The 228,475-nt window shown below is 69.4% G+C and carries 207 protein-coding genes, 3 tRNA genes and 10 pseudogenes (2 of these 220 cut by a window edge); 127 read left to right on the top strand and 93 right to left on the bottom strand.

The features are described 5' to 3' along the window. The 3 genes from OG819_RS13510 to OG819_RS13500 form a co-directional block, all read left to right on the top strand. Window positions 1-845 carry the 3' portion of a cystathionine gamma-lyase gene (locus OG819_RS13510; RefSeq protein WP_266626363.1) on the top strand. The gene continues 301 nt to the left of window position 1, outside the view, so 845 of the gene's 1,146 nt are visible here — the last part of the coding sequence; its start codon lies off the left edge, out of view; it ends in the stop codon at window positions 843-845. A gap of 249 nt (window positions 846-1,094) precedes the next feature. Next, the gene (locus tag OG819_RS13505; RefSeq protein WP_266583820.1) at window positions 1,095-2,000 is read left to right on the top strand and encodes a LysR family transcriptional regulator; all 906 of its coding nucleotides are present in this window, start codon (window positions 1,095-1,097) and stop codon (window positions 1,998-2,000) included. 116 nt (window positions 2,001-2,116) lie between these two features. Continuing rightward, window positions 2,117-2,599 carry an NUDIX domain-containing protein gene (locus OG819_RS13500; protein ID WP_266626365.1) on the top strand — a complete coding sequence of 161 codons (483 nt, stop codon included), beginning with the start codon at window positions 2,117-2,119 and terminating at the stop codon, window positions 2,597-2,599. Between the two features lie 46 nt (window positions 2,600-2,645). Here the strand turns inward: OG819_RS13500 and OG819_RS13495 are convergent, their stop codons facing one another. Both OG819_RS13495 and OG819_RS13490 read right to left on the bottom strand, forming a co-directional pair. Further along, window positions 2,646-4,211 carry a globin domain-containing protein gene (locus tag OG819_RS13495; RefSeq protein WP_266626367.1) on the bottom strand — a complete coding sequence of 522 codons (1,566 nt, stop codon included), beginning with the start codon at window positions 4,209-4,211 and terminating at the stop codon, window positions 2,646-2,648. A 418-nt stretch (window positions 4,212-4,629) separates the two neighbouring features. Beyond that, window positions 4,630-5,262 carry an HAD family phosphatase gene (locus tag OG819_RS13490; protein ID WP_266626369.1) on the bottom strand — a complete coding sequence of 211 codons (633 nt, stop codon included), beginning with the start codon at window positions 5,260-5,262 and terminating at the stop codon, window positions 4,630-4,632. Between the two features lie 178 nt (window positions 5,263-5,440). On the opposite strand from OG819_RS13490, the gene OG819_RS13485 reads away from it, so the two are divergent. Beyond that, the gene (locus tag OG819_RS13485; RefSeq protein ID WP_266649547.1) at window positions 5,441-6,307 is read left to right on the top strand and encodes a GNAT family N-acetyltransferase; all 867 of its coding nucleotides are present in this window, start codon (window positions 5,441-5,443) and stop codon (window positions 6,305-6,307) included. Between the two features lie 110 nt (window positions 6,308-6,417). Here OG819_RS13485 and OG819_RS13480 read toward each other — a convergent pair whose 3' ends face one another. Both OG819_RS13480 and OG819_RS13475 read right to left on the bottom strand, forming a co-directional pair. After that, on the bottom strand, window positions 6,418-6,837 hold the full coding sequence (locus OG819_RS13480; RefSeq protein WP_266626373.1) for a heme-binding protein: 420 nt from the start codon (window positions 6,835-6,837) through the stop codon (window positions 6,418-6,420). 85 nt (window positions 6,838-6,922) lie between these two features. Next, complete coding sequence (locus OG819_RS13475) at window positions 6,923-8,125, bottom strand: MFS transporter (protein WP_266626375.1); 1,203 nt, start codon at window positions 8,123-8,125, stop codon at window positions 6,923-6,925. 141 nt (window positions 8,126-8,266) lie between these two features. Here OG819_RS13475 and OG819_RS13470 point away from each other — a divergent pair, with 141 nt between their 5' ends. Together OG819_RS13470 and OG819_RS13465 are read left to right on the top strand one after the other, a co-directional pair. Beyond that, on the top strand, window positions 8,267-8,725 hold the full coding sequence (locus tag OG819_RS13470) for a MarR family winged helix-turn-helix transcriptional regulator (protein ID WP_266626377.1): 459 nt from the start codon (window positions 8,267-8,269) through the stop codon (window positions 8,723-8,725). Between the two features lie 57 nt (window positions 8,726-8,782). Then, the gene (locus tag OG819_RS13465) at window positions 8,783-9,235 is read left to right on the top strand and encodes a GNAT family N-acetyltransferase (protein WP_266626379.1); all 453 of its coding nucleotides are present in this window, start codon (window positions 8,783-8,785) and stop codon (window positions 9,233-9,235) included. Between the two features lie 61 nt (window positions 9,236-9,296). Here the strand turns inward: OG819_RS13465 and OG819_RS13460 are convergent, their stop codons facing one another. Together OG819_RS13460 and dnaB are read right to left on the bottom strand one after the other, a co-directional pair. Next, window positions 9,297-10,682 carry a serine hydrolase gene (locus tag OG819_RS13460; protein ID WP_266634498.1) on the bottom strand — a complete coding sequence of 462 codons (1,386 nt, stop codon included), beginning with the start codon at window positions 10,680-10,682 and terminating at the stop codon, window positions 9,297-9,299. A 399-nt stretch (window positions 10,683-11,081) separates the two neighbouring features. Continuing rightward, window positions 11,082-12,557 (bottom strand): replicative DNA helicase, encoded by a 1,476-nt coding sequence (gene dnaB / locus OG819_RS13455; RefSeq protein ID WP_266583838.1) that lies wholly within the window; start codon window positions 12,555-12,557, stop codon window positions 11,082-11,084. Between the two features lie 459 nt (window positions 12,558-13,016). Between dnaB and OG819_RS13450 the strand changes: the two genes are divergently transcribed. Then, the gene (locus OG819_RS13450) at window positions 13,017-14,354 is read left to right on the top strand and encodes an MATE family efflux transporter (protein ID WP_266626381.1); all 1,338 of its coding nucleotides are present in this window, start codon (window positions 13,017-13,019) and stop codon (window positions 14,352-14,354) included. A gap of 133 nt (window positions 14,355-14,487) precedes the next feature. On the opposite strand, the gene rplI is transcribed toward OG819_RS13450, so the two are convergent. The 4 genes from rplI to rpsF all read right to left on the bottom strand — a co-directional run bounded on the left by rplI (window position 14,488) and on the right by rpsF (window position 16,211). After that, window positions 14,488-14,934 carry a 50S ribosomal protein L9 gene (gene rplI, locus OG819_RS13445; protein WP_054236454.1) on the bottom strand — a complete coding sequence of 149 codons (447 nt, stop codon included), beginning with the start codon at window positions 14,932-14,934 and terminating at the stop codon, window positions 14,488-14,490. 18 nt (window positions 14,935-14,952) lie between these two features. Beyond that, window positions 14,953-15,189, bottom strand: a complete 237-nt coding sequence (gene rpsR, locus OG819_RS13440) for a 30S ribosomal protein S18 (protein WP_003949403.1) — start codon at window positions 15,187-15,189, stop codon at window positions 14,953-14,955. Window positions 15,190-15,246: 57 nt separating this feature from the next. Continuing rightward, window positions 15,247-15,843, bottom strand: a complete 597-nt coding sequence (locus tag OG819_RS13435; RefSeq protein WP_266432688.1) for a single-stranded DNA-binding protein — start codon at window positions 15,841-15,843, stop codon at window positions 15,247-15,249. 77 nt (window positions 15,844-15,920) lie between these two features. Next, a complete protein-coding gene (rpsF, locus tag OG819_RS13430; protein WP_004950685.1) occupies window positions 15,921-16,211 on the bottom strand; it encodes a 30S ribosomal protein S6 in 291 nt (96 codons plus the stop codon). 301 nt (window positions 16,212-16,512) lie between these two features. Here rpsF and OG819_RS13425 point away from each other — a divergent pair, with 301 nt between their 5' ends. The 3 genes from OG819_RS13425 to OG819_RS13415 all read left to right on the top strand — a co-directional run bounded on the left by OG819_RS13425 (window position 16,513) and on the right by OG819_RS13415 (window position 19,339). Then, window positions 16,513-16,824: a hypothetical protein gene (locus OG819_RS13425; protein ID WP_266626384.1), complete on the top strand. Its 312-nt coding sequence runs from the start codon at window positions 16,513-16,515 to the stop codon at window positions 16,822-16,824. A 237-nt stretch (window positions 16,825-17,061) separates the two neighbouring features. After that, window positions 17,062-18,183, top strand: coding sequence for a peptidoglycan bridge formation glycyltransferase FemX (gene femX / locus OG819_RS13420; RefSeq protein WP_266626386.1), 1,122 nt, complete (start codon window positions 17,062-17,064; stop codon window positions 18,181-18,183). Between the two features lie 124 nt (window positions 18,184-18,307). Further along, complete coding sequence (locus OG819_RS13415; RefSeq protein ID WP_266432682.1) at window positions 18,308-19,339, top strand: alanine racemase; 1,032 nt, start codon at window positions 18,308-18,310, stop codon at window positions 19,337-19,339. Window positions 19,340-19,447: 108 nt separating this feature from the next. On the opposite strand, the gene OG819_RS13410 is transcribed toward OG819_RS13415, so the two are convergent. From OG819_RS13410 to OG819_RS13400, 3 genes are all read right to left on the bottom strand, one after another. Continuing rightward, a complete protein-coding gene (locus tag OG819_RS13410) occupies window positions 19,448-20,956 on the bottom strand; it encodes a glycosyltransferase 87 family protein (protein WP_266649545.1) in 1,509 nt (502 codons plus the stop codon). 643 nt (window positions 20,957-21,599) lie between these two features. Beyond that, the gene (locus OG819_RS13405) at window positions 21,600-22,019 is read right to left on the bottom strand and encodes a hypothetical protein (RefSeq protein WP_266626405.1); all 420 of its coding nucleotides are present in this window, start codon (window positions 22,017-22,019) and stop codon (window positions 21,600-21,602) included. A 28-nt stretch (window positions 22,020-22,047) separates the two neighbouring features. Further along, on the bottom strand, window positions 22,048-22,332 hold the full coding sequence (locus tag OG819_RS13400) for a hypothetical protein (protein ID WP_266626407.1): 285 nt from the start codon (window positions 22,330-22,332) through the stop codon (window positions 22,048-22,050). Between the two features lie 90 nt (window positions 22,333-22,422). On the opposite strand from OG819_RS13400, the gene OG819_RS13395 reads away from it, so the two are divergent. Then, window positions 22,423-22,938, top strand: a complete 516-nt coding sequence (locus OG819_RS13395; protein ID WP_323139341.1) for a DUF2690 domain-containing protein — start codon at window positions 22,423-22,425, stop codon at window positions 22,936-22,938. A 94-nt stretch (window positions 22,939-23,032) separates the two neighbouring features. Here OG819_RS13395 and OG819_RS13390 read toward each other — a convergent pair whose 3' ends face one another. Then, the gene (locus OG819_RS13390) at window positions 23,033-25,657 is read right to left on the bottom strand and encodes a transglycosylase domain-containing protein (RefSeq protein WP_266649543.1); all 2,625 of its coding nucleotides are present in this window, start codon (window positions 25,655-25,657) and stop codon (window positions 23,033-23,035) included. A 375-nt stretch (window positions 25,658-26,032) separates the two neighbouring features. Here OG819_RS13390 and OG819_RS13385 point away from each other — a divergent pair, with 375 nt between their 5' ends. The 4 genes from OG819_RS13385 to OG819_RS13370 all read left to right on the top strand — a co-directional run bounded on the left by OG819_RS13385 (window position 26,033) and on the right by OG819_RS13370 (window position 29,885). Further along, window positions 26,033-26,764 carry a PadR family transcriptional regulator gene (locus tag OG819_RS13385; protein WP_266432674.1) on the top strand — a complete coding sequence of 244 codons (732 nt, stop codon included), beginning with the start codon at window positions 26,033-26,035 and terminating at the stop codon, window positions 26,762-26,764. Between the two features lie 44 nt (window positions 26,765-26,808). Beyond that, window positions 26,809-27,891, top strand: a complete 1,083-nt coding sequence (locus OG819_RS13380) for an inositol-3-phosphate synthase (protein ID WP_266649541.1) — start codon at window positions 26,809-26,811, stop codon at window positions 27,889-27,891. A gap of 124 nt (window positions 27,892-28,015) precedes the next feature. Continuing rightward, entirely contained in the window at window positions 28,016-29,278 is a 1,263-nt protein-coding gene (locus tag OG819_RS13375; protein WP_266649539.1) for an MFS transporter, read from the top strand. Between the two features lie 112 nt (window positions 29,279-29,390). Further along, window positions 29,391-29,885: a hypothetical protein gene (locus OG819_RS13370; RefSeq protein WP_266649538.1), complete on the top strand. Its 495-nt coding sequence runs from the start codon at window positions 29,391-29,393 to the stop codon at window positions 29,883-29,885. 125 nt (window positions 29,886-30,010) lie between these two features. Here OG819_RS13370 and OG819_RS13365 read toward each other — a convergent pair whose 3' ends face one another. Beyond that, window positions 30,011-31,477 carry a CCA tRNA nucleotidyltransferase gene (locus tag OG819_RS13365; RefSeq protein WP_266649536.1) on the bottom strand — a complete coding sequence of 489 codons (1,467 nt, stop codon included), beginning with the start codon at window positions 31,475-31,477 and terminating at the stop codon, window positions 30,011-30,013. 222 nt (window positions 31,478-31,699) lie between these two features. Here OG819_RS13365 and OG819_RS13360 point away from each other — a divergent pair, with 222 nt between their 5' ends. The 7 genes from OG819_RS13360 to trxA all read left to right on the top strand — a co-directional run bounded on the left by OG819_RS13360 (window position 31,700) and on the right by trxA (window position 41,557). Next, entirely contained in the window at window positions 31,700-34,150 is a 2,451-nt protein-coding gene (locus tag OG819_RS13360) for a DUF6049 family protein (RefSeq protein ID WP_266649534.1), read from the top strand. Window positions 34,151-34,196: 46 nt separating this feature from the next. Next, complete coding sequence (gene murJ / locus OG819_RS13355; RefSeq protein ID WP_266649532.1) at window positions 34,197-36,479, top strand: murein biosynthesis integral membrane protein MurJ; 2,283 nt, start codon at window positions 34,197-34,199, stop codon at window positions 36,477-36,479. Between the two features lie 118 nt (window positions 36,480-36,597). After that, complete coding sequence (locus OG819_RS13350) at window positions 36,598-38,316, top strand: serine/threonine protein kinase (RefSeq protein WP_266649530.1); 1,719 nt, start codon at window positions 36,598-36,600, stop codon at window positions 38,314-38,316. A 28-nt stretch (window positions 38,317-38,344) separates the two neighbouring features. Further along, window positions 38,345-39,076, top strand: a complete 732-nt coding sequence (gene sigM, locus OG819_RS13345; protein ID WP_266626421.1) for an RNA polymerase sigma factor SigM — start codon at window positions 38,345-38,347, stop codon at window positions 39,074-39,076. Continuing rightward, entirely contained in the window at window positions 39,073-40,017 is a 945-nt protein-coding gene (locus OG819_RS13340) for a hypothetical protein (protein WP_266649528.1), read from the top strand. Before sigM ends, OG819_RS13340 begins: the two co-directional genes overlap by 4 nt. Window positions 40,018-40,201: 184 nt before the next feature. After that, window positions 40,202-41,164, top strand: coding sequence for a thioredoxin-disulfide reductase (gene trxB / locus OG819_RS13335; RefSeq protein WP_266649526.1), 963 nt, complete (start codon window positions 40,202-40,204; stop codon window positions 41,162-41,164). 42 nt (window positions 41,165-41,206) lie between these two features. After that, window positions 41,207-41,557 (top strand): thioredoxin, encoded by a 351-nt coding sequence (gene trxA / locus OG819_RS13330; protein WP_054236436.1) that lies wholly within the window; start codon window positions 41,207-41,209, stop codon window positions 41,555-41,557. Window positions 41,558-41,678: 121 nt separating this feature from the next. Here trxA and OG819_RS13325 read toward each other — a convergent pair whose 3' ends face one another. From OG819_RS13325 to rpmH, 9 genes are all read right to left on the bottom strand, one after another. Further along, window positions 41,679-42,296 carry a GNAT family N-acetyltransferase gene (locus OG819_RS13325; RefSeq protein ID WP_266583863.1) on the bottom strand — a complete coding sequence of 206 codons (618 nt, stop codon included), beginning with the start codon at window positions 42,294-42,296 and terminating at the stop codon, window positions 41,679-41,681. 326 nt (window positions 42,297-42,622) lie between these two features. Beyond that, window positions 42,623-43,714, bottom strand: coding sequence for a ParB/RepB/Spo0J family partition protein (locus OG819_RS13320; RefSeq protein ID WP_266432651.1), 1,092 nt, complete (start codon window positions 43,712-43,714; stop codon window positions 42,623-42,625). Beyond that, a complete protein-coding gene (locus tag OG819_RS13315) occupies window positions 43,711-44,784 on the bottom strand; it encodes a ParA family protein (RefSeq protein WP_323139385.1) in 1,074 nt (357 codons plus the stop codon). Before OG819_RS13315 ends, OG819_RS13320 begins: the two co-directional genes overlap by 4 nt. A 339-nt stretch (window positions 44,785-45,123) precedes the next feature. Beyond that, complete coding sequence (rsmG, locus tag OG819_RS13310) at window positions 45,124-45,840, bottom strand: 16S rRNA (guanine(527)-N(7))-methyltransferase RsmG (protein WP_266626429.1); 717 nt, start codon at window positions 45,838-45,840, stop codon at window positions 45,124-45,126. A 137-nt stretch (window positions 45,841-45,977) separates the two neighbouring features. Then, window positions 45,978-46,487, bottom strand: a complete 510-nt coding sequence (locus OG819_RS13305) for a R3H domain-containing nucleic acid-binding protein (RefSeq protein WP_266432646.1) — start codon at window positions 46,485-46,487, stop codon at window positions 45,978-45,980. Between the two features lie 15 nt (window positions 46,488-46,502). Next, window positions 46,503-47,813, bottom strand: a complete 1,311-nt coding sequence (gene yidC, locus OG819_RS13300; protein ID WP_266626431.1) for a membrane protein insertase YidC — start codon at window positions 47,811-47,813, stop codon at window positions 46,503-46,505. Between the two features lie 3 nt (window positions 47,814-47,816). Further along, window positions 47,817-48,182, bottom strand: a complete 366-nt coding sequence (yidD, locus tag OG819_RS13295; protein WP_054236429.1) for a membrane protein insertion efficiency factor YidD — start codon at window positions 48,180-48,182, stop codon at window positions 47,817-47,819. Further along, entirely contained in the window at window positions 48,179-48,550 is a 372-nt protein-coding gene (gene rnpA / locus OG819_RS13290; protein WP_266626433.1) for a ribonuclease P protein component, read from the bottom strand. Before rnpA ends, yidD begins: the two co-directional genes overlap by 4 nt. Window positions 48,551-48,571: 21 nt before the next feature. After that, entirely contained in the window at window positions 48,572-48,709 is a 138-nt protein-coding gene (gene rpmH / locus OG819_RS13285) for a 50S ribosomal protein L34 (RefSeq protein WP_006381191.1), read from the bottom strand. Window positions 48,710-49,107: 398 nt separating this feature from the next. Here rpmH and dnaA point away from each other — a divergent pair, with 398 nt between their 5' ends. From dnaA to OG819_RS13235, 10 genes and pseudogenes are all read left to right on the top strand, one after another. Next, window positions 49,108-51,228 (top strand): chromosomal replication initiator protein DnaA, encoded by a 2,121-nt coding sequence (gene dnaA / locus OG819_RS13280; RefSeq protein WP_266649524.1) that lies wholly within the window; start codon window positions 49,108-49,110, stop codon window positions 51,226-51,228. A 1,032-nt stretch (window positions 51,229-52,260) separates the two neighbouring features. Continuing rightward, window positions 52,261-53,391, top strand: coding sequence for a DNA polymerase III subunit beta (gene dnaN, locus OG819_RS13275; RefSeq protein ID WP_266432623.1), 1,131 nt, complete (start codon window positions 52,261-52,263; stop codon window positions 53,389-53,391). Between the two features lie 180 nt (window positions 53,392-53,571). Beyond that, complete coding sequence (gene gnd / locus OG819_RS13270) at window positions 53,572-54,447, top strand: phosphogluconate dehydrogenase (NAD(+)-dependent, decarboxylating) (protein WP_266626436.1); 876 nt, start codon at window positions 53,572-53,574, stop codon at window positions 54,445-54,447. Window positions 54,448-54,510: 63 nt separating this feature from the next. Then, window positions 54,511-55,632 carry a DNA replication/repair protein RecF gene (gene recF / locus OG819_RS13265; RefSeq protein WP_266432618.1) on the top strand — a complete coding sequence of 374 codons (1,122 nt, stop codon included), beginning with the start codon at window positions 54,511-54,513 and terminating at the stop codon, window positions 55,630-55,632. Then, complete coding sequence (locus tag OG819_RS13260) at window positions 55,629-56,234, top strand: DUF721 domain-containing protein (RefSeq protein ID WP_266583869.1); 606 nt, start codon at window positions 55,629-55,631, stop codon at window positions 56,232-56,234. Before recF ends, OG819_RS13260 begins: the two co-directional genes overlap by 4 nt. A 341-nt stretch (window positions 56,235-56,575) precedes the next feature. Further along, entirely contained in the window at window positions 56,576-58,660 is a 2,085-nt protein-coding gene (gyrB, locus tag OG819_RS13255; RefSeq protein ID WP_323137144.1) for a DNA topoisomerase (ATP-hydrolyzing) subunit B, read from the top strand. Between the two features lie 42 nt (window positions 58,661-58,702). Further along, the gene (gyrA, locus tag OG819_RS13250) at window positions 58,703-61,297 is read left to right on the top strand and encodes a DNA gyrase subunit A (RefSeq protein ID WP_060901641.1); all 2,595 of its coding nucleotides are present in this window, start codon (window positions 58,703-58,705) and stop codon (window positions 61,295-61,297) included. A 19-nt stretch (window positions 61,298-61,316) separates the two neighbouring features. Beyond that, the gene (locus tag OG819_RS13245) at window positions 61,317-62,138 is read left to right on the top strand and encodes a DUF3566 domain-containing protein (protein ID WP_266649523.1); all 822 of its coding nucleotides are present in this window, start codon (window positions 61,317-61,319) and stop codon (window positions 62,136-62,138) included. A 112-nt stretch (window positions 62,139-62,250) separates the two neighbouring features. Then, window positions 62,251-62,327, top strand: a tRNA-Ile gene (locus tag OG819_RS13240). Window positions 62,328-62,368: 41 nt separating this feature from the next. Continuing rightward, a pseudogene (locus OG819_RS13235) lies at window positions 62,369-62,661 on the top strand (VOC family protein). 184 nt (window positions 62,662-62,845) lie between these two features. Here OG819_RS13235 and OG819_RS13230 read toward each other — a convergent pair. Beyond that, window positions 62,846-63,190 (bottom strand): DUF6344 domain-containing protein, encoded by a 345-nt coding sequence (locus tag OG819_RS13230; RefSeq protein ID WP_266626446.1) that lies wholly within the window; start codon window positions 63,188-63,190, stop codon window positions 62,846-62,848. A gap of 349 nt (window positions 63,191-63,539) precedes the next feature. On the opposite strand from OG819_RS13230, the gene OG819_RS13225 reads away from it, so the two are divergent. Continuing rightward, entirely contained in the window at window positions 63,540-63,668 is a 129-nt protein-coding gene (locus OG819_RS13225) for a DLW-39 family protein (protein ID WP_003999697.1), read from the top strand. Window positions 63,669-63,871: 203 nt separating this feature from the next. Further along, the gene (locus tag OG819_RS13220) at window positions 63,872-65,272 is read left to right on the top strand and encodes a hypothetical protein (protein ID WP_266649522.1); all 1,401 of its coding nucleotides are present in this window, start codon (window positions 63,872-63,874) and stop codon (window positions 65,270-65,272) included. A gap of 80 nt (window positions 65,273-65,352) precedes the next feature. Here OG819_RS13220 and OG819_RS13215 read toward each other — a convergent pair whose 3' ends face one another. Beyond that, window positions 65,353-66,960 (bottom strand): serine/threonine protein kinase, encoded by a 1,608-nt coding sequence (locus OG819_RS13215; RefSeq protein ID WP_266649521.1) that lies wholly within the window; start codon window positions 66,958-66,960, stop codon window positions 65,353-65,355. A 127-nt stretch (window positions 66,961-67,087) separates the two neighbouring features. Then, on the bottom strand, window positions 67,088-67,636 hold the full coding sequence (locus OG819_RS13210; RefSeq protein ID WP_067376635.1) for a DNA-binding protein: 549 nt from the start codon (window positions 67,634-67,636) through the stop codon (window positions 67,088-67,090). A 181-nt stretch (window positions 67,637-67,817) separates the two neighbouring features. Between OG819_RS13210 and OG819_RS13205 the strand changes: the two genes are divergently transcribed. Further along, window positions 67,818-67,890, top strand: a tRNA-Ala gene (locus OG819_RS13205). Between the two features lie 484 nt (window positions 67,891-68,374). On the opposite strand, the gene OG819_RS13200 is transcribed toward OG819_RS13205, so the two are convergent. Next, window positions 68,375-69,076 (bottom strand): DUF5324 family protein, encoded by a 702-nt coding sequence (locus OG819_RS13200; protein WP_266649520.1) that lies wholly within the window; start codon window positions 69,074-69,076, stop codon window positions 68,375-68,377. A 312-nt stretch (window positions 69,077-69,388) separates the two neighbouring features. On the opposite strand from OG819_RS13200, the gene OG819_RS13195 reads away from it, so the two are divergent. Both OG819_RS13195 and OG819_RS13190 read left to right on the top strand, forming a co-directional pair. After that, window positions 69,389-69,922 (top strand): peptidylprolyl isomerase, encoded by a 534-nt coding sequence (locus tag OG819_RS13195; RefSeq protein WP_266626454.1) that lies wholly within the window; start codon window positions 69,389-69,391, stop codon window positions 69,920-69,922. A 155-nt stretch (window positions 69,923-70,077) separates the two neighbouring features. Further along, window positions 70,078-70,992, top strand: a complete 915-nt coding sequence (locus tag OG819_RS13190) for a rhomboid family intramembrane serine protease (RefSeq protein ID WP_266626456.1) — start codon at window positions 70,078-70,080, stop codon at window positions 70,990-70,992. Between the two features lie 264 nt (window positions 70,993-71,256). Here OG819_RS13190 and crgA read toward each other — a convergent pair whose 3' ends face one another. Next, complete coding sequence (gene crgA, locus OG819_RS13185) at window positions 71,257-71,511, bottom strand: cell division protein CrgA (protein ID WP_266432598.1); 255 nt, start codon at window positions 71,509-71,511, stop codon at window positions 71,257-71,259. A gap of 142 nt (window positions 71,512-71,653) precedes the next feature. Between crgA and OG819_RS13180 the strand changes: the two genes are divergently transcribed. The 6 genes from OG819_RS13180 (at window position 71,654) to OG819_RS13155 (ending at window position 76,355) form a co-directional block, all read left to right on the top strand. Further along, on the top strand, window positions 71,654-72,433 hold the full coding sequence (locus OG819_RS13180; RefSeq protein WP_266583877.1) for a DUF881 domain-containing protein: 780 nt from the start codon (window positions 71,654-71,656) through the stop codon (window positions 72,431-72,433). 36 nt (window positions 72,434-72,469) lie between these two features. Continuing rightward, a complete protein-coding gene (locus OG819_RS13175; RefSeq protein ID WP_266652689.1) occupies window positions 72,470-73,213 on the top strand; it encodes a class E sortase in 744 nt (247 codons plus the stop codon). Between the two features lie 73 nt (window positions 73,214-73,286). After that, window positions 73,287-73,448 (top strand): hypothetical protein, encoded by a 162-nt coding sequence (locus OG819_RS13170; RefSeq protein ID WP_266432595.1) that lies wholly within the window; start codon window positions 73,287-73,289, stop codon window positions 73,446-73,448. Further along, window positions 73,445-74,083: an aminodeoxychorismate/anthranilate synthase component II gene (locus tag OG819_RS13165; protein WP_266432593.1), complete on the top strand. Its 639-nt coding sequence runs from the start codon at window positions 73,445-73,447 to the stop codon at window positions 74,081-74,083. Before OG819_RS13170 ends, OG819_RS13165 begins: the two co-directional genes overlap by 4 nt. Continuing rightward, window positions 74,080-75,543 (top strand): class E sortase, encoded by a 1,464-nt coding sequence (locus tag OG819_RS13160; RefSeq protein ID WP_266649518.1) that lies wholly within the window; start codon window positions 74,080-74,082, stop codon window positions 75,541-75,543. Before OG819_RS13165 ends, OG819_RS13160 begins: the two co-directional genes overlap by 4 nt. 62 nt (window positions 75,544-75,605) lie before the next feature. Next, window positions 75,606-76,355, top strand: a complete 750-nt coding sequence (locus OG819_RS13155) for a class E sortase (RefSeq protein ID WP_266649517.1) — start codon at window positions 75,606-75,608, stop codon at window positions 76,353-76,355. A 113-nt stretch (window positions 76,356-76,468) separates the two neighbouring features. Here OG819_RS13155 and OG819_RS13150 read toward each other — a convergent pair whose 3' ends face one another. The 8 genes from OG819_RS13150 to OG819_RS13115 all read right to left on the bottom strand — a co-directional run bounded on the left by OG819_RS13150 (window position 76,469) and on the right by OG819_RS13115 (window position 86,158). Then, window positions 76,469-77,680, bottom strand: coding sequence for a restriction endonuclease (locus tag OG819_RS13150; protein ID WP_323139340.1), 1,212 nt, complete (start codon window positions 77,678-77,680; stop codon window positions 76,469-76,471). Window positions 77,681-77,816: 136 nt separating this feature from the next. Beyond that, entirely contained in the window at window positions 77,817-79,826 is a 2,010-nt protein-coding gene (gene pknB, locus OG819_RS13145) for a Stk1 family PASTA domain-containing Ser/Thr kinase (protein WP_266649516.1), read from the bottom strand. A gap of 170 nt (window positions 79,827-79,996) precedes the next feature. Next, complete coding sequence (locus OG819_RS13140; RefSeq protein WP_266649515.1) at window positions 79,997-81,481, bottom strand: penicillin-binding transpeptidase domain-containing protein; 1,485 nt, start codon at window positions 81,479-81,481, stop codon at window positions 79,997-79,999. Next, window positions 81,478-82,926, bottom strand: coding sequence for an FtsW/RodA/SpoVE family cell cycle protein (locus tag OG819_RS13135; RefSeq protein ID WP_266649514.1), 1,449 nt, complete (start codon window positions 82,924-82,926; stop codon window positions 81,478-81,480). Before OG819_RS13135 ends, OG819_RS13140 begins: the two co-directional genes overlap by 4 nt. Window positions 82,927-82,952: 26 nt before the next feature. Further along, on the bottom strand, window positions 82,953-84,503 hold the full coding sequence (locus OG819_RS13130) for a Stp1/IreP family PP2C-type Ser/Thr phosphatase (protein ID WP_266649513.1): 1,551 nt from the start codon (window positions 84,501-84,503) through the stop codon (window positions 82,953-82,955). 128 nt (window positions 84,504-84,631) lie between these two features. Next, window positions 84,632-85,159, bottom strand: coding sequence for an FHA domain-containing protein (locus OG819_RS13125; protein ID WP_266432575.1), 528 nt, complete (start codon window positions 85,157-85,159; stop codon window positions 84,632-84,634). A gap of 10 nt (window positions 85,160-85,169) precedes the next feature. Continuing rightward, complete coding sequence (locus tag OG819_RS13120; protein WP_266432573.1) at window positions 85,170-86,027, bottom strand: DUF3662 and FHA domain-containing protein; 858 nt, start codon at window positions 86,025-86,027, stop codon at window positions 85,170-85,172. Next, window positions 86,015-86,158, bottom strand: a complete 144-nt coding sequence (locus OG819_RS13115; RefSeq protein WP_159064449.1) for a hypothetical protein — start codon at window positions 86,156-86,158, stop codon at window positions 86,015-86,017. The genes OG819_RS13120 and OG819_RS13115 overlap by 13 nt, the downstream gene beginning before the upstream one ends. 368 nt (window positions 86,159-86,526) lie before the next feature. On the opposite strand from OG819_RS13115, the gene OG819_RS13110 reads away from it, so the two are divergent. After that, window positions 86,527-86,613: transfer RNA gene (locus tag OG819_RS13110), tRNA-Leu, on the top strand. A 187-nt stretch (window positions 86,614-86,800) separates the two neighbouring features. Here OG819_RS13110 and OG819_RS13105 read toward each other — a convergent pair. Beyond that, window positions 86,801-87,061 carry a winged helix-turn-helix domain-containing protein gene (locus tag OG819_RS13105; RefSeq protein WP_266432570.1) on the bottom strand — a complete coding sequence of 87 codons (261 nt, stop codon included), beginning with the start codon at window positions 87,059-87,061 and terminating at the stop codon, window positions 86,801-86,803. Between the two features lie 149 nt (window positions 87,062-87,210). Between OG819_RS13105 and OG819_RS13100 the strand changes: the two genes are divergently transcribed. Both OG819_RS13100 and OG819_RS13095 read left to right on the top strand, forming a co-directional pair. Continuing rightward, window positions 87,211-87,525, top strand: a complete 315-nt coding sequence (locus tag OG819_RS13100) for a hypothetical protein (protein WP_266649512.1) — start codon at window positions 87,211-87,213, stop codon at window positions 87,523-87,525. Then, complete coding sequence (locus OG819_RS13095; RefSeq protein ID WP_266649510.1) at window positions 87,522-87,782, top strand: hypothetical protein; 261 nt, start codon at window positions 87,522-87,524, stop codon at window positions 87,780-87,782. Before OG819_RS13100 ends, OG819_RS13095 begins: the two co-directional genes overlap by 4 nt. Before the next feature lie 59 nt (window positions 87,783-87,841). Here OG819_RS13095 and OG819_RS13090 read toward each other — a convergent pair whose 3' ends face one another. Then, window positions 87,842-89,149 carry a histidine kinase gene (locus OG819_RS13090; protein ID WP_266649507.1) on the bottom strand — a complete coding sequence of 436 codons (1,308 nt, stop codon included), beginning with the start codon at window positions 89,147-89,149 and terminating at the stop codon, window positions 87,842-87,844. Window positions 89,150-89,461: 312 nt separating this feature from the next. Between OG819_RS13090 and OG819_RS13085 the strand changes: the two genes are divergently transcribed. Further along, window positions 89,462-90,058, top strand: a complete 597-nt coding sequence (locus OG819_RS13085; RefSeq protein WP_266649506.1) for a TetR/AcrR family transcriptional regulator — start codon at window positions 89,462-89,464, stop codon at window positions 90,056-90,058. A 303-nt stretch (window positions 90,059-90,361) separates the two neighbouring features. Here the strand turns inward: OG819_RS13085 and OG819_RS13080 are convergent, their stop codons facing one another. Then, on the bottom strand, window positions 90,362-90,982 hold the full coding sequence (locus tag OG819_RS13080; protein WP_266649505.1) for a ScbR family autoregulator-binding transcription factor: 621 nt from the start codon (window positions 90,980-90,982) through the stop codon (window positions 90,362-90,364). A gap of 211 nt (window positions 90,983-91,193) precedes the next feature. Then, on the bottom strand, window positions 91,194-91,988 hold the full coding sequence (locus OG819_RS13075) for a response regulator transcription factor (RefSeq protein ID WP_266432557.1): 795 nt from the start codon (window positions 91,986-91,988) through the stop codon (window positions 91,194-91,196). Between the two features lie 474 nt (window positions 91,989-92,462). Between OG819_RS13075 and OG819_RS13070 the strand changes: the two genes are divergently transcribed. The 16 genes from OG819_RS13070 to OG819_RS12995 all read left to right on the top strand — a co-directional run bounded on the left by OG819_RS13070 (window position 92,463) and on the right by OG819_RS12995 (window position 109,865). Then, window positions 92,463-93,518 carry a ScbA/BarX family gamma-butyrolactone biosynthesis protein gene (locus OG819_RS13070; RefSeq protein ID WP_266649504.1) on the top strand — a complete coding sequence of 352 codons (1,056 nt, stop codon included), beginning with the start codon at window positions 92,463-92,465 and terminating at the stop codon, window positions 93,516-93,518. A gap of 86 nt (window positions 93,519-93,604) precedes the next feature. After that, window positions 93,605-94,564 (top strand): NAD(P)-dependent oxidoreductase, encoded by a 960-nt coding sequence (locus OG819_RS13065; protein WP_266649503.1) that lies wholly within the window; start codon window positions 93,605-93,607, stop codon window positions 94,562-94,564. 467 nt (window positions 94,565-95,031) lie between these two features. After that, window positions 95,032-96,807 (top strand): biotin carboxylase N-terminal domain-containing protein, encoded by a 1,776-nt coding sequence (locus OG819_RS13060; protein ID WP_266649502.1) that lies wholly within the window; start codon window positions 95,032-95,034, stop codon window positions 96,805-96,807. A 185-nt stretch (window positions 96,808-96,992) separates the two neighbouring features. Then, window positions 96,993-97,322, top strand: coding sequence for a TcmI family type II polyketide cyclase (locus tag OG819_RS13055; RefSeq protein WP_266432549.1), 330 nt, complete (start codon window positions 96,993-96,995; stop codon window positions 97,320-97,322). Beyond that, window positions 97,319-98,590, top strand: a complete 1,272-nt coding sequence (locus tag OG819_RS13050) for a beta-ketoacyl synthase (RefSeq protein WP_101399151.1) — start codon at window positions 97,319-97,321, stop codon at window positions 98,588-98,590. Before OG819_RS13055 ends, OG819_RS13050 begins: the two co-directional genes overlap by 4 nt. Next, window positions 98,587-99,801: a ketosynthase chain-length factor gene (locus OG819_RS13045; protein WP_266626487.1), complete on the top strand. Its 1,215-nt coding sequence runs from the start codon at window positions 98,587-98,589 to the stop codon at window positions 99,799-99,801. Before OG819_RS13050 ends, OG819_RS13045 begins: the two co-directional genes overlap by 4 nt. Before the next feature lie 74 nt (window positions 99,802-99,875). Then, window positions 99,876-100,151, top strand: coding sequence for an acyl carrier protein (locus tag OG819_RS13040; protein ID WP_054237212.1), 276 nt, complete (start codon window positions 99,876-99,878; stop codon window positions 100,149-100,151). A gap of 147 nt (window positions 100,152-100,298) precedes the next feature. Beyond that, on the top strand, window positions 100,299-101,084 hold the full coding sequence (fabG, locus tag OG819_RS13035; protein WP_266649501.1) for a 3-oxoacyl-ACP reductase FabG: 786 nt from the start codon (window positions 100,299-100,301) through the stop codon (window positions 101,082-101,084). Between the two features lie 50 nt (window positions 101,085-101,134). Beyond that, the gene (locus OG819_RS13030; protein WP_266649500.1) at window positions 101,135-102,070 is read left to right on the top strand and encodes an aromatase/cyclase; all 936 of its coding nucleotides are present in this window, start codon (window positions 101,135-101,137) and stop codon (window positions 102,068-102,070) included. 2 nt (window positions 102,071-102,072) lie between these two features. Then, entirely contained in the window at window positions 102,073-103,605 is a 1,533-nt protein-coding gene (locus tag OG819_RS13025; protein ID WP_266649499.1) for an FAD-dependent monooxygenase, read from the top strand. Between the two features lie 123 nt (window positions 103,606-103,728). After that, window positions 103,729-105,204 carry an FAD-dependent monooxygenase gene (locus OG819_RS13020; RefSeq protein WP_266649498.1) on the top strand — a complete coding sequence of 492 codons (1,476 nt, stop codon included), beginning with the start codon at window positions 103,729-103,731 and terminating at the stop codon, window positions 105,202-105,204. 165 nt (window positions 105,205-105,369) lie between these two features. Then, entirely contained in the window at window positions 105,370-106,266 is an 897-nt protein-coding gene (locus OG819_RS13015) for an alpha/beta hydrolase (RefSeq protein ID WP_266434034.1), read from the top strand. 103 nt (window positions 106,267-106,369) lie between these two features. Further along, a complete protein-coding gene (locus tag OG819_RS13010; RefSeq protein ID WP_266649497.1) occupies window positions 106,370-107,662 on the top strand; it encodes an MFS transporter in 1,293 nt (430 codons plus the stop codon). Further along, window positions 107,646-107,960, top strand: coding sequence for an acyl carrier protein (locus OG819_RS13005; protein ID WP_266583920.1), 315 nt, complete (start codon window positions 107,646-107,648; stop codon window positions 107,958-107,960). Before OG819_RS13010 ends, OG819_RS13005 begins: the two co-directional genes overlap by 17 nt. A 40-nt stretch (window positions 107,961-108,000) precedes the next feature. After that, window positions 108,001-109,584, top strand: a complete 1,584-nt coding sequence (locus OG819_RS13000; RefSeq protein ID WP_266649496.1) for an acyl-CoA carboxylase subunit beta — start codon at window positions 108,001-108,003, stop codon at window positions 109,582-109,584. A 14-nt stretch (window positions 109,585-109,598) separates the two neighbouring features. Next, complete coding sequence (locus OG819_RS12995) at window positions 109,599-109,865, top strand: acyl-CoA carboxylase subunit epsilon (protein ID WP_266649495.1); 267 nt, start codon at window positions 109,599-109,601, stop codon at window positions 109,863-109,865. A gap of 154 nt (window positions 109,866-110,019) precedes the next feature. Here the strand turns inward: OG819_RS12995 and OG819_RS12990 are convergent, their stop codons facing one another. The 3 genes from OG819_RS12990 to OG819_RS12980 form a co-directional block, all read right to left on the bottom strand. Beyond that, a complete protein-coding gene (locus OG819_RS12990; RefSeq protein ID WP_266649493.1) occupies window positions 110,020-110,826 on the bottom strand; it encodes a 4'-phosphopantetheinyl transferase superfamily protein in 807 nt (268 codons plus the stop codon). After that, a complete protein-coding gene (locus OG819_RS12985; RefSeq protein ID WP_266649492.1) occupies window positions 110,823-111,776 on the bottom strand; it encodes an aromatase/cyclase in 954 nt (317 codons plus the stop codon). The genes OG819_RS12990 and OG819_RS12985 overlap by 4 nt, the downstream gene beginning before the upstream one ends. A gap of 283 nt (window positions 111,777-112,059) precedes the next feature. After that, window positions 112,060-112,755 (bottom strand): antibiotic biosynthesis monooxygenase, encoded by a 696-nt coding sequence (locus OG819_RS12980; RefSeq protein WP_266626509.1) that lies wholly within the window; start codon window positions 112,753-112,755, stop codon window positions 112,060-112,062. A 236-nt stretch (window positions 112,756-112,991) separates the two neighbouring features. Here OG819_RS12980 and OG819_RS12975 point away from each other — a divergent pair, with 236 nt between their 5' ends. From OG819_RS12975 to OG819_RS12965, 3 genes are all read left to right on the top strand, one after another. Further along, window positions 112,992-113,438, top strand: a complete 447-nt coding sequence (locus tag OG819_RS12975) for a nuclear transport factor 2 family protein (RefSeq protein ID WP_266649491.1) — start codon at window positions 112,992-112,994, stop codon at window positions 113,436-113,438. Beyond that, window positions 113,435-114,745 (top strand): cation:proton antiporter, encoded by a 1,311-nt coding sequence (locus OG819_RS12970; protein ID WP_266626513.1) that lies wholly within the window; start codon window positions 113,435-113,437, stop codon window positions 114,743-114,745. The genes OG819_RS12975 and OG819_RS12970 overlap by 4 nt, the downstream gene beginning before the upstream one ends. Window positions 114,746-114,857: 112 nt before the next feature. Then, a complete protein-coding gene (locus tag OG819_RS12965; RefSeq protein WP_266432518.1) occupies window positions 114,858-115,382 on the top strand; it encodes a flavin reductase family protein in 525 nt (174 codons plus the stop codon). Window positions 115,383-115,396: 14 nt separating this feature from the next. On the opposite strand, the gene OG819_RS12960 is transcribed toward OG819_RS12965, so the two are convergent. Next, window positions 115,397-115,804 carry a helix-turn-helix domain-containing protein gene (locus OG819_RS12960; protein ID WP_266434032.1) on the bottom strand — a complete coding sequence of 136 codons (408 nt, stop codon included), beginning with the start codon at window positions 115,802-115,804 and terminating at the stop codon, window positions 115,397-115,399. A 206-nt stretch (window positions 115,805-116,010) separates the two neighbouring features. Between OG819_RS12960 and OG819_RS12955 the strand changes: the two genes are divergently transcribed. The 5 genes from OG819_RS12955 (at window position 116,011) to OG819_RS12935 (ending at window position 123,155) form a co-directional block, all read left to right on the top strand. Then, window positions 116,011-117,504 (top strand): MFS transporter, encoded by a 1,494-nt coding sequence (locus OG819_RS12955; RefSeq protein WP_266649490.1) that lies wholly within the window; start codon window positions 116,011-116,013, stop codon window positions 117,502-117,504. 48 nt (window positions 117,505-117,552) lie between these two features. Further along, entirely contained in the window at window positions 117,553-117,948 is a 396-nt protein-coding gene (locus OG819_RS12950; RefSeq protein ID WP_054237224.1) for a pyridoxamine 5'-phosphate oxidase family protein, read from the top strand. Between the two features lie 214 nt (window positions 117,949-118,162). Continuing rightward, window positions 118,163-119,638 (top strand): FAD-dependent monooxygenase, encoded by a 1,476-nt coding sequence (locus tag OG819_RS12945; protein WP_266649489.1) that lies wholly within the window; start codon window positions 118,163-118,165, stop codon window positions 119,636-119,638. Window positions 119,639-119,723: 85 nt separating this feature from the next. Further along, window positions 119,724-121,424 (top strand): NAD(P)/FAD-dependent oxidoreductase, encoded by a 1,701-nt coding sequence (locus OG819_RS12940; protein WP_266626520.1) that lies wholly within the window; start codon window positions 119,724-119,726, stop codon window positions 121,422-121,424. A 219-nt stretch (window positions 121,425-121,643) separates the two neighbouring features. Beyond that, entirely contained in the window at window positions 121,644-123,155 is a 1,512-nt protein-coding gene (locus tag OG819_RS12935) for an FAD-binding oxidoreductase (RefSeq protein WP_266626522.1), read from the top strand. A gap of 84 nt (window positions 123,156-123,239) precedes the next feature. On the opposite strand, the gene OG819_RS12930 is transcribed toward OG819_RS12935, so the two are convergent. After that, a complete protein-coding gene (locus OG819_RS12930; RefSeq protein WP_266649488.1) occupies window positions 123,240-123,842 on the bottom strand; it encodes a TIGR03086 family metal-binding protein in 603 nt (200 codons plus the stop codon). A gap of 133 nt (window positions 123,843-123,975) precedes the next feature. On the opposite strand from OG819_RS12930, the gene OG819_RS12925 reads away from it, so the two are divergent. Beyond that, window positions 123,976-125,010 (top strand): YafY family protein, encoded by a 1,035-nt coding sequence (locus OG819_RS12925; RefSeq protein ID WP_266649487.1) that lies wholly within the window; start codon window positions 123,976-123,978, stop codon window positions 125,008-125,010. Window positions 125,011-125,131: 121 nt separating this feature from the next. Further along, window positions 125,132-125,776, top strand: a complete 645-nt coding sequence (locus tag OG819_RS12920) for an NAD(P)H-binding protein (RefSeq protein WP_266652687.1) — start codon at window positions 125,132-125,134, stop codon at window positions 125,774-125,776. 194 nt (window positions 125,777-125,970) lie between these two features. Here the strand turns inward: OG819_RS12920 and OG819_RS12915 are convergent, their stop codons facing one another. Continuing rightward, window positions 125,971-126,624 (bottom strand): NAD(P)H-dependent oxidoreductase, encoded by a 654-nt coding sequence (locus OG819_RS12915; RefSeq protein ID WP_266649486.1) that lies wholly within the window; start codon window positions 126,622-126,624, stop codon window positions 125,971-125,973. A gap of 104 nt (window positions 126,625-126,728) precedes the next feature. On the opposite strand from OG819_RS12915, the gene OG819_RS12910 reads away from it, so the two are divergent. From OG819_RS12910 to OG819_RS12895, 4 genes are all read left to right on the top strand, one after another. Beyond that, window positions 126,729-127,106, top strand: a complete 378-nt coding sequence (locus tag OG819_RS12910; RefSeq protein ID WP_266649485.1) for a helix-turn-helix domain-containing protein — start codon at window positions 126,729-126,731, stop codon at window positions 127,104-127,106. Between the two features lie 250 nt (window positions 127,107-127,356). Next, window positions 127,357-128,751, top strand: coding sequence for a DUF2252 domain-containing protein (locus OG819_RS12905; protein ID WP_266652685.1), 1,395 nt, complete (start codon window positions 127,357-127,359; stop codon window positions 128,749-128,751). Window positions 128,752-128,845: 94 nt separating this feature from the next. Next, the gene (locus tag OG819_RS12900) at window positions 128,846-129,757 is read left to right on the top strand and encodes a hypothetical protein (protein WP_266649484.1); all 912 of its coding nucleotides are present in this window, start codon (window positions 128,846-128,848) and stop codon (window positions 129,755-129,757) included. Window positions 129,758-129,813: 56 nt separating this feature from the next. After that, the gene (locus tag OG819_RS12895) at window positions 129,814-130,143 is read left to right on the top strand and encodes a rhodanese-like domain-containing protein (RefSeq protein WP_266434028.1); all 330 of its coding nucleotides are present in this window, start codon (window positions 129,814-129,816) and stop codon (window positions 130,141-130,143) included. Window positions 130,144-130,226: 83 nt separating this feature from the next. Here OG819_RS12895 and OG819_RS12890 read toward each other — a convergent pair whose 3' ends face one another. Next, window positions 130,227-131,360, bottom strand: a complete 1,134-nt coding sequence (locus OG819_RS12890) for an acyl-CoA dehydrogenase family protein (RefSeq protein ID WP_266649483.1) — start codon at window positions 131,358-131,360, stop codon at window positions 130,227-130,229. A gap of 364 nt (window positions 131,361-131,724) precedes the next feature. On the opposite strand from OG819_RS12890, the gene OG819_RS12885 reads away from it, so the two are divergent. Genes OG819_RS12885 through OG819_RS12875 form a run of 3 tightly spaced genes read left to right on the top strand, consistent with a single transcriptional unit; the run spans window position 131,725 to window position 134,470 of the window. Further along, window positions 131,725-132,504: a DUF5819 family protein gene (locus OG819_RS12885; protein ID WP_266649482.1), complete on the top strand. Its 780-nt coding sequence runs from the start codon at window positions 131,725-131,727 to the stop codon at window positions 132,502-132,504. Further along, on the top strand, window positions 132,501-133,730 hold the full coding sequence (locus OG819_RS12880; protein ID WP_266626535.1) for an HTTM domain-containing protein: 1,230 nt from the start codon (window positions 132,501-132,503) through the stop codon (window positions 133,728-133,730). The genes OG819_RS12885 and OG819_RS12880 overlap by 4 nt, the downstream gene beginning before the upstream one ends. Next, window positions 133,727-134,470 (top strand): RNA methyltransferase, encoded by a 744-nt coding sequence (locus OG819_RS12875; protein ID WP_266626537.1) that lies wholly within the window; start codon window positions 133,727-133,729, stop codon window positions 134,468-134,470. The genes OG819_RS12880 and OG819_RS12875 overlap by 4 nt, the downstream gene beginning before the upstream one ends. Window positions 134,471-134,494: 24 nt before the next feature. On the opposite strand, the gene paaN is transcribed toward OG819_RS12875, so the two are convergent. Then, window positions 134,495-136,195 (bottom strand): phenylacetic acid degradation protein PaaN, encoded by a 1,701-nt coding sequence (paaN, locus tag OG819_RS12870; protein WP_266649481.1) that lies wholly within the window; start codon window positions 136,193-136,195, stop codon window positions 134,495-134,497. A gap of 148 nt (window positions 136,196-136,343) precedes the next feature. Here paaN and OG819_RS12865 point away from each other — a divergent pair, with 148 nt between their 5' ends. Continuing rightward, complete coding sequence (locus OG819_RS12865; RefSeq protein WP_266626541.1) at window positions 136,344-137,858, top strand: 3-hydroxyacyl-CoA dehydrogenase; 1,515 nt, start codon at window positions 136,344-136,346, stop codon at window positions 137,856-137,858. Continuing rightward, complete coding sequence (locus tag OG819_RS12860; RefSeq protein WP_266432479.1) at window positions 137,855-138,445, top strand: TetR/AcrR family transcriptional regulator; 591 nt, start codon at window positions 137,855-137,857, stop codon at window positions 138,443-138,445. The genes OG819_RS12865 and OG819_RS12860 overlap by 4 nt, the downstream gene beginning before the upstream one ends. Window positions 138,446-138,473: 28 nt before the next feature. On the opposite strand, the gene OG819_RS12855 is transcribed toward OG819_RS12860, so the two are convergent. Continuing rightward, complete coding sequence (locus tag OG819_RS12855; RefSeq protein ID WP_266434026.1) at window positions 138,474-138,959, bottom strand: Lrp/AsnC family transcriptional regulator; 486 nt, start codon at window positions 138,957-138,959, stop codon at window positions 138,474-138,476. Between the two features lie 189 nt (window positions 138,960-139,148). Between OG819_RS12855 and pdhA (OG819_RS12850) the strand changes: the two genes are divergently transcribed. The 6 genes and pseudogenes from pdhA (OG819_RS12850) to OG819_RS12825 all read left to right on the top strand — a co-directional run. Then, window positions 139,149-140,291: a pyruvate dehydrogenase (acetyl-transferring) E1 component subunit alpha gene (gene pdhA, locus OG819_RS12850; protein ID WP_266583959.1), complete on the top strand. Its 1,143-nt coding sequence runs from the start codon at window positions 139,149-139,151 to the stop codon at window positions 140,289-140,291. Then, window positions 140,288-141,292, top strand: coding sequence for an alpha-ketoacid dehydrogenase subunit beta (locus OG819_RS12845; RefSeq protein WP_266432475.1), 1,005 nt, complete (start codon window positions 140,288-140,290; stop codon window positions 141,290-141,292). Before pdhA (OG819_RS12850) ends, OG819_RS12845 begins: the two co-directional genes overlap by 4 nt. Then, window positions 141,292-142,683, top strand: a complete 1,392-nt coding sequence (locus OG819_RS12840; protein WP_266649480.1) for a dihydrolipoamide acetyltransferase family protein — start codon at window positions 141,292-141,294, stop codon at window positions 142,681-142,683. The genes OG819_RS12845 and OG819_RS12840 overlap by 1 nt, the downstream gene beginning before the upstream one ends. Window positions 142,684-142,708: 25 nt before the next feature. Beyond that, complete coding sequence (locus OG819_RS12835; protein ID WP_266626548.1) at window positions 142,709-143,626, top strand: NTP transferase domain-containing protein; 918 nt, start codon at window positions 142,709-142,711, stop codon at window positions 143,624-143,626. Continuing rightward, window positions 143,623-145,011, top strand: a complete 1,389-nt coding sequence (locus OG819_RS12830) for a molybdopterin molybdotransferase MoeA (protein ID WP_266649479.1) — start codon at window positions 143,623-143,625, stop codon at window positions 145,009-145,011. The genes OG819_RS12835 and OG819_RS12830 overlap by 4 nt, the downstream gene beginning before the upstream one ends. 50 nt (window positions 145,012-145,061) lie before the next feature. Further along, window positions 145,062-145,472: pseudogene (locus tag OG819_RS12825) on the top strand (potassium channel family protein); the annotation flags it as partial. 124 nt (window positions 145,473-145,596) lie between these two features. On the opposite strand, the gene OG819_RS12820 reads toward OG819_RS12825, so the two are convergent. Beyond that, the gene (locus tag OG819_RS12820) at window positions 145,597-146,142 is read right to left on the bottom strand and encodes a hypothetical protein (protein WP_266649478.1); all 546 of its coding nucleotides are present in this window, start codon (window positions 146,140-146,142) and stop codon (window positions 145,597-145,599) included. Between the two features lie 119 nt (window positions 146,143-146,261). On the opposite strand from OG819_RS12820, the gene OG819_RS12815 reads away from it, so the two are divergent. After that, window positions 146,262-147,722, top strand: coding sequence for an IS1380 family transposase (locus OG819_RS12815; RefSeq protein ID WP_266648810.1), 1,461 nt, complete (start codon window positions 146,262-146,264; stop codon window positions 147,720-147,722). A gap of 125 nt (window positions 147,723-147,847) precedes the next feature. On the opposite strand, the gene OG819_RS12810 is transcribed toward OG819_RS12815, so the two are convergent. From OG819_RS12810 to OG819_RS12800, 3 genes are all read right to left on the bottom strand, one after another. Continuing rightward, the gene (locus OG819_RS12810; protein WP_266647383.1) at window positions 147,848-149,197 is read right to left on the bottom strand and encodes an ISL3 family transposase; all 1,350 of its coding nucleotides are present in this window, start codon (window positions 149,195-149,197) and stop codon (window positions 147,848-147,850) included. A 215-nt stretch (window positions 149,198-149,412) separates the two neighbouring features. Beyond that, window positions 149,413-150,075 carry a hypothetical protein gene (locus OG819_RS12805; protein WP_266649477.1) on the bottom strand — a complete coding sequence of 221 codons (663 nt, stop codon included), beginning with the start codon at window positions 150,073-150,075 and terminating at the stop codon, window positions 149,413-149,415. Between the two features lie 296 nt (window positions 150,076-150,371). Further along, window positions 150,372-151,481, bottom strand: coding sequence for a potassium channel family protein (locus OG819_RS12800; RefSeq protein WP_266649476.1), 1,110 nt, complete (start codon window positions 151,479-151,481; stop codon window positions 150,372-150,374). 157 nt (window positions 151,482-151,638) lie between these two features. On the opposite strand from OG819_RS12800, the gene OG819_RS12795 reads away from it, so the two are divergent. The 4 genes from OG819_RS12795 to OG819_RS12780 all read left to right on the top strand — a co-directional run bounded on the left by OG819_RS12795 (window position 151,639) and on the right by OG819_RS12780 (window position 155,079). After that, window positions 151,639-153,006, top strand: a complete 1,368-nt coding sequence (locus OG819_RS12795) for an IS701 family transposase (RefSeq protein WP_266647750.1) — start codon at window positions 151,639-151,641, stop codon at window positions 153,004-153,006. Between the two features lie 316 nt (window positions 153,007-153,322). After that, on the top strand, window positions 153,323-153,844 hold the full coding sequence (locus OG819_RS12790) for an ATP-binding protein (RefSeq protein ID WP_266649475.1): 522 nt from the start codon (window positions 153,323-153,325) through the stop codon (window positions 153,842-153,844). Window positions 153,845-153,944: 100 nt separating this feature from the next. Continuing rightward, on the top strand, window positions 153,945-154,070 hold the full coding sequence (locus OG819_RS12785; protein ID WP_266649474.1) for a hypothetical protein: 126 nt from the start codon (window positions 153,945-153,947) through the stop codon (window positions 154,068-154,070). Window positions 154,071-154,089: 19 nt separating this feature from the next. Then, on the top strand, window positions 154,090-155,079 hold the full coding sequence (locus OG819_RS12780) for an NAD(P)H-quinone oxidoreductase (protein WP_266649473.1): 990 nt from the start codon (window positions 154,090-154,092) through the stop codon (window positions 155,077-155,079). Window positions 155,080-155,125: 46 nt separating this feature from the next. Here OG819_RS12780 and OG819_RS12775 read toward each other — a convergent pair whose 3' ends face one another. After that, entirely contained in the window at window positions 155,126-155,581 is a 456-nt protein-coding gene (locus OG819_RS12775) for a hypothetical protein (protein ID WP_266626557.1), read from the bottom strand. A 156-nt stretch (window positions 155,582-155,737) separates the two neighbouring features. Between OG819_RS12775 and OG819_RS12770 the strand changes: the two genes are divergently transcribed. After that, the gene (locus OG819_RS12770; RefSeq protein WP_266432459.1) at window positions 155,738-156,280 is read left to right on the top strand and encodes a bacterial proteasome activator family protein; all 543 of its coding nucleotides are present in this window, start codon (window positions 155,738-155,740) and stop codon (window positions 156,278-156,280) included. Window positions 156,281-156,370: 90 nt separating this feature from the next. On the opposite strand, the pseudogene OG819_RS12765 reads toward OG819_RS12770, so the two are convergent. After that, window positions 156,371-157,989 (bottom strand): annotated as a pseudogene (locus tag OG819_RS12765) (protein kinase). Between the two features lie 444 nt (window positions 157,990-158,433). Between OG819_RS12765 and OG819_RS12760 the strand changes: the two are divergent. Continuing rightward, entirely contained in the window at window positions 158,434-160,017 is a 1,584-nt protein-coding gene (locus tag OG819_RS12760) for a protein kinase (RefSeq protein WP_266649472.1), read from the top strand. A gap of 92 nt (window positions 160,018-160,109) precedes the next feature. Here OG819_RS12760 and OG819_RS12755 read toward each other — a convergent pair whose 3' ends face one another. The 3 genes from OG819_RS12755 to OG819_RS12745 form a co-directional block, all read right to left on the bottom strand. Continuing rightward, a complete protein-coding gene (locus OG819_RS12755; RefSeq protein WP_266649471.1) occupies window positions 160,110-161,222 on the bottom strand; it encodes a phosphotransferase in 1,113 nt (370 codons plus the stop codon). Window positions 161,223-161,325: 103 nt separating this feature from the next. Continuing rightward, a complete protein-coding gene (locus OG819_RS12750) occupies window positions 161,326-161,748 on the bottom strand; it encodes a pyridoxamine 5'-phosphate oxidase family protein (protein ID WP_266626565.1) in 423 nt (140 codons plus the stop codon). A 79-nt stretch (window positions 161,749-161,827) separates the two neighbouring features. Continuing rightward, a complete protein-coding gene (locus tag OG819_RS12745; protein ID WP_266626567.1) occupies window positions 161,828-162,493 on the bottom strand; it encodes a response regulator transcription factor in 666 nt (221 codons plus the stop codon). A 380-nt stretch (window positions 162,494-162,873) separates the two neighbouring features. Between OG819_RS12745 and pdhA (OG819_RS12740) the strand changes: the two genes are divergently transcribed. The 3 genes from pdhA (OG819_RS12740) to OG819_RS12730 are packed head-to-tail and all read left to right on the top strand — an operon-like array spanning window position 162,874 to window position 166,542. Continuing rightward, window positions 162,874-164,118 (top strand): pyruvate dehydrogenase (acetyl-transferring) E1 component subunit alpha, encoded by a 1,245-nt coding sequence (gene pdhA, locus OG819_RS12740; protein WP_266649469.1) that lies wholly within the window; start codon window positions 162,874-162,876, stop codon window positions 164,116-164,118. Between the two features lie 2 nt (window positions 164,119-164,120). Then, entirely contained in the window at window positions 164,121-165,101 is a 981-nt protein-coding gene (locus OG819_RS12735) for an alpha-ketoacid dehydrogenase subunit beta (RefSeq protein WP_266626571.1), read from the top strand. A gap of 10 nt (window positions 165,102-165,111) precedes the next feature. Beyond that, window positions 165,112-166,542, top strand: a complete 1,431-nt coding sequence (locus OG819_RS12730) for a dihydrolipoamide acetyltransferase family protein (RefSeq protein WP_266626573.1) — start codon at window positions 165,112-165,114, stop codon at window positions 166,540-166,542. Window positions 166,543-166,626: 84 nt separating this feature from the next. Here the strand turns inward: OG819_RS12730 and OG819_RS12725 are convergent, their stop codons facing one another. Then, window positions 166,627-167,526, bottom strand: a complete 900-nt coding sequence (locus OG819_RS12725) for a D-alanyl-D-alanine carboxypeptidase family protein (RefSeq protein ID WP_266432438.1) — start codon at window positions 167,524-167,526, stop codon at window positions 166,627-166,629. 220 nt (window positions 167,527-167,746) lie between these two features. Here OG819_RS12725 and OG819_RS12720 point away from each other — a divergent pair, with 220 nt between their 5' ends. After that, window positions 167,747-168,421, top strand: a complete 675-nt coding sequence (locus OG819_RS12720) for a GntR family transcriptional regulator (protein WP_266432436.1) — start codon at window positions 167,747-167,749, stop codon at window positions 168,419-168,421. Next, the gene (locus tag OG819_RS12715; RefSeq protein WP_266432434.1) at window positions 168,418-169,722 is read left to right on the top strand and encodes a nitrate/nitrite transporter; all 1,305 of its coding nucleotides are present in this window, start codon (window positions 168,418-168,420) and stop codon (window positions 169,720-169,722) included. The genes OG819_RS12720 and OG819_RS12715 overlap by 4 nt, the downstream gene beginning before the upstream one ends. A gap of 153 nt (window positions 169,723-169,875) precedes the next feature. On the opposite strand, the gene OG819_RS12710 is transcribed toward OG819_RS12715, so the two are convergent. Continuing rightward, window positions 169,876-170,700 carry a maleylpyruvate isomerase family mycothiol-dependent enzyme gene (locus OG819_RS12710; RefSeq protein WP_266626576.1) on the bottom strand — a complete coding sequence of 275 codons (825 nt, stop codon included), beginning with the start codon at window positions 170,698-170,700 and terminating at the stop codon, window positions 169,876-169,878. Window positions 170,701-170,854: 154 nt separating this feature from the next. On the opposite strand from OG819_RS12710, the gene OG819_RS12705 reads away from it, so the two are divergent. Continuing rightward, a complete protein-coding gene (locus tag OG819_RS12705) occupies window positions 170,855-171,649 on the top strand; it encodes a carbon-nitrogen family hydrolase (RefSeq protein ID WP_266649467.1) in 795 nt (264 codons plus the stop codon). 1 nt (window position 171,650) lies between these two features. On the opposite strand, the gene OG819_RS12700 is transcribed toward OG819_RS12705, so the two are convergent. After that, window positions 171,651-172,145: an LURP-one-related/scramblase family protein gene (locus OG819_RS12700; protein ID WP_266626580.1), complete on the bottom strand. Its 495-nt coding sequence runs from the start codon at window positions 172,143-172,145 to the stop codon at window positions 171,651-171,653. Window positions 172,146-172,287: 142 nt separating this feature from the next. On the opposite strand from OG819_RS12700, the gene OG819_RS12695 reads away from it, so the two are divergent. Next, the gene (locus OG819_RS12695; RefSeq protein ID WP_266649465.1) at window positions 172,288-172,761 is read left to right on the top strand and encodes a hypothetical protein; all 474 of its coding nucleotides are present in this window, start codon (window positions 172,288-172,290) and stop codon (window positions 172,759-172,761) included. Here OG819_RS12695 and OG819_RS12690 read toward each other — a convergent pair. After that, window positions 172,732-173,022: pseudogene (locus OG819_RS12690) on the bottom strand (helix-turn-helix domain-containing protein); the annotation flags it as partial. The gene OG819_RS12695 and the pseudogene OG819_RS12690 overlap by 30 nt on opposite strands. Window positions 173,023-173,026: 4 nt before the next feature. Between OG819_RS12690 and OG819_RS12685 the strand changes: the two are divergent. Continuing rightward, window positions 173,027-173,953 (top strand): annotated as a pseudogene (locus OG819_RS12685) (alkyl hydroperoxide reductase); the annotation flags it as partial. Window positions 173,954-174,008: 55 nt separating this feature from the next. Here OG819_RS12685 and OG819_RS12680 read toward each other — a convergent pair. The 3 genes and pseudogenes from OG819_RS12680 to OG819_RS12670 all read right to left on the bottom strand — a co-directional run. After that, window positions 174,009-174,233 (bottom strand): annotated as a pseudogene (locus OG819_RS12680) (hypothetical protein); the annotation flags it as partial. A gap of 119 nt (window positions 174,234-174,352) precedes the next feature. Continuing rightward, entirely contained in the window at window positions 174,353-175,693 is a 1,341-nt protein-coding gene (locus OG819_RS12675) for a M18 family aminopeptidase (RefSeq protein ID WP_266649463.1), read from the bottom strand. A 205-nt stretch (window positions 175,694-175,898) separates the two neighbouring features. Then, on the bottom strand, window positions 175,899-177,725 hold the full coding sequence (locus tag OG819_RS12670; RefSeq protein WP_266649461.1) for an acyl-CoA dehydrogenase: 1,827 nt from the start codon (window positions 177,723-177,725) through the stop codon (window positions 175,899-175,901). Window positions 177,726-177,868: 143 nt separating this feature from the next. Between OG819_RS12670 and OG819_RS12665 the strand changes: the two genes are divergently transcribed. From OG819_RS12665 to OG819_RS12655, 3 genes are all read left to right on the top strand, one after another. After that, window positions 177,869-178,330 carry an SseB family protein gene (locus tag OG819_RS12665; protein ID WP_266432416.1) on the top strand — a complete coding sequence of 154 codons (462 nt, stop codon included), beginning with the start codon at window positions 177,869-177,871 and terminating at the stop codon, window positions 178,328-178,330. Window positions 178,331-178,453: 123 nt separating this feature from the next. After that, window positions 178,454-179,425, top strand: a complete 972-nt coding sequence (locus tag OG819_RS12660; protein WP_266626592.1) for a pirin family protein — start codon at window positions 178,454-178,456, stop codon at window positions 179,423-179,425. Between the two features lie 137 nt (window positions 179,426-179,562). Next, window positions 179,563-180,630 (top strand): AI-2E family transporter, encoded by a 1,068-nt coding sequence (locus tag OG819_RS12655; RefSeq protein WP_266649459.1) that lies wholly within the window; start codon window positions 179,563-179,565, stop codon window positions 180,628-180,630. Window positions 180,631-180,695: 65 nt separating this feature from the next. Here OG819_RS12655 and OG819_RS12650 read toward each other — a convergent pair whose 3' ends face one another. Continuing rightward, a complete protein-coding gene (locus OG819_RS12650; protein ID WP_266649457.1) occupies window positions 180,696-182,855 on the bottom strand; it encodes a SpoIIE family protein phosphatase in 2,160 nt (719 codons plus the stop codon). 173 nt (window positions 182,856-183,028) lie between these two features. Here OG819_RS12650 and aspS point away from each other — a divergent pair, with 173 nt between their 5' ends. From aspS to OG819_RS12635, 3 genes are all read left to right on the top strand, one after another. Beyond that, complete coding sequence (gene aspS, locus OG819_RS12645) at window positions 183,029-184,792, top strand: aspartate--tRNA ligase (protein ID WP_266626598.1); 1,764 nt, start codon at window positions 183,029-183,031, stop codon at window positions 184,790-184,792. 207 nt (window positions 184,793-184,999) lie between these two features. After that, window positions 185,000-185,866, top strand: a complete 867-nt coding sequence (locus OG819_RS12640; RefSeq protein WP_266649455.1) for an intradiol ring-cleavage dioxygenase — start codon at window positions 185,000-185,002, stop codon at window positions 185,864-185,866. Between the two features lie 207 nt (window positions 185,867-186,073). Beyond that, window positions 186,074-186,754 (top strand): hypothetical protein, encoded by a 681-nt coding sequence (locus OG819_RS12635; protein ID WP_266649453.1) that lies wholly within the window; start codon window positions 186,074-186,076, stop codon window positions 186,752-186,754. A gap of 3 nt (window positions 186,755-186,757) precedes the next feature. Here the strand turns inward: OG819_RS12635 and OG819_RS12630 are convergent, their stop codons facing one another. Beyond that, the gene (locus OG819_RS12630; RefSeq protein WP_266649451.1) at window positions 186,758-187,714 is read right to left on the bottom strand and encodes a hypothetical protein; all 957 of its coding nucleotides are present in this window, start codon (window positions 187,712-187,714) and stop codon (window positions 186,758-186,760) included. A gap of 79 nt (window positions 187,715-187,793) precedes the next feature. Next, window positions 187,794-188,244, bottom strand: a pseudogene (locus tag OG819_RS12625) (ATP-binding protein). Between the two features lie 215 nt (window positions 188,245-188,459). Between OG819_RS12625 and OG819_RS12620 the strand changes: the two are divergent. Beyond that, window positions 188,460-189,305 carry a helix-turn-helix transcriptional regulator gene (locus OG819_RS12620; RefSeq protein ID WP_266649449.1) on the top strand — a complete coding sequence of 282 codons (846 nt, stop codon included), beginning with the start codon at window positions 188,460-188,462 and terminating at the stop codon, window positions 189,303-189,305. Window positions 189,306-189,307: 2 nt separating this feature from the next. After that, complete coding sequence (locus tag OG819_RS12615; RefSeq protein ID WP_266626608.1) at window positions 189,308-189,487, top strand: DUF397 domain-containing protein; 180 nt, start codon at window positions 189,308-189,310, stop codon at window positions 189,485-189,487. A gap of 7 nt (window positions 189,488-189,494) precedes the next feature. Here OG819_RS12615 and OG819_RS12610 read toward each other — a convergent pair whose 3' ends face one another. From OG819_RS12610 to OG819_RS12595, 4 genes are all read right to left on the bottom strand, one after another. After that, window positions 189,495-190,058 carry a cysteine hydrolase family protein gene (locus tag OG819_RS12610; RefSeq protein WP_266626610.1) on the bottom strand — a complete coding sequence of 188 codons (564 nt, stop codon included), beginning with the start codon at window positions 190,056-190,058 and terminating at the stop codon, window positions 189,495-189,497. A 374-nt stretch (window positions 190,059-190,432) separates the two neighbouring features. Beyond that, a complete protein-coding gene (locus OG819_RS12605) occupies window positions 190,433-190,909 on the bottom strand; it encodes a hypothetical protein (protein WP_266626612.1) in 477 nt (158 codons plus the stop codon). Window positions 190,910-191,176: 267 nt separating this feature from the next. Further along, window positions 191,177-192,901, bottom strand: coding sequence for a methionine--tRNA ligase (metG, locus tag OG819_RS12600; RefSeq protein ID WP_266649447.1), 1,725 nt, complete (start codon window positions 192,899-192,901; stop codon window positions 191,177-191,179). Between the two features lie 181 nt (window positions 192,902-193,082). Then, window positions 193,083-194,843 (bottom strand): VWA domain-containing protein, encoded by a 1,761-nt coding sequence (locus tag OG819_RS12595; RefSeq protein ID WP_266649445.1) that lies wholly within the window; start codon window positions 194,841-194,843, stop codon window positions 193,083-193,085. 242 nt (window positions 194,844-195,085) lie between these two features. Here OG819_RS12595 and OG819_RS12590 point away from each other — a divergent pair. After that, a pseudogene (locus OG819_RS12590) lies at window positions 195,086-197,160 on the top strand (PhoX family phosphatase). 121 nt (window positions 197,161-197,281) lie between these two features. Further along, window positions 197,282-198,343, top strand: a complete 1,062-nt coding sequence (locus tag OG819_RS12585) for a PLP-dependent aminotransferase family protein (RefSeq protein WP_266649443.1) — start codon at window positions 197,282-197,284, stop codon at window positions 198,341-198,343. Here the strand turns inward: OG819_RS12585 and OG819_RS12580 are convergent. Both OG819_RS12580 and OG819_RS12575 read right to left on the bottom strand, forming a co-directional pair. Continuing rightward, window positions 198,258-199,157: a hypothetical protein gene (locus OG819_RS12580; protein WP_266649442.1), complete on the bottom strand. Its 900-nt coding sequence runs from the start codon at window positions 199,155-199,157 to the stop codon at window positions 198,258-198,260. The two genes, OG819_RS12585 and OG819_RS12580, sit on opposite strands and share 86 nt — an antisense overlap. A gap of 241 nt (window positions 199,158-199,398) precedes the next feature. Then, window positions 199,399-199,857: a hypothetical protein gene (locus OG819_RS12575; RefSeq protein WP_266649440.1), complete on the bottom strand. Its 459-nt coding sequence runs from the start codon at window positions 199,855-199,857 to the stop codon at window positions 199,399-199,401. A 154-nt stretch (window positions 199,858-200,011) separates the two neighbouring features. Between OG819_RS12575 and OG819_RS12570 the strand changes: the two genes are divergently transcribed. From OG819_RS12570 to OG819_RS12560, 3 genes are all read left to right on the top strand, one after another. Next, entirely contained in the window at window positions 200,012-200,647 is a 636-nt protein-coding gene (locus OG819_RS12570; RefSeq protein ID WP_266626637.1) for an NAD(P)-dependent oxidoreductase, read from the top strand. A 32-nt stretch (window positions 200,648-200,679) separates the two neighbouring features. Beyond that, window positions 200,680-201,915 (top strand): PP2C family protein-serine/threonine phosphatase, encoded by a 1,236-nt coding sequence (locus OG819_RS12565; protein ID WP_266634513.1) that lies wholly within the window; start codon window positions 200,680-200,682, stop codon window positions 201,913-201,915. An 87-nt stretch (window positions 201,916-202,002) separates the two neighbouring features. Further along, entirely contained in the window at window positions 202,003-203,070 is a 1,068-nt protein-coding gene (locus tag OG819_RS12560) for a hypothetical protein (RefSeq protein ID WP_266649438.1), read from the top strand. Between the two features lie 108 nt (window positions 203,071-203,178). Here the strand turns inward: OG819_RS12560 and OG819_RS12555 are convergent, their stop codons facing one another. After that, window positions 203,179-205,143: an Ig-like domain repeat protein gene (locus OG819_RS12555; protein WP_266649436.1), complete on the bottom strand. Its 1,965-nt coding sequence runs from the start codon at window positions 205,141-205,143 to the stop codon at window positions 203,179-203,181. Between the two features lie 224 nt (window positions 205,144-205,367). Between OG819_RS12555 and OG819_RS12550 the strand changes: the two genes are divergently transcribed. The 3 genes from OG819_RS12550 (at window position 205,368) to OG819_RS12540 (ending at window position 207,176) form a co-directional block, all read left to right on the top strand. Then, complete coding sequence (locus OG819_RS12550) at window positions 205,368-205,499, top strand: hypothetical protein (RefSeq protein ID WP_266649434.1); 132 nt, start codon at window positions 205,368-205,370, stop codon at window positions 205,497-205,499. A 331-nt stretch (window positions 205,500-205,830) separates the two neighbouring features. Continuing rightward, complete coding sequence (locus OG819_RS12545; RefSeq protein WP_266649432.1) at window positions 205,831-207,030, top strand: transposase; 1,200 nt, start codon at window positions 205,831-205,833, stop codon at window positions 207,028-207,030. After that, on the top strand, window positions 207,027-207,176 hold the full coding sequence (locus OG819_RS12540; protein WP_266649428.1) for a hypothetical protein: 150 nt from the start codon (window positions 207,027-207,029) through the stop codon (window positions 207,174-207,176). Before OG819_RS12545 ends, OG819_RS12540 begins: the two co-directional genes overlap by 4 nt. On the opposite strand, the gene OG819_RS12535 is transcribed toward OG819_RS12540, so the two are convergent. Both OG819_RS12535 and OG819_RS12530 read right to left on the bottom strand, forming a co-directional pair. Then, the gene (locus OG819_RS12535) at window positions 207,154-208,407 is read right to left on the bottom strand and encodes an amidohydrolase (RefSeq protein WP_266649427.1); all 1,254 of its coding nucleotides are present in this window, start codon (window positions 208,405-208,407) and stop codon (window positions 207,154-207,156) included. The genes OG819_RS12540 and OG819_RS12535 overlap by 23 nt on opposite strands. Window positions 208,408-208,461: 54 nt before the next feature. After that, on the bottom strand, window positions 208,462-208,623 hold the full coding sequence (locus OG819_RS12530; protein ID WP_266626651.1) for a hypothetical protein: 162 nt from the start codon (window positions 208,621-208,623) through the stop codon (window positions 208,462-208,464). A gap of 152 nt (window positions 208,624-208,775) precedes the next feature. On the opposite strand from OG819_RS12530, the gene OG819_RS12525 reads away from it, so the two are divergent. Beyond that, entirely contained in the window at window positions 208,776-210,119 is a 1,344-nt protein-coding gene (locus OG819_RS12525; RefSeq protein WP_266649426.1) for a helix-turn-helix domain-containing protein, read from the top strand. 97 nt (window positions 210,120-210,216) lie between these two features. On the opposite strand, the gene OG819_RS12520 is transcribed toward OG819_RS12525, so the two are convergent. The 7 genes from OG819_RS12520 to OG819_RS12490 form a co-directional block, all read right to left on the bottom strand. Next, window positions 210,217-210,837 (bottom strand): GNAT family N-acetyltransferase, encoded by a 621-nt coding sequence (locus OG819_RS12520; protein WP_323139339.1) that lies wholly within the window; start codon window positions 210,835-210,837, stop codon window positions 210,217-210,219. Window positions 210,838-210,883: 46 nt separating this feature from the next. Beyond that, window positions 210,884-212,722, bottom strand: a complete 1,839-nt coding sequence (locus OG819_RS12515; RefSeq protein ID WP_266649425.1) for an alkyl sulfatase dimerization domain-containing protein — start codon at window positions 212,720-212,722, stop codon at window positions 210,884-210,886. A 91-nt stretch (window positions 212,723-212,813) separates the two neighbouring features. Further along, window positions 212,814-213,035 (bottom strand): hypothetical protein, encoded by a 222-nt coding sequence (locus OG819_RS12510; protein WP_168493761.1) that lies wholly within the window; start codon window positions 213,033-213,035, stop codon window positions 212,814-212,816. Further along, a complete protein-coding gene (locus OG819_RS12505) occupies window positions 213,032-214,870 on the bottom strand; it encodes a transglycosylase domain-containing protein (protein ID WP_266649423.1) in 1,839 nt (612 codons plus the stop codon). Before OG819_RS12505 ends, OG819_RS12510 begins: the two co-directional genes overlap by 4 nt. After that, complete coding sequence (locus OG819_RS12500) at window positions 214,867-215,577, bottom strand: hypothetical protein (RefSeq protein ID WP_266649422.1); 711 nt, start codon at window positions 215,575-215,577, stop codon at window positions 214,867-214,869. Before OG819_RS12500 ends, OG819_RS12505 begins: the two co-directional genes overlap by 4 nt. Next, a complete protein-coding gene (locus tag OG819_RS12495; RefSeq protein WP_266626661.1) occupies window positions 215,574-216,155 on the bottom strand; it encodes a SigE family RNA polymerase sigma factor in 582 nt (193 codons plus the stop codon). The genes OG819_RS12500 and OG819_RS12495 overlap by 4 nt, the downstream gene beginning before the upstream one ends. After that, window positions 216,152-217,090 carry a L,D-transpeptidase gene (locus OG819_RS12490; protein WP_266649421.1) on the bottom strand — a complete coding sequence of 313 codons (939 nt, stop codon included), beginning with the start codon at window positions 217,088-217,090 and terminating at the stop codon, window positions 216,152-216,154. The genes OG819_RS12495 and OG819_RS12490 overlap by 4 nt, the downstream gene beginning before the upstream one ends. Before the next feature lie 134 nt (window positions 217,091-217,224). On the opposite strand from OG819_RS12490, the pseudogene OG819_RS12485 reads away from it, so the two are divergent. Beyond that, window positions 217,225-217,689 (top strand): annotated as a pseudogene (locus tag OG819_RS12485) (SigE family RNA polymerase sigma factor); the annotation flags it as partial. Window positions 217,690-217,834: 145 nt separating this feature from the next. Next, on the top strand, window positions 217,835-218,605 hold the full coding sequence (locus OG819_RS12480) for a L,D-transpeptidase (protein ID WP_266649419.1): 771 nt from the start codon (window positions 217,835-217,837) through the stop codon (window positions 218,603-218,605). Here OG819_RS12480 and OG819_RS12475 read toward each other — a convergent pair. Next, on the bottom strand, window positions 218,554-219,402 hold the full coding sequence (locus OG819_RS12475; protein ID WP_266649417.1) for an alpha/beta fold hydrolase: 849 nt from the start codon (window positions 219,400-219,402) through the stop codon (window positions 218,554-218,556). The genes OG819_RS12480 and OG819_RS12475 overlap by 52 nt on opposite strands. A gap of 63 nt (window positions 219,403-219,465) precedes the next feature. On the opposite strand from OG819_RS12475, the gene OG819_RS12470 reads away from it, so the two are divergent. Continuing rightward, window positions 219,466-219,945, top strand: a complete 480-nt coding sequence (locus OG819_RS12470; protein WP_266649416.1) for a MarR family winged helix-turn-helix transcriptional regulator — start codon at window positions 219,466-219,468, stop codon at window positions 219,943-219,945. Between the two features lie 40 nt (window positions 219,946-219,985). On the opposite strand, the gene OG819_RS12465 is transcribed toward OG819_RS12470, so the two are convergent. Next, a complete protein-coding gene (locus OG819_RS12465; protein ID WP_266649415.1) occupies window positions 219,986-220,969 on the bottom strand; it encodes a hypothetical protein in 984 nt (327 codons plus the stop codon). A gap of 392 nt (window positions 220,970-221,361) precedes the next feature. Between OG819_RS12465 and OG819_RS12460 the strand changes: the two genes are divergently transcribed. Continuing rightward, window positions 221,362-221,565, top strand: a complete 204-nt coding sequence (locus tag OG819_RS12460) for a cold-shock protein (protein ID WP_010986199.1) — start codon at window positions 221,362-221,364, stop codon at window positions 221,563-221,565. Window positions 221,566-221,810: 245 nt separating this feature from the next. Then, complete coding sequence (locus OG819_RS12455) at window positions 221,811-222,089, top strand: SCO5918 family protein (protein WP_266649413.1); 279 nt, start codon at window positions 221,811-221,813, stop codon at window positions 222,087-222,089. Window positions 222,090-222,151: 62 nt separating this feature from the next. Here the strand turns inward: OG819_RS12455 and OG819_RS12450 are convergent, their stop codons facing one another. The 3 genes from OG819_RS12450 to OG819_RS12440 all read right to left on the bottom strand — a co-directional run bounded on the left by OG819_RS12450 (window position 222,152) and on the right by OG819_RS12440 (window position 224,163). After that, window positions 222,152-222,994 carry a hypothetical protein gene (locus OG819_RS12450; RefSeq protein ID WP_266649411.1) on the bottom strand — a complete coding sequence of 281 codons (843 nt, stop codon included), beginning with the start codon at window positions 222,992-222,994 and terminating at the stop codon, window positions 222,152-222,154. 85 nt (window positions 222,995-223,079) lie between these two features. Then, window positions 223,080-223,502 carry an ATP-binding protein gene (locus OG819_RS12445; RefSeq protein ID WP_266626676.1) on the bottom strand — a complete coding sequence of 141 codons (423 nt, stop codon included), beginning with the start codon at window positions 223,500-223,502 and terminating at the stop codon, window positions 223,080-223,082. Window positions 223,503-223,698: 196 nt separating this feature from the next. Next, on the bottom strand, window positions 223,699-224,163 hold the full coding sequence (locus tag OG819_RS12440) for a cupin domain-containing protein (protein WP_266649410.1): 465 nt from the start codon (window positions 224,161-224,163) through the stop codon (window positions 223,699-223,701). A 69-nt stretch (window positions 224,164-224,232) separates the two neighbouring features. Here OG819_RS12440 and OG819_RS12435 point away from each other — a divergent pair, with 69 nt between their 5' ends. Further along, window positions 224,233-225,243, top strand: a complete 1,011-nt coding sequence (locus OG819_RS12435; protein WP_266649408.1) for an FkbM family methyltransferase — start codon at window positions 224,233-224,235, stop codon at window positions 225,241-225,243. Window positions 225,244-225,286: 43 nt separating this feature from the next. Here OG819_RS12435 and OG819_RS12430 read toward each other — a convergent pair whose 3' ends face one another. From OG819_RS12430 to modA, 3 genes are read right to left on the bottom strand one after another with little or no spacing between them, the layout of a single operon-like run. Further along, a complete protein-coding gene (locus OG819_RS12430; protein ID WP_266649406.1) occupies window positions 225,287-226,372 on the bottom strand; it encodes an ABC transporter ATP-binding protein in 1,086 nt (361 codons plus the stop codon). Then, entirely contained in the window at window positions 226,369-227,235 is an 867-nt protein-coding gene (gene modB / locus OG819_RS12425; protein WP_266649404.1) for a molybdate ABC transporter permease subunit, read from the bottom strand. The genes OG819_RS12430 and modB overlap by 4 nt, the downstream gene beginning before the upstream one ends. Beyond that, entirely contained in the window at window positions 227,232-228,068 is an 837-nt protein-coding gene (gene modA, locus OG819_RS12420) for a molybdate ABC transporter substrate-binding protein (protein ID WP_266649402.1), read from the bottom strand. The genes modB and modA overlap by 4 nt, the downstream gene beginning before the upstream one ends. 175 nt (window positions 228,069-228,243) lie before the next feature. Between modA and OG819_RS12415 the strand changes: the two are divergent. Next, a pseudogene (locus tag OG819_RS12415) lies at window positions 228,244-228,475 on the top strand (molybdopterin-dependent oxidoreductase) (it continues 244 nt past the right edge of the window).

Raw genomic sequence — 228,475 nt, 5'->3', positions numbered from 1 at the left:
GTGACGTGGTCGTCCTGCCCGTCGACGGCTACCAGGTGCTGCCACTGGTGCGCGAGCAGCTCACCGCGTACGGCATCGAGGTACGCACCGCCCCGACCGGCGGCGACGCCCAGCTCGACGTGCTCGACGGCGCGAAGCTGCTGTGGATCGAGACCCCGTCGAACCCGGGGCTCGACGTCTGTGACGTACGACGGCTCGTCGCCGCGGCCCACGCCCAGGGCGCCCTCGTCGCCGTCGACAACACCCTGGCGACCCCGCTCGGGCAACGCCCGCTGGAGCTGGGCGCCGACTTCTCGGTCGCCAGCGGCACCAAGATGCTCACCGGGCACGGCGACATCCTCCTCGGATACGTCACCGCCCTCGACGCCGGCCTGATGGCGCCCGTCCGGCGCTGGCGGAAGATCGTCGGAGCGATCCCCGGGCCCATGGAGGCCTGGCTGGCGCACCGCTCCCTCGCCACGCTCCAGCTGCGCGCCGACCGGCAGAACGCGAACGCCCTGGCGATCGCCGAGGCGCTGCGCGGCCGGCCCGAGGTGACTGGGCTGCGCTATCCGGGACTGCCCGACGACCCCTCGCACAAGATCGCCTCGCAGCAGATGCGGCGCTTCGGGTGCGTGGTTTCCTTCACGCTGCCCACACGCGTGCGTGCCGACCGTTTCCTCGACACGCTGCGTCTGGTGGACGACGCGACGAGCTTCGGCGGGGTGCGGTCCACCGCCGAGCGGCGCGGCCGGTGGGGCGGCGACGCGGTGCCGGAGGGCTTCATCCGTTTCTCTGCCGGCGCCGAGGATCCCGAGGACCTGGTGGCGGACGTACTGCGCGCGCTCGACGAATCCGCGGAGTGAGCCGCTCCTGAACGACCGGTGAGTATGCTGCGCCGTATATCCAGGCTGTCGGCTTAGTACCTCGCTACGTACAACGGACGGTCCGAGCCTCCCCCCTCGTGGCTCGGACCGTCCCGGTTCTGTGCGCGAAGAACCGCGCGAACAAGGCTAGTTGACTCTGTGTCAGTGTCCAATCACAGTAGCGACAGCGACCTATCGACTTATTTATAGTTGGGGCTCGGCCGGAGGTGCTGGGAGGGGAGGGGCACCATGGATTTGGCCTTGCTGCGCACATTTGTGACCGTGCACCGGGCCGGTTCCTTCACTCGCGCCGCAGCACTGCTCGGTCTCTCGCAGCCTGCCGTCACCTCACAGATCCGCACGCTGGAGCGGCAGTTGGGGCGACCGCTCTTTCTGCGCCAGGCCCGCGGAGTGACGCCCACGACGATCGGTGACGAGCTCGCCCACAAGGCCGCGCCGCATCTCGACGCTCTGGTGGAGATCGCCGAGACCGGACTCGACGAGGACTCGTCGCTGCGCACCCTGCATCTGGCCGGACCACCGGAGTTCACCGCCGAGCGGGCACTGCCCGCGCTGACGGAGCTGACGGGCGAGGACGGCATGGGCTTCGCGCTGCGCGCCTCCTTCGGGAACGCCGAGGAAACGCTGGAAGGACTCGCCGCCGGACATCATGATCTGGCCATCACCACGGCCCGTCCCCGCGGCACCCTGCTCACCGCGACTCCGCTCTGCGACGAGGAGCATGTACTGGTCGCCGCCCCGCGCTGGGCCGCCCGCATAGGTGCCGGGAAGCTCCGCCGCAAGGGCTCGCCGGCACTGGAGAACTTCCCCGTGGTCGAGGTGCACGAGTCGCTGCCGCTCGTCGCCCGCTACTGGGCGTCCGTCTTCGACTCCCACCCCGCAGCCTCGGGCACCGTCGTCGTCCCCGATCTGCGTGCCGTGCTCGCCTGCGCCGCCACGGGTGCGGGCCTCGCGGTGCTGCCCCGGTATCTGTGCGCCGAAGCTCTGGAGCGGGGTGACGTGGTCGCGCTGCTCGACCCGGCGGTGCCTCCGCTGCGTACCTACTTCCTGGTGGTCCGCACCGGCACGCTGGCCATGCCGCACATCGCACGGGCGCACGACTGGCTGCTGCACGCCGCAGCCGACTGGTCCTGAGGGCTTCCCCGCCTCACCGAACACCCTGAGCCCCCCAGGGGGCCTTCTGAGGCCTTCCTGAGGTCCTGGGGGCTCCGCGATGTTTCACGTGGAACCAGCCGGGCCACATTTCTCCCATGACCGTCCGACCCGTGGTCAAGCGCACCGCCCGCGCCATCCTGCTCGATGGCAACGACCTGATCTTGATCAAGCGCACCAAACCCGGCGTCGATCCCTACTGGCTCACACCGGGTGGCGGGGTCGAACCGGAAGACACGACTGTCGTCGACGCACTCCATCGTGAGGTGCACGAGGAACTCGGCGCCAAGATCATCGACGTAGTGCCCTGCTTCGTCGACACCGTCGAGCACATCGGTGATGACGGCGGCGCGACCGGCGTGAAGGTGCAGCACTTCTTCGTCTGCCGTCTGGAGTCCATGGATCCGGACCAGCGGCACGGCCCCGAGATGGAGGAGCCGTGCGGCGAGTACGAGATCGTGCGGGTCCCGTTCACCCGGGTCGGGATCGCTTCCGTTCACCTCGTGCCGCTCTCCCTGCGGCACTATCTCGACGGGAACATCGAGGGCGTACGGGCGATGCACGCACCGGATCTGGGCTGAGGGACTTCGGGCGGGGGTCACGGCCCCCTCGGCCGGGTGGGTCCGGTCAGTCCCCAGCCGCGACGAGTTCCTCGACCGAGTCGTGGCGTATGCGGTCCGACGGGATGCCCGCGTCCCTCAGGGCGTCCACCCCGCTGCGGATCATGCCGGGCGGCCCCGAGAGGTAGGCGTCGTACTCGTTCCACGGCCCGTACTCGCGTACGGCGTCGGGCAACTGCAGATGCGCCTGCTGGTCGACGACCGGGCGCACGGCAAGCCATGGGTGGGTCTGCTGCAGCCGCAGCATCGTGTCGATGTCGTACAGGTCGTGATCGGTGCGGGCACCGTAGAAGACCTCGACCGGGCGCCTCTCCCCGTGCTCGGCGACGTCCTCGACCAACGCCTTGATAGGCGCGATACCCGTGCCGCCGCCGAGGCAGAGCAGTCCGTTGGCGGTGGTGTGGTCGACGGTCATCGATCCGGCCGGCGGGCCGAGCCGGATGATGTCGCCGGGACGCGCGCGGTGCACCAGCGCGTTGGAAACCCAGCCCGCCGGAACCGCCTTCACATGGAACGACAGCAGCCCGTCGGATCGGGGCGCCGAGGCGAAGGAGTAGTGCCGCCAAATCCGTGGCCACCACGGTGTTTCCAGGCTCGTGTACTGCCCGGCGAGGAACGGATACGGCTGGTCGGGGCGGACGGTGATGACGGCGATGTCCGGCGTCCTGAGATCGTGCGCGACGACCTCGGCGTACCACCAGGCCGGGGCGCGCAGCTCATCCGAGGCCGCCGCGTCGATCATCACCTGGGAGATCGTCGTGTACGCACGAACCCAGGCTGCCTCGGTCTCGGCGTCCCAGATCGCCGAGGCAAACCGGCTGAGTGAGCCGATGAGGCACTCACCGACAGCCGGGTAGTGCTCGGGGCGGGTGCCGTACTTGCGGTGTCCACGGCCGAGGTTCTGCAAGTAGTCGACGAGAACCGGGGTGTTGTCGATGTGTTCGGCGGCGGTCAGCAGCGCCTTGAGCAGTCGGTCCCGCTGGGTGTCCATCGCCGCGGGGAACAGCGGCCTCAGATCCGGGTGGCGCACGAAGAGCAGCGCGTAGAAGTAGGAGGTGACCTTGTCGGCAACGGGGCCGACCTCGGCCATGGTCCGGCGGATGAGCACGGCGTCCGGGGATGGCTGCGGAGTGGGGGCGGACCTCTGGGCGGACAACCTCGGCTCCGGGCCGGGGTTGGACTGCTCACGTCCGGGGTCCGTCCGCTCCCGCTCGAACACGGACTGCTCCGGGCCGGTGTCGGACTGCGCAGAGCCGTGGTCGGGCCAGGCCGGACCCGACAACGGCCGAGCGGAATCGTGTGCGGGCTCCGGCTCGGGACGTGGAGCCTCAGTGGGTGCGGCCCGGTGAGAAGTCGGCTCTGCCTCCAGGGCGGAGGATATTCGTTCCTGCTCCGTCGTTCCCCGACCCGCGACGGGTCGGCCGACCGGGCGCATCGCCGCCAGACGGCGGCCGTCGGCCGGCTCCCGCTCCCCACCCGACGGCAGTGGTTCCTTGCGCGGCGTGAACCAGCCACCCCCGCCATTGCCTCCGGAAGTGCCGTTGTCGGCCGACGTGGTGGTCGGAGCGTCCATGGTGTGCCTCGCCTCGAACATCTTTCGGTCGGTCTACGCACTTCCGCGGTCGGAAGATGCCCACTTTCCCCCGTAGACGACTTGCTTTCCTGCCCCGTTCAGTCCCCACCGGCCGATGCGGCCACATTCAACCCGGATTCCCGCTCTCTACGGACAAGTAAGGTGAGAATGTGACATTGGCCGCACTACTCTCACCGCAGCATCCCACTCCGAGTCAACACCCGACCGCATAACGGAAAATGCGGTTCTTCGATCTTCCCGTCCCGTTACGCTGCATTGGCCTGCGTTCGCACCCCACCAGATGTGCGTACATCACGGCGGACGCGAACCGGAGTCGACCATACCGGCAGCCGCCCCACGCACAAGTACCCCCTTCCTTCCGCCCGAAGATGCGGCACTCCACTCTCAACTGCCCTAATCAGAGGTCGCGTCGAACCAATTCATAGGCATCCCACAGGTCCCGCCCCACGTAGGAGTGCGTGGCAAGGCCCGCCAGATGGCGATCCGCATTGACCGCGACGGATACCGGCACCGTCTCGAACAGATCCTTGTCGGACAGCGAGTCCCCATAGGCGACACAATCGGCCCGCATCACCCCGAATTCTTCACAGAGCCAGTCCGTGATCTGCACCTTTGCCGCGGCGCTGAGAATGCCCGCGAGATCAACGGGCTCGCTGAAGGGCAGAGCGGGAAAGCGGGAACCGTATGCCGCATGCGCACCCCATGCCGTCAGTCGCTCGACGAAGAACGAGGGCGAGAGTGAGACGACGGCACAGTAGTCCCCGCTGCCCCTGATCTCCGCCCAGACGTCCTCGATACCGGACAGCCACGGCGCACCATCAAAGGCCGCCGCCACATGTTCCTCCCTGAGATCCGTCCACAAGGCGTGCACCTGTGTGGCGTACTCCGGCGGGCCGATCCGTCCTGCCGAGATGGCTTGCTCAAGCGCAACGGTCTCGGCCTCCAGACCGATCTGCCGTGAGATCTCCAAGGGCGCCGAACTCCCGAACAGCAGTGTTCCGTCAAGGTCGAAGAGGTGAAGTCGTGGCATGGAAGCCGAGGCTAGCGGGCCGGGCTCTCTCCGCCGTTTCACGTGAAACATCTGTCCGCACGCTGCGGGAAACGACGCTGTCCGCATGCTGCGCCTATGGCGTGACATGGCCAAAAGCACATAGGTCCCTGGGTAAACAAGTGGACATCAGGGGTGTGTGTCAGACAGCCTGACCTGCGTGTCGACACCTTCCCCTGCTGTTCTGCCCATCCGCAGGCTGACGCTTCGCGATCTCACCGCCTGCGCCGATTTGTCAGAGGACCGGGGGTGGCCCCGCGAGGAACACAAGTGGGGTCTGCTCCTCACGGCCGGGACGGGCTACGGCATCGACGACCCCGACGGCGGTCTCGTCACCGCCTGCGTCGTGACCGAGTACGGAACGCCGCAGAGACTCGAACTGGGCGCGATCGGCATGATGCTGGTCGCCGAGCGCCATGCCCGCCAGGGTGTCGGCCGACGCCTGATGCGGCACGTCGTGGCGGAGATGGGCACCACTCCGCTGACCCTGCACGCGACTCCTTATGGCCGACCGCTCTACGAGGAGCTGGGCTTCAAGGTCACAGGCCGTGCGGAGATGGTCCGTGGACACTTCGTCCCTGGTGGGCCGGAACCGAAGGCGGCCACGCGCCCGGCCGGCGCCGAGGACCTCACCACGATTCTTCGCCTCGACGCGGAGGTCTTCGTCTCCGACCGCACTCATGTGATCACGCGGTTGCCCGCCTTCTCCGATCAGCTGCGCGTCGCCGTGGAGAACGGCCGGATCATCGGCTACGCGGCGGCCTGGCCCAACATGGACACCCATGTGGTGGGTCCCCTGATCGCCCGTGACACGGAAACGGCGAAGGCACTCATCACCTCGCTCGCCGCCCACACCGACCGACCGCTGCGCACCGACATCGACGTACGGCACGAAGAGCTGCTGTTCTGGGCGAAGGAGCACGGTCTCGAGTCCGTGAGCTTCAACGCGGTGATGACGTACGGGATCTCGGAGTTGCCCGGGGACTGGACGCGACGCTTCGCTCCGCTCACGGTGGCAGCGGGCTGAGAGCCGCCGGGGTGCAGTCGCATCCATCGTGCAGAAACTCGTTCACCGCGTACAGAAGCGCCGGTCCCCCACGTTTGCGGGAGACCGGCGCTTGTTCTACGGGGGTGCGGTCAGACGAGCGTCTCCACCGCCGCGACGGCGAAGTCGTGGTCCTGGTCGGGCGCTCCGCCGCCGACCCCGATCGCACCGATCAGACGGCCGTCACGGCGGACTGGAACACCGCCCGCGATGAACAGGAGCGGACGGTCCAGCGCGGTGGGCAGGGTGTGGAAGAGGCCGCCGGGCTGGACGGCGTCGACCAGTTCCCTGGTGGCGGAGTCCAGCTGAAGGGCCGTGTAGGCCTTGCGTGTGCTGGTCTCGCCGGAAATCAGGACGGCGCGGTCGTCGCGCCGGAAGGCGAGCAGATGGCCGCCCGCGTCGAGGACGGTGACGCTGACCCTGACCCCGGCGGCCTCAGCGGCACGGCGGGCCGCGGAGACGAGAACCTCGGCGTCCTGGATGGTCAGCGGGGCAACGGCGGTGGTGGTCATGAGGGACTTTCTCCTTGAGGTGCTGTTCGGCCGTGGCCGATCTGGGTGCTGGCCTCAGCCATAGGAGTGGCTGCTGCTCAGTGGCTCAGTTGTGGACGGTGGTCCGTTGCTCGACGGGCGCGCTCACGGCGGCGACGGTGGCGCCGGCTCGGCGCTCCAGAGCTGCCGAGATGACGGCGAGGACCAGGGCTCCCGCGGAAAGGACCGCGCCGACCCAGTTGGGGGCGGTGTAGCCCAGGCCGGCTGCGATGACGAGACCACCGAGCCAGGCCGAGAGGGCGTTGCCGAGGTTGAAGGCACCGATGTTCACGGCCGAGGCAAGGGTGGGGGCACCGTGCGCCTGGTCGAGGACGCGCTTCTGCAGCGGCGGCACGGTCGCGAACCCGAGAGCCCCGATCAGCGCGATCGTGAGGGCCGCCAGGATCTTGTTGTGCGCGGTCAGGGTGAACAGGGCGAGCACGACAGCGAGACCGCCCAGGGACACGTACAACATCGGCATCAGCGCGCGGTCGGCGAACCTGCCGCCGATGAGGTTCCCGCCGACCATGCCGAGGCCGAAGAGGACCAACAGCCAGGTGACGGAGGTGTCGGCGAAGCCGGTGACATGCGTCATCATCGGCGCGATGTAGGTGATGGCCGCGAAGACACCGCCGAAGCCGAGCACGGTCATCGCCATGGCGAGCAGGACCTGGACGTTCTTGAAGGCGGCAAGCTCGTGACGGAGATGTACGCCCTCGGGCTTCGGCATCTCGGGGACCAGCTTGACGATGCCGAGCAGACCGATCACTCCGAGCGCCGCGACTCCGGCGAAGGTGACCCGCCACCCCGCGGACTGCCCGATCAACGTGCCCAGGGGGACGCCGACCACATTGGCGATGGTGAGTCCGCTGAACATCATGGCGATCGCACCGGCCTTCTTCTCCGGCGCGACAAGCTCGGCGGCCACGACCGATCCGATACCGAAGAAGGCGCCGTGGGCGAGCGAGGCGACGATGCGGCCCACCAGCATCAGCCCGAAGGCCGGGGCGACGGCGGAGAGCAGGTTGCCGACGACGAACAGCCCCATCAGCAGCATCAGCATTCGCTTGCGGGACACCTTCGTGCCGAGCGCGGTCATGATCGGGGCGCCGATCACCACGCCGAGGGCATAGCCGGTCACCAGCAGTCCGGCCGTGGGGATGGAGACACCGAAGTCACCGGCGACCTCGGGCAGTACACCCATGATCACGAACTCGGTGGTTCCGATTCCAAAGGCCCCGATCGCGAGGGCCAGAAGCGCGAGAGGCATGGTGGGGACACCTTCCCAAACGATTGCAGGAGCGCTTTGCGTGCGTTCACAATAGTTGCACACGCGGGCTATACGCAACAGCGGACTATTGCGTTCGTGCTCTACCCTGGTGTCAGCCGCTCCGGGACGGAGGAACACGCCATGACAGCCACGGACCCCGCACTCACCGCCCTTGCTCAGGGATGGTGCGCCCTCTCTCTGCTGCACGGGAGGATCGAGGCCCACATCGAGCGCGCCCTGCAGGCCAAGCACGACCTCAGCGTGCGGGAGTACTCCCTGCTCGACGTGCTCAGCCGACAGCACGACGGCGAGGGTGGCCACCTGCAGATGAAGCAGGTCGCGGACGCGGTCGTACTCAGCCAGAGCGCCACCACACGGCTCGTCACCCGGCTCGAGGACCGCGGACTGCTCTCCCGCTATCTGTGCCCGACCGACCGCCGCGGCATCTACACGAACGTCAGCGAGGCCGGCCTCAAGCTCCTCGAAGAGGCCCGGCCCACCAATGACACCGCCCTGCGCGAGGCACTCGACGAAGCGGCCAAGGTCCCCGAACTGGCCCCGCTGGTCCGCGTCGTGGAGTCGGCGAGCGTTCCCGTCTAGCCGTACCCCTACCGGACACCCACACAGGCCGTACAGGTGTCTGGATACGCTGTGGTCATGGGAGATCTTGAGTTTCGACCGGCCGCCTCGGATGACGTCCCCGCCATCGTCGCGATGCTCGCCGATGATCCGCTCGGCGCTCAGCGGGAGTCACCCGACGACCTGACTCCCTACCTGACCGCGCTCGAGCGGTTGAGCGTCGACCCGAATCAGCACCTGATGGTCGCGGTGCGCGAGGGACGCGTCGTCGGCACCCTGCAGCTCACGGTCATTCCCGGACTGTCCCGCAAGGGTTCCACCCGCTCCCTCATCGAGGGCGTACGCATCCACTCCGACGAACGCGGCAGCGGCCTCGGCACCCTGTTCATCGAGTGGGCGATCGAGGAATCCCGGCGCCAGGGATGCCAGTTGGTCGAGCTGACCTCCGACGCCACCCGCACCGACGCCCACCGCTTCTACGAGCGGCTCGGCTTCACGGCCTCACACGTGGGCTTCAAGCTGGCGCTCTGAGCCACGCGTGTACGTCGGGGGTCTGTTTCACGTGAAACAGACCCCCGCTGCACGACAGCGGCTACTGAATCCCTCGCCAGCCCTCGGGATCCACTCCACCCGGCACGGGAGCGCCCTCGTCGTACGGCTGACGCGTGAAGACGAACGAGCCGAGGTCGAGGTGGCTCAGGGACCCGTCCGGGCGCCGCACGGCCCTTAGCGGCTCCCCCATGTAGTAGCCGTCGAGTCCTGTCCAGGTCCCGTCGCTGTTCGCCCGGAAGCGCGACCCGCGGCCACCGCCGGCCAGCGGGCCCAACTCGACCATGCCGTCGGCCCTCAGACGAAGCGCGCACGCCTGGGTACCCCAGTACCAAGGGCCGACCAGCTCCAGGACGGACTGGTCGGCCTCGGAGGACGGACGCCAGGGCTCGGGAATCCGTGGCTCAGCCTCGGCGACGATCCGTACGAGATCGGTGGCCACGGTCAGCGTCGGTGGACCGGAGGTGCAGTTGGACAGCACCACCGCCGCCACATCGTCCTCCACGCCGATCGCGAGGCCCGCGATAAAGCCGGGCAGGGAACCCGAGTGCCCCACCAGGATCCGGCCCGACCGGTACATCACCTGCAGTCCCAGCCCGTAAGAGTCTCCCGAAGCGAGCCGTTCGGCTTCCAAGGGGGCTGCGGGCGTACGCATCTCCCGCAGGGACTCCGCGCTGAGTACCGCCGCGTCCCCCTTGGCCAGGAAAACGGCGAAGCGCGCCAAGTCCCCGGTGGTGGACCACAATTGCCCGGCCGGAGCCATGCGGCCGAGCTCCTCGGCGGGCTCCGGCATCATGACGTCCGCCCAGGGATGCACGGCCCAGCCGCCGGCGTGGGGTGCCTGCGGCTGCCCGCTCGTACGGCGCAGACCCAGCGGTTCGAGCACCTCGCGTCGTAGGGCCTCTTCCCAGGGGACTCCCCGCAGTTCCTCGATCAGTGCGCCCAGCAGGGTGTAACCGGGGTTCGAGTAGTGGTACTGCCGCCCGGCCGGATGCAGGAAGGGCTGCTCGCCGAGCACATCGGAGAGCTCGGGACGCAGCGAACCGGGTGTGCGTTCCCACCAGAGGCCGGGCGTCTCGGCCGCCAGCCCGGCGGTGTGCGTGAGGAGTTGCGCGATGGTGGCCTCCCCCGCGCCGGAGCCCGGCAGATGCTTCTCGAGCGGGTCGCCCAGGTCGAGCAGTCCCTCGTCGCGCAGCCGCAGCACCAGCACGGCCGTGAAGGTCTTGGTGATCGAACCGATCCGGTACTGCACATTCTCGTCCGGTCCGTGTCCGTCCACCGAGGTGCGCGAACCGTGCCACACCGGCTCCCCGCCCCGGACGACCGCCGCGACCAGCGATGGCGTCCGCCCTTCGGCCTGAGCGGTGGCGATGCGGTGCAACAGGGCCCGGCGCGTGCCGGGAAGGAGCTTTTCCTGGGGTGTCGTCATGCCCACAGTCCACCCGGCCCGGCACCGCACGTCGAGTGCATTTCCCCAGAGACCGGGCGCATGTCGGCTGCCGGACGCCGAGCCGGGAACGGCCAGGTCGCCTCCGTCGAGCACGAGCTTGGCGCCGTAGGCGGTGCCGACGTCTAGTGAGGCGGATACTCCGCGGGCGGCGCCGACCAAGACGTCGCCGGCGAGGAGGGTGAGGCGGTCGCTCGCGGCCTCGTCGAGCTTGACCGAGCCCTGCGCGCCCTCGTAGGCGACGTCGCCTACGGGCAACTGGACGGATCCGCAGCTGCCGAGCCAAGTTCAGATCGCGAACAGACAGCCGTCTTGATAGTCACAGCCAGGGTGCCCGCGCCGGTCCCCGTCCGTCAGAAAGCGGCCGCTACAAGCGATGGATCAGGTCTGTGCCATGTCCACGAAGCGCGAGTAGTGGCCCTGGAAGGCCACCGTGATCGTGGCCGTCGGGCCGTTACGGTGCTTGCCGACGATGATGTCCGCCTCGCCCGCGCGCGGAGACTCCTTCTCGTAGGCGTCCTCGCGGTGCAGCAGGATCACCATGTCCGCGTCCTGCTCGATCGATCCGGATTCACGCAGGTCGGAGACCATGGGCTTCTTGTCCGTGCGTTGTTCGGGACCACGGTTGAGCTGCGACAGCGCGATCACCGGCAGCTCCAGCTCCTTGGCCAGCAGCTTCAGGTTTCGCGACATGTCGGAGACCTCCTGCTGTCGGCTCTCGGACCGCTTGCCGCCCGACTGCATCAGCTGGAGATAGTCGATGACGACGAGCTTCAGATCGGCACGCTGCTTGAGGCGCCGGCACTTGGCGCGGATCTCCATCATGGACAGGTTCGGGGAGTCGTCGATGTAGAGCGGCGCGGCCGAGACGTCCGGCATCCGGCGGGCGAGACGCGTCCAGTCCTCGTCGGTCATCGTGCCGGATCGCATGTGGTGCAGGGCCACGCGCGCTTCGGCGGACAGCAGGCGCATCGCGATCTCGTTGCGCCCCATTTCGAGCGAGAAGATCACGCTCGGCATGTTGTGCTTGATCGAACAGGCCCGTGCGAAGTCCAGTGCCAGCGTCGACTTACCCATGGCAGGTCGAGCCGCGATGATGATCATCTGGCCCGGGTGCAGACCGTTCGTGAGCGAGTCGAGGTCGGTGAAGCCGGTCGGCACGCCGGTCATCTCCCCCGACCGTGAACCGATCGCCTCGATCTCGTCGAGTGCGCCCTCCATGATGTCGCCGAGCGGCAGGTAGTCCTCGGTGGTGCGCTGCTCGGTGACCGCGTAGATCTCGGCCTGGGCGGTGTTGACGATCTCGTCGACGTCGCCGTCGGCCGCGTATCCCATCTGTGTGATGCGTGTGCCGGCCTCGACCAGGCGGCGAAGGACCGCGCGCTCATGGACGATCTCCGCGTAGTACTCGGCGTTCGCCGCCGTGGGAACCGTCTGAACGAGGGTGTGCAGATACGAGGCACCACCGACCTTGGTGATCTCACCCCGCTTGGTCAGCTCGGCGGCGACCGTGATCGGGTCGGCCGGCTCGCCCTTCGCGTACAGATCGAGGATCGCGGTGTAGATCGTCTCGTGCGCGGGCCGGTAGAAGTCGTGGCCCTTGATGACCTCGACGACGTCCGCGATGGCGTCCTTGGACAGGAGCATGCCACCGAGCACGGACTGCTCGGCGTCGAGGTCCTGGGGAGGTACCCGCTCGAAGGACGAACCTCCGCCCTCCCACGCCCCGTTTTCCCGGTCGCGGTCATGCTGCTCGTCGCGGCCCCGGCCACCCTCGCGGCCTCGGCGGGAAGCGGGCAGACGATCACTGGGACCGCTGTCGGCCCACGGGTCGTCCAAGGGCTCGGAAATACTCACCGAGCCACCTCCTCCCGTCCGCCGAGCGGACCTAACCGTGCCTCTCATTTCTACGGCACGGCACTGACAAATAAGAGGCCCAACTCCGGTTCTTCCGCGTCGGTTTTGCGGGGTTTCCGAGGGCAGAAAAGAGAGCGGGCGACGCACCACGTTAGGCCCGCGGGCACCGTCAGCCAATCTGGTTATCCACAGGCCATGTGGACGACGGCCCTGATGCTGTGGAGAACTCCACAAAACCTGTGCACGACCCGGTGGACAGGCCTGTGAACAAGCCCTCAACCACTCAACGGAAACCGCTCTGACCTGCTCGTTTACCATCCACTGGCTGTGCAGAAGAAAAACTTTCCCAGCGGGACCAAGATCGCTGCAAACAGTGCGTGACGACACGCCCGACGGCAGCTCGGGTAATGGTCACTATCACTTTGCATCTCTTACCTGTGGAAGATTAGATTGGTGCCCATGACACAGGCTCCCCCGACACCCGAGGCCGCCCGACGCCGGCACGACCGAGAGATCGTCGCGCTGGCCGTTCCGGCCTTCGGCGCACTCGTCGCAGAGCCCCTCTTCGTGATGGCCGACAGCGCCATCGTCGGACACCTCGGGACCGCGCAACTGGCCGGCCTCGGTGTCGCTTCCGCCCTTCTCACGACCGCCGTCAGCGTCTTCGTCTTCCTCGCCTACGCCACCACCGCGGCCGTCGCCCGTCGGGTCGGCGCCGGTGATCTACGGGCGGCGATACGGCAGGGCATGGACGGCATCTGGCTCGCGCTGCTGCTCGGCGCAGCCGTCATAGCCGCCGTCCTGCCCGCGGCGCCCGCCCTGGTGGAGCTTTTCGGCGCCTCGCACACCGCGGCCCCGTACGCGACGACCTATCTGCGTATCTCCTCGCTCGGCATCCCCGCGATGCTCATCGTGCTCGCGTCCACCGGAGTCCTGCGCGGACTGCAGGACACGAAGACCCCCCTGTATGTCGCCGTCGGAGGCTTCGTCGCCAACGCCGCGCTCAACGCGGGCCTTGTGTACGGCGCCGGACTGGGTATTGCCGGCTCCGCCTGGGGCACCGTCATCGCCCAGTTCGGTATGGCCGCGGTGTATCTCTTCGTCGTCGTCCGCGGAGCCCGGAAGCACGGGGCCTCGCTACGACCGGACGCCGCCGGGATACGAGCCTGCGCTCAGGCTGGTGCGCCCCTGCTCGTGCGTACGCTGTCGCTGAGGGCGATCCTCATGATCGCCACGGCAGTGGCCGCACGACTCGGGGACGCCGACATGGCCGCACACCAGATCATCCTGTCGCTGTGGAGTCTGCTCGCCTTCGCGCTCGACGCGATCGCCATCGCCGGACAGGCCATCATCGGGCGCTATCTCGGCGCGAACGACGCTCAGGGTGCTCGCGAGGCCTGCCGCCGCATGATCCAGTGGGGCATCGCTTCCGGATTCATCCTCGGCCTGGTGGTACTCGCCGCCCGCCCGATCTTCCTTCCCCTGTTCACCAGCGACTCGGCCGTCCAGAACACGGCGCTTCCCGCCCTGGTTCTGGTGGCCGTCTCACAACCGATCAGCGGAGTCGTCTTCGTCCTGGACGGAGTCCTGATGGGCGCGGGAGACGGTCCCTACCTGGCGTGGGCCATGCTGCTCACCCTGGCGGTCTTCACTCCCGTGGCGCTGCTGGTCCCCACCCTCGGGGGCGGGCTCACCGCACTCTGGGGAGCGATGACGCTGATGATGGCAGTGAGGATGCTGACCCTGTGGCTACGCTCCCGCTCGGGACGCTGGATCGTCACGGGCGCAACACGCTGAACCAACACTCCGGCCGTTTCACGTGAAACCCCCTGTTTCACGTGAAACGAAAAGCCGCTCACTCCCTACCGAACGAAGAAGGGCCGCACCCCAACGGGTACGGCCCTTCTCTCAGCTATGCCGAGCGCAGCGGTCAGGCCGCGACGACCTCGATGTTGACCTTGGCGGCAACCTCGGGGTGTAGACGCACGGACGTCTCGTGGGCGCCCAGGGTCTTGATCGGCGAGCCCAGCTCGATGCGGCGCTTGTCGACCTCGGGGCCACCGGAAGCCTTGATCGCCGAAGCGATGTCGGCCGGGGTGACGGAACCGAAGAGACGACCGGCGTCGCCGGAGCGAACGGCCAGACGGACCTTCACGCCCTCGAGGCGAGCCTTGATCTCGTTGGCCTGCTCGATGGTCGCGATCTCGTGGATCTTGCGAGCACGACGGATCTGCTCGACGTCCTTCTCGCCACCCTTGGTCCAGCGGATCGCAAAGTTCCGCGGGATCAGGTAGTTGCGAGCGTAACCGTCCTTGACGTCGACGACGTCGCCCGCGGCACCGAGGCCGGAGACCTCGTGGGTGAGGATGATCTTCATTAGTCGGTCACCCTTCCCTTATCGCGCGGTGGAGGTGTAGGGCAGCAGCGCCATCTCACGGCTGTTCTTCACGGCCGTGGCGACGTCACGCTGGTGCTGCGTGCAGTTGCCGGTCACGCGGCGGGCACGGATCTTGCCGCGGTCGGAAATGAACTTCCGCAGCATGTTCGTGTCCTTGTAGTCCACGTACGTGACCTTGTCCTTGCAGAAAGCGCAGACCTTCTTCTTCGGCTTGCGCACAGGCGGCTTCGCCATGGTGTATCTCCTGTGTGATCAAGAAGTGGGAGTACGACCCACCTTCGGCCCGGGGGCCTAGAAGGGGGGCTCGTCCGAGTAGCCGCCGCCAGAGCCGCCGGAGCCGCCGGAGTTTCCACCCCAGCCGCCACCGCCGCCGCCCTGGTTGCCACCGGCAGGAGCGCTGGTCGCCCAGGGGTCCTCCGCGGGAGCTCCGCCGCCGCCCTGCTGGCCGCCGCCGGAGCCTCCGCCCCAGCCGCCGCCCTGCTGGCCGCCGCCACCGCCGCCGTAACCGCCCTGGCCGCCTCGACCGGTGGTCTTGGTGACCTTGGCCGTGGCGTTCTTCAGGCTGGCGCCGACTTCCTCGACGTCCAGCTCGTAGACCGTGCGCTTGACGCCCTCACGGTCCTCGTAGGACCGCTGCTTCAGCCGGCCCTGCACGATGACGCGCATGCCTCGCTGGAGCGACTCGGCGACGTTCTCCGCCGCCTGACGCCAGACCGAGCAGGTCAGGAACAGGCTCTCGCCGTCCTTCCACTCATTGGTCTGACGGTCGAAGGTGCGGGGGGTGGACGCGACACGGAACTTCGCGACCGCCGCACCGGAAGGGGTGAAGCGCAGCTCGGGGTCGTCGACAAGATTGCCGACGACCGTGATGACGGTCTCGCCTGCCATGGGGGAACCTCTCGGCGGGTTTGCTGCTGGCTGCTAGTGCTGCTACTCGATGCCCGAGATCAGCTGAGCTGCAGAGCTCAGTGGGTCTCGGGACGGAGGACCTTGGTCCGGAGGACCGACTCGTTCAGGTTCATCTGGCGGTCGAGCTCCTTGACGACCGCAGGCTCGGCCTGCAGGTCGATGACCGAGTAGATGCCCTCGGGCTTCTTCTTGATCTCGTACGCGAGACGACGACGGCCCCAGGTGTCGACCTTCTCGACCTTTCCGTTGCCCTCACGGACGACGGAGAGGAAGTTCTCGATCAGCGGGGAGACAGCTCGCTCCTCGAGATCGGGGTCGAGGATGACCATCACCTCGTAGTGACGCATGTGAAACCCACCTCCTTTGGACTCAACGGCCACGGCGGTTCCGTGGCAGGAGGGTTGTGATGCGTTCGCAACGGTATCCGCCGCCACTGACAAGGGGGCTCCGTTCGATGTACCGAGTGATCGGTGAACCGAAGGGGAATACCTGTCGTGACCTGGCCTAGGCCTGGGCAGACACCGGTGCAGAGGGTACAGAGTACCTGCACACCCGCTTCCGGTTGAAATCCGGCCGGGGTCACCGTCAATCTGTACACATCGGGTGTGTATGGCGCTACGATGCGCCGCCTTCCGCAGGAGGTGCCCTATGGCACAGACGCGACCCACCGTTGCCGGCTCTCTGTTCGCGACGGACGACAAACCCCACCCCCTCCAAGACACGCTGCTCGCGGTGACTCTGGTGCTCGGAGTCACGGCCCTCGTCACCGCGGCCTTCAACAGCCTGCATCTGGTCAGCTCGTGGGCAGGCCTGATCGGGATCGTCACCGGCGCCTCCGGGCAGTTCATCTCGGAGACGACCCGGGAGCGCTTCGGACTGGTCCTGGGTCTCGGTGCCTCGGCCGTCGGCTTCTTCCTCGGCATGGCGCACGGCGGCCTCTTCGGCGGAATCATCGGCTGAGACAGCCGAGCCCGTTCCGCGGGCCGGGCAGCCGGACACCATCCGGCCCGGGCGGCAGGAGACATCACTTCCTGCCGTCGCAGCCGGACACATCACCTCAGAACGTCCCGACCACGCTCCGGTCGGGACGTGGGTTCCGTACGGCCAGTCGGGGCGCTCCCAGGGCGCAGTAGGCTTCGGCGCGAGAGCCGGAGCCCCTGTACCCATGGGGACACACCAGCCCGAGGAGCGCCCCGAATGAGCCTGACCCTGAGGACCATCAGCCGAGAGCAGCATCTGGCCTACATCCAGAGCCTGCCCGCGGCGAGCCACATGCAGGTCCCGGCATGGGCTGATGTCAAGGCGGAGTGGCGCTCCGAGAGCCTCGGCTGGTTCGACGCGCGGACCGGCGAGATGGTGGGCGCCGGGCTGGTGCTGTACCGCCAGCTGCCCAAGATCAAGCGCTATCTGGCGTACCTCCCCGAGGGCCCGGTCATCAACTGGTACGCGCCCAACCTCGACGAGTGGCTGCAGCCGATGCTCGCGCACCTCAAGCAGCAGGGCGCCTTCTCCGTGAAGATGGGCCCGCCGGTGATCATCCGGCGCTGGGAGGCCACGTCCATCAAGGGCGGCATCCAGAACCCGGACGTGAAGCGCCTGCGTGACATCGAGGCGGACTTCATCGAGCCGCGCGCCTTCGAGGTCGCCGACAAGCTGCGCCGCATGGGCTGGCAGCAGGGTGAGGACGGAGGGGCCGGCTTCGGCGACGTACAGCCCCGCTACGTCTTCCAGGTGCCGCTGGCCAACCGCTCCCTGGAAGAGGTCCACAAGAACTTCAACCAGCTGTGGCGGCGCAACATCAAGAAGGCCGAGAAGGAGGGCGTCGAGGTCGTCCAGGGCGGCTACCACGATCTCGAGGAGTGGCAGCGGCTGTACGAGATCACGGCGATCCGCGACCACTTCCGGCCGCGCCCGCTGTCGTACTTCCAGCGCATGTGGTCGGCCCTCAACACCGAGGACCCCAACCGGATGCGGCTCTACTTCGCCCGGCGCGGCGGCGTGAACCTGTCCGCGGCGACGATGCTGGTCGTCGGCGGGCACGTCTGGTACTCGTACGGCGCATCGGACAACATCGGGCGTGAGTTCCGGCCCTCGAACGCGATGCAGTGGCGGATGCTGCGCGACTCGTACGCGCTGGGTGCGACCGTCTACGACCTGCGCGGCATCTCCGACTCGCTGGACGAGACGGACCACCTCTTCGGTCTGATCCAGTTCAAGGTGGGCACGGGAGGCCAGGCCGCCGAGTACCTCGGCGAGTGGGACTTCCCGCTCAACAAGCTGCTGCACAAGGCGCTCGACATCTACATGTCGCGCCGCTGAGCCAGCCCGGAGCGCATGCCGAGCCGCCCATCCGGCCTGGCGTCGCCCCGTCGGTCCGGCGGATCCGCCACAATTTCCCTACCTCTGATTCACCGCAGCCACGAGAAAGGTTCCGGGACCGGCCATGGCGCTCACGCTCTACGTCGACACCGCGCGCTGGCGGGCACACCACAAGCAGGTGTCCGAGCAGTTTCCGGGGCTCGTCCCCGTCTGCAAGGGCAACGGCTACGGCTTCGGCCACGAGCGGCTCGCCGACGAGGCCACCCGCCTCGGCTCGGACATCCTGGCCGTCGGCACCACGTATGAAGCCGCCCGGATCAAGGACTGGTTCGGCGGCGATCTACTGGTCCTGACGCCGTTCAGGCGGGGCGAGGAGCCCGTACCGCTGCCCGACCGTGTCATCCGCTCGGTGTCGTCCATCGACGGCGTGTACGGCCTCGTGGGCGCCCGTGTCGTCATCGAAGTGATGTCCTCGATGAAGCGGCACGGTGTCAGCGAGCAGGATCTGCCGCATCTGCACCAAGCCATCGAGAACGTCCGGCTGGAGGGCTTCGCCATCCACCTGCCGCTGGACCGCACCGACGGCTCGGACGCCGTCGAGGAGGTCATCGGCTGGATGGACCGTCTGCGCGCGGCCCGTCTGCCGTTGCACACGATGTTCGTCAGCCACCTCAAGGCCCAGGAACTCGCGCGGCTGCAGCAGCAGTTCCCGCAGACCCGCTTCCGTGCCCGCATCGGCACCCGGCTGTGGCTGGGGGACCACGACGCGACCGAGTACCGCGGAGCCGTCCTGGACGTGACCCGCGTGTCCAAGGGGGACCGCTTCGGCTACCGCCAGCAGAAGACGGCCTCCGACGGCTGGCTGGTCGTCGTGGCGGGCGGTACGTCGCACGGAGTGGGCCTGGAAGCCCCGAAGGCGCTGCACGGCGTCATGCCGCGCGCCAAGGGCGTCGCCCGGGCCGGCCTGGCGACGGTCAACCGGAACCTTTCTCCGTTCGTCTGGGCGGGCAAGCAGCGCTGGTTCGCCGAGCCGCCGCACATGCAGGTGTCGATCCTCTTCGTGCCGTCGGACGCCACGGAGCCGAAGGTCGGCGACGAACTGGTGGCCCATCTGCGGCACACCACCACCCAGTTCGACCGCATCGTGGAGCGCTGATCCCGGAACACGATCACTGCCCCTTGGAGCACAGCCGAAAGGCCGTACACAGATACCGTGTACGGCCTTTCGCGTTGCCTCTCGGAGACAGGTCCGAGCCCTGTTCGCTCAGAGCGAACTGTCTTCCGGGGCCGGTCCCCCGCCGTTTCCCCATTCCACCTGAGGCCCGTCGAAGTGCGCCGCGTGCCGTGGTGGATGGGCCGCCGCGCCGAGTACGAAGACGTCCTCGGCGCCGTCCAGGACGCCTCCCGAGGGATCGTCCTCGCCCGCCCTGCGCACGACGTCCTGCTCCGGCATGAGGATGTCGCGTACGACCACGGCGCACAGGTACAGCGTGCCCAGGAGGTGGGCGGCGATCGCGAACTGGTACCCGTGGGAGGAGAGGCCCTTGTGGGCGTCCCCGCTGGTCGTGTACGCGAGGTACAACCAGATCCCCAGGAAGTACGCGACCTCGCACGCCTGCCAGATCAGGAAGTCCCGCCACTTCGGCCGGGCCAGCGCGGCCAGGGGGATCAGCCACAGCACGTACTGGGGCGAGTAGACCTTGTTGGTGAGGATGAACGCCGCGACGATCAGGAAGGCCAGCTGGGCGAAGCGGGGGCGGCGCGGGGCGGTGAGCGCGAGCGTGGCCATGGCCACGCAGACGAGCACCATCATGACCAGCGCCCACGCGTTCGCCGTCTGATAGCTGATCGGGATCTTCCACCACGTGGAGACGAACAGGAAGACCGAACCGAAGTCGATCCCCCTGGTCTGGCTGAAGCTGTAGAACTTCGCCCAGCCTTCCGGCGCGAGGTACATCACCGGAAGGTTCACCACGAGCCAGGCTCCGACCGCGCCCATGAGCGCGTTCCCGAACTCCCGCCACTTGCCCGCCCGCCAGCACAGCACGAGCAGCGGTCCCATGAGCAGGAACGGGTAGAACTTGGCAGCCGTGGCGAGCCCGAGCAGGATGCCGAAGGCGAGGGAGCGACCTCGCGACCACATGAGCATCGCGGCGGCCAGCAGGGCCACCGCGAGGAGGTCCCAGTTGATGGTGGCCGTGAGCGCGAAAGCGGGCGCGAAGGCGACCAGGAGGCCGTCCCAGGGGCGCCGGCGGTGGGTGCGCGCGGTGCATACGGCGATGACCGCCGCGCACACCATGAGCATCCCGGCGTTGACCATCCAATAGATCTGCTCCTGGTGCTGGATGCTGCCGCCGCCCGGGGTGAGCCAGGCCGCGACCTCCATGAACAGACCGGTCAGGACCGGGTACTCGAGGTAGTCCATGTCGCCGGGGAGCTTGTCGAAGTACGGCACGAGCCCGTCGGCGAAACCGCGTCCCTGGTAGAGGTGCGGGATGTCCGAGTAGCACGCGTGCGTGTACTGCGTGCTGGCCCCGAAGAACCAGCCGCTGTCGTAGCAGGGCAGTTTCTGCACCATGCCGAGGGCGAACATGCCGATCGCGACGAGCGCGATCACCCGTACCGGGGTCCACCAGGACGCCCCCAGCAGCGCTCTCCGTCCGATGGGGCCGCCGATCAGCTCACTTCCGGCCGCGGCGACCTCGTCCTCTTTGGTCGGCCGCACCGGCTCCGGCTCGCGCACGCTCGTTCGCGTCGTCTCTGCACTGGGCATGGCGCACATCCTGCCGTACGCGTCTGAGAACGGGTGCCGGGGCGAGGTGTGAATTGGGGGCTCGTGCGCCGACAACTCGGCTGTCACGGCCTCGTGGGAGGCCTGGAAGGGCTACGGGGGGCCGCACAGCTTCGGCACACGTGCTGAGCCCTGCGGGGGCCACTGGCCGTGTCAGGGCTCTCGTCGTCGAGCACGGGGCAAGCCGCGCTCCCGCTGACGGCAGTGCGGTCGCTCCGGCGTTGCAGGGCGGACTCAAAAACCGGACGGACAACGTCCGCATCCGCGCTCGCGCAGGCCCCGCCCTCGGTGAGGCCATGGTGCGGCGGGGCGACACTAATCGCGGCAGTACCGCAACATATTGGCCAGCAATTCGCCGAGGCACACCTCAAAGGCGCTCACCAGCGGGGCGAACCTCCATACCGTAGCTCTTCTCTTTCCGCAGAGCGACACTCAATGATCTGACTCTGGTCGAGCACCAGGACGGCAGAGTCGTCTTCAGAGTCGTCTTCGACCAGGAATCCGGGGTAAAGCCGTTCCAACGTGCGACAGGAATCCCGGCCTGCAGGGCGATGAATGCGGCGAGCTGGAGGAAGAGCAGCGCTTGCCGGAATTACTGAGCCGGCGCCGGCGGCTCAGTTCACCGTCAGCTGGTGTAGACCCATTCCGTGCAGTAGTTCAATTGATCATCTCCCTCGTACCTGGCAACCTGAACTGCGGCGTTGCCTATTTGTGCGCCTCCCGTGACGCTCGTGTCCCACTCCTTGTAAGTTCCATATCCGTCGTAGTCGGCATGCCACGGGAAATATGTCGTGCCGCCTGCCATGTAGCTCACGATGAGTCTGATTCTTACGTGGCGTCCATCGGACAGCTCGTCATAAACCTTGAGGACGACGTCCGGCATGTTCTTGCCGCCGGCGTTCCATCCATTGATGGCGACAGATCCGCTGGCGCCGGTGGTGAAACAGGATGCATAGTGATCGGCAGCCTGCGCTGGGACGGTGGCCATGCCCAGAAAGAATAGTGAACTGGTAGCGAGCAGACCGAACTTCATCTTCTTCTTCATCGTCGCCTTCCGCGGAGTGCGTCATGAATCACAGAGAACGCTGCTTTGACGCAAATCGTAGATTGTCATGAACGGCATACGCAAGATCAATAATCTGCACAAGCACTCCATAGCGGGCGCACAATCCGGCCAGATTGACTGGAAAGAAATCCCAGGCTGCGGCCTTTGCCGCGTCGGCGATCGCCGAGTCCACTGCACTGTGGCGCCGATTCGTCCAGCACAGCCCGATACGGTCGGCGCCACGTGCCGTCTCGGTGCAAGCAAGTAAACCGGCGATGCGCCGTCGCAGGGACGGGCCGAGCGTCGGCAGCATCTGCCGGACCGTAAGGCGGAACGACGCAGTTACGCCAGGGTTCCTCTTTCCATCGGAATCCGCTGGAATACGGTGAGTCGAATTGAGAGAATGCTCTCGGCACAAACCCCGCGATCGGAACACCGATTACGGGTGGTCAATTCGGACGGAGCAATTGTGAAGAAGATGGTCACGAGAGGTGCAGCGGTATCAGTGGCGGCACTGGCCCTCACCCTGATCCCTCTCGCAGGCACCTCCTACGCGGCGAGTTGTTCCGGCGCGGGGTGTGACAACAAGGGGCCCGTGGCAACCGGCTGCGACTCGGAGGGCGTCACCACACCTCGCGAAATAGACAACAACGGTCGAGTGGCCCAGCTCAGATGGTCCGCAGGCTGCAGCGCCGCCTGGGTACGAGTGGTCCAGCAGTCCAGCAACCCCATCTACAACGCGACCGGATACATCGAGAAGTACAACTCGTCCGGAACGCTCCTCAAGTCCCTCTCGGTGTCGTTCCCCAGCTCGGGCAGTGACTGGTCCAACATGCTGGGCGGCGCTTCGTACTACTACCGCGTCTGTGTCAGTTTCCAGGGGGACGAGTACCCCCTGAAGTGCAGCAGCAAATTCTGACCCGTACGCACAGAGCATTCTGACCCGTACGCACAGAGCAGGGGCCGTCAGCCACAGCTGACGGCCCCTGATTTTCGGGCTGTGCGTCTATCTCTCAGCCATTCTGCCCACCGAAGATGGTGCCGCCGTTGCTATTACCTCTGGTGTTCCCACTGGTACTGGTCACCGTCGGTGTGGGTGAGGTGGTTCCGGTCGGATCGCCGGTGCTCCCCGCGTTCGTCCCACCGTTGTTCCCACAGTTCCAGCTGAATTTGCCGCAGGTATCGGTCGGCGAGGGCGTGGGAGAGCTGCTGTTGGAGGGGCTGGGCGAGTCGCTCGGCGTCGGGCTCGCCGACGCCGACGGCGAGGCCGACGGAGTCGGGCTCGGGCTCGGGCTGGGGTTGAGGATCTCACCGACCTTCCCGGCCTTCGGGAAGGGCTCGTGCTTGGAGTTCTCCAGGGCCACGGCCATGTAGTCCCTCCAGACCTGGGCCGGGATGTCACCACCGTGGACGGACGCCACACCGCCGGTGCCGTTCATCGACTCCAGCTTGCTCGTCTTCGGGTCCGACCTGAACAGGGTGACGGCCGTGGACAGCTCCCTGGTGTAGCCGACGAACCACGCCGACTTGTTCTTGTCGGTCGTACCCGTCTTGCCGGCCACCGGGAAGCCCATGTTGGCGACCTTCGTGCCGGTTCCGTTCTGAACCACGTTCTGCAGGACGTCGGTGACGTTGTTGGCCACGTCCTCGGACATCGCGTCCTGCTTGGCGGGCGGTGTGAACTGCGAGAGCGGCTTGCCGTCCTTGAGCACCTTGGAGACCGAGTACGGCTCGAAGTGCTGGCCCGACGCGGCGAAGGTGCCGTACGCGTCCGCCATGCGGATCGCGCTGGGGGTGGAGGTACCGAGCGAGAAGGAAGCGTTGCGGTAGTTCCCCTTGTCGAAGCTGTCCTCCAGGATGCCCACGGACTTCGCGACCTTGCGCGTGTTGTCGAGCCCCGTGTCGATACCGAGCTGCACAAATGGCGTGTTGATCGACTGCTCCATGGCCTTCTTGAGGGTCACCATCCCCCAGGCCTTGGTGCCCTCGTTCTTCTGCCGGAACGGCTGGTTGCCATCCATGATCGGCTTGCCGTTCTGGCCCTTGATCACCAGGAGGTCGTTACCGTTGTAGCGCGTCATCGGCGAGATGGGCTGCCAGTCGCTCTTGACAGTCCCGTACTCCATCGCGGAAGCCAGTACGAAGGGCTTCCAGGTCGATCCGACCGGCACACCCGTCGTATTGGCGTTGTTGGAGTAGTGGCCCTTGTCGAAACCGTCACCCCCGTAGAGCGCCACGATCGCGCCGGTCTTCGGGTCGACCGACGCCGCGCCGAACTGCACGTCCTTGTCGGTCTTGGGCCGCGCCTTGGTGTCGAGGAAGCTCTTCTTCGTCGCCTTGACGGCCTTCTCCAGCTCGGTGACCTTCGTCCTGTCGAAGGTCGTGTAGATCCGGTAGCCGCCCTTCTCCAACTGCTCCGGCGTGATGTGGGCCTTCTTCGCGACGTACTCCTTGGCGATGTCGACGAGGTAGCCGGTCTGGCCGGACAGGGTCGAGGCCACCGTCTTGAGCTTGGGGAATGTGGTGATCTTGTCCCGATCGGCCTGGGTCATGTTCCCGACCGTGACCTCACGGTCCAGGATCCACTTCCACCGGTCCTTGACCCGCTTGGTGTTGGAGTCGCGATCGGCCAGCGCCCCGACACCCCCGTCGGGGTTGAACAGGTTCGGGCCCTTGAGGACGGACGCGAGGAAGACGCACTGCTCGGTGTCGAGCTTGCTGGCGTTCACACCGAAGTAGGCCTGGGCCGCCGCCTGGATCCCGTAGGCGTTGCGCCCGTAGAACGCGGTGTTCAGGTAGCCCGCGAGGATCTGGTCCTTGCTCAGCTTCGAGTTCACCTTGATGGAGATGAACAGCTCTTTGAACTTGCGGGAGACCGTCTGGTCCTGGCTCAGGTACGTGTTCTTCACGTACTGCTGAGTGATGGTCGAGCCACCCTGCGTCTCGCCGCCCCGAGCCATGTTGACGAAGGCGCGCGCGATGCCCTTCGGATCGACGCCGCGGTCCTTGTAGAAGGTCGCGTTCTCGGCGGAGACCACCGCGTTCTTCATGTCCTTCGGGATCTCCTCCGGCCCCACGATCTGCCGGTTCGTCTGGCCGCCGGTGGCTGCCATCTGCGTCCCGTCGGACCAGTAGAAGACGTTGTTCTGAGCCAGGGCGGTGTCGTTCGGGTTCGGGACGCCCACCATGGCGTACCCGATGCCTGCCGCGACCAGCAGCCCCCCGCAGAAGGCGAGGAACGTACCCGTCACCAGCTTCCAGGAGGGCATCCACCGCCCAGCCCCCGACTTACCCGCACGCGGGTAGTCGATGAAACGCTTCTTTACAGGGCCGGAGGGCCTCCCGCGTCCGGGCCCGTCAGGACCCCCGGGGCCGCCGCGGCGGCCGCCGGGCCCCGTGGCGTCGGCACCTCTGCGCCGACCGCCTCCACTGCTGCTTTTCTGGGCTGCGCGCCGGGCCTCGGCGCGGCCGCTGTACGGGCGCTCCTCTTCACCCCCCGACTCATAGGAGTCGGAAGGGGACCCGGTGGCGCCTCGCGGTGCCGCACGGCGGCCGGAGGACGGGCCGGTCTGGCCGCGCCGGGCCGCGGCACGTCCGCCGCCCTCTGGCTGCGACGGTTTGCGACGGTGCTCGCTCATCGAACGATTACTCCTCGGGCAGGCGCACCCCTGGCACGCCTGGAAACGGCAGCTGGTTTCCGGTCCCCCCGAAGTACGGATGCGGTCGTTCGCACATTCACCCGTACTGCACCAGGGACGAGGACGTCCTCAGGCGTCACTCGGTTCCCGGTCGTTTTGCATGGCGCACAGACTACGCACCGTCAAAACACCCCTATCTCCGAAGTTCACCCCAAATCAGGCAAGTTGCTTCGTATCAATCAGTGATGTGACGCCGTTCACCATGGCCCCTCTTGTCGCAGACGGACGGCCGATCTATCGTGCTGATGTATCGAGTCGATACATCAGCTCGGCATAAAGGACGTGCCGAGGAGGCCGCGGCAGTGAGGAGGCGACATGAGCCGGCGTTCCGGGATCCTCGAGTTCGCCGTCCTCGGTCTGCTCCGCGAGTCCCCGATGCACGGCTATGAGCTGCGCAAACGACTCAATACGTCACTGGGTGTGTTCCGTGCGTTCAGCTACGGGACGCTCTACCCCTGCCTCAAGACGCTGGTCGCGAGCGGCTGGTTGATCGAGGAATCGGGGAACACCACCGAGGACGCCCTCGCCGCGCCACTCGCGGGGCGTCGCGCCAAGATCGTCTATCGATTGACGGCGGAAGGTAAAGAACACTTCGAGGAGCTGCTCTCACAGACGGGGCCCGACGCGTACGAGGACGAGCACTTCGCGGCTCGTTTCGCGTTCTTCGGGCAGACGTCACGCGACGTGCGCATGCGCGTACTGGAGGGCCGCCGCAGTCGTCTCGAGGAGCGCCTGGAGAAGATGCGTGCGTCTCTGGCACGCACCAGGGAGCGCCTCGACGACTACACCCTTGAGCTCCAGCGCCACGGAATGGAGTCCGTGGAGCGCGAAGTGCGCTGGCTGAACGAGCTCATCGAGAGCGAGCGGGTGGGACGGGACGTCAAGGGTTCCGCCTCCGAAGGCGCCCCCCAAGGCGTCTCCGAAGGCAGCTCCCTGGGCGCCTCCGAAGGCTCCGCTCAGCAGAACAGCACATCTGGAGAGACGGGCGGCCTGCCCCGGCACCGGGACCAGTCCCGGCCGGATCCGTCCGACGACACCACCACGTGAGGTCCAGTCGGGGCTTCACCTCGTACACACAGGGAGCAACCGGAATGGGTTCGGTTCGCGTAGCCATCGTCGGCGTGGGCAACTGCGCCGCCTCGCTGGTGCAGGGCGTCGAGTACTACAAGGACGCCGATCCGGCGGCCAAGGTCCCGGGTCTGATGCACGTCCAGTTCGGCGACTACCACGTCGGTGACGTCGAGTTCGTCGCCGCCTTCGACGTCGACGCGAAGAAGGTCGGCCTCGACCTCTCCGACGCCATCGGTGCCAGCGAGAACAACACCATCAAGATCTGCGACGTCCCGAACAAGGGCGTCACGGTCCAGCGTGGCCACACGCTCGACGGTCTGGGCAAGTACTACCGCATGACGATCGAGGAGTCCGCCGAGACCCCGGTCGACGTGGTCCAGGTCCTCAAGGACCAGCAGGTCGACGTCCTCATCTGCTACCTGCCCGTCGGTTCCGAGGACGCGGCGAAGTTCTACGCCCAGTGCGCCATCGACGCCAAGGTCGCCTTCGTCAACGCTCTTCCGGTCTTCATCGCCGGCACCAAGGAGTGGGCGGACAAGTTCACCGAGGCGGGCGTCCCGATCGTCGGCGACGACATCAAGTCGCAGGTCGGCGCCACCATCACGCACCGTGTGATGGCGAAGCTGTTCGAGGACCGCGGTGTCCGTCTCGAGCGCACCATGCAGCTCAACGTGGGCGGCAACATGGACTTCAAGAACATGCTGGAGCGCGACCGCCTCGAGTCCAAGAAGATCTCGAAGACGCAGGCCGTCACCTCGCAGATCCCCGACCGCGACCTGGGCGAGAAGAACGTCCACATCGGTCCCTCGGACTACGTGCAGTGGCTCGACGACCGCAAGTGGGCGTACGTCCGCCTCGAGGGCCGCGCCTTCGGTGACGTCCCGCTGAACCTGGAGTACAAGCTCGAGGTCTGGGACTCCCCGAACTCCGCGGGTGTCATCATCGACGCCCTGCGCGCCGCGAAGATCGCCAAGGACCGCGGCATCGGTGGTCCGATCCTGTCGGCGTCCTCGTACTTCATGAAGTCCCCGCCGGTCCAGTACTTCGACGACGAGGCCTTCGCCAACGTCGAGAAGTTCATCAAGGGCGAGGTCGAGCGCTAGCAAGACAGGCCTCCGAGCGCCGGCGAGACACGGCGCGGAGCGCCGAGGAGCCCTTCGCTCCTGCCCGTCGAGGGTCCCTGGGTCTTTGACCCGGGGACCCTCCTCGTATGTGAGGCTGTGCTCCATGGCTGTCGTGCGTGACCTGCGCGTCCTCCTGCGCTTCCAGGGCTTCAGACGCCTGCTCGGTGTCCGGTTGCTGTCGCAGGGCGCCGACGGCGTCTACCAGGTCGCGCTCGCCACGTACGTGGTCTTCTCACCGGAGAAGCAGACCTCCGCGGCCTCGATCGCCTCCGCGATGGCGGTACTGCTCCTCCCGTACTCCCTCGTCGGCCCCTTCGCCGGTGTCCTGCTGGACCGCTGGCGGCGCCGCCAGGTCCTCCTGTACGGCAATCTGCTGCGGAACGCGCTGGCCTGCGTGACGGCCGCACTGATGCTGAGCCATGTCCCCGACTGGCTCTTCTACGCCTCCGCGCTGTGTGTCACCGCGGTCAACCGGTTCGTCCTGGCGGGCCTCTCCGCCGCTCTGCCCCGCGTCGTCGACCCCGACCGGCTGGTCATGGCCAACGCCCTGTCGCCCACCGCCGGAACACTCGCCGCGACCGCGGGCGGCGGTCTCGCGTTCGTCGTACGGCTGGTCGCCTCGGACTCCGACGCGGCGGTCGTCCTCCTCGGTGCGGCCCTCTACCTGTGCGCGGCGCTCGCCTCCCTGCGTATGGCACCGGAACTGCTCGGCCCCGACCCGGAGTTGGTGCAGCCGAGCTTGCGTAGGGCGCTCACCGGCACCGCGCGCGGTCTCGTGGCCGGCGTGCGCCATCTCGCCGAACCCGCACGGCGGGAGGCAGCCTGGGCGCTCCTGTCGATGACCCTGATGCGCTTCTGCTACGGCGCCCTGACCGTCATGGTGCTGATGCTGTGCCGGTACGCCTGGTCGTCCGGCTCCGACGGCGGGCTCGCCCTGCTGGGCCTGGCCGTGGGCATCTCCGGGGCGGGCTTCTTCGTCGCGGCCGTGGTGACGCCCTGGGCGGTGGGACGACTGGGCCCCGGCGGCTGGATCGTCGCGTGCGCGGCCGCGGCAGCGGTCCTGGAACCCGCGCTCGGCCTGCCCTTCGACGCGGCGCCCATGCTGGCCGCCGCCTTCGTTCTCGGCCTGACCACACAGGGCGCGAAGATCGCCACCGACACGATCGTGCAGTCCTCGGTCGACGACGGGTACCGCGGCCGGATCTTCTCCGTTTACGACGTCCTGTTCAACGTCGCGTTCGTCGGTGCGGCCGCGGTAGCCGCCCTGATGCTGCCTCCTGACGGCCGCTCAGCTGCCCTCGTCGTCACGTTGGCCACGGTCTACGCAGCAATTGCTGTTGCTATGGCCCGCTTTGGTCTGCAGTAAGTGTCACATCAGTGCCACAGAGCCTCTCTGGGCTACTGCGTTGTCAGTGGGTCTCGATAACTTACGTGCGTCTTATTCGCGCCACGCGCTCACGTTCTAGGGGGACCCCTAAGTGACCACTCCGCCGCCCCAGGGCCAGAACCCGTTCGCTCAGGGCCAGCAGCCCTACGGGCAGCCGCCCCAGGACCAGGCTCCGTACGGACCACCGCCGCAGGGTTATCCGCAGCAGCCCGGCCAGCCCGGCTTCCCGCAACAGGGGACGGTTCCCTACGCTCCGATCGCGCCGCAGCGCCCGAAGCGCGGCATCAAGTGGTACCTGCGCATCGTCGTCGTGGCTGGAGCACTCATAGCTGCCCTCGTCGGCTACATATCGAGCCGCCACGACCCCGACACCGCCAAGGTCGGCGACTGCATGAGTATCAGCAACCCGAACAGTTCCACGGATCCCGGACTCAAGGTCGTGGACTGCACCAGCTCCAAGGCCAAGTACAAGGTCGCGGAGAAGAAGAGCGACAACTCCGGCTGCGACCGCACCAAGTACGCCGAGTACACCGAGACCGGCAAGGACGACTTCACCCTCTGCCTGTCGGAGTACTCCGCCAAGTAAGTGCTTCACCCATGCTCGAAGGGGCGGTGTTTCACGTGAAACACCGCCTCTTGGCATGCTCCGGCACAGACCCCGGGGTCACGTTTCACGTGAAACATGACCCCACTCGGCCCGCTCTGTGAGCCTCAGCCCTGCTCGGCCCACCACTCCTTGAGCGCCGTCACCGCCGCGTCGTGCTCCATCGGGCCGTTCTCCAGCCTCAGCTCCAGCAGGAACTTGTACGCCTGGCCGATCGCCGGGCCCGGGCCGATGCCCAGGATCTCCATGATCTGGTTGCCGTCGAGGTCGGGGCGGATAGCGTCCAGCTGCTCCTGCTCCTGAAGCTCGGCGATGCGCTCCTCCAGGCCGTCATACGCGCGAGAGAGCGTCGTCGCCTTGCGCTTGTTGCGCGTAGTGCAGTCGGAGCGGGTCAGTTTATGGAGGCGGTCGAGGAGTGGACCCGCGTCACGCACATAGCGACGGACCGCGGAGTCCGTCCACTCGCCGGTGCCGTATCCATGAAAACGCAGATGAAGCTCGACCAGACGCGAGACGTCCTTCACGAGGTCATTGGAGTACTTGAGCGCCGTCATCCGCTTCTTGGTCATCTTCGCGCCCACCACCTCGTGGTGATGGAAGGAGACCCGCCCGTCCTTCTCGAAACGCCGCGTCCTCGGCTTGCCGATGTCGTGCAGCAGCGCGGCGAGCCGCAGCGTCAGGTCCGGGCCATCCTCCTCGAGCTCCATGGCCTGTTCCAGGACGATCAGCGTGTGGTCGTAGACGTCCTTGTGCCGGTGGTGCTCGTCACGCTCCAGTCGCAGCGCGGGGAGCTCCGGCAGCACATGGTCGGCGAGGCCGGTGTCCACGAGCAGCGTCAGGCCCTTCCGCGGGTACGCGGAAAGGATCAGCTTGTTCAGCTCGTCCCGCACACGCTCCGCCGAGACGATCTCGATGCGCTCGGCCATGTCCGTCATCGCCGCGACGACCTCGGGGGCCACCTCGAAGTCGAGCTGCGCGGCGAACCGAGCCGCCCGCATCATCCGCAGCGGATCGTCGGAGAAGGACTCCTCGGGCGTGCCCGGGGTCCGCAGGGCCCGTGCGGACAGGTCGTCCAGACCGCCGTACGGATCGATGAACTCCTTCTCCGGCAGCGCCACGGCCATCGCGTTCACGGTGAAGTCACGGCGCACGAGGTCTTCCTCGATCGAGTCGCCGTAGGACACCTCAGGCTTGCGCGAGGTCCGGTCGTACGCCTCGGATCGATACGTCGTGATCTCGATCTGGAAGGACTGCTGTACGTCGTCCACGCGGGCGTCCTTCTGCGCGCCGACGGTGCCGAAGGCGATCCCGACCTCCCAGACGGCGTCCGCCCAGGGCCGCACGATCTTCAGTACGTCATCGGGGCGGGCGTCGGTCGTGAAGTCCAGATCGTTGCCGAGCCGGCCAAGGAGCGCGTCCCGGACCGAGCCGCCGACCAGGGCGAGCGAGAATCCCGCCTCCTGAAAACGGCGGGCGAGGTCGTCGGCGACAGGGGACACCCGCAGCAGTTCACTCACCGCGCGGCGCTGCACCTGGCTCAGGGCACTGGGATTGTCTTCGTTGGCGTTCGGCACAACAGAAAAGGGTACGTGGCCGAGGCACTCGCGGGCGCCTCCATAAAACGTGCACAGCCGTCTGCTCCCCATAGGGGGATCAATACGTACGCATACAGGACACTCGCCCCTGTCTCCCGATCTTGTGGAGCGGTCCGCGGCACTTACCCTCAGCGCGCATCGTTACCATGCGTGGACGCACATTCCGACGACCACTGACGATGACGAGGGACGGGCGAGCGCGTGGCCGAGGCGGCAGACTTCCAGGGGATGAGTCCCTCACCTGCCCGTCGGTGGCTGCGGCGCACCGGCACACTGCTGGCCGGTGCGCCTCTGCTGGCCGGCGTGCTCCAGCTGCCCGCTTCACCGGCCGCACACGCCGCTCAGCCGGCCGCTGTGGCCGATGCCACCGGGTCGGGCGGGGTGGACATCTCCCTCGACTCGCTGACCCCCAGCGCGCCCACGGACGACGACACGATCACCGTCTCCGGTTCGGTCACCAACAAGGGCAAGCAGACGGTCACGGGCGCGCATGTGGGCCTGCGCGTAGGGCCGTCCCTCCAGGGCCGGGTCGCCATCGACGACGCGGAGAAGCGCACCGGGTTCGAGCTGGGTCCGGACCCCCTGGAAGTCGGCGGCAAGTACGTCGAGAAGTTCTCCAGGCTCGCCGCGGGCGTCTCGCAGCACTTCAGCATCTCGGTCCCCGTCAAAGAGCTGAACCTCGACTCCGACGGGGTGTACCAGCTCGGCGTCTCGCTCACCGGCCGGACCGCCGCACAGCCCTGGGACCAGGTGCTCGGCATCGAGCGGACGTTCCTGCCCTGGCAGCCCGGCGCCGCCGACACGAAGACGAAGACGACGTATCTCTGGCCGCTGGTCTCGACGGTCCACCTGCGGGCGGAGACCGGCTCGGACGCCCAGCAGACGCCTGTCTTCCAGAACGACGACCTGGCCAAGGAGATCTCCCCCGGCGGTCGCCTCGACCAGCTCCTGTCCCTGGGCAGCGACCTCGACGTCACCTGGGTCCTCGACCCGGACCTGCTGGCCTCCGTGGACGCCATGACACGCAGCTACCAGATCAAGAACGGTGACACCACGACGGCGGGCAAGAACCAGGCCGTCGCCAAGGCGTGGCTCGACAGGCTCGAGAAGACCGTCGTGGACAAGGAAGTCGTCGCTCTTCCCTTCGCCGACCCGGATCTCGCGTCGCTGGCGCACAACGGCAAGGACGTCACGGGTTCCCTGAGCCACCTCAAGGACGCCACCGATGTGGCCTCCACCACGGTGCAGACGATTCTCCATGTGAAGCCGAACACCGACTTCGCCTGGCCCGCCGAGGGCGCCGTCGATCCGTCGATCGTCAAGGTCGCCACCTCCGCCGGCGCCGACAAGGTGATCGCCCGCAGCGACAGCCTGCGCGAGACCGGCGGCCTGACCTACACGCCCACCGCGGCCCGCCCCATCGGGGGCGGCACGACGGCGGTGGTCGCCGACTCCCGGCTGTCGACCGCGTTCGAGGGCGACATGGCGAAGGCCGACAACTCGACGCTCGCCGTGCAGGAATTCCTGGCCCAGAGCCTGATGGTCGATCTGCAGGAGCCGAGCAAGCAGCGGAGCATCGTCGTCGCCCCGCAGCGCATGCCCTCCGTGAGCCAGGCGCAGACCATGGCGACGGCGGTGAGGGCCCTCCAGGACGGAAACTGGTCGGAGTCCCAGAACCTCTCCGCGGCCGCCAAGGCCAAGCCGGACCCGAGCGCCACGACCAAGGTGCCGTCGGCGTCCTCGTACCCCTCCTCGCTGCGCAAGCAGGAGCTGCCGCGGTCGGCCTTCGAGCAGATCCAGACCACGCAGAACACACTCGACAACTTCAAGGTCATCCTCACCGACAAGTCCCGCGTGGTCACTCCCTTCGGTCGGGCCATAGACCGGGGGATGTCGACGTCCTGGCGCGGCCGTGGCGCCCAGGGGGACACCTTCCGCGACGGCGTGGAGTCGTATCTCGAGGACCTCACCGGTCTCGTCAAGCTGATCGACAAGTCCGACGCGAAGCTCTCGGGCCGCAGCGCCACGATCCCCGTGACGGTGCAGAACAACCTCGTGCAGGGCGTCCACCACCTGGTGCTGCGTCTCACCTCGCAGCAGCCGACCCGGCTCAAGATCGGCGACGACGCCTTCGACGAGCGGCCGATCCAAGTCGCGGGCGAGCACAGCCAGTCGGTGAAGTTCACCACCTCCGCCAAGGCCAACGGCCCGGTGACGGTCTTCGCGCAGTTGTTCACGGACGACGGCCAGGCGTACGGTCCTCCCGTCAAGTTCGAAGTGAAGGTCACCGAGATCACTCCCACGGTGATGCTGGTCATCGGCGGAGGCGTTCTGCTGCTCGTGCTCGCCGGATTCCGGATGTACACCCAGCGCAAGCGCGCGGCCGCCCGCCAGGCCGAGGAGGAGCAGGAGGACACCCCCGACACCGAGGGCGACACCGACGGCGGGGCCGAGGGCCTGACCGGCGTGAACAAGGACGCCGAAGGCACCGTAGACACTACTGAGGACACCGAGCGCTCCAAGGACGGTCCCGACGGGGAGTCCACGACGGAGTCCGGGGCAGACGACCCGGAGCACCCGAGTGACCCGACACCGGACACCGCACCGGAAAGCACCGACCCGTCCGGCACGGGTGAGAGAGTGGACCGTTGAGCGATGTCGTGGCCCGTGGGCCCGGGGACGATGAGGTGGGGTAACCATGAACGCGCCGTACGACGGTGACCGCGGCCAGGGCGCGGGCAGCTCGGGCTACCCCGAGGACTACCCGGACCAGGCCGTGGGCGGCTCGGGCTACCCGGACCAGGGCATGGCCAACACCGGCTACCCCGAGGGGTACCCGGAGGGGCCACCGGCCGAGCAGCCGCAGGGCCAGTACCAGGACATGTACTTTCAGGACGCCTACACCCAGGACCCCTACCGGGCGCAGGACCTCGCCGCCCAGGATCCGGTGACCGAGGCGCTCTACGACCGTGCGGCGCACCCCCCGCCGCCCCCTGGCTCCTACTACCCGCAGCAGCCGCTCTACGCCCAGCCGCCCACCTCGCAGTACACCCCCGACCCCCGTGTGTGGGCCCAGACGCCCCCGCCGGAGCCCGCGGGCCCGACGCGGCACCTGCCCTACGGCGAGGACGCCCGCACGACCCAGTTCGTCGGCGTGGACGACCTCGTGACCCAGGCCGGCGAGCAGCAGCACGAGCCGGATGCCTTCGCGCACCTCTTCCGCGACCAGGGCCAGGCCGGCACCCGTACCTCCATCGCCCCGCCCGGCGTACCGTCGCCGACCCAGGAACCGACTCCGGCCGCCCCGCAGGCCCCCGCGCCCGAAGCGGCGCCCGCCGCGAAGAAGTCCGGTGGACGCGCGTCGGGTCTGCTGAAGTCGAGCGCGGTGATGGCGGCGGGCACGCTGGTGTCCCGGCTCACCGGCTTCATCCGCTCCGCGCTGATCGTCTCGGCCCTGGGCGTCGGCCTCCTCGGCGACACCTTCCAGGTCGCGTACCAGCTTCCGACGATGATCTACATCTTGACCGTCGGCGGCGGCCTGAACTCCGTCTTCGTACCGCAGCTCGTGCGCGCCATGAAGGAGGACGACGACGGCGGCGAGGCCTACGCCAACCGGCTGCTCACCGTCGTGATGGTGGCCCTCGGCGCACTGACCGCGCTTGGCATCTTCGCCGCGCCTCTCCTGATCCGGGTGCTGTCGAACCCGGTCGCCAGCGACCCGGCGGCCAACCAGGTCGGCGTCACCTTCGTCCGCTACTTCCTGCCCTCGATCTTCTTCATGGGCATCCACGTGGTGATGGGCCAGATCCTCAACGCGCGCGGCAAGTTCGGCGCGATGATGTGGACCCCGGTCCTCAACAACATCGTCATCATCGTGACGCTCGGCATGTTCATCTGGGTGTACGGCTCCGCGGCGAGCTCCGGCATGAAGGTCACGACCATCCCGCCGGAGGGCGAGCGGCTCCTCGGCGTCGGTGTTCTGCTCGGCCTCGTCGTCCAGTCCCTCGCGATGATCCCGTACCTGCGGGAGACCGGATTCCGGCTGCGACTGCGCTTCGACTGGAAGGGCCACGGGCTGGGCAAGGCGGCGATGCTCGCCAAGTGGACCGTGCTCTTCGTCCTCGCCAACCAGGCCGGCGCGATCGTGGTCTCGCAGTTGTCCACCGCAGCCGGCAAGGACTCATCCGTCGACGGCACCGGCTTCGCGGCCTACGCCAACGCCCAGCTCATCTGGGGCCTGCCGCAGGCCATCATCACCGTGTCCCTGATGGCCGCCCTGCTGCCGCGCCTCGCACGCTCGGCCCAAGAGAGCGACGCCGGAGCCGTCCGCGACGACATCTCCCAGGGCCTGCGAACCACGGCCGTGGCGATCGTGCCCGTCTCCTTCGGCTTCGTCTCCCTCGGCATCCCGATGTGCACCCTGATCTTCGGCTCCTCGGGCACCAGCGAAGCCACGAACATGGGCTACATGCTGATGGCCTTCGGCCTCGGCCTGATCCCCTACTCCGTGCAGTACGTCGTCCTGCGTGCCTTCTACGCGTACGAGGACACCCGCACACCCTTCTACAACACGGTCATCGTGGCCGCCGTCAATGCCGGTGCCTCGGCACTCTGCTACTTCGCTCTGCCACCCCGCTGGGCCGTGGCAGGCATGGCGGCCTCATACGGCATCGCCTACGCGATCGGCGTCGGTGTCGCCTGGAGTCGGCTGCGCAAGCGGCTCGGCGGTGATCTGGACGGCACCCGCGTCCTGCGGACGTACGCCCGTCTCGGTATCGCCTCGGTGCCCGCGGCCCTCCTGAGTGGCGCGGCCTGCTACGGCATCGGCCACACTCTCGGTCAAGGCGTCGGGGGCTCCCTGGCAGCCCTCCTCGCGGGTGGCATCGCCCTGCTCGGCGTCTTCTACGTCGCCGCGCGGAAGATGCGCATCGAAGAACTCAACTCAATGGTCGGAATGGTCCGCGGGCGCCTGGGGCGCTGAAGCGGGGGTAGGCGCACAACCATCGTCCGTCGCCGTGTGTCGTGCATAGCGCCGGACTGTGGGCACAATTGGTTTCTGCGTCGGACAGCGCGCAACGAATGGGGAGGCGGGAACGACGGTGGCGGAACGGAGCACGGCTGCCGTCGACGTGGCAGACAACAGCGGCGACGAGCCGCTGACCGCCAAGGCGGACCAGTCCACGTCCGACGGGGTGGCCCAGAACCGGGAGCGGGAGACGGACAGCGAAGAGGCACAGGGGAGCGGCGGGACCGAGAGTCTCGGAAAGGCCTCACCGCCCGAACTGCACAGTGGTCACAAACTCGCCAGGCGCTATCGCCTCGAGGAGTGCGTCACCCGTCTGGACGGCTTCAGCAGTTGGCGTGCGGTGGACGAGAAACTCCGTCGCGCCGTCGGCGTGCATCTCCTGCCCGCCGACCATCCACGGGCCCGCTCCGTACTGGCGGCGGCCCGTTCCTCGGCCCTCCTGGGCGATCCCCGGTTCGTCCAGGTCCTGGACGCGGTCGAGGAGAACGACCTCGTCTACGTGGTGCACGAGTGGCTGCCGGACGCCACCGAGCTGACCGCGCTGCTGGCCTCGGGCCCGCTGGAGGTGCACGAGGCCTACCAGATGGTCAGCCAGGTCTCCCAGGCCATGGCCGCCGCGCACCGTGAAGGCCTCGCGCATCTACAGCTGACGCCGAGCGCCGTGCTGCGCACCTCAACGGGCCAGTGGCGTATCCGTGGGCTCGCTGTGAACGCCGCGCTGCGCGGCATCAGCTCGGACACCCCGCAGCGCACCGACACTGAGGCGATCGGAGCCCTGCTGTACGCCGCGCTCACCCAGCGCTGGCCCTACGACAGCGACGCCTACGGTCTGTCCGGGTTGCCCAAGGGGGTCGGCCTCATCGCCCCCGACCAGGTGCGCGCCGGCGTCCACCGCGGCCTGTCGGAGCTCGCCATGCGCGCGCTCGCCAACGACGGCGCGACCGCCTCCCGCCACGAGACTCCGTGCACCACGCCGGAGGAGCTGGTGAAGGCGATCGCGGAGATGCCCCGCATCCGCCCGCCGGAGCCCGCGTTCACGGCCCCGCCGGAGTACCAGCGCACCTCGTACCAGCAGGGCAGCTACGGTCGCCCCGCGCCCCGCATGGGCGCCACACAGCCCGTAGCGGCCCCGCCGCCCCCGTTGCAGAGCCGCACCGGCACGGCCCTCAAGTGGGCCGTTTCGGCCCTCCTGATCGCCGCCCTGGGCCTCGGCAGCTGGCAGCTGGCGGACGCCCTGATGGATCACGCCAAGTCCGACGACACAAAGCCGACCAAGACGACGGACGGCAACGACAAGAGCACCGACAAGACCAAGCCGGTCAAGCCGATCGCGATTCAGGGTGCCCAGGAGTACGTGGCCGAGGGCGACGCCCAGCATCCCGGCGACGTGGACAAGACTTACGACAACAGCATGTCCACGGGCTGGCGGACGAACAGCTACAAGGACGGTCCGAAGATACTGATCAAGCCCGGCGTCGGCATCGTCTACGACCTCGGGTCCACCCAGAGTGTGGCGGCCGCGAACCTCACTCTGCGATACGGCGGCGATCACACAGCGGTCGAGCTGTATGCGACCGACTCACCGACGTCGTCTACACCGCTGAGTTCCATGACGAAGCTCGGCGCGATGACGACGAGTGGCACCTCCGCGAAGGTGTCGGTCGACAAGCCGGTGAAGAGCCGCTACGTGCTGGTGTGGCTGACCGCGATGCCGTACTCCGGGAACGACTCCGCGAACTACAGCAACGCCGGCTACAAGCAAGCCATCACGGACGTGAAATTCACCGGCTGACGTTCGTCGACGAGGGGGAGGGGGTCCGATGGCCGATGAAACCGGATATGGCGACGCAAGCGATCAGGACCTCCTCGCCCGTCACGTGGAGGGCGACCCCGAGGCCTTCGGTGAGATCGTGCGGCGTCATCGCGACCGGCTCTGGGCGGTGGCCCTGCGGACGCTGGGAGACCGTGAGGAGGCCGCTGACGCCGTTCAGGACGCGCTGGTATCCGCCTACCGGGCCGCTCACACCTTCCGCGGCCAGTCGGCCGTCACGACCTGGCTGCACCGCATCACGGTGAACGCCTGTCTGGACCGCGCCCGCAAGGCCGCCTCCAGGAAGACGTCTCCCGTCGATGACACCGAACGGCTGGAACAACTCCTCGAACCGCACGAGTCCGCCGCCGCCCCGGCCGAGCGCAACGATCTGCACCGGGAGCTGCTGACGGCCCTGGGCACGCTCCCGGCCGACCAACGCGCCGCTCTCGTCCTGGTCGACATGCAGGGCTACCCCGTGGCGGAAGCGGCCCGCGTCCTCGATGTGCCCGTCGGCACGGTGAAGAGCCGTTGCGCACGGGGCAGAGCCAGACTTCTCCCGCTGCTCACTCATCTCCGCGCGGAGAACGGAAGAGGCGAGGGCGGCAACAAGTCGGGCGGGGGAAGGAACCGGACCCAGGGGACATCCGTCCCACCGGCAGCGGGACCGCACGATGCAGGGCCACGTGATGCAGGACCGAGTGATTCAGCGGCTGTGAAGGGCGGAGGTGGGCGAGCGTGACGTCCACGACGGATACGGCCGGGCACCCGGATGTCGCGGAGATCTCCGACCTCTCCGAAGGGCTGCTCGCGCCCTCTCGCACCGCGGACGTACGGCGACACCTCGACGAGTGCGTGCTCTGTGCCGACGTGTACGACTCCCTGGAGGAGATCCGAGGGCTGCTCGGGACCCTGCCGGGCCCCACGCGCATGCCTGACGATGTGGCCAGCCGCATCGATGCCGCCCTCGCCGCGGAAGCTCTGCTGAGTGCCACGGCTGCCGACCACGAGGCGGCCGAGGACAACCGCGCGAGTGTTTCACGTGAAACATCGGTCGCCGGGGTTTCACACACGTCGGGTGAACCGGGCCCCGCTTCCACCACGGACCGGCCCTCGGGACATTTCCACGGCGCCACCGGCCCCGGCCGCTCGCGGCGGGGGCGCCGGGGACGTCGCAGGGTGGTCGTTCTCGGCACGGTGTTCACAGCCGCCGCTCTCGGGCTGGGCGCGATCCTCGTGCAGTCACTGGGGGACGGCTCCGGCAAGAGCCCGCAGACAGTGACGCAGCAGGGAGCGAAGGACACTTTCTCCGAAGGAAAGCTGAAGACTCAGGTCGCGGATCTCCTCGCGAAGAACAAGAGCGCGAACACCCGGTCCGCCAGCCCGAAGCGTCCCTGGGGAGCCGAGTCCAATGGCGCGGGCAACGGGTCCGCCGGGATCGACACCCTGATCACGCCCACCGTGCAGGTCCCCGACTGTATTCAGAAGGGCACCGGAAGCACCGCGACGGTCCTCGCGGCACAGCAGGGCACATATAAGGGGACGAGCGTGTATCTCGTCGTCGTACCCGACGCCTCCGACAGCACGAAGGTCACGGCGTACATCGTCGACGCCGCGTGCGTGAAGCAGGCCTCGACGTCTCCTGGCAAGCTCCTGCTGACACACTCGTACGCCCGCTCCTGAGTACGTCCGCGTCGACCCGCCTCCTCCCCAGTAACCCCATGGCATCTCTGTGCGGTGTCTCGTCTTCGTGTGCCCGGACACACCGGGAATGCAAGCCCCTTAGGATCCGTTGGGTGGGGTGAGAGTTCTGAGAGAGGCTCCCACCGGCAGTACGCAGCAGTCTCCAGAAACGAGGAATCAAGCCGTGAGCGACGTCCGTAACGTGATCATCATCGGATCCGGGCCTGCCGGCTACACGGCAGCGCTGTACACCGCGCGCGCGTCGCTGAAGCCGCTGGTCTTCGAAGGCGCCGTCACCGCCGGTGGTGCGCTGATGAACACCACCGAGGTGGAGAACTTCCCCGGCTTCCAGGACGGCATCATGGGCCCCGAGCTCATGGACAACATGCGCGCCCAGGCCGAGCGCTTCGGTGCCGAGCTGATCCCGGACGACATCGTCGCCGTCGATCTGACGGGCGAGATCAAGACCGTCACGGACACCGCGGGCACGGTGCACCGCGCCAAGGCCGTCATCGTCACGACGGGCTCACAGCACCGCAAGCTCGGTCTGCCCAACGAGGACGCGCTCTCCGGACGCGGCGTCTCGTGGTGCGCGACCTGTGACGGCTTCTTCTTCAAGGGCCAGGACATCGCCGTGATCGGCGGTGGCGACACCGCGATGGAGGAGGCGACCTTCCTCTCCCGCTTCGCCAAGTCGGTGACGATCGTGCACCGCCGTGACACCCTGCGCGCCTCCAAGGCGATGCAGGAGCGTGCTTTCGCCGACCCGAAGATCAATTTCGTCTGGGACAGCGAGATCGCCTCGATCGAGGGCGGCCCCAAGCTCGCCGGCCTGAAGCTGCGCAACCTCAAGACCAGTGAGATCTCCGACCTGCCGGTGACCGGCCTGTTCATCGCGATCGGCCACGACCCGCGCACCGAGCTCTTCAAGGGCCAGCTCGACCTGGACGAGGAGGGCTACCTCAAGGTCGAGGCACCTTCGACCCGGACGAACCTGACCGGTGTCTTCGGCGCCGGTGATGTCGTCGACCACACGTACCGCCAGGCGATCACCGCGGCCGGCACCGGCTGCTCCGCCGCCCTCGACGCCGAGCGCTACCTCGCTGCCCTCGCGGACAGCGAGACCGCCGCGGCTGCCACCGTCTGACCCCCGTCCGCCCCACCGCACCAACCAGTTAAGGAGCCCGCCGTGGCCGGCACCCTGAAGAATGTGACTGACGACTCCTTCGAGCAGGACGTCCTCAAGAGCGACAAGCCCGTCCTGGTGGACTTCTGGGCCGCCTGGTGCGGTCCGTGCCGCCAGATCGCGCCGTCCCTCGAGGCGATCGCCGCGGAGTACGGCGACCAGATCGAGGTCGTCAAGCTCAACATCGACGAGAACCCGGGTACGGCCGCCAAGTACGGCGTCATGTCCATCCCGACCCTGAACGTCTACCAGGGTGGCGAGGTCGCCAAGACCATCGTGGGTGCGAAGCCGAAGGCCGCGATCGTCCGCGACCTGGAGGACTTCATCACCGAGGGCGCCGAGAAGACCGTCTGACCGGAAACGCCGCCCCGTAAGCGGCGGCGATGTTTCACGTGAAACACGAATGGGCCAGCCCGGAAGGGCTGGCCCATTTGCGTGGAGGAGGGCTTGGGACGGCGGGCGGCACCACAGCCAACTAGAGAGGACGAAGCGCCGGTTCCTTCTGGACCGCCCCCAGGAGGCGGTCCAGAGCCAACTCCACGTCTTCCTTCCAGGAGAGCGTCGTCCGCAGCTCCAGCCTCAGGCGGGGGTACGTGGGGTGGGGGCGTACCGTCTTGAAGCCGACGGCGAGGAGATGGTCGGCGGGAAGCACACAGGCCGGTTCCTTCCACCGCGCGTCTCCGAAGGCCTCGATCGCCTTGAAGCCCCGACGCAGCAGATCCTTGGCGACCGTCTGGACCATCACCCGGCCGAGTCCCTGTCCCTGATAGCCCGGCATGATGAAGGCGGTCATCAGCTGGACGGCGTCCGGTGAGACCGGGCTGGTGGGGAACGCCGTGGAGCGGGGGACATAGGCGGGGGGTGCATACAGCACGAAGCCGACCGGTACGTCGTCCACGTAGACGACGCGGCCGCAGGATCCCCACTCCAGCAGGACGGCGGAGATCCACGCCTCCTTCTCGAGTTCGGGCCTTCCCGCCTTTACCGCGGCTTCACCACTGACGGGATCCAGTTCCCAGAAGACACACGCGCGACAGCGCTTGGGAAGGTCCGGAAGGTTGTCCAGCGTGAGCGGTACGAGCCTGCGCCCCATGAAGGATGTTCCTCGCTTCCTTCGCCCGCAGCCTCGCGGGCGGCTGTCAGAGCGCTTCGCTCCCTGAGCAGGCTGCCGATGAACCCACCGACCGCCCCCAGTCCCAGGCCTGCGGTCACCAATCCGGTACGGCTCACGGTTTGCATGGCCCCCGCCTCCCCAATGAAGGTGCCGCCAGGTGGATGCGCCATACCCGATCGCATCGTATCCACGAAGCGATTCCATCGATACTGCCTGAAAGCAAAGAGCAGGCCGTGTTCCGGTACACACCGGACACGGCCCGCTCTTATGGTCGGCCGACGGGGACCATCCCGTCACCGGGGGACTCAGGCCTCCGTGTCCTCGGAGTCGTCGTCCAGGAGGCTCCTCTGCAGAACCCCTCCCTCACCCGGGGCGAGCGAGCTCAGGATCCGCTCGAGATCATCCATCGAAGCGAACTCGACCGTGATCTTCCCCTTCTTCTGCCCCAGGTCGACCTTCACCCGAGTCTCGAAGCGGTCCGAGAGACGCGTGGCGAGGTCACTCAGCGCCGGAGAGAGCCGGGTGCCTGCCCGTGGTCCCTTGGAACGCGCAGCGGTCTGAGGACGCGATCCCATGAGGGTGACGATCTCCTCGACGGCCCTCACCGACAGTCCTTCGGCCACGATGCGGTGGGCCAGCCTGTCCTGCTCCTCCGAGTCCGCGACGGAGAGCAGGGCGCGGGCATGGCCCGCAGAGAGCACTCCGGCGGCGACACGACGCTGAACCGCCGGCGAAAGCTTCAGCAGCCGCAGGGTGTTGGAGACCTGCGGGCGTGAGCGTCCGATACGGTCCGCCAACTGGTCGTGCGTGCAGTTGAAGTCCTGCAGCAGCTGGTCGTAGGCGGCCGCCTCTTCCAGCGGGTTCAGCTGGGCGCGGTGCAGGTTCTCCAGTAGCGCGTCCAGGAGAAGCTTCTCGTCGTCCGTGGCCCGCACGATCGCAGGAATGGCCTCAAGGCCCGCCTCACGGCAGGCACGGAAGCGCCGCTCACCCATGATGAGCTCGTAGCGAGCCGGACCCACCTGCCGCACGACGACGGGCTGGAGAAGCCCTACCTCCTTGATGGAGGTGACGAGCTCCGCAAGCGCGTCCTCGTCGAACACCTCGCGGGGCTGACGCGGGTTGGGGGTGATGTGGTCGAGGGGCAGTTCAGCGAAGTGAGCACCGACGGGCGCGGAGGGCACCTCCGGGCTTCCGATCGTCGACGGCTCCTCTGTTTCATGTGAAACAGGCGGCAGTGTGGTCACCTTCGCCGCAGCCACCCCGCGCTCTGCCGTGAGCACGGGTACGGCCGCCGACGAGGAGCCTCCACCTGCCGGTGAGGGAACCGTCTTCTCCGTCGGAGCCGCGGGGATCAGTGCGCCGAGGCCCCGCCCCAGCCCTCGTCGTCGCTCACTCACTGGATCCCCTCCACCATGTTCTGACTGTTCTGTGCACCCACATGGGTGTTCTGCGCGTCATACGCCACTCCGACTCCGCGGAGGGCAATTTCTCGTGCGGCCTCAAGATACGAAAGGGCACCGCTCGAACCTGGATCGTAGGTCAGCACCGTCTGGCCATAGCTCGGGGCCTCGGAGATACGGACCGAACGAGGAATGCTCGTCCGCAGCACCTCTTCACCGAAGTGGCTGCGCACCTCGTCCGCGACCTGGGACGCGAGGCGCGTCCGGCCGTCGTACATGGTGAGCAGGATCGTCGAGACATGGAGGTTGGGGTTGAGATGCCCCCGTACCAGGTCGACGTTCCGCAGGAGCTGGCCCAGGCCTTCCAGCGCGTAGTACTCGCACTGGATAGGAATGAGGACCTCCGCACCGGCGACCAGCGCGTTGACGGTGAGGAGGCCGAGCGAGGGCGGGCAGTCGATGAGGATGTAGTCCAGCGGCTGCTCGTACGCCTGGATCGCCCGCTCCAGTCGGCTCTCCCGTGCCACCAGGGACACCAGCTCGATCTCCGCACCGGCGAGATCGATCGTGGCAGGCGCACAGAAGAGGCCCTCGACATCGGGGACCGGCTGGACGACTTCGGAGAGCGGCTTGCTGTCGATCAGCACGTCGTAGATGGAAGGCACTTCGGCGTGATGGTCGATGCCCAGCGCGGTGGAGGCATTGCCCTGAGGGTCGAGGTCGATCACCAGGACACGGCCGCCATGCAGGGCCAGCGACGCAGCAAGATTGACCGTGGTCGTGGTCTTACCCACCCCACCCTTCTGGTTGGCGACCACCATGACGCGTGTCTGTTCGGGCCGTGGCAGGCCCTCACCGGCGTGACCCAGCGCCTCCACCGCCAGTTGGGCAGCACGACCAATAGGAGTGTCGTCCATGGGGGGCGGTGTTTCACGTGAAACATCCTCCCCCATCGACTCGGTACGGGGACCGGGGACCGGATCGGTCATCGGTCCCGCGATGTTGGCGTCGGACCGCAAGGATTCACTCTCCTCGACTTCAGGCTCGCAATGAACAGAGCCTCCCATGTCTTCGGGGTCATGAACCAGCGAGGCCCGTTCTTCTGTGGAGAAATCCACCTCTGTGGACAACTCCGCACCCTCCGCGAGTGAACCGAGAGGCTTCCGATCGCGGGGTTCGGCCGCAGCGCGTCCGCGACTGATGATGCCGTGCAGCAGTGAGCGACGTTTCACGTGAAACACGATGCATAGCGGCCACGGCCATGACGGCGCGACACTCCGAGATGCGTAGGTTTGGCAGCTTGTGTGGAGTACGGCTCGTTGTCAGGACGCATCAGGTGGAGTGACGAAGAACTCCCGGCTCCGCCCTGCGGAACCGGGAGTCCACGATCCATCTCACGTCCAGGATCAACGCCGTCGGCGTGTCCGCCCTGTCCGGGCCGCCTTCGCCCTTTTCGCGGCGAAGCGCACACCACCCGGGCTCTCCCCGACCTCGACCCGCACCACGGTCGACAGTGGGTCCACAATGCCCTCGCCGACGTGCAGGATGGACGTCGCCACGGCGCCGAGCTTGCTGAGGGCCGTCGCGGCGCTCTTCAGCTCTTCCTCCGCGGTATCGCCCTTGAGAGCCAGCATCTCGCCGTACGGGCGGAGAAGCGGGATGCCCCACGTCGCCAGCCGGTCCAGTGGAGCGACGGCCCGCGCGGTCACCACGTGGACCGCCGGCAGCGTCCCCATGACCTCCTCGGCACGGCCACGCATGACGGTCACATGGTCGAGGCCTAGGAGCTCGACGACCTCGGTGAGGAAGTTGGTCCGCCGCAGCAGCGGTTCCAGCAGAGTGATCTTGATGTCGTCACGGACCAGGGCCAGCGGAATGCCGGGCAGCCCCGCGCCGGAGCCGACGTCGCACACGGTCACACCCTCGGGCACGACCTCGGAGAGCACCGCACAGTTCAGCAGGTGCCGCTCCCACAGCCGGGGCACTTCGCGGGGGCCGATCAGCCCTCGCTGCACTCCCGCCTCGGCCAACAGCTCCGCGTACCGGACCGCGTCCTCGAAGCGATCGCCGAATACCTCGCGCGCCTGCTCGGGCGCAGGGGGAAGCTCCGCTGCCTCCGTCACGGGGACCGTCCTTCCGTACCGCATAAGCGCGCTGAGCGCTGACCACCAGAACTATCAGGGACTATCGGGGACTACCAGGCTGACAAAGTTCGGCCCCGCCTGCTGAACAGACGGGGCCGGAGGAACCTTCGTACCGATCAGGCGGGAAGCACGACGACGAAGCGCTGCGGCTCCTCGCCCTCGGACTCACTGCGCAGACCCGCGGCCTTGACCGCGTCGTGGACGACCTTGCGCTCGAAGGGCGTCATGGGCTTCATCTTCACCGGCTCGCCGGAGCTCTTCACCTCGGCCGCGGCCTTGGCACCCAGCTCGGAGAGCTCCTCGCGCTTCTTGGCGCGGTAGCCCGCGATGTCCAGCATCAGTCGGCTGCGGTCCCCGGTCTCCCGGTGAACGGCCAGCCGGGTGAGCTCCTGGAGGGCCTCGAGTACCTCGCCGTCGCGACCGACCAGCTTCTGCAGGTCGCGGCCGCCGGCGTCGCTGATGATCGAGACAGCGGCGCGATCGGCCTCGACGTCCATGTCGATGTCGCCGTCGAGATCGGCGATATCCAGCAGACCCTCGAGGTAGTCCGCCGCGATCTCGCCTTCCTGCTCAAGGCGGGTCAGAGTGTCGCCCTCAGCGGCGGCGGAGGTGGTGCCTTCCGTCACGGGATGGACTCCTTCTTACTTCTTGGACGGGGACTTGGGCCGCTGCGGACCCTTGCGCTGTCCGGACTGGGCTTTGCTGCGGGTACCGGTGCCCGGCTTGTTGCCGCCGCCTGCCGGCTTGGGGGCAGGCTTGGCGTCCTCCGGCTGAGCGTCCTCCGGATCGTCGGACTTGGTCAGCGAAGTCTTCGGCTCGGACTCGCCCGCCGCCTTCGCCCCACCGGCCGCCGGTCCCGACTGTCGCTGGGACTTGGACTGGCGCTTCGGCTGCTGACGCTTGGGAGCGCCGCTGCCCGTGGTGGTCGTGGTGCCGTCCTCGGTCTCGACGACCGTCGCGGCCTCACCCTTCACCACGTTGCCGTCAGCCTGGGCCACCAGGCCCACCTTGGTCAGGCTGTTGATGAACTTGCGCTCGAACTCGTTACGGTCACGGCCCTTGGCCACGATCGCCTTGACGATGGCCTTCTCACCACGGCCGCGCGTCTTCTCGTGCTGCGTGACGTGCTTCTGCAGGCGCTCGAGGTACGCGGCCTGAGCCTTGGAACCCGGGGTCGGGTTGTTGCGGATGACGTACATCTGCTGGCCCATGGTCCACACGTTCGTGGTCAGCCAGTAGACGAGGACACCGACCGGGAAGTTGATGCCGAAGACGGCGAACATGACCGGGAAGACGTACATCAGCATCTTCTGCTGCTGCATGAAGGGCGTCTTCACCGTGGTGTCGACGTTCTTCGTCATCAGCTGACGCTGGGTGTAGAACTGCGAGCTCGACATCAACACGATCATGATCGCGGTGACGACCCGGACATCGGTCAGCGTGGCACCGAGCTGGGCGACCTTGTCGGCGCTGTCGGTGAACTTCGCCGCGAGCGGTGCGCCGAAGATGTGCGCCTTACGGGCGCTGGCGAGCAGCTGATCGTCGATGACGCCGATCGTCTTGCCCGTCGCGATGCCGTTGAGCACGTGGTACAGAGCGAAGAAGAACGGCGACTGCGCCAGGATGGGAAGGCACGAGGAGAGCGGGTTGGTACCCGTCTCCTTGTACAGCTTCATCATCTCTTCGGACTGGCGCTGCTTGTCGTTCTTGTAGCGCTCCTGGATCTTCTTCATCTCGGGCTGCAGCGTCTGCATCGCCCGAGTCGACTTGATCTGCTTCACGAAGAGCGGAATGAGGCAGATACGGATCAGGATCACCAGGGACACGATGGACAGGCCCCAGGCCCAGCCCGTGTTGGGGCCGAAGATCGCCCCGTATACGGAGTGGAACTGAACGATGACCCAGGAAACGGGTGTCGTGATGAAGCTGAACAGACTGGCAATCGTGTCCACTAATCAGGCTCCTTGAGCATGGGACGGGGTCTCGGCGGCCGGGCTCGAGGGATGGTCGGACATTCCATGCCCCTCAATGGCCGGTTCGGCGGCGGAGTTCCCGCCCTTGCGTGCACGCCAGGCGTTACGCAGCATTTCGTGCCACCGCGGACGCTTGCGTGGCGGAACATGGTCCACGCCGCCCAGCGACCACGGATTGCACCGGAGGATGCGCCAGGCGGTGAGTGCCGTTCCCTTGATCGCACCGTGCCGGTCGATGGCCTGGTAGCCGTAGTGGGAGCACGACGGGTAGTACTTGCACACCGGCCCGAGCAGCGGGCTGATGGTCCACTGGTACAGCTTGATAAGAGCCAGCAGCGGGTACTTCATCGCGCGCCCCCTCCCAGTAGCCGCTGAAGGGCGGCATCCAGGTCTCGGGCCAGCTGTTCATGGTCGGCGTCGCCCGCACCGGGCAGCGCTCGTACGACTACCAGGCTACCGGGGGGCAGCAGGGCGACCCGGTCACGCATCAGATGGCGAAGTCTGCGCTTCACCTTGTTGCGTATGACGGCTCCGCCCACGGCCTTGCTCACGACGAAACCCGCACGCGTCGGGGGAGCGCTCTCCCCAGGCGCGTGCGGGTCCGTTGCACCGCTACGTAGATGAACGACGAGAAGCGGGCGTCCGGCCCGGCGTCCTCGGCGTACTGCGGTCGCGAAGTCCTCGCGCCGCCTCAGCCGATGCTCGGTAGGCAGCACGACATCATGACCTGTAAGTAATCAGGCGGACAGGCTCGCGCGGCCCTTGCCACGGCGGTTCGCGAGAATCGCGCGGCCGGCACGGGTGCGCATCCGCAGGCGGAAGCCGTGGGTCTTGGCGCGACGACGGTTGTTCGGCTGGAAGGTGCGCTTGCTCACTCGGGGGCTCCAGAAAGAATCGGTGGTGGCGGGGTGCCGCCCTGGCTGTCACCGTGCGCCCACGAGGTAGCTCGTATTACGCCCGAGTGCACCGCTTCCCGATCACTCTTCGCGATCTGTGCCCATCGGAGGCAGGCGGCAGCAGCCATCGACAACTCGACCTGGTTACGGTACGCGCGGCTGCGCCATCCGGTCAAACCAGCTCCTGGCGGGAGACACTATCCACAGGCTGGGGACAACAACTTGAACCGCAGCGGTCGCCCTGACTACCGTGGCTGAACTCCGATTCGTTCCCTTCTCACCGCCCCAGCGGATTTGTGCCCACCGCCCCACCCGACTGACATCCCAACCTGTTCCCAGAACCACACGTTCGTGGGACCCGTGAGAGAGCGTGCCCTGTGGCTGACGTACCTGCCGATCTTGCCGCAGTGTGGCCACGAGTACTGGAACAGCTCCTCGGTGAGGGCCGCGGTCAGGGTGTGGAGGCCAAGGACGAGCACTGGATCAAGCGCTGCCAGCCCCTGGCGCTGGTCGCGGACACCGCGCTGCTCGCGGTTCCGAACGAATTCGCGAAGGGCGTCCTCGAGGGGCGCCTCGCGCCGATCGTCAGCGACACGCTGAGCCGCGAGTGCGGCCGCCCGATCCGCATCGCGATCACCGTCGACGACTCGGCCGGGGAACCGCAGCCTCCGACCCCGCCCGCCCCCCAGCCCCGGTACGAGGAGCCCGAGCTCCCCTCCGGCACCGGCCAGGGCCGTGACGCGTACGACAGCCCGGGTGGCAACGAGCGAAATCCCTACGGCGGCCAGAGCGGCGAGGACCGGAACGCTTACGGCGGCAGCCAGAGCGTCGAGGACCGCTACGGCGGCCAGGGCCGTGACGAGCGCCACGGTTACGACTCCCAGGGCCGCGAGGACCGCGGCGGCTACGACTCCCCGGGCCGTGACGAGCGCAACCCCTATGACACACAGCGTCGCGACGGATACGAGGGGTACGGCCGCCACCGCGCCGACGACCACCGGAGTGACCACCGAGGCGGTCGCTCCGACCAGCTCCCAGGCGCCCCCGGCGACCAGCTGCCGCCCGGCCGCCCCGACCAGCCGTCCTCCTCCCGCGCGGACCACCTGCCGACCGCCCGCCCCGCCTACCCGGACTACCAGCGCCCCGAGCCCGGTGCCTGGCCGAGGCACGCCCAGGACGACTACGGCTGGCAGCAGCAGCGCCTCGGCTTCCCGGAGCGCGACCCGTACGCCTCCCCCTCGCAGGACTACCGGCCGCAGTCGATGGACCGCCCGCCCTACGAGCAGCAGCGCCAGGACTACGACCAGCCGCGCTCCGAATACGAGCGCCCAGACCGCCGCGACCTCCAGGAGCCGTCCTCGGGCGGTGCACCACTGCATCGCGGCGGCCCCTCGCTGCCGTCCTCCAGCGGCACGCCCGGCCCGCTGGGTGCGAAGCCCGCGCCGGCGTCCGGTCCGGGCGAGCCCACCGCGCGCCTCAACCCGAAGTACCTCTTCGACACCTTCGTCATCGGCGCCTCGAACCGCTTCGCGCACGCCGCCGCGGTCGCCGTCGCGGAGGCGCCGGCGAAGGCGTACAACCCCCTCTTCATCTATGGGGAGTCGGGTCTCGGCAAGACGCACCTGCTGCACGCGATCGGGCACTACGCGCGCAGCCTCTACCCGGGCACGCGTGTGCGGTACGTGAGCTCCGAGGAGTTCACCAACGAGTTCATCAACTCCATCCGCGACGGCAAGGGCGACAGCTTCCGCAAGCGGTACCGCGAGATGGACATCCTGCTCGTCGACGACATCCAGTTCCTGGCGGACAAGGAGTCGACGCAGGAGGAGTTCTTCCACACCTTCAACACGCTTCACAACGCGAACAAGCAGATCGTGCTCTCCAGTGACCGGCCGCCCAAGCAGCTGGTGACCCTGGAGGACCGGTTGCGGAACCGTTTCGAGTGGGGTCTGATCACCGACGTCCAGCCGCCCGAGCTGGAGACGCGTATCGCGATCCTTCGTAAGAAGGCGGTACAGGAGCAGCTCAACGCCCCGCCGGAGGTGCTCGAGTTCATCGCGTCCCGGATCTCGCGCAACATCCGCGAGCTGGAGGGCGCGCTGATCCGGGTGACGGCGTTCGCGTCGCTCAACCGGCAGCCGGTGGATCTCGGTCTGACGGAGATCGTCCTGAAGGACCTGATCCCGGGCGGTGAGGACTCCGCCCCGGAGATCACCGCGACCGCGATCATGGCGGCCACCGCGGACTACTTCGGCCTCACGGTGGACGACCTGTGCGGCTCCTCGCGCAGTCGCGTCCTGGTGACGGCACGGCAGATCGCGATGTACCTCTGCCGCGAGCTCACCGATCTGTCGCTGCCGAAGATCGGCGCGCAGTTCGGCGGCCGCGACCACACGACCGTCATGCACGCCGATCGCAAGATCCGCGCGCTGATGGCCGAGCGCCGCTCCATCTACAACCAGGTCACCGAACTGACCAACCGCATCAAGAACGGCTGACAGGCGAGGCGGTACGCCGCCAAGGGCGCCCCGGGACACCTTCCCGAGGGCGCCTTTCGCTGTTCCGGCCGGCGGCTCTCGCGGTTCCGGCCCGCGGTTCTCGCGCGCGCGTCACGTCTGTGCCGGGTTTCGGCGGCCGTCCCGGAAGCCCTCGGAGCCCTCCCGGCACCCGCTCCAGGAGGGCTCCGAGGGCTTCTGGGACCTGTCCCGAGGCCGTCGTCCCTCGTTTCACCGCTACCGGAACGACATCAGTTGTTCGAATACGAGCCTGGTTACGGCCACTCTCCACAGATTTGGTGACTTTCTGGCGTCCACACCCTGGGGACCGCGAAGTTGTCCCGATCGTATCCACAGGGTGTGCTGTTGAAAGTCCATCGGGCCAGGTCAGCCCCCTGTGGATTCGTGGACGAACACTCTCCACAGACTGTGGACGAAGGAAAGATCCACAGGCTGTGCACGAAGTTGTCCACCGACGGCCCACAGGCTGGAGCCGGTTGTCCCCAGTCATCCCCAGCTTCTCCACACCCCTGTCCACTGTTCGGCAACGTGACGCGCCCGCTCACCGTGTCGAGTGAAAGGCGTCACACCAAGGTGCCGGATTGGCCTGTGGGGAACGCGGGTAAAGCTGGGGACGGATCTGGGGAGAAGTGGCCCGAGGCTGTGCATCGAGTGTGCAGAACTTTTCGTCGTCCACAGAGACCCCCGGTTGTCCACCGCCTCCACCCACAGGGTCAGTGGACAAAAAAGACCGGCTGACCTGCGAAAACGCGGTTATCCACGGTTTCCACAGGCCCTACTACTAAGACCAACTAGAGAGAGCCTGGGAATCGATTCGAAGACGGGGCTGTGCACAACTCGCTCTCGGAGGCTCCGGTGCCGCTCGGCACGACTTGACCCCGAGGGGCACCGACTGTCAGTGCGGTGCGTCAGACTGGTCCCCGGTGTCCTTCCCGCCACAGGGCTGAACGACACCGAGTCAGACGACGAAGGCCAGCAGGGCGAGAGCGCCGGCAACAGACGGAGGCGGCAACGGTGAAGATCCGGGTGGAACGCGACGTACTCGCGGAGGCAGTGGCCTGGGCGGCACGCAGCCTCCCGGCCCGTCCGCCGGCGCCTGTGCTCGCCGGCCTCCTTCTGAAGGCCGAGGAGGGCGCACTGAGCCTCTCCAGCTTCGACTACGAGGTCTCGGCACGCGTCTCGGTGGACGCGGAGGTCGACGAGGAGGGCACGGTCCTCGTCTCCGGCCGCCTGCTCGCGGACATCTGCCGCGCCCTCCCCAACCGGCCGGTGGAGATTTCCACAGACGGTGTACGGGCGACCGTGGTCTGCGGCTCCTCGCGATTCACACTCCACACCCTGCCTGTGGAGGAGTACCCGGCGCTGCCGCAGATGCCGTCGGCGACCGGCACCGTCCCGGGTGAGGTCTTCGCCTCGGCGGCCGCTCAGGTGGCCATCGCGGCGGGCCGTGACGACACGCTGCCCGTGCTCACCGGCGTGCGCATCGAGATCGAGGGCGACACCGTCACGCTGGCCTCCACCGACCGCTACCGCTTCGCGGTCCGCGAGTTCCTGTGGAAGCCGGAGAACCCCGAGGCGTCCGCGGTGGCCCTGGTGCCCGCCAAGACGCTCCTGGACACCGCCAAGGCCCTCACGAGCGGTGACAGCGTGATCCTGGCGCTGTCCGGCTCGGGCGCCGGCGAGGGGCTCATCGGCTTCGAGGGGGCGGGCCGGCGGACGACCACTCGCCTGCTGGAGGGCGACCTCCCGAAGTACCGCACGCTCTTCCCGACGGAGTTCAACTCCGTCGCCGTGATCGAGACCGCCCCCTTCGTGGAGGCCGTCAAGCGCGTGGCCCTGGTCGCCGAGCGCAACACCCCGGTGCGTCTCAGCTTCGAGCAGGGCGTGCTGATCCTGGAGGCCGGCTCCAGCGACGACGCACAGGCTGTGGAAAGGGTCGACTCCCAGCTGGAGGGCGACGACATCTCGATCGCCTTCAACCCGACGTTCCTGCTCGACGGCCTGAGCGCCATCGACTCGCCGGTCGCGCAACTCTCCTTCACGACATCCACGAAGCCCGCGCTGCTCAGCGGCAAGCCCGCCGTGGACGCCGAGGCGGACGAGGCCTACAAGTACCTGATCATGCCTGTGCGTCTGAGTGGCTGAGTGCTGTGGAGCTCGCCGGACGGCCGGTCCGATCGGCCGTCCGGTCCGGCGGGCGTGTCCACAGGTGGGGTGTACGCCTGAGCGGCTATGCCCACAGGTGTGCGTGAGCGTCCGGGTTTAGGCTCAGACACAGGTACGAAAGTGCCTTCACGCCACGTCGCAAACCTAAGGAACAACCTGATGGAGCTCGGTCTCGTCGGCCTCGGCAAGATGGGCGGCAACATGCGCGAGCGGATCCGCCGCGCAGGCCACACCGTCATCGGATACGACCGCAATCCGGACCTCGCCGATGTCCACAGCCTGGAAGAACTAGTGGGCAAGCTCAAGGGCCCGCGCGTGGTGTGGGTGATGGTCCCGGCGGGTGCGGCCACGCAGTCCACCGTCGACCAGCTCGGCGAGCTCCTGGAGCCCGGTGACGTCGTCGTGGACGGCGGCAACTCGCGCTGGACGGACGACGAGAAGCACGCGGAGGAGCTGGCAGCCAAGGGCATCGGCTTCGTCGACTGCGGCGTCTCCGGCGGCGTCTGGGGCCTGGAGAACGGCTACGCGCTGATGTACGGCGGCGACGTCGAGAACATCACGAAGGTGCAGCCGATCTTCGACGCCCTCAAGCCGGAAGGCGACTTCGGCGCGGTGCACGCCGGCAAGGTCGGCGCGGGCCACTTCTCCAAGATGGTCCACAACGGCATCGAGTACGCCATGATGCAGGCCTACGCCGAGGGCTGGGAGCTCCTGGAGAAGGTCCACTCCGTCACCGACGTGCGTGAGGTCTTCCGCTCCTGGCAGGAAGGCACCGTCATCCGCTCCTGGCTGCTCGACCTCGCCGTCAACGCGCTGGACGAGGACGAGCACCTGGAGAAGCTGCGCGGCTACGCACAGGACTCCGGCGAGGGCCGGTGGACGGTGGAAGCCGCCATCGACCACGCGGTACCGCTGCCCGCGATCACCGCGTCGCTGTTCGCGCGGTTCGCCTCGCGGCAGGAGGACTCGCCGCAGATGAAGATGGTCGCCGCGCTGCGCAACCAGTTCGGCGGCCACGCCGTCGAGACGAAGTAATCCACAGATCCACAGGCCGTCAGGTGGTGGATCCACAACCCTGGGGGAGGTCGGCGAACGACCATGCACGTCACGCATCTGTCGCTGGCCGACTTCCGCTCGTACGCCCGGGTCGAGGTCCCGCTCGACCCGGGCGTCACCGCGTTCGTGGGCCCCAACGGACAGGGCAAGACGAATCTGGTCGAGGCGGTCGGCTATCTCGCGACCCTCGGCAGCCACCGCGTCTCCTCCGACGCGCCGCTGGTACGCATGGGCGCCGACCGGGCGATCATCCGGGCCAGTGTCCGCCAGGGCGAGCGTCAGCAGCTCGTCGAGCTGGAGCTGAACCCCGGCAAGGCCAACCGTGCCCGAATCAACAGGTCCTCGCAGGTCAGGCCCCGTGACGTGCTCGGCATCGTGCGGACCGTGCTGTTCGCGCCCGAGGATCTCGCGCTGATCAAGGGCGACCCCGGTGAGCGGCGCCGCTTCCTCGACGAGCTGGTCACCGCCCGCTCCCCGCGGATGGCTGGCGTCCGCTCCGACTACGAGCGGGTTCTCAAGCAGCGCAACACCCTCCTGAAGTCGGCCGCGCTGGCCCGCCGCCACGGCGGCCGCACCATGGACCTCTCCACGCTCGACGTGTGGGACCAGCACCTCGCGCGCGTGGGCGCCGAGCTGCTCGCCCAGCGGCTCGACCTGGTCGCCGCGATCCAGCCGCTGGCCGACAAGGCGTACGAGCAGCTGGCCCCCGGTGGCGGACCCGTAGCCCTGGAGTACAAGCCGTCCGCGCCCGGCGAGGCGCACACCCGCGAGGACCTGTACGAGCAGCTGATGGCGGCGCTCGCCGAGGTCCGCAAGCAGGAGGTCGAGCGGGGCGTGACCCTTGTAGGACCCCATCGGGACGATCTGGTTCTCAAACTCGGTCAGCTGCCCGCCAAGGGATACGCCTCCCACGGCGAGTCCTGGTCGTATGCGCTGGCGCTGCGCCTTGCCTCGTACGACCTGCTGAGGGCCGAGGGGAACGAACCGGTGCTCGTCCTCGACGACGTCTTCGCCGAGTTGGACAGCCGCAGAAGAGAGCGTCTCGCGGAACTCGTCGCCCCCGGTGAGCAGGTCCTTGTGACGGCCGCCGTCGACGACGACGTACCGGACGTACTGACGGGGACGCGATACACCGTCTCCGAGGGCATGGTGGAGCGGGTATGACGGAGAACACACCCGACGCATCGTGGGCATCCGGGAAAGCTCCCAAGAAGGCGCCGGAAAACAAAGCACCGGAAACGGCCTCCAAGAAGACCCCCGAGCCCTCCGGCGTCGACCTCGCGCGCGTGGCGTTGCGCGCGGCGAAGGAGCAGGCACGCGCGCGCGGGGACGCGGCGCAGCAGAAGAAGCAGGCGCGGCGCGGCGGCGGCCTCCGCTCCGGCGCGCGCGCCGACGGGCGCGACCCGATGGCGCTCGGCGCCGCGATCAACAGGCTGCTCACCGAGCGCGGCTGGGAGACCCCGGCCGCGGTGGGCGGTGTGATGGGCCGCTGGCCGCAGATCGTCGGCGAGGACCTGGCCAAGCACTGCGTTCCGCTGAAGTACGACGACGATCCGGCCGAGCGGGTGCTGACCGTGCAGTGCGACTCGACGGCCTGGGCGACCCAGTTGCGGCTGCTCGCTCCGCAGGTGGTGGCGCGGCTGAACCAGGACCTCGGGCACGGCACGGTGCGGCTGATCAAGGTGCAGGGCCCCAGTGGTCCCGCACGCCGTTTCGGCCCCCTGCGTGCCCCCGGAAGCACGGGTCCCGGCGACACCTACGGGTGACAGAGGCCACATCGAGGGGCCCCTGCGCGGGAGTGCACGCGGTTGCGAACACCGACCTGACTCCGCGGTAGCCAAGGGTTGACACCCGGAAGCGCTGAGTGCCGCTGTGAGCCTCTTTGAGCCCGGGTCCACATATGGGGAGTCGGGAGAGACCGGTTCAGGGCGGCACATGCGGACTCAGGTACCGGCAAACCCCCATCACTGTCGGCGCTACCGGTAGACTGGAAGCTAATCCCGCCCCGCTTGCGGGGACCGTCCGGGAAAAGCTGAGCAACGCTGATCAAGGCTTACCAACGCAACGTGCCGCAGCCGCTCCGGCAACCCGCCGACGAGCTTGGCTTGTGCTGTGCCAGAAAGGGCGCTTCGTGGCCGATTCCGGCAACCCCAACGAGAACATCCCGTCCACCGACGCCGGCGACAACGCCGAGGCCACGACCTCGAACGGCGAGGTCACAGCCTCGTACGACGCCAGCGCCATCACCGTCCTCGAGGGTCTGGACGCGGTTCGCAAGCGACCCGGTATGTACATCGGCTCGACCGGTGAGCGCGGACTGCACCACCTCGTGTACGAGGTCGTCGACAACTCCGTCGACGAGGCGCTGGCCGGCCACGCGGACACGATCGACATCACGATCCTGGCCGACGGCGGCGTGCGTGTCGTGGACAACGGCCGTGGCATCCCCGTGGGCATCGTCCCCTCCGAGGGGAAGCCGGCCCTCGAGGTCGTGCTGACGGTCCTGCACGCGGGCGGTAAGTTCGGCGGCGGCGGCTACGCGGTCTCCGGTGGTCTGCACGGCGTCGGCGTCTCCGTCGTGAACGCCCTGTCGAGCAAGGTCTCCGTCGAGGTCAAGACCGACGGACGCCGCTGGACGCAGGACTACAAGATGGGCGTCCCGACCGCCCCTCTCGCCGAGCACGAGGCCATCGACGAGACCGGTACCTCGGTCACGTTCTGGGCCGACGGCGACATCTTCGAGACGACCGAGTACTCCTTCGAGACGCTTTCGCGGCGCTTCCAGGAGATGGCGTTCCTCAACAAGGGTTTGACGATCAAACTCACTGATGAGCGTGAGTCGGCGAAGGCCACGGCCGGTGCGGACGAGGCGGGTGCGGACGAGAAGGCCGAGGTCAAGACCGTCACGTACCACTACGAGGGCGGCATCGTCGACTTCGTGAAGTACCTCAACTCCCGCAAGGGAGACGTGGTGCACCCCACCGTCATCGATCTCGAGGCCGAGGACAAGGACAAGAGCCTGTCCCTCGAGGTCGCGATGCAGTGGAACAGCGGCTACAGCGAGGGCGTGTACTCCTTCGCCAACATCATCCACACCCACGAGGGCGGTACGCACGAGGAGGGCTTCCGTGCTGCGCTGACCTCGCTGATCAACAAGTACGCGCGCGACAAGAAGCTGCTGCGCGAAAAGGACGACAACCTCACGGGCGACGACATTCGCGAGGGTCTGACCGCGATCATCTCGGTCAAGCTGAGCGAGCCCCAGTTCGAGGGCCAGACCAAGACCAAGCTCGGCAACACGGAGGCGAAGACCTTCGTCCAGAAGGCCGTCTACGAGCACCTCAACGACTGGCTGGACCGCAACCCGAACGAGGCCGCGGACATCGTCCGCAAGTCCATCCAGGCGGCCACCGCGCGCGTGGCGGCCCGCAAGGCCCGCGACCTCACCCGCCGCAAGGGCCTCCTGGAGACGGCGTCCCTGCCGGGCAAGCTGTCCGACTGCCAGTCGAACGACCCCACCAAGTGCGAGATCTTCATCGTCGAGGGTGACTCCGCCGGCGGCTCGGCCAAGTCCGGCCGCAACCCGCAGTACCAGGCGATCCTCCCGATCCGAGGCAAGATCCTCAACGTCGAGAAGGCGCGGATCGACAAGATCCTGCAGAACCAGGAGATCCAGGCGCTGATCTCGGCCTTCGGTACCGGAGTCCACGAGGACTTCGACATCGAGAAGCTCCGGTATCACAAGATCATCCTGATGGCGGACGCCGACGTCGACGGCCAGCACATCAACACCCTGTTGCTGACCTTCCTCTTCCGCTTCATGCGGCCGCTGGTCGAGGCCGGGCACGTGTTCCTGTCGCGCCCCCCGCTGTACAAGATCAAGTGGGGCCGGGACGACTTCGAGTACGCGTACTCGGACCGTGAGCGCGACGCGCTGATCGAGCTGGGCAAGCAGGCCGGCAAGCGCATCCGCGACGACTCGGTCCAGCGCTTCAAGGGCCTCGGCGAGATGAACGCCGAGGAGCTGCGCATCACGACCATGGACCAGGAGCACCGGGTCCTCGGCCAGGTCACGCTCGACGACGCAGCCCAGGCCGACGACCTGTTCTCGGTCCTCATGGGCGAGGACGTCGAGGCCCGCCGCGCGTTCATCCAGCGCAATGCCAAGGACGTCCGCTTCCTCGACATCTGAGTCGGTCTCAGCTGACCGCAGCAGAAAGGATCTTCACCAGCAATGGCCGACGAGAACACTCCCAGCACGCCTGAAGAAGGCGGCGAGATCACCCTGCGCGTCGAGCCCGTCGGGCTCGAGACGGAGATGCAGCGCTCGTATCTCGACTACGCGATGTCCGTCATCGTGTCGCGCGCGCTGCCCGACGTACGGGACGGCCTCAAGCCCGTCCACCGCCGCGTCCTGTACGCCATGTACGACGGCGGCTACCGGCCCGAGAAGGGCTTCTACAAGTGCGCCCGTGTCGTCGGCGACGTCATGGGCACCTACCACCCGCACGGCGACTCCTCGATCTACGACGCGCTGGTCCGCCTCGCGCAGCCGTGGTCGATGCGCATGCCGCTGGTGGACTCCAACGGCAACTTCGGCTCCCCGGGCAACGACCCCGCGGCCGCCATGCGCTACACCGAGTGCAAGATGGCGCCGCTGTCCATGGAGATGGTCCGTGACATCGACGAGGAGACCGTCGACTTCACGGACAACTACGACGGCCGCAACCAGGAGCCGACGGTTCTGCCGGCCCGGTTCCCGAACCTGCTGATCAACGGCTCCGCGGGCATCGCGGTCGGCATGGCCACCAACATCCCGCCGCACAACCTCCGTGAGGTCGCGGCCGGCGCCCAGTGGTACCTCGAGAACCCCGAGGCCAGCCACGAGGAGCTGCTCGACGCCCTGATCGAGCGCATCAAGGGCCCCGATTTCCCGACCGGCGCCCTCGTAGTGGGCCGGAAGGGCATCGAGGAGGCGTACCGCACGGGCCGTGGCTCCATCACGATGCGCGCGGTCGTCGAGGTCGAGGAGATCCAGAACCGCCAGTGCCTGGTGGTCACCGAGCTCCCCTACCAGACCAACCCCGACAACCTCGCGCAGAAGATCGCCGACCTGGTCAAGGACGGCAAGGTCGGCGGCATCGCGGACGTCCGCGACGAGACGTCGTCCCGTACCGGCCAGCGGCTCGTGATCGTGCTCAAGAGGGACGCGGTCGCCAAGGTCGTCCTGAACAACCTCTACAAGCACACCGACCTGCAGTCGAACTTCGGCGCCAACATGCTGGCGCTGGTGGACGGCGTTCCGCGCACGCTGTCGCTCGACGCGTTCATCCGCCACTGGGTGACGCACCAGATCGAGGTCATCGTCCGTCGTACGCGCTTCAGGCTGCGCAAGGCCGAGGAGCGCGCGCACATCCTGCGTGGCCTCCTGAAGGCCCTGGACGCCATCGACGAGGTCATCGCGCTGATCCGGCGCAGTGACACCGTCGAGATCGCGCGCGAGGGCCTGATGGGCCTCCTGGAGATCGACGAGATCCAGGCGAACGCCATCCTCGAGATGCAGCTGCGTCGACTGGCCGCCCTGGAGCGTCAGAAGATCATCCAGGAGCACGACGAGCTCCAGGCGAAGATCACCGAGTACAACGCGATCCTCGCCTCGCCGGAGCGCCAGCGCTCCATCATCAGCGAGGAACTCACGGCGATCGTCGACAAGTTCGGCGAGGACCGTCGCTCCAAGCTGGTGCCCTTCGACGGTGACATGTCCATCGAGGACCTGATCGCCGAAGAGGACATCGTCGTCACCATCACGCGTGGCGGCTACATCAAGCGGACCAAGACCGAGGACTACCGCTCCCAGAAGCGGGGCGGCAAGGGCGTACGCGGCGCGAAGCTGAAGCAGGACGACATCGTCGACCACTTCTTCGTGTCGACCACGCACCACTGGCTGCTGTTCTTCACCAACAAGGGCCGCGTCTACCGTGCGAAGGCGTATGAGCTCCCGGACGCCGGGCGTGACGCGCGTGGACAGCACGTCGCGAACCTGCTGGCCTTCCAGCCGGACGAGGCGATCGCCGAGATCCTCGCGATCCGTGACTACGAGGCGGTGCCTTATCTGGTGCTGGCCACCAAGGGCGGCCTCGTGAAGAAGACGCCTCTGAAGGATTACGATTCCCCGCGCTCCGGCGGTGTCATCGCGATCAATCTCCGCGAGACGGAGGACGGTTCCGACGACGAACTGATCGGAGCCGAACTCGTCTCGGCCGAGGACGATCTGCTGCTGATCAGCAAGAAGGCGCAGTCGATCAGGTTCACTGCGACGGACGACGCGCTGCGGCCCATGGGCCGTGCGACCTCGGGCGTCAAGGGAATGAGTTTCCGCGAGGGCGACGAGCTGCTCTCGATGAATGTTGTTCGACCCGGTACGTTCGTGTTCACTGCTACGGACGGTGGGTACGCGAAGCGGACCGCCGTTGACGAGTACCGCGTTCAGGGTCGTGGTGGCCTCGGTATCAAGGCTGCCAAGATCGTCGAGGACCGCGGTTCCCTCGTCGGCGCGCTGGTGGTCGAGGAGACGGACGAGATCCTCGCCATCACCCTGTCCGGCGGTGTGATTCGTACGCGAGTCAACGAGGTCAGGGAGACGGGCCGTGACACCATGGGCGTCCAACTGATCAACCTGGGCAAGCGCGATGCCGTGGTCGGCATCGCTCGTAACGCCGAGGCCGGTCGCGAGGCGGAGGAAGTCGACGGCGAAATCGCCGAGGACGAGACCGCCGAGGGCGTCGAGGCCGTCGGTACGGACGAGGGCGAGCAGTCCTCGCCCGAGTAGCGCGAGGAGTGAAGTCATCGTGAGCGGAGCCACGGGCGCCGGATCGACCGGTACGGATACGGACGGCGGCCGTGGCTCCGCCGCGGAGGCGACTGACTCCCATGACTCTCATGGATCCCAGGGGGGAACTGTGACGGACACCCGAGGCCCGCAGGCCCAGCAGTACGCGGCCGGAGCGGGCCCGGCGGCGGCCGGTCCAGCCAAGACCAAGCCCGCGCCCGCCGGTGCGCCCGCTTCGACGCCTCCGCCGGGGGCCCCTCCGGCCGGTACGGCTGCTCCGGCGGCCCCCACAGGCGCCGGAGCCCCGGCCGGTGCCGGTGCTGCAGCCGGTGCCGCTGCCGGCTCCGCGCTGCCGGGGGAACGGCAGCCGCAGCAGCCCGCGCAGCCCTACCACCCGCCGCAGGCGTACCCGGCTCAGACGCCGTCGGGCGCCGTGCGTCGGCCCCGGACCGGCGCGCGCACCGCGCCGCGCACCCGCAAGGCGCGGCTGCGGGTGGCCAAGACCGACCCGTGGTCGGTGATGAAGGTCAGCTTCCTGCTTTCCATCGCGCTCGGCATCTGCACGATCGTGGCGGCGGCGGTGCTGTGGATGGTCCTGGACGCGATGGGCGTCTTCTCGACGGTCGGCGGCACGATTTCCGAGGCGACGGGTTCGAACGAGTCGAACGGTTTCGACCTGCAGTCGTTCCTCTCCCTGCCGCACGTCCTGATGTTCACGTCGATCATCGCGGTCATCGACGTCGTGCTCGCCACGGCGCTCGCGACGCTCGGCTCGTTCATCTACAACATCTCCGCGGGCTTCGTCGGCGGTGTCGAGCTGACGCTCGCCGAGGACGAGTAACAGCAGCTCGTCGGGCCCGGCCGGGAGGCCTGGGATACCGATTTTGGGACTGGCCGCGTCGTGCGCTAATCTTCAGAGGTCAGCGCGCGGGACACACACCGCAAAGCGCGGCGGGGCTATAGCTCAGTTGGTTAGAGCGCATCCCTGATAAGGATGAGGCCACAGGTTCAAATCCTGTTAGCCCCACCAGCACAAAGACCCCCGGTCCGGATGGATCGGGGGTCTTTGTCATCCCAAGCGCTTCAAGCACCCGTTTCGAAGCCTCGGTAAGCCTAGGGTCCCGTGCGGAGCCGGATCGCCTGCCGGGGTTGGAATTCGTCCGGCTCGATGAGAGCAAGAAGGCCGAGAGCCGGCTGCATGTCGACTTCAGGCCTGATGACCAGGGCGCCGAGGTGGCTCGCCTTGAGGCTCATGGCACGAAGCGTGTCGACATCGGCCAGGGGGACCAATCGTGGGTTGTCATGGCGGATCCCGAAGGCAATGAGTCAATGAGTTCTGTGTCCTTGGCCGACGGCGTCAGTAAGAACCTCTGAGCCCCCTGAGGCGGACAAGGGCGGTTCGGTCGCCGTGGGTGGGGTGTGCGGGCATGGCGAGGGCCCGGCAACTCTTTTCGAGGTGCCGGGCCTTCGGATCTGTGGGTTGCGGTGTACGCAAGTTCGCCGCTACGTCAGAGGAGAGGGGGCAGGGGATGGGCCCAGTCGCGTCTGTCAGCGCTGGAGGCGGATCTCGGGCTCGGTGTGGGCCTCAGGGGAGTAGAGCGACGTCAGGTCGACCGTGTCGGCCTCGGTCTGCGGGCGGTGGCGGCAGCTCGGTGAGGAGCCGTGGGCCTCGGCGCGGATGCGCTGTTTCATCGTGGGGGGCAGGGCCCGGCCGAAGGGGCCGTCCCAGGGAGAGATCATCGGCACTGTCGTGGAGACCGTGCTGTTGCGCGTCGTTTCGGCCTGCGGTACGGCCGCGGCCGCGGTGGTCGTGATGAATCCGAGCGCCGTGCACAGCGCGACGAAGGCGGTGACGATGGCGGTCCACAGCCTCATGACCTTGTTCTGGGTCATGGCCCCTCACTTTCGGGTCAGGCGATTTGCGTACTTTCCTCATGATGTGTATGTGGGCCGCGAAGTGGTGGACCGACGCCCGTGGCGCGTCGATGTTCAGATCAACACCACTCGGATGGGTGCAAGAGGTCCGGAAAGCGCCTGAAAGGTGCGTGAGGGTGCCGAAAAGTCACTGTGTGCGAGGTGTGATCACCCTGCGATACGACCGTGATTGGGGCAGCCTGGTCCGTTCCTACTGCTTCCCGCTGGGCGGGAGTTGGGGGTCGACGCAGGTCACCGATCGATATCGGTCGGTGTGTATAGTCGGGCGCTAGAGGTCCCCTACGTCAACGAAGGACGAGGTCGCGCGGTGAAGAAGCTTCTCCTGGTCGCACTGGCCGCCATCGGCGGGCTCCTCGTGTACCGCCAGATCCAGGCGGATCGCGCCGAGCAGGATCTGTGGACGGAGGCGACTGACTCCGTGCCCACGGGTTCGTGAGAATCGACACCAGTCTCAGATCAGACCCCGGCCGCCCTCGCGGTCGGGGTTTTGTATTGCCCGGAATCGCGACAGGGTTGTCCTGTATTCGCCCTTTGCTCACCCCTGATTCACTCAAGCAAACAAATTGATTGCGAGAGCGAAGCCGTCCGTCCTGTGGACGGGTTCTTTCGGCCGCTTGTACGGATAGCGGGGGTGGCTCCGTGACCGGCGGGGCAGGATGGGCCACGGTCCGGGGCTACGACGAGGGGTGGCGCGTGATGGGGCGGCGCACGGCATGGTGGCACGGTGGTCGGCCGCTCGCGGTCGTGGCAACGGTCTTGTGCGCGACGGCGGTGCTGCCCGGGCGGCCCGCCTCGGCAGCCGAGGCCGGTGCACCGAAGCCGTACGCCTTCGCGGTGAACGCCACGAAGGTCCAGGGCGCCATGGGCACCACGGACGCCGTACGGCTGGAGCCCGGCCGGACGTACCGGAGTTCCCTCGGCAAGGACGGCAAGCTCTACTACCGCCTCGAGCTCGACGCCTCCTCCAACGCGTACGTCGCCGCCACCGCCGTCCCCAGGGCCGGCACCACGGTCGCCTACTCCGACGGCGTCAAGGTCTCCGTACAGGACGGCAACGGCGGAGCCTGTTCCTCCGCCACGACCGCCCACTTCGGCGCCTCCCAGAGCCCCCACCCCATCGCCGCCTCGGCGTCGCGCGAGATCGGTCCCGGCAAGTACGCCTGCCAGGCGGCCGGAACGTACTACGTGGTCGTCGAGCGCACCGCGGCGTCCGTCTCCTCGGCCTCCCCGTCCTCCTCCCCCGACGACTGGGACCTCGAACTGAGCTATGTGTCGGAACCCCGCCTGAAGAAGGCGGGTTCGACCAGTGCTCCAGAGACCTGGGACTCCGCCTCGCCCGAGGCCCTTCAGGGGGACGCGCGGCCACGCCGGGGCGGCGCGGGGTTCACCACGGCCTGCGCCCTCGAACAGGGAGTCTGGAAGGACGGGATCAGCCCTGGGCAGACGCTCTTCTACAAGGTGCCGGTCGACTGGGGACAGCAGCTCTACGCGACCGCCGAACTCGGCAGTTCGACCGGCGGCGACGGATTCGTGGGCACGGCTCTCGTCATGTCCCTCTACAACCCGGCGCGGGGACTCGTCACCGACGTGGGCGCCGGATACGACGGCAGCCAGCGGTCCGCCGCACTGGATCCGCTGCCGCCCGTCGAGTACGACAACCGCTACGCCTTCAGCAACCGGACCAGCGGCATGCGGTTCGCGGGTTCGTACTACCTCGTCGTTCATCTCGCGGCGCAGGTCGCCGACAAGTTCGCGGACGGGCCGTTCGGACTGACCTTGCGCGTACGGGTGGACGGCGGTGCGCAGAAGGGCCCGGCGTACGCGGGGCGGGCCGTACCGCGGGGCCTGTTCGACACCGCGACCGGTGACGACGTGTCGGCTACCGGTGGGTTGGTGCCTGCCGGAAGCGGCGGGAGCGACGACGGCACCACCATGAAGCTGGTCGCCGTGGGCGGCATCGGCACCGGGAGCGTCCTGGTGCTGGCGCTCGGGGTGTGGACGGTGGCCGCACGACGGCGGACGACGCCGCGCGGCTGGTAGGCCCGCCGAAGAGGGACAGGGCGTAGGGGACAGGGCTCAGGGGACGGGGCTCAGGGGGCAGGGCCTCATGGCGCGGGACGTCAGATCTGGGTCAGCGCCCAGAAGCCCACCGCGAAACAGGCCAGCGCGAGGAGCAGCAGGGGGACGGCCACCTTCGCGGGCGGTCCGGTGCGGGGCTGCGCGTGCTGATGCGTCGCGACGGTCGAATCCGTGGACCGCACGGGCGAGGGCAGCTGCGTGGATGTGTCGTCGAACGGCGGGGCGTAGGCCGGGCTCGGCGCCGGCGGCATGACCGAGGTGGGGGGAGTGGGGGGCTGGTCGGGCTGCCACGGGGACTGGGTCCGTGGCTGTGGCGGCGGCAGGTGGAAGCTGCCGGTGTCCGACATCGTGGACGGCTGCGGGGGCGTGGCGTCGGGCGGGAGATGCGGTGGTACGGCGTGGGGAGCGGACTCGTGCCGTACGGCGCGGGGAGCGGGTTCGTGTCGTACGTCGCCGGGGACGGGCTCCGGTCGTACGCCCCCCGAGTCCGACGCAGGCCATACGCCCCCCGAGTCGGACGTCGGCCCTGCGGCACCCGAGCCCGACGCCGGCCATGAGCCCTCGGAGGACGGGTCCGTCCACGCGGCCCCGGAGACGGGCTCCCGGGACAGTGCCCCGGATTCGTGACGCCACGATCCCGAGTTGTGTGGGCCAGAACCAGAAGCAGTGCCGGAACCGGTGCCAGAACCCGTGCCGGAAGGGGTACCGGTGCCGGAGGTGGAACCGTACGACGAAGCCGTGTGCTCCGCGGCGCGTGCCGTGGTCGCCCTGAGCGGTCCTTCCGGGCCGAACCCCGGGGGAAGCGGACCGAGTTGGTCGAAGACCTCGACCAGCTCGTCGTCGGGGCCGGGCTCGGGCAGCAGCTCGGCGGCCGAGGCCAGCGCCTTGCGTGCCCCGGTCGCGGTGCGGAACCGTGCCCGCGGGTCCGGCTGCAGCAGCGTGGCCACGACCTGCCACAGCGGCTCGGGGATGCTCTGGGGGGCGGGAGGTGTGCCGTTCTCCGCGAAGTACTCGATCAGGGCCTTGGCATCGGGTCTGGCCCCTTCGAGGAGATAGAGGGCGACCAGCCCGACGGCGAACAGATCGGCGGGGAAGTCCGGCTCGGCGCCCATCATCTGCTCGGGAGCGAAGTAACCGGGTGTTCCGACCACGTAGTTGGTCTCGGTCAGCCTCGGCTCACCCAGTCGCATCGCGATGCCGAAGTCGGACAGGCGCAGCCGTGGCCGGGCCGTACCGGTCGCTTCGAGCAGGATGTTGGCGGGCTTGATGTCACGGTGCACGACCCCCTCCGCGTGCACCGCGGCGGCTCCCGCGAGGAGCTGGTCGAGCAGGGTGCAGACGAACGGGGGCGGCAGCGGGCCGTAGTCGTTGACCAGATGGACCAGGGAGCCCCCGGCCACCAGATCCATGGTGAACAGGACCTTGTCGTCGTCGGCGGCCCAGCTGGCGGGCGCGAGCACATGAGGGTGATCGATCCGCAGCGCCTGCTCCCGCACGAAGCGCAGCAGCGCGTGCGCGTCGCTCTGCTGGAGCACCTTGGCGGCCACGTAACGGCGCCGCCGCTGATCCCAGGCGCGCCAGACCGCACCGACTCCCCCGCGGCCGATCGGGTCGACCAGTTCGTAGCGTCCGGCGAAGACCTCACCCATGGTCGTGCGTCGCTCCCCTTCGGCGGTCGGTCCGGAGGCCCCCCGTTGAGACGCCCGGCAACCTGAGGTACGGCGCCGACGGCATCCTGAACCCCCAGCGCCGGCGTGCGGCGGCCCGGCCGCCGACTCAGCTCTGGTGCGACTGGTAGTGCGCGACCGCGTCGGAGGTGCGGCCGGCGCCGTACACCCGGAGGAACTCTGCCAGCTCCGGGTGAGTCGGGGCGAGGGTGTCGGCCGCGTCGATGATGTCCCCCGCCGCTGCCACCGAGCGCAGTAGCGACTGGATCTCGCGGACGACCCGCTTGACCGTGGGCGCACCCGAACTGCTCGTCGACTGCGTGGTGTTGCTGAGCACCGAGCCCCCTTGCGACTTCTTGATCTCGTCCATGCGTTCGGTCGCCTCGGCGGCGCTGACGCTGCCGTCCGCGACCTGCCCCGCCAGGTCCTGTAGCAGCTGTACTCGCTGGACCACCGCGGGATTGCCGATCTTGGCACGCTGACCGCTCATCAACTGCGACAGCATGGGCGCGGAAAGTCCCAGCACCCCGGCAAGACGCGCCTGGTTGAGGCCCAGATCCTCGATGAGCCTACGGAAGAGCGCCCCCAGCGGCTCCCCGTACCAGTTCCGCTGCAGCTCTTGAGCTCTTGCGGTTGCTTCCTGCTGTGCGGCGTCCATTGCGTCTCCCCATCGCTTCCCCAAATACCGCGGTTCGCTCTAGCGAACCACTTCGAGCATCTTACGGAGAGTGGTCGCCCACGGGGAGCCCTAATCTTTTTGCGAGATCCCGGGGGTGACCCGGTACTCTGGTCTGCGGCGCCCGTCGGTATCCCATTCCACCGGCCGGACGCTTGTCTTCGGGGCCTTAGCTCAGTTGGTAGAGCGCTGTCTTTGCATGGCAGATGTCAGGGGTTCGACTCCCCTAGGCTCCACATCCCGGACCGGTCAGACGCCCTTCAGGGCGGCTGGCCGGTTCATGTTTTTCGGTGACCTGAGTCACGCATCGGACTTCGCAGTCGTTGCATTTGTTTGCGCAAACGCCCGGGATGTGCGCGGGCGCCGTCGGTGCCCCGCCGGCGCCCGACATGGCGCGGGGGTGGTGCGCGTCGACGCCGGAGCCGTGCGTGAGCTGCTGTAAGCAGATATGGGTAATCAGGGCAATGCGCACGGTGAAGAGGGTCTGTGCGGATGTTGTGAGCATCGGTCGTTGCAAACGTCATCGTGGCGGAAGGCGTAAATCAGCTCGATTCCGTGCCGCGCGGCCACGCTCCGGGCGCTCGGGTGGCCCAGTTCTGCCGGTTCCGTCGGTCCCGCCGGTTCCACGTGAAACATCGCCGTGGGGCAGAAGACCCTCAAGTCTTCTGCCCCACGGCGATGTTGTTGCCCTTGCTCAGGGCTTGTTTGTCCGGTCGGGGGTCAGTGGAGGTCGTCGCGGTCCGCCGCCTCGTCCTCGGCCTGCTTGGCCTGGACCTCGGGGTCCAGCTCGGACCGGTCAGTGCCGTCGACGGAGGACAGACGGCCCGTCTCGGGCACCTCCGTCGCGGCGGGCGGCTCGACCAGCCAGTCGGGGTTGGCCTGCTTGTCCCACCACTTCCAGGCGGCGAAGGCGCCACCCGCGAGGATCCCCACGACGGCCAGCCCCTTGGCGATACGGCCGGCCTTCGCCCGCCGCTGCTGCCTGCGGACCAGTTTCCGGATCTCCTTGGGTGAGACCTGTCCGCGCAGCGCGGCGATGGCCGCCGCACCGCGTGACGCGGCCTCCTCACGAACAGGCTGGGACGCGGCCACCGCCTGCTCGATCCTCGGCTTGGTGTAGTCGGCGGCCTGCGCGGCCGCCTGGCGGGTACGGACGGCGGCCGTGTGGGCGGCCTGGTCGACTTTCGGCGGCACATGCGTACGGGCCTGCTCAAGGCGCGGCGCGAGATGGGCGCCGTACTGGACGCGGGCCTGTTCGGCGGCCAGCGACACCTTGGGCGCGAGCCGTACGCGTGCCTCGTTCGCGTAGTACGAGGCCCGGTCCTTGGCCGTGTCGGCGTAAGGCGCCACCACTTCCGCGGCGTGCAGCACGCTGTCCTTCGCCGAGCCGGTCGCGGCGCGCACGCTGTCAATGCGGGTCACGGGTCTTCCTCCTCCTCGGTGGCGTACGTGGGCGTTCGAGTACCCCAAAAGGGCACGGTTCACCTTTCCGCCCTGTTCGAGATCATGCCCCCCGAGAGGCCGCGAGGCATGCGAGATGGGGCATACGGGGCAACAGGAGCTTGTCGCCGACAATGCCACGGATCGCCGCTTCGCGCCCTGTCCACGCAAGGACTCGACGGGATTTCTGCAAGGGCGCTCCCCGGATGTTCGCTCGGTGGTGGTGGCCGGGCGACGTGCGTCGCGGTCCGTGCAAGGATCGGGGAGTCAAAAGAAGGCAACGGAAGGCAGATCGTGGCTGAGCAGCTCTACGCCACCCTGAAGACCAACCAAGGCGACATCGACGTCCGGCTCCTGCCGAACCACGCGCCCAAGACGGTCCGGAACTTCGTCGAGCTCGCCACCGGCGAGCGTGAGTGGACCAACCCGGAGACGGGTGAGAAGTCCACCGACAAGCTCTACGACGGCACGGTCTTCCACCGGGTGATCAGCGGATTCATGATCCAGGGTGGTGACCCGCTGGGCAACGGCACCGGCGGTCCTGGTTACCAGTTCGAGGACGAGTTCCACCCGGAGCTCGCCTTCGACAAGCCGTACCTGCTGGCCATGGCCAACGCCGGCCCCGGCACCAACGGCTCGCAGTTCTTCATCACCGTCTCCCCGACGGCCTGGCTGACCCGCAAGCACACCATCTTCGGCGAGGTCACCGACGCGGCCAGTCAGAAGGTCGTGGACGCCATCGCGAGCACTCAGACGAACCCGCGCACCGACCGCCCGGTCAACGACGTCGTCATCGAGTCGGTCGTTGTCGAGACCCGCAAGGGCTGAGACCCGAAGACTCGATCGGACCAAGGTCCCGAAGGTCCCGAAGGGGTCCGGAAGACTCGAAGGTCCCGAAGACTTCCGCAGGGAACCAAACGCCCCGCTCATCCGTAAGGATGGGCGGGGCGGTGCATTGCGTACGACCGGATTGAGGGGACCCCATGGACCAGGCGCCAGGCAGCCCGCAGGGCCCGCAGGACCAGGGACATCAGGACGCCCAGGCCCTGCCCACCTGCTACCGGCATCCGGATCGTGAAACCGGCGTGCGCTGCACCCGCTGCGAGCGCCCCATCTGCCCCGAGTGCATGATCAGTGCCTCCGTGGGCTTCCAGTGCCCCGAGTGCGTCCGCACCGGCTCCGGTACGGGCCACGCGCCGTCGGCCTCGCAGCCCCGCACCCTCGCGGGCGGGACCGTCGCCGCGGACCCCCGGCTCCTCACCAAGGTCCTGATCGGCCTCAACCTCGCCGTCTTCCTGGTCCAGCAGGCGGTGGGCGACCGCTTCACCGACCGCTTCGACCTCATCGGCCGCGCGTACGTTCCGCTGCTCGGCTCGGTCGAGGGCGTCGCGGACGGCCAGTGGTACCGGATGCTGACGGCGATGTTCCTGCACGGCAGCTATGTCCACATCCTGTTCAACATGCTCAGCCTGTGGTGGATCGGCGGCCCCCTGGAAGCGGCCCTCGGCCGTGCCCGCTATCTCGCCCTGTACTTCGTGTCGGGCCTCGCGGGCAGCGCGCTCAGCTACCTGCTCGCCGCCCCGAATCAGCCCTCACTCGGCGCCTCCGGCGCGATCTTCGGCCTCTTCGGTGCGACCGCCGTCCTCCTGCGCCGGCTCAAGTACGACATGCGCCCGGTCGTCGCCCTGCTGGTGATCAACCTGATCTTCACCTTCAATCCGGCGTTCAACATCGCCTGGCAGGCCCACATCGGCGGACTCGTCGCCGGTGTCGTCGTCGGCTACGCGATGGTCCACGCCCCGCGCGAGCGGCGGGCCCTGATCCAGTACGGGGTGTGTGCCGTGGTCCTGGCCCTGGTGGTTGTCGCGACGCTGGTCAGGACGGCTCAGCTCACCTGAGGTACCGCTCGGCTCACCTGAGAAGCCCTGGGGAGCGGTGTTGTCCACAGATCGTGGCGGATCTTGTGCACGCTGTGTGGGAACAGCTGTGCCCCCTGTCACTGACCCGAGTTTTCGCAGGTCGGACAGGGGGCGAACTGGTTTACGGATCCCGGTAGGTCAGTCACACCGGCGTCAACCCTAGATGGGTTATCCACAGATCGTCTTAGTTTTCCACCTGTGGAAAACTCTTGTGGATAACTCAGTGGATAACCCTGGGCAGAGCTACTTCCACTGTGTGGAGACGCCGAATCCCGCCGCGATGAAGCCGAAGCCGACCACGATGTTCCAGTTGCCGAGGGCGTCGATGGGCAGCGAGCCGTCCGTCACATAGAAGACGACGATCCAGGCAAGGCCGATGAGGAACATGGCCAGCATGACCGGTGCTACCCAGCCGCGGCTGGTCAGCTTGATGTTGGTTGCCTGCTTCGCCGGGGGCGGCGTGTAGTCGGCCTTCTTGCGGATACGTGACTTCGGCACGAGGGTCTCTCCTGTCGATGCGCTGCGTGGCCGCGCAGGGAACTGGGGCGGGCTCCGGGGCAGCGTACAAGGGGACACTGAGCGCTCCCCCGGGCGTCCGTTAGCGTAGTGCTTCCGCGGCGCCGAAGGAGATAAGGGTACGTTGAGCAATTCTGCCGACTCCCCCGGGACGGGTTCGAGTCCTGCCGTTACGCGCCGATTCCGGCCCGTACGTGTACTCACCGTGGCCGTCTTCGCGCTCGCCGGGCTGATTTTCTTCACCAGCTTCAACACGGCCAAGGGCACCAACATCCGCACGGACGCGTCCTTGCTGAAGCTCTCCGACCTCATTCAGGAGCGCAGCCACAAGAACGCGTCGCTGGACGAGTCCAACGGCACCCTGCGCGACGAGGTCGACACGCTCGCCGGACGGGAGAACGGCGGCAGCAAGGCCGACACCGCCAAGCTCGCCGCGCTGGAGAAGAACACCGGCACCCAGAAGCTGAAGGGCAAGGCCGTCACGGTCACCCTCAACGACGCCCCGCCGAACGCCACGGCCAAGCTGCCCGGCTACCCCGAGCCGCAGCCCGATTACCTGGTCATCCACCAGCAGGACCTGCAGGCCGTGGTGAATGCCCTGTGGCTGGGCGGCGCCCAGGGCATCAAGGTGATGGACCAGCGGCTGATCTCCACCAGCGCGGTCCGCTGTGTCGGCAACACCCTGATCCTCCAGGGCCGGGTCTACTCGCCCCCGTACAAGATCACCGCGATCGGTGACCCGCAGAAGCTCCAGAAGGCCCTTGCCGACTCTCCGGCGATCCAGAACTACATGGTGTACGTCAACGTCTACGGGCTCGGCTGGAAAGTCGAGGAGAACGGGACGGTGACTCTTCCCGGCTACTCGGGCACAGTGGATCTCCACTACGCAAAACCTGTGGAGTAGTGGCCGAGGCAGCTGCCACTGGGGGGTCCCGTGTCGGTGCGAGTGCTCGTCCGGACAGTGAGCGAACTGTGCATCACCATCGGCACGCTGATCGTGCTCTTCGTGGTCTACGTCCTGTTCTGGACGGGTGTGAAGGCCGACAGCGAGATGAACCACCAGATCGACCAGCTCCAGAAGCAGTGGTCGAAGGGATCGGTCGCGCAGCGGTCGGAGCCGCCCACGGCCGCCCCGGCGGGCGGGAACCCGAAGACGCCGACGCCCGCCAAGAGCCCGACGGCCACCGGGACCCCGAAGCCCCCCGGCCCCTACGCCTACGGCAAGCCCTTCGCGGTGATGTACATCCCGCGTCTTGGTTTCACGTGGAACAAGCCCGTGCTCGAAGGCACCGGCACGAGCGTCCTGAAGAAGGGGCTCGGGCATTACCGGGGGACGGCCCAGCTCGGGCAGGTGGGGAACTTCGCCGTCGCGGGGCACCGGCGTACGTACGGCGACCCGTTCAAGGACTTTCCCCAGCTGCGCCGGGGTGACGCGGTGGTGCTCACCGACGGGACGACCTGGTTCACGTATCGGATCGACAAAGGCCCCTACAAAACAGTGCCCACGGACGTTGAGGTGATCGATCCTGTGCCACGTAAGTCCGGGTACACGGCTCCGGGCCGCTATCTCACGCTGACCACGTGCGATCCGGAGTGGGGGCACAGTCATCGGCTGATCGTCTGGGCGCATCTTGACTCCACACAGCCTGTGGAGGCCGGGAAACCTCAGGCGCTACGCCGTTAGTCTGGTCCCGTACGGCGTGGGTCCGATGGTGTAGGGCGTGGCTCTGGTGCCGTGATGCGACGGAAGGGACAGCATGTACGGCTTCATCTGGCGGCATTTGCCGGGTAACGCATGGGTGAAGGCGCTGATCTCACTCGTGCTCGTTCTCGGGGTGGTCTACGTGCTCTTCCAGTACGTCTTCCCGTGGGCCGAACCGCTGCTCCCCTTCAACGATGTGACGGTGAACAACCAGTGAGCGCGCGGATTCTCGTCGTCGACAACTACGACAGCTTCGTCTTCAACCTGGTCCAGTACCTGTATCAGCTCGGTGCCGAGTGCGAGGTGCTGCGCAACGACGAGGTCTCGACCGCGCACGCCCAGGACGGCTTCGACGGCGTGCTGCTGTCACCCGGCCCGGGCGCTCCCGAGCAGGCCGGCGTCTGCGTCGAGATGGTCCGGCACTGCGCGGACACCGGGGTCCCGGTCTTCGGCGTCTGCCTCGGTATGCAGTCGATGCAGGTGGCGTACGGCGGTGTCGTGGACCGGGCGCCCGAGCTGCTGCACGGCAAGACGTCGTTGGTGGAACACGAGGGCAGGGGCGTCTTCGCCGGGCTGCCGTCCCCCTTCACCGCGACCCGGTACCACTCTCTCGCCGCCGAGCCGGAGACCGTGCCGGCCGAGCTGGAGGTCACCGCCCGTACCCACGACGGGATCATCATGGGGCTGCGCCACCGTGAACTCCCGGTCGAGGGTGTGCAGTTCCATCCCGAGTCGGTGCTGACCGAGCACGGTCACCGGATGCTCGCCAACTGGCTGGTGGAGTGCGGCGACCAGGGTGCCGTGGCGAGGTCGGCGGGGCTCGCCCCGGTGGTGGGCAGGGCCACGGCGTGACCGCGCTGCGCCCCGAGCGCGAGTCCGGCGCCGCCTACGGCGATACCGGAGACGACGGGTCCTCGTACGGGCAGCAGCCGTACGGGGTGCCCGGCGCGTTCGAGGCCGCGGTCGAGCAGCTCGCGGATCCGCTCACCGATCCGCTGCCGGGGCCCTCGCAGGCCCGGGGGTCCGCGGGGCGACACGCCGCCCCGCCGCCCGTGGACGTACCGTCCGCCGCCGTGTCGGAGAGCGGGCTCGGGGGCGGGCAGGACTGGTCCGGGCAGCACCAGTACGCCGTGGACGGCCCCGAGGGGTATGCGCGGGACTGGCAGGGGGCGCCGGGGGGTGTCCAGGCGGCGCAGGGCGCATCGGGCGCCTACGCGGACGTACGACAGCCGTTCGTGGACCCGGCGGCCCCGGTTCCCGGACCGATTCCCGCCCCCGCTCCGGCTCCCGCCCCCGCGTACGGCCAACCGCTCACCAGACCCATGCCCATGTACGCCGATCCGGTCGGCGCGGCTCCGAAGCTGGACGACGAGACCGTGGCGTTGCGGGCGTCGGAGGTCTCCGAGGCGCGGCGCCGGGCCGAGGAGTTGGCGGGCGGGGCCGCGAACGAGGGGATACCGGCGCCCGGGGGTCGCGCGGCGCGGCGCAAGGCGGCCCGTCGCAACGGCCACGGGCGCCACGGAGGGGTTCAGGAGTCCCAAGAGCCCCAGGGTGCCCAGGAGTCGGTGCAGTCGGCGGAGAAGGCCGCTGAGGGCCCGCGGAGCCGCATGGAGGCCCGGCGGGCGGCGCGCGAGCAGAAGCCCGGTGTGGGCGTCCTCGTCAGCCGGGTGATCGGCGAGGTGTTCATCACCACCGGCGTCCTGATGCTGCTGTTCGTGACCTACCAGTTGTGGTGGTCGAACGTGCGGGCGCACCAGCAGGCCGGCAGTGCCGCGCATCACCTCCAGGAGGACTGGGCGAGCGGTAAGCGGAGTCCGGGGACGTTCGAGCCGGGGCAGGGGTTCGCCATCCTGCACATCCCGAAGCTGGACGTGGTCGCTCCGATCGCCGAGGGCACGAGCAAGACGAAGGTGCTCGACCGCGGGATGGTGGGCCACTACGGCGAGGGGGCCCTGAAGACGGCGATGCCGGACGCCAAGACGGGCAACTTCGGGCTCGCGGGGCACCGCAACACGCACGGAGAACCGTTCCGGTACATCAACCGCCTCAAGCCCGGCGACTCCATCGTGGTCGAGACCCAGGACGACTACTTCGTCTACAAGATGACGTCGATCCTGCCGTCGACGCCCCCGTCGAACACGAAGGTGCTGGACCCGGTCCCCCAGGGGTCCGGTTTCACCGCGCCGGGCCGCTACATCACACTGACCACCTGCACGCCGGAATTCACCAGCAAGTACCGCATGATCGTGTGGGGCAAGATGGTCGAGGAACGCCCGCGCAGCAAGGGCAAGCCGGACGCGCTCCTCGGGTAGGAGCCCCGTCGGGCACGAGCACGTGAGACAACCTGAGACAGACCAGACGGGGCAGATGCACAGTGGCAGCGAGGACCGACCACGACGAGCGCGCCGAGGCGGCCGACGCCGAAGCGGCCACTCCGAAGCGTCGTGGAGTCAGCCGGATCGCGATGGTGGTCAGCATCCTGGGTGAACTCCTCATCACCGCGGGCCTGGTGCTCGGCCTGTTCGTCGTCTACTCCCTCTGGTGGACGAACGTCGTCGCGGACCGCGCGGCCGACAAGCAGGGCGACAAGGTCCGCGACAACTGGGCCCAGGACAAGAGCGGTCCCGGCGCCCTGGACACCAACGGGGGCATCGGCTTCCTGCATGTTCCGTCCATGAAGAACGGCGAGGTGCTGGTCGAGAAGGGCACCTCCACGAAGGTCCTGAACGACGGTGTCGCCGGCTACTACACGGACCCCGTCAAGGCGACGCTGCCGATGACCGACAAGACCGGCAACTTCACGCTCGCCGCCCACCGCGACGGCCACGGCGCCAAGTTCCACAACATCGACAAGGTCAAGAAGGGCGACCCGATCGTCTTCGAGACCAAGGACGACTGGTACGTCTACAAGGTCTTCTCGATCCTCCCCGAGACCTCGAAGTACAACGTCAAGGTCCTCCAGACGGTCCCCAAGCAGTCCGGCAAGACGAAGCCGGGCCACTACATCACCCTGACGACCTGCACGCCGGTGTACACGTCGGAGTACCGGTACATCGTGTGGGGCGAGCTGGAGCGGGTGGAGAAGGTGGACAGCGCGCGCACGCCGCCGAAGGAACTGGGCTAGCGTCGTCAGGACGGCTGCTGTGCGGGAGTGACACGTTGTCACTCCCGACATGAGCTGGGCCCGAAGCCGCAACTAGCTCTTGCGGCTTCGGGCCCTTGTGCGCAGCGGTGTGGCTACTCCAGAACTGCCAGCGCTGCTCCCGCGCTCCACTCCTCAAGCAGTCCGCGGTGTACGGCGGTGATGCCGCCGTCGGTGGCGACGTTCAGGGCGTCGGGGGTGAAGGGACACGTCGCCACGAAGAGGGCTACCTCCGAAGTGTGCAAAACCTTGGCCGCCCCGACGAACTTCTGCACGTCAGGGCTGGTGACGGAGAGGTAGGGCGCGAACCTCTTGCACTGGACGGCGACGTGCCGCCCGTCGGCTGTACGTCCGGTGATGTCGATCCCGCGGTCTCCACGGCCGCCTCGTAGGACCACATTGGTGCAGCCGTCGCGTCGCAGCAGTTCGGCGACGTACTCTTCGAACTCCCGACCGTTCATGGCGTCGATGGATGCCATGACTCCGGCGAGAGGGCGCTCCTCCCGGGGGCCTTCCAGACGCTGGAGCCGAGCGTGGTGCTGACGGAGCCTCCTCTCGACCGTCTCGACCCCAGCTCGCAGTGCGATCAGTTCTCTGCGGTGCTCGCCCGACGTTTCGATCAGGGCGTTGAACATCGGGACGACTGTCTTGCCGAGGATGTGAGTGATGCGCTGGTCGATGCGGTCGTCAAGCGACACTGTGTTGCTTGGGACGGGTTCCTCCACGGGGTGAGCGTGTGCCAGGTACTCCATGTCGAGGAGGTACGTGCGCACCTGGCGGGCGACGTCGCTGTCGCGGAGGAGCATCGCGACGTTGAGGACGGCTCGGCGCGAGTAGAGCGTGAGGCTGGAACGAGGTTGTGGATAACTTTCTGGAAAGCGTGACAAGACGTCACGCTTAAATTTCGCGAGCTCAGCACCTTGGAGCGTCACCATGCCGTTGCTCGCCAGTTCCCCGGGATGCCGTGCTTTGAGTTGCCGGATCGCCTCGGCTGTGACGCCGAAGTACGCCGCCACCATCGCCGTCGTCACATGCATGCCGTCCGGCAGTAGTGACAGGGCCTTCACCCGGTCGAGTACGTCCGTCTGTTCAAGCACGCTGTCGCGCAGGCTCTTGGATTCCAGCAGTGCCGATTCGTTGATCACTTTCTGCCCTCCTGTTGGTGGTACGGCCGTGTGGCCAGGGCAGAGCTGTGACATGACACCCCACCCCAATCGATCAACGAGTCGGCAGACATGAAGACACGATCGTTTTGCGGGCGTGCGCTCGGTCGGTCGAGGCAAAAGCGTCGACCCTGCGGGACGCATCTGGGGTCCACATCGATCACTGCGCCCCCTGGCCGCCTGCCGTGGCGGCCACCGGGCGACTCGAACGAACTGAAACGAACTGTGCCCCGCCCGGAAGGCACTTCCGGGCGGGGCACAGTGTCGTTCAACCGCCGCGTCAGCCCCCGTTGGGGCCGCCGAAGAAGTTGGTGCCGCCGTTGTTGTTACCGCCGTTGTTGTTGCCGCCCTGCCCGGAGTCGGCCGCGATGAGGTTGACCTTCTGGCCCGCCGTCACCTGCGAGCCCTGCGACGGATCGCTGGTGAGCACTATGGCGTTGTCGTCCGTCGAGCCTGCGACGTTGCCGAGTTGGAGATTGTTCTGCGCCAGGGTCTGTTTGGCCTGGGCAAGGGTCATCTGGGTCACCTGCGGCATCTGGAAGGTCTGGTTCTGCGCCTTGCCGACCTGGATGTTCACCCTGGAGCCCTTGTCGGCCGGGCTGCCGATTGCCGGAACGGTCGAGACGACCTTGCCGGCCTGGTTCGGGTCGGCCACGTCGATGTCGGTGCAGTCGCCGACCAGGTTGTTGTCCGTCATCAGTGCCTTGGCCTCTTCACAGGACTTGCCTGCCACGTCCGGGACCGTGGACTTCGCGACGGCCTTGGCGATGGTGAGGGTGATCGGTGATCCCTTCTCCACCTCCTTGCCGAGCGGGATGGACTGGTCCAGGACGGTGTTCGGGTCCTCCGTGGACTCCTGGGTCTTCAACTTGACCTGGAACTGGTAGCCGTCGCCCTCGAGGATCGTCTTGGCTTCGTCCAGGCTCTTGCCGAGGACACTGGGCACCGCGACCTTCGGCGCCCCCGTGGACACGGTCAGAGTGATCGTGTCGCCCTTGGTGGCCTTCACGCCCGCCTTCGGGTCCTGGTCGCAGACGTTGCCGGTCTTCTGGTTCTCACAGGGCTTCTTGGTGATCGAAACCTTCAGCTCCGCGTTCTTGGCCAGCTGGGTGGCGTCCTGCCGCGTCTGGCTGACGAGGTTGGGGACCACGACGGTGTTGTTGCTCACCCCGCCGCCGCTGGAGATCCACTTCCCGATGAGGATCGCGCCGATCAGAACCAGCGCACCCGCCACGACCAGCAAAATCGTCGAGGTGTTCGACTTCTTCTGCTGGCGGCGGCGGGCCGGGCGGTCGTCGTAGTTGTTGTAGCCGTAGCCGCCGTCGTCCGGGTTCATCGGGGGCAGCATGGACGTGGCCTGGGCGTCCGCGGAGCGCAGCGCCGTGGTGGCCTGGTGGTCCGGGTAGCCGCCGTAGCCCACGGAGCCCATGGCGGCCGTTGCGGCGACCGGCTGGCCGTCGAGGCAGGCCTCGATGTCCTGGCGCATCTCGTCGGCGGACTGATAGCGGTAGTCCGGGTCCTTGACCAGTGCCTTCAGGACGATCGCGTCCATCTCGGGCGTGATCTCGGGGTCGAAGACGGACGGCGGCTGCGGCTCCTCGCGTACGTGCTGGTACGCGACCGCGACCGGGGAGTCGCCCACGAAGGGCGGGCGCACGGTCAGCAGCTCGTAGAGGAGGCAGCCGGTCGAGTAGAGGTCGGAGCGGGCGTCGACCTGCTCGCCCTTGGCCTGCTCCGGGGAGAGGTACTGGGCGGTGCCGATGACCGCGGCGGTCTGCGTCATCGTCATGCCGGCGTCGCCCATGGCGCGGGCGATGCCGAAGTCCATGACCTTGACCTGGCCGTTGCGCGTCAGCATGACGTTGGCCGGCTTGATGTCACGGTGGACGATTCCGGCGCGGTGGGAGTACTCGAGGGCCTGGAGGATGCCGATGGTCATCTCCAGGGTGCGCTCGGGCAGCAGTCTGCGGCCCGAATGCAGCAGCTCTCGCAGCGTGGACCCGTCGACGTACTCCATCACGATGTACGGGATGGAGATGCCCTCGATGTAGTCCTCACCCGTGTCGTACACGGCGACGATCGCGGGATGGTTGAGCGAGGCGGCCGACTGGGCCTCCCGGCGGAACCGGGCCTGGAACGACGGATCGCGTGCGAGGTCGGCTCGCAGCGTCTTCACCGCCACGGTGCGGCCGAGCCGTGTGTCATGGGCGAGATGTACCTCCGCCATGCCACCACGGCCGAGCACCTGGCCCAGCTCGTACCGGCCGCCGAGGCGACGCGGCTCTTCCATAGCTACCTACCAGCCCTCTCCGTCGGTCCCGACCGCACGCTTGTGTGGTCCGGCGGTGTGCCGTCCGGGCATACCGTACCCGGCTCGGCTTCTGTGACCTGGCCAAGCCCGTCACCCGATACAGGACCGGTATCGCAACGTGCACCGATGTGAAGGGGACGTGACAGGGGTCACTTCTTGCTGTCGATGACTGCCTTCATCACGCTCCTCGCGATGGGGGCGGCGAGACCACCACCCGTGATGTCTCCACGGTTCGCGGCGCCGTCCTCGACCACCACGGCCACGGCGACGGGCGAGCTGCCGTCGGGGAGCTTGGCGTATGAGATGAACCACGCGTACGGCTTCTCGCTGTTGGCGACACCGTGCTGGGCGGTACCGGTCTTGCCGCCCACGGTGACGCCGGAGATCTGCGCCTTCGTACCCGTGCCCTCCTTGACGACCGTCTCCATCATCGCCTGCAGGATCTGGGCGTTCTCCTTGGAGAGCGGCTGGCTCAGCTTCTTCGGTTCGGTCTGCTCGATGGGGTCCAGGCTCGAAGCCTGCAACTCGTCGACCATGTACGGCTTCATGAGCGTGCCGTTGTTGGCGACGGCCGAGGCCACCATGGCCATCTGCAGTGGGGTCGCGGCGGTCTCGAACTGGCCGATGGAGCTGAGCGCGGTCTGCGGCTTGTCCATCTTCTTGGGGAAGTTCGAGGCATTGGACCGTACCGGCGTGAACTGCTCGGAGTTGAAGCCGAACTTCTCGGCCTCCGCCAGCATCTTGTCCTTGCCGAGGTCGGCGCCGATCTTGCCGAAGACCGTGTTGCAGGAGTAGCGGAGCGCCACGCGCATGGTGGCGTTCTTGCAGGGGATGCTGCCCTCGTTCTTCAGCTCGGTCGTGGTGTTCGGCAGGGTGTACGGCAGCGGTGAGTCCGTGTTCTCGTCCGCGGACTTGTACAGGCCGTTCTCCAGCGCCGCCGCCGCGGTGACCACCTTGAAGGTGGAGCCCGGCGGGTAGGTCTCGCGCAGCGCCCGGTTGAGCGTCGGATCGTCGGGGTTGTTCTTCTTCTCCAGCTTCGTCCATGCCTTGCCGTCGACGCTCGTCGAGTTCCCGGCGAAGGTCGACGGGTCGTACGACGGGGTGGAGGCCAGTGCCAGGATCGCGCCGGTCTGCGGGTCGATCGCGGCGACGGCGCCCTTGCCCCGGCTCAGCAGGCCCTGGTACGCGGCCTTCTGCGCGGCGGCGTTGAGGGTGGTGACGACGTTGCCGCCCTGCTTCTTCTTGCCCGTGATCATGCCGAGGGTGTTGCGGAAGAAGAGCCGGTCGTCGTTGCCGGTGAGGATGCCGTCCTCGATGCTCTCCAACTGGGTGGCGCCGAAGGCCTGGGAGGCGTACCCGGTGACGGGCGCCCACATCGCGCCGTCCTTGTAGGTGCGCTTGTATTCGAAGTCGTTGTAGCCGCTGCCGGTGCCCTTTGCGGACCCGGTGATCGACTTGCCGTCGACGATGATGTCGCCGCGCGGTGTGGCGTATCGCTCGATGGCGACGCGGCGGTTCAGAGTGTCGGACTTCAGGGTGTCCGCCTGGACGTACTGGAGCCAGTTGTCACGGATGAGCAGGGCGAGGACGAGGAGTCCGCAGAAGATCGCGATCCGGCGCAGGGGCTTGTTCACGGGCGGACCACCTGGGTCATCTCGGCGTCGGGGCTGGGTGCGGGTGCGGGTGCCGGGCGGCGGGCGGTGTCGCTGATTCTGATCAGGATGCCCATGAGCGCCCAGTTGGCGATGACGGAGGAGCCTCCGTAGGCCACGAACGGCATCGTCATACCGGTGAGCGGGATCAGGCCCATGACGCCGCCCGCGACGACGAAGACCTGGAGCGCGAAGCCGCCGGAGAGGCCGACGGCGAGGAGCTTGCCGAACGGGTCGCGGGCCGCGAGCGCCGTTCGGATGCCGCGCTCCACGATCAGGCCGTAGATGACCAGGATCGCCATGATCCCCGCCAGGCCCAGTTCCTCGCCGAAGCTGGCGAGGATGAAGTCGGAGTTGGCGGCGAACCGGATGAGTTCCGAGTGGCCCTGTCCCCATCCGGTGCCGAGCGTGCCGCCGGAGCCGAAGGCCCACAGGGCCTGCATGGCCTGCTCGGAGTGGAGGATGCCGTCGTGGGTTCCGGCCTGGCTGAGCTTGTACTCGTGCAACGGGTTGAGCCAGGCCTGGACACGCGTCTGGATGTGCGGTTCGAAGCTCGCCACGCCGACGGCGCCGACCGCCGACATCAGCAGACCGAAGACGATCCAGCTGGTCCGCTCCGTGGCGACGTACAGCATGATCACGAACATGCCGAAGAACAGCAGCGAGGTACCGAGGTCGGTCTCGAAGACCAGGATCAGGATGGAGACGAACCAGACCACCAGGATCGGGCCGAGGTCGCGGCCGCGCGGCAGGTAGAGGCCCATGAAGCGGCGGCTGGCGAGGGCCAGCGCGTCGCGCTTGACCATGAGGTAGCCGGCGAAGAAGACCGCGAGGATGATCTTCGCGAACTCGCCGGGCTGGAGGGTGCCCAGGCCGGGGATCGAGATCCAGATCTTGGCGCCGTAGATGTTGGCTCCGAGGCCGGGGACCAGCGGCAGCAGGAGCAGGACGATGGCGCCGAACATGGAGATGTAGGTGTAGCGCTGCAGGACGCGGTGGTCCTTGAGGAAGATCAGCACGGCGACGAACAGACCGATGCCCAGCGCGGTGTACATCAGCTGGCGGGGCGCTGCCTGGGTGAAGTTGGGCAGCGACTGGAGCAGCTTGGACTGGTCGAGACGCCAGATCATCACCAGGCCGAGGCCGTTGAGCAGCGTCGCCAGTGGCAGCAGCAGCGGGTCGGCGTACGGTGCGAACTTCCGTACGCCGAGGTGGCCGACGCCTGCGAGCAGGCCGAGGCCGAGGCCGTAGCCCAGCAGCCCGGCGGGCACTTTGTCGTTGATGGCCAGGCCGACGTTGGCGTACGCGAAGACCGGGATGACGACGGCGAACACCAGCAGCGCCAACTCGGTGTTGCGGCGGCTCGGTGCGCCGATCGAGCCGATGGTCGACGTGTGGTGCGTCGGCGTGTTCGTACTACTGCTCATGGTGTGACAGGGCCCCTCACGGCTTCTTACTGCTTACCGCACAGCGAGACCAGCTTCTGCTCTTCGTCGGAGAGGCTGGGGCCGGGTGTGGGAGTGGGTGCGGTGGAGGTGGACGGTTTCGAAGACGGTGCCGAGCTGGATGCGTTCGGCGTCGGGGACGGGCTGGACGTGGCCTTGGACGTCAGAGAGGTGGTTGTGGTTCCCGTGGTTCCACCTGCCTGGCCCGTGCCGGTCTTCGCACCGCTCTGGGTGTCGGCGGCGCGACGCTCGGCGTCCTTCTTGCATGCCGAGGCCTGCGTGGCGAGCTCGCCGATCTTCTGCTGGGCGTTCTTGAGGCCGCCCTCCGCGATCGTCGCCTTGACCTGCTTCTGCTGGTACGGCGGCAGGTACTTGAGTTCGATCTCGGGGTGGTCCTTCTCCACCTTCGAGAGCGAGACCCAGGCCAGGTCCTGGCTGATTCCGCGGTACAGCGCGACGTGCTCGTCCTGGATGCCGACGTAGTACTGCGTCTGCGTCCAACGGTAGCCGCCGTACAGACCGCCGCCGATGACGGCGAGCGCCAGCACGCTGTAGAGGGATCTCTTCAGCCACCTGCGTCCGGGGCGCGGCTTGACGAAGTCCTCGTCGGAGTAGTCGCCGAAGCCGCCCGCGGGGACGTAGCCGGTGGTGTCGCCGCTGCCGGGCGGGCCGAACTCGCCGCCACCGCCCTGTCCGGGTACCGGACGGCCGAGGCTGGAGGCGCGGCCCGCGGGGGTCTGCATGGCGCCGTTGTCGTGCAGCTGGTGCTGGTTCTCGGCGACCGCGCCGACCACGACCGGGGTGTCGGAGAGCTGTACGGCGAGGGTGTCGCCGGAGTCGATGTCGAGGACGTCGGCGATGATCACCGTGATGTTGTCGGGGCCGCCGCCGCGCAACGCGAGCTCGATGAGGTTCTGGACGGTCTCCTGCGGGCCCTGGTAGCTGGCGAGGGTGTCTTCCATCGTCTGATGGGAGACGACGCCGGACAGGCCGTCGGAGCAGATCAAGTACCGGTCGCCGGCGCGGACTTCGCGGATGGAGAGGTCCGGCTCCACGTGGTCGCCGCTGCCCAGCGCGCGCATGAGGAGGGAGCGCTGGGGGTGGGTCGTGGCCTCTTCCTCGGTGATGCGGCCCTCGTCGACGAGGCGCTGCACCCAGGTGTGGTCCTGGGTGATCTGGGTGAGCACGCCGTCACGCAGGAGATACGCGCGGGAGTCGCCGACGTGGACGAGGCCGAGGCGCTGACCGGTCCACAGGAGCGCGGTGAGGGTGGTCCCCATGCCCTCCAGCTGGGGGTCCTCCTCGACCATCATCCGCAGCTGGTCGTTGGCGCGCTGCACGGCGGTGCCCAGCGAGGTGAGGATGTCGGAGCCGGGTACGTCGTCGTCCAGGGCGACGATGGTGGAGATCACCTCGGAGGAGGCGACCTCACCGGCGGCCTGGCCGCCCATCCCGTCGGCGATCGCGAGCAGGCGGGGACCGGCGTAACCGGAGTCCTCGTTGCCCTCGCGGATCATGCCTTTGTGCGATCCGGCGGCGAAGCGCAATGACAGACTCATGCGCACCTCGCCCGTCGGCTCCGGGTACATCCGCACGGTGCCCACCCTCCGGTCGGGAGCGCGCCGGGGTCCGTCGTGTGGACCACCACTGCGTGCTCGCTCCGCTCGCGCTCATTCATGATGTAGCACTACTTCCGCAGCTCGATGACGGTCTTGCCGATGCGGATCGGCGCGCCCAGCGGAACGGGCGTGGGAGTCGTCAGTCGGCTCCGGTCGAGATAGGTGCCATTGGTGGAGCCGAGGTCCTCGACGATCCACTGGCCGTCTCGGTCCGGGTAGATCCTGGCATGGCGACTGGACGCGTAGTCGTCGTCCAGCACGATGGTGCTGTCGTGCGCGCGGCCCAGGGTGATGGTCTGCCCCTGCAGCGCGACGGTCGTGCCCGTGAGGGTTCCTTCGGAGACGACCAGCTTGGTGGGGGCGCCGCGGCGCTGTCGGCCACCGCTGCCCCCGCTCGGCGGCGCCTGCTGGCGCTGCGGTGGTGGTGTGGCCTGGCGCGCGGCCTGCTGCGGCCTGGAGGCGTCCCTGCGCGAGCCGCGCTGTGTGACGCGCGTTCCGAACAGGTCGCTACGGATGACCTGCACGGCCACGATCACGAACAGCCACAGTACGGCCAGGAAACCCAGCCGCATGACCGTGAGGGTCAGCTCTGACATTGCCCCCGCTTCACCCTTCGGCTTGCCGGTAAATGATGGTGGTGCTGCCCACGACGATCCGCGAGCCGTCGCGGAGCGTAGCGCGGGTGGTGTGCTGCCCGTCCACCACGATGCCGTTGGTGGATCCGAGATCCTGGATCGTCGAGGGCGTTCCGGTCCGGATCTCACAGTGCCGGCGGGATACGCCGGGGTCGTCGATCCGCACGTCGGCTTCGGTGCTGCGGCCCAGCACCAGCGTCGGGCGGGAGATCTGGTGGCGGGTGCCGTTGATCTCGACCCAGTGCCGCATGCGGCCGCCTGCCGCCGGGCCCGGAGCCGCGCCTGGCCGGGCGCCCATCGGCGAGGGGCCGGGGCGCGCACCGGGCGGCGGCGCGGACGGCATCGGGGGCGCGCCTGTGGGGCCCGGGCCGGGGGCGGCCGACGGATAGCCGTAGCCACCGGGCCGGCCGGGGGGCGGGCCCGCGGGGGCGCGCTCGGGGGCCTGCTGGTCGGTGGAGGAGGCGAGCGTACGGCTGCGCACCCGGTAGAGACCGGTGTCGAGGTCGTCCGCCTTCTCCAGGTGGACCTTGATGGGGCCCATGAAGGTGTAGCGCTGCTGCTTGGCGTAGTCGCGCACCATGCCGGCGAGCTCGTCGCCGAGCTGGCCGGAGTAGGGGCTGAGGCGCTCGAAGTCCGGCGCGCTCAGCTCCACGATGAAGTCGTTGGGTACGACGGTCCGGTCGCGGTTCCAGATCGTGGCGTTGTTGTCGCACTCGCGCTGCAGCGCTCCGGCGATCTCCACGGGCTGGACCTCGGACTTGAACACCTTGGCGAAGGTGCCGTTGACCAGACCTTCGAGACGCTGCTCGAACTTCTTCAGGACTCCCATGGGGCACCTCCTCCTTCGTAACCGTCCTGGTTCTGCCTGCTGTCCACGTCGTACTGCGTACGGCCCGCCGTGTCGTACGGCCTGCCGTAGTCGTCCTGGTCCTGCTGGTACTGCTTACTGATCGTATCCACGCGTCGGGAAATCGGCTGGTTCCCCCTGTCGGCCCGGTCGACGGGTGTCGACGCCTTCCGAAGTCCCCTCCCGAAGTTCCCGCAGGGGCTCCTCTTCGAACACTTCCCGGCACTACTCCTGCCAAGGATCGTAGAGGCGCTCCGAGACCAGTGTCCCGCACCTGACTGTGCACCCTGTCCTGCTCATGGAGAGATGGCCTGGACCGGTACGAGGTTGATACGTGAACCGGTTACGCCTGAGACGTGCGGTGCCGGCGGGGCCCGTGGCCGTGGGAAAGGGATGTGATTCCACCCCGGACAGCGTGCTAATCTTCTGCATGTCGACAGGCGCTCGCACCACTCGGTGAGAGACCAAAGACACACCCAATGCGCGGGTGGCGGAATAGGCAGACGCGCTGGATTCAGGTTCCAGTGCCCGCAAGGGCGTGGGGGTTCAACTCCCCCCTCGCGCACCATGAAGAACCGAAGGAACGGGTCTTCACCACTGACGGAAGTCAGGGTGAGGGCCCGTTTCTCGTGGTTACGGTGGGACTTGGCCTGGACGGTGACGTGGCAGGGCCCCGGTGGTGAGGTATCTCACGGTCGGGGCCGCAGTGGTTTTCCAGGGGCACTTCGGGCGGCTGAGGGGGAGTGCGGCTTCGGTCAGGCGGGGGACTGGGTTTCAGGAGAGGGTGGCAGGGGGTCGGCCACGAAGGTCCCGAGACCGACTTCGCCCCGTGTCCAGCCCTGTTCCCGTGCGTGCCGCATGGCCTTCGCCGCTGTCGCGTTCACCACGCCGAACTCCTGGGCGATTTCCAAGGTGGAAGGTACGCGGCTGCCCGGCGGATACGTGCCGTCCTTGATGCGCCGGATGATCTCCGCTGCAATCTGCCGCCAGAGCGGACGTGTGCGGTCGAGCTCCATGAACTTAGCGTGGGTGACTACGGCATTCTGTGCATCCGTGGTTATCTACGGTTATCCACGGGTATCGTGCGCTCTGAATACAGAACGGCCCCGACGGGAAGCGGCTACTTCCACACCGGGGCCCGAGCCGACTGAACAGGAGTCGACCCATGCGCAGCCTACTGGCCGCGATCCTGAGCCTCTTCCTGCCTCCTCGCGGAGCGCACCGCGGCCCCGGTACGCCACCGTCCCTCACCGTCTGTCCGCCCGTTCCAGCCCACCAACCCGCCCCCGCGCGTCGGCCGGGGCCGCACCCGGCGGACGTCATCGCCGCCGACGGACTGCCCATGGTCCGGCCCTACCTCGCCGTATGGGAACACGAGCGTGACGAACTCGACCGTAGGCGCCTTCAACGGGAGCGGCGCCGGGCGGCGGTCCTCGCGACCCTCGGCCAGGACTACGTCCCGTGGGAGGTTGCCGCATGAGCGCGAGGCGTTTCCGCAGCGTCGGCTTCGACCCGGCAACCGGCAAGGAGGCGTTCGTGGTTGCGCGTCCCGGCGGTTTCCTTGAGGAACTGGCCGACGCGCACGCGCTGAAGGCCGCCGCCGTCCTGGTGACGGTCGTCGGTGCCGTGCTGGATGGAGGCAAGTCGTCGGACGCCGAACTCGCCGCCTTCGTGCCGTCGTTGTGCGCGGCGCTCGAAGAATGCGTCGGCATCATGGCGGCGGACAGGGAGCGATGACGTAGAGGCATCCTGCCGGAGGTATGGGGTGGCGCCGTGGGAGCTTTTCCGGTGGGCACTCAAAGGTGCCTGCGCAAGGGCAGGTGGATCTCCAGCAGGGTGCCGGTGGGGGTGCCGGATGTGATGCCGGTCCGGCCGCCGAGATCCTCGACGCGGCCGGTGAGGGAGCGCAGGGCTCGCACGGAGTCGGCGGAGCCGACGGAACCTGCCGCGGGGCCCTGGCCGTCGTCGGTCACCTTCGCGTACAGCCAGCGCCTGGTGATGCGTACGACGGTGTCCACGCGGTGCGCGCCCGAGCGGGCCAGGCGGTCGCGCAGCGCCTCACGCAGGGCGAGGAAGGTCTCCTCCCGGTGCCGCTCGGAGAGGGTCCACTCGTCACCGATGACCTCGACGGAGGTCTGGACACGGCGGCCGGCGCGCGGGCGGGGGCCCGCGAGGAAGGCCTCCAGGGCCTCACGGAGGGGCGGCAGGTCGGCGCGGTGGCGGATGCCGTCGATGAGCGCCTGGTTCTCCCGGGCCGCCTCGGCCAGTGCCCTTTGGGCGGTGGCGAGATGAGCCGCGACGGCGCCGGAAGCGTCAGGGGTACGGGCAGTGGGGCTGGGAGTGGGACCGGTCCTTGTACTGCTACTGGTGCTGGTACTGGTGGGGGCGCAGGTCGAGGCGGCGTCGAGGCTGAGGCGGGCGAGGGACAGGGCGCCGCCCAGTTCGTCGTGCAGCTGCCGGGCCAGCCGGCGACGCTCGCCGCGGCCGTCGTCGCCGGACCACATCCCCTCCCCGGCCCCCCGGACGACCTCGCCGAGACGCCGGACGACCGCGACCGCGCGGGGCAGCGCGCTCTCGCGGTGCGTGATGCCGCTCTCCAGGACGTGCAGCAGGGCGCATTCGAAGAGCAGGGCGACCGCGGCGGCCACCTGGTGCGGGGAGGCGGCGGGCGGGGCGATGGGAGTGGGGGTGGGGGCGGGGGTGGTGTCCGCGGCCCGGGACAGGGCGGTGCGGGCGAACTCCGTCAGCGTGGTGCGCAGGGCGGGCACCTCCGCCTCGGCGGGGGCGAGCGCGGTGGGGAGACGTGCGGTGAAGCGGTCCAGGACGGCTCCGGTCTCCCAGGAGCCCAGGGCGGTGGCGGGCGACATGGCGGGAGCGTGACCCGGGCGTGGCGACATCCGGGCCGCCGCGCGGACCAGGCCTTCGTGCAGGGCTTCGCCGAATCCGCTGCCGACGAGGGGGATGGTCGGGGTGACGGGGAGGGGTGGGCCGGCGGGAGCGATCGGCCCGGCGGATGCGATCGGGCGGGTGGATGTGATCGGGCCGGCGGATGCGATCGGGCCGGTGGGGGCGGTCGCGGCGGTGGGGGCGGTCGTGCTGCTCATCGGACTCCTCAACGCTCGGATGACGCTCGGGTGCCGGGGGCAACGTGGCCATCGCCAACGTAACAAACAGACTTGTCTGATTGTCAAGAGTGGATGGGCGTTCGGGATGGGGTGTGCTCACGGGATCGCCCGGCGGTCAAGAGTCCTGCCATGGGCAAGAGCTGCAGGATTTATAGGGATTGGATGGAGGTCTGGGTTCACGGGGCTGTCAACTAAAACAGGCATGGTTGTATGATTCTGGTTGTTGCCGGCGCCTACGAGGCACCCGCGCGCTCCTTCATGCCAAGAGCAGGAATAGGCAGGTGCAGCCTGATGCAGACCCGGTCGGAACAGACCCGTCAGGCTCTCGTCCGTGCCGCGGCGGAACTGATAGCGAACGGCCGGCTCTCCGATGCGGGACTGGTCAACATCTGCCGCCGGGCCGGGGTGAGCCGGGGGGCTCTCTACCACCACTTCTCCTCCACCGCGGAGTTGACGGCCGCGGTGTACGAGCAGGCGCACGAGCGGGTCGTCGTGCTGATGGACGAGGCCTTCGAGGGGTCCGTGGAGGATGCCCCGGAGCGCCTCCTGGTCGCCCTGTGCGAGGCGTTGCGCACGGAGGAACTCGTCCGGGCCGGCATACAGCTGGCGGTGGACGGGTCGGCGGGGCCGCCGCGACTGCGTGACGACGTACTGGCGTTGGTGCGCAGGCGGGTGGTCGACGCGCACCGGGACGTCGTGCAGGCGCCGGAGGATCTGGCCGACCTGGCGGTGGTGGTGGCCGCGGGGTTGGAGTCGCTGGGGCACACGGACGCGGAGTGGTGGGACCCCAAGACGTCCAAGCGGCTGTGGGTGTTGTTGCGTCCGTTGTTCTCGTTGGCCGGGGAGGAGCGGACGGAGACGGAACGGACGGGTGGGGAGCGGGTCTGACGGCTCGCGGCGTGAGTTCGCCCGCGGAGGAGCTGCCCGCGTCGGGTGGCCGGGCGGGGTCGGTCCGAGGACCGGCGCCCGGAATCGATGCCCGTGAACGGGACGGCACGAGAAGGGGACCCGTGGTGGGTGCCCGGGACGAGATGTCGGGCTGGGTCCGTCACGGGCGAGGCGGCTCTGCCCGGAGTACGTGTTCGGGTCGCCGTGTTCTGTTCGGCGGGTGTTGCCGGGGCGCGGGGATCGGTTGTGAGGTTGCCGGGTTCAGGGGGTGCGGGTGGCGGCCTGGCGGGTGTGGAGGGAGGGTCAGGCGGTCTCGCGGGTCGGCGGCGGGGTGGTGCGGAGGCGGCCGAGCAGGCCGGGCGTGGCCAGGCCGGGCAGCATGAAGCGCCAGAACGCACCGATGCGTTCCGGCAGATCCTCGCGGTTGCTGTAGACCTGGGACATCAACTGCAGGCCGGTGAAGGCGCCGACGACCGTCGACGTGGCTTCCTGGATGTCCACGCCGGGCAGGATCTCGCCCTGCTCCTCGGCCTGCCGCAGCAGGGCGAGTATGGCGGCGCCGGACTGCTCGTACGCCGTCTGCGGCGGCCGGGAGAACGACGTCTGCTCGACCGCGAGCCGCACACTGGCCCGTAGCACCGGATCGTGCTGCAGACGCTGGGCGAACTCCAGGGTGAGGTCGATGACGGCCTGGAGCTTCACCGCCTGGTCCGGCACCACCAGGGCCTCGCTGTGCGCGGTCACGAGCGCCACGGCGATCGCTTCCTTGGACGGGAAGTGGTGGTACAGCGCGCCTCGAGTGAGACCCGTCCGGGCCAGGATGTCGTTGGTGCTCGCCGCGTCGTAGCCGCGCTCGTCGAACACCCGGGCCGCGGACTCCAGGATCGAGTGCCTCGACCTCGTCCCGCGCTCTTGTGCGGCCATACCAGGTCCTTGCTCTCGCCCACTGGAAATTTACCGACTGGTCTGTATTGTATCGGCAAGGCGGCACGCCGCCAGTAGGCGGGAGTATTTGCTTCCGTTTTGGCTCGATTTTCGGTCGGTTCCCGGTCGGGCCCGTGTCGGTCCTCGAGCGCTCACCGGGCGCTCCTCCTGTGGGTCGTGCGCTGGTCCTCGGACGGCCTGCGGGTGCCGCTTACGGGTGGCCGAGCCGAAAACCGACACCGCGGACGGTGATGATCCAACTGCTCGAACCGAGCTTGCCGCGCAGGCTGCTGACATGGGTGTCTATGGTGCGCCCGCGGTGGGACCAGGTGTCGTCCCAGACCTGCGCCATGAGCTGGCGTCGCGGCATGACGGTGCCGGGCTGCGAGGCCAGTAGACGCAGCAGGTCGAACTCCTTGCGGGTCAGGTCCACCGGCTTCCCGTCCAGCGTGGCCACCCGGGTGCCGACGTCGATGCGCAGCGGCCCGTGGGTGATGATCTGGGCGGCGGCGGGCTGTTGGCGCACCCGGCGCATCACCGCCTCCATCCGGGCCAGTAACTCACGGAAGCCGTACGGCTTGACCAGGTAGTCGTCGGAGCCGGCCTGTAGTCCGAGCACCCGGTCGAGCTCGGAGCCACGCGCGGTGACGGCGATGACCGGGGTGTCGCAGACCGCCCGGATTCCCCGGCACACCTCGAGCCCGTCCAGGTCGGGCAGGTCCAGGTCGAGCAGTAGGAGATCGGCGTCGCGGTGCGCCTGGAGCGCCTTGGTGCCGGTGGCCACGCTCTGCGCGGCGTACCCCTGCCGCAGCAGACCCTGGACGAGGGAGTCGGCGGCCCTGAGATCGTTCTCCACGACCAGGACGCGCAGTGCGCCGGCCGGGGGGCCGGGATGGTCGGCGGCTGCCTGTGGGGCAACGGCCCGCCCGGGCTGGGGAATCGTGGGGCGGTGCGGAAGATTGCGCTGCGATCGGGCGTCGAGTAGATCCACGGCTTGCCGATTCATCTGCTCCTCCTGAGGCACAGTCTCGTCATCACGGAACGGACTGCTGAACTCTCACAATGAGGACGATAGCAAACAGACTTGTCTGATTGTCAACGCGTTCGAAATCCCCCGCGCGTCGGTCCGTACCTTTTCCGATCCACCCATGTTGACCTGCATATATGTGAGGCTCGTCGACGTTTCAAGGTCATGTTTCCGGCAGGTTGCGGTCGGGGTGGACTCCCTTGCCCTAGGGGTGTCCTTGGCTCTAACCATGCGGGTCTGCACGGTTTGAGAGATCGGGCGTCCGGAGTGGCGCAATCGTGCCGTACCGCCCGGTAACAGCGGCTCGTCACTTGAAGGATGCTAAAGCTTTGCTTGATAAACCGAACAGACATGTCTGTATCTTGTGGGGGCGAGAGAACGTCGGCCACGGGGGGTGGCTGCCGGCGGTACGGATTGCTGCCCCCTGCTCGGAAACAGACAGGAGTGCCGTACATGTCGTACACCACCTCCACCCGTGTGTCCGTCGATGACGACGTCGCAACGGTGGGCACCAGCGCCTCACGAACCGCTGCTCGAACCGCTGTTCAACCCACCGTCCAGACCGCCGAGCGAACCCTGACGCCGCGGCTGACCACGACGGTTCCGCGCGAGTACGTCCATCGCGCCGACGTCTCCGAGGTCCTGCTGACCGGTTGGGAGGCCGCCGCCGAACCCGCGGAAGCCGACCAGCCGGACGAATTCGCGGTCAGCGCCCAATGGCCGCGCAGTCACTCCTTCTTCACCCAGTCCGGCGGCTACCAGGCCCCGATGCTCCTGATCGAGTCCGTCCGCCAGATCGGTTCCCTGCTCGCGCACGCCGAGTTCGGCGTCCCCTTCGGGCACCAGTTCCTGATGTGGGACATGTTCTTCAACACCTGCCCCGAACTCCTCGTCGCGGACGCCGTCCCCACGGAGGTCGAACTGCGCACGGTCTGCCGCGACATCGTCCGCAGGGGCCGGGTGCTCGGCGGTATGCGCTACGACGTCACCGTGCTGCGCGACGGAAAGGCGATGGCCACCGCGGGCGCCGCGTTCAGCTGCACCAGCCCGGCCGTCCACCGCAGGCTGCGCGCCGGTCGGCCCACCACCACCGACCGCGTCGTGCCGCCCGCGATCGACCCGGCCGCGGTGGGCCACTCCGACGACCGGCACGTGCTGCTCGCCGAGCCCGAGCCCGGATCCACCTCGGGCATCGGTGACCGCTGGGAACTGCGCGTCGACACCGCCCACCCCACCTTCTTCGACCACCCCGTCGATCACATACCGGGCATGGTCCTGCTGGAAGCCGCCCGGCAGGCCGCCCTCGTCTCGACCGGGATGCCGGACGCACTCCTGCTGGGCCTCAAGAGCAACTTCGCGCGCTACGCCGAGTTCGACGCGCCCTGCTGGATCGAACCGCAGGTCGAACCGCACGGTACGGAGGGCGGCGTACTGGTGCGGGTGCGCGGTACGCAACACGCCGAGACCGTCTTCACCGCCGAGCTCGTCCTGGGCCCGCGCCGCTGTTGAGCCCGCGCCGCTGTTGAGCCCGCACGGCCGTTGAGCCCGCATCCTCCGTACGTCTGGGAGAGCGTCCCCATCCCGAGGAGAGACCCGTGCCCACCATCCTGATCACCGGCGCCGCCGGCTTCGTCGGCGGGCACGTCGCCCGCGAAGCCGCCTTGCACCGAGGCGACTTGAGGCTCATGTCGCACCGCAGTCCCCTGCCCGACTCCGCTCCACCGTCCCACCAGGGCTCCCCGGCCCGGGACGGTGCTCGCGTCGTACGGGCCGATCTGACCGACCCCGTGTCCTTGCGCGGGGTGTGCGACGGCGTCGACGTCCTGATCCACTGCGCCTCGCAGATCGGCGGCGATGCCGAGGCCAACGAGGCCGTCAACGCCCGTGGTACGGCGGCGCTCATCGAGGAAGCGCGCCGCGCGGGGGTCGCGCGCATCGTCCAGCTGAGCACCGCGTCGGTCTACGGCCGTGGCACCTTCCACGGCGACCGGCCCGAAGAACTGACCCGCAACCCGCGCTCGCCCACGTCCCTCACCCGGGCCACGGCCGAGGACGCCGTCCTCGCGGCCGGCGGTGTCGTCCTGCGGCCCCACCTGGTGTACGGGGAGGGCGACAGGTGGGTGGTGCCCGGCCTGACGCGGATGCTGCGCACGCTGCCCGGCACGGTGGAGGACTGGCCCGCCCGGACCTCGGTGATCGCCGTACCCGAGCTGGCCACGCTGCTGGTGGCCGTCGCGCTCGCCCCCGCCGCCGACCTGACCGCCTCCGTCTACCACGCCACCCACCCGGAGCCGCTCCCCGTGGGCACCCTCCTGCGCGCGGTCGCGGAGTGCACCGGGATCGACTGGCCGGACCGGGAGCTGACCGCCGGCCAAGCCCGGGCGGTCCTGGTGGAGAAGGGCGTACCTCCGTCGGGACTCGACATGTTCACCACCGACCATGTCTTCGACAGTGCCCGGCTCTGGGCCGACCTGCGCCGGGCTCCCGGCGGCGGTTTCGACACCGATTTCCCCCTCGCCGCGCCCTGGTACCGCAAGGCTCTGCAGGCCGGTTGACCAGGTAGGGGCCCGCGAGCTCGACAAACCGAGTGGACGACGGGCCTGCGAGATCGGTGAGACCGGTGGGACCCGCGAGATCCGCGTCTCATGAGACCCGTGAGACCCGCGTGCCCCCCATGACCCCCGTGATCCGGGTGCCCCCCCATGATCCGCGTGATCCGCGAGACTGCTGAAAGTGCCTCCCGAAGCACCTTCCCGTCAGCCTCCAGTCGGCCTCTCGGTCGGCCTCTCAATCGGCCTCCAAGATTCTCCACGGAATGGCGCGTTCCTTTTCTTTCCGGACCCGGTGGCTCCATCCACCGGGTCCGGTGATTTGACGGAGGTCTGACCTTCTTCTTTCCTCTTCCGGTAAGTGCTGCCCCGGGTCTGCGGATTCTGACCCAGTTCTGCAACGGACCGTATTGAAGGGGAAGTGCGCACTCGAACAGTCTTGTGGCTCCGAGCGGAGTCTGGGGAGGTTCATCGTGCGCAAGGTGCTCATCGCCAACCGTGGCGAAATCGCTGTCCGCGTGGCCCGGGCGTGCCGGGATGCCGGGATCGCGAGCGTTGCCGTGTATGCGGAACCAGACAGGGACGCGTCGCATGTCCGGGCGGCGGACGAGGCGTTCGCTTTGGGCGGTGACACCCCCGCCACCAGTTACCTGGACATCGCCAAGGTCCTCCAGGCCGCCAAGGACTCCGGCGCGGACGCCATCCACCCGGGCTACGGCTTCCTGTCGGAGAACGCCGAGTTCGCCCAGGCGGTCCTGGACGCGGGCCTGACGTGGATCGGCCCGCCCCCGCAGGCCATCCGTGACCTCGGCGACAAGGTCGCCGCCCGCCACATCGCCCAGCGCGCCGGAGCCCCCCTCGTCGCGGGCACCCCCGACCCGGTCAGCGGCGCCGACGAGGTCGTCGCCTTCGCGCGGGAGCACGGGCTGCCGATCGCGATCAAGGCCGCCTTCGGCGGCGGCGGACGCGGTCTGAAGGTCGCCCGCACCCTCGAAGAGGTTCCCGAGCTGTACGACTCCGCCGTCCGTGAGGCGGTGGCCGCGTTCGGCCGCGGCGAGTGCTTCGTCGAGCGCTACCTCGACAAGCCCCGCCACGTCGAGACCCAGTGCCTGGCCGACACCCACGGCAATGTCGTCGTCGTGTCCACGCGTGACTGCTCGCTCCAGCGCCGCCACCAGAAGCTGGTGGAAGAGGCGCCCGCGCCGTTCCTGTCGGACGCCCAGGTGGCGGAGCTGTACTCCTCCTCCAAGGCGATCCTCAAGGAAGCCGGCTACGTCGGCGCCGGCACGGTGGAGTTCCTCGTCGGCATGGACGGCACGATCTCCTTCCTCGAGGTCAACACCCGCCTCCAGGTCGAACACCCGGTCACCGAGGAAGTCGCCGGCATCGACCTCGTCCGCGAGATGTTCCGCATCGCCGACGGCGAGGAACTCGGCTACGGCGACCCCGTCCTGCGCGGCCACTCCTTCGAGTTCCGCATCAACGGCGAAGACCCTGGCCGGGGTTTCCTCCCGGCCCCCGGCACGGTCTCCACTTTCGCGCCGCCCTCCGGCCCCGGCGTCCGCCTCGACGCGGGTGTGCAGTGCGGCAGTGTGATCGGCCCGGCCTGGGACTCCCTGCTCGCCAAGCTGATCGTCACCGGCGCCACCCGCGAGCAGGCGCTCCAGCGCGCCGCCCGCGCCCTCGAAGAGTTCGAGATCGGCGGGATGGCCACCGCGCTGCCCTTCCACCGCGCGGTCGTCAAGGACCCGGCCTTTGCTCCCGAACTGACCGGATCCGCCGACCCGTTCACGGTCCACACCCGCTGGATCGAGACCGAGTTCGTCAACGAGATCCCCGCCTTCACGGCCCCCGCCGAGGTGGCGGAGGCGGAGGACGAGCCGGGCCGCGAGTCCGTCGTCGTCGAGGTGGGCGGCAGGCGCCTGGAGGTCTCGCTGCCGTCCTCGCTGGGCATGTCCCTGGCCCGCACCGGCCTCGCCGCCGGCGCCAAGCCGAAGCGCCGCGCGGCCAGGAGGTCGGGCCCGGTGGCCTCCGGCGACACCCTCGCCTCGCCCATGCAGGGCACGATCGTCAAGGTCGCGGTCGAGGAGGGCCAGGAGGTCAAGGAGGGCGACCTCGTCGTCGTCCTGGAGGCCATGAAGATGGAACAGCCCCTCAACGCCCACCGCTCGGGGACCGTCAGGAACCTCACCGCGGAAGTGGGCGCGTCCGTCGCCTCGGGCGCCGCCATGTGTGAAATCACCGGCTGAATCACCCGGAATTGCCTGGCATTTCCCAGCGTTCTCCACCGTTCTCCAGCACTCTCCAGCGCAATTCTGAACCGGTCTGACAATTCCCTGACACAGGGAATATTGAAACCGCTCGTACCGCCCAAGATACTGAATATGAGCTTTCGTCAACTGTTGTGTGGTGGGCCCCGAGGAGAGGGAAACGTATGTACAGCACGCTGATTGTGGCTCGGATGGATCCCGGGTCGAGCGTCGACGTCGCGAAGATTTTCGGCGATTTCGACGGCACGGAAATGCCGCACCGCATGGGCACGCGTCGGCGCCAGCTCTTCCAGTACCGGGGTCTGTACTTCCACCTCCAGGACTTCGACGCGGACAACGGCGGCGAGCTGATCCAGCACGCCCGGCACGACCCGCGCTTCATACAGATCAGCGAGGACCTGAAGCCGTTCATCGAGGCGTACGACCCGGCCACCTGGCGCTCCCCGGCCGACGCGATGGCGACACGCTTCTACAACTGGGAGGCGTCCGCGTGACCGGCCGACGAGTTGTCATCACCGGTATCGAGGTGCTCGCCCCCGGTGGTGTCGGGGCGAAGAACTTCTGGAACCTGCTGAGCGAGGGCCGTACGGCCACCCGCCGCATCACGTTCTTCGACCCCAGCCCGTTCCGTTCCCGGGTCGCCGCCGAGATCGACTTCGATCCCGCGGAGCACGGGCTGCGCCCGCAGGAGATACGCCGGATGGACCGCGCCGCGCAGTTCGCGGTGGTCGCGGCCCGTGGCGCGGTCGCCGACAGCGGTATCGACATCGACGCCTACGACCCGTACCGCGTCGGCGTCACCATCGGCAGCGCGGTCGGCGCGACCATGGGTCTGGACGAGGAGTACAACGTCGTCAGCGACGGCGGCCGGCTCCACCTGGTCGACCACGCCTACACGGCCCCGCACCTGTACAACTACCTGGTCCCCAGCTCCTTCGCGGCCGAGGTCGCGTGGGCCGTGGGCGCGCAGGGCCCCAACACGGTGGTCTCCACCGGCTGCACGTCCGGCATCGACTCGGTCGGGCACGCGGTGGAGCTGCTCCGCGAGGGCTCCGCCGACGTCATGATCACGGGTTCGTCCGACGCCCCGATCTCGCCGATCACGATGGCGTGCTTCGACGCGATCAAGGCGACGACGCCCCGGGACGACGTACCCGAGCGCGCCTCGCGCCCCTTCGACGGGACCCGCAACGGGTTCGTCCTCGGGGAGGGGGCCGCCGTGTTCGTCCTGGAGGAACTGGAGAGCGCCAAGCGGCGCGGCGCGCACATCTACGCCGAGATCGCGGGCTATGCGACACGCTCGAACGCGTACCACATGACGGGTCTGCGTCCGGACGGGGCGGAGATGGCCGAGGCCATCACGGTCGCGCTCGACGAGGCCAGGATGAACCCGACCGAGATCGACTACATCAACGCGCACGGCTCGGGCACCAAGCAGAACGACCGCCACGAGACCGAGGCGTTCAAGCGGAGCCTGGGCGACCACGCCTACCGGACCCCGGTCAGCTCGATCAAGTCGATGGTCGGGCACTCGCTCGGCGCGATCGGCTCCATCGAGATCGCCGCGTCCGCGCTGGCGATGGAGAACCACGTCGTGCCGCCCACGGCCAACCTCACCACCCCCGACCCCAAGTGCGACCTCGACTACGTGCCGCTGGTCGCCCGTGAGCAGCTCACCGACGCGGTGCTCACGGTCGGCAGCGGCTTCGGGGGATTCCAGAGCGCCATGGTGCTGGCGCGTCCCGAGAGGAGCGTGGCATGACCACCACGGTGGTAGTGACCGGTCTGGGCATCGCCGCCCCCAACGGACTGGGCACACAGGACTACTGGGCCGCCACTCGGACCGGCAAGAACGGCATCGGGCGGGTCACCCGCTTCGACCCGTCCTCCTACCCGTCGACCCTGGCGGGCGAGGTGCCCGGCTTCGTCGCCGCGGACGTGCTGCCGAGCCGGCTGCTGCCGCAGACCGACCACATGACCCGGATGGCGCTGGTCGCCGCCGAGTGGGCGCTCGCGGACGCGGGCATCGATCCCAAGGAACTGCCCGAGTACGACATGGGCGTCGTCACGGCCAGTTCCTCGGGCGGCTTCGAGTTCGGTCAGGGCGAGCTGGAGAAACTGTGGAGCCAGGGCAGCCAGTACGTGTCCGCGTACCAGTCCTTCGCCTGGTTCTACGCCGTCAACAGCGGCCAGATCTCCATCCGCAACGGCCTCAAGGGTCCCAGCGGCGTCATCGTCAGTGACGAGGCCGGTGGTCTCGACGCGGTGGCGCACGGCCGGCGGCTCATCCGCAAGGGCACCCCGATGATCGTCTCCGGGGGCGTCGACGCGTCGATCTGCCCCTGGGGCTGGGTGGCGCAGATGGCCGGCGACCGGCTGAGCACCAGCGACGAGCCGACCCGCGCCTATCTGCCCTTCGACGCCGACGCGGCCGGCTATGTGCCGGGCGAGGGCGGCGCCATCCTGATCATGGAGTCGGCCGAGTCGGCGTGCGAGCGCGGCGCCAAGATCTACGGCGAGATCGCGGGCTACGGCTCGACGTTCGACCCGCGGCCCGGTAGCGACCGCGAGCCCGCCCTGCGCAAGGCCATCGAACTCGCGCTCGCCGACGCGGGCACCGCTCCCGAGGACGTCGACGTGGTCTTCGCGGACGCGGCGGGCGTGCCGGAGCTGGACCGTATCGAGGCCGACGCGATCTCCGCGGTCTTCGGTGTCCGGGGCGTCCCGGTCACCGCGCCCAAGACGATGACGGGCCGGCTGTACTCCGGCGCGGCCCCGCTCGACGTCGCCACCGCGCTGCTGGCCATCGAGGAGGGCCTCATCCCGCCGACGGTCCACATCAGCCCCGACGAGGAGTACGGCCTCGACCTGGTCGTCAACCAGTCGCGCACCGCCCAGGTGCGCACCGCCCTGGTCCTGGCCCGCGGTTACGGCGGCTTCAACTCGGCCGTCGTGGTCCGCGCCGTCGACTGACCGGCGCACCCCCGCCCCCAACACCCCCAACGCCCCCGACTGAACGATCCATTTCGACCTGGGAAGGAACCCACGTGTCCACTTCGGAATTCACCCTGGACGACCTGCGCCGCATCCTCCAGGAGGGCGCCGGTGTCGACGAGGGCGTCGACCTCGACGGCGACATCCTCGACGAGCCGTTCGAAGTCCTCGGCTACGAGTCGCTGGCGCTCCTGGAGACCGGCAGCCGTATCGAGCGCGAGTACGGGATCGTCCTCGACGAGGACCTGCTGACCGACGCCGACACCCCGCGCGCCCTCATCGAGGCCGTGAACCAGCAGTTCGGCGCCGACGAGCCCGCCGCCGCCTGACGCCCGACGGCGTTCCCGGACCGGGCGAAACCTTTCACCTGACCTCGTCCGGTCCGGCTCCACCGCACCCCCGCAGGAACAAGCAGGAACAAGCAGGAACAAGCAGGAACAAGCAGGAACAAGAGGGACAAGAGGGAGAGGAAGCACATGTCAACGCTGGAAAAGCGGGTCGCTCTCATATCGGGGGCCACCAGCGGCATCGGCCTCGCGTCCGCGCGGGCGCTGGCCGCGGCCGGCCACCGCGTGTTCATCGGCGCCCGCGGCGCGGACAACGTCGCCGAGACCGTCAAGACCCTCCAGGAGGAGGGCGTCGACGCCGACGGCACGGTCCTCGACGTCCGCGACCCCGGCTCGGTCGGCGCCTTCGTGCAGGCCGCGGTCGACCGCTTCGGCACCGTCGACGTCCTGGTCAACAACGCCGGCCGGTCCGGTGGCGGCGTCACCGCCGACATCGAGGACGAGCTGTGGACCGATGTCATCGACACCAACCTCAACAGCGTGTTCCGGCTGACGCGGGAGGTGCTCAACACGGGCGGCATGCGCCACAAGAGCCGTGGCCGCATCATCAACATAGCCTCCACGGCCGGCAAACAGGGCGTGGTCCTGGGCGCCCCCTACTCCGCCTCGAAGCACGGCGTGGTCGGTTTCACCAAGGCCCTCGGCAATGAGCTGGCTCCCACCGGCATCACCGTGAACGCCGTCTGCCCCGGCTATGTCGAGACGCCGATGGCCCAGCGCGTGCGCGCCGGATACGCGGCCGCCTACGACACCTCCGAGGACGCCATCCTCGAGAAGTTCCAGGCCAAGATTCCGCTCGGCCGCTACTCCACCCCCGAGGAGGTCGCCGGCATGGTCGCCTACCTCGCCTCCGACACGGCCGCCTCGGTCACCGCGCAGGCCATCAACGTCTGCGGCGGCCTCGGCAACTTCTGAGCACCCCCACCGACCGGCAGCCCGTACCCAGCCATGGAGAAGAAAGCGTCATGACGACCCGTGAGGTAGAGCACGAGATCACGATCGCCGCGCCCGCACCGGCCGTGTACCGGCTGCTGGCGGAGGTCACCAACTGGCCCCGGATCTTCCCGCCCACCATCCACGTGGACCGCGTGGAGCACGACGGCTCCCAGGAGCGGATACGCATCTGGGCCACCGCCAACGGTGAGGCCAAGAACTGGACCTCGCGCCGCGAACTGGACCCCGAGGCCCTACGCATCACCTTCCGCCAGGAGGTGACCGCCCCGCCGGTCGCCGCGATGGGCGGGACCTGGATCATCGAGCCGCTCGGCGAGAACGAGTCCCGGGTACGGCTGCTGCACGACTACCGCGCCATCGACGACGACCCGCACGACCTTCTCTGGATCGACCAGGCCGTCGACAGGAACAGCCGTTCCGAGCTGGCCGCGCTGAAGAAGAACGTCGAGTTCGCGCACGCGGCGGAGGAGTTGACGTTCTCGTTCGAGGACACCGTCTATGTCGACGGTTCCGCGAAGGACGTGTACGCCTTCATCAACGAGGCGAACCTGTGGTCGGAGCGCCTGCCGCACGTCGCCACGGTCCGCCTGGAAGAGGACACCGTGGGGCTCCAGACCCTGGAGATGGACACCAGGGCCAAGGACGGCTCCGTCCACACCACCAAGTCCTACCGGGTGACCTTCCCCCACCAGCACATCGCCTACAAGCAGGTCACCCTGCCCGCCCTGATGACCCTGCACACCGGCCACTGGACCTTCACCGACACCGACCAGGGCGTCGCGGCGACCTCCCAGCACACGGTCACCCTCAACACGGACAACATCGCCCGCGTCCTCGGTGACGCCGCCACCGTCGCCGACGCCCGCGCATACGTCCACACCGCCCTGTCCACCAACAGCCGGGCCACCCTCACCCACGCCAAAGCCTTCGCAGAGAACAGGCGTTGACGATGACGACGGACCATCAGGACACCGACACGACCATCCTGGACACCGACGTCCTCGTGGTCGGAGCGGGCCCCGCCGGGCTGATGCTCGCCACCGAGCTGAGGCTGGGCGGCGCCGAGGTGGTCGTCGTCGACCAGCGCCCCGGCCCGACCGCCGAATCCCGGGCCTCCACCCTGCACGCCCGCACGATGGAGATCCTCGACTCCCGCGGACTGCTGGACGAGCTCGGTACGCCGCCGTGCGAGCCGCGCGGTCACTTCGGCGGCGTACCGCTGGACCTGACGCTGCCCAGCTCGCACCCTGGGCAGTGGAAGGTGGCGCAGACCCGCACCGAGGAGCTGTTGCGGCGGCGGGCCGCCGCGCTGGGCGCCGATCTGCGGCGCCGCCACCAGCTGCTGTCCCTCACGGCGGAGGACGGGGTGGAGGCCGAGGCCATCGGCCCCTACGGTCCCGTCCGCATCCGGGCCCGCTACCTGGTCGGCTGCGACGGCGAGGACAGCACCGTACGGCGCCTGGTCCGGGCCCCCTTCCCGGGCCGGGACGCCGCACGCGAACTGCTGCGCGCCGACGTCTGCGGTGTCGCGGTCGCCGACCGGCGTTTCCAGCGCCTGGAGCACGGGCTCGCCATCGCCGCCACCCGCGAGGGGGTGACCCGGGTGATGGTCCACGAGTTCGGGCGGCCCGCCCCCGAACGCGGGGGCGCCGAACCGGACTTCGCGGAGGTCACCGACGTCTGGAAGCGCGTCACCGGCGAGGACATCAGCCAGGGCACCCCCCTGTGGGTCAACGCCTTCGGCGACGCCAACCGGCAGCTCGCGCGCTACCGGCACGGTCGCGTCCTGTTCGCCGGGGACGCGGCGCACCGGCAGATGCCGAGCGGCGGGCAGGCCCTCAACCTAGGCGTCCAGGACGCCTTCAACCTCGGCTGGAAGCTCGCCGCCGTCGTCCGCGGCAGCGCGGGCGAGGACCTCCTGGACACCTACCACTCCGAGCGCCACACCGTGGGCCGCCAGGTCCTCGCCAACATCCGGGCCCAGGTCGAGCTGCTGCTCGGCGGCCCGGAGGTCGAACCCGCCCGCGCGCTGCTCACCGAACTCGTTGCCCTGGACGGCGTACGGCAGCACCTCGCCGGGATGATCAGCGGCCTCGGCATCCGGTACGACGTCGAGGGCGTCGGCGTCCGCCCCGAGCTCCACTCCGACGAACCCCCGCTGCTCGGGCGGCGGTTGCCGGACGCGTGGCTGGAGTCCGCGGAGCATGGCGCGCGGCGCCGCACGACCGAACTGTTGCGCACCGGTCGCGGGCTGCTGCTGTCCCTGGACGGGGACGGCGCCCCGGCGCTGCGCGCGAGTGCGGCCCCCTGGTCGGACCGGGTCGCCTTCGTCGCCGACCGTCCCGCGGCCGACGGCCCGCTGCCGGCCGGACAGGCCCTGCTGGTCCGCCCCGACGGCTATGTGGCCTGGGCCGGCTTCGGCCCGGCCGGTCTGGTGGACGCGCTGACCCGCTGGTTCGGCACCCCGCCCGCCGACGACTGAGTACCGCCGCACGGCCCGCACCGACAGGCATGGACACCGCACGGACAAGCACACGCACAGCTGAGGCACCGCACGTCACCCACCGATGCGACGCGCGCCCGGGCGCGCGAGGAGAGGACACCCATGGACGCGCAGATGGACGCGGACGTCATCGTCGTCGGCGCCGGCCCGGCCGGGCTGATGCTGGCCGGGGAACTGCGGCTGGGCGGGGTGAGCGTCATCGTCGCCGAGCGGCTGGCCCGGCCCACCGGACAGTCGCGCGGGCTCGGGTTCACCGCCCGCGCCATGGAGTCCTTCGACCAGCGTGGTCTTGTCCCGCGCTTCGGCGGGCTGGAGAAGAGCCCGATGGGCCACTTCGGCGGGGTGCAGTTCGACTACACCGTGCTGGAGGACGCCCACTTCGGGGCCCGTGGCGTCCCCCAGTCCCAGACGGAGGCGGTTCTGGAGGAGTGGGCGGGTGAGCTCGGCGCCGACATCCGGCGGGGCTGGGAGTTCCTGGCGCTGGTGCAGGACGGGACCGGGGTCACCGTCACCGTGGCCGCGCCCGACGGTGAACGCACGCTGCGCGCCGCGTACCTGGTGGGCGCCGACGGCGGGCACAGCCCGGTGCGCAGGGCCGCGGGCTTCGACTTCCCCGGTACGCCAGCCACCCGCGGCATGTACCTCGCGGATGTCGTCGGCTGCGAGATCCCGCCGCGCTTCCTGGGCGAGCGGCTGCCCGGCGGCATGGTGATGGCGGCGCCGCTGAAGGAGGGCGTGGACCGGATCATCGTGTGCGAGCACGGCACCCCGCCTGCCGACCGCAGTGAGACCCCGGAGTTCGCCGAAGTGGCCGCGGCCTGGGAGCGGTTGACGGGTGAGGACATCTCCGGCGGCGGCGCGGACTGGGTCAGCTCCTTCACGGACGCCACCCGCCAGGTCACCGAGTACCGGCGCGGGCGGGTGCTCCTCGTCGGCGACGCGGCGCACATCCACCTGCCGGCCGGCGGGCAGGGCCTGAGCACCGGTGTCCAGGACGCGGTGAACCTCGGCTGGAAGCTGGCGGCGACCGTCCAGGGGCGGGCGCCCGAGGGGCTGCTCGACACCTACCACGACGAGCGTCACGCGGTCGGCGCGCGGCTGCTGATGAACACCAAGGCACAGGGCACGGTCTTCCTCGGCGGCCCCGAGTCCCAGCCGCTGCGCGATCTGTTCGCCGAGCTCATCGGCCTCGACGCGGTCAAGCGGCACCTCGCCGGGGTGGTCAGCCACCTCGACGTCCGTTACGACCTCGGGGACTTGGGGAACTCGCTGGTCGGGCGCCGGTTGCCGCCGCGGGCGCTGAACACCGCCGTCGGCGAGGTCCGTACGCCCGAACTCCTCCACGCCGCCCAGGGCGTCCTCCTCGACCTCACCGACGACTCCGTACTGCGCGAGGCGGCCGCCCGCTGGAAGGACCGCGTCACCGTCGTCACCGGCACCCCGCAGGACCCGGCCGCCTTCGGCGGCGCCGCCGCGGTGCTGGTACGCCCCGACGGCTATGTGGCCTGGGCGGACACCGGATCGGCGGAGCTGTGCGCGACGCTGCACCGCTGGTTCGGCGCGCCCGAAGCCCGCTGAGCACCACCACCGGCATCCGATCCGCACGCGAGCACGAACGCGCGAGCCCGAACACGGCGAGCACGCGTACGAGAGCCCGCATACGAGAGCACGACCACGAGAGGAAGTACCCCAGTGAGCGCTCCCACGGTCGAGACCATCCCCTCGTCCGTACCCGGTCCGGCCATGCCCCCGATGTCCCCGGGTGTGCGCCCCGTCGCCCTGGCGGCCGGTGACGTCACGCTCTCCGCGCTGATCGCCCAGCCGTCCGGGCCACCGCGGGCCACGGTCGTCGCGGTGCACGGGGGAGGGATGAGCGCCGGGTACTTCGACGGACAGGCCCACCCCGACGTCTCCCTGCTGGCCCTCGGCGCGCGGCTCGGCTACACCATGGTCGCCGTCGACCGGCCCGGCTACGGGCTGTCCGCCGCGGACGCCCCGAGCGGTCAGACCCTGGCCGAGCAGTCCGCCGCGCTGCACGCGGCGCTGCGGCACCTGGCCGGCCGCGCCGAGACGGGTGCCGGGGTGTTCCTGCTCGCGCACTCCTTCGGCGGCAAGCTCGCCCTGACGTACGCCGCCTGCCAGGCCGGTGATCCGGATCCGTCCGTACCGCCGCTGCTCGGGCTCGACATCTCCGGGCTCGGCCGGGACTACGCGGTCGACCCGGGTCATGGCCCCGACCCGCACCAGCACCGGCACTGGAAGCGGAACTGGGGCGCCCTGCGCTTCTACCCGCCGAACACCTTCCGTGAGGCGGAGACCCTGGTCGCCCCGATGCCCCCGCGCGAGCAGGCCGAGGCACTCCAGTGGCCGCGGCGGTTCCCGGTCGCCGCGGCGGCCGTGCAGGTCCCGGTGCGGCTGACGTTCGCCGAGCAGGAACTGTGGTGGCACCACGACGAGGACACCGTCGCCGACCTCGCCGCTCACTTCGCCTCGGCGCCGTCCGCCGCCGTCGACCGCCAGCCCGGCGCCGGGCACAACATCAGCCTCGGCTGGGCCGCCCGCACCTACCACCTGCGCGCGTTCGCGTTCTTCGAGGAATGCCTCGCGCGCCGGTCCGCGGGCGCGTCCAGGACGCCCTGATGCCATGACGACCACACGGCCCGACGCCAGGGACACGGCGAAGAGGGCGAGGAGGGGAACGACGGGCAGGAGCGGCAGGACGGGCACGAGGAGCAGTCGGGTCGTGGGCGGCGGCGCCCGGCGTACGCCCTTCCGGTCCCTGGCCGTGCGCAACTTCCGGCTCTTCGCGGCCGGCCAGGTCGTCTCGGTCGCGGGCACCTGGATGATGGTCACCGCCCAGGACTGGCTGGTGCTCTCCCTGACGGGGGATTCCGGCACGGCTCTGGGCACCGTGACCGCGCTCCAGTTCACCCCGCTGCTGCTGTTCACGCTGTACGGCGGCCGGCTCGCCGACCGCCACGACAAGCGGCTGCTGCTCACCCTCGCCAACCTGGTCTCCGGCGCCCTCGCGCTGGCGCTCGCCGTGCTCGTCCTGGCGGGCTCCGCCCAGCTGTGGCAGCTGTATCTGTTCGCGCTGGGCCTGGGAACCGTCAACGCGGTCGAGGTGCCCACCCGGATGGCGTTCGTCGGCGAGATGGTCGGCCCCGAGCTGCTGCCCAACGCCTCGGCGCTCAGCGCCGCCTACTTCAACACCGCCCGCGTGGTGGGTCCCGCCCTCGCCGGACTGCTGATCAGCGCGGTCGGCGCGGGGACGGCCATGCTGCTCAACGCGGCCAGCTATCTCGCCACCGTGACCGGACTGCGCCTGATGCGCCCCGGGGAACTCCTGCGCACGGCCACGCCGGAGCGCGGGGTCAAGGTGGTCGACGGACTGCGGTACGTGCGCGGCCGCCCCGATCTGTTCGTGCCGCTGGCGCTGGTCGCCGTGGTCGGCCTGTTCGGCTTCAACTTCCAGCTCACCCTGCCGCTGCTGGCCAAGACCGTCTTCCACTCGGGCGCGACCGCGTTCGGGCTGCTGACCACGGCGTTCGCCGCCGGTTCGCTGCTCGCCGCGTTCGCCACCACCGTGCGCAGCGCCCGCCCGGCCGCCCTGACCGTCACCGCCTCAGCGCTCGCCTTCGGGATCCTCGAGACGGCGGCCGGCTGGTCGCCCACCTACGCGTGGGCGGCCGTGCTGCTGTTCCTGACCGGCTTCGCCACCCTCTACTTCGCCCAGGCCGCCAACCACCGCATCCAGTTGGGCAGCGACGACGCCTACCGCGGCCGGGTGATGGCGCTCTACACGCTCATCCTGCAAGGACTCACCCCACTCGGTGCCCTCCTCGTGGGCTGGCTCACCGTCCGTCACGGTGCGCGCTCCGGCCTGTACGTGGGAGGGCTCGCCTCGTCGGCGGCGGCGCTCGCGGTGCTGCTCGCGGGGCGGACACGTCGATTCCTCCCCAGCCACCGGCCGGAACCGGCACTTCTCGGGCCCGGCCCTTTCCCTGAAAGGCAGCCCCATGAGTCCCCTGAGTGACAACACACCGTGCAGTTGGCTCGACCGGCTCCCGGACCCGGTCCAGCTGCGCGCCATGACCCCCGACGCACGGGCCCGCACCATCGGCCACTGCCTGCGCCTCGAACTGCAGCACCTGCTCGCGGTCCCGCCGGGGCACCGGCTCTCGCCCGGTCTGCCGCTGCGCGGCCAGGGCCTGGACACGCTCGACGCCCTGCACCTGGGGCGCCGGATCCGGCGCGCCCTCGACGCCGAGGTGCCCGCCGAGGTGCTGCGGGAGAGCACCGTCGGCGAACTGACCGCGTTGCTCGCCCGCTGACCGAACCGTCTTTCCTCTTGATCCACTTTGATCCACTTGAATGGGAGATCCGTACATGGAGCCCGCGATACCCATCGAACTGGGCGGCCGGCTGATGGAGCTGGCCGAACGCAAGGACATCGCCCGTGCCGGGCAGGACCCGAAGGCGACCGAACGGCAGCACGCCAAGGGCAAGCTGACCGCTCACGAGCGCATCGAACTGCTGCTGGACAAGGGCAGTTTCCAGGAGGTCGAACCGCTGCGCCGGCACCGGGCGACCGGCTTCGGGCTGGAGGCGAAGAAGCCCTACGGCGACGGTGTGATCACCGGCTGGGGCACGGTCGAGGGCCGTACGGTCTTCGTCTACGCCCATGACTTCCGGGTCTTCGGCGGCGCCCTGGGCGAGGCCCACGCCTGCAAGATCCACAAAATCATGGACATGGCCATCGCCGCCGGGGCGCCGCTGGTGTCGCTCAACGACGGTGCGGGCGCCCGCATCCAGGAGGGTGTCTCCGCGCTCGCCGGGTACGGCGGCATCTTCCAGCGCAACACCCGGGCCTCCGGTGTCATCCCGCAGATCAGCGTGATGCTCGGCCCGTGCGCGGGCGGCGCGGCGTACTCGCCCGCCCTGACCGACTTCATCTTCGCCGTCCGGGACATCTCGCAGATGTTCATCACCGGGCCCGACGTGGTCCGCGCGGTCACCGGCGAGGAGATCAGCCAGAACGGGCTCGGCGGCGCCGACGTCCACGGCGCTGTCTCCGGAGTGGCGCACTTCGTCCACGACGACGAAGAGAGCTGCCTCGCCGAGGTGCGCTATCTGCTGTCGCTGCTGCCGTCCAACAACCGCGAGCTGCCGCCGCGCCACGTCAGCGGCGACCCGGGCGACCGGTCCGGGGACGTGCTGCTCGACCTGGTGCCGCACGACGGCAACCGCTCGTACGACATGCGGGGCGTCGTCGAGGAACTCGTCGACGACGGCGACTACGTGGAGGTGCACGCGGGCTGGGCGTCGAACATCGTCTGTGCCCTGGCCCGGATCGACGGCCACACCGTCGGCATCGTCGCCAACCAGCCGGCCGCCATGGCGGGTGTCCTGGACATCAAGGCGAGCGAGAAGGCCGCGCGGTTCGTGCAGTTCTGCGACTCCTTCAACATCCCACTGGTCACGCTGGTCGACGTGCCCGGCTTCCTGCCGGGCGTGGACCAGGAGCACGACGGCATCATCCGGCGCGGAGCCAAGCTGTTGTACGCGTACTGCAACGCGACCGTGCCGCGGGTCTCGGTGGTGCTGCGCAAGGCGTACGGCGGCGCGTACATCGTGATGGACTCCCGCTCCATCGGCGCCGACATCGCGCTGGCCTGGCCGACCAACGAGATCGCGGTCATGGGCGCCGAGGGGGCCGCCAACGTGGTCTTCCGGCGGGAGATCGCGGCCGCGGACGACCCCGACGCGATGCGTCAGGAGAAGATCGACCAGTACAAGGAGGAGCTGGTCCACCCTTACTACGCCGCCGAACGCGGGCTGGTCGACGACGTCATCGACCCGCGCGAGACCCGGGCGGTCCTGGCCCGTTCGCTCGCCATGCTCGCCGCCAAGCACGCCGAGCTGCCGCGCCGCAAGCACGGCAACCCGCCCCAGTGAGCAGGGAGGAAACCATGAGCGTCCAGCGCTCCGTCCCCGTCCCCGTCGCCGATCCCGATCCCGCCCCCGAACCCGTGGCCGGTCCGCTTTTCCGGATCGAGCGCGGCTGTCCCTCTCCGGAGGAGCTGGCCGCCCTGACCGCGGTCCTGATGGCCGTCACCGCGGGTCCCGGCGTCGCGCCCGACGACACGGCCCGCAAGCACCAGGTCGTCGCCCTGTGGCGCCGCCCCGAACGCGTCACGGGCTTCGACGGCCCCCGCACCTGGCGAGCGGCGGCCTGAGCCGGGCCCTCCGGGGGAGAAACAGGCCGAAGGGGCCGGAGAGTTCACAGGAACTCTCCGGCCCCTTGGCCGTGCCCGTCAGGGGCGCGGGGAACTGCGCGGCCGGCCCAGGACAACCCGCGGTCTGAGGCCGACCCGCACTCCCCCCATCTCCTCAGCGCTCCAGATCCCCGTGCTGCGCGGGATCCCGGAGCATGGAACGCAGCCCCGGTTCCATCTCCACAAGACGCTCGATCGCGTCCGGGGCGTACAGATAGGTGGTGGGCACGGCGCGAAGAGCGACGGGCCGATCGCCCGCCCCGGCCAGCGCCACCGCCGCGATGTGGGTGGAGCACAGAGGCAGGTTGCCCACCACCCAACCCGTCGGCCGCTCGGCCAGCCCCGCCTCACCGAGGTAGTCGAGGTCGGCCCCCCGGGTCAGCCCGGTGCCCAGCCCCTTCAGATACGCCTCCTTCCGTGTCCACAGGCGGCCGAAGGCCATGGTCCGTTCGTGCTCGGGAATCTTCCCGAGCTCCTCCTGCTCGGCCGGATGCAGCGCCGGCAGACACGCCTCGGCGGTCTGGGGCGACGGCAGCCGCTGGACGTCGGCGCCCACCCGGGACTCCGCCACCACCACGATCGCCAGGCCGTGGCTGTGCGAGAGCGAGAACTGGGGGGCGCCGCCGGGCACGCCGAGCACCACGGGCCGGCCGTGGCGTTCACCGTTGCCGTTGTACCGCTCGCCGGCGAGGTTGAGCCGGCTCGGTTCGATGCCGGTGTAACCGGCGAGGACCCGGCGCAGTCCCACGTGCGCCGCGGCATACATCTGGCGGTCGTCGGGGCGACGGTAGGAGTCGGCCCGACCTCTCTCGTACGCGTCGAGCTCGTCGTACGGGACGTCGCGCGGCGAGTCGGGCGTCGGCAGCAGCCACACGTCCAACTCCCCTCGCGCTACGGCGAGCCGGCGCACCGTCGGGGTCAACGGCGGCCCTCCGCGTGAGCCTTGGCGTGGGTGAGGGTGGCCCGGCTGTTGGTGGACAGGGCGGTGTGGACGTATGCGCGGGCGTCGGCGACGGTGGCGGTGTCACCGAGGACGCGGGTGATGTTGTCGGTGTTGAGGGTGACGGTGTGCTGGGAGGTGGCCGCGACGCCCTGGTCGGTGTCGGTGAAGGTCCAGTGGCCGGTGTGCAGGGTCATCAGGGCGGGCAGGGTGACCTGCTTGTAGGCGATGTGCTGGTGGGGGAAGGTCACCCGGTAGGACTTGGTGGTGTGGACGGAGTCGTCCTTGGCCCGGGTGTCCATCTCCAGGGTCTGGAGGCCCACGGTGTCCTCTTCCAGGCGGACCGTGGCGACGTGCGGCAGGCGCTCCGACCACAGGTTCGCCTCGTTGATGAAGGCGTACACGTCCTTCGCGGAACCGTCGACATAAACGGTGTCCTCGAACGAGAACGTCAACTCGGCGTCGGCGTGTTCGCGTTCCGCGTTCTCTTTCAGCGCCGCGAGTTCCGCGACGGCGCTCTGGTCGATCTCGGCGCCGATCCGGTCCAGGGCCCCGAGGTCGTCGTCGACGGCCCGGAACTCGTGCAGCAGCCGTACTCGGGACGCGTTCTCCCCGAGCGGTTCGACGAGCCAGGCGCCGCCGAGGCCGGCCACGGGGGCCGCGGTGACCAGGTGCTGGAAGTTGACCCGCAGCTTGGCGGGTTCGACGATCCGGCGCAGCGGACGGCAGCGCGGTTCGCCCGCCGCGGTCGGTGCGGTCTCCCAGATCGTCAGCCGCTCCTCGCCCTCGGGAGCCTCCTCGTACTCGACGTGGATGACCGAGGGGAAGATCCGCGGCCAGTTCCCCACCTCGGCGATCAGCCGGTGGACGGTGTCCGCCGGGACCGCGATGGTGATCTCGTGCGCGACTTGGCGCATGCCCGGGTGTTCCATGCGTGCTGTCTCCTCGTCCTGGTGTGGCGCGCGGGGGCGGGACGGGAACGGGAACGTGACGGACAGAAAAGCCGCTGCCGGGTGGGGGATTCCCGGCAGCGGCCAGCCAGTGGGGATGGGAACGCGCCCGTGCGTCCGCGTCCGTGCGCGATCTGTCATACGTGCTTCTGCCATGCGTGCTTCGGTTGGGCGTGCCTCTGCTGCGGGTGTTTCACGTGAAACAACGTGCGGACCCGGTGACGGGACGGCCGCCGCCCGACCGGTCGTCCCGCCACCGGGTGGCTCACTCGCCCGCGGAGCGGGTGTGGACGACCTGGTAGGTGTTCTCGTCCTGCCAGGTCTGGAGCGCGGCGACGCGGGCGTCGACCTTCTGGCGCTCCGGGGAGCGCTCGCCCTGGGGCACGGAGCGGAAGGCGTCGTACGCCTCCTTGCTGTCCCACTGGGAGTAGACGACGACGAACTTGCCCTCGATGCCGCGGGCACGCAGGCCGCGCAGCACCGTGTGGGTGCGGTAGCCCGGGACGTCGACCAGCCACGTCTGGGACTCGCCCAGGGCGTCGATCAGGTCCTCCTGGTTCTCCGGCAGTACGCCGAACAGCTCGATGGCCGTGTAGTCGTCGCGGGACGGGGAGATCTCGGTGACGCCGCCCAGCTCCGGCTTCTGCTGCGTGAAGACGATCTCGTTCTGGAGCAGACGGATCGAGGTGGTGATCTCACCGAAGAGCGGGAGGGTGCGGTGCTTGAACTCCTCACCGGCGTAACGGCTCTCCAGGTCCTCGGTGCTGCGCCACTGGATGAAGTTGGCCGTTCCCGGCTTGTCCTGCCCGGCGTGGACCGTGCTGGATATCCAGCCCTCGTAGGCCGCCGTGTCGACGATCTGGCGCATCGCGGCGAGCAGCTTGACCTGCTTCTCGGCGGCGTCGGTCGAGAACAGGTTGAGAACGGTCAGGTGCTGACCATCGGCTGCGATCTTCGGCATTCTCTCGTCTCTTCCGTTCGAGGAAATGGGAGTACGAATGAAGGTGCGAATGGAGGTGCGAGTGGAGCTACGAATGCAGCATGGCAAGGAGATCTGCCCATGTGAAAGGCTCGGCAGTTCAGGATTAACGGCTCATTTGTCAATTGTTTGAGGGCCGTGTCAGATCTTTCTCAACTTCGTCAGGGCTGTGAAAAGCGGCCTTGGTTGCCGATTGGCGTGGGCGCCATGCTCGGGTAATGCAGCCAGGCCCGGACGTATTAAAGATATCCACTCTCCTTGACCGGTACCTCATCGGTCTCGACGACGACGAACTCGACGACGCGTGGGCGCGGGGGCTCTTCACGAAGGACGCCCTGGTCGAGTTCCCCATGAGCCGGCACGAAGGCCTCGACGGACTCGCCGGCTACCACCGTGACGCGCTGGCGGCCTTCGCCGCCACCCAGCACCTCGGTTCGCCCGCGGTCGTCGACCTCGACGACGCCGGTGAGTGGGCCGTGCTGCGCGCCAACCTCGTCTCGACGCATGTGCACCACCCCGGTGCGGCGGACGAGCCCCTGTTCCAGGTCGGCACCCTCGCGACCGGCGAAGCCCGCCGCGCCGCCGAGGGCTGGCGGCTCTCCTCCCTGACCTTCCGCGTGCTGTGGACCCGCGGCACCCCGCCCCGACCCCGGGAGCCCCAATGACGACTCTGGCGGCGGCCAGCCCCCAGGACATGAAGCTCGGGATCATGCTGGCCGACATCGGCGTGGTGCTCGTGGCCGGCGCCGCACTCGGCAGGCTCGCGCAGAAGCTGCGTCAGCCGATGGTGGTCGGCGAGATCGTCGCGGGCATCCTGCTCGGCCCCAGCGTCCTCGGCCTGTTGCCGGGGAACCTCACCGAGCGCCTCTTCCCCGCCGACGTGCGGCCGTTGCTGTCCGCGGTCTCCCAGGTCGGTCTGATCCTGTTCATGTTCGTGGTCGGCTGGGAGTTCGAGAAGCGCCTGATCAGGCCGCACGCCCGGCTCGCCGCGGGCGTCTCGCTCTCGTCGATCGCGATGGCCTTCGGCCTGGGTGTGGCGCTGGCCCCGTTCCTGTACGACGAGCACTCCACGGTGGCCGGACACCACATCTCCTTCGTCGCGTTCGCCACCTTCATCGGCACCGCGATGTCGGTGACCGCCTTCCCCGTACTGGCGCGGATCCTCACCGAGAACAAGCTCCTGGACACCCGGGCCGGTTCGCTCTCGCTGGCCAGCGCCGCCATCGATGACCTGCTCGCCTGGTGCCTGCTGGCCTATGTCTCGGCCCTGGTCACGGCGAACGGGAACTACTCCGACCTCGGCCGCATCGGCCTCTACAGCGCGCTCTACGTGGCCGGGATGCTGCTGGTCGTACGGCCGCTGGTGGCCCGGCTGGTGTGGCGCTGGGCGGCCACCGAGCGCTGGTCGGCGCTGCTCGCGGTGCTGTGCGCGGGCGCCCTGACCTCGGCCTGGCTGACCACCTGGATCGGCATTCACGCCATCTTCGGGGCCTTCCTGTTCGGGTTCGTGATGCCCCGTGAGCCCGCCATGGTCCTCGCGGAGCATCTGCGCAAGCCCATGGACCACGTCAGCGTCGTGCTGCTCCCGGTCTTCTTCATCGTCACCGGGCTCGGCGTGGACCTCGGTTCGCTCACCAGTGGTGACTTCGTCGCGCTCGCCGCGATCATCGTCGTGGCCTGCACCGGCAAGCTGGTCGGCGCCATCCTTCCGGCGCGGCTGGCCGGGTTCTCCTGGCGGGAGTCGAAGGACCTGGGGCTGCTGATGAACACCCGGGGTCTGACCGAACTCATCATCCTCAACGCGGCCGTCAGCCTGGGCGTGCTCGACACCCGCATGTTCACCATGCTCGTGATCATGGCCCTCGTCACGACGGCGATGGCGGGTCCGTTGCTGTCCAAGCGCCGTCCGGCGCCGGCCGTCCTGCCCGAGCCGTCCGAGCCGTCCGAGGCCCCGGCTACGCGCGCCGCCTGATCAGGAACGTCCCCGGTACCCCCGTAACTCAGGCACCCCCGCAACTCCGGTAACCCCGAACTCCGTAACCGCGTAACTCCGTAACCCCGTATCCGAGAACGAGAGGGCTGTCGTGATCCCCGTTTCGCAAGCCATCCCCGAGCAGCTCGGTCCGGTCGACGGCCGCGCGCTGCGCACCGTGTGCGGGCACTTCGCCACCGGTGTCACGGTCATCACCTCGGGCAGCGGCGACAACGCCACGGGCGCCACGGTGAACTCCTTCACCTCGGTCTCCCTTGAGCCGGCGCTGGTGCTCATCTGCCTGCACGACGACTCCCGGCTGCTGCCCGTGGTCCAGGAGTCCGGCGGTTTCGTCGTGAACTTCCTGACACAGCGGCAGGAGCCCGTGGCCTGGGCGTTCGCCGGCCGGCGGACCGCCCGGATCGAGGAGGTGCCGCACCACAGGTCCGTCCTGGACCTGCCGGTGCTCAGCGAGGCGCTCGCGCATCTGGAGTGCCGGCTGGTCACCGAGTACGACGGCGGCGACCACACCATCCTGCTCGGCGAGGTCGTCGGTCTGCGCGCGCCCTCCGAAGCCGAACAGGAGGACCCGCTGATCTTCTTCCAGGGCTCCATGAGGACGCCGGCATGGAGCTGAAGGGCCTGCCCGGCTCAGTGGTGGCGGGCCGCGGCCTGCTCCTCCGCCTCGTCGAAGGCCTGCCGCGCCTGCTCCACCAGCGGCAGGTGGCCGGTCGACCAGTCGAAGAGCGAGGCGAACAGCGGGGCCAGGGTCCGTCCCAGGTCGCTGATCTCGTACTCCACGCGGGGCGGCACCTCCGGGTAGTACGTGCGGATCACCAGCCCGTCCCGCTCCAGCTGACGCAGCCGCTGCGTCAGCACCTTCGGCGTGATGGTGCCGATGTTGCGGTGCAGTTCCACGAAGCGCTGGGTGCCGAAGGCGTTCAGCGTCCACAGGATCGGCGTGGTCCAGCGGCTGAACACGATGTCGAGGACCGGGGCGATCGGGCACCTCTGGGGGGTGCCGGCGGCGGCCGCGTGCGCGGCTTCGGGGCTGGTCATGACCGGCGTGCCGGGCGCGTCGGCGGCGCCGCTCGCGGCCGTACGGCCCTGCGTGGCTGTGTTCTTCATTCCGACCATCACCTTCCGGGAAGTCACTTTCCTCTAGGTACCTACTTTACTCAGGATGCTAGCTTCCGAGAAGCCAGCAAAGCCAGTACCTCCCTGCACGTCCCCGTCCGAGAATCCTCATGCTCCTAGGGAGTGACATGTCCATCCAAGAGTCCACCCACAGCCCCGCCAAGGCGGCGGGCGAGTCCGGGCCGGCTCGCCGCCCCGGCCTCATCCTGGCCTTCCTCTGCCTGGCCGGCTTCATGACCTTCCTCGACGTGTCGATCGTGAACGTCGCCCTGCCGACCATCGAGGACGAGCTCAACATCTCCACCACCGCTCTCCAGTACGTCGTCACCACCTACGGCATGCTCCTCGGCGGCTTCCTGCTGCTGACCGGCCGGCTCGCCGACACCCTCGGCCGCCGCCGGATGCTGCAGACCGGTCTGCTCCTGTTCGCCGGTTCCTCGCTGCTCGCCGGGGTCTCGCAGAACGCCGCGATGCTGATCGGCGCCCGCGGCGCCCAGGGTCTGGGGGCCGCGTTCATCGCCACCGCCGCGCTGAGCCTGCTGACCAACAACTTCGAGGAGGGCCCGGCCCGCAACAAGGCGCTCGGTGCCTGGGGCGCCCTCAGCGGTCTCGCCGCCGTCGCCGGTGTCACCCTCGGCGGTCTGCTCACCGATGGGCCCGGCTGGCGCTGGATCTTCTTCATCAACGTCCCGATCGGCGTCATCGGCGCCCTGGTCGCCCCGATGGTCGTCGGCGAGAGCCGCTCCGCCCAGCGCAGCAAGTCCTTCGACGTCGCCGGTGCGGTCACCCTCACCGCCGGCCTGGTCCTGCTGATCTTCACCCTCGGTCAGACCGTCTCCGACTCCAATGTCCCGACCGGACGGGTCGTCGGCGGGTTCGTCCTCTCCGCGATCCTGCTCGCCTCCTTCATCGTCATCGAGCGCCGCGCCAAGGAGCCGCTGATGCCGCTCGGCATCTTCCGCCGCCCCTCGCTGCGCGCCGCCAACGGCATCGCCATCCTGCTGCTCGGCACCTGCGTCACCCTGTTCTTCTTCGCCAGCCTCTTCATGCAGCAGGTCCTGGACTACTCCGCCGTCAAGACCGGCTTCGCGTACGTGCCGCTCGCGGTGCTCACCGCCGTCGGCGCCGGCGTCGCCTCCCAGGTCGTCACCAAGGTCGCCGCCAAGCCCGTCCTGCTGGTCGGCCTCGCGCTCGCCGCGACCGGCATGATGCTGCTGTGGCGTGCCCCGTCCGACGCCTCCTACCTGACGGACGTGCTGCCCGCCTTCGTCCTGATGGGCCTCGGCCTCGGAATGTCCTTCGTCCCGCTGCAGGTCTCCGCGTTCGCGGGGATCGAGGAGCGCGAGTCGGGTCTGGCCGCCGGTCTCATCAACACCGCCCAGGAAGTCGGCGGCGCGCTCGGCCTCGCGGTCGCGGCGACCTACGCCTTCCGCCGGGTCGACGAGCTGACGGCCAAGGCCCACGGTGTTCCCGCCCTGGTCCAGGAGGCCCGTACGACCGTCTTCCACGACGCCTTCCTCGTGGGTGCCTGCTTCGCCGCGGCCGCCTTCGTGGTGACCCTGGTGCTGCTCCCGTTCACCAGGTCCTCCGAGCAGTCCGCGGCCGTCCCCGCGCACGCCTGACGGCAGACCAGAAGACCGAAGTCGGACGACGGAAGAACGGACCCGGCCATGTCCAAGCCCCTGCCCCTGTCCGCCGCGGCGGAGGAGTTCCTCGCCGAGAACGCCCTGTGCACCCTCACCACCCTTCGCCCGGACGGCACGCCGCACGTCGCGCCCGTACGGTTCACCTGGGACGGTGAGGCGGGCCTGGCCCGGGTGATGACCACGGTGCACCGCCGCAAGTCGCGCAACCTGTTAGCCAGGGCCGGTGGCCGGGCCGCCGTGTGCCAGCTGGTCGGACCCCGCTGGATCACCCTGGAGGGCCCGGCCACCGTCTCCACCGACCCGCCCCGGGTGGTGGAGGGGATGCGCCGCTACGCCAAGCGGTACTGGTCCCAGCCGCCGCAGCCCCCGGGCCTCGCGGTCATCGAGATCGCGGTCGACCGCGTGATGGGCCTGTACTGAACGGCCTGTACCGAACTCCCGGAGCGCATACGGGGCGAGAGGGTGCCGGAAGAGTCTTCCGGCACCCTCTCGCATGCTCCGCCTGTAGTTGGCACCCCGTACCACCCAGTAGCTGCAAGGCCTCTGACGAACTTGTCAGAGTCCTGTATCGGCGGCCATTCAGCTTCCCGGGAGCCCTCGGAATACTGGAGAAAACGCCAGCGGGAGAGGGAATATGGACGCCTTCAATGCCGATGTGATCGTTGCCGGAGCGGGACCCTCGGGCCTCATGCTCGCGGGAGAACTGCGCCTGTCGGGTCTCTCGGTCATCGTGCTCGACCGGCTGGAACAGCCGATGCAGCAGTCCCGTGCGCTGGGATTCTCCGCCCGTACGATCGAGGAATTCGGCCAGCGCGGACTTCTCGAGGATTTCGGTCCGCTGGAGACCATACCCGGCGGCCATTTCGGTGGACTCCCCATCGACTACCGCATTGTCGAGGGCGGTAATTTCGGTGTCCGCGGTGTTCCGCAGTCGCGCACCGAGGCCATCATCAACAAGTGGGCCGTGGGTCTGGGCGCCGACGTCCGCCGGGGCCACGAGGTCATCGGTCTGACGCAGGACGAGAACGGGGTCCAGGTCGAGGTCGCGGGCCCCACGGGCGTCGAGACGCTGCGCGCCGCGTACGTCGTCGGCTGTGACGGCGCCCGCTCCACCGTCCGCCACCTGGCCGGGATCGACTTCCCCGGCGTCAGCGCCACCATCGAGATGAAGATGGCGGACGTCGCCGGAGTCCAGCTGCGGCTGCGCCCCACCGGTGAGGTCGGCGAGGCCGGCATGGTCGTGGTCCTGCCGCTGGGACCGGGCGCCACCCGCGTGGTGGTCTTCGAGCGCGGCGCCGGTGTCCGCCCCACCCAGGAGCCGCCCACCTTCGAGGAGGTGGCCGCCGCCTTCCAGCGGGTGACCGGCGAGGACATCAGCGGTGCCAAGCAGCTGTGGACCAGCTACTTCACCGACGCCAGCCGGCACGCCGCCGAGTACCGCAAGGGCCGGGTGTTCCTCGCGGGCGACGCCGCCCACATCCACCTGCCGATCGGCGCCCAGGGCATCAGCGCGGGCGTCGGCGACGTGGTCAACCTCGGCTGGAAGCTCGCCGCCGCGGTCAAGGGGCACGCCCCCGAGGGCCTGCTCGATACCTACCACTCCGAGCGCCACCCGGTCGGCGCCCGCATCGTCCACAACACCCTGGTTCAGCGCACCCTCTACCTCGGCGGCCCCGAGGCCCAGCCGCTGCGCGACCTGTTCGCCGAGCTGGTCCAGATCGAGGACGTACGACGTCACCTCGTCGGCCTGGTCACCGGCCTGGACATCACCTACGGCGCTGTCGACGGCGGTCACCCGCTGCTCGGCCGCCGGCTGCCCGACCAGGAACTGCTGGTCGGCGACGAGAAGACGAGCACGTACGAGCTGCTGCACCAGGGCCGCCCGGTCCTCCTCGACCTGCACGACAACGCGGCGCTGCGCGAGGCCGCGGCCGCCTGGTCCGACCGTGTCGACGTCGTCACCGCCACCCGGCCCGACGCCGCCGCCCCGGCCGCCGACCTCCTCGTACGCCCCGACGGCTACATCGCCTGGGTCGGCGCCGACGGTTCCACGGGCGGCCTGACCGACGCGCTCGCCCAGTGGTTCGGCGAGCCTGGCACCGCCGCCTGAATCCCTCTCGTCGATCCCGATCCCCCCAGTAGGACGCGCGCCACCCATCCGACCCGTCCGTGAAACGAGAAAGAGGAGTGCGGTCTTGCCCACCAAGGCTGAGGAAGCGAAGAAGGCCGACAAGGCCGCCGAGTGGACCGAATGCGACGTAGCCATCCTGGGGTCGGGCCTCGCGGGCTCGATCATGGGAGCGATCCTGGCCCGCCAGGGCGCGAACGTGGTGCTCATCGACGCCGGTCAGCACCCCCGGTTCGCCGTCGGCGAGTCCCAGAACCCGCAGCTCGTCGAGTGGCTGCACATTCTGGCCGTGCGCTACGACGTGCCCGAGATCAAGCACATGCTGGACGTGAAGGCGGTGACCGAGCACATCGGTCCGACGCACGGCCGCAAGCAGAGCTTCGGCTTCGTCACACACCGGCCGAACCGCGAGCCGGACCCGCGTGAGGCGACGATGTTCGTCATCCCGAAGATGCTCACCGAGGCGGTGCACCTCTTCCGCCAGGACACGGACTCGCACTACCTGAACGTCGCCGCCAAGTACGGCTGCACGCTGCGCCAGAACTGGTTCGCCACCGACCTCGACGTCGACGACGACGGCGTCACCATCACCGGCAGGAACGGCGAGGTCTTCCGGGCCAAGTACCTGATCGACGCGAGCGGTTTCCGCTCCCCGCTCGCGCAGAAGTTCGACCTGCGCGAGAACCCGCCCCGGCACAAGCACCACGCGCGCTCCCTGTTCACGCACTACGTCGGCATCAAGCCCTACGACGACGTGTGCAACTACCCCGAGGCGCTGCGACCGCCCGCCGAGTCGCCCTTCCACGGCGGCACCCTGCACCACCTCATCGAGCGGGGCTGGTTCTGGATCATCCCGTTCGACAACTACAAGGACTCCAAGAACCCGGCCTGCAGTGTCGGCCTGACCTTCGACGAGCGGTTGTACCCCAAGCCGAAGGACATGACGCCGGACGAGGAGTTCAACCACTACCTCGACATGTACCCGGCCGTGAAGCGGCAGTTCGAGGGCGCCAAGCGGATCCGCGAGTGGGTCTCCACCGACCGCCTCCAGTACTCCTCCAAGCGCACCATCGGCGCCCGTTGGTGCCTGATGTCGCACGCGGCCGGTTTCATCGACCCGCTGTACTCGCGCGGTCTGTCCAACACCTTCGAGGTCGTCGACGCCCTCGCCTACCGGATCCTGGACGCCCTGCGCGAGAACGACTTCACCGAGGAGCGCTTCGAGTACGTGGAGCGCCTGGAGCAGGGGCTCCTGGAGTACAACGACAAGATCGTCAACAGCTCGTACATCGCCTTCAGCCACTTCCGGCTGTGGAACGCGGTGTTCCGGGTGTGGGCCTGCTTCACCACTCCGGCCACCATGCGCCAGATCATGGCCCGCCAGAACTTCCAGCTCGACGGTGACGACCGGCATTTCAAGGAGATGGAGAAGGCGCCCTACACCGGCCTGTGGTGGCCGGACAGCCACGCCTTCAAGGTCCTCTTCGACATCACCGCCGAGACCTGTGAGCGGTACGAGGCGGGCGAGATCGACGGCGACAAGGCCGCGGACATCGTCTTCGAGGCGATCCGCGACTGCGAGTCCGTCAACACGCCCTTCGGCTGGAAGGGCCCCGAGGACCTCCGGTTCTTCCGGGCCACCACCCCCACGATGATGAAGTTCATGTGGTGGGCCAGCACCTCCGGACCCAAGGAGATGCGCGACCTCGGCCGCTCGATGCTGGCCGGCGTCGTCAAGCAGGGGGTGCGCGGCCGCAAGGTGTCCTGACCTCGGCCCCGCCTCGAAATCCTCACCTCGAAGTCCTCACCTCGAAGGCCCCGCCTCCCGGGCCCGCCTTCACAGAGCCACTTCCCCCCGGATCCGGCGCCGGGCCCACCCTCCCCCCGTGGGCCCGGCGCCGGCCCCCTTGTTCCTCTCCTTTCTTCTTTGCGTCTCCCCCACTGACTTCCACCTACATCCACCGTTTCCTAGAACCTTGGGACATCCGTGATCACTCGTAGAGCACTGATCGGTGCGGGAACCGCCGCCGTCGGCCTGGCCGTCCTGCCCAACAGCCCCGTCTCCGCGGGCTCCTCCGCCCCCTGGAGCACCCTCGCGGGCAAGCTCCAGGGACAGTTGGTGCTGCCCACCGACTCCGCCTACGGCGTGGCCAAGCAGCTGGAACTCGGCCAGTTCGACTCGGTCAACCCGCGGGCCGTCGCCTACTGCGTCAGCTCCTCCGACGTCTCCGTCGCGCTGCGCTTCGCCCAGGACAACGGACTGCCGTCCGCCGTCCGCAGCGGCGGCCACAGCTTCGCCGGCTACTCGACCACGCCCGGCCTGATCATCGACGTGTCGCGGCTCAACGCGATCACCGTCGGCAGCGGCACCGTCGACATCGGTCCCGGCGCCAAGAACGTCGAGATACTCAACGCGCTCGCCCCGCACAACCTGGTGGTCAGCGAGGGCGGCTGCCCCACCGTGTCGGCCGGCGGCTTCCTCCAGGGCGGCGGATTCGGCTTCCTGACCCGCCCGACGGGCATGGCCTGCGACGCGATCACCTCGGCCGAGGTGGTCCTCGCCGACGGTTGCGTGGTGACCGCCTCCCCGACCAGCCACCCCGACCTCTTCTGGGCGATCCGCGGCGGCGGTGGCGGCAACTTCGGCGTCGTCACCCGTTTCACCGTCACCCCGCACGAGGGCGACCAGATGGCGATCAGCAACCTGATCTTCCCGTACGACCGCGCGGCCGACGTGCTGCACGGCGTGGGCCAGTGGCTGGTGGACGCCCCCCGCACCATCGGCGGCGGCGCCTACCTCGTCCAGGCCGACGCGGCGCCCGGCACCGTACCGGCGCTCAACGTCTTCCTCGCCTCCCGCGGCACCCCGGCCGAACTGGCCGCGGAGTCCGCCCGGTTGCTGGCGCTGACCGGCGCGGTGACGGCCCGCCAGGACGCGGTCATGACGTACCAGCAGGTCATGATGATGATCTTCGGCTGCAGCACCCTGACCCAGGACCAGTGCCAGCGTGCCGGGAAGTCCCCGAGCGGGGTGCTCACCCGGCCGGCCTTCGGTCTGGAACGGACCCGGCTGGGCAGCGCGCCCTATGCGCAGAGCGGCTGGGCGGATGTGGTGACGGCCTTCGACGCCGACCGCAGGGCCGGGCAGTCCCGCTACCTCGACTTCCACTTCTTCGGGGGCGCGGCCAACGATCCGGCCCGCACCGACACGGCGTACGTGCACCGCGACTCGCTCTTCTCCGTCAACTACCGGGTCCTGATCAACGACCCGGCCCAGGTCACCGCCGAGGCCCAGGCCGTCGCCACGAGCTGGGTGGACCACGGGTTCGACACCGTCGACCCGCTGTCCAACGGCGAGACGTACCAGAACTGGATGGACGCGGAGCTGCCGGACTGGCGGCAGTCGTACTACGCCGAGAACTACGCACGGCTGAAGGTCGTGAAGGCGAAGTACGACCCGTACCGCTACTTCAAGTTCGCCCAGGGCGTCGGAGCCTGACGCTTCGTGAACCCGGACCTGAGGAAGGGCCGCCGGATCGATGTCCGGCGGCCCGCCCGCTCGCTCGTCTGCCGCGTCGCCCCGTCAGGGACGGCGTCCGTACCAGCCCACCAGCTTGTCGATGTCGGGAGCGTCCTCGTGCACCTCCACCACCGGGCCGAACGGCACCTGGCCGCCGCGGGGTTCCGCGGGCACGGCACGGCGCATGTTGGCCAGCGGAGCGGCGAGCATCTCCGGGTCCCACTCGGGGCTCTGACCGGTCGCCTTCGCCAGGTCCCAGGCGTGCAGCACGAACTCGTTGGTGTAGATCACCGAGGCGACCACCCCGGGAACCGGACCCCAGGGCAGGCCGATCTGGCGGCCCAGCACGGCCGGGTCCGACCACACGGCGTCGAACTCCTTCGTCGCCTCCGCCCAGGCCTTGGCCCAGTCGCCGTCCGCGACGTCCTCGGCGAAGTGCGGAACGCTCATGAAGGAGCCGCCCGCGCCGATGACGGCGACCCGGCGCAGCACGGACACCACGTGGTTGGCCATGTCGCGGACCGCGTAGTCGGGACACGGGGTGACGGTGTCGTACTGCTCGGGGCGCAGCGCGGCGAGCGTACGTCCGGTGAGCTCGACGGCCTTGAACAGGCCGCCACGGGGGTCGGCGGGCGGGTTGGCGGGGGAATTCGTGCTGTCAGCCATGTCGTGAGTCATGTCCTCATCGTCGGCGTCAAACAGGTCATCTTGTGGCCTATTGCTGAAGGCTCATCAGATCTCGCTGAAAATAGATGTATTGGCTCAAAACATCTCAAAAACCTGGAGGGGGGCGGTTGTTGTGAAGGCTGACCGTCTGGTGGCGACCCTGCTGCTGCTCCAGGCGCGTGGGCGGGTGACCGTGCGCGAGGTGGCCCAGGAGCTGGAGGTGTCCGAACGCACCGCACGCCGCGATCTGGAGGCCCTCACCACCGCAGGCGTCCCCGTCTACTCGCAGCGGGGCCGGGGCGGCGGCTGGAGCCTGGTCGGCGGTGCCCGCACCGATCTGACCGGATTCACCTCGCGGGAGATCGGAGCGCTGTTCCTGGCCGCGGGCCCGTTGTCGGCCTCACCCGAACTGCGTGCGGCGTTACGGAAGTTGATGCGGGCGGTGCCCGCGCCCATGCGGCCGCACGCGGAAGCGGCCGCCAAGGCCATCCTCATCGACGGCGTCGACTGGTCGCGCACGGCGGGCGGCAGCGGTCCCCACCAGCACGCCCTGGAGCGGGCGGTGCTCGACGGCGAACAGGTCCGGCTCGGCTACGCCCACCCCGACCAGGCGCCCGGCGAGCGCACGGTGCACCCGCTCGGCCTGGTCTCGAAGGCCGGCCGCTGGTATCTCGTCGCCGGGACGGAGGAGGGGCTGCGCACCTTCCGGCTCAGCCGGGTCACCTCCGCGACAAGGACCGGTGAACCGGTGCGGCGCCCGGAGGGTTTCGACCTCGCCGCCGCATGGCGGGAGCTCGCCGCCGAGGTGGAGCAACGGCTGACCGCGGCGACCGTACGGGCCCGGGCCGACCACGACGCCCTGCCGGTGCTGCGGCAACTGCTGGGCGGGCGGCTGCGGACCGGCGAGGTCCAGATCGACGGCCGGGTCGAGTTCACGGCCGACGGCCCGTCGGTGGAGGTGCTCGCCGCGCAGCTGGCCGGTCTCGGCGGCCGCGTCGAGGTGCTCGATCCCCCGGAGGCGCGGGAGTCGCTCGTACGGCTGGGCCGCTCGCTCACCGCGGTGTACGGCGGGCGCGAGGAAGCCGTCCACTTGGATAGCCACTTTCCTCTAGGTACCTACTATGCGGAGGATGTTAGCGTCCCTGTCATGGCCGCTCACCACGGGTGACCGGCGGATTTCCCACACGGTTCCCCCCTCCACCGATGAAGCCGATGACTGCTGATTACTGGTTCGGATTAACGCACTAGGGAGTTGTTACTGATGATCGTTGTCACTGGAGCCACCGGAAATGCTCGCCGGCGAACTGCTCGGTCACGGCGAGGCCGCGACCGACCTGCTGGCCGCCGCCAAGGACGCCGGGGTCAAGCGGGTCGTCCTGCTCTCCTCGCAGATCAACGCCACTCGCCCCGACTCCGCCTCGCACGGCAGGCTGCGTGAGTTCGAGGAGGCCGTGCGCGGCTCGGGCCTGGACTTCACGATCCTGCGCGCGGGCGGATTCGCCTCCAACGCCTTCGCCTGGGCCGAGTCGGTCCGAGCCGACCGTACGGTCTTCGCCCCGTTCGGTGACGTCGCGCTGCCGGTCGTCGACCCCGCGGACATCGCCGCGGTCGCCGCGGTCGTCCTGCGTGAGGACGGCCACGCCGGTCGTACGTATGAGGTGACCGGCCCCGAGGCGGTCAGCCCGCGTGCGCAGGCCGGGGTGATCGCCGAGGTGATCGGTGAGGAAGTGACCTTCGTGGAACTGACCCGCGAGGCCGCCCACGCCCACATGGCCCAGTTCATGCCCGAGGACGTCATCCCCGGCACCCTGGACATCCTCGGCGCCCCGCTCCCCGCCGAACAGCGGGTCAGCCCCGATGTGGAGAAGGTCCTGGGGCGCCCGGCCACCCCCTTCTCCAGCTGGGTGAGCCGCAGCCTCCCGGCGTTCAAGTAGCCGGCCCGGTCCGTTCGGTCCGCTCAGCCCGCTCGTCCCCCCGGTACCGCCGCCGGATGCCCGCTGCGATCCATCCCCCGCGGCAGTGGGCATTCGGCGGCCCATGCGCGGTGATGGCCCCGCAGGTCCGTGACCTGCGGGGCCATCACGCCGTAGGGGCGTGCCGGGTATTGCTCGGCCTTCCCCCGGAGGGGCTACGCGGCGACGCGCTCGGTGAACTCCTTGGCCTTGGTGACCGCCTCGTCGGTGGCCTTGGCGCGGGAGGCCTCGTACAGGGGGACAAGGTCGGCCATCGCCGGGTTGTGCGGCGCCATCGTGAGCTCCGGGACGATGATGTGGACGTCCAGGGCGAGGGTGTCGCGAAGGATCGCCTCCAGGTAGTTCTGGACGTACTCGAAGCCCTCGCGCGGGGTGCCCGGCGCGTAGGAGCCGCCGCGGCTGGCGACGACCGTGACCGGGGTGCCCTTGACCTTCGAGTCCTCGGTCATGGCGGTGCGGCCGATGAGGATCACCTGGTCCAGCCACGCCTTGAGGGTCGAGGGGATCGTGAAGTTGTACATGGGCGCGCCGATCAGGATCGCGTCCGCCTGCTCCAGCTCCTCGATGAACTGCAGACGCTCGGCGAAGGCGGCGGCCTGCTCGGGGGTGTGCGCGTCCGCGGGGGCGAAACCGGCGGTGTGGGCGTCGGCCGTGATGTGCGGGACCGGGTTCACGGCGAGGTCGCGGTAGATCACGGTGCCCTGCGGGTGCTGCTCCTCCCATGCCTTGCGGAACGCGTCCGTGACCGTGCGGGAGGCGGAGGCCGCGCCCGGGAACACGGACGAGTCGATGTGCAGGAGGGTGGCCATGGGAATCTCCAAGGAGAGGGGGCAAACTTTTCGTACAGGACTAGAGATAACACAGCTACTTACTTTTTTTCATCCCCTCACGCGAAACACAGTACTCTGGACCCATGCCAGAGCCGGTGACTCACGACGCAGGGCCGTGCCAGAGGGTCGACGACCACATGACCCGCGTCTTCCAGCTGCTCGGGAAGCGCTGGACCGGCCTGGTCGTGTCCGTGCTGCTGCAGCACCCCGCGCACTTCGCCGACCTGCGCAGAGCGATCCCCGGCATCAGCGAGCGGATGCTCTCCGACCGCCTCACGGAACTCGGCGGGGCGGGACTGGTCGTCCGCGAGGTCGACGAGGGCCCTCCGCTGCGGGTCGTGTACGGCCTGACCGAGGCGGGCGCCGCACTGCAGCCCGCGCTCATGGAACTCGGCACCTGGGCGGAGAATTACCTGCCGGGGAGCCCGCCGTGCCCGGGTGAACTCCGCAAGTGCCCCTGAAGCGGGGCCGATCGTGAGCACCGGGGCCGATCGTGAGCTGATTGCGAGGGGCGGGGTTTTCCCCAGGCCGGGAGTTGTCCACAGGGTCTGACGCGTTTCAGCCACCGGCGGTACGGTCATCACGAGTTGATGTTCGTGCGTGACGGGGGAGGCAGTCGGTATGACGGACCTTGGCGCTGCGGTTCAGGCGCAGCAGGATCAGCGGAGCCGACCGGGCGAGCAGGACGAGCAGGGCGAACAGGGGTGGCAGATGTCCCGGATTTCCGGGGTCTTCGGAGTGCGGGGATTCGCGGGCCGGCCCGCGCAGGGCTCACCCAAGGAAGAGGGCAAGGCGCTGCGCCGACGGGTGCCCCGCGGCACGCACGCGGAGCTGTCCTTCGACGCCGGCCGGCCGGACGCGGTGACCGCCGTCGAGGAGTCCAACCTCGGCCGGATCCCGGAGCTCACGCCGATCCGGGTCGGCAGGATGGCCGCAACTCCTTTCGCCTTCCTGCGCGGTTCGGCCGGTCTCATGGCATATGACCTCGCGCGCACCCCGATGACCGGCATCGCCGCCCAGATCTGCGGTGACGCCCACGCGGCGAACTTCGGCCTGTACGGAGACGCGCGCGGCGACCTGGTCATCGATCTGAACGACTTCGACGAGACGGCACACGGCCCCTGGGAGTGGGACCTCAAGCGCCTCGCCACCTCGCTCGTGCTCGCGGGCCGGGAAGCGAGCGCGGACGAGGACACCTGTCGCAAGGCCGCCCACGACGCGGTCGGTGCCTACCGACGCACCCTGCGCCTGCTCGCGAAGCTCCCGGTGCTGGACGCGTGGAACGCCATCGCGGACGAGGAACTCGTCTCCCACGCCGACGCCCACGACCTGCTCGGCACCCTGGAGCGGGTCATGGAGAAGGCGCGGGCCAACACCAGCGGACGGTTCGCGGCCAAGTCGACCCGGCCGGTGGAGGACGGCGGCCACCGCTTCGTGGACGCTCCTCCGGTGCTGCGTCGCGTACCCGACGCGGAGGCCGCGGCGGTCGCGGACTCGCTGGAGCACTACCTGACCACCGTCTCGGAGGACCGCCTCCCCCTCCTCGCCCGGTACGCGGTGCACGACGTCGCCTTCCGGGTCGTCGGCACCGGCAGCGTCGGCACCCGCTCCTACGTCGTGCTGCTCCTCGACCACCGCGGCGAAGCCCTCGTCCTCCAGGTGAAGGAGGCCCGCGCCTCGGCGCTGCTCCCGCACCTGGCGACGGCCGGCCACGCCATACCGGAGGTGCCGCACGAGGGCCGCCGGGTCGTCCTGGGCCAGAAGCGCATGCAGGTCGTCAGCGACATCCTGCTCGGCTGGACCACCGTCGAAGGCCGGCCTTTCCAGGTACGACAGTTCCGCAACCGCAAGGGCAGCGTCGACCCCGCCGCCCTCGCCGCCGACCAGGTCGACGACTACGCCCGTATGACCGGCGCCCTTCTCGCCCGCGCCCACACCCACACCGCCGACCCCCGTCTCATCGCCGGGTACTGCGGCAAGAGCGAGGAACTCGACGAGTCCATCGCGTCGTTCGCGCTGGCCTACGCCGACCGCACGGAGGCGGACCACGCGGACCTGGTCGCGGCGATCAGGGAGGGACGGGTGACGGCGGAACTCGGGGTGTGAGCGGGGAGCCGGGGCAGTGGCGGACACCGGGCCGCGCGAGGCCCGCCCTCCGGGCGGACGACGGGAGTTTGACGACAGGGCCTAGTCTGGTCGGGTGACGACCCCGGAAGCCGAGCACAGCCAGTCCGACCGTACCCAGGCCAAGGATCCCCGGCCCCAGGGCGCCGGGGATGCGCATGCCCAGGACGAGCCCGCCGAGGCGGCGGCACCCGAAGCGCAGGCGCGGCCCGAGGAGCGGTTGGAGCGGGCCGTGCGGGCGGCCGAGCAGGCCCTGATCGAGTTCGAGATCGCCGTGGAGACCTTCCGCATCGAGGTCGAGAACTTCTCGCGTCTGCACCACCAGAGGCTCGGCCCGATGTACTCGCGGCTCGACGAACTGGACGCGCAGATCGCCGAGGCGGTCGCCGCACGCACCGGGGACCTGGAGGACATACGCAAGGCGGACGAGGCGCGGGCGCGGGTCATGCCGATGCCCGGGGTCGAGGAGCTCTTCCACGGCTGGATGGACTCCGAGGGGCTGTTCCCCGAGGCCATGGCGATGCTGACGGACCAGCCCGTACGCCCGCCGCAGCGCGTGCGCCCCAGCGACGAGGCCCGCAGGCTCTACCGTGAGCTGGCCCGCAAGGCCCACCCCGACCTGGCCCAGGACGAGGACGAGCGCAGGCGGCGTGACGAGTTCATCTCGCGGGTCAATGTCGCGTACAGCCGGGGCGACGAGGCCCTGCTGCGGGAGCTCTCCGATGAGTGGGCGGCGGGCCCGGTGCCCAAGGAGTGGAAGCCGAGTCGCAGCGAGGAGCTCTACGCCCGCCTCGAGTGGCTCGCCCAGCGCAAGGAACTGCTCACCCTGGTCGCCCACGAGCTGGAGGAGAGCGCCATCGGCGCCATGCTCAAGATGGCCCCGGAGGACCCGGACCAGCTCCTCGAGGAGGTCGCCGAGCAGCTGCTGGCCCAGGTCGAAGAACGTGAGAAGGAGCTGGCCCGGCTGGTCGGCCAGGACAGGTCCTAGGGGTCGGGGCGCCTGCTCGGTCAGGTAGCGTCGGGGGTATGAGTTTTGGATCTGGTGTGCCCACGGTCGAGGTCGGGGATCTCGCGGACGGAGACTTCCTGCTGGACGTCCGGGAGGACGACGAGTGGCAGGCGGGCCATGCCGCGGGGGCGCTGCACATTCCCATCAGTGAGTTCGTCGCACGCTACGGCGAGCTGACCGAGGCGGCGCCGCAGGACGGCAGGGTCCATGTGATCTGCCGCTCCGGGGGCCGTTCGGCGCAGGTCGCGATGTACCTGGTCCAGCAGGGCGTCGACGCCGTGAACGTCGACGGCGGTATGCAGGTCTGGGCCGCCGCCGGCCGCCCGGTGGTGGACGACAAGGGCGCCCCCGGCTTCGTGCTGTAGCCACCGGCACGGGTTCGCGGGAGCTTCGACGTCCTGGGCACCGCACCCAGCCCAGGAAGACGTGTCGTGAGCGTGGGCGTCGTTCAGCCCAGGGGATGGGCCGCGAGCAGATCCCCCAGTGCCTCCTCGTGCGCCGCCGCCGGTCCGAGCGACAGTTCAAGCTGCTTGGCCCAGGCGTGGTACCGGTGCAGCGGATAGTCGACGTCGGCGCCGAACCCCCCGTGCAGATGCTGCGCGGTCTGTACGACCCGCCGTACCCCTTCCGACGCCCAGATCTTGGCGACGGCCACGTCTCCGGACGCCGGAAGCGCGCCCCCCGCCCCCGTACTGATCCGCCATGCCGCCTGCCACAGTGTCGCCTCCATCGCCCGCAGGTCGATATAGCGATCGGCGGCCTGCACGGCGACGGCCTGGAACGTGGCGACCGGGAACCCGAACTGCTCCCGCTTGCCCGTGTACGCGCTCGTCATCGAGAGCACCCGCTCACCGAGGCCGAGCGCCAGCGCGCACGTCCCGGTGGCCAGCAACTCGCGCAGCCACTCCCAGGCCCCGTCCGCGTCGATGACATCCCGGGCGGCGATCCGCGCGGACTCCAGACGCAGCTCGCCGAGCCGTTCCCCGGACGTGGAGATCTGCCCACCGAGGACGACCCCCTCGTGGATCCGGGGTACCAGCGCGAGGACGGTCCGGCCGCCGCCCGTGTGCGCGGGTACGACGGTGAAGTCGGCGTTCTCCGCCCACGGAACCCCCGTCTGCACCCCGTCCAGCACCCACGCGTCACCGTCCCGCCGTGCGGTCACGGCGAGTTCGGCCGGGTCGTGCCCGGTCCGCCCGTTCGCCGCGACGGTCAGCACGACCTCGCCCCGGCCCGCCCGCCCGAGCAGCTCCGCCTTCAACTCCTCGCCGCCGTACGCCTGTACGGCCACCGCCGCGGCACTGCTCTCCAGCAGCGGCACCCGCGCCAGCACCTTCGCCGCCTCGCGCAGCACCAGACACAGCGCGATCGCGTCCAGGCCCGCCCCGCCGTACTCCGCGGCGAGCGACAGGCTCAACAGGTCCGCGTCGGCGAGCCTCGCCCACAGCGCCCGGTCGAAGTCGTCGGCGACGGCGCCCGCGGTGACCGCGGGGCTGGGCACCGCGTCCGGCGCGACCCCGCCGAACACCGCCTTCGCCGCCTCGACCGCCGCCTGCTGCTCCTCGGTGAAGGTGAAGTCCACGGTCCTGTCCTCCCACGCACCGACCACCGACCCGGCGGACACCGGATCTGACGGAGCGTCAAGATAGAACAGGTTCTACAAGAAGGGAACGGCTCGACCGTGGAAGCCTCGCCACCCTGACAGACCGATCGTTCGGTTGGTCACATCACGCATGGGGGCGGGCGGCCGTAGGGTGTCCATCGCTGTGGATAACCTCGGGGTCGCTGTTGTGTCGCTGTTGTGCCCACTGGCCGATCGGGGCTGTGCTGGGCGGTCCGGCCTGAGTACCGTTCCCGTGCGCGCGCCGCGGTGTGGTGCGCGCCGGTGCCACGGCGCCGCGGGGCCCGGCGGCGGGAATCGGACCGGGATCGGGAAGCGGGGCGGAATGGACGCGTACGACGAGGGCTCGAAGGCCCGGCACCTGCCGGACGGCCCTGACAGCAGCCTGCCCGAGGCCCCCGTCACAGCCGGTTCCACCCCCGCCGATACCCCCGTCCCCGCTCCCACCGGCATAGCCGGCCTTCCCCTCCGCTCGCAGATCGTCGCCGCCCTCGCCCTCGCGGCCGTCGCGGTCGTCGCCTGTGTGCACCTCGGCATGGTGTTCCTGCACGTCGCACCATCGAACACGGTCACCAAGCAGCACGGCCGGGCGATCGACGACTGGATCTACCCGGAGTTCGAGCAGAACTGGAAGCTCTTCGCCCCCAACCCGCTGCAGCAGAACATCGACGTCCAGGTCCGTGCCCAGGTCCGCACCACGGACGGTGGCATCACCGAGACCGGCTGGTACGACCTGTCCGCACTGGACGGCGCGGCGATCGACGGCAATCTGCTGCCGAGCCACACCCAGCAGAACGAACTGCGCCGGGCCTGGGACTTCTACATCGGCACGCACGACAACGCGAACCGCCCGGCGGGCCTGCGCGGCGATCTCTCCCAGCGCTATCTGCGCCGCGTCGTCGTGGTGCGTCTGGAGCGAGAGGGGGCCGGCGGCAAGGGCGCCGTCGTCGAACGCGTCCAGGTCCGTTCCCGTACCACCAACGTGCCGCCCCCCAAATGGAGCGAGGAACAGGTGTCCGACACGCCCGTCGTGCACGAGCTGCCCTGGTGGACCGTTCCCGAGGAGGACGTGACGGACGCGCGGACGGAGGCGAGCGCCCGATGAACCGCATCGCCGTGTCGATCTCGCGCGGTATCGCCCGGGTCACCGACGCCGCTCTCGGCCCGTACCAGACGGCCGTGATCCGCATCGGCTTCGCCGCCACCTGGCTGCTGTTCCTGCTGCGCGAGTTCCCGCACCGCCAGGAGATGTACGGGCCCGACGGACCGTGGAAGTGGGACCTCGCCCAGCGGCTCATCGCGGACAATCACGCCTTCACGATCCTGATGTGGTCCGACAGCCAGGTGTGGTTCGAGACCGTCTACGCCCTCGCCGTCCTCTCCGCCCTCCTGCTGCTGGTGGGCTGGCGGACCCGCACGATGTCCGTGCTCTTCATGGTCGGCGTGCTCTCGCTGCAGAACCGCAGCATCTTCATGGGGGACGGCGGCGACAACGTCATCCACCTGATGGCGATCTATCTGGTGTTCACGCGCTGCGGACAGGTGTGGTCGCTCGATGCCCGGCGGGCGCGGCGCGCTCGGGAGGCACGCGCGCGTGGGGACCTCCCGAGGGCCGGGGTCCAGGACCGGGCCGGTCTCGTCCTGTGGGCGACGCTCGGCATGGTGCTGGCCGCGGCGACGGGCGCGGGGTGGCTCAGCCCCGGCTGGCTGGTGGTCTTCTGGGGACTGTGGGCCCTCCAGATGCTGTGGTGGGCCGTCGGGCGCCTGACGCGCACGGCGGAGCCTCGGATCCTGCTCGACGTCGTCGCCAACGCCGTGCACAACGCGGCCCTGCTCGTGATCATGGCCGAGGCCTGTCTGATCTACGCGACCGCCGGCTGGTACAAGATCCAGGGCTCGCGCTGGCAGGACGGCACCGCCGTCTACTACCCGCTCCACCTGGACTACTTCTCCCCCTGGCCCGCCCTGTCCGACCTGCTGGCCTCACACGGCACGATGGTGATGCTGGTGACCTACGGGACGGTCGCCGTCCAGGTCGCCTTCCCCTTCACCCTTATCAACCGGCGGGTCAAGAACGTCCTGCTGGCCGCCATGATGACCGAGCACGCCGTGATCGCCGTGGTCCTCGGGCTGCCGTTCTTCTCGCTCGCGATGATCGCCGCCGACGCGGTATTCCTGCCCACGTCGTTCCTGCGACGCCTCGGCGGATGGACGGCACGCGCGCGTGGACGGCTGTTTCCGCCCGGCGCCCGTAAGCTGCCGGGCCAGCGTGCTCAGGAGCCGCGCATCCCGGAGCCCGCCGAGGACCCGCACGTAGGCTTCACCGCATGAAGGACCCCGCAAGCGCCGTGAGCGCCTGGCACCGCCTCGCCGACACCTCCGTCCTGCTCGACGGCTTCCACGCCCTCAAGCACGCCGTGCGGTTCCGGGCCGAGGTCCTGGTGGCGGTGACCGGCGACCGGCAGGCGGCGCTCGCCCTCACCGACGAGCTGGCCCCGGACGTACGGGACAGCCTGGACGCGCTCCTGGTGGAGGTCCCGGAAGCCACGTACCGCTCCCTGGTACCGCGTCCGCACCCCACCGCGGTGGCCGCGTTGGCGGTACGTCCCTCCCGCGAGGCCAATCTGCGGGCGCTGGCCCGCACACCCCGCACCGCCCCCGTGGTCGTCCTCGACCATCCGCGCAACCTCGGGAACGCGGGCGCCGTGATCCGCCTCGCGGCCGGCTTCGGCGCGACCGGCGTCGTCACCACGGGCACCCTCGACCCCTGGCACCCCACGGTGGTGCGGGGCGGGGCGGGCCTGCACTTCGCGACCGCAGTGGAGCGGCTGACGGTGGCCGAGCTGCCGTCCGGGCCGGTGTTCGCCCTCGACCCGGACGGCGAGGACATCCGGGGACTGAAACTCCCGGACGACGCCGTGCTCGCCTTCGGCTCCGAGCGCAGTGGCCTTTCCGCCGACCTGCGCGCGCGTGCCGACCACCTGGTGTCGCTCCCGATGCGCCCCCAGGTCTCCAGCTACAACCTGGCGACGAGCGTGGCCATGACCCTGTTCCACTGGAGCGCCCCGTAAGGGAACCAGCGCCTAGCCGGGGAACTAACGCCGGACTTCCACCACCCGGAACCGGTTGGCCACGAACCCTCCGTCGCACAGCGCGGCGTTCGCCGCGGGGTTGCCGCCCGACCCGTGGAAGTCGGAGAACGCCGCCGTCTGGTTGACGTACACCCCGCCCGTCAGGTTCAGGGACAGCTGGGCGCACTCCTCCAGACAGGCCTCCCGTACGGCCTCCTCGACGACCTCGTCGGTGGTGTACGCCCCGACGGTCATCGCGCCCTTCTCCCGGACGGTCCGACGCAGCAGGTCCACCGCGTCCGCCGCCGAGTCGACCGCGACCGCGAAGGACACCGGTCCGAAGCACTCGTTCATGTAGGCGGCCTCGTCGTCGGCACCCTCCCAGTACTTCCGCGCACCGTCGAGCTTGACGATCACCGGGGTGCGGACGACCGCGTCCGGGAACTCCGGGTTGCCGATCTCCCGCGAGGCGAGGGCGACCTCGCCGAGCCCCGCCGCGGCCTCCAGGCGTGCCTTGACGTCCGGGTTCACGATCGCGCCCAACAGCCCGTTGGCACGCGCGTCGTCACCGAGGAGTCCGTCGACCGACCGGGCGAGGTCGGCCACCACCTCGTCGTACGACTTGGGGCCCTCCTCCGTGCGGATGCCGTCGCGGGGGATGAGGAGGTTCTGCGGGGTCGTGCACATCTGGCCGCTGTACAGGGACAAGGAGAAGGCCAGGTTGGACAGCATCCCCTTGTAGTCGTCGGTCGACTCCACGATCACCGTGTTGACGCCGGCCTTCTCCGTGTAGACCTGCGCCTGGCGGGCGTGGGTCTCCAGCCAGTCGCCGAACGCCGTCGACCCGGTGTAGTCGATGATCCGGATCTCGGGGCGCACGGCCAGGGTCTTGGCGATGCCCTCCCCGGCCCGCTCGGCGGCCAGCGCCACCAGGTTCGGGTCGAAGCCCGCCTCGGCGAGCACCTCGCGCGCGACCTGGACGGTGAGCGCGAGCGGCAGCACCGTGCGCGGGTGGGGCTTGACGAGCACGGCGTTGCCGGTGGCCAGGGAGGCGAACAGGCCCGGGTAGCCGTTCCACGTCGGGAAGGTGTTGCAGCCGATCACCAGCGCGATGCCGCGCGGCACCGGCGTGAACCGCTTGGTCATCGTGAGCGGGTCGCGCTTGCCCTGGGGCTTGGTCCACTCCGCCGTGTCAGGGGTGCGGACCTGCTCCGCGTACGCGTACGCCACCGCCTCCAGGCCGCGGTCCTGGGCGTGCGGGCCGCCCGCCTGGAACGCCATCATGAAGGCCTGGCCGCTGGTGTGCATGACCGCGTGCGCGAACTCGTGCGTGCGGTCGGCGATCCGCTTGAGGATCTCCAGACAGACCATCGCGCGCATCTCCGCGCCCGCGTCGCGCCAGGCCCGCTGTCCGGCCCGCATGGCGGGCAGCAGCACGTCGACGTCCGCGTGCGGGTAGGTGACGCCCAGCTCGATGCCGTACGGGGAGACCTCGCCGCCCACCCAGTCGTCGGTGCCGGGCTGGCCGAGGTCGAGACGGCCGCCGAGGAGGGCGTCGAAGGCGGCCTTGCCCTCGGCCATGCTCAGGCTGCCGTTCTCCCCGTAGGCCTTCGGGTGCTCGGGGTGCGGGGACCAGTACGCGCGCGTGCGGATCGCTTCCAGCGCCTGGTCGAGGGTGGGCCGGTGCTGGGCGGTCAGCTCGTGCGCGGTCAGTTCGGCGGCCATGCGGGACCATCTCCTCGTCTCAAGAACTCTTCGTCGAGCTCATGACCTGGGCAGAAATAGCCGGACAGAGTTAGAGTAACCGAACGATCGGTCGGGACAAGGGGGACCGCCGCATCTGTGGAAAACCCCGTGCGGGAGGATCGCGCACATGACAGCACTCGACCTCAACAGCCCCGTGGCCGTCGTCGGCACCGGCACCATGGGCCAGGGCATCGCCCAGGTCGCGCTGGTCGCGGGCCACCCCGTGCGGCTCTACGACACCGTTCCCGGGCGTGCCGACGCGGCGGCCGAAGCGATCGGCGCGCGTCTCGACCGGCTCGTCGAGAAGGACCGGCTCGCCGCCGCCGACCGGGACGCGGCACGTGCCCGGCTGCACCCCGCGCACAACCTTGCCGAGCTGGCGGACTGCGCGCTCGTCGTCGAGGCGGTGCTCGAACGACTCGAGGTGAAACAGCAGCTGTTCCGCGAGCTCGAGGACATCGTCGAGCACGACTGTCTGCTCGCCACCAACACGTCGTCCCTGTCCGTCACGGCTATCGGCGGCGCCCTGCGCAACCCCGGCCGCCTGGTCGGACTGCACTTCTTCAACCCCGCGCCGCTGCTGCCGCTCGTGGAGGTCGTCTCCGGGTACGCGAGCGACTTCTCGTCGGCCACGCGCGCGTACGAGACGGCACGCGCCTGGGGAAAGACGCCGGTCGCCTGCGCCGACACCCCCGGATTCATCGTCAACCGCATCGCCCGGCCCTTCTATGCCGAGGCCTTCGCGGTGTACGAGGCGCAGGCCGCCGACCCCGCGACGATCGATGCCGTTCTGCGCGAGTCCGGCGGTTTCCGGATGGGGGCCTTCGAGCTGACCGACCTGATCGGCCAGGACGTCAACGAGTCCGTGACCCACTCCGTGTGGCAGTCCTTCTTCCAGGACGTGCGCTTCACGCCCTCGCTCGCCCAGCGGCGGCTCGTCGAGTCCGGCCGCCTCGGCCGCAAGACCGGGCACGGCTGGTACGACCACGGGGCCGACGCCGAGCGCCCCGAGCCGCACACCGCGGAACAGGCGCAGCCGCCCGCGTACGTCGTCGCCGAGGGCGATCTGGGTCCGGCCTCCGAACTGCTCACGCTGATCCGTGAGGCGGGCATCCAGGTCCGTGAGGACGAGGAGGACCACGGGACCCGCCTGGTGCTGCCCAGCGGCGGGCAGCTGGTCCTCGCCGACGGCCAGACCTCGGTCGAGTTCCGCGACGTCGTCTACTTCGACCTGGCGCTCGACTACCGCCGGGCCACCCGGATCGCGCTGTCGGCCTCCCAGGACACCGCTCCCCAGACGCTCTCCGAGGCCGTCGGCCTCTTCCAGGCGCTGGGCAAGGCCGTCAGCGTCATCGGTGACGCTCCCGGCATGATCGTCGCCCGGACCGTGGCCCGGATCGTCGACCTGGCGCACGACGCCGTCGCCAAGGGTGTCGCCACCGAGGAGGACATCGACACCGCGATGCGGCTCGGGGTCAACTACCCCCTGGGCCCCTTCGAATGGAGCCGCAGGCTGGGCCGGAGCTGGGCCTGCTCCCTCCTGGACGACCTGCACCAGCGCGATCCCTCCGGGCGCTACGCGCCCTCTCTCGCGCTCTACCGCCACGCGTACGCCACCGAGAAGCGCGAGGGAACCTCATGACCACCGCCAAGCGCGACACGTACACCCCCGAGAGCCTGCTCTCCGTCGCCGTCCAGGTCTTCAACGAACGCGGCTACGACGGCACCTCCATGGAGCACCTCTCCAAGGCGGCCGGCATCTCCAAGTCCTCGATATACCACCACGTCACGGGCAAGGAGGAGCTGCTGCGCCGCGCCGTCAGCCGGGCGCTGGACGGCCTCTTCGGCATCCTCGACGAGGAGCACGCGCGCGTGGGGCGTGCCGTGGAGCGCCTGGAGTACGTCGTACGGCGCATGGTCGAGGTGCTCACCTCGGAACTGCCGTACGTGACCCTGCTGCTGCGCGTGCGCGGCAACACGCACACCGAGCGGTGGGCCCTGGAGCGGCGCCGCGAGTTCGACCACCAGGTGGCCGAGCTCCTGAAGGCCGCGGCCGCCGACGGGGACGTCCGCGGCGACGTGGAGGTCCGTCTCGCGACCCGCCTGGTCTTCGGAATGATCAACTCGATCGTCGAGTGGTACCGCCCCGACAGCCGCGGCATGGGCGAACGCGAGGTCGCCGACGCGGTGGCGCAGCTGGTCTTCGGAGGCCTCCGGAACGAGGCGTGAGGCCCGGGGCCCGCTTTGGAAACGGAGGTCACCCTTCCGGTTCCAGGTCCTCCTCCTCGAAGACCAGGAGTGTTCGGGTGCTGAGGACCTCCGGAATGGCCTGGAGGCGGGTGAGGACCAGTTCGCGGAGGGCTCTGTTGTCGGGGGTGTGCACCAGGAGCAGGACGTCGAAGTCGCCGCCCACCAGGGCGATGTGGGAGGCGCCGGGCAGCACCCTGAGCTGCTCACGGACCGTGCGCCAGGAGTTCTGCACGATCTTGAGGGTGATGTACGCGGAGGTGCCCTGCCCGGCGCGTTCGTGGTCGACGCGCGCCCCGAAGCCGCGGATCACACCGTCGTCGATGAGCCGGTTGATCCGCGAGTAGGCGTTGGCGCGGGACACATGGACCCGTTCGGCCACGGAGCGTATCGACGCGCGGCCGTCCGCCTGGAGCATCTGCAGGATGTCCTGATCGATGGCGTCGAGCGGACGGGCGGGCGGCGGGACGGGGCCGGCCTCCGACGGCTCGGCCATTTGTTCAGGTGCCATGTCCCCCCGCCTCCCTACCATGGACGTACTGCGTCCATCTCAGGCTGTGGAGAACCGTTTGTCCACAGCCTGGCGGTGCCTGTAGCCAAAATGCGCCGACGACCGAACAATCGGTAGGTGAGGCGCCTCACACCCGTGCAGCGCCCAAAGCCGCTCCCACGAGGAGGTGCCGTCATGACGGTCATGGAGCAGCGAGGCGCTTACCGGCCCACGCCGCCGCCCGCTTGGCAGCCCCGCACCGACCCCGCGCCGCTGCTGCCCGACGCGCTGCCCCACCGCGTCCTCGGCACCGAAGCCGCCGCGCAGGTCGACCCCGCCCTGCTGCGCCGCCTGTACGCGGAGCTGGTGCGCGGCCGTCGCTACAACGCGCAGGCCACCGCCCTCACCAAGCAGGGCCGTCTCGCCGTCTACCCCTCCAGCACAGGCCAGGAGGCCTGCGAGGTCGCCGCCGCACTCGTCCTGGAGGAGCGCGACTGGCTCTTCCCGAGCTACCGCGACACTCTCGCCGCCGTCGCCCGCGGCCTCGACCCCGTCCAGGCCCTCACCCTCCTGCGCGGCGACTGGCACACCGGCTACGACCCCCACGAGCACCGCATCGCACCCCTGTGCACGCCCCTCGCCACCCAGCTCCCGCACGCCGTGGGCCTCGCGCACGCCGCCCGCCTCAAGGGCGACGACGTGGTCGCGCTCGCCCTGGTCGGCGACGGCGGCACCAGCGAGGGCGACTTCCACGAGGCGCTGAACTTCGCGGCGGTCTGGCAGGCCCCGGTCGTCTTCCTCGTCCAGAACAACGGCTTCGCCATCTCCGTCCCGCTCGCCAAGCAGACCGCCGCCCCCTCCCTGGCCCACAAGGCCGTCGGCTACGGCATGCCCGGCCGACTGGTCGACGGCAACGACGCGGCGGCCGTGCACGAGGTCCTGAGCGACGCCGTGCGCCACGCGCGCGCGGGAGGCGGCCCGACGCTGGTCGAGGCCGTGACGTACCGCATGGAAGCCCACACGAACGCCGACGACGCCACCCGCTACCGCGGCGACTCCGAGGTCGAGACCTGGCGGGCGCACGACCCGATCGCCCTCCTGGAGCACGAGTTGACCGAGCGCGGCCTGCTCGACGACGACGGCATACGGGAGGCCCGCGAGGCCGCCGAGACCATGGCCGCCGACCTGCGCGCCCGCATGAACCAGGACCCGGTGCTCGACCCCATGGACCTCTTCGCCCACGTGTACGCCGAGCCCACACCACAACTGCGCGAGCAGGAGGCGCAGTTGCGCGCCGAACTCGCGGCCGCGGCCGAGTCGGAGGGGATGGCCGGATGACCACTGTCGCGCTCAAACCCGCCACCATGGCGCAGGCCCTCACGCGCGGGCTCCGCGACGCCATGGCCGCCGACCCGACCGTCCACGTCATGGGCGAGGACGTCGGCACCCTGGGCGGCGTCTTCCGTGTCACCGACGGACTCGCCAAGGAGTTCGGCGAGGACCGCTGCACGGACACCCCGCTCGCCGAGGCGGGCATCCTGGGGACGGCCGTCGGCATGGCCATGTACGGGCTCAGGCCGGTCGTGGAGATGCAGTTCGACGCGTTCGCCTACCCCGCGTTCGAACAGCTGATCTCGCACGTGGCACGGATGCGCAACCGCACCCGCGGCGCCATGCCGCTCCCGATCACCATCCGTGTCCCGTACGGCGGCGGCATCGGCGGCGTCGAGCACCACAGCGACTCCTCCGAGGCGTACTACATGGCGACCCCCGGGCTCCATGTCGTCACGCCCGCGACCGTCGCCGACGCCTACGGGCTGCTGCGCGCCGCCATCGCCTCCGACGACCCGGTCGTCTTCCTGGAGCCCAAGCGCCTGTACTGGTCGAAGGACTCCTGGAACCCCGACGAGCCGTCGGCCGTCGAGCCGATAGGCCGCGCGGTGGTGCGGCGCCCGGGCCGCAGCGCCACGCTCATCACGTACGGGCCGTCCGTGCCGGTCTGCCTGGAGGCGGCCGAGGCGGCGCGCGCCGAGGGCTGGGACCTCGAAGTCGTCGACCTGCGCTCGCTCGTGCCCTTCGACGACGAGACCGTCGCCGCCTCCGTGCGACGGACCGGACGCGCGGTCGTCGTGCACGAGGCCGGCGGTTACGGCGGCCCGGGCGGCGAGATCGCGGCCCGTGTCACCGAGCGCTGCTTCCACCATCTGGAGGCGCCGGTGCTGCGCGTCGCCGGGTTCGACATCCCGTATCCGCCGCCGATGCTGGAGCGGCACCACCTGCCCGGCGTCGACCGGATCCTGGACGCCGTGGGGCGCCTGCAATGGGAGGCGGACAGCTGATGGCCCAGGTGCTCGAGTTCAAGCTCCCCGACCTCGGTGAGGGCCTCACCGAGGCGGAGATCGTCCGCTGGCTGGTGGAGGTCGGCGACGTCGTCGCCGTCGACCAGCCCGTCGTCGAGGTCGAGACGGCCAAGGCGATGGTCGAGGTCCCCTGCCCCTACGGAGGCGTGGTCACCGCACGCTTCGGCGAGGAGGGCACGGAACTGCCCGTGGGCTCCCCCCTGTTGACCGTCGCGGTCGGCCCGTCATCCTCCGTCGACGAGACCGAGGGCTCCGGCAACGTGCTGGTGGGGTACGGCACCGGGGCGCCACCGGCGCGACGCAGGAGGGTACGGCCGCCCGCCGGGGCGACCACTCTGCCCGGGGCGACCCCTTCGCCCGGGGCCCACACGCGGACCCGGCCCGCACACCACCCCGCCGCCGGGAACCCCCCGGGCTCCTCGGCGCGGGAGCACACGCCGGCCGCTGACCACAACGCGACGGTGGTACGCGCCGACGGACCCGTACCGGTGATCTCCCCGCTCGTCCGCAGGCTCGCCCGGGAAAACGGCCTGGACCTGCGGACCCTGGTGGGCTCCGGCCCCGAAGGGCTGATCCTGCGGTCGGACGTGGAACACGCGTTGCGCTCGGCCCACACCCCGGTCCGGGCACCGGAGACCCCACTCACCCCGCACACCCCCGTGGCCCCCGCACACGCCACGGCCGGCACCCGTATCCCCCTCCGCGGCATCCGCGGCACGGTCGCCGACAAACTCTCCCGCAGTCGCCGCGAGATCCCCGACGCGACCTGCTGGGTGGACGCCGACGCGACGGAACTCCTGCACGCGCGCAGGGCGATGAACGCCACCGGCGGACCCAAGATCTCCCTGCTCGCGCTGCTGGCCCGTATCTGCACCGCCGCACTGGCCCGCTACCCGGAGCTCAACTCCACGGTCGACACGGAGGCCCGCGAGATCGTCCGCCTCGACCAGGTCCACCTGGGCTTCGCGGCACAGACCGAGCGCGGCCTCGTCGTCCCCGTCGTCCGGGACGCCCACACACGCGACGCGGAATCGCTGAGCGCGGAGTTCGCCCGGCTGACCGAGGCCGCGCGCACCGGCACGCTGACGCCCGCGGAACTCACGGGCGGCACCTTCACGTTGAACAACTACGGAGTGTTCGGTGTCGACGGCTCCACGCCGATCATCAACCACCCCGAGGCCGCCATGCTCGGCGTCGGCCGGATCATCCCCAAGCCCTGGGTGTACGAGGGTGAACTGGCCGTGCGCCAGGTCGTCCAGCTCTCGCTCACCTTCGACCACCGGGTGTGCGACGGCGGCACGGCGGGCGGCTTCCTGCGCCATGTGGCGGACTGCGTCGAACAGCCGGCGGTGCTCCTGCGTTCCCTGTGATCGCGGCGGCACGCATACTCGGGGGATGACCGCGTACGAGCCACCGGGCACCCCCGGCCCCGCCGCCCCGTACGACGCCGTCGTCCTCGCGGGCGGCGCCGCCCGCAGGCTCGGCGGCGCGGACAAGCCCGGTCTGCGCGTGGGTGGGCGCCCGCTGCTCGACCGGGTGCTCACCGCCTGCGCCACCGCCACCACCACGGTCGTCGTCGCCGAGCCCAGAGAGACCGCGCACCCCGTGCGGTGGGCGCGCGAGGACCCGCCCGGCGGGGGACCGCTCGCCGCACTCGACGCCGGTCTGCGGCACACCTCGTTGGAACACGTCGTGGTGCTCTCCGCCGACCTGCCGTTCCTGGACCAGGCGACGGTATGGCGTCTGCTGGACGCCCTGCGGACGGGCAACGCCCCCGAGGGCCCGGCGAAACCCGACGGCGTGCTGCTCACCGACCCCGACGGCCGTGACCAGCCACTCGTCGCCGCCTACCGTGCGGACGCCCTGCGCCGGGAGCTGGCCGCGCTCGCCGCCGCGCACGGCGAAGTCACCGGGCTGCCGCTGCGGCGGCTCACCGCCGCGCTCGACCTCACCCGCATCTCCGACCCCGTCGCGTCCTTCGACTGCGACACCTGGGACGACATCGCCGCCGCCCGGGCCCGTATCAGGGAGCATGGGAACGTGTTGGATGAATGGATTTCCGCAGTCAAGGACGAGCTGGGCATCGACCTGGACGTCGACACCGGCGTCCTGCTCGACCTGGCCCGTGATGCCGCGCACGGGGTGGCCCGGCCCGCGGCGCCGCTGACCACGTTCCTCGTGGGGTACGCCGCCGCGCTGGCCGGGGGAGGCCCCGAGGCCGTCGCGGAGGCGTCCCGCAAGGCCGCGGCGCTCGCGCTCCGCTGGGCGGACGAGGACACCCCCGACGCCGAGCCGACCCCCGACGCCGGATGAACGCGCCCCGTGCCCGACCCCTCGGCCAGGACGCCGACGACCTCGACATGGAGGAGGCCCTGGCCTTGGTCAAGGACCCCCGAGGCGCGGCCGACCCCGGGCGCGGCCACGGCACCCCCGCCGTCCCCGCGCCCACCTCGGAGGGCGAGAGCCGCACCCACGCCCCCGACAGCGCCGAGGGCGACGGGCACAAGGCAAGCCCCTGGTCGCAGGCCCGTACGACCGCCGAGCGGGCCGCCCGATCCGTCCCGCGGCGCGCCCCCGTCTCCGTGTCCCTGGACGCGGCCCTCGGCCTGGTCCTCGCCGCCCCGCTCTCCGCGCTCACCGACCTTCCCTCCTTCGACACCTCCGCGATGGACGGCTGGGCGGTCGCCGGACCCGGACCCTGGGACCTCCGCGAGGAGCACGTACTCGCCGGCCACGCGAGGCCGGAGCCACTCATCGACGGCGAGGCGGTGCGTATCGCCACCGGCGCGCGCATCCCGCGGGACGCCACGGCCGTACTGCGCAGTGAGCACGGCCGCCTCGACGGCCAGGGGCGGCTGCACGCCATCCGGGAGGCCGTACACGGGCAGGACATCCGGCCGCGTGGCCAGGAGTGCCGCAGCGGCGACCAGCTCCTGCCAGTCGGCGCCCTGGCCACCCCCGCCGTGCTGGGCCTCGCCGCGGCCGCCGGATACGACACCCTCGCCGTGATCCCCCGCCCCCGTGTCGAAGTCTTCGTCCTCGGTGACGAATTGCTCACCGAGGGGCTTCCTCAGGAGGGCCTGATCCGGGACGCGCTCGGCCCGATGCTGCCGCCCTGGCTGCGCGCGCTCGGCGCCGAGGTCCTCGCGGTGCGCAGGCTGGGCGACGACGCCAAGGCCCTGCACAAGGCGATCACCCGCTCGGACGCCGACCTGATCGTCACGACCGGGGGCACCGCCTCGGGCCCCGTCGACCATGTCCACCCCACGCTGAGCCGCATCGGCGCCCAACTCCTCGTGGACGGCGTCAAGGTCCGCCCGGGCCACCCCATGCTCCTGGCCCGCACGAAGGAGAACCAGCACCTCGTCGGCCTGCCCGGCAACCCCTTGGCGGCCGTCTCCGGCCTGCTGACGCTCGCCGAGCCCCTCCTGCGCATCCTGGCAGGTCGCGCGGCCCCGGAGCCGTACACGCTGCCCCTCAGGGACGCGGTCCACGGGCACCCGTACGACACTCGGCTCGTCCCTGTCGTGGTCCGTGCCGACCAGGCCGTTCCCCTGCACTACAACGGTCCGGCCATGCTGCGGGGCATCGCGGCGTCCGACGCCCTCGCGGTCGTACCGCCCGGCGGTGCCCGTCCGGGGCAGGAGCTGGAACTCCTCGATCTGCCCTGGGCGTTGGCCGGTATGGGGAATGCCTGACATGAGTGGGGGCCTGAACCGGACGGTGAGCCGGATCGGGAGTGTTTCACGTGAAACTGCCGGGCCATGATGCGATCGCGCGCCAAGCGGACGAGCATCTCGTGACCCATCGGGTGATACTGCCCAGAAAAGTGGTGGAACGCCCCATCCGTCAGGTCGCCAAACGCCTGGCGATAGCCCTGTTCGTGCTCGCCGCGACGGCCTTCATCGTCTGGGTCGACCGCGATGGCTACGACGACAACGCGGGTGACGGCGTCGACTTCCTCGACTCCCTCTACTACGCGACCGTCACCCTCTCGACCACCGGATACGGCGACATCACCCCGGTCAGTGACGCCGCCCGGCTCACCAACATCTTCGTCATCACGCCGCTGTGTGTGCTGTTTCTGATCATCCTGGTCGGCACCACGCTCGAGGTCCTCACGGAACGCACCCGCGAGGAGTGGCGACTCAACCGCTGGAGTCAACGGTTTGCCAGAGGTACCACAACGAGGAGGAGCCGCCGGCCCTTGCGAGGCTGACGGCTCCTGTTGGCGAAACCGGCACCAGTGTTCCGCTACTGGGTTCGCCCGTCGCTACGAGTTTTCACGCCGCGCCGTCGGCATCCTCGTGTTTTGGAGGGTGCGGGTCCCAGCCTGCCGCGAATGACCACTTGATGGCCATCGAGGAGACGGTGAACTGGAGGTATGCACTCTTGTGTCCCTGGGACAGTGCGACCTCGTTGAAGGTGGGACTGACTTTCCCGTCCTCACATTGCAGCGGGGAGCTGATGCCTGTCGGCTTCAGGGTCACCGTCAGGGTTCCCTTGCCTTCGCAGTTCACTGCGGTAGCAAGGGTTTTACCCGCTAGAACTCCGCCCTTGAGAGGATATGCGGCGCTGCCTGTGACGGAGGCGGCGGACGCCACGGCCTTGATGTCGTCCTGAGCGAGATTCGGGGCTTTGGACACCGTGTCTGCTGGGACAGTGGCTGGCTGCGTGGTCTCCGGCGTCGTTGGGGTGCTGCTGTGAGCGGGTTCGCTCGACTTGCCCTGTCCGGACGCGGTGGTGTGGCTGTTCGTGCACCCTGCAACTGCGGTAGCGGAGAGCACAGCGACGCATGCCAGGCGGCCGGTCCGGCTGGAGAAGGTCATTAGCCTCATGTATTCAGCTATGAAAGTGATCTGACGTCCCGGCAGAAGAAGGGTGCCTCCCACCTGCGATGATCTGACTGCTGAGATCAAGAACGTCGCGGAGAAGAGGCACCCAACAGGTGCAGGTTACCGAATGGGATCACCGGCTTGCCGTGCGGGCCGACGGCAAGAACCTGATCGGCCACGCGGGCGTGGTGCTGCTGCGGAAGGTCGCCGACCGCGTCGGCCTGGCCGCCGCGCTGAGTGCGGCGTTGCCGAAGGGCACCGGGCCGGGCTGGCGGGACCGGGGCATGGCGCTGGTCCAGCTGGCCTGTGCGATCGTGCTCGGCGCGACGAACGTCCTGGAGGCCGAGCAACTCCAGTACCACTGGCGTGCGGTGTTCCCGCGCCCGGTTTCGGACAGCACCCTGCGCCGCGCCCTGGCCGCGATCGACGCCCCGGTCGCGGCCAGGGTGGAACGCGCCCGTGCCGCGATACGCCGCGTGGTGTGGACGCTGCTCGCCCTGCGGCCCGGCGGTTTCCCCTGGATCTCGGTGTGCGGCCGGGAGCTGACCGGCTGGTACGTCCTGGACCTGGATGCGACCATCGTGACCTGCACCAGCCGCAAGGAAGGCGCGGCGGGCACCTTCAAGGGGACCTTCGGTCACATGCCGCTGGGGGCGTGGGTGGCCAACACCCGTGAGTGCGTCGCCATGCTGCTGCGGCCCGGCAACGCGCCACCGAACGATGTCGCCGACCACAAGAGCGTCCTGGCCTCGGCGTTTCGGCAGCTCCCGCTCCCGCTGTGGTCGAAGCTGCTGGTGCGGATCGACGGCGCGGCCTTCAGCCACGAGGTCCTGGACCATCTCCAGAGTCTGACCACCAGCCGGCGCCGGGTGCGCTGGGTGACCGGCTGGGCCATCAACGCCACGGACGAGCGGGCCATCGCGCTGCTGCCCGAGAACGTGTGGACGGCCGCACTGCGGCAGGACGGCCAACTCCACGAGATCAAGGGACCCGATGGGGAATGGGTGTCCTACCAGGTCGCCGAGCTGACCGGGGTCCGTGACCTGACCGGCTGGCCGGCCGGGATGCGGCTGATCGTGCGCCGGGTCAAGCCCTCGCGGCGGGATACGAAGAAGCTGACCGCGTTCGAGAAGCGCACCGGCTGGCGCTACCAGATCGTCGCCACGAACATCCCCGCCCGCCAAGGGCTCTCCGGGGCCCCGGGCTCCGGGCAGGTGTGGTTCGTCGACGCCCTCTACCGTGATCACGCCGAGGTCGAGGACCGTGTCAAAGCGATCAAGCGGGTCGGCCTCGGGCTGCTGCCCTCGAAGTCCTGGCAGCTCAACATGGCCTGGGTGCTGGCCGCCACGCTCGCCGCCGACCTCGACGCCTGGACCCGGCTCCTCCTCCTGCACGACGAGCCCGCACTCGCCGCCGCCGAACCGGAGACGATCCGCAGGAAGCTGTACCACCTGCCCGCCCGGCTCACCTCCCACGCCCGCCGGCGCACCCTGCACCTCGACCGCACCTGGCCCTGGGGGGCAGCGTTCGCCACCGCCTGGCAGCGCGCTCACCAGCTTCCGGCCCTCACCTGACGGCCGGCCACCACCCGACAACAACGAGAGGACCGCACCACCCTCGGGCCCGTGGAACCCGACGCCCCGCAGCGTCACGCGACGGCCAGTCCCGACACGGCACGGGACATATCGGGTCTTCGAATTTAGTGGGGGTGTGCCTCCCGTCGGCTTCGCCGGGTGGTTGCGCAGCGTGAGCGGAGGCGTTGGTTCGCTCGGTTGCGGAAGCCGAAGGCGTTACGCGCTTCGAGCTTGATGAGGCGGTTGTTGCCCTCCGAGGCGGCGTTGGTGATCCCGGTGGTCAGGTAGGTCTCGATGCCGTCCCACCACTGCTCGATGGTCTCGGCGAGGGTGACGAGTTCGGGCAGGTGAGCGTGGTCGGCGACGTGGGCGAAGAAGCGGTGGCGGGCGGTGGAGATCGCGGAGTGGTCGGGGGTGACGTGCCTGCGGGTGACGGTCAGGCCCAGGAGGTCGCGCAGGAGTTCCTTGCCCTGCCAGGCCGCATAGATCTGTCGGCCGTAGGTCCCCATGTACTCCAACTCGGTCTTGAGGAGCTCGCGTTGTTCGTCGGTGAGGTCTTCCTTGTTGCGGCGCAGGAGCTTGCGGACGCTGTAGATGCTGTCGCCCTTGCGGGCCCGGCGGCCGTGCTGTTTCCAGGTGAGGCGTCGGCGCAGGTCGGCGAGGTGGCGCTGGGCGAGTTGCACGATGTGGAAGCAGTCCACGACCACCGCCGCGTGCGGCAGGGCACGGTGGACGGCGGCGCGGAAGGTGGAGCACAGGTCGATGGCGACGTAGCGGACCTGCTCGCGCCAGGCGGCGGGCCGGGCCGTCAGCCAGTCGGCGACGGAGGCGGAGTTGCGGCCCTCGACCTGGCCGAACAGGCCGCGCCCGCCGATCGCGTCGACGAAGCCGATGTGCCAGGCGTCCGCGACCAGCTCCCACTTCTCCGTGTCCGGGTTCTGCTCCCACACCGGCTTACCCCGCCGGGTCTCGTCGATCCCGATCGCCTCGGTCACCGGCGGCTCCTCGGGCAGGACCTTCGCGGCGTAGTCCTCGAAGCAGTGCTGCACGATCGGCCAGGACAGGCCCAGATCCCGGCCGGCCTGCACCACCGATCGCCCGCCGTCACACACCGCGGCCCCGGCCGCCCGCCGAAGCGCCCCGGTCGTACGCATCCGCGCGGGTACCTGGCCTATGGACTCGGTGAACGAGCGGCGGTCGCAGTCGAGTTCGGTGCAGTGCCAGCGTGCCTTGCGCCACCGGATACTCACCGGGCGCCCGCCGCAGGACAGGTGTCTGGGGGCGGTGGTGCGGTAGTCCTTCAGCCGGGTGGAGAAAACCCCGCACGAGGGGCAGGCCCTCGCGGACTCCTCGTTCGTCACGACGTATACCGTCGATCCGCCTGCCTTGTCGTCCTTGACCTGCGTCACACTCACCCCCTCCAGCCCAAGCAGTCGCGTCGCAGCCTCGTTGGTCCCGGTATCGTCGATGCTCAAGCCCGTGGGTTCTTCATGATCGGTTGCCTAGACAACAACCATGATCACGAAGACCCGCGGGCTCCTTGCGTCCAGGCCACCCACACCCCAGGCCCATCACGCTCGGTGACTGAACGTCAGGCCGTCACCGCCGCACCCCCACTAAATTCGAAGACCCGACATATCAGGCAGTCAGCCGCTCACACTGCCGCCGCCAGCCCTCGGAAGAATCGAGGTTAGATCTTGGTCTCCCAGATGTACCAGCCGACGTGGTGAGGGGTGTAGCTGGTGACCGTCTTCTTCGGAGTTGTATGGCAGCTGCTGTACACGTGGTAGCTCGTCCCCTGGTTTCGGAGCCTGTACACCCCGTACGTTGCGTGGCTGGATTTATGGGCGGACGTCGACGTCTGGACAGTGTTGCCGAGCTTCGCTGTCATTGATGCCGAGAGGGTGACGTTGTATTTCGCTTCAATCTTGGCGATCAGGAACTTAGCGGTGGTCTTAAGGTCGCCCGAGATGGCGATCCCCACAGTACCGGTGACCTTGGCCGTGAATGTTGACGTTATCGCGTGGTTTGTGCCGTTCGAATTCACGTTGGTGGCGCCGACGCCCTTGACGTGGTAGCCGCCCTTGTTGATTGGCGTGTAGACGTTGATATCGTCACAGAGCTCGGAGCCCGGGTGGTTCATGCCCGCCCCGGTGCCGTCGGAGTTGGCGCCAGGTATATCGGGGTCAGCGTCGACCTGGCTGGGGGTCAGTTCTACTAGATCAGTCTCCGCGGGGTCGGCCTGCGGGTCCGTGTGGACCGTTGTCGAATCCCCCGTCGGGTCCCCGTCATCGGCAAATGCTGCCGATGTCCCGGTCGCGCTGAACAGCAGTACCGCCACAGAAGCACCCATGGCCACCTTGGTCACTCGGTGCCATGCGTGCCGATTGAGCTTCACGATAAATCCCCCTAATTCAAGCACCGACGCGACTTCGCGCCGGTAGGTCACAACTTATTCCGCGAATACTGAACGCGCCCATGACAAGAGTTGAGTAATGATCAATCCTTGACTCGGGCTTTAGGGGAGTGACCGAACAAGGTAGGATCTGACTGTTATGATCCGCCGAATAATTGAGGTTTATCTGAGGTGGAATTGTCACTTCCGAATTATGAATCGAGGCTGGTTTATGCAGAGAAGGGACCGCTGAATCAGCTGTTGGACACTGCCTGCCTGATCGAGATCACGTGGTCTCCGGCTTGGAGGCTTGCGGTCTGCGGCTCGGTGTAGTCAAAGACTGCCTTCCCTCGTACGACGGCCACAACGAGATCCGGGCACTCCCGAGGAGACCGACCAACCTCGTCGTTGGTTACTGGACGCTCCACGAGGTCCAGTCCACTCCCGTAGGTCATCAGATCTTCCAGAGCGTCTGCGGCATGAGGGCTGGCCATAGACAAACCGAGGAGGCGTCCCGCAGAGCTGGAGCTGGTAACGACTGTGTCGGCGCCGCTCTGCCTCAACAGCGGTACGTTCTCGTCTTCCCGCACTGCGGCGACGATGGTTGCGCGCTTGTTGAGCTGGCGCGCGGTCAGGGTGACCAATGCTGCGGTGTCGTCGCGCTGAGGGGCAACGATCACATGGGCAGCACTCTGCAACTCGGCCTTTCGAAGGGTGTCTGAGCGGGTGGCATCTCCGAGTACAGACACCAGCCCGTCGCTGCTGGCAGCCTCCACGGTTTGCCGCTGCGGGTCGACAACAACGATCTCGTCCTTGCGGGTGCCTTGCCCAAGAAGCGTCTCGATGGCCTGCCGGCCTTTGGTCCCGTAGCCGACGACGACCACGTGATCCCGCATACGGGAGCGCCAACGATGCACACGCACCTGTTGGCGGGTGCGCTCGGTGAGCACTTCGAGTGTGGTGCCGACCAGGATGATCAGGAACGGCACGCGCAGCGGCGTGATGACGAAGATGTTGGTGAGTCGGGCGGCGTCGCTGACCGGGGTGATGTCGCCGTATCCGGTGGTCGAGAGGGTGACGGTCGCGTAGTACGCGGCATCGATGAAGTCGACGCTGCCGTCGGAGTTGTCGTTGTAACCGTCACGGTCGAACCAGACGAGAAACGTAGTGACGGCTAGCACCAACAGGGCCATGGCCAAGCGCCGTAGAACCTGCTGGAGAGGCGGCATGCTGCTCTCGATGGGCATGGTGATTGAACGTCCGGCCTCGGCATCGTCTATGGCCTCGGCCCGCGACCGGTACCAGAGAGACCGGAGAATCGAGAACCCCGCGATCTTGGAGGGTGGTCGCTTCGCGTCGTTCATCGCTTGCCCCCTGCGACGGTGATCCAGTCAGCCAGCATGGTCGCTATGGTCTCGGACACGGCAGCTGTAGTTCGTGAGGCGTGAGGCATCGCCGCTGGCCAGCGTGGTGGGTGGGGTGCCTGCGGCAGGGGTACGGCCACCGGCATCGTGATCTTGTGTGACGAAGAATCAAGAAGCGGTGGCCGCGCAGGCCACGGTAGTACACGCCGGGTGGGACGGGTTGTTCGAGGGGTTGATGGGCCGGTTCGCGAGCTGCTTCCCGCGCCGGGAGACCCGGCTGACCTGCCGGAACATGGTCTCTGGGCTGCTGATGGTCAAGGAATCGGCGAACTGCTGGTCGTTGGCCGAGGCGATCGGCCACAGCGGTCCGCATGTCCTGCAGCACTTCTTGTCGAGGGCCCGCTTCGACACCGAGGCAGTCCGCCGGTCGGTCGCGGCCTGGACGGTGGAGCAACTCGGCGAGAGGGAGGTGATGTTGGTGGTGGACGAGACGGGCGATGAGAAGTCGTCCCTCGACGCGGTCGGCGCGGCCCGGCAGTACTCCGGGGCGCTGGGCGGGATCGGGCTGTGCCAGGTCGCGGTACACCTCTCCTACGTGAGTGCCGAGGGGCACGCGCTGGTCGACCGTCGGCTGTACCTGGGCGAGGCATGGGCGGCGGACGACGAGCGCCGTGAGCTGGTCGGGGTGCCCGACGAGAGGGTGTTCGCCACCAAGCCGCAACTGGCCGGCGACATGCTGGAGGACGCCCACGCCTCGGGGGTGCACACCGCGTGGGTGGCCGCCGACGAGGTCTACGGTGGACGGGAGTTGCGTGCGCGGATCCGTGCGCTGGGCTACGGCTACGCGATCGCGGTACCCACCAGCCACCGGGTCACCACCCCGGGCGCCGGGAAGAAGAAGGTCACCGCGCTGCTGGAGCGGGTGCCGAAGCGGGCCTGGATGCGGCTGAGGACCGGCCATGGCACCAAGGCCGAGCGGCTCTACGACTGGGCGATGATCGACGTGAACCCCGACGATGCGCCGCCCGGACAGGCCGCCGGGCACAGCCAGGTCCTGGTCCGACGCCACCGCCGCACCGGCACCCTTTCCTTCTACCGGACCTGGCACCCCGACCCGCAGCCGATATCGGTGCTGGTCAGCGCGGTCTGCCGCAGGTGGCGGGTCGAGGAGGACTTCCAGGGAGCCAAGGGCCTGGCCCACCTCGACACCGGCCAGGTCACCTGCTGGACGTCCTGGCACCGCTGGAGCCTCATGTCAATGATCGCCTACGCACTTCTGGCCGTCGGCGCCCTCCACGAGCGGCAACGCGCCCACCCCGCCAACTCCGACGACGAGTTGGCCATGGTGCCCGTCAGCCCGCGCGAACTCCTCGCGCTATTGCGGGTCTTCGCCCTGCCAAGGCCCCGCCAGGACACCGATCCGGCACACGCCCTGCGCTGGTCGAACTGGCGTCGCCGACACCAGCATCGCGCGACGGCCTGCCACCGCCGCTGGAACAACGTCACAGCAGTGGCCATCGCATGACAGGAACCTCACGAGTCACGAACTACAGCTGCCGTGTCGGATGATGCTGCACCGGTGTTGAACCACAGAACCCAGCACGTCCCTCTCGTGGGTGGCTTCGGGCGTATGCCAGGTGAGGTTCTGTTCGATGAAGATTAGCCAAAGCATCAAGCAGTTCGGCGGCTGCGGGGCGACGCGAGGCGGGGGCGGGGCGCGACTTTTCGAGATAGGTGACACCTGATCTTTGTGGTTGGCACCACCCTGAGAAACGCCGAAGCCGTACCGGATTTCTGCTGTGCCCGTTCCTGCGGCCCGCACAGCGCTAGCGTTGGGTTCCATGATCGTATGGCTCAACGGCACCCACGGCGCAGGCAAGACGACGACCGGTGCACTCGTGCAGCAGTTGATCCCGGATTCACGGGTGTTCGACGCCGAGAAGGTCGGCGAGACACTCATGGACATCACGCCAGGGCTGCCCTGGACGGGCAACTTCCAGCACTGGCCGCCGTGGCGGCCGCTCGTCGTCGAGACCGCCCGCCGCGTACTCGACTACACCGGCGGCACTCTGGTGATGCCCATGACCGTCCTGGTCGAGCAGTACTGGCGCGAGATCAGCACGGGCCTCGCCCAACATGCCATCCCGGTACGGCACTTCGTCCTCCACGCTGACCAAGACACCCTCCGTGGACGCATCGAGGGGGACACTGTTCTTGGCCCCTCCCCATTCCGTCTCGAATACCTTGAGCCCTACGCCGAGGCGGCCCGAACATGGCTACATGGCGAGGCCGAGGTCGTCGACACCACGGACCTCACGCCCGCCCAGGTCGCCCTACAGATCGCAGAAGCCGTCAAGAGTTGAGGTCCACCCGCCAGGGGCCCAGCTCAGCCCAGCACCGCGGTGTCATCTGCCCCGAAAAGTCGCACGGGGCAGTAGACCGGCCTGCGCAGCGAGATGGTCAATGCTTGGCCTAGAATGGGAGCTCAGGCTGAGTGTGCTCACGGGCCTGGCCGCACCGCTCGTCGTCCGCCGGGCCGAGCGCCGGCAGCTCGCCGAGGACGGTGCCCGCGTGCCTCTCACCGTGTGACGGAGGTAGCGTCGGCCCTATGAAGGCAGTGACGATCACCCAGCCCGGCGGCCCCGAAGTGCTCACGTGGACGGATGTGCCGGATCCCGTTCCCGGTGACGGGGAAGTTCTCGTCGAAGTAGTGGCCAGCGCCGTCAACCGCGCCGATCTGATGCAACGGCAGGGCTTCTACAACCCGCCGCCCGGCGCCTCCCCCTACCCCGGACTCGAGTGCTCGGGCCGGATCGTCGAGACCGGCCCCGGAGTCTCCGGATGGGCCGTCGGCGACGAGGTCTGCGCACTGCTCGCGGGCGGCGGATACGGCGAGAAGGTCGTCGTCCCGGCCGGGCAGCTGCTGCCCGTTCCCGAGGGTCTGGACCTCAAGCAGGCGGCCGCACTGCCCGAGGTGACCTGCACCGTCTGGTCCAACGTCTTCATGATCTCCCACCTGCGCCCGGGCGAGACCCTGCTCGTGCACGGCGGCTCCAGCGGCATCGGCACCATGGCGATCCAGCTGGCGAAGGCCGTCGGCGCGAAGGTCGCCGTCACGGCCGGCACCAAGGAGAAGCTCGACTTCTGCGCCGAGCTCGGCGCGGACATCCTCGTCAACTACCGCGAGCAGGACTTCGTCGAGGAGATCGACCGCGCCACGGACGGCTCGGGCGCCGACGTCATCCTCGACAACATGGGCGCCAAGTACCTCGACCGCAATGTGCGGACCCTCGCGGTCAACGGACGGCTCGCGATCATCGGTCTGCAGGGTGGCGGCAAGGGCGAGCTGAACATCGGCGCGCTCCTCACCAAGCGTGCCGCGATCAGCGCCACCTCGCTGCGCGCCCGCCCGCTCGGCGAGAAGGCGGCGATCGTCGCGGCCGTACGCGAGCACGTGTGGCCGCTGATCGCCTCCGGCCACGTACGTCCGGTCGTCGACCGTGAGCTGCCGATGAGCGAGGCGGCCACGGGGCACCAGATCCTGGAGGAGAGCGGCCACATCGGCAAGGTCCTCCTCGTCGTCCCCGGCAAGGACTAAGACACCGAAGCCCCGACGACCCGGTTCGGGTGCCCGGGCGGTCCGCTCAGTCGCGTCGCAGGCGCAGGGCGAGGAAGGCCAGGCCCAGGCCCAGGCCGATGAGGATCAGCCCGCTGCCGAGAGGCAGGATCTCGAGGACCGGTTCGGGGGCGGACGCCGGACCGACCTCCTGGTGCTGGACGGGCACGGCCGCGGGGCGCGACGGCTCGGGTGCGTCGGTCGCCTCCGGGCGGTCCGACGCGGCGTCCTCCCCGGCGGGGTCGCGGTCCGTGTACGTAGGCACGGTGTCCTCGTGGTTTCCGTTCTCGTCCTCGTCCCCTGCCGTCGGGTCCGCCCGCCCCGGTCGCGTACGGCCCTCTCCCTCGCTGCTCCCGGCGCGGGAGACGCCGGCGCTCGGAGTGGGATCGGCGGCGTAGGAGACGGCGTACGAAGGGCATATGGCGCCGGTCGTCAGGACGAGCAGCAGTCCGGCCACACGGAACGCGGTGAGCCGTGGAGTCATGTGGGTGACCCCCTCCCGGTGAGGAGTCCCATGATCAATAGGGCAAGCCTCACATGACCTCCCTTTCCCGGCATCTCGACGATCGCCTGGACGGTGGATCACGCTGCACGGGGGGCACCACCGTGATGAGGTGGAGGGGTGCGAGAGAATGGCCGCATGGAGATGCCGAGGAACGAAAGGTCGCCGGAGAACCCCCAGATCCTGGTCGTGGGCCAGGACGGAATGGCTCTCGGTGGCACCGGTGACGAGGACTCCCGCGAGGTCCCGGTGACGGAGATGGTCGAACAGCCCGCCAAGGTCATGCGTATCGGGAGCATGATCAAGCAACTTCTCGAAGAGGTGCGCGCCGCACCTCTGGACGAGGCGAGCCGGGTCCGGCTCAAGGAGATCCACTCCAGTTCCGTGAAGGAGCTGGAGGACGGCCTGGCGCCCGAGCTGGTCGAGGAGCTGGAGCGGCTCTCGCTGCCCTTCACGGACGACGTGATCCCCACCGACGCCGAGCTGCGGATCGCGCAGGCCCAGCTGGTGGGCTGGTTGGAGGGCCTCTTCCACGGCATCCAGACGACCCTGTTCGCCCAGCAGATGGCGGCCAGGGCCCAGCTGGAGCAGATGCGCCGCGCGCTCCCGCCGGGCGTCGGCGGCTTGGACGGCGACGAGGACCCGCGTGCGGGCGGCCGCTCCGGCGGACCGTACCTGTAGCCCCGGGCGACCCCTTCCTACGAGGCGACCCCTTCTCACGAGACGGGCCCGGCACGTGGAGTGCCGGGCCCGTCCCCTAGGTCCGGCGGGTCAGGCCGGGTTGCCCGTCGAGACGCTCAGCTCGATGTCCGGCATGTCCTTGGGATCGACGTCGTCATGCGCGGACGGGAACTGATCCATGATCGTGTCCTGGCCGTAGGTGGTCTCGTTGACGTGCTTGATCTTCATGTGCCAGCCCGCGGCCTGGAAGCAGGACTTCACCGACGTCAGGTTCTTGTAGCGGAAGTCCGGGATCTGGATCTTGTTCGGGTCGTTGTACGACTCCTGCGGAGACGTGCACTTCTCCTTGTCGATCGTCTTCGACGTGTCCGGACCCTTGTGTCCCGCCACCACCGACGGCGAGGGGCTGCTGCCGCCGCCTTCCTGGTCGTCGCCGTGCCCGTTGCGCAGCGCGAGGGCGGTGATCAGTCCGCCGATCGCGACGAGCGCGACCACGATCGAGCCGACGACGACCGCCTTGTTGCCCTTGCGGCCACCCGGGACGGAGGTCTGGGGCTGGGGGGTGAGGTGGTACGGCGGCGGGGTCGACACGCCCTGCTGGGGGGCGTACACCGGGACCCCCGGCGCCGGGTAGCCCCCCTGCTGCGGGTACCCGTACGCCTGGGACGGCGTGGCGTCGGGGCCGGCGCACCGTAGGGACCGGGCTGGTAGGGCGTCTGTACGGGACCCGGGGTGGGCATCGCCTGGTCGACGGGCGGGAAGACCGCCGAGCCGACGCCCGCGCCGCTCGACGTCCTGGCCCCCGGCACTATGCTCGGCGCGGCGGCGTGCAGCGACTGGGCCACCCGCAGACACTCGTCGCGCATGATCTCGGCGCTCGGGAAACGCTCGTTCGGGTTCTTCTTCAGTGCGCGGGCGACCAGCGCGTCCACCGCCGGGGGCAGCGAGCGGTTGATCGAGGAGGGTGTGACCGGCTCCTCCTGAACGTGCGCGTACGCGATGGCCAGCGCTGAGTCGGCCTCGAACGGCAGCCGCCCGGTGACCAGTTGGAACAGCATGATGCCGACGGAGTACAGGTCGGACCGGGCGTCCACGCCCCGGCCGAGCGCCTGCTCCGGGGAGAGGTACTGCGGGGTGCCGACGACCATTCCGGTCTGCGTCATCGAGGTGACGCCGGACTGCATGGCGCGGGCGATGCCGAAGTCCATCACCTTGACGACGCCGCGCTTCGTCATCATCACGTTGCCCGGCTTGATGTCCCGGTGGACCAGGCCCATCTCGTGGCTGATCTCCAGGGCCGCCAGCACGTCCGCGGTGATCTTCAGGGCCTTGTCGGCGGGCATGGCCCCGTACTGCGCGATGTCCTGGTCGAGCACGGAGCCGAGCGGGCGGCCCTCGACGTACTCCATGACGATGTACGGCGTCGTCATGCCGCCCAGTTCGTCCTCGCCGGTGTCGAAGACCGAGACGATGTTCGTGTGCGTGAGTTTCGCCACCGCCTGGGCCTCGCGGCGGAAGCGCTCGCGGAAGGCCTGCTCGCGGCCGAGCTCGGTGTGCAGTGTCTTGATCGCGACCTGGCGGTCGAGCACCGAGTCGTAGGCGAGGTGCACCGAGGCCATGCCGCCTTCGCCGAGCAGATCACGCAGCTGGTAGCGGCCGCCGGCGACCGCGCGTCCCGCGTACCGGCCCTGTGCGCCGTCCTGGCTCATGTTCTGCGTCCCCCATTGGCGCGGATTGTTCTGCTCGTGCTGCCAGCTGTGCCGCGCACGCTCCGCGCGATCGTGCGATGATCCGCGCGGTGATCTGCGCGTTGAGCGGTGATCTGCGCGTTGATCCGTACCGAGTCCGAGCTGTGATCGATCTGTGTTGCGGTGATCGATTGGCTGATTCCCGGCCAAGTCTGCCGTAGGGCACTGACACGTCAAGCGCGGTGCCCGTTCCGTGACCGTCTGCGAAAGAAGCGTCGCGGAAGCGTTACAGGTGCCGTGCGGGCGGTACACGGAATTTGCACGCGGGCACCCAGGACGGGTTTCATGGCCGGTCCATCTCACTTCCATCTCGGGCCGGAGCCTTGCGCGAAGCCTGTAGCGTGGCCCGACGGAGACCGTAACAACCACCGCGCAGACCGCGGGCAGAAACGACGGCGAGGACTGATGGCACAGCAGCAGCGCGCTCAGGGCCCGTCCGACCCCGAGGCGACTGGCGGCGGTATGTCAGATGCGCCGGAGATGTGGGGTAACGGCGGACTTGTGGGGGACGGCCGATACCGGCTGACCCACAGACTAGGCCGGGGCGGCATGGCCGAGGTGTTTGCGGCCGAGGACGTGCGCCTCGGGCGCACCGTCGCGGTCAAGCTGCTCCGCTCCGACCTGGCCGAGGACCCGGTGTCCAAGGCCCGCTTCACGCGTGAGGCGCAGTCGGTGGCCGGACTCAACCACCACGCCGTCGTCGCCGTGTACGACTCGGGCGAGGACGTGGTCGGCCACGGAGTCGTCCCGTACATCGTGATGGAGCTCGTCGAGGGCCGCACGATCCGCGATCTGCTGATCAACGCCGAGGCCCCCGGGCCCGAGCAGGCGCTGATCATCGTGTCCGGTGTCCTGGAGGCGCTCGCCTACTCGCACCAACACGGCATCGTGCACCGCGACATCAAGCCGGCGAACGTGATCATCACGAACACCGGTGCGGTGAAGGTGATGGACTTCGGCATCGCGCGCGCCCTGCACGGCGCGCAGTCGACGATGACCCAGACCGGCATGGTCATGGGCACACCGCAGTACCTCTCCCCGGAGCAGGCCCTCGGCAAGGCCGTCGACCACCGCTCCGACCTGTACGCGACCGGTTGCCTGCTGTACGAACTCCTCGCGCTGCGGCCCCCGTTCACCGGCGAGACGCCGCTGTCGGTGGTCTACCAGCACGTCCAGGACATCCCGGTACCTCCCTCCGAGGTCGCGGCCGGGGCGCCGCCGGAGCTCGACGGGCTCGTCATGCGCTCCCTCGCGAAGGAGCCGGACGACCGGTTCCAGACCGCCGAGGAGATGCGGGGCCTGGTCCAGTACGGGCTGCAGATGCTGTACGACCAGGGCGGGCACACCGGCACCTGGAACACCGGCCCGGTCGCCGTGCACGAGGGGCTGCACACCCCGGCGTCCGGCTTCGCCGGCACGACCGCGCTGCCGCACCCCGGTGACTCCGGCACCACGCAGATCCCGGCGCCGATGATCCCGCCGTACGGCAGCGGCGGGGACGACGGTGGCTTCGAGGGACACGGCAACCACGGCAGCGGCCGCGGCAAGCTGTGGATCCTCGCGGTCCTCGCGGTGATCGCGATCGCGGCGGGCGTCGCGCTCGCGCTCCACCGCACCAGTGACACCGGCGGTAGCGGGACCAGTACGACGCAGTCGCCGACGGCCTCACAGTCGAAGAAGGACGACGAGGCCAGCGCGACGCCCAGTGACACGGCCACGGACACCCCGACGGACGATTCCACGGACGACGACACCAGTTCGGGCGGCGGTTCGGGCTACACGCCGTCGTACACGCCGTCCCCGAGCTACAGCAGCCGGCCCTCGAGCCAGCCGTCGGACCCGGCCACGAACACGACGCCGACGGACACGACACCTTCGGACCCGGCGAGCCCGAGCGAGGAACCGACGACGCCGGTCGATCCGACGGACGGCGGCGTCGGCGGCGTCGGCGGCGTCGGCGACAACCAGGGCAGCTCGCAGGGCCCTTGAAGGGCACCGACGCAGACGTACACCACGCGCGCGTGAAGCCCGAAACGGGCGTCACGCGCGCGTGGTGTTTCTCCCCTGACCGGTGACGGCGATCAGTCGGCGAACGCCTCGCGCACCGCGTCGTACTCCCGCGTCCACCACACCGCCAGCGCCGAGGCCGCCGGGAACTGCGGATCGGCGCGGGTGTCGCCGCGCTCGTAGTGCCAGCGCAGCATCCAGAAGTCGTTGAGGCGCTCCCACCACACCCGGTGCACGGCGGCCGCCAGTTCGGCGGGTCCCGCGCCCGCCGTCCGCCGGTATGCGCGTGCGTAGGCCCGCACCTTCGCCAGGTCGAGCGCGCCGACGGGACGTACGAAGAAGATCACCGCGGCGCGTACGGCCTCCTCGGCGCGGGGATGGACGCCCAGCCGGTCCCAGTCGACGATCGCGGCCGGTTCACCGTCGCGGTAGAGCAGGTTGAAGGGGTGGAAGTCGCCGTGCACCCAGCCCACCGAGCCGCCCTGCGGGGGCCGTCGGTCGGCATGCCGCTCCAGGAGGGCGCGCCGCTCGAGGAGCCGGTGCCGGGCCAGTTCGTCGAAGGCGTCGTACGGGCGGTGGCGGCGCACCTGGGCGAGCAGGCGGTCGATGAGCGCGAAGGTGTCCGCGGGGTCGGCCCCCCGGGCCGGATCGACCCCTTCGGCCGCCGTTGAGCCTTCCACCCCCGTTGAGCCGTCCCCTCCCGCCGACCTCTCCGCTTCCGCCGTCCCTCGCCTCGCCCGGGTGGTGTCGGCCGGTGTCGCCGGGGCTCGGCCGTCCGTCGGCATCACCCGCTCCAGGCTCGCGTGGACGACGCCCAGGAGCGCCCCCAGTCGTGCGCACTGCTCCGTGGAGAGCTGGCCGCCGTGCCGGTGCCGGCCGTCGATCCAGGGGTGCAGCGCGTACGCGTGGCCCCCGATGACGGCGACCGTGCGCCCGTCGGTGCCGGTCAGCGGTGGGGCGACGGGAACGCCGAGGTCCGCGAGGCGCAGGGTCGCCCGGTGCTGGCGGGCGATCGCGACGGGGTCGGCGGTCTCGGGGTCGAAATGGTGTTTGAGGAAGTAGCGGCCGCGGGTGGTGCGAAGCCGGTAGCCGTGGTTGAGCAGCCCCTGTTCGACGGGGTCGCAGGTCAGCGCGGACCCGGCGGCGTACTGGCGGAGGAGGGCGCCCAGAGGGGGCGCGTGAGACACCGGGGGTGGTACGGATGAGCGCGGCACGCGCCAGATGCTAGGGCACGAGCCGGGCCTCTGACCTCGGGTTTGTCACAGACAGTCGTCTTCGATCAGGGGACAGTCACAGGGTGCGCCGGAACTGGCGTTCCAGGGCATTGTCCATGGAGTGGACGGTGGAGAACTGGGGCTCGATGCCCAGATAGACCGGGTCGTAGGGTTCGCCGTCCACGAACCGCGGCGCGGGCCCGAAGAGCCCCCGGTGGGCCGCGGTCGGCTCCACGGCCTCGCACCGGCCCACGATCTGTACGGACCACACGCTCTCGCCCGGCCCGGCGGAATCCAGGTTGTCGGTGCCGTAGGCGACGACGCTCCCGAGACAGGCCGGGTGGTACCCGCAGCCGCGGTGCAGGCGCAACAGGACGCGGCCGTCGACCACGACGTGGCGGGCGAGGGCGAGAAAGGGCATGGCGCGCAGGCTGGCGGCCACCTGGCCGTGGTCGGTGCGGCCGAGAAGTTCCACGGCTAGGTCGTCGTCGTTGGGCATACCCCCAATTTCCGGCACCCTGAAGGACCCGAAAAAGAGGCGCCCGCCCCCTGAAGAGGGGCCAAAGGTCCCGAATGGCTCAGCGGTGCTGCCTCTCCGCCTGGATGCGCGCCACATAGGCGGCGGCCTGGGAGCGTCGTTCCATGCCCAGTTTGGACAGCAGGCTCGACACGTAGTTCTTGATCGTTTTCTCGGCGAGATGCAGCCGCTCGCCGATCGTGCGGTTGGTGAGTCCCTCGCCGATCAGGTCGAGGATCTTGCGCTCCTGCTCGGTGAGGTGCCCGAGCCTGTCGTCGTTCTTGGCGCTGCCGCCGTGCCGCAGCCGCTCCAGGACCTGGGCGGTGGCCACCGGGTCGAGCAGCGACTTCCCGGCGGCGACATCGCGTACGGCCGAGAGCAGTTCGGCGCCGCGGATCGCCTTCAGCACATAGCCCGACGCGCCCGCCATGATCGCGTCGAAAAGGGCCTCGTCGTCGGCGAAGGAGGTCAGCATCAGGCACTTGATGTTCTCGTTCCGGGACCGGATCTCGCGGCAGACCTCCACCCCGCTGCCGTCCGGGAGCCGTACGTCCAGGATCGCGACGTCCGGGGCCGTGGCCGGGATCCGCACCAGCGCGTCGGCCGTCGTGCCGGCCTCGCCGACGACCTCGATGTCGTCCTCGCCCGAGAGCAACTCATGGACACCGCGGCGTACCACCTCGTGATCGTCGAGGAGAAATGCGGTAATTTTTCCGTTTTCGGGCACAAAGTCAGTGTCACACTCCACCCTTGGCTCTGCCCGGGGTGAACTCTTCCCGTGCCTGGGGTGACCGGGATAACGTGCCCGTGTTCCGGCCCCCTGCAAGGCTGTGACCAGTGCTGTGACCAGCGACTGTTCCCGGCCTGCGTGCATTACTTGGAAATCCGACGAAAAAGTAGTGGGAAGTCCAAGCAAAAACGCAGGTCAGGAGGGGTTTCACAGAAATGTGGAGCACTGGGTAACGTGGCCGTTGCAGGGCGCTCGCCGGGGCACCTGTCACGCCTGTTCCCGGCCGAGTGCACCCACCCCGTGCACGGGTACTTGGAGCAGGCGAGCCGCACTGGCCACCCGGCAACCCCGGGGGCCGGACCGACGGAGGAGCACACGTGACCGTGGAGAGCACTGCCGCGCGCAAGCCGCGACGCAGCGCCGGTACGACCGCTGCGAAGAGCGGCGCCAGTACGACCGGTACGAAGAACGCCGCGAGCAAGCGCACCAGCGCGGCCGCCGGCAAGAAGACACCGGGCGCACCTGGCGCATCGGGCCCCGGTCCCGAGCTCGTCCAGCTGCTGACGCCGGAGGGCAAGCGGGTCAAGGACGCCACGTACGACCCGTACGTGGCCGACATCAGCCCCGAAGAGTTGCGCGGTCTGTACCGGGACATGGTGCTGACCCGCCGCTTCGACGCCGAGGCCACCTCCCTGCAGCGCCAGGGCGAGCTGGGCCTGTGGGCCTCGCTGCTCGGCCAGGAGGCCGCCCAGATCGGCTCCGGCCGGGCCACCCGTGAGGACGACTACGTCTTCCCGACCTACCGTGAGCACGGCGTCGCCTGGTGCCGCGGGGTCGACCCGACCAACCTGCTCGGCATGTTCCGGGGTGTGAACAACGGCGGCTGGGACCCGAACAGCAACAACTTCCACCTGTACACGATCGTCATCGGCTCGCAGACGCTGCACGCCACCGGCTACGCCATGGGCGTCGCCAAGGACGGTACGGACTCGGCCGTGATCGCGTACTTCGGGGACGGCGCCTCCAGCCAGGGCGACGTAGCCGAATCGTTCACCTTCGCCGCGGTCTACAACGCCCCGGTCGTGTTCTTCTGCCAGAACAACCAGTGGGCGATCTCCGAACCGACCGAGAAGCAGACCCGCGTCCCGCTCTACCAGCGCGCGCAGGGCTACGGCTTCCCGGGCGTCCGCGTCGACGGCAACGACGTCCTCGCCTGCCTCGCCGTCACGAAGTGGGCGCTGGAGCGGGCCCGCCGCGGCGAGGGCCCCACGCTCGTCGAGGCGTACACCTACCGCATGGGCGCGCACACCACCTCCGACGACCCGACCAAGTACCGGGCCGACGAGGAGCGCGAGTCGTGGGAGGCGAAGGACCCGATCCTGCGCCTGCGCACGTACCTGGAGGCTTCAAACCACGCGGACGAGGGATTCTTCGCGGAACTTGAGGCCGAGAGCGAGGCGTTGGGCAAACGAGTACGCGAAGTCGTCCGCGCCATGCCGGACCCGGACCACTTCGCCATCTTCGAGAACGTGTACGCGGACGGGCACGCGCTCGTCGACGAGGAGCGGGCCCAGTTCGCCGCCTACCAGGCGTCGTTCGCGGATGAAGGGGAGGGCAAGTAGCGATGGCTGCGGAAAAGATGGCGCTGGCCAAGGCGATCAACGAGTCACTGCGCACGGCCCTCGACGCCGACCCCAAGGTCCTGATCATGGGTGAGGACGTCGGCAAGCTCGGCGGTGTCTTCCGGGTCACCGACGGGCTCCAGAAGGACTTCGGCGAGGACCGGGTCATCGACACCCCGCTCGCCGAGTCGGGCATCGTCGGCACGGCGATCGGTCTCGCGCTGCGCGGTTACCGGCCGGTGGTGGAGATCCAGTTCGACGGTTTCGTCTTCCCGGCGTACGACCAGATCGTCACGCAGCTCGCGAAGATGCACGCGCGGTCGCTCGGCAAGATCAAGCTCCCGGTGGTGATCCGCATTCCGTACGGCGGCGGCATCGGCGCCGTCGAGCACCACTCCGAGTCCCCGGAGGCGCTGTTCGCGCACGTGGCGGGCCTGAAGGTGGTCTCTCCGTCGAACGCGTCGGACGCCTACTGGATGATGCAGCAGGCCATCCAGAGCGACGACCCGGTGATCTTCTTCGAGCCGAAGCGGCGCTACTGGGACAAGGGCGAGGTCACCACCGACGCGATTCCCGGACCGCTGCACAAGGCGGTCGTGGCCCGCGAGGGCAGCGATCTGACGCTCGCCGCCTACGGCCCGATGGTGAAGGTCTGCCTGGAGGCGGCCGCGGCCGCCCAGGAGGAGGGCAAGTCGATCGAGGTCCTGGACCTGCGCTCGATGTCCCCGATCGACTTCGACTCCGTCCAGACGTCGGTGGAGAAGACCCGCCGCCTGGTCGTGGTGCACGAGGCCCCGGTGTTCCTGGGTACGGGCGCGGAGATCGCCGCCCGCATCACGGAGCGGTGCTTCTACCACCTGGAGGCACCCGTCCTGCGGGTGGGCGGCTATCACGCCCCCTATCCGCCGGCGCGGCTGGAGGAGGAGTACCTTCCTGGCCTGGACCGGGTGCTCGACGCCGTCGACCGCTCGCTGGCGTACTGAGGAGAGGGTCGTGACGACGATGACTGAGAACGCGTCGGGGCTCCGCGAGTTCAAGATGCCCGACGTGGGCGAGGGGCTCACCGAGGCGGAGATCCTCAAGTGGTACGTCCAGCCCGGTGACTCCGTCACCGACGGCCAGGTCGTCTGCGAGGTCGAGACCGCGAAGGCCGCCGTGGAACTGCCCATTCCGTACGACGGCGTGGTGCGCGAACTCCGCTTCCCCGAGGGGACGACGGTGGACGTGGGCCAGGTGATCATCGCGGTGGCCGTGGCCGGCGGGGCTCCCGCCGAGGAAGCCCCCGCCACCCAGGCACCGGCTGCCGCTCCCCAGGCACCTGCTGCCGAGGAACCCAAGCCCGAGGGCCGCACGCCGGTCCTCGTCGGGTACGGGGTGGCCGAGTCCTCCACGAAGCGCCGCCCCCGCAAGGGCACCGAGGTCCCGGCCCAGCAGCCCGAGCCGTTCCTGGCGGCCACTGCGATCCAGAGCGAGCTCAACGGCCACGGGTCCGTGGCGGTCGGGCAGCGCCCCCTCGCCAAGCCCCCCGTCCGCAAGCTCGCCAAGGACCTCGGCGTCGACCTGGCGACGGTCACGCCTTCGGGCCCGGACGGCATCATCACGCGCGAGGACGTGCACGCGGCGGTCGCTCCGGCTCCGGTGCAGCCCGCGGTGACGGCGCCCCCGGTTCCCGCCCAGGCCCCGGCTCCCGCTCCGGTCGTCACGTACGACACGGCGCGTGAGACCCGTATCCCGGTCAAGGGGGTCCGCAAGGCCACGGCCGCCGCGATGGTCGGCTCGGCGTTCACGGCGCCGCATGTCACCGAGTTCGTGACGGTCGACGTGACGCGCACGATGAAGCTCGTCGAGGAGCTCAAGCGGGACCCCGACAAATATGGGATGCAGGGTCTGCGGGTCAACCCGCTGCTGCTCATCGCCAAGGCCCTGCTGGTCGCCATCAAGCGCAACCCGGACGTCAACGCGTCCTGGGACGAGGCCAACCAGGAGATCGTCCTCAAGCACTACGTGAACCTGGGCATCGCCGCCGCGACCCCCCGCGGTCTGATCGTCCCGAACATCAAGGATGCGCACACCAAGACCCTCCCCCAGCTCGCCGAGTCGCTGGGTGAGCTGGTGGCCACGGCCCGCGAGGGCAAGACCTCGCCGGCCGCGATGCAGGGCGGCACGGTCACGATCACGAACGTCGGCGTCTTCGGCGTCGACACCGGCACGCCGATCCTCAACTCCGGCGAGTCGGCGATCCTCGCGATCGGCGCGATCAAGCTCCAGCCGTGGGTCCACAAGGGCAAGGTCAAGCCCCGCCAGGTCACCACGCTGGCCCTGAGCTTCGACCACCGACTGGTCGACGGGGAACTGGGTTCCAAGGTGCTGGCCGACGTGGCGGCGATCCTGGAGCAGCCGAAGCGGCTGATCACCTGGGCGTGAGCGTCGGCGCGTAGTCGGCGCCGGACACGACGAAGGGGGCCCGTCGCGGTGAGCGGCGGGCCCCCTTCCTCTGGTGTGCGAGAACTACTTGGCGAAGCCGTAGTTCAGGAGCTTCGTCGCGTCCGTGCCGCGCTGGGCCACCGAGGTGGAGGCGAGGACGGTGCCGATGATGGTCTTGCCGTTGCGGGTGGCGGCGAAGACGAGGCAGAACTTGGCCTCGGGGCCGGAGCCGGTCTTCACGCCGATGGTGCCGCTGTAGCTGCTGAGCAGCGTGTTCGTGTTGGTCCATGCCCCCATGGTGCGGGTGCTGCCGGTCTTCGTGACGGTCTTCGCCGTGTACGACTTGGTCTTCACGACCGTCTTGAACGTGGAGTTCTTCATCGCGCTGCTGGCGAGCTTCGTCAGGTCGCGCGGCGTCGAGTAGTTGGCGCCGTGGCCGATGCCGTCGAACGAGTCGAAGTGAGTGTTCGTCAGGCCGAGGTTCTTCGCGGTGGTGTTCATCTTGCCGATGAACGACTTCACACGGGCGGCACGCGTCGTGCCCGAGCCGAACTTGTCGGCGAGCGCGTACGCGGCGTCGCAGCCGGACGGCAGCATCAGACCGTAGAGGAGCTGACGGACGGTGACCTTGTCACCGACGATCAGCTTGGCCGAGGAGGCGTAGTTGTTGGCGACGATGTAGTCGCTGTACGCCTTCTGGATCGTGACCTTGGCGTCGAGGTTGAGGTTCGGCTGGGCGAGCACGACCTTGGCGGTCATGATCTTGGTGGTGGAACCGGTGGAACGCTTGGTGTCCGCGGCCTTGGTGTACAGGGTCTTGGCCGTGCCGTTGTTCATCACGTAGCCGCCGGCGGCGGCGATCGTGGGCGTCGTGACAGCCCCTGCGGGGGCGGCCCCGAAAGCTCCGGCCGCCAGCACGGCGCCGGTGGTGACGGTGACAGCGGCGGCTCGGCGGAAACGCGTGCCCTTAATGCCGGTAATCAAAATGTACGCTCCGAATGCGCGAAATGCCCCTGGGAGAACGGCACATGGTAGTGCCGTCTTACGTACGGACTCGCGACGAACCCAAAGGGATGCACGAAAGAGGGGGTTGAATTGTGTGACGTGGGTTACGCCGGGGACTGGTGTTGACGCGTGAGGGGGTGACGGTCCGCATCCTGGACGGCGCGTCACCATGCGTACGTGTTGTATCTATGATGTGCGCATGCCTGCCGCGCCGTCTGTGTCCGCTCCGCCCGCAACCAAGCAAGCCCCCGCCGCCGACCGCGTCTACGCCCACGTCAAGCGGGGCGTACTGGAACGTCGTTACGAGGGCGGAACGCTCCTCACCGAGGGCGAGCTCGCCGAGGCCGTGGGGGTCTCGCGCACGCCGGTGCGCGAGGCGTTGCTCCGGCTCGAGGTCGAGGGCCTGATCAAGCTCTACCCGAAGAAGGGCGCACTCGTCCTGCCCGTCTCCGCGCAGGAGATCGCGGACGTGGTCGAGACACGGCAACTCGTCGAGGAGCACGCGGCGCGCAAGGCCGTACCCGCGTCGCCGCACCTCATCGCGCGCCTGGAGGAACTCCTCGCGCAGCAGAAGGAACAGGCCGCCGCGGGAGACCTGGCCGGCGCCGCCGTCACCGACCGCTGTTTCCATGCCGAGATCGTCCGCAGCGGCGGCAACGAGATCCTCTCCCGGCTCTACGACCAGTTGCGCGACCGGCAGTTGCGGATGGGCGTCGCCGTCATGCACGCGCACCCCGACCGGATCACCAAGACGCTCACCGAGCACGAGGCGATCCTCGAAGCACTGCGGTCCGGCGACGCGGAGGCGGCGGTCAATATCGTCCACCGTCACGTCAGCTGGTTCTCGAACCTGGCGCGGGGAGAGGTCCGATGAGCTCCCACTCGGCCGTCTCGCTCCCCGGAGACCCGCCCGGCGGGCGCCGCGCGATCGGCGTCTGGGGCATCGGTGTCTCCGTCTACTTCGTCGCCGTCATCTTCCGCACGTCGCTGGGAGTGGCCGGGCTCGACGCCGCGGACCGCTTCCATGTGAACGCCTCAGCCCTCTCCACCTTCTCGATCCTGCAACTCCTCGTCTACGCGGGCATGCAGATACCCGTGGGCCTGCTGGTCGACGTGCTCGGCACCAAGAAGGTACTGACCATCGGCGTACTGCTCTTCACCGCCGGCCAGTTGAGCTTCGCGTTCTCCTCCTCGTACGGGATGGCGCTGGCCTCGCGTGCGCTGCTGGGCTGCGGGGACGCGATGACGTTCATCAGCGTGCTGCGCCTGGGTACGCGCTGGTTCCCGGCGCGTCGGGGGCCGTTGGTCGCGCAGCTCGCCGGGCTGGTGGGCATGGCGGGCAACCTGGTCTCCACCCTCGTCATCGCGCGGCTGCTGCACGGGGTGGGGTGGACGACGGCGTTCGCGGGCAGCGCGTTCGCCGGGGTCGTCGTCCTCGTACTCCTTCTCCTCTTCCTGAAGGACCATCCCGAGGGGCACGAGCCGGAACCGTTCCCGCACCAGGGGGCCGCGTATGTGCGCCGGCAGATCGCGGCGTCATGGCGGGAGCCCGGTACACGGCTGGGGATGTGGGTGCACTTCACGACACAGTTCCCCGCGATGGTGTTCCTGCTCCTGTGGGGCATGCCGTTCCTGGTACAGGCGCAGGGGCTGTCGCGGGCGACGGCCGGTGAACTGCTCACCCTCGTGGTGCTGTCCAACATGTTCGTGGGCCTCGTCTACGGGCAGATCGTCGCCCGGCATCATGCGGCGCGACTCCCGCTGGCGCTGGGGACGGTGACGGCGACGGCGGTGGTCTGGGCGAGCGCGCTGGCGTATCCCGGTGACCGGGATCCGATGTGGCTGCTGGTCGTGCTGTGCACGGTGCTGGGGGCGTGTGGGCCGGCCTCCATGATCGGGTTCGACTTCGCGCGGCCCGCGAATCCGCCGGAGCGGCAGGGGACCGCGTCCGGGATCACCAACATGGGTGGTTTCGTCGCCTCCATGACGACGTTGTTCGCGATCGGCGTGTTGCTGGACGCGACCGGGGACGACTATCGCGTCGCGTTCTCCGCCGTGTTCGTTCTTCAGGCGGTGGGGCTGAGTCAGATCTTCCGGTTGCGGAAGCAGGCGGCGCGCAGGGAGCGGGAGCGATTGGTGGCGAGCCGGGTGGAGACGGTGCACGTCCCCGCGTAGCGCCCCTTCAGGGGCGCGGGGAACCGCGCGACCAGCCCCCCCCACCGACCGGCAGCCTTCCATCCACTGGCAGGCCACCGGCAGGCTCCCGGCCACCCGCAGGGTCCCAGTCACCTGCGGGCTCCCAGCCACCCGCAGTCGAAGAACCCCGCGCTACGGCGTGACCGCGAAGTTCCTCAGGATGGCTGTGGTCAGTTCCGGGTCGCCCTCTGTCTTGATGCGATCGGAGACGGCGTCAGCCGTGACACGGCCGCAGGCGAGGCGGAAGTACGTCTCCCAGTCGAGGGTGAGGGTGGCGGCCGGGCCGAGAGAGGGGGCGCCGTCTATCGAGCCGCGCCCGTCCGCATCGACGCGCACCGTCCGCAGGAACTCCAGCGGCCCGTGGATGTCGAAGACGACCGCCGAGTTCGCGGGCGCCCCCGCGTCCTTGGCGACGACCTTCGGCAGGGCCCCGAGCAGCTCGTCACGGACGATGTGCGCGCCGGGCGAGTCGAGGTTGCCGGGCGCGCGGAGCGAGGTCCGGAGATCCTGTTCGTGCACCCACACATCGAACGCCCGCTTACGCATCGCCTGCTCGAGGGTGACCTCGGTTCCCAGCGGCCCGCGCACCTTGGCGTCCGGCTGCCGCGACTCGTTGCGCAGCTGACGGTTGCGGCGGATGATCGTGTACTCCAGCTCGGAGGTCATCTCCGGCGCCGTGTGGTGGCGGCGCACGTCGACCTGCATCTCCATGTACCGCTGGTGCTCGTTGGTCACGTGGAACAGGTCGCGGGGGAGCGTGTGGATCGGCCGCGGATCGCCCAGCATCTCGCAGTCGAGCCCGATGACATGCGAGACGAGATCCCGCACCGACCAGCCGGGGCAGGGCGTCCGCCGGTTCCACTCACCTTCCACCAGCGGCGACACCAACTCGGATATCGCATCGACGGAGTGGGTCCAGGCGTCGGCGTAGGACTGAAGGCTGGGATGCAGACTCACGGAACGGGACCCCTCGGGCGGTTGGACGCGGGCAGTGCACAGGCAGCGGGTGTCTTGGGACGCTAAGTTACGCTGCTGTGAGGCACCCCGGCAGTGCTTTGGTGTGACGATCGTAGGCCTGTATGGACGGCTCGAATGCCAGGACGGTGGTAGTGTGCGCGCCTCTCTCCTCCAGATCGACGTAAACGACGGCGAATCGGTCGATTCGCGTCGGCGTCGTGTGGCGGCTCTGGTACGAGAACAAGCCGGAGTCGATCTGGTCGTGCTGCCGGAGCTGTGGACCACGGGGGCGTTCGCCTACGAGTCGTTCGGTGCGGAGGCGGAGGCCTTCGAGGGGCCGACGTTCGAGGCCATGGCGAAGGCGGCGAGCGACGCGGGCGTCTGGCTGCACGCCGGTTCGATCCCCGAGCGGGACGCCGACGGCACGCTCTACAACACCTCCCTCGTCCTCTCCCCCTCCGGCGACCTGGCCGCCGCCTACCGCAAGATCCACCGCTTCGGCTTCGACAAGGGCGAGGCCGTGCTGATGGGCGCGGGCGGCGAACTGGTGACGGTCCGGCTGCCGGAAACCACGGTCGGCATCGCCACCTGCTACGACCTCCGCTTCCCCGAACTCTTCCGCGGGCTCGTCGACGCGGGCGCCGAGACCCTCGTCGTCTCGGCCGGCTGGCCCGAGCGGCGCCGCTCCCACTGGACGCTGCTCGCCCAGGCTCGCGCGATCGAGAACCAGGCGTTCGTTCTCGCCTGTGGAACGGCCGGCACGCACGCGGACGTTCCCCAGGCCGGTCACTCGATCGTGGTCGATCCGTGGGGTGAGGTCCTGGCGGAGGCCGGGGCCGGGGAGCAGGTGCTCACGGTGGACTTCGACCCCGGCAAGGTCGCGACCACACGGGAGCAGTTCCCGGCGTTGAAGGACCGGATGCTGGGACTCACGGCACCACACCGCTGAGTCAGTCCTCGTCCCGCTCCTTCTCCGCCAGGTGGATCACGCACACCGCCACCGCGATCAGCAGCGCGGGGTCCACGTCCTCGCGGACGACGTCCACGCCGTACGTCTCCCGTACGTGCAGCCACCGGCGCGAGATCACCGCCAGGAGCTCTCCGTCGTACTCGACTACGAACTCGCGGTCGAGGATCTTGCCGCTGACGTCGAGTTCCGTACCGTCCACCAGGGACACCCGGTAGTGGTTGCGGAGCAGGGACAGCCGCTTGCGCCGGATCGTCGCCAGCGGTTCACCGTCCCGCTCGATCACCATCGTGTCCCGCAGGGCGAACATCTTCTGGTGGATGTCGACGAGGACCCGCCCGTGGGTGTCCTTCAGCTCGAAGGTGTCCCGCAGCCGCATGGCCTTGCCGTCGACGAGGAACACCTTGGTGCCGTGGTCGTCCTCGATCCAGTAGTCGTCACCGAAGCCGAGGAGCCGGTCGCGTACGAGGAATCTCATACCGGTACCGCTTCCCGGGATCCACGAGATCATCACGCTTACGCCCTCTCCGAAGACGTGGGCGAGGGGGAGGAAGTCGCTGGTGCGAGGTCTGGTGCGAGGTCAAGGGCGAGGGATCGCGGAAAGACGCGCCGTCGTCGGCGTGGCCGTCCTGCTCGTGGCCGCGACCGGCTGCTCCCACGCGCGGGACTGCGCCGGCGTGGGCACCGTCTCCGGTGTCGGCGTGCTGTTCGTCCACCAGGGGTACGGCGACCTCGGGGGCGCCTCCTTCGAGCTGTGCGCGCGGGGTACGTGTACGAAGGGTGAGCTGCGGCCGGAGGGCATCACGGACGTGAAGCTCCCGTTGCCGCACGACGTGGACCCCGACCCCGGCCCGATCCACTTCCGGGTCACCCGCAAGGGCGCCACCCGCCCCGTGATCGACGCGTCCGCCGACGTGAAGCTCACCTTCCAGTCCGACGGCTGTGGTGGTGGCGACTACAGCCGAGGGCTCGCCTTCACCAAGGAGGGGGGTCTTACGGCGAAGATCGCGAAGGCGGTGTCGGACGCCTGGGGCAAGCAGGTCAGATCCCGGGCCACGCCCACGTCACAGCCCGATCCGTCCCCGTCCCCCTGATCCCGGAAAACCCGCGCCCGGCTCCTCCTTCGCGAAGGGACCGGACGTCACCCCTTCCCCCGGACCCGGCCCGAAACGCCGCCGGTACGCCGACGGGCTCAGCCCCGTCTCGCGCCGCAGCCGCGCCCGCAGGTTGGCCGCCGTGCCCAGGCCGCTGCGGGCCGCCACCACGTCCAGCCGCTCCTCCCCGCGCTCGATGAGCCGGCAGGCGAGGGCGACGCGTTCCCCGGTGAGCCAGGCCAGCGGCGTGGTCCCCAGCTGGGGGATCGCCATGGCCGGGGTGCACCAGCTGTGGGCGTACGACCCGGAGGGCGGCACCGTCGGGGTCGCCGCCGGTACGACGAACGAGGGGCTCGTGGACGGGCCGGGGGCCGAGGCCTGGTTCGCGCAGCCGTCCGGGCTCGCCGCCACCGCCGACCGGCTCTGGCTCGCCGATTCCGAGACGAGCGCCCTGCGCTGGGTGGATCTCGACGGGGCCGTCCACACCGCCGTCGGCACCGGTCTGTTCGACTTCGGGCACCGGGACGGGGCCGCGGAACAGGCGCTGTTCCAGCACCCGTTGGGTGTCACGGCGCTTCCCGACGGCTCGGTCGCGGTCAGCGACACGTACAACCACGCGCTGCGTCGCTACGACCCCGCGACCGGCGAAGTGACCACGCTGGCGACCGACTTGAGGGAGCCCAGCGACGCGGTTCTCGTCGGGGACGACATCGTGGTCGTGGAGTCGGCGCGCCACCGGCTGACCCGGCTGCGGCTTCCCGAGGAGGCCGTACGGGTGGAGTCGGTCGCCCATCGCACCCAGCGCGCCGCCACCGAAGTCACTCCCGGCGCCCTCAAGTTGGACGTGATCTTCCAGGCGCCGGCCGGCCAGAAGCTCGACGTCCGCTACGGGCCGTCCACCAGACTCCTGGTCTCCTCCACCCCGCCCGAGCTGCTGCTCGGCGGTGAGGGCGCGGGCACCGACCTCTCCCGCGCCCTTGAGCTGAACCCGGCCGTCATGGAGGGCGTCCTGCACGTCTCCGCGATGGCCGCGTCCTGCGACGACGACCCGGCTGGGGGCACCTCCCGGTCGAAGACTGGGGGAGAGTACCCGGCCTGCCATGTCCACCAGCAGGACTGGGGCGTGCCGGTCCGCCTCACCGAGGGCGGCGCGGACCGGCTGCCGCTGGTGCTGGCGGGGATGGACGACTGACCGTCCCCCACTTCCGCACCGTCACCCGCACGGCCGCTACCCGCACGACCGTCACCTACACGCCGTAGCCGCCCCGGTGGTGCCGCTCCTCCTCGATCACCGGGGTGCTGGGCGGCATGACCACCCGACGCCTCCTGGCGATGCTGCTGAACGTCACGACCCCGATCAGTCCGACGATCATGAAGATGAGGCCGACCAGATCGAGGTTGACCCCCTTCATGTGCCAGTCGGTCGCGAATGTGAGGACCGCCCCCGCTGCGATCAGGATGATGCATCCTCCCCCATAGCCTTAAGGGCATGGGGGGACCCCCACCGGCTCATGGGTGTCGCCTCCTTGTGACCAACTCGGCTTCTCTCAGGCCCGGTCCGGGTACCCGGCGGAGCGCCGGGTATGCGGAGTCATCCCTCCAGGAACGCCACCAGCGCGTTGGCCAGCAGGAACGGGTCGTCCGCGCCGCAGAGTTCACGGGCACTGTGCATCGAGAGGATGGCCACGCCGATGTCGACGGTCTTGATGCCGTGACGGGCCGCGGTGATCGGGCCGATGGTGGTGCCGCAGGGCATCGAGTTGTTGGAGACGAAGGACTGGAAGGGCACGCCGGCCTTCGCGCAGGCGGCGGCGAAGACCGCACGGCCCGAACCGTCCGTCGCGTAGCGGTTGTTGACGTTCACCTTGAGGATGGGGCCGCCGCCCGCGCGCGGGTGGTGCGTCGGGTCGTGCCGCTCGGCGTAGTTGGGGTGGACGGCGTGGCCGGTGTCGGAGGAGAGGCAGATCGTGCCCGCGAAGGCGCGCGCCCGGTCCTCGTACGAGCCACCGCGCGCGAACACCGAGCGTTCGAGCACGCCGCCGAGCAGCGGACCGTCGGCGCCGGTGTCGCTCTGCGAGCCGTTCTCCTCGTGGTCGAAGGCCGCGAGGACGGGGATGTACGTAAGCCCCGAACCGGCACGGGAACCGGAACCCGAACCGGAGCCGGAAGGGGAGCCGTCGCCCGTCACCGCCGCGATCAGCGCCGCCGTCCCCGCGTGCAGGGACAGTAGGTTGTCCATGCGCGGTCCGGCCACCAGCTCCTTGTCGCGGCCCAGGTACGAGGGCCGCTCGACGGAGTGGGTCATCAGGTCCCAGCCGGTGACCTCGCCCGCCGACAGGCCCGAGTCCTCCTCCAGGAAGGCGATCAGATCGCCCTCGCCGGGGTCGCCGAGGCCCCAGACGGGCTGCAGATGACGCTGCTTGTCGAGCTTGAGGCCGTCGGTGGAGACGGAACGGTCGAGGTGGACGGCGAGCTGGGGCACGCGCAGCAGGGGACGGTCGATGTTCACCAGTCGCGAGGAACCGTCCTTGAGCGTCAGCCGTCCCGCCAGGCCCAGGTCCCGGTCCAGCCAGGAGTTCAGCAGCGGGCCGCCGTAGATCTCCACGGCGACCTGGCGCCAGCCGTGCGCACCGCTGTCCGGCTGGGGCTTCACCCGCAGATTGGGGGAGTCGGTGTGTGCGCCCACGATCCGGAACGGGGTGTGCGCCTCGGCACCCTCGGGCACGTACCAGGCGACGATCGCGCCGCCGCGCAGCACGTACTTGCCGCCGCTCGTCCCCTCCCACGCATCGGTCTCGGCGACCTGACGGAATCCGGCCTTCTCCAGCCGCTCGGCGGCGTTCGCCACGGCGTGGTACGGCGTCGGGCTCGCCGCCAGAAAGGTCATGAGGTCGTCGGTGTGGCCGCGGTCGAAGCGGGCGCTTGTGCTCATGGGTTCACCTTAACGACGCCCGAGGTCCCGCTCCCGGCGGTGGGGACAGCCCTTCGTAAGAGGGATGTGAAGGACGGGCATCTGGCGGCGGGCTGCCGCGAGCCCTCTGTGGCCGCATGCGACGGCGGCCCGCCCCCGGAGATTCGCTCCGGGAACGGGCCGCCGACGGCGACGCGATGCCCTCAGACCGCGAGGGTCAGGAGGATCAGAACGCCGCCTCGTCCAGCTCCATCAGGTCCAGGTCCACGCCCTCGGCGAGCTTGCGGGCGCCGGTGACGCCGGGCAGGACGTTGGCGGCGAAGAACTTCGCCGCGGCGATCTTGCCGGTGTAGAAGGGCTTGTCCTTCGCCGAGGCCGTCTCCAGCTTCTCGGCGGCCACCGCGGCACCGCGCAGCAGCAGGTAGCCGACGACGACGTCACCGGAGGCCAGCAGCAGGCGGGTGGTGTTCAGGCCGACCTTGTAGATGTTCTTGACGTCCTGCTCGGTGGCCGCGAGGTCCGTGAGCATGAGGCCGACGATGGCCTCCAGTTCGACGGCCGCCTTGGCGAGCTGCTCGCGGGCCGCGGACAGGTCCTCGCCGCCCGTGCCGAGCGCCAGGAACTTCTTGATGTCCTCGGCGAGGGAGTTCAGCGCCGCGCCCTGGTTGCGGACGATCTTGCGGAAGAAGAAGTCCTGGCCCTGGATCGCGGTCGTGCCCTCGTACAGGGTGTCGATCTTGGCGTCGCGGATGTACTGCTCGATCGGGTACTCCTGCAGGAAGCCGGAGCCGCCGAAGGTCTGCAACGACTGGGCGAGCTGCTCGTAGCCCTTCTCGGAGCCGTAGCCCTTCACGATCGGCAGGAGCAGGTCGTTGAGGGCCTCCAGGGCGGCGGTGTCCTCGCCGGCGGCCTCCTTGACCTGGATCTCGTCCTGGATCGCGGCGGTGTGCAGCACCAGGGCGCGCATGCCCTCCGCGTACGCCTTCTGCGTCATCAGCGAGCGGCGCACGTCCGGGTGGTGCGTGATGGTGACCTTGGGCGCGGCCTTGTCCATGAAGTTCGCGAGGTCGGGACCCTGGACGCGCTCCTTGGCGTACTCCAGGGCGTTCAGGTAACCCGTGGACAGGGTCGAGATCGCCTTCGTGCCGACCATCATGCGGGCGAACTCGATGATCCGGAACATCTGGCGGATGCCGTCGTGCTTGTCGCCGATCAGCCAGCCCTTGGCGGGGTGGCGGTCGCCGAAGGTCATCTCGCACGTGTTGGACGCCTTGAGGCCCATCTTGTGCTCGACGTTCGTCGCGTACGCGCCGTTGCGCTCGCCCAGCTGGCCGGTCTCGAAGTCGAACTCGTACTTCGGGACGAGGAAGAGGGACAGGCCCTTGGTGCCGGGGCCGGCGCCCTCGGGGCGGGCGAGGACATAGTGGAGGATGTTCTCCTCCATGTCGTGCTCACCCGAGGTGATGAAGCGCTTCACGCCCTCGATGTGCCAGGAGCCGTCCTCCTGCTGGACGGCCTTGGTGCGGCCCGCGCCCACGTCCGAGCCGGCGTCCGGCTCGGTGAGCACCATGGTGGAGCCCCACTGCTTCTCGACGGCGATCTTCGCTATGTGCTTCTGGACCTCGGTGCCCTCCTCGAAGAGGATGCCCGCGAAGGCGGGGCCGGAGGAGTACATCCAGACCGCCGGGTTCGCGCCGAGGATCAGCTCCGCGTACGCCCAGATCAGGGAGCGGGGCGAGGTGGTGCCGCCGAGCTCCTCGGGCAGGCCCAGACGCCAGTACTCGGAGTCCATGAAGGCCCGGTACGACTTCTTGAAGGATGCCGGTACGGGAGCCGCGTTGGTCTCCGGGTCGAAGACCGGCGGGTTGCGGTCGGCGTCCGCGAACGACTCCGCCAGCTCGTTCTCCGAGAGGCGGGTCAGCTCCTCGAGGACGCTCTTGGCGGTGTCGACGTCCATCTCCGCGAACGGTCCGGTGCCATACACCTTGTCGCGCCCGAGCACCTCGAAGAGGTTGAACTCGATGTCGCGGAGATTCGACTTGTAGTGCCCCATGGCGACGGCTCCGTAAGGGATCGGGGAGGCGGAGGTACTCGCAGCCTCGTTACACGTACCGGCAAGTAGCCAAGATGATGCTACCCGTCGGTAATAAGAATCAACCCCTGATGGCTCATATGTGGCCGACTACTCTTTGACCCATGTACGGCTACGACCAGAATGCGGGCGCCCAGCAGCAGTACGCCCCGCCGCAGCAGATGCCCGGCGGGTACGGCCAGCAGCCGCCGCTCTATCCCGAGCCGTCCCCGCCCTCGCTGGCGGACGCGGTGCGCGCGTTCACCACGGGATCGATGTCCGCGGAGGACTTCCAGCAGGTCTTCGCGACGTCGAAGGTCTACTGCCCACGTGGCGACAACCCCGGGTTCCTGGCGCTGCACAACACCCAGCAGCCGGTCATCCCGATGTTCACCTCGCTCAAGGAGCTGCGCCGGTACGCCGGCAAGGAGTCCAAGTACTTCGTGATCACCGGCGCCGAGGTGATCGACCTGCTCCCCACCGGTTACGGCTTCGTCGTCGACATGGAGGGGGAGCATCGTATGGTCTTCGACGCGAAGGCCGTGGAGCAGATGGTGGACTTCGCCATGCGCCGCATGTACGGCTAGCGCCCGCTCCCCTACTCCTGCGACAGTCCGGACGCCCGGAGGGAATGCCCTCCGGGCGTCCGTCGTTGTGGGTGGCAGAAAGTTCAACAATCAACTAAACTCGAAGCGCAAGGAGGTACCGACATGCCTGCAGTGACCGTCGAGAACCCGCTGACCCTTCCCCGTGTGGTCGCGCCGGCCGACGCCGTGGACCGTCCCGTGCTCACCGTGACGACCGCGCCCAGCGGCTTCGAGGGCGAGGGCTTCCCAGTGCGCCGCGCGTTCGCCGGGATCAACTACCGCCACCTCGACCCGTTCATCATGATGGACCAGATGGGCGAGGTGGAGTACGCGCCGGGCGAGCCCAAGGGCACCCCCTGGCACCCCCACCGCGGCTTCGAGACCGTGACCTACATCATCGACGGCATCTTCGACCACCAGGACTCCAACGGTGGTGGCGGCACCATCACCAACGGTGACACCCAGTGGATGACCGCGGGCGCCGGCCTCCTGCACATCGAGGCCCCGCCGGAGTCGCTCGTCATGTCCGGCGGCCTCTTCCACGGCCTCCAGCTGTGGGTGAACCTCCCGGCCAAGGACAAGATGATGGCGCCCCGGTACCAGGACATCCGCGGCGGCTCGGTCCAGCTGCTGAGCACCCCCGACGGCGGCGCGCTGCTGCGCGTCATCGCCGGTGAGCTCGACGGCCACGAGGGCCCCGGCGTCACGCACACGCCGATCACCATGGTCCACGCGACCCTGGCGCCCGGCGCCGAGATGACGCTCCCCTGGCGTGAGGACTTCAACGGTCTCGCGTACGTACTCGCCGGACGCGGCAGCGTCGGTACGGGCCGTCGCCCGGTCCACACCGGCCAGACCGCCGTCTTCGGCGCGGGCGGCTCGCTGACCGTCCGCGCGGACGAGAAGCAGGACGCGAACACGCCGGACCTCGAGGTCGTCCTCCTCGGCGGACAGCCGATCCGCGAGCCCATGGCCCACTACGGCCCCTTCGTGATGAACACCCGCGAGGAGCTGCAGCAGGCCTTCGAGGACTTCCAGAAGGGCCGCCTGGGCACCATCCCGGCGGTGCACGGAATGTCCGAGGGCGGGATGTAATCCCCTTCCGACTCCCTTCCGCCTCGGCGGAAAAGGCCCCGTCCGCACGCCGGACGGGGCCTTTCGCGCTGACGCCGTGTCACCCGGGCGGGCCGTCCCGGCGGGACGGCACGGTCCTCGCGTGGTCGGGTGGAAGCGTGCAGCTACTCCCCGAAGGCGTGCGGCGGCTGGCCGCCTGGTGCGCCGTGATCCTGCTCGTCGCCGGTGTGGCGTGGGTCGGGATCCGGCTGTGCGGGGAGTTCCGCACGGCGATCGTGCCCGTGCTGCTCGCGCTGCTCGGCACCGCGCTGCTCGGGCCGATGTACCGGCGGCTGGTGGACGTCGGCGTCAACCGGTCGCTGGCCGCCGCGCTCACCTGTGTCGCGGTGGTCGTGGTCGTCGGCGGCGCCGTCTACATCGTGGTCGCCGCGCTCATCGACACCGGGGACGAGATCGTCGCCTCCCTCAAGCACGCCGCGCGGTCCGTGGCCCAGCACTTCGGCGCGGCGGGGACCTCCCTCGACGACCTCGCCTCCAACGCCAAGGACCTGCTGGCCAAGTTCGGCGGGACGGCCGCGTCCAACGTCATCAGTGGCGTGAGCGTGGTGGGGGAGTCCATCGCCATGGCCGTACTGGCCCTGCTGCTCGTCTTCTTCTTCCTGCGCGACTCCCACCGCACCGCCGGGCTGCTGCGCTCGCTGGCGCCGCGCGGCACCGCGGACACGGTGGAGGTCATGGCCCGGCGCGCCTTCGACGCCGTCCAGGGCTTCATGCGCGGGACCACGGTGATCGCCCTCATCGACGCCCTGTGCATCGCGATCGGGCTGCTGATCCTGCGTGTCCCGGGCGCGGTCGGGCTCGGGGCGCTGGTCTTCGTGGGGGCGTTCATCCCGTATCTCGGCGCGTTCCTGTCCGGCGCGGTGGCCGTGCTGGTCGCGCTCGCCGACCGGGGGTTCGTGATCGCGCTGTGGGCGCTCGGGGTCGTTCTCGCCGTGCAGGTCCTCGAAGGGCATGTGCTGCAGCCGATGATCCAGAGCCGGACCGTGCAGATGCACCCGGCGGTGGTGATGCTGACGATCACGGCGGGCGCCTCCGTCGCGGGCATCCTGGGCATGCTGCTCGCCGTACCGCTGACAGCCGCCGGGTTCGGGGTCCTCTCGGAGCTGCGCACCCGCTACGCGTCGGCCTCCCCGGCCCCGTCGGAAGCCCCGGAGCCGCCTGTCTGACCCGCCGGACGCTCCCCGGCTCCCCCGGCTCCCCCGGGCCCTTCCGGCGCCCGGTCGTCCGACCGTCAGAACCGCTCGTCGTCGTGCTCGCCGTCGGTCTCGTAGAACTCGAACCAGATGCTCTTGCCCTCGCCCCGCGGGTCGACGCCCCAGGAGTCGGCCAGGAATTCCATGAGCACCAGCCCACGTCCGGAGGACGCCAGTTCGCCGGGGTGGCGGCGATGAGGCAGGTCGTCGCTGGCGTCGGTGACCTCGATCCGTATCCGGCGGTCGTCCGGACCGCCGGTCACCTCGGCGACGAGCAGCGCGTCGGCGTCGGTGTGGACGAGGACGTTGGTCAGCATCTCGGAGACGAGGAGGACCGCCGAGTCGCGCTGGTCGTCGGAGGCCCAGTCGTGCAGCATCTCGCGCAGCTGCTGGCGGGCCTCCGCGATCCGCTCGGGCTCGGCCTGCGCCACGGTCAGCGCGGTGCGGCGCACCGAGGGGGAGGCCGGGGCCTCGACCGTGTCGCCGCGCCGCTCGCCCTGCCGGCTCAGCAGCAGGACGGCTATGTCGTCCTCGCGCCGGTCGGCCAGCGGCCCGGGGGTGTGGTGCGAGGAGGGCCCGTGCACGCCCTGGACCAGCGCGTCGGCGAGCTCTTCCATGTCGCCGTCGTGGGACTCCAGAATGCGGCGGATACGGCGCCACCCGGTGTCGAGGTCGTGGCCGCCGGTCTCGATCAGCCCGTCGGTGCAGATCAGCATGGTCTCGCCGGGTTCCAGGGCGAGCCGGGTCGTGGGGTAGTCGGCGTCCGGGTCGATGCCGAGTGGCAGTCCGCCCGCCGTGGGGCGTATCAGCACTGTCCCGTCCGCCATACGTATCGCGGGGTCCGGGTGGCCGGCACGGGCGAAGTCGAGCATGCCGGTCGCGGGGTCCACCTCGACGTACAGGCAGGTCGCGAAGCGCGGGTCCGAGGTGTTGCCGCCGCTTCGGCCGGTGGAGCCGTACGTCACCGAGTCGGTGACCCCGGACAGGAACCGCGAGGCCCGGGAGAGGACCGCGTCCGGCCGGTGGCCCTCGGAGGCGTATGCGCGCAGGGCGATACGGAGCTGGCCCATCAGTCCCGCGGCGCGCACGTCGTGGCCCTGGACGTCGCCGATGACCAGGGCGAAGCGGCCGGTCGGCAGCGGGATCACGTCGTACCAGTCACCGCCGACCTGGAGGCCACCGCCGGTGGGGACATAGCGCGCGGCGACCTCCATGCCCGGCATCTGGGGGCCGAGCGTGGGCATCATCGAGCGCTGCAGCCCGTCGGTGAGCTCCCGCTCCGTCTCGGCGGCCACGGCCCGGGAGAGGGCCTGAGCCAGCATCCGGGCCACGGTCGTCAGCACCGAGCGCTCGTCGGGCGTGAAGCTGACGGGGTAGGTGAAGGCCGCCATCCACGCGCCCATCGTGCGCCCGGCGACGGTCAGCGGAAGAAAGGCCCAGGACTCCCGCCCGAAGTGCTGGGCGAGCGGCCAGGAGACGGGATAGCGCTCCTTGTAGTCCTCCGGGGAGGAGAGGTAGACGGCGCGGCCCGTGCGGACGACCTCCGCGGCCGGGTAATCGGTGGCCAAGGACATATGCGTGAAAGGGCCTTCGTCTCCCGGCTTCTGCCCGTGGTGGCCGATGACGGTGAGCCGGTCCCCGTCCACGCCGAAGACGGCCAGGCCGTCCGGTGTGAACCCCGGCATCGACAGGCCCGCCGCGACCCGCAGTACCTCCGCCGTGGACCGCGCCTCGGCCAGCGCCCGCCCGGCGTCCAGCAGGAACGCCTCGCGGGAGCGGCGCCAGTCGCCGGTGAGCGGGGTGCGCGCGGCGGTGGCCCCCGAGGGCTCGGTGACCTCCTGGAGGGTGCCGAACAGCAGGAACTCCCCGGTCTCGGGGTCGATGGTCGGCTTGGAGCGGCTGCGCACGGTACGGATCACCCGCCCGTGCTCGTCCATGACCCGCAGCCGGACCTCGGCGATCGTGTTCTCGGCGACGGCGAGCTGTACGACGCCGACGACCTCGTTCCAGTCGGCCGGGTGGAACCGGGACCGCATGGCCACTTCGGTGACGGTCGCCGCTTCCGGGGGCAGCCCGAGGAGCCGGGCGGCCTCGGCGTCGATGGTGACCTGCCCGTGTGTGTTGTCCAAGCGCCACACGCCGGTCGCAAGGGCGGCCAGAACGTCCCCCACGGCTGGCAGGGGCTCACCAGTGCGCATTGACCCACTGTATGGAGAGGTGATCGGAAGGTGCCACCGAGGGTATTCGGAGTGGTGATCTTTGGGTGGCCGGTACCCTTGGGGGATCCGGGCGTCGGCCCGGAAGTTTCACGTGAAACAGACCCAAGCTCATGTGAGACAGACCCCGATCCGCGAAGACTGGATGAACGACGATGCATCGGTACAGGTCCCACACCTGCGGCGAGCTCCGCGCCTCTGACGTCGGTAGCGACGTCCGGCTGAGCGGCTGGCTGCACAATCGCCGAGACCTGGGCGGCATCCTCTTCATCGATCTGCGCGATCACTACGGCATCACGCAGCTCGTCGCCCGCCCCGGCACGCCCGCCTACGAGGCTCTCGACAAGGTCACCAAGGAGTCGACGGTCCGCGTCGACGGCAAGGTCGTCTCGCGCGGAGCGGAGAATGTCAACCCGGATCTGCCCACCGGCGAGGTCGAGGTCGAGGTGAGCGAGGTCGAGCTGCTCGGCGCCGCCGCCCCGCTGCCGTTCACGATCAACGCCGAGGACGGCGTCAACGAGGAGCGGCGTCTGGAGTACCGCTTCCTCGACCTGCGCCGCGAGCGCATGCACCGCAACATCCTGCTGCGTACGGCCGTGATCTCCGCGATCCGTCACAAGATGACGGCGCTGGGCTTCAACGAGATGGCGACCCCGATCCTCAGTGCCACCTCCCCCGAGGGCGCGCGCGACTTCGTGGTCCCCTCCCGGCTGAACCCGGGCAAGTTCTACGCCCTGCCGCAGGCCCCGCAGCAGTTCAAGCAGCTACTGATGATCTCCGGCTTCGACCGCTACTTCCAGATCGCGCCCTGCTTCCGCGACGAGGACGCGCGCGCCGACCGTTCGCCGGGTGAGTTCTACCAGCTCGACGTGGAGATGTCCTTCGTCGAGCAGGAGGACGTCTTCCAGCCCATCGAGAAGCTGATGACGGAGCTGTTCGAGGAGTTCGGCGGTGGCCGTCACGTCACCTCCCCCTTCCCGCGCATCCCGTTCCGCGAGTCGATGCTGAAGTACGGCTCCGACAAGCCGGACCTGCGCGCCCAGCTGGAACTCGTCGACATCACCGACATCTTCGAGGGCTCGGAGTTCAAGGCCTTCGCCGGCAAGCACGTACGCGCCCTGCCGGTGCCGGACGTGTCCGGTCAGACGCGGAAGTTCTTCGACGGCCTCGGCGACTACGCGGTCGAGCAGGGCGCGAAGGGCCTGGCCTGGGTGCGGGTGGGTGAGGACGGCTCGCTGACGGGCCCGATCGCCAAGTTCCTCACCGAGGACAACGTCGCCGAGCTGACCAAGCGCCTCTCCCTGGCTCCCGGCCACGCGGTGTTCTTCGGCGCGGGCGAGTTCGACGAGGTCTCGAAGATCATGGGCGCGGTGCGGGTCGAGGCCGCGAAGCGCTCGGGCAACTTCGAGGAGAACGTCTTCCGGTTCTGCTGGATCGTCGACTTCCCGATGTACGAGAAGGACGAGGACACCGGGAAGATCGACTTCTCGCACAACCCGTTCTCGATGCCCCAGGGCGGCCTGGAGGCCCTGGAGACCCAGGACCCGCTGGACATCCTGGGCTGGCAGTACGACATCGTCTGCAACGGCGTCGAGCTGTCCTCCGGCGCGATCCGCAACCACGAGCCCGAGATCATGCTCAAGGCCTTCGAGATCGCGGGCTACGACCGTGACACCGTCGAGGAGCAGTTCGCCGGCATGCTGCGCGCCTTCCGCTTCGGCGCCCCGCCGCACGGCGGTATCGCCCCGGGCGTCGACCGCATCGTCATGCTCCTCGCGGACGAGCCGAACATCCGCGAGACGATCGCGTTCCCGCTCAACGGCAACGCGCAGGACCTGATGATGGGCGCGCCGACGGAGCTGGACGAGACCCGTCTGCGGGAGCTGCACCTCTCGGTGCGCAAGCCGCAGCCGAAGTAGGAAGTCGGCCTCAGGCAGGCCTCAGACAGGCCTCAGACAGGCCGAAGGGCTCGAAACCGGCGCCGGTTTCGAGCCCTTTCGCTTGCGCACCACGTTTCACAGCGCATTCCAATATTTTATCCAGGCTTCCCACCTCTACCGTGCCGGGTCATGACGGATTCTCAAGTACCCGAAAAAAGAGGGACGTTGGCCCGCCGGACGGTCCTGATGGCAAGTGGCGTGGCGGTGACCGCGATAGGGGTCGGCGGCGCGCTGTCGGTGAACGCGTCGGCGGAGGAGACCGCTCCGGAGGGGTCCGCTCCGGCGGAAACGTGCTACACGCTCACCTCGGAGCTGGTCGAGGGCCCGTACTACATCGACGCCGACAAGATCCGCCGGGACGTCACCGAGGACCAGGAGGGCATCCCGCTCACCCTCGAACTCAAGGTGATCGACGCGGACACCTGCAAGCCGCTCAGGAACGCGGCCGTGGACATCTGGCACTGCAGCGCGACGGGCGTCTACTCGGGCTACGAGTCGAGCGGCAACGGCGGTGGCGGCCCGGCCCCGACGGGCCCGCCGCCCTCCGGCACCCCGACCGGCGAGCCCCCGACCGGCGGCCCGGGCGGCGGCGGGGGCCACCAGGAGCCGACCGACGACGACCGCTACCTGCGTGGCACCTGGCGCACGGACCGGCACGGCCGCGTCACCTTCAAGACGATCTTCCCGGGCTGGTACCAGGGCCGCGCCGTCCACATCCACACGAAGGTGCACGTCGACGGCACCTGGACCGACGCGGGCTACGAGGGCGGGCACACCTGCCACACGGGCCAGTTCTTCTTCGACGAGAAATCGGTGCTGGCGTCGGCGGAGGTCGCCCCGTACTCCACCAACACCTCCACGCGCACCACGCTCACCGAAGACACGATCTACCCCCAGAACGGCCACACTGGCGGCCTCCTGTACCTCAGGTACGACAAGAGGCACATCGCGAAGGGAGTCCACGCCCACCTGACGATGGGCGTGGCCCCGGACGAGACGCACGACAGCTCGGACACGCAGCCGAGCGCGTCGGCGTCGCCCTCGGCGAGCTGACCCACCAGCTCGCTCGACCAGGGCCCGGAACTCCACTGGTTCCGGGCCCTCTGGGCTGTACGGGCGCCGGGGCCCGGCGTCCGGGGAGGTTCACCGTGGACGCACAGGCGGTTCGGCGGGGGTGCACAGTGGCGGGGCGTGTGATGTGGGGAGGCGGGTGAGGTCACCTCGCGCCGTACCGGGACATCGCAAGCGCCGGAGGAAGCCATGGGAGTCGTACTGGTCGCACTGTTGCTGATCGTCGGAGCGGTGGCCGCGGTCGCCTACCAGCGACGGTTGTCGCAGCCGTACGGCGCGGTGTCCGACCTGGACGCGGAGGCGGAGGCCCACCGCTGGGTGGAGCGGCTCGGCGGAAGCCTGTCGACGCTCGACGCGGGGGGCGAGGCGACGGCGGCGCAGGCGCTGACCGACGCCGCCGAGCGCCACCGGGCCGCGCAGGGTCAGTTGGCCACGGCTCGCTCCGGCGCGCAGTACGCGATGGCTTCACAGACGGCCCTGGAGGGCCTCCACTACGTCCGCGCCGCCCGTACGTCGCTGGGCCTCGACCCCGGCCCCGCCCTCCCCGACCTGGGCACGGGCTCGGTCACCGCCCGGGACGGCCACGTCACGATCGACGGCAGGACCTACGCGGCCTCGCCCCGCCCCGGTGACGCGACGCCGTACTACTACCCCGGCGGGGTCGTGGACGGCCGACGGATACCGGGCGGTTGGTACAGCTCCCCCTGGTGGAAGACGGCCCTCGTCGCCGGCGCGGCCGGAGCCGGCGGGGTGATCCTGGCCGACGCCCTCCTCGACGGCCTCCGCCACCCGCACGGGGGTGGCCCGACGGGCGGATCCGGGGGATTCGGCGGGTTGGGAGGCTTGGGGGACTTCGGGGGGCGCTCTTGATGGTCAGGCGGAGGTCTGGTTCTGGTTGCCTTCAGCCCGGCCGTCTTCGTTTTCGGCGAACAGGTCCTCGGCCGTGGTGGCGGTCAGGGACCGGTCGAACCAGAGCATGAGGGTGTCGAGGTCGGTGCATGAGGTGATGCGCTTTTGGATGTCCTCAGGGATACCGACAGCGTGCTTCTCCAGCACGCGCAGGATAAGGGTGGCACGGTCCTTGGCCTCGCCCTTGACTTCGCCCTTGGCCTCGCCTTCGGCCTTGCCTTCCAGGTACTTCTCCTCGATGAGGGTTCCCTGGCCCGGGTAGTAAGTGCCGACCGCCATTTGCAGCTCCCTCCACTTCGCCCTGGCTGGGGTGTTCGTCAGGGCGATTTCCATCGTTTCGAACCAGTACGCCAGAGTGTCCTTGTCGAACGACCGCCATCCGTCGGCCACGGTGTCCAGTATGGCGCCGCCTCTCCTGCTGTCGCTATGAACGATGGCCGAGAGCACCGCCAGCCCCGGCCGCCGGGCCGCGGTCGACGGGTCCGTGATTTCCGGAACGGTCCGGGGCCCGAGTACGAACGGGCGCGTGACCTGGGTCGTCCAAGGGCCCACGCCGCACTCGAAGGGGCCGACCGCCCAGTCTGCGGTGTGGCGGTCCCGGCAGACGACAACGAGCAGTACCGGGAGGTCGTACGTCGCGCGCAGATAGGCGACGTAATACGCCCAGTTCGTCGCCTTGTCCGGGGCCCGTTTGGTCTGGGCCTCGATGGCGAGCAGATAGTGCTCCCCCTCGGGCGGCTCGACCTTCAGCACGGTGTCCACCCGGCGTTCCAGCGGCCGGATCTCCGTCGCGTCGGGCGTGATTTCCCTGATGTCCGACTTCGTAGGCGGCGGGACACCGAGCGCCTCGTAGACGGGCGCGAGGGCCTCTGGGTGCTTGGCGAAGATCCGGTGCGAGACCTCGTGGGTTGATGTGACCATGTGGCGGAACCTAGAGGGATCTTGGGCCGGGTGTTTGGCCGATGTGAGGGGATCACTCTTTCGGGGGTCGACGAAACGTTCACGCCGCGGCGGTCAGTTCGCACCAGATGTACTTGCCGGTGCCGATGATGTTTCTGACGTCCCGTTGATGAACCCATCCCCAGGTGTTTGCACAGCTGTGGACGGGGGCTAGGCCGCGGCCCGTTTCGGCCTCCGGGGCGGGGTGCCCGGTCGGGTGGGGTGGGGTGGGGTGGGGTGGGGTGGGGTGGGGTGGGGTCCGCGTCCCAGACGCCGATGCGGAGGGTGCCGTTCTCCGCGCGGAGGCGTAGGGCGGCGGGGCCCTTCGTGTGCTGTACGGCGTTGGTGACCAGCTCCGTCGCCAGCAGTTCGGCGGCTTCCGTGAAGTGGGGGAGGCCGTGGGTGGCGAGGATCAGGCGGACGGTACGGCGACAGATCGGGACGGCTCGGGGGTCGTTGGGGATGTAGAGGGTGTATTCCGATGGGGTGGTGGCTGTTTGGGTGTCGGGCATCCGTGACTCCTGGGGTGGAGCGGGGGTTGGGGGCCGCTGCGGTGGTCGGGCGGTGGCATGTCGCGGCCGTCGTGGCATGACGGTGCGGTGCGCTTCCGGTGCCCCGGGGTTCCGCAGGGTGTGCGTCGCGTCACTGAGAGTAGATACTAAATTTAGTTCGCCGCACCCCGTTGTCGTACCCTGGTCACTCGATGTGGTGATCAGGGGAGGTATGGGTGCCACGTAAGCAACCAACGGTTCGCCAGGAGCGGTTGGGGCGTGAGCTGCGGAAACTGCGTGAGGCGGCGGGGCTGACGGCGCGCGAGGCAGCTCGGGTGCTGGGCACGATCTCGGTGACGATGAGCCAGATCGAATCAGGCGTCGCCGGGGTCAGCGAGGTTCGGCTCCGGAGGATCGCGGCTCAGTACGCCTGTGGGAACGCCGAGTTGGTCGACGCACTGGCGGAGATGGCAACGGATCGCACGCGGGGGTGGTGGGAGGAGTACCGGGACGTACTGCCGTCCGAGTTCCTGGACCTGGCGGAGCTGGAACACCACGCACGTTTCATTCAGGTCATTGCGACCGCTCATGTGCCAGGGCTGCTCCAGACCGAGGAATACGCGCGGGCGGTGTTCGGCTACTGGATTCCGCCACTTCCTGACAGTGAGCTGGAGCTGTGGGTCGCGTACCGCATGCGCCGCCAGCAGCTGCTGGCAAGAGAGGACGTTCCGTACGAGGCGGTCCTGCACGAGTCCGTACTGCGTACCCGAGTCGCCGACCGGGCGACGGCCCTGGCGCAACTTGGCGAGTTGCTGCGTCAGTCGGAGCGGCCGAACGTCGCCCTACGGGTGATCCCCTTCGAGGTCGATGGATTCGCCGGAGCCAGCTCGTCGTTGGTCTATGTCGGTGGTCGTGTGGCCGCCCTGGACACAGTGCAGAGAGATACGCCCTACGGCTCGGCGTTCGTGGACGCCTCTGCTCAACTCGGCGCCATGCGAACACTCTTCCGTAAGGTGGAGTCGGCGTCTCTCGACACCAAGCAGTCGCGGGACTTCATCCACCGTCTGTCGAAGGAGTTGTAGGCGTGATCCAGTGGCAGAAGTCGTCCTTCTCCGGTGGCGCGGCAGGTAACGAATGCGTCGAACTCGCCCACCGCGACGGCACGTTGCTGCTCCGTGAAAGCGACGAGCCTGACCGAATACTCCCCCTCTCTCCCGTCGGCCTCGTCGCGCTGCTTCGGCGGATCCGTGCGGAGCGTCCCTGAACCACCGCTATTGCGGTGTGAGGGATTTGAGCCAGTCCTCGACGGTGACGGCATCCGCCCATTGCGGGAACAGCTTCTCGGTGAGGAGTCGGTGTACCTCGGGGTCGGTGTCGAGGCAGGCGTCCGTCAGGACGGTGAGGCCGAAGTCCAGGTCGATGGCGTGGCACAGGGTGGACAGCACCACGCCGCTGGTGGCGATACCGGTGACAACGAGGCTGTCGATGTCACGAGCCCTGAGGACCAGGTCGAAGTCGCTGCCCGAGAAGGCGCTCCCTCGTCTCTTGGTGACCACGACGTCGCCCTGCCGGGGCGCGATGTCGTGATGGATCTCGGTGCCGGGGGCGCCCTCGGTGAACAGGCCGGCCCGCACGGCGTTCGTGATCACCCTGTTGCGGGGGCTGACTTCCGGGTCGTCCGGCCGTAACGCGATGACCACGTAGATCACGGGGATGCCCGCCGCGCGGGCACCGTCGATCGCCCTGCGCAGGCGCGGCAGATATCCGGAGCCGTCGTCGGCGATGGCCACGATGTCCCGTTGGACGTCCATCACGAGGAGTGCGCTGTTCGCCATGCTCGCGGTCCCTTCGGCACTGGGGAAACAAGGGCAAGTCTGGGGGATCGACCGAGCCACGGTGGAGGTTTCTCAGGACGGCGACCTTTTCGGTCGTCGCGGCCACTGATGAGTCAGAAGCACCGTTCAGCGGAGCTTCGCGCACCACGACACGTGCTCCACCACCACGTAAGGACTCATCCGTGGCATCTCCCTCGCACCGCAGGTCCCTCCGCAAGCGTCGCGCCGTCATCGTCTCCGCCGCCGCCGTCACGGCCGCGGGCCTCGGCGCCGTCATGTCCGGTGCCGTCCTGACCAAGTAGGTCCGGGATACGGCAAGGGCGCCCGGGGCAGCGAAGCCCCGGGCGCCCTATCCTCGGATGCGCTCGCGCGTCTCAGGTGTCGTACCGGCCGTTCCACGGCTCGGCGAACGCGAGGCGGTCCGGGTAGAGCTCGGCCCAGGTCTCCTCCTCGTCCTCCCTGATCACCAGGCCGAACAGCACGCCGTCGACGGTGCGTTGGAAGGGACGGATCGCGATGTTCGTATACGAGCGGCGCGGCAGGCTCCGCAGGAGTTTCGCCAGGTGAGCCCTGGCCCGGGAGAGGACCGAGTCCGGTCCGTCCGGCGCCAGTTGCTGTTCGGCCCAGGTGCCCGCGCACCAGATCTCCGAGTCGCGGTAGCGGCCCTGGGCGTCGAAGGTGTGCAGCACCGTGTAGAGACGTTTGTGCTGCTCCCAGCCGTCGTCGGGACGGTAACCCTCGGGGAAGGCATAGGTGATCGACGCCAGGAACTGGCCGTCCGCGTAGCGACCGATGCTCTCGGTGCGGGACTTCGGCTCGTAGGCGATCGGGATGACCGGAGGGACTGCCATGGCGAAACCATACGGGTGGTCAAGAGCATGTCACCAGCGGGGTCGGTTTCCGGCCGAAGGGTGAGACGGACGGCGGGAAAAGAGAGGGGCCCGGCACCGCTTCGGATCCTGTTGGCGAATCCATCCGGGGGTCTGGCAATTGGCCGTTGAGTCTCAGCGCCACGCCGTAATCCATGGCGTGGCGCTGAGACTCTCAGGACAGTTATGTCGTCCTACGCATTCGCCAACAGCATCCGCTTCGGTGCCGGGCCCCTCCCTGTGCCGTCACTACTCCGGCGCGCCGCCGAAGCGCTCCTTGTACGACTCCAGGTCCTCGTCCGTGATCTTGGCGAAGAGGACCGGGGGAACGGTGAAGGGGGTGCCCGCGGGGACGGCGGACAGGGACCTCGCCTCGTCCGCCGATACCCACACCGCCGTGTCGTCCGTCAGCGCGAACGCCGAGCGCATCGCGCGGGAGGACGCGGGGATGAAGGGCTCCGAGACCACCGAGTAGAGATGGATCAGGTTCATCGCCGTGCGCAGGGTCAGGGCCGCGCCGTCGGGGTCGGTTTTGATCTCCAGCCAGGGGGCCTTCTCCTCCAGGTAGGAGTTGCCCGCCGACCACAGGGTGCGCAGCGCCGCCGCGGCCTTGCGGAACTGGAGGGCCTCCATCTGGGTCTCGTACTCGGCCAGCAGGCCCGCGATCTCCTCGCCGAGCTTCGCCTCCGCCTCGCCCGCCACGGTGCCCGCCGGGACCTCCTCGCCGAAGCGCTTCTTGGAGAAGGACAGGACGCGGTTGACGAAGTTGCCGAGGGTGTCGGCCAGATCCTTGTTCACCGTGGCGGTGAAGTGCTCCCAGGTGAAGGACGAGTCGTCCGACTCGGGGGCGTTGGCGATCAGGAAGTAGCGCCAGTAGTCCGCGGGCAGGATGTCCAGCGCGTGGTCGGTGAAGACACCGCGCTTCTGGGACGTGGAGAACTTCCCGCCGTAGTACGTCAGCCAGTTGAAGGCCTTGACGTAGTCGACCTTCTTCCACGGCTCGCGCACGCCCAGCTCGGTGGCCGGGAACATGACGGTGTGGAAGGGGACGTTGTCCTTGGCCATGAACTCGGTGTAGCGGACGGGGTTCTCGCCGGAGTCCGCCTCGTACCACCAGGACTTCCAGTCGCGGTTCTCCGGGTCCTGGTCCGCCCACTCCTTCGTCGCGCCGATGTACTCGATCGGCGCGTCGAACCAGACGTAGAAGACCTTGCCGTCCGCCGCCAGCTCCGGCCAGGTGTCGGCCGGGACCGGGACGCCCCAGTCCAGGTCACGGGTGATCGCCCGGTCGTGCAGGCCCTCGGTCAGCCACTTGCGGGCGATGGAGGAGGCGAGCTGCGGCCACTCGTGCTCGTGGCGCGCCACCCACTCCGAGACCTCGCTCTGCAGCTTCGACTGGAGGAGGAAGAGGTGCTTCGTCTCGCGGACCTCCAGGTCCGTCGAGCCGGAGATCGCGCTGCGCGGGTTGATCAGGTCGGTCGGGTCCAGGACGCGGGTGCAGTTCTCGCACTGGTCGCCGCGGGCCTTGTCGTAGCCGCAGTGGGGGCAGGTGCCCTCCACGTAACGGTCCGGGAGGAAGCGGCCGTCCGCCGGGGAGTACACCTGGCGGATCGCGCGCTCCTCGATGAATCCGTTCTCGTTCAGACGGCGCGCGAAGTGCTGGGTGATCTCGCGGTTCTGCGGGCTGGAGCTGCGGCCGAAGTAGTCGAAGGCCAGCTCGAAGCCGTCGTACACCGCCTTCTGCGCGTCGTGCGCCTGTGCGCAGAACTCGTCGACCGGCAGGCCCTGCTCCTTCGCCGCCAGCTCGGCCGGGGTGCCGTGCTCGTCCGTCGCGCAGATGTAGAGGACGTCGTGGCCGCGCTGGCGGAGGTACCGGGAGTACACGTCCGCCGGGAGCATGGACCCCACCATGTTGCCCAGGTGCTTGATCCCGTTGATGTACGGAAGGGCGCTGGTGATGAGGTGTCGAGCCATCGCGGGCTGCTCCCAAGTCGCTACGTGGGGTGACGGGCGGCGGTTCAGGTCGTACCGCCTGTCGTCTTACGAACCTTGAAATCGTAGCCGACATGGGTGGGCCGCCCGCTTCCCCTTTTCAAGGGGTGGGAAACGGGCGGCCGCGTGTGGTTCCTGTTGGGCCTACGGAGTCTTACGGGTCTTACGGGCGCCAGTTCTCCAGTACGCCCTCGTAGACCTCCGCGTCGGTCAGCTCGCGCGGGGTCGGGCCCGCGTGGAAGAAGGCCGTGTTGTCGGTCTTCAGCTTGCGGAGGTAGTCGAAGGCCTTGTTGTCGTGCTCACCGAACGCGACGAACGAGAAGAACACCGTGGGGTGGTCCTTGGCCGCGTCCGTGAGGGACTGGGTGGCGGGGGTCTTGGCGTCCGGGGCGCCGTCCGTCTGGAAGATCACCAGGGCCGGGTCCGTGGTGCCGGACTTCTGGTGGTGCGTGACGACTTCCTCGACCGCGATGTGGTAGCTCGTACGGCCCATGCGGCCGAGGCCGGCGTGGAGGTCGTCGATCTTGTTCTCGTGCTCGGGGAGGGTGAGCTCGCCAGTGCCGTCCAGTTCGGTGGAGAAGAAGACGACCTGGACCTTGGCCTCGGGGTCGAGGTGGGCGGCGAGAGCGAGGGCCTGCTCGCCGAGGGCCTGGGCGGAGCCGTCCTTGTAGTACGGGCGCATGGACGCGGAGCGGTCGAGGACGAGGTAGACCTTGGCCCGGGTGCCGGTGAGGTCCCTCTTCGCGAGGGCCGTTCCTGCTTGTTCGTAGGCGGTGGCGAGGTCGGGGGCGTGGGTCTTGACCTGGGTGAGGGGGGTGGCGGGGGTGCCGGTCGTTCCGGCCTCGGCTTCGCCTTCGGCCGGGTCTTCTTCCCCACCCGCACCACCCGCACCACCCGTGACGCTTTCATCGTCGGCTGCGGGTGGCCCCGCCGGGGGCTGCTCGTCGTCGGCGGCCGCGGGCTCGTTCGCGGACTCGTCCGTCAGCTCGTCCACCGGCTCGTCCGCCGCGGCTGCGACCGGTTCCGCGACCTGTTCGGTGGGGGTGACCTCGGTGGTGACCTCGGTGGTGACCTCGGCCGCGACCGGGGCGGGGGTTTCCTCGACGGCTGGCTCCGGGGTCTCCTCGACGGCGGGCGCCAGAACCTCTTCGGCCACGGGCTCGGAGGCCTCTTCGGCGGCGGGTGCGGGGGCTTCTTCGGTGGCGGGTTCCGGCGTGGGCTCGGTGGCCTCCTCGGCGACCGGCTCCGGGGTCTCCTCGGCCACCGGGGCGGGAGCCTCCTCGGCCGTGGAATCCGGGGTCTCGGCGACCGGCTCGGATGCGACCACGGGCTCGGGCTCGGGTTCCGGCTCCGGCTCGGGCGCCTCCACCACTGCCTCGGGCTCGGGCTCGGGCTCGGCCTCGGGCTCGGCCTCGGTCACGTCTTCGACCTCGACCGGAACCTCGGGCTCGGCCTCGGGCGCGACCTCAGCCTCAACCTTGACCTCGGCCACCGGCTCAGGCTCGGTCACCGGCTCAGGCTCGGGCTCGGTCACCGGCTCGGGGTCCGGAGCCGGTGACGGAATCGAAGCGGAAAGGGAAGCGGAAGAGGAAGGAGAAGCGGTAGCCGGAGTCGGGTCCACCTCGGGCGCCTTCTCCTCCCGCTCTTCCCGCACCGGCTCCGCCTGCTTGGGGACCGTGACGTTGTCGAAGGCCGCCGACACCAGCTCGTCCACGACGGACGGCTTGGGCTCCGGCTTCGGCTCCGACGAAGGTGCGGGGATCTTCGGCTCGGCCTCCTGGGCGGGAGCCGGCGTGGGCTCCGGCTCGGTGGCCGGGGCCGGGACCGTGGGGGCCGTAGCCTCCGTCGGCGAGGTCTCCGCGTCGGCGTCACGCCCCTGGCGTGAGCGGCCGAACGCGTTCCGCAGGAGAGTGAGAATGCCCATGTGCGCAACCCTTCGCATGAGTTGAAGCCGTCAATCCCTGGCCAGGACGGACACGTAAGGTTAGCGGCCGTCTTAGGCGATCTTGGGCAGGGTCGGGTACCGGCAGGTAGTGGTGTCAAGAGCGTTATCAAGACCCGTGCGGGAGTGGGAGGTTCACGTTCTGTTCATCCGGCCGCAGGGTGCTTGCACCCGCATCCCCCTAGCGTCACGCTCACACCAAGGGTTCGTAAGGAGAGAGTAAAGTGCGCAGACTGCTGCCGTTGATCGGAACGCCCGGTTCGCATCCCGGTGGGCGATCCGCCCTGACCTGTCGGTTCCGCTGTGGTGACGCCTGCTTCCACGAGGTGCCCAACACCAGCGACAACGCGTACGTCGGTGATGTCATCGCCGGTGCGATCGGCCGCCGTTCGATGATGCGGGCCGCGGCCGTCGTCACGGTCGCCACGGCGACGGGTGCGGCGGTCGTCGGTACCGGCGTCCAGGCGGCCCAGGCGGCAGAAGGGGGTGTGGCGGCCCGTGCCGGACACACGGTCGGCAAGGCCGCGCGCGGGCTCCGGTTCACGCCCGTCGCCCCGAACACCGCCGACGCCGTCACCGTCCCCGGCGGATATGGCCAGAATGTCGTCATCCGTTGGGGTGAGCCCATCCTGCGCGGCGCCCCCGCCTTCGACCCGGAGCACCAGACCGCCAAGGCCCAGGCCGGCCAGTTCGGTTACAACAACGACTTCCTCGCTCTCCTCCCGCTGCCGGGTGAGCGCGGGCGGCAGCTGCTCGTGGCGAACCACGAGTACACCGACGAGGTGCTGATGTTCCGCGGGTACGACCCCGCGAACCCCACCCGTGAGCAGGTGGAGGTGGCGTGGGCCGCCCATGGTCTGTCCGCCGTCGTGGTCGAGGAGGACCGCGGGACCGGCAGGCTCACCGCCGTCACCCGGCACGCCCTCAACCGCCGCGTCACCGCCACCACCGAGTTCCGGCTCACCGGCCCCGCCGCCGGATCGGAACTGCTGAAGACCTCCGCGGATTCGACCGGGCGCAAGGTGCTCGGCACGCTCAACAACTGCTCCGGCGGCACACCCCCTGGGGCACCACGCTGCACGGCGAGGAGAACTTCAACCAGTACTTCGCCAACGGAAGCCGTGACACGGACAAGCGGTACGGGCTCGGTACGGGCGCCACCGAGCGCAAGTGGGAGCGGTTCGACAAGCGGTTCGACGTGGCGCAGGAGCCCAACGAGTCGCACCGCTTCGGGTACGTCGTCGAGTTCGACCCGTACGACCCGGCCTCCACGCCCCGCAAGCACACCGCGCTGGGCCGCTTCAAGCACGAGGCCGCGACCGTGCGGCTGACGGACGACGGGCGGCCCGTCGTCTACACCGGCGACGACGAGCGCTTCGACTACTTCTACAAGTTCGTCGGCAGCAAGCGGATGCGGCACGGTTCCTCGCGCTCCGTCCGGGAGCACAACCTCTCCCTCCTCGACGAGGGGACGCTCTACGTGGCCCGGCTGACCGGCGACTCCCCGGCGGCCGACATCGACGGGAGCGGGAAGCTTCCGGCGGACGGGGAGTTCGACGGCAGCGGTGAGTGGATTCCGCTGGCCACCGCGACCGCCCACGGCGGCGTCTCGCACGTGGACGGGATGACGGCCGAGGAGGTCCTCGTCTTCACGCGGCTCGCCGGTGACAAGGTCGGCGCCACCAAGATGGACCGGCCCGAGGACATCCAGCCCTCCCCGCACACCGGCAAGGTCTATGTCGTTCTGACCAACAACACCAACCGTGGCAAGGCCGGGTCCGCGGGCGCCGACGAGGCCAATCCGCGCAACGCGAACAAGCACGGACACATCCTGGAGCTCACCGAGCGGCGCGGCCGCGCCGAGGCGACCACCTTCGGCTGGTCGCTGTTCCTCGTCGCGGGCGACCCGGCCGACCCGGCCACGTACTTCGCGGGCTTCCCGAAGGACAAGGTCAGCCCGATCTCCTGCCCGGACAACGTGGCCTTCGACCCGCACGGCAACCTGTGGATCTCCACGGACGGCAACCAGCTCGGCTCGCACGACGGCCTGCTGGGCGTGGCGACGAAGGGCGAGCGGCGCGGTGAGCTGAAGCAGTTCCTGACCGTGCCGACCGGGGCGGAGACCTGCGGTCCGATCATCCAGGACCGGCGGGTGCTCGTCGCCGTCCAGCACCCGGGCGAGATCGACGGCGCGTCGGTGGAGAAACCCGCGAGCAACTGGCCCGACGGACCCGGGAAGATCGTGCGCCCGGCGGTCGTCTCGGTGTGGCGCACGGACGGCTGCGACATCGGGGTCTGAGGTTGCATGGGCTTGGGGCCTGTCCTGCGGCATGATCCGCCGGACAGGCCCTAAGGGAGGGCCGGGACGGGGTTGTCCACACCGCTGCGTTCCAGCCACTCCCGGTACGCGGGGGCCTGCTGTGCCGTCTCGCGGTACGCCTCCGCCAGGTCCGGATAGACGTCGTCCAGCTCGGCTTCGGTACGGGCCGATCCTCACCGAGTCCCTGCGCACGGCTTCCGCCACCGGTACGCCCGCTGCCCGCGAGGCCGCCGCCGCTCTCCTCGCCACCCCGGGCTGGCGCCCGGCCCCGTCCCGGCTGGCCTTCGCGGGCAACGCCCGCCAGGCCATCGCCGCCGCGTTCGCCTCCCTCGTCCGGCCGGGCGGCCGTGTCGGCGTCGAGGCGCTGACGTACCCGCTGGTCAAGGAGATCGCCACGCGGCTCGGCGTCACTCTGGTGCCGCTGGCCATGGACGACGAGGGGCTGCGGCCCGAGGCGGTCACCGCGGCCCACCGCTCGGCACCCCTGTCCGCGGTGTACGTCCAGCCCACCGTGCACAATCCGACGTCCGCGACGATGGGGGACGCGCGTCGACGGCGACTGGCCGACACCGCACGCGACCTGGACCTCCCGCTCGTCGAGGACCGCATCTGGTCCTTCCTGCACACCGGCCCCGACCCCCTCGCCGCCCACGCCCCCGAGCGCACCTACCTCGTCGACAGCCTCTCCAAGCGGGTCGCGCCCGGCCTCACCGTCGGCTTTCTCGTCGTGCCCGAGGGCCGGGTCGAGGACGTGGCGGCGGCGTTGCGCTCCGGTGCCTGGACGGCGGGACGGTTCGCGCTGGAGGCCGCGGTGCGCTGGCTGGGGGACGGCACGGTCGCCCGGCTGGTCACCGCCAAGCGGGCGGACGCGGCGCTGCGGCAGGGGCTGGTCGCCGAGCATCTCGCCGGGTTCCGTGTGCGGGCCGATCCGCGGGCGTACCACGTCTGGTGGGAGCTGCCCGCGCCATGGCGGGCGGACACGTTCACGGCGGCGGCAGCGGCGCGCGGGATCGCGGTGACCCCGGGCTCGGCCTTCGCCGCCGCCCCGGCCGCCTCGGCGGGCGCTTCGGACGCCGTCAGGCTCGGACTCGGGTCGGTGGCTCCGTCGGAGCTGGCCCGGGCGCTCGGGACGCTCGCCGACGTCGCGCGTACGCGGCCGTGAGCAGGGCGGTCCCCGCCACCGTGAGGCCGAGCGCGAGCAGCGCCCAGGAGACCAGGCGCAGGGTGTCGGTGAGGGCGTCGTAGACCGCGCCCACCGCCGTGGGGGACACGTCGGGCGGCAGGTCGGCGAGGGTGAGCCGGCGGCCGACGGCCACCGCGACGCCGAGCAGCGCGGCGCCCAGCGCCGTGCCGAGCCCGGTGGCCAGCACCGCCTGTCTGCGGCACACCGCGACGAGGATGCCCGTCACGGCGAGGACGGCCGCCGCGACGGGCAGCCAGAATCCGGCGACTTCAAGCACGTGGAACCCTTTCCGGAGCTTGGCCAGATTCTCCGAGGGCAACACCGTGATCTCGGTGTGCGCGACGGGGATGCGGGTCGCCAACGGCACGTGCGCGTCGGCGAGTTGACTCCTGACCTGTTCGACGACCGGCCCGAGGTCGATCGTCACGGCCTCCTCGCGGTCGCTGCGCAGCGACCGCATCACGGCCTCGTGCGCGGCCCGGTTCGCGGCCTGCCACGCCGTGTGGAACGCCGGTGACAGGGTGAACGAGCGCACCGCGTCCCGTACGAAGTGGTTCACCGGTGCCTGGAGCGGTGCCCGCACGTGGACTTCGCGCAGGATCCCGGTCGTGACGGCCGCGGCGATGGCCTCCCGTACGTCCGTGTCGGCGGCGAGCGGCTCCATCGCGGCCTCGTAGCGCTCGTCGTTGCCGATCCCGTACGCCGCCCACGTCGACAGCGCGCCGAGGGGCGCCAACAGACAGGCGAGGGCGATCAGGACGGCCGACAGGGTGCTGCGCACACGAGGGGACACCCCATCAGGCAAGGCCACGGGGGCGGCGGGCGCGAGCGGTGTGACTGCATATGGACGCAGACGACAAGCCGCTCCGGTGGAGAGCTCACCCGAACGGGTGTTACCTGGTTGTAGCGGCACTTCCCAGGGCTCCTGGGACCTGGTCCCAGGGGGTAGGTGAGTGAGGGAGGTGCACGAGGCCCCGGCAGGCTGCCGGGGCCTCGTGCACCATGGGCCGCCGCGTCAGCGACGCGCCGTTCCGTCAGTTCACCGGGTGGCCGGTCGCGTCCTCGTGCGTGTAGTAGTGGTAGAAACTCCCCGCGAGCACGAGCACCGAGACCCCCAGCGCCACGAACGTGGAGCGCAGCACGGACTCGCCGGTCAGGCTGAAGAGGAACCCGAACGCGATGCCCGCGAACGCGGTCCACACCAGCGCGTGCAGTTCACGCCTGAGCACCGGCGCCAGCATGCGGACGCCGATGTAGGCGGCCGCGAACACGATCGCGCACACGAATCCGAACAGGACGTTCCAGCCCGTGATCGGTCCGGCGTCGCGCAGGTTGGCCGCCGCCCAGTACCCGTAGAGCAGCCCGCCGAGGACGGGCACCGCCCACTTCGCGACGGCGTGGGTGCGCGCGTCGAAGACGTCGGGTGCGCGGTGCGTTCGCGCCGCCCATGTCGAACCCGCGATTCCGGCCGTTCCCGCTGTACGTCCTGTCACCGCTGTGTGTCGTGTCCCTGACGCCGATGAGGCAGCTGGCGCGTGAATCATGGGAGCACTCCTCTCTCCTGGCCCCGGGTTCCAGGTCACACCCCGCCCGGGTCGCTGGCAAGTCGGGATGCGGGGGCTTTGGCCACGTGTTTCGCTGAATTCCATGAAGGTCGTACTCTTCGGCGCCACGGGCATGATCGGCAGTCGTATCGCCACGGAGGCGTCGGCGCGCGGGCACCAGGTCCTGGCGGTGAGCAGGTCAGGGAAGTCCCCGGTCCCCGGGGTCACGGCGACCGCCGCGGACGCCTCGGACCCCGCGAAGGTGACCGAGCTGGTGGCGGGCGCGGACGTGGTGGCGTCGGCCTGTGTGCCGCCCAGAGACGGCACGGAACCCCGGGAACCGTTTCTGGCGCTGAACAGGGCGCTGGTGGAGGGCGTCCGGGCCGTCGGGGTGCGGCGGCTGGTGATCGTGGGCGGGGCGGGCAGTCTGGAGGTCGCCCCCGGACAGACGGTCCTGGACCAGCCCGGCTTCCCGGAGGCCGTGCTGGGGGAGGCGCTCGCCCACCGCGACGCCCTCGACTTCTACCGCACGCTCGACGACCTCGACTGGACCTATGTCTCGCCGGCCGCCGACATCGCCCCGGGCCCCCGCACCGGCCACTTCCGCCTCGGCGGCGACCGCCTGCTCACCGACGAGCACGGCAACAGCCGGATCAGCGCCGAGGACTACGCCATCGCCTTCGTCGACGAGCTGGAGACGCCCGCCCACCCGCGCGCCCGGATGTCGGTGGCGTACTGACAAGGAAGGGGCGGTACGGCGACGTGGGCGCCCTGCGACGCATCCGAGACCTGTCACCGCTGCTCGGCCCGCCGCCCCCGGAGGAGCGCGACGACTCCGTCCAGCGGCAGAAGGTGCTGCGGCTGCGCGGCCACAGCGTCGCCTGGGTGCCGCCGCTGCTCCTGCTCATCGGGATCGGGCTGGCCGACTGGAACACCTCTGACCAGTTCCGGATCATCTCCTGGATCATCCTCGTCCCCGGCATCGCGGCGGCGATCTGCGGGGTGTGGACCACGGCGGTCTTCGCCTGCCTGTCGGTCGTCACCTATGTCGAGGTGGACGCGTCCTGGCAGCACCAGTACCAGACCGGCCTTCCCGACTTCATCCTCGTCAGCGTGGGCGGCGCCCTCGCGGTCCTGGCCTGTGCGGTCCGGGTCCGCAGCGAGCGGCGCATGCTGCACATGATGGACGTCGCCGAGACGACCCGGCGCACCGTGCTGCGCCCGATGCCGCCGGGCTGGGGCGGCCTCGACCACGCGGCCGTGTACCTCGCCGCCGACAGCGAGGCTCGGGTCGGCGGGGACTTCTTCGACATCCAGCCGGGCCCCTGCGGCACCCGGCTGCTCCTGGGCGACGTGCAGGGCAAGGGGCTGGGCGCGGTGGAGGCGGCGGCCGCGCTGCTCAGCACGTTCCGCGAGGCGGCCTACCACGAACCCGTCCTGCGCACCGTCGCCGAACGCCTGGAGGTACGGATGCGTCGGCACATCGGCTACCGCAAGGCGGTCGGACACGACGACCACGACCGCTTCGCCACCGCCGTCCTGGTGGGCTTCCCCGACGACGGCCGGGACACCGTCGAGTTCGTCAACTTCGGTCACGAGCCGCCACTCGTGGTCGCGCCCGACGGCGTACGTGCCCTGCCGCCGGGCCACGGACTCCCGCTGGGCCTCTCCGAGCTGTCCTCCGACCAGCCGCTCGTCCTGACCGCCGTTCTGGTCCCCGGCGAGACCCTGCTCCTGGTCACGGACGGGGTGACCGAGGCCCGCGACGCCGACGGCGTGTTCTTCCCGCTCCTCGACCAGGTGACCCGCGCACGCACCGAGGATCCGCGCACCCTCGAGCCGCAGCACCTCGTCGAACTCGTCCGCGACGGCACACTGCGGCACTGCGGCGGGCACCTGGCCGACGACACCACGATCTTCGCGGTACGACGATGCGAGGGCGCGAACCCGGTGGCCTCGCCGAACGTGGCCCCGGAGGGCGAGGACAGGGGAACAACCCAGCCATAGGCGGGCGTTTGCCCGACTGGCGTCCCCTCTTTGCAGGCGCAGCGGTTACGGTGCTGGCGTACGTGATCGATGGGGAGGGAGAGAACCATGCCCGGAACCGTGCTGCTCCTCGCGGCCTCACCGGTGGGCAAAGGGCGTCTGGTGGACGCGGCGTCCGTGCTCCCCGTGCTCGCGGCGGTGTCCCCCGCGGTGCTGTCCGGCACGGAGACCGCGAACGTGGTGGAACTGGCCGACCCCTTGGAGCCGCAGGCCGTGCTGACCCGGCTGCGCGCGGCCAGCGCGACCCCCGGCCCGCTGACGATGTTCGTGACGGGCCAACTCCAACTGGACCGCCGTCAGCGCCTGCCGCACCTCGCGCTGGCCCGCACCACCCCGTCGACCGTCCGCTACACGGCCTTCCCCTGGCACTGGATCAAGGAGGAGCTCCGGCTGCGCGCGCCGGGCACCACCGACCTCCTGGTCGACCTGCACGCGGACGCGGAGACCTGGGAGCACCTCGCGACGAGCCCCCTCACCGCGGGCACGGGGGTCGGCCTGTACGGCCGCGTCGCCCCGCCGCCGCCCCGGCGCTCGGTGGCGTCACCGGCGTACATGAAGGCGCTCGCCACGATCCTGCGCAGCGGCCGGCGGCCCGAACTCACGCTGCTGCACCAGCAGTCGCTGGCCCGGGTGGAGGCCGAGAGCGGGTCGCCGGGGATCGTGCTGGCGGCGCCCGCGCGGCTACCCGTGGTCCCGGACCCGCATGCCGCGATCACCGCCGCCGCGCAGGCGGGCCGGCACGACGAGGCCGCGGCGCTCGCGGCGCGCTGGGAACAGGAGGCGGTCCGCGCCTGGGGCGTCGCCTCCGAACAGGCCCTGCACTGGGCGGAGGTCCGCGCGGACCTGGCGATGCTCGCGGGCGATCCGGTCGGCAGCTGCCGCACCTGGCTGGCGATCGCCGGGCACCGGCTGGACGGGGGCCAGCCCGCCGACGCCCCGGCCGTGGAGTCGGCCGTGGACCGGGCCCACCACCAGTGGGGTCAGATAGCCGACTTCGCGCGGGCGATCGAACTCGGCGCCATGCTCACCGAGTTGAGGATGCGCGTGCCGGGGCGCCGACGGGGCGCGCTGGACCACGTCCAGCGGCACCTCAGCAGACTCCAGGCGCGGGTGTGAGGCAGGTCGACAACAACTGTCCGAGACATGCGGAAGCCCGCCTTCCCCGGGGAAGGCGGGCTTCCGGGTCACGGCGCCGGCGCATCAGCCGATGAGTCGGCCGATGGATCAGCCGGTGAAGATGAAGTACTTCCAGTCGCCGTGCGTCGTCGAGTTCACGTTGTCGCCCGACGTGCCGTTGTAGTACGAGGAACGCACGCGCATCCGGTAGCCCGTCTCGTGGGTGCCGCCGAGCTGCACCTTGGACACGCCCGTGGAGCTCAGCTTGAAGTACTGGGTGCCCGCGTCGTACCAGGTGCCCTGGTAGTAGAGCTCCATCTCCAGCCGCTGCTGACGGTGCGGGTACGCCGTCATCGTCGTGGTGAACAGCGGGTCCTTGGACTTGTGGAAGTAGTAGTACGTGTGGCCGTACACCGACTTCGTCTTGTACTGGCCGCTGATCGCCGTGGACACCTTCACCTTGGCGCCGACGGTGCTGCTCACGGACTTCGACGTGTAGCGCGAGTCGCCCGCGAACTTCGCGGTGACCTTCGCGTCGCGCTTGAGGTCGAGCGTCACGGTGAGATTGCCCGAGGAGTTCACCTTGCCGGACTTCACCAGCTTGTTGGGCTTGTCGGAGCCGAACGGGTCGGCCCAGATCTCGACCGTGCGGTTCTTGTACGTCGACCCCAGATGCGCCGTGAACTTCACGTCGGTGCCGTACGCGTACACCTTGCGATTGTTGTTGAGGGTCAGCGTCGGGGTGGCGCGCGAGACCTCCACCGTGTCCGAGGCGGACGCCGGGGTGTGCGTGGCGTCACCCGCGTACTTCACCGTGTACTTCACCTTGCCGCCGGCCGGCGGGGTGTCCTTGAAGGAGAACTTGTCACCGGCGCCGAGGGTCTTGGTGCCCAGCGACTTCCCGTTCGGCGACTCCATGTCGGTGCGGGTGACGGTGAGCGGGGTCCCGGCGGGCAGCGCCAGACCGGAGGTGAGCTTGCCGCTGACGGCGAGGGACTTGGCCCGGGTGGCGGTGGCGGGTGCGTCGACCGTCAGGGTGGCGGCGTATTTGCGGGGCTCGTCGACGGCGTGGAACTCGGTGGAGTCGTTGGACCCGGTCAGCACGAACAGCTTCCCGCCGTCGGCCGACCAGTTCATCGAGTGCCCGAACCACGGCATCCAGCTGGACGACAGGTTGCGGACGCTGGCGGGCTTGTCGGAGCCGCCGCTGAAGACATACGTGTCGCCGAGGTTGTCGGTGTCGAGGACGGTCGCCGCGACCGTGCCGTCCGGAGCGACGCTGACCGTCTCCGGTTCGTCGCGCACGGGGTAGGTGCGCACCTGCTCCAGGTCGGAGAGCCGGTACTCGGTGAGTGCCCGGTTCCCAGGCCCGGCCACGACGACGTTCTGGCCGTCCGGGGTGAGGGCCGCGTCGCGGTAGAAGCCGCCCTTCTCAGCGGAGACGCGGATCACCGGGGTACCGGAGGAGATGTCGTAGACGACGATCGGGGCGGAGCTGATGTGCGCGTCGAGCGCGAGCAGCGTGCCCGGGTTGTCGGGTTCGGCGTAGAGCTCGGGCGGGCTGGAGAAGTCGTGGCCGGCCGCCAGGTCGAGGGTGACCGTGGGCGTCTCGGCGGTCAGGTCGACCTCACCGAGCCCGGACTCCCACTGGTCGCCGTAGCCGAACCACAGCTTGCCGTCGGCGTAGGCGAGCCGGGAGGGGATGGTCTTCTCGCCGGTGGGGTACTCGGCGGTCTGGGTGAGTGTTGCCGTGTCGAAGGCGACGATCTTGTCGGCCCCCTGGACCGCCGCGTACAGCGTGCCGGAGTCCGGGCTCAGTTCGAGGTCCCGGACCTGGGGCAGCCCGGTGAGCGAGGTGACGACCTTGCCGGTGTTGTCGGTGACGACGATCCGGTTCTGGTACCGGTCGCTGAAGTAGAGCCGCTGGTGGACGCCGTCGACGACCGTGTCGTCCGCGTCCGAGACCGCGATGGGCCTGGTGGTGTCGGCGGACGCCGCCGGCGCGGCGACGAGCACCGCGGAACTGAAGAGGACCGCCAGCGCTGTGGCGGCGGGAAGAGTGCGCATACGCACGCTGATTCGAACCCCCCGGAACGAAAAAGAAAGTGAGTGCCACCGCGCACGGTCGATGCGTGTGACCTGTGAGCCATGTGTGGCGAGTGAGTGAAGGGTAAGTCATGCCACTGACAACAGGGGGGCACAGGGGTCTCAGGAGCGCGGTGGGTGTGTCTTCCCGCCCCTTGTCGAGAGCCTTCCCGGGCGTCAACTCCGGTGATGGTGAGTCATGACTGCTCGACGTGGGATTCGCGGCCACCCGGGAGTCCGCGTACACGGCCGACGACGTGACGAGCGGTGTGGCGAAGACGCCAGGAGCCGCCTCGCCCTCCGGTGAGAGCGCCGACCGCATCCGCGCGACGACGGCGTCCTGAGCACGCCCGTACGGGCGGAATCGCATCCGGGGTGTACGACGCCGAGCGTCGCTGCACTTGTCTCCTCGGGCGCGGAGCGCCCCTAACGCCATCCGCCGCAGCCGGGCGTGGCGAACGTGTGTACCGGTGATCGCTGGTGGGGCTGAACCGGGAAGCCCTCGGGAAGACTTGTTCGCTCTTCGCACTACGGTGTGAGGTGTGGGCGGTTCGACCAAAGATGGCGATCCGGGGTGTCGGCAGTTCGGGGCCCTTCGGGTATCCGGATAGAGGGTTGAGCCACGGCGCCACGATGACGGTATGACGGGATGACGGGATCCAAGGGGGTGGGGGTGTGGCGGCAGGAAAGGGTGGGGCGACCGAGCCCGCCCGGTATACCTACCGTCTGCGTCTGTCGTCCACTGCCCGCATCGCGCTGTCGCAGGAGTGGGACCGCTGCCGCTGGGTGTGGAACCAGTGCGTGGCCCGCTCCCGCGCCGCCCACAAGGCCAAGGAGAAGTGCGGACCTGCCCTGCTGGACAGGCTGCTGACCGGCTGGCGAGCCGAGCACGGTTGGCTCGGTGAGGGAAGCTGTGTGCCTCAGCAGCAGATCGTCCGGGACTTCGCTAAGTCCCGCGGCAAGGCGGCCAAGGACATCGCGGCCCGGTTGCCGGTGTGTCAGCGGGCTGGGATGCCCCGGTTCAAGAAGAAGGACCTCGCCGAGCCAAGTCTGAACTACACCCGGCGCGGTTTCCGACTGAAAGACGGGCAGCTGTATCTGGCCGGGCGGATCACGCTGATCGTCGTGTGGTCCCGCCCGCTGCCCGTTGCGCCGTCCTCGGTCCGCATCTACCGCGACAGCCTCGGGCACTGGTACGCCTCCTTTGTCGTCGCCACCGAACTCCAGCCGTTGCCCGGGACGGATCGCAGCATCGGGATCGACTGGGGGGTGAAGGAGATCGCGACCACCACCAGTGACGCGCACGATCTCCCCCATCCCCAGCACGGGCGGAAGAGCGCCGCCCGGTTGCGCGGCTGCCAGCAGATGATGGCCCGCCGCAAACCCAAGCGTGGGCAGACGGCCTCCAAGGGATACCGGGAGGCGAAACGAAAGGCCGCCAAGGCCCACAAGAAGATTGCCCGGCAGCGCCAGGACACGGCCCGCAAGTGGGCGAAACGCGTGACCCGGGACTTCGATGAGCTGGCGGTGGAGGACTTCAAGCCGAAGTTCTTGGCGAAGTCGACCATGGCCCGCAAGGCCGCCGACGCGGCGATCGGGGCGACGAAGACCGCGCTCACGCAGATGGCGCGCAAGCACGGCCGGATCGTGCACTTGGTGCACCCGGCGCACACCACCATGGACTGCGGAAGGTGCGGAGCGAGAGCCAAGCACGCACTGCCGCTGTCGGAACGTACCTACACCTGCACCGCGTGCGGAGCATCGAGTCCCAGGGACAAGAACTCCGCGCGTGTGATGCTCGTCCGGGCTGGTTTCAACCCGGCTGGTGCCGATCGCACAAGACCCGACGGACCACAGGTCCGCCAGGCAGCGTGAGCCAGGAATCCCCTCCATCAGGGAGGGGAGGATTCAACCAGACGTTCGCCACCGAGCTGGGCAGGCTGTTCACCGACGACCCGCCGGGCGACGCGGAGCTTGCCGCCGACCTGGACAAGGAGCTCAGGAAGGCTCTTCCGGGCTGACGAGATGGGCGAGCGCCCCCGACACCAGGGTCCGCACCCCCGGCACGAGCGTCGCGAGGTCGGGCGCGAAGTGCGGGCTGTGGTTGCTGGGCACAGCCGCGAACTTCTCCATGAGGTCGTCGCCCGGCGCCGCGTTCCACACCTCGGCCGGGGTGCTGGTCACGAACCAGTAGGAGTACGGGATCTTCCCGTCCGCGAGCCGGGGGAAGTCCTCGCTGCCCATCGCGGGGCCCGGGTCGAGTATGGTCCCGGCGCCGAAGACCTCGCCGTGCACGGCAGCGACCCTGCGGTCGGTCTCCGGGTCGTTGACGGTGACCGGGAAGCTGTTGCCGACGACGACCTCGGGCTCGCGCGGGCAGCCGGCGGCCAGGCACTCGCCCGCCGCGATCCGCCGGATCGCCGCGATCATCCGCTCACGGACCTCGTCCGACTGCGTACGGATGTTGAGGGCGATCCGGGCCTCGGAGGGGATGATGTTGTGCCGGGTGCCCGCCTCGATCCGTCCCACGGTCAGTACGGCCGACTCGCGCGCCGCGATCTCCCGGCTGACGACGGTCTGCAGCCGGGTCACCAGGTACGCGGCGGTGACGACCGGATCGACGGTCGACTCCGGCCGCGAACCGTGCCCGCCCCGCCCGTGCACGACGATGTCGATGTCGGTGGAGGCGGACATGATCAGGCCGGGCGAGTGGGCGTAGAGCCCGGTGGGTCCGGGGGCCGCGTGCTGGGCGAGCAGGACGTCCGGCCGCGGGAACCTCTCGTACAGCCCGTCCGCGACCATCGCCGCCGCGCCCTCGCCGGTCTCCTCGGCGGGCTGTCCGAGCACGAGGAGGGTGCCCGACCAGGTGTCGCGTCCGGCGGCGAGCGCCCGGGCCGCGCCCGCCAGCCAGGTGACGTGCAGATCGTGCCCGCAGGCGTGCATCACACCGGGTGCCTGGGAGGCGTACGGCAGCCCCGTCTCCTCCCGCACCGGCAGTGCGTCCATGTCGGCGCGCAGCAGCACGGTCGGCCCGGGCCCGTTGTGCAGGACCCCGACGACTCCGGTGCCGCCGACTCCGGTGACCGTGTCGAACCCGGAAGTGCGCAGCCGGTCGGCGAGCGCGGCGGCCGTCCGGTGTTCGCGCATCGACAGCTCCGGGTGCCGGTGCAGGTCCCGGTAGAAGTCCTCCAGGTCGGCAACCGGGAGGTCGGCGGTGAGGTCCAACGCGGTTTGTGCGGCAGGCGAGATCACGGGCCAAGGGTAAGGGCCGCCGACGGGACGGGGGAGTTCCCGTCGGCGACCGGTCTACCGCGGGATCCCCGGGTGGCCGGTGTGGTGCTGGAGCGGCGCGGCGGTGGGTTCGGCCGCCCGGGCGGGACCGGCGTTCGCTGCCAGGACCAGGGCGGCGACCGCGACGACGGCAGCACCGAACCCTCTGAAGTAGCGCGCGGAAATACGTCGGAGCATGGCGACCTCGCAACAACAGCGGCGTATTAAGCAGGCTTAATCCGCCGCTTAACGTAGAGGCTCGAAGCATCAAAGAGCAAGGGGCGCAAGGGGAGTTGGACAATAGTCAAAAGTTGGCCGAGTGTAAGTCGGGTTAATGGCATGCTTAACCCATGGCGGAGCGTGACGGCCCGGAGGTCATCGGGCGCAGGGTTCAGCAGTTGCGTACGGAACGCGGTTTGACGCAGAAGCAGTTGGCGGAACCGGCGTACACGCCCGCGTACATCTCCACTCTGGAGGCCGGGCGGGTGCGGGCCTCCGAGCCCGCGCTGCGGCACATCGCCGAGCGGCTCGGCGTGGCGTACGAGGAGATAGCGACCGGGCGCCCCGCCCACCTCGCCACCGGCCTGCGGCTGCGGCTCACCGACGCCCAGCGCACACTCGCCACCGGCGAGGCCGAGGTCGCGGCGGAACAGTACGGCGCGCTCCTCGCGGAGGCGGACACGCACGGGCTCGTCGCCGAGCAGGCCGCGGCGCTGCTCGGGCTCGGCGAGTGCGCCCTGGAGACCGGGGACCTGCAGACCGCGCGGGAGCGCTTCGAGGCCTCGGAACAGCGCCTCGGCGACGCGCCCCTCCCCAACCGGGTACCCGCCCTGCGCGGCCGGGCGGTGTCCCACTACCTCGCCGGTGAACTCCGTTACTCCTGCTACCTGTTCGAGTCCACCCTCGACGAGCTCAACCGCACCGGAATGCACGACCCGGACGCGCTGCTGCTCCTCTACACGGGGGTCATCGCCCCGTACATGGACATGGGCGCGCATGCGCGGGCCGCACAGGCGGCGGAGTTCGCGCTCGCCCTCGCGCCCCAGGTCGGCGATCCGGCCCTGGTCGCCCGGATGCACCGCTCCGTCGCCCGCACGATGATCGCCGAGGGTCGGATCGCCGAGGCCGACGCCTCCCTCGCCAAGGCCTCCGAGCTCTACCGCCAGCTCCAGATCCGTACCGAGCTCGCCAACTGTCACTGGATGCGCGGCTACTTGTACGCCCAGAACGGTGAACTGGAGCGGGCGGAGAGCGAGTTGCGGGAGGCGCAGGTCATGCTCTCCGCGAAGCGCGCCGCGCTCTACACCAGCCAGGTCAACGTGGAGCTCGCGGACGTACTGCACCGGCGCGGGAAGTCGGCCGAGGCCGCCACCCTCCTCCACGAGGTGCTCGGTGACCTCAGCCCCGAGCGCGGCGCCGTGCACTCGGCAGGCGCGCACCGGCTGCTCGGCATCATCGCCGAGGACGCCCGGGACACGGAGTCCGCCGAGGAGCACTACGTGCGGGCGCTGAGTCTTCTCGAGCGGGCCGGGGCGGCGGGGGATCTCGCCGACCTGTGCCGGCTCCTCGGGGACCTGCTGCGGCGGACGGGACGGGTGGAAGCGGCCCTCGACGCCTACCGCACGGGCCTCGGCCACCGCACGGCCCCCGGCACCACCACCCTGGGTCCGGCCCCGGCCCAGCCCCCGCTGTAGCGGGCCGGTGGGGCCGGTCGCGCGGTTCCCCGCGCCCCTGAAAGCCCCACCCCGGCCCGCTTCATTCAGCCCGTCCGGCGTTTGAGGGCGAGGCCGTTCAGGCCGATGGGGGGTGTGGGGGCGCAGCCCCCTGGGAGGGGACGGGTATCTCGGAGGCGGGGATCTCGAAGATGGTTTCGAGGCCGTCGTCCTCGTCCCACTGTTCGCCGACCTCCACGAAGCCGAACCCGCCGATCGTGGCCAGGGACGCGGCGTTCTCCGGGCTGATCGACACCCGCACGGTCCGGACCCGCGCCTCGACGGCGGCCCGCCGCATCAACGCGGCCAGAATCGCCCGGGCGTAGCCCTGTCGGCGGTGGCCGGGGTCCACGGCGTAGCCGATCTCCACCATGCCCGCCTCGTCCGGCAGCCCGTGGAACCCGGCGTAGCCGACGACCGCACCCTCCGGTTCGGAGATCACGGCCTGCGTGATCCACCCCGCGCAGGCGGGGTCCGCGGCCAGCTGTGCGACGCGGTGCCCCCAGACGAACCGCGCGCTGTCGGTGAGGAAGTACTCCGTGAGGTCGGCCCCCGCCTCGACACTGGCCCGGTCGAGGTCGGAGTCCAGCAGGGCGGTCATGGCCGTGCTCGACAGTTCGACGAAGCGCACCGCCTTCGGGCCGGCGGGGAGGACCGGGGCGGGGCGTCCGGCGTTGGGTTCTGCGGCGTTGTCTGTCACAGCGCGGATCCTCATCGGGGGGAGCCGGACGTGTCGAACGGTTTTCCTACGGCGTCACGATCGAGAAGGCCTTGTCGGGCTCCGAGACGTACGAGAGCAGCCGGGCCAGCACGGTCGTGTCGCCGTCCGACTCGATGCCCGCGAGGCCCTGCCCCGACACGACCCCGAGCAGTTCCGGTCGGGTGAGGGTCAGGGTCAGGTCCGCGTGCGGCTTCGGGGTGTGGTGGATCGGCATGGCGCGATGGGTGAGGGCGCCGTTGTGGAGGTTGACGCGGTGGCGGCGCTGTTCGTCGATGACGACGAGGTCAAGGGTGAGGTGTTCGTGCCAGGCGCGGGGGCCCTCGATACGGACGGCGAGCGAGTCGAGGAGCATGCTCACGGTGAGCGCGGACGTCAGTTCGGGGCTCGTGGTGTCGACCGGGATGTCGGCGGTGCCCGCACGCAGTTCCAGGGCGGCCGTGAGGTAGGCGTTGCGCCAGGTCCCGTTCTCCGCGCCGTACCCGAGCCGTTCGTAGACGCCCGCGAGCGTGTCCTTGGCGGCGTTGTTCGACGGGTCGGCGAACACCAGGTGGTTGAGGAGGGTGGCGGCGAACCGCAGGTCACCGGAGTCGATGTACGCCCGCGCCTTGATCAGGGTCTCCGTCTGGCCGCCCGCCAACTCCACGTACCTCCGCCCGAGTTCGACCGGCGGATGCTCCCAGAGGTGGGCGGGGTTGCCGTCGTACCAGCCCATGTACCGCTGGTAGACGGCCTTGACGTTGTGGCTGACCGAGCCGTAGTAGCCGCGGGCGTGCCAGGCCTTCTCCAGGGCGGGCGGCAGCAGCAGCTCCTCGGCGATCTCGGTGCCGGTCAGGCCCCGGTTGAGCATGCGGAGGGTCTGATCGTGCAAGTAGGCGTACAGGTCCCGCTGTTCGCCGAGGAACCTGACGACGTTTGCCCGGCCCCAGATCGGCCAGTGGTGGGAGGCGAACGCCACGTCGTAGGTGTCACCGAACACGTCGATCGTCTCGTCGAGATAGCGGGCCCACAGGTGCGCGTCGCGGACCGGGGCCCCGCGCAGGGTGAGCACGTTGTGCAGGGTGTGGCTGGCGTTCTCGGCCACGCACAGGGCGCGCTGCTCGGGGAGCAGGAAGTTCATCTCGGCGGGCGCCTCGGTGTCGGGCGTGAGCTGGAAGACGAACCGCACACCGTCGACGGTCTCCTCCTGGCCCGTCCGGGTGATGTCCACGTTCGGGGCGACGAGGGTGACGGTGCCGGTGGAGGTGATGGTGCCGAGCCCGGTACCGATCTGGCCGCGCGGCGCCCTGGGCAGGCGGGAGCCGTACATGAACGCGGACCGTCGCAGCATCGCGTTGCCCGCGAAGACGCTCTCGCTGACCGCGTGCTCCAGGAACCCCGCGGGCGCGAGCACGGGCAGCCCGCTCTCGCTGCCGCGCGGCACCACACCGCGGGCGCCGCCGAAGTGGTCGACGTGGGAATGGGTGTAGACGAGCCCGGTCACGGGGCGTGGACCCCGGTGCTCGTGGTAGAGCCCGAGGGCGGCCGCGGCGCACTCCGCCGAGATCAGCGGGTCGATCACGATCACGCCGCGCCTGCCCTCGACGAGGGTCATGTTCGAGAGGTCGAGGCCGCGTACCTGGTACACGCCCTCGGTGACCTCGTACAGGCCGTGGCGCGCGCACAGCCGTGACTGCCGCCACAGGCTGGGGTGCGCGGTGTCGGGGCAGTCCTCGTCCAGGAACGCGTACGCGTTCCCGTCGTACACGATCCGTCCCTCGCCGTCGATGATCACGGGCGGCTCCAACGACGCGATGAACCCCCGATCGGCGTTCTCGAAGTCCGTGAGATCGTCGAAGGGAAGGTCATCACGCGCCGGGACGGTCATACGTCCAGCCTCTGCCGACGAGCGGTGAGCGGCTAGTGGAGTGGGCCGTTTGTGACGTGCGCGGTCGCGAGGTGCGTGCTCGTGACGTGCGTCAGAGCCGGTCCATCCGGCTGTAGGGGCTGAGGATGCGGGCCTGGCGGGAGCCGAAGTCGACGAGCATGGCGATGCCCTCTTCGACACCGATGATCGTGCCCAGGCCGAACTGGTCGTGGGTGACCCGGTCTCCGAGGCTGAATTCCTTGGCCACGGGGACGACCGGGGCGGCGAAGGGGCTGGTGGGCAGGTGGCGCCGGGGCGCGGAGGGTTTCGTCATCGTGTAGCCAGTATGGGCTTTGTTTGGCCGGTTGGAAGCCCCGGATTTGGTTCCGCAGCCGGATCGTGGCCTTCGGCGGTGCCGACGATCTTGGACCAGACGCCCTCGGACACGAACAGCGAACGGCTCTCCGCCGTGTACGGGAGGGGTGCGGGCAGGGCCGCCTTCTTGCCCTTGGCCGGGTGTTCCGCGAAGAGAGCGACGGTGAGCGTGAGGTGTTCGTCGTAGGCCGTCTGCCAGAGTGTGCGCAGGCCCGCGGCGCCGGTGTGGGTGGCCACAGGAGCGCCCGACCGGCCGTACAGGAGCTTGGTGATCAGCCCCGCGCCGTCGGGTGTCATGGCCGTACGGGTGCGGGGGTGGGCCTCGTAGAGGGTGCGGCCCGCCCGGGTGATCTTCGCGACCGTGTACGGCGTGGCGTAGACGCCGTGCGCCGCCGCCGTGGCGTACGCGGAGGCCAGCCGGAGCGGGGTCGGGGCCGCGGTACGGGCAAGGCCCGTGAGGGGAGCGAGCAGCTTCATGCCGGAGAACGGCTGGAGCGCCGTGCCCGCCTCCACCGCTCCGTCCCGCGCGTCGTTGAAGGGCTGAGTGGCGTAGTCCGCGCCGCCGTACAGCACCCGGACCGCGCCGTCCCCGGGGACCAGCGCGACCACGGCCGTGTGGACCCGGACGTCCCCGGCCGGCCTGGCCCGGGACCTCGTCACCCCGCTCGCCTTCTCCTCGGCCGCTTTTTCCCCGGCTGTCTCCGCCCCGGCCGTCTGCTCACGGGTCTTCTTCTCGGCGCCGTCGGCCGCCAGCTCCGCCGTCGCGTCCTGCGCCGTGAGATCGAAGGTCGTACGGACCGTGTAGCCGCCGCGGGCGAGCTGGTCCTCGGTGATGCCGAGCCGGTCGGCGGCCTCCGAGGCGGCCGCGTCGATGAGGTACTGGCGCTGGCCGTCCGTGTCGCCCGGCGGATAGAAACGGAAGGCCGGGAAACGGGCCGCGGCACGCTGTGCGGACGTGATCGCGCCACTGTGCGCCATCGCGTCCAGCACCCACTGCCAGCGGTCCACGAGCTTGGCCGTCACCTTCGGATCGGAGCCTGCCTTCTCGTAGTACGAGGGAATGTTGATGACGGACGCGAGCGCGGCGCCCTGGCTCACCGTGAGGTCCTCGGCGTCGACGCCGAAGTAGTTCCGTGCGGCGGACTGGATGCCGGCCGCGCCCCGGCCGAAGTACACGGTGTTGAGGTAGCCCCGCAGGATCTCGTCCTTCGAACGGGTGCGGTCCAGCTTGATCGCGATCAGGGCCTCGCGCGCCTTGCGGGACAGCGACTGCTCCGGGCTGAGCAGGGCGTTCTTGACGTACTGCTGGGTGATCGTGGAGCCGCCCTGCCGGCCGCCCCCGCTCACCGTCGACCAGGCCGCGCGGCCGATCGCCTTCGGGGATATCCCGGTGTCCGTGCGGAAGGACCGGTTCTCCGCCGCGATCACCGCCTCCCGCACATACCGGGGGACCTGCGAGAGCGGGATCTCCTGCCGGTCCACGGGGCCGCGCCGGCCCAGGTAGTCGCCGTGGTCGTCGACGAAGACCGTGCTCTGCATCGCCGTCTCCGGGTGCGGCTCGGGGATCTTCGTCAGGTGGTACGCCACCACGGCCGCGCCGACGAGGTTCGCGAGGACGGTGAGCAGTACGACGATCGCGCGGCGCAGCCGGCGCCCGCGGGTGCGACGGATGCGGATCCGCCGCCTGACGAGCCTGCGGCGCAGGCCCGCCACGACCCGGCCACGCCCACCGGCGCCGTGCCGCCCGTTGCCGCCGTCCGTGTTCATGTCCATGTCCATGTTCGCGCCGTTCACCGGGCGGCCCCCGTGCTCGCGATCACCCCGCCCGCCGAGTCGTACACCGTGATTCTCCTGGTCACATCGACGGACGTGCCGGGGGCGATCGACTTCGTCGTGTTCACCATCGCGTACCAGACTCCCCAGTGCGGGTCGCCCGCGAGGGTGAGGGCCGTGCCCGCGATCTGGCCCGAGGTGGTCCCGACCTCGACCCGCGCCGCCTCGTTCTCGCCGCGGTAGAGGCCGGAGAGGAAGTACCCCAGGTCGCCCGCACCCTCCTGCCGGACGGTGACGCCGGGCTCGCTCGGGTCGGTGGCACCGGCTTTTACGCTGGTGAACCGCGGTCCGGAGCCGGCGGGCGAGGACCAGTGCTCCCCGTCCTCGGTGAGCCAGATCTTGATGCCGTGCGCGACCTCGACCCGTTCGCCGGCGGTCACGACCCGCACCGTGGTCATGGGCAGACCGGAGGGGGACGCCGCGCGCTCGTCTCCCGCCCCCGAGGACACGGCCTCGCGCAGTGCGACCACGGCCAGCGGGACCACCAGCAGGGCGCACGCGGACCCCGCCACCGCGGCCGTACGGCGCCGCTTGCGCCGCAGGCCCGCGCGCTCGATGGCGGCCAGCGGTACGGCCGAGGGAGTGACGTCGTAGGCGGCTTCGGTGAACACCTCGCGCAGCCGCTCGGCCTCGGCCGACGGGCGCGGGAACTTGCGGTGACGTTTCATGAGCGGGCTCCGGAGACGGGGTGTCGGCGAGCGGGGGACGGGGCGACGGAGGGGGCGGTCGAGGCGGCGAGGCGGGCGGCGAGAGACGGATGGACGCGCAGGGCCGCCAGACCGCGCCGGGCGTGCGCCTTGACCGTGCCGGCCGAACAGCCGAGCAGCTGCGCGATCTCGGCCTCGCTCAGGCCCTCCCCGTGGCGCAGCACCACCACGGCCCGCTGCCGCGCGGGCAGCGCGGCCAGCGCCCTGCCGAGCGCGTCCCGCCGGTCGGCGGTCCGCGCGGCGACCGGCACGGCCCGGCGCGCCCGCGCGGGCAGCAACGGTGTCAGCAGACGCGCGGCGCGTGTCCTGCGCGCCCGGCCGAGGTGGGTTCTGACCAGCGAACGCCGTACGTAGAAGTCGATGTCGTCGCGCGGGATGCGCCGCCAGCGGGCACGGACCCGGGCCAGCGCGGTCCTGACGAGATCCTCGGCCTCGTCGAGGTCCCCGGTGAGCAGATGCGCGGCGCGGACCAGTCGGGGCCAGGCCGTGGTGGCGTACGGGACGAACTCGCCGTTCCTCACTTCAGCGCGCTGCCTCACCTCAGCGCGCTGCCGGCCCGCCACCGGGCCCAGTCCGCGTTCCAGTCGCCGTAGCCGTTGCCCACGGCCACCGTGTCCTTGGAGCCGACGACGGTGACGACGTCGCCGGGGATGACCTCGTCGTAGAACTTCTTGGCGGTGCCGTCCGTCGCGAGTCCGACGCATCCGTGGGTGACGTTCTGGTGCCCGGCGTACGTATTGGCCTTCGGGTTCTGGTGGAGGTAGGTCCCGGAGGTGGTGAGGTGGACGGCGTAGTAGTAATAGCCCGCGTAGGCGTCGCCGTAGCCGACGGTCCGCGAGTTCATGAAGACCTTGGCCGCCTTGTCGGAGACGACCATCGTGCCGTTCCAGGTGTCCATGCCCGGGGCGCCCGCGGTGATCGGGACGATCCGCGTCTGCCCGTCCTTGACGACCTTCATCCGGTGCGTGCGCACGTTCACGACGGCGACGAGCGAGCGGCCCACGGTGAAGTGCCGGGTGATGCCCGAGCCCGCCCGGACGGTGACCTCGGTGCCCGGGCTCCAGTACGCGCGCGGCCGGAAGTCCACCCGCTGCCCTTCGAGCAGATCGCGGTCCTTCACCCAGCTCCAGGAGCCCTCGACATCGACGTCGACCTTCAACTGCCGTTCCACCTCGGCCCGTTCACCGGCCGGTATCGCGTGGTCGAAGGTGACGGATATCGGCATGCCGACGCCCACGGTCTGCCCGTCGGCGATGTTGATGTGCGCGCCGGTCAGTTTCGCGAGGGGCTTGGCCGTGACGGGCCCCGGGGTCCGCTTCTGATCGACCGTCGCCTTCGGCTTCGCCGCCGCGTCCACCTCGGTGCCCGCGCTCCCCGTCACCGACCCCTTCGAGCAGCCGGCGAGCGCGAGCGCGCACACGGCGGCCGCCGTCCAACTCGCCGCGAGGCGACGGCTTCTGGCTCTGCTGGTCATCCTGATCCCCCTGCGGTGTGTTTCGATGTGCGGCGTACGGGACCTGTACGCACGGCACGGACCGCCGGGTTGCACGGGGCGGCGGAAATTCCGAAGTCTCCGGCGAGGGCACGACCGAGGAAGATACGGGGGGCATGACCGAGGAAGAGTTCGACGCGTTCTACGCCGCCGCGTTCCCCCGGCTGACCGGGCAGCTCTACGCGTTCACCGGGGACCACGGCGAGGCGCAGGACGTCGTCCAGGAGGCGTTCGTCCGCGCCTGGGACCGGCGCCGGGAGTTCCTCGCCGAAGGGGCACCCGAGGCGTGGATACGGACCGTGGCGATGCGGCTCGCGGTGAGCCGCTGGCGCCGTGCGCGCCGCTGGCTCGAACTCGTCCGCCGCACCCCGCCACCCGAGCACACGCCGGGCCCCGACCCCGAACGCACCGCGCTGGTCGCCGCGTTGCGCACGCTGCCCGAGGCGCAGCGGATGGCAGTGGTCCTGCACCATCTGTGCGACCTCAGTGTCGAGCAGGTAGCCTCCGAAACCGGTGCCCCCGTGGGCACGGTCAAGGCCCGGCTGTCCCGCGGCCGGGCGGCGCTGGCGCAGACGCTGGCGACGGCGGACGAGTGGGAGACCGCCGGCGGGGGGAAGAAGAGCGCGGACAGGGGGAAACCGTCCGCGGGTTTTGCGGGCTCCCCGGACTCGCCGGGCTCCGCGCACTCGCTGAACCCGACGGACGAGGGGAAGAGGGAGGACGACCGTGTCCGATGAACTCGCCTCCGGCCTGCGCGAGTTGGCCCAGGACGCCGAGACACCCCCGTCGCTGTCCGGCGCCGAGATCCGGCTGCGGGCCGTACGCCGCCGGCGTTTTCGACGGACCGCCGTGACCGTCGCCGGTGCCTGCGCCGCCGCGAGCCTGGCCCTGATCGTGGCCCTGAACCTCACCGGCGGCGACCGCGAGGACCGCCCCTCCCCGGCCGCGAGCCCCACCGCCCCGCCCAGCACACCCGCCCCGACCCGCACCCCCGCCGGACCCGTCGCCACCGTCGACCTCGCGCGGCGCGTGCTGACGGTCGCGGGCCGCGAACTGCCGATCTCCTCCGGTTCCGTCCACTACCCCACGGCGACGGGACGGATGACGGTCGTCACGAAGGAGGAGGCGAAGGCGGTGCCCATGTTCTCGGGCAAGTACGTGGAGAAGGTGGCCTGGGCGATCGGTCTGCGCGCCGCCGACGGCACGACGAACGTCATCGGAGCCCTCACGAGCGACGAGAAGGCCCCCGGGAGCTACGACGTCACGAGCGGCTGGATCGGCCTGCGCCGCGCGGACGCGCAGTGGCTGTACGAGCAGTTGGCGCCGGGCGCGGCGATCGAGATCGAGGGCGCGTCGGCCACCCCGACCGCGACGGGCCTGGATCCGTCGGCGAGCGACGGCTCGGTCCTGCCGGGCGGCGTCGGTGGCACGGCGGCCTCGCCCGGTCAGACCGTCGGCACGCCCGTGCCGTCGGTGGCGGCCGTACCGGCCGGGTAGATGTCGTCGAGGTAGGCGTCGAGCGCGGCGAAGCTCCTGGCGGGCTGCTCGATGTGGGGCAGATGACCGGCCTCGGGCACGGTGACGAACCGCGCGTCGGCGAACGCCGCCGCGAAGGCCCGCCCGTACGCGGGCGTCACGATGCGGTCGCTCTCCCCCCACAGCACGAGGGCCGGGACCTGGACGCGCCCGAGGCGGTTCAGCAGCTTCGGATCGTGCATGTACGGGTCCCCGCACAGCGTCCGCATGGTCACCATGTTGGCCTTCTGGGCCGTGATCTGGTCCTCGGTGAGGGTCGCGGGGTTCACGCCGAAGCGGGCCGGGTCGTGGAAGGAGTACGTGCTGATCTCCCCCGGGTCGAGGGCGAAGACGTCGCGGACCGGCTCGCCGGGCACGTCCACCCCGGCGGAGTTGACGAGCGCGAGGCCGGTGATGCGGTCGCCGTCGTCGCGGACGGCCATCTCGGCGGCGGTCCAGCCGCCGAGCGAGGAGCCGACGACGAGGACGTCGCGGTGGCCCTCGTCCTTGAGCCACTGCAGATAGGCGAGGGCGAGGTCGTCCACGCCGGTGAACCAGTCGGGCCGCTCGGCCCCGTTCCAGCCCGGGTGTGTCGGCAGGACGACCCGCATCCGCTCGGAGAGGTGCGCGGCGATGGACCGCACGGTGGCAGGCCCGCCACCCCCGTGCAGAACGAGCGCGATCCGGCCGTCGGCCGGGCCGCTCTCGGTGAGGGTGAGGGGGAGGTCGGGGCGGATGTGGACGGTGCGTGTCACGGTGCGTGCTTCGGTGTCGGCCATGCGCCAGACTGTATCTACGCATACGTATATACGCAAGCGTAGATACGGGATTAGAATCGAGGCATGACGGTGGAACAGGGGAACGTGGAGCGGGAGCGGGTGGGCCGGGTGCGCGTGGGTCCGGTCGACCTCGAAGTGCTGGGGCGGGCGGTGAAGGAGGCGCAGTACCGGCACCACCGGGCGCTCGACACCCGGCTCGCGCAAGTCGGTACGACCCTCGCCCAGTGGGACGCGCTGCGCGCCATCGCCCGATCGCCAGGCGCCTCCGCGCACGAACTGGCGCTGGCGACCTTCCAGGGCGACCAGTCCTTCGGCACGCTCGCGAGCCGGCTCGCCGCCCAGCACCTCGTAGAACGCCGGCCCGGCCGCGGACGCCGGATCGAGCACCACCTCACCGAGGCGGGCGAACGGATCCTGGAGGCGGGCGGTGAGGTCGCGCGCGAGGTGCTCGGCGCGTCCTTCGCCCCGCTGGACGAGGAGGAACGGGCCACACTGCTGGCCCTGTTGCGCCGGATGGGAGTCCGCGCAGACACGCTTCCCTAGGGCCTGTCCGACGGGTCAAGTCCGGTGCCCGTCCCTGGGTTCAGCCCTCTTGGGCGGTGTCGACGGTGTCGGTGAGGCCGGCGGTGTCGGTGCCTTCGGTGAGGGTTTCGGCTGGAGTGTCGGTGGGGGTCTGGGCGGGCGTGTAGGTCGGTGGGTCGGCAGGGGGCTGGGCGGGCCTGTGGGTCGGCGGGTCGGCAGGAGTCTGGACGGGCGTGTCGGTGGGGATGTCGGTCGGCGCGGTGGTCGGGGGCCGGCCCGCCAGCACGTTCTGGAGGCGTTGCGTGCCGAGTTGGACGGCCTGCTGGGTGGAGTCCTGCGCCGCCCCGCTGAGCCCGCCGTTGGTGAGGGAGACCGCCCGGTCCCCGACCCGCACGGCGGCGAAGTCCAGCGTCAGGACCGATCCCCCGCCGGAAGTGTCACGGCTGTCAACCGACGGCTGACCGCTCATCGTCAGTCGAAGACCCTCCCGCGCGTCACCCACCCCGGGCAACACAGCGGGCACGACCGTCACGTTGAGCCGCCCGCCCCGCACGTCCGTGGACGTGAACTGCGCGCACTTCGCGGGCAGCGTCCGCAACCAGGCCAGCTTGGCGTCCACTTCCGAAGGGGCGGCGTACGAGGCGACCTGGTAGCGCAGTTGGGCCGCGTTGTCGATCGCGTCGAGGCCCACGACGGCCCGGGGTCCCTTCGGCTCGCCCAGCAGATCCTCGGCGTACAGGCCGTCGAGCAGTCGCTGACAGTCCGGTGTGTCCGTCCTGCCCTTGAGGAGCCCGTCCCGCCAGGTCGCTCCGCCCTGCGTGGCGGACCAGCGACCGCCCAGCTCGCCCTGGGTGATCAGCGCGGCCGAGGCCTGGGCGGCGGTGAGGGACGGGGCGATGGAGGAGGCGGGCGGTATGACGGACGGAGCGTCCGCCTGCCTCTTGATGCCGTGCAACGAGCACGCGGACGCCGACACCAGGACGCCCGCGGTCAGGGCACGGACGAGGAGACGGTACGGGCCGGTCGGGCCGTTCGGAACCTTCATGGCGGAGGCCTCCTGGGGGGCGGACGCGCGGGTGTCGCTCCCACGCCACCACCGGGGCGGGCGGCCCACCAGCGCACCGGGCCGTCCGGGTGAGCGGCCGGGCCTCGAGGGGAATATCTGTCATGGCCGGGATAGAAAATGGGCCGCCGTCCGGGCGGTTTTTTTTATTCCCCGGGGTGGGGTGAGATAGTGCGCCGCCCTCCGGGTGCCGCACGTGCTAGTGTCGATATCAGTTGCAGTTGTGGTTCCCAAAGTCTTGGAGCGCACTTTCCGGTCCGTACCGGTCGGTCGCTTCTGAATTATCCGGGATTTTTTCCGGATGGGGCAATCATTGCGGCGACGCGGACCCGCACAGTGTGGGTCCTCGAGCTTTGCCCCGAAGGAGATTTGACATGGCTACTGGCACCGTGAAGTGGTTCAACGCGGAAAAGGGCTTCGGCTTCATCGAGCAGGACGGCGGCGGCGCCGACGTCTTCGCCCACTACTCGAACATCGCCACCCAGGGCTTCCGTGAGCTCCAGGAAGGCCAGAAGGTGACCTTCGACGTCACGCAGGGCCAGAAGGGCCCGCAGGCGGAGAACATCGTCCCCGCCTAGTCCGGGACCCGCTGACGCCTGACTTCTGAGTCGGCCGACGCTTACAGGTGGCCGGGACCTGCACCACGAGGTGCGGGCCCCGGCCACCTGCTTTTTTTCTTCCTTCCGGTTCGGCCCTGGTTCAGCCCCGGTCGTTCCTGGTTGTTCCGGATTGAATTTCCGGCGAATTTTCTGGCCGTCGTGCCCACTTTCCGGTCTGCTGTGCCCACCTTCCGGCGCCGTGAAACTTCACCCGCGGAGACACCATGCGTTGTGTGATCGCCCGTTTCCCCTTCGACCTCATCAAGAGCGAGGTCGAGCGCTCGATGGCGGACGTCGAGCCCGAACCCGTCACTAGCGCGTCCGTGGTCATCGGCCCGCACACCTACCCCGTGAAGCAGGTCGGGGAGGTCATCACCAAGCAGGACCGTCGTGACTTCACCGAGCTCGAGGTGGCTCGGGCCCTCACCCGTCTGGGCTTCGTCTGCCGCCCGGCCGCCACCCCGGCCCGCGCCGCCGTTCCCAGCTGGGCCGAGACCGCGTAACACCCCGTTCGGCCCAGCATTCACGCCTTTTTCTCCGGCCTGCGCAGTCGAGAAAAGTCTCCTCAGCCTTTCATCCACGGGGCGCCGGGGACGCCCGTCCGCACCCTCGCCGCCACGAAATCCACCGTCGCGTAGCGGCCCGGGGACATCCGGTCGGTGACGCGGCGGAGGTTGCCGTCGGTGTCGATCCAGTAGGTGAGGGCGGAGGCGTCGGTGGGGGTCGCGGAGGCGCTCGGGCGGGGGCCGGCGAAAACGCCGTAACCGTGGCCGTCCAGGCGTTCGTCACGCAGCCACAACGGGCCCGAACGGGCGAGGAGTTCGGCGTCGGCGGGGTGGTCGGCGGCCACCGACAGCACCAGGCGCAGGGCTCGGTCCAAGGGCGCCGTGGAGTAGGGGCGGCGGGTCCACTCCCCGCGCTTGAGGGTGGCGGCCCTGCGGACGGCCTGCGCGGCCGTCGTCACGATGTCCGGGGCGGGCGGCCTGGTAGTCGCTCGGCCGGGCTCCGCGCCGGGCGCGGCAGCCGGGGGGCGGGCCACGGCGACGCCCTCCGAATCCCAGGCGAGCAGGCCCTGCAGGGTCCGGGTGCCGTCGGCGATCTCGTACGCGCCCACCGCCCGGTGCACATGGTGGTCGACCACCCCGCGCACCGTGATCGTCCCGTCCCCCGTCTCCGCCGCGGGCAGCCGCACCGTCACCTCCGAAGGACTCGCCTCGTACGCGCGCCAGCGGGCCAGTGCCATGCGCTGCGCCTCGTCCGCCGAGACCGGGTGCGGGGGTGCCTCTCCGCTGCCGGAGAGCAGGAGCAGGAGGGCGGTCAGGGTGCCCGCCAGCGCCGTCGTGGCCGCGACCGCAGGCACCCAGATCTTCTTGTGCGGCAGATGAGGCTTGTGAGGAGAGAAGCGCATGCTTGTCTCTACCTGCGAGCGGGCCCTCCACCGGTCGACTCCGCTGGACAGCCCGCCCCGTGTCACCCTCCCGGGTGAGGCGGGGTCACACCGCCAGGATCGCTCGGACCGTCTTGCCGCCGATGCCCGTGTCGACGACTTCCAGACGGTGGGCGAGGTGCTGGACCATCGCGAGGCCGCGGCCGCTTTCGGCGTCGATGTCCACCAGGCCCACCCGGGGGCGGCCGGGGCTGTCGTCGTGAACCTCGACGGTCACCTCGCCGCCGTGGCCCAACTGCAGCCGCAGCCGGCAGCCGGTGCGGCCGTGCCGGACGGCGTTGGCGACGAGCTCCGACGCGATGAGCGTGGCGTCGTCGACCTGGTCGGCGGTCGGCGCCGCCGTCCGCGGACGCGGACGGGTCAGGAACGCCGAGGTCAACCGGCGGGCCCTGCCTGCTGAAACGGCCGCGCGCGGCAGCGTGTACTCCACGCGAGCGGTCAGTCGGGCGGCGCGCTGCTGCGCACGCATGACAACCTCACTTCCCCTCCCAGGACAACCGGTACCCGGCGGCCGGACCCCCGCCGACCGGGCCCCGCGCGAAACGGTGCGCGGCCCTGCCCCCGGGTGATGCCCGTCCCCGGCGATCGGCAACCAGCGGCAGAGGTCACAAAGCCGCCAAGGATGTACAGAGTTGGTGGTGGTTCACGGCAGGGTTGCCGTCGGTTCACGGCCCGTTGCCGAGGAGGCGGAAATCCGCGTAGTCGAAGCCGGGGGCCACCACGCAGCTGACCAGGACCTCTTGATCGCCGGCCGGGCGGGCGGACTGCCAGACGTGGCCGGGGACCAGGGCCTGCGGGCGTTCGCCGCTTTCCAGTGCGGGGCCCAGACGCAGGACCGTCGGCTCCCCGTCCGGGGCTTCGCCGTCGCCGCCGAGGAGGAGGAGGTCGAGGGGGCCGCCGCGGTGCCACAGCCACAGTTCGTCGGAGCGGACCGTGTGCCAGGCGCTGGTCTCGCCGGGGGACAGGAGGAAGTAGATGGCGGTGGCGGCGGCCCGGGGACCCGGGTAGCCGTCGGGGTGGAAGTCCCGCGCCGCCCGCCACGTCTCCACGAACCAGCCGCCCTCGGGATGCCTTCGCATACCCAGTGCGGCGGCCGTCGCCGGCTTCTCCGGATCGGTGCTCGTGTTCACTCGCCGTCCTTCCGCTCGAAAGTTCTCCGACCACTCCCGTGTCTCACAGGAGTCTGAAAGGGTGTGGGGATGCCGACCCTTTACAGAAGAATGCTCGGTCTGCTGCCCCGGATCGGGGTGCGGGTTCTTGATCTCGGTTCGGGTGCGGCGGTGGTCTACCGGCGCGGCAAACGCACCCGTGTCCCCGTGGGGCGCGCGGCCGATCTGATCGCCCGCGGCAGCGGAGAGTACGTGGTCACGCCAGTGGGCGCGGAGGCGAAGGCTGACATGTGGGTGGTCGCCCGGGAGCCTTCGTCGCCCGGTGACGTCTGGGGCAGCGTCTCCTTCGGTGAGTCCGGTGGACGGCTGCTGGTCGACGAGACGGCGTCGGCAGCCGACGAACGCCGTTTCCAGCTTGCCGCCGCCGAGTATCTGTGTACCCAGCACGTTACTGCCCTGTTGGAGAAGTACCAGGTCAACTGCGTCTTCGACGTGGGCGCCAACGCCGGCCAGTACGGACGACGGCTGCGCAAGCTCGGCTACGCCGGCCGGATCGTCTCCTTCGAGCCCACCAAGGACGCCTTCGAGAAGCTGGAGCGCGCCGCCAAGAAGGACGACAACTGGTGGGTGTACAACGTGGGGCTCGGCCGTGAGGACTCCGCGCAGTCCATCCACGTGGGCTGGAACACCATGAACTCCCTGCTCCCGCCCAGCGACTACGGCAAGGACCGCTACCTCCGGTTCGCGAAGACCAACACCGAGGAGATCGAGATCCGGCGCCTCGACGGGATGCTGGAGAAGGCGCTCGACGGCATCGCCGACCCCCGGCCGTATTTGAAGATGGACACCCAGGGCTACGACCTGGAGGTGTTCGCGGGGGCCGGGGAGCGGATCGCGGACTTCGTGGGCATGCAGTCGGAGGTCGCGGCCCTGCGGCTCTACGAGGGCAGCCCCCGGATGAGCGAGTCGATCGCCACGTACGAGGGCAGCGGGTTCGAGGTCTCGGGCATGTACCCGGTGACGCGTGAGGAGAGCACCGGCCGGGTCGTCGAGTTCGACTGTGTGATGGTCCGCGCGGAGGCCGTACCCAAGGCGGAGTGACCGGGAGGAGTGACCCCTCGTGGTCTCTCCCGGTCACTCCTCGTCAGGCCGGATACGCGTGTGTCTGGGCGGCCTTCACCGTCGCCCAGACCGGCGCCCCGGTGTGCAGGTCGAGCTCCGCCGCCGCGACCGTCGTCAGGTCCGCGGCGAGCGCGAGCTCACCGGTGAGGTCCGCGCGGATCTGGTCGCCGTGCGTCTCCAGGCCCGCGACCTCGCACCGCCACAGGTTGCGCGCGCTGGAGCCGGTCGGGCGCTCGCGGTACAGCGTGACGGCGCCGGGCGGGAACGCCACGAAGACGGGACCGGCCAGATCCTCGGTCGTGGTGATCGCGGGACCTTCGTCCAGTCGTACGGTGTGGCCCTCGGCCGCGCCGCGGTAGAGGTTGAGGCCGACGAGCTGGGCGATGTAGTCCGTGCGCGGGTGGCGGGCGATGTCCGACGGCGTGCCCTCCTGGACCACCCGGCCGTGCTCGACGACGACCAGCCGGTCGGCGAGCACCATCGCGTCCAGCGGATCGTGCGTCACGAGGACGGCGACGGCCTCGAAGTCGCCGAGATGGCGCCGGAGTTGGGAGCGCACGTCGAGGCGGGTGCGGGCGTCCAGCGCGGCGAGCGGCTCGTCGAGCAGGAGCAGCCGGGGGTGGGTGGCCAGCGCGCGGGCGAGTGCGACGCGCTGGGCCTGTCCGCCGGACAGCCGGCGCGGTTTGGCGGCCGCGTGCTCGGCCAGCCCCATCCGGTCCAGCCACTGCGCGGCCCGCTCCCGCGCGGCCGCCTTCGGTACGCCCTGGCAGCGCGGCCCGAACGCCACGTTGTCCAGGGCGGACAGGTGCGGGAAGAGCAGATAGTCCTGGAAGACGACGCCGACCGGGCGCGCCTCGGGCGGAGTGCGCCCCAGGTCCGCGCCATCCAGTCGGATCCGCCCGCCGTCGGACAACGGTGTGAGCCCCGCCAGTGCCCGCAGCGCGGTGCTCTTGCCCGCCCCGTTCGGCCCGAGCAGCGCGACGACGTCACCGGGCGCGGCGGCCAGGGCGACGTCGAGACGGAAGGCGTCGCGGTGGACGACCAGGTGGGCGTCGAGGCCCTTGTCGGAGGCGGGGGGCTTGCCCGGGGGGAGCGTCGGGTCCGTCATGACGGCGCCGCCGTCCAGCGGTCCCTGAGGCCCGCCAGGACCGCGATCGACACCGCCAGCAGGACCAGGCTCAGGGCGATCGCGGCGGCCGGGTCGTTCTGGAGGGCCAGGTAGACGGCGAGCGGCATGGTCTGGGTGCGGCCGGGGAAGTTGCCCGCGAAGGTGATCGTCGCCCCGAACTCGCCCAGCGCCCGCGCCCACGCCAGTACGGCACCCGCGGCGATCCCGGGCGCGATCAACGGCAGGGTGACCCGCCGGAACGCGGTGAACCGGGAGGCTCCGAGCGTCGCGGCGGCCTCCTCGTAGCGCGGATCGGCCGCCCGGAGCGTGCCCTCCACGCTGATGACCAGGAACGGCATCGCCACGAACGCCTCCGCGACGACGACGCCCGCCGTGGTGAACGGCAGCGTGATCCCGAACCGCGAGTCCAGCCACTGCCCGACGACGCCGTTGCGCCCGAGCGCCAGCAGCAGCGCCACACCGCCCACCACGGGGGGCAGCACGAGGGGCAGCGTCACCAGGGCCCGTACGAAGCCCCGGCCGGGGAAGTCCGTACGGGCGAGGAGCCAGGCCAGTGGCACGCCCAGCACCAGGCTCACCGCGGTCGCCGCCGTGGCGCAGACCAGGGACAGCTGGAGCGCCTGCCAGACCTCCCTACTGGTCAGCTGGTCGGGGAGATCCCGCCAGGGGGCCCGTACGAGGAGGGCGATCAGCGGGAGGAGGAGGAAGGCCAGGCCGACCAGGGCGGGGAGGAGGAGGGGGAGCGGGACCCCGGCCGGCCGGCCGGCCGTCCGGACGCGCCGGCGCAGCGGCCCACCGGCGAGGGTGTCGGTCGCGGCGTCGGAGGCGTCCAGCTCGGTCACGGCTGCAGGAACCCCGCGGCGGTGAGCACCTTCTGGCCCTCGGCGGACTGCACGAGCGCGATGAACGCCTTCGCCGCCTCCGCGTTGGGCGCGTCCTTGAGCAGGGCGATCGGGTATTCGTTGATGGCCTTGGCCGACTCGGGGAACTCCACGCCCTCCACCTGGTCACCCGCCGCCTTCACGTCGGTCTTGTAGACGACGGCGGCGTCGGCCTCCTTCAGCTCCACCTTCGTCAGGGCGCTCTTGACGTCCTGTTCGTAGGAGACCGGGGTGAGCTTCAGCTTGCTCGCGTCCAGCGTCTTCAGCGCGGCGGCGCCGCACGGCACCGTCTTGTCGCAGAGTACGACCTTGAGGCCGGACTTCGTGAGGTCCTTCAGGGAGGCGACCTTGTCGGGGTTGCCGGGCAGGGTCGCGATCTCCAGCTGGTTGCGCACGAAGGTCGCGGGCGTGGTCGCGGCGTCCTTCTTGTCCGTCACGATCGCCATCGTCTTGGGGCTGGCCGCGGCGAACACGTCGGCCGGGGCGCCCCCGGTGATGCTGGCTGCGAGCGCGTCGCTGCCGGCGAAGTTGAAGGCGACCTTCGTGCCCGGGTTGGCCTTCTCGAACTCCTCGCCCAGGGTCGTGAAGCTCTCCTTGAGCGAGGCGGCGGCGAAGACGGTCACCGTGCCGGAGAGCTTCGGCGAGGAGGAGGCCGAGGTGTCCGACTTCTGGGAGGAGTTGGAGGAGGAGTCGGAGTCGGAGGACGAGCAGGCACTCAGGGCCAGCAGCGCGGCGGCACCCGCGCCCGCCACGCGCAGAGTGCGGGTGCGGGTCCGGCGCGCGGATCGGGTCATCACGGGTCTACTCCCTCGGAAGCCTCAGGCATGCTTACGCCGATCATACTTCCGCAGATGCGAGCCGGAAGTCTCCTGTCACATCGCATGAGCTGCACAATCGTCGCCTGTATATACGCATGTGCGTTTGTACGGGACCGCCTCCTGGGTAGGGATATGCGGGAGGTGGTGCCCAGTGGGGCAGTCCCTGACTCAGCCGCCCGCTCACTCGCTCGCGTCGGTCGCGTTGACCGGAGACCTCGCCCGCTCGGTCCGGCTGACCGTGCCCGACCTGCTGGCCTGGCCCCAGCACCGGACCCGGGTGAGCTTCGAGTGCGCCACCAGCGGCGTACAGCACCATCGCTTCGACGGGCCACTGCTGCACGACGTCCTGTACGACGCCGGACCGGGCTTCGACCCCGCCCGCC

It is taken from the genome of Streptomyces sp. NBC_01549 (genome assembly GCF_026339955.1).
GTDB lineage: Bacteria > Actinomycetota > Actinomycetes > Streptomycetales > Streptomycetaceae > Streptomyces.
This window is presented reverse-complemented; position numbering and strand designations above follow the sequence as displayed.

Excerpts from the sequence above, each read along its gene's own strand:
- OG819_RS13190 (WP_266626456.1), top strand. The coding sequence starts at position 70,078 with ATGGACCAGGCGCCAGGCAGCCCGCAGGGCCCGCAGGACCAGGGACAT.
- OG819_RS12960 (WP_266434032.1), bottom strand. The coding sequence starts at position 115,804 with ATGACCAGCCCCGAAGCCGCGCACGCGGCCGCCGCCGGCACCCCCCAG.
- OG819_RS13075 (WP_266432557.1), bottom strand. The coding sequence starts at position 91,988 with ATGAATCGGCAAGCCGTGGATCTACTCGACGCCCGATCGCAGCGCAAT.
- OG819_RS13080 (WP_266649505.1), bottom strand. The coding sequence starts at position 90,982 with ATGGCCGCACAAGAGCGCGGGACGAGGTCGAGGCACTCGATCCTGGAG.
- OG819_RS12980 (WP_266626509.1), bottom strand. The coding sequence starts at position 112,755 with ATGCCGAAGATCGCAGCCGATGGTCAGCACCTGACCGTTCTCAACCTG.
- OG819_RS13385 (WP_266432674.1), top strand. The coding sequence starts at position 26,033 with ATGAGCCGGCGTTCCGGGATCCTCGAGTTCGCCGTCCTCGGTCTGCTC.
- OG819_RS13405 (WP_266626405.1), bottom strand. The coding sequence starts at position 22,019 with ATGAAGAAGAAGATGAAGTTCGGTCTGCTCGCTACCAGTTCACTATTC.
- OG819_RS12460 (WP_010986199.1), top strand. The coding sequence starts at position 221,362 with ATGGCTACTGGCACCGTGAAGTGGTTCAACGCGGAAAAGGGCTTCGGC.
- pknB (WP_266649516.1), bottom strand. The coding sequence starts at position 79,826 with ATGGAAGAGCCGCGTCGCCTCGGCGGCCGGTACGAGCTGGGCCAGGTG.
- OG819_RS12445 (WP_266626676.1), bottom strand. The coding sequence starts at position 223,502 with ATGCGTGCGCAGCAGCGCGCCGCCCGACTGACCGCTCGCGTGGAGTAC.
- OG819_RS12820 (WP_266649478.1), bottom strand. The coding sequence starts at position 146,142 with ATGACCTTCTCCAGCCGGACCGGCCGCCTGGCATGCGTCGCTGTGCTC.
- OG819_RS12465 (WP_266649415.1), bottom strand. The coding sequence starts at position 220,969 with ATGAAGGTTCCGAACGGCCCGACCGGCCCGTACCGTCTCCTCGTCCGT.
- OG819_RS13135 (WP_266649514.1), bottom strand. The coding sequence starts at position 82,926 with ATGAGCAGTAGTACGAACACGCCGACGCACCACACGTCGACCATCGGC.
- OG819_RS12970 (WP_266626513.1), top strand. The coding sequence starts at position 113,435 with ATGACGACTCTGGCGGCGGCCAGCCCCCAGGACATGAAGCTCGGGATC.
- OG819_RS12595 (WP_266649445.1), bottom strand. The coding sequence starts at position 194,843 with ATGGGCATTCTCACTCTCCTGCGGAACGCGTTCGGCCGCTCACGCCAG.
- OG819_RS12525 (WP_266649426.1), top strand. The coding sequence starts at position 208,776 with ATGGCGGAGCGTGACGGCCCGGAGGTCATCGGGCGCAGGGTTCAGCAG.
- OG819_RS12750 (WP_266626565.1), bottom strand. The coding sequence starts at position 161,748 with ATGCCCAACGACGACGACCTAGCCGTGGAACTTCTCGGCCGCACCGAC.
- OG819_RS13020 (WP_266649498.1), top strand. The coding sequence starts at position 103,729 with ATGGACGCGCAGATGGACGCGGACGTCATCGTCGTCGGCGCCGGCCCG.
- OG819_RS13435 (WP_266432688.1), bottom strand. The coding sequence starts at position 15,843 with ATGGCAGGCGAGACCGTCATCACGGTCGTCGGCAATCTTGTCGACGAC.
- OG819_RS13085 (WP_266649506.1), top strand. The coding sequence starts at position 89,462 with ATGCAGACCCGGTCGGAACAGACCCGTCAGGCTCTCGTCCGTGCCGCG.
- OG819_RS13505 (WP_266583820.1), top strand. The coding sequence starts at position 1,095 with ATGGATTTGGCCTTGCTGCGCACATTTGTGACCGTGCACCGGGCCGGT.
- OG819_RS12470 (WP_266649416.1), top strand. The coding sequence starts at position 219,466 with ATGACGGTGGAACAGGGGAACGTGGAGCGGGAGCGGGTGGGCCGGGTG.
- OG819_RS13260 (WP_266583869.1), top strand. The coding sequence starts at position 55,629 with ATGACGGAGAACACACCCGACGCATCGTGGGCATCCGGGAAAGCTCCC.
- OG819_RS12785 (WP_266649474.1), top strand. The coding sequence starts at position 153,945 with ATGCTTGGCCTAGAATGGGAGCTCAGGCTGAGTGTGCTCACGGGCCTG.
- OG819_RS12995 (WP_266649495.1), top strand. The coding sequence starts at position 109,599 with ATGAGCGTCCAGCGCTCCGTCCCCGTCCCCGTCGCCGATCCCGATCCC.
- OG819_RS12830 (WP_266649479.1), top strand. The coding sequence starts at position 143,623 with ATGAACGCGCCCCGTGCCCGACCCCTCGGCCAGGACGCCGACGACCTC.
- OG819_RS12635 (WP_266649453.1), top strand. The coding sequence starts at position 186,074 with ATGGGAGTCGTACTGGTCGCACTGTTGCTGATCGTCGGAGCGGTGGCC.
- OG819_RS12530 (WP_266626651.1), bottom strand. The coding sequence starts at position 208,623 with ATGCTCCGACGTATTTCCGCGCGCTACTTCAGAGGGTTCGGTGCTGCC.
- OG819_RS12800 (WP_266649476.1), bottom strand. The coding sequence starts at position 151,481 with ATGAACGACGCGAAGCGACCACCCTCCAAGATCGCGGGGTTCTCGATT.
- OG819_RS12720 (WP_266432436.1), top strand. The coding sequence starts at position 167,747 with ATGCCTGCCGCGCCGTCTGTGTCCGCTCCGCCCGCAACCAAGCAAGCC.
- OG819_RS13000 (WP_266649496.1), top strand. The coding sequence starts at position 108,001 with ATGGGAGATCCGTACATGGAGCCCGCGATACCCATCGAACTGGGCGGC.
- OG819_RS12910 (WP_266649485.1), top strand. The coding sequence starts at position 126,729 with ATGCCAGAGCCGGTGACTCACGACGCAGGGCCGTGCCAGAGGGTCGAC.
- OG819_RS12665 (WP_266432416.1), top strand. The coding sequence starts at position 177,869 with ATGTACGGCTACGACCAGAATGCGGGCGCCCAGCAGCAGTACGCCCCG.
- OG819_RS13025 (WP_266649499.1), top strand. The coding sequence starts at position 102,073 with ATGACGACGGACCATCAGGACACCGACACGACCATCCTGGACACCGAC.
- fabG (WP_266649501.1), top strand. The coding sequence starts at position 100,299 with ATGTCAACGCTGGAAAAGCGGGTCGCTCTCATATCGGGGGCCACCAGC.
- OG819_RS13230 (WP_266626446.1), bottom strand. The coding sequence starts at position 63,190 with ATGACCCAGAACAAGGTCATGAGGCTGTGGACCGCCATCGTCACCGCC.
- OG819_RS13490 (WP_266626369.1), bottom strand. The coding sequence starts at position 5,262 with ATGCCACGACTTCACCTCTTCGACCTTGACGGAACACTGCTGTTCGGG.
- OG819_RS13495 (WP_266626367.1), bottom strand. The coding sequence starts at position 4,211 with ATGGACGCTCCGACCACCACGTCGGCCGACAACGGCACTTCCGGAGGC.
- gnd (WP_266626436.1), top strand. The coding sequence starts at position 53,572 with ATGGAGCTCGGTCTCGTCGGCCTCGGCAAGATGGGCGGCAACATGCGC.
- OG819_RS12500 (WP_266649422.1), bottom strand. The coding sequence starts at position 215,577 with ATGAAACGTCACCGCAAGTTCCCGCGCCCGTCGGCCGAGGCCGAGCGG.
- OG819_RS12510 (WP_168493761.1), bottom strand. The coding sequence starts at position 213,035 with ATGACGAAACCCTCCGCGCCCCGGCGCCACCTGCCCACCAGCCCCTTC.
- OG819_RS12515 (WP_266649425.1), bottom strand. The coding sequence starts at position 212,722 with ATGACCGTCCCGGCGCGTGATGACCTTCCCTTCGACGATCTCACGGAC.
- OG819_RS12855 (WP_266434026.1), bottom strand. The coding sequence starts at position 138,959 with ATGGCCGAGCCGTCGGAGGCCGGCCCCGTCCCGCCGCCCGCCCGTCCG.
- OG819_RS12640 (WP_266649455.1), top strand. The coding sequence starts at position 185,000 with ATGGCAAGTGGCGTGGCGGTGACCGCGATAGGGGTCGGCGGCGCGCTG.
- OG819_RS12560 (WP_266649438.1), top strand. The coding sequence starts at position 202,003 with ATGCCCGGAACCGTGCTGCTCCTCGCGGCCTCACCGGTGGGCAAAGGG.
- OG819_RS12955 (WP_266649490.1), top strand. The coding sequence starts at position 116,011 with ATGTCCATCCAAGAGTCCACCCACAGCCCCGCCAAGGCGGCGGGCGAG.
- metG (WP_266649447.1), bottom strand. The coding sequence starts at position 192,901 with ATGGCTCGACACCTCATCACCAGCGCCCTTCCGTACATCAACGGGATC.
- OG819_RS13380 (WP_266649541.1), top strand. The coding sequence starts at position 26,809 with ATGGGTTCGGTTCGCGTAGCCATCGTCGGCGTGGGCAACTGCGCCGCC.
- modA (WP_266649402.1), bottom strand. The coding sequence starts at position 228,068 with ATGACCCGATCCGCGCGCCGGACCCGCACCCGCACTCTGCGCGTGGCG.
- OG819_RS13415 (WP_266432682.1), top strand. The coding sequence starts at position 18,308 with ATGGCGCTCACGCTCTACGTCGACACCGCGCGCTGGCGGGCACACCAC.
- OG819_RS12430 (WP_266649406.1), bottom strand. The coding sequence starts at position 226,372 with ATGACGGACCCGACGCTCCCCCCGGGCAAGCCCCCCGCCTCCGACAAG.
- OG819_RS13425 (WP_266626384.1), top strand. The coding sequence starts at position 16,513 with ATGGCACAGACGCGACCCACCGTTGCCGGCTCTCTGTTCGCGACGGAC.
- yidD (WP_054236429.1), bottom strand. The coding sequence starts at position 48,182 with ATGAAGTACCCGCTGCTGGCTCTTATCAAGCTGTACCAGTGGACCATC.
- OG819_RS12450 (WP_266649411.1), bottom strand. The coding sequence starts at position 222,994 with ATGCGCTTCTCTCCTCACAAGCCTCATCTGCCGCACAAGAAGATCTGG.
- OG819_RS13130 (WP_266649513.1), bottom strand. The coding sequence starts at position 84,503 with ATGAGTCTGTCATTGCGCTTCGCCGCCGGATCGCACAAAGGCATGATC.
- OG819_RS12570 (WP_266626637.1), top strand. The coding sequence starts at position 200,012 with ATGAAGGTCGTACTCTTCGGCGCCACGGGCATGATCGGCAGTCGTATC.
- OG819_RS13465 (WP_266626379.1), top strand. The coding sequence starts at position 8,783 with ATGGGAGATCTTGAGTTTCGACCGGCCGCCTCGGATGACGTCCCCGCC.
- OG819_RS13470 (WP_266626377.1), top strand. The coding sequence starts at position 8,267 with ATGACAGCCACGGACCCCGCACTCACCGCCCTTGCTCAGGGATGGTGC.
- OG819_RS12670 (WP_266649461.1), bottom strand. The coding sequence starts at position 177,725 with ATGGGGCACTACAAGTCGAATCTCCGCGACATCGAGTTCAACCTCTTC.
- OG819_RS13475 (WP_266626375.1), bottom strand. The coding sequence starts at position 8,125 with ATGCCTCTCGCGCTTCTGGCCCTCGCGATCGGGGCCTTTGGAATCGGA.
- OG819_RS12805 (WP_266649477.1), bottom strand. The coding sequence starts at position 150,075 with ATGGGTGCTTCTGTGGCGGTACTGCTGTTCAGCGCGACCGGGACATCG.
- OG819_RS13125 (WP_266432575.1), bottom strand. The coding sequence starts at position 85,159 with ATGTCAGAGCTGACCCTCACGGTCATGCGGCTGGGTTTCCTGGCCGTA.
- OG819_RS12605 (WP_266626612.1), bottom strand. The coding sequence starts at position 190,909 with ATGGCAGTCCCTCCGGTCATCCCGATCGCCTACGAGCCGAAGTCCCGC.
- pdhA (WP_266583959.1), top strand. The coding sequence starts at position 139,149 with ATGACGGTCATGGAGCAGCGAGGCGCTTACCGGCCCACGCCGCCGCCC.
- OG819_RS12715 (WP_266432434.1), top strand. The coding sequence starts at position 168,418 with ATGAGCTCCCACTCGGCCGTCTCGCTCCCCGGAGACCCGCCCGGCGGG.
- OG819_RS13005 (WP_266583920.1), top strand. The coding sequence starts at position 107,646 with ATGAGTCCCCTGAGTGACAACACACCGTGCAGTTGGCTCGACCGGCTC.
- OG819_RS12735 (WP_266626571.1), top strand. The coding sequence starts at position 164,121 with ATGGCTGCGGAAAAGATGGCGCTGGCCAAGGCGATCAACGAGTCACTG.
- OG819_RS13015 (WP_266434034.1), top strand. The coding sequence starts at position 105,370 with ATGCCCCCGATGTCCCCGGGTGTGCGCCCCGTCGCCCTGGCGGCCGGT.
- OG819_RS13100 (WP_266649512.1), top strand. The coding sequence starts at position 87,211 with ATGCGCAGCCTACTGGCCGCGATCCTGAGCCTCTTCCTGCCTCCTCGC.
- rpsF (WP_004950685.1), bottom strand. The coding sequence starts at position 16,211 with ATGCGTCACTACGAGGTGATGGTCATCCTCGACCCCGATCTCGAGGAG.
- OG819_RS13095 (WP_266649510.1), top strand. The coding sequence starts at position 87,522 with ATGAGCGCGAGGCGTTTCCGCAGCGTCGGCTTCGACCCGGCAACCGGC.
- OG819_RS13210 (WP_067376635.1), bottom strand. The coding sequence starts at position 67,636 with ATGGACGCCGCACAGCAGGAAGCAACCGCAAGAGCTCAAGAGCTGCAG.
- OG819_RS13480 (WP_266626373.1), bottom strand. The coding sequence starts at position 6,837 with ATGACCACCACCGCCGTTGCCCCGCTGACCATCCAGGACGCCGAGGTT.
- OG819_RS13390 (WP_266649543.1), bottom strand. The coding sequence starts at position 25,657 with ATGAGCGAGCACCGTCGCAAACCGTCGCAGCCAGAGGGCGGCGGACGT.
- paaN (WP_266649481.1), bottom strand. The coding sequence starts at position 136,195 with ATGGCCGCCGAACTGACCGCGCACGAGCTGACCGCCCAGCACCGGCCC.
- OG819_RS13450 (WP_266626381.1), top strand. The coding sequence starts at position 13,017 with ATGACACAGGCTCCCCCGACACCCGAGGCCGCCCGACGCCGGCACGAC.
- murJ (WP_266649532.1), top strand. The coding sequence starts at position 34,197 with ATGAACGCGCCGTACGACGGTGACCGCGGCCAGGGCGCGGGCAGCTCG.
- OG819_RS12475 (WP_266649417.1), bottom strand. The coding sequence starts at position 219,402 with ATGGCCGACACCGAAGCACGCACCGTGACACGCACCGTCCACATCCGC.
- OG819_RS12945 (WP_266649489.1), top strand. The coding sequence starts at position 118,163 with ATGGACGCCTTCAATGCCGATGTGATCGTTGCCGGAGCGGGACCCTCG.
- OG819_RS12790 (WP_266649475.1), top strand. The coding sequence starts at position 153,323 with ATGATCGTATGGCTCAACGGCACCCACGGCGCAGGCAAGACGACGACC.
- OG819_RS13030 (WP_266649500.1), top strand. The coding sequence starts at position 101,135 with ATGACGACCCGTGAGGTAGAGCACGAGATCACGATCGCCGCGCCCGCA.
- OG819_RS12915 (WP_266649486.1), bottom strand. The coding sequence starts at position 126,624 with ATGGCCACCCTCCTGCACATCGACTCGTCCGTGTTCCCGGGCGCGGCC.
- OG819_RS12770 (WP_266432459.1), top strand. The coding sequence starts at position 155,738 with ATGGAGATGCCGAGGAACGAAAGGTCGCCGGAGAACCCCCAGATCCTG.
- OG819_RS13090 (WP_266649507.1), bottom strand. The coding sequence starts at position 89,149 with ATGAGCAGCACGACCGCCCCCACCGCCGCGACCGCCCCCACCGGCCCG.
- OG819_RS13105 (WP_266432570.1), bottom strand. The coding sequence starts at position 87,061 with ATGGAGCTCGACCGCACACGTCCGCTCTGGCGGCAGATTGCAGCGGAG.
- OG819_RS13170 (WP_266432595.1), top strand. The coding sequence starts at position 73,287 with ATGTACGGCTTCATCTGGCGGCATTTGCCGGGTAACGCATGGGTGAAG.
- OG819_RS12435 (WP_266649408.1), top strand. The coding sequence starts at position 224,233 with ATGCCGACCCTTTACAGAAGAATGCTCGGTCTGCTGCCCCGGATCGGG.
- OG819_RS13315 (WP_323139385.1), bottom strand. The coding sequence starts at position 44,784 with ATGGGAGGCTCTGTTCATTGCGAGCCTGAAGTCGAGGAGAGTGAATCC.
- femX (WP_266626386.1), top strand. The coding sequence starts at position 17,062 with ATGAGCCTGACCCTGAGGACCATCAGCCGAGAGCAGCATCTGGCCTAC.
- OG819_RS12845 (WP_266432475.1), top strand. The coding sequence starts at position 140,288 with ATGACCACTGTCGCGCTCAAACCCGCCACCATGGCGCAGGCCCTCACG.
- OG819_RS12930 (WP_266649488.1), bottom strand. The coding sequence starts at position 123,842 with ATGGCTGACAGCACGAATTCCCCCGCCAACCCGCCCGCCGACCCCCGT.
- OG819_RS12650 (WP_266649457.1), bottom strand. The coding sequence starts at position 182,855 with ATGCGCACTGGTGAGCCCCTGCCAGCCGTGGGGGACGTTCTGGCCGCC.
- OG819_RS12775 (WP_266626557.1), bottom strand. The coding sequence starts at position 155,581 with ATGACTCCACGGCTCACCGCGTTCCGTGTGGCCGGACTGCTGCTCGTC.
- OG819_RS13410 (WP_266649545.1), bottom strand. The coding sequence starts at position 20,956 with ATGCCCAGTGCAGAGACGACGCGAACGAGCGTGCGCGAGCCGGAGCCG.
- OG819_RS12860 (WP_266432479.1), top strand. The coding sequence starts at position 137,855 with ATGACCACCGCCAAGCGCGACACGTACACCCCCGAGAGCCTGCTCTCC.
- OG819_RS12985 (WP_266649492.1), bottom strand. The coding sequence starts at position 111,776 with ATGGAACACCCGGGCATGCGCCAAGTCGCGCACGAGATCACCATCGCG.
- OG819_RS12920 (WP_266652687.1), top strand. The coding sequence starts at position 125,132 with ATGCTCGCCGGCGAACTGCTCGGTCACGGCGAGGCCGCGACCGACCTG.
- OG819_RS13375 (WP_266649539.1), top strand. The coding sequence starts at position 28,016 with ATGGCTGTCGTGCGTGACCTGCGCGTCCTCCTGCGCTTCCAGGGCTTC.
- OG819_RS12630 (WP_266649451.1), bottom strand. The coding sequence starts at position 187,714 with ATGGTCACATCAACCCACGAGGTCTCGCACCGGATCTTCGCCAAGCAC.
- OG819_RS12700 (WP_266626580.1), bottom strand. The coding sequence starts at position 172,145 with ATGAGATTCCTCGTACGCGACCGGCTCCTCGGCTTCGGTGACGACTAC.
- OG819_RS12885 (WP_266649482.1), top strand. The coding sequence starts at position 131,725 with ATGGACGCGTACGACGAGGGCTCGAAGGCCCGGCACCTGCCGGACGGC.
- sigM (WP_266626421.1), top strand. The coding sequence starts at position 38,345 with ATGGCCGATGAAACCGGATATGGCGACGCAAGCGATCAGGACCTCCTC.
- aspS (WP_266626598.1), top strand. The coding sequence starts at position 183,029 with ATGCATCGGTACAGGTCCCACACCTGCGGCGAGCTCCGCGCCTCTGAC.
- OG819_RS12840 (WP_266649480.1), top strand. The coding sequence starts at position 141,292 with ATGGCCCAGGTGCTCGAGTTCAAGCTCCCCGACCTCGGTGAGGGCCTC.
- OG819_RS13460 (WP_266634498.1), bottom strand. The coding sequence starts at position 10,682 with ATGACGACACCCCAGGAAAAGCTCCTTCCCGGCACGCGCCGGGCCCTG.
- OG819_RS12875 (WP_266626537.1), top strand. The coding sequence starts at position 133,727 with ATGAAGGACCCCGCAAGCGCCGTGAGCGCCTGGCACCGCCTCGCCGAC.
- OG819_RS13120 (WP_266432573.1), bottom strand. The coding sequence starts at position 86,027 with ATGGGAGTCCTGAAGAAGTTCGAGCAGCGTCTCGAAGGTCTGGTCAAC.
- rpsR (WP_003949403.1), bottom strand. The coding sequence starts at position 15,189 with ATGGCGAAGCCGCCTGTGCGCAAGCCGAAGAAGAAGGTCTGCGCTTTC.
- OG819_RS13500 (WP_266626365.1), top strand. The coding sequence starts at position 2,117 with ATGACCGTCCGACCCGTGGTCAAGCGCACCGCCCGCGCCATCCTGCTC.
- gyrA (WP_060901641.1), top strand. The coding sequence starts at position 58,703 with ATGGCCGACGAGAACACTCCCAGCACGCCTGAAGAAGGCGGCGAGATC.
- OG819_RS13045 (WP_266626487.1), top strand. The coding sequence starts at position 98,587 with ATGACCACCACGGTGGTAGTGACCGGTCTGGGCATCGCCGCCCCCAAC.
- OG819_RS12950 (WP_054237224.1), top strand. The coding sequence starts at position 117,553 with ATGTCCAAGCCCCTGCCCCTGTCCGCCGCGGCGGAGGAGTTCCTCGCC.
- OG819_RS13400 (WP_266626407.1), bottom strand. The coding sequence starts at position 22,332 with ATGCTGCCGACGCTCGGCCCGTCCCTGCGACGGCGCATCGCCGGTTTA.
- OG819_RS12490 (WP_266649421.1), bottom strand. The coding sequence starts at position 217,090 with ATGACCAGCAGAGCCAGAAGCCGTCGCCTCGCGGCGAGTTGGACGGCG.
- rplI (WP_054236454.1), bottom strand. The coding sequence starts at position 14,934 with ATGAAGATCATCCTCACCCACGAGGTCTCCGGCCTCGGTGCCGCGGGC.
- OG819_RS13325 (WP_266583863.1), bottom strand. The coding sequence starts at position 42,296 with ATGGGGCGCAGGCTCGTACCGCTCACGCTGGACAACCTTCCGGACCTT.
- OG819_RS12760 (WP_266649472.1), top strand. The coding sequence starts at position 158,434 with ATGGCACAGCAGCAGCGCGCTCAGGGCCCGTCCGACCCCGAGGCGACT.
- OG819_RS12835 (WP_266626548.1), top strand. The coding sequence starts at position 142,709 with ATGACCGCGTACGAGCCACCGGGCACCCCCGGCCCCGCCGCCCCGTAC.
- OG819_RS12455 (WP_266649413.1), top strand. The coding sequence starts at position 221,811 with ATGCGTTGTGTGATCGCCCGTTTCCCCTTCGACCTCATCAAGAGCGAG.
- OG819_RS12865 (WP_266626541.1), top strand. The coding sequence starts at position 136,344 with ATGACAGCACTCGACCTCAACAGCCCCGTGGCCGTCGTCGGCACCGGC.
- OG819_RS13070 (WP_266649504.1), top strand. The coding sequence starts at position 92,463 with ATGTCGTACACCACCTCCACCCGTGTGTCCGTCGATGACGACGTCGCA.
- OG819_RS13215 (WP_266649521.1), bottom strand. The coding sequence starts at position 66,960 with ATGGGTGAGGTCTTCGCCGGACGCTACGAACTGGTCGACCCGATCGGC.
- OG819_RS13055 (WP_266432549.1), top strand. The coding sequence starts at position 96,993 with ATGTACAGCACGCTGATTGTGGCTCGGATGGATCCCGGGTCGAGCGTC.
- recF (WP_266432618.1), top strand. The coding sequence starts at position 54,511 with ATGCACGTCACGCATCTGTCGCTGGCCGACTTCCGCTCGTACGCCCGG.
- OG819_RS13395 (WP_323139341.1), top strand. The coding sequence starts at position 22,423 with ATGCTCTCGGCACAAACCCCGCGATCGGAACACCGATTACGGGTGGTC.
- OG819_RS12660 (WP_266626592.1), top strand. The coding sequence starts at position 178,454 with ATGCCTGCAGTGACCGTCGAGAACCCGCTGACCCTTCCCCGTGTGGTC.
- OG819_RS12905 (WP_266652685.1), top strand. The coding sequence starts at position 127,357 with ATGTCCCGGATTTCCGGGGTCTTCGGAGTGCGGGGATTCGCGGGCCGG.
- OG819_RS12780 (WP_266649473.1), top strand. The coding sequence starts at position 154,090 with ATGAAGGCAGTGACGATCACCCAGCCCGGCGGCCCCGAAGTGCTCACG.
- OG819_RS12675 (WP_266649463.1), bottom strand. The coding sequence starts at position 175,693 with ATGAGCACAAGCGCCCGCTTCGACCGCGGCCACACCGACGACCTCATG.
- OG819_RS12975 (WP_266649491.1), top strand. The coding sequence starts at position 112,992 with ATGCAGCCAGGCCCGGACGTATTAAAGATATCCACTCTCCTTGACCGG.
- OG819_RS13150 (WP_323139340.1), bottom strand. The coding sequence starts at position 77,680 with ATGCGTCCCGCAGGGTCGACGCTTTTGCCTCGACCGACCGAGCGCACG.
- OG819_RS12880 (WP_266626535.1), top strand. The coding sequence starts at position 132,501 with ATGAACCGCATCGCCGTGTCGATCTCGCGCGGTATCGCCCGGGTCACC.
- OG819_RS12610 (WP_266626610.1), bottom strand. The coding sequence starts at position 190,058 with ATGGCGAACAGCGCACTCCTCGTGATGGACGTCCAACGGGACATCGTG.